Source organism: Nocardioides sp. NPDC101246 (genome assembly GCF_044767415.1).
Classification (GTDB): domain Bacteria; phylum Actinomycetota; class Actinomycetes; order Propionibacteriales; family Nocardioidaceae; genus Nocardioides.
On the sequence record NZ_JBIWNX010000002.1, the window covers coordinates 1 to 206,657 of the forward strand.

General features: G+C 69.6%; 193 protein-coding genes, 2 tRNA genes and 3 pseudogenes. 69 read left to right on the forward strand and 129 right to left on the reverse strand.

All coding sequences use genetic code 11. The annotated features are described in order from the left end of the window. Nucleotides 1-181: 181 nt before the first annotated feature. Genes ACIRON_RS03120 through ACIRON_RS03130 form a run of 3 tightly spaced genes read right to left on the reverse strand, consistent with a single transcriptional unit; the run spans nt 182 to nt 3,760 of the window. Nucleotides 182-1,363, reverse strand: coding sequence for an NAD(P)/FAD-dependent oxidoreductase (locus ACIRON_RS03120; RefSeq protein ID WP_402988823.1), 1,182 nt, complete (start codon nt 1,361-1,363; stop codon nt 182-184). Further along, nucleotides 1,360-2,520, reverse strand: a complete 1,161-nt coding sequence (locus tag ACIRON_RS03125; protein WP_402988825.1) for an acyl-CoA dehydrogenase family protein — start codon at nt 2,518-2,520, stop codon at nt 1,360-1,362. The genes ACIRON_RS03120 and ACIRON_RS03125 overlap by 4 nt, the downstream gene beginning before the upstream one ends. 43 nt (nt 2,521-2,563) lie before the next feature. Continuing rightward, nucleotides 2,564-3,760 carry a CaiB/BaiF CoA transferase family protein gene (locus ACIRON_RS03130; protein ID WP_402988828.1) on the reverse strand — a complete coding sequence of 399 codons (1,197 nt, stop codon included), beginning with the start codon at nt 3,758-3,760 and terminating at the stop codon, nt 2,564-2,566. 227 nt (nt 3,761-3,987) lie between these two features. Between ACIRON_RS03130 and ACIRON_RS03135 the strand changes: the two genes are divergently transcribed. Then, nucleotides 3,988-4,506, forward strand: coding sequence for an HtaA domain-containing protein (locus tag ACIRON_RS03135; RefSeq protein ID WP_402988831.1), 519 nt, complete (start codon nt 3,988-3,990; stop codon nt 4,504-4,506). Here the strand turns inward: ACIRON_RS03135 and ACIRON_RS03140 are convergent. From ACIRON_RS03140 to ACIRON_RS03150, 3 genes are read right to left on the reverse strand one after another with little or no spacing between them, the layout of a single operon-like run. Further along, nucleotides 4,503-5,354, reverse strand: coding sequence for an SDR family oxidoreductase (locus ACIRON_RS03140; protein ID WP_402988835.1), 852 nt, complete (start codon nt 5,352-5,354; stop codon nt 4,503-4,505). The two genes, ACIRON_RS03135 and ACIRON_RS03140, sit on opposite strands and share 4 nt — an antisense overlap. Further along, complete coding sequence (locus ACIRON_RS03145; protein WP_402988838.1) at nt 5,351-6,310, reverse strand: alpha/beta hydrolase; 960 nt, start codon at nt 6,308-6,310, stop codon at nt 5,351-5,353. The genes ACIRON_RS03140 and ACIRON_RS03145 overlap by 4 nt, the downstream gene beginning before the upstream one ends. Then, a complete protein-coding gene (locus ACIRON_RS03150) occupies nt 6,307-7,776 on the reverse strand; it encodes a flavin-containing monooxygenase (RefSeq protein ID WP_402988841.1) in 1,470 nt (489 codons plus the stop codon). Before ACIRON_RS03150 ends, ACIRON_RS03145 begins: the two co-directional genes overlap by 4 nt. Before the next feature lie 96 nt (nt 7,777-7,872). Here ACIRON_RS03150 and ACIRON_RS03155 point away from each other — a divergent pair, with 96 nt between their 5' ends. After that, nucleotides 7,873-8,706, forward strand: a complete 834-nt coding sequence (locus tag ACIRON_RS03155) for a mycofactocin-coupled SDR family oxidoreductase (protein WP_402988844.1) — start codon at nt 7,873-7,875, stop codon at nt 8,704-8,706. A gap of 99 nt (nt 8,707-8,805) precedes the next feature. Then, complete coding sequence (locus ACIRON_RS03160; protein ID WP_402988847.1) at nt 8,806-10,191, forward strand: NAD(P)/FAD-dependent oxidoreductase; 1,386 nt, start codon at nt 8,806-8,808, stop codon at nt 10,189-10,191. Nucleotides 10,192-10,272: 81 nt separating this feature from the next. Here ACIRON_RS03160 and ACIRON_RS03165 read toward each other — a convergent pair whose 3' ends face one another. The 3 genes from ACIRON_RS03165 to ACIRON_RS03175 all read right to left on the reverse strand — a co-directional run bounded on the left by ACIRON_RS03165 (nt 10,273) and on the right by ACIRON_RS03175 (nt 12,508). Next, nucleotides 10,273-10,665, reverse strand: coding sequence for a hypothetical protein (locus tag ACIRON_RS03165; RefSeq protein ID WP_402988850.1), 393 nt, complete (start codon nt 10,663-10,665; stop codon nt 10,273-10,275). A gap of 300 nt (nt 10,666-10,965) precedes the next feature. Then, nucleotides 10,966-12,084, reverse strand: coding sequence for a hypothetical protein (locus ACIRON_RS03170; RefSeq protein ID WP_402988853.1), 1,119 nt, complete (start codon nt 12,082-12,084; stop codon nt 10,966-10,968). Nucleotides 12,085-12,256: 172 nt separating this feature from the next. Further along, entirely contained in the window at nt 12,257-12,508 is a 252-nt protein-coding gene (locus ACIRON_RS03175; RefSeq protein WP_402988856.1) for a TRAP transporter large permease subunit, read from the reverse strand. Nucleotides 12,509-13,074: 566 nt separating this feature from the next. Between ACIRON_RS03175 and ACIRON_RS03180 the strand changes: the two are divergent. Together ACIRON_RS03180 and ACIRON_RS03185 are read left to right on the forward strand one after the other, a co-directional pair. Next, nucleotides 13,075-13,564: pseudogene (locus tag ACIRON_RS03180) on the forward strand (GNAT family N-acetyltransferase). A gap of 197 nt (nt 13,565-13,761) precedes the next feature. Further along, complete coding sequence (locus ACIRON_RS03185) at nt 13,762-13,965, forward strand: helix-turn-helix domain-containing protein (protein ID WP_402988859.1); 204 nt, start codon at nt 13,762-13,764, stop codon at nt 13,963-13,965. Nucleotides 13,966-14,030: 65 nt separating this feature from the next. Here the strand turns inward: ACIRON_RS03185 and ACIRON_RS03190 are convergent, their stop codons facing one another. The 3 genes from ACIRON_RS03190 to ACIRON_RS03200 form a co-directional block, all read right to left on the reverse strand. Beyond that, nucleotides 14,031-15,131: a competence protein CoiA family protein gene (locus ACIRON_RS03190; RefSeq protein WP_402989928.1), complete on the reverse strand. Its 1,101-nt coding sequence runs from the start codon at nt 15,129-15,131 to the stop codon at nt 14,031-14,033. 279 nt (nt 15,132-15,410) lie between these two features. Continuing rightward, nucleotides 15,411-15,920 (reverse strand): DinB family protein, encoded by a 510-nt coding sequence (locus tag ACIRON_RS03195; protein ID WP_402988862.1) that lies wholly within the window; start codon nt 15,918-15,920, stop codon nt 15,411-15,413. Between the two features lie 228 nt (nt 15,921-16,148). Next, nucleotides 16,149-16,220: transfer RNA gene (locus ACIRON_RS03200), tRNA-Val, on the reverse strand. A 109-nt stretch (nt 16,221-16,329) separates the two neighbouring features. Between ACIRON_RS03200 and ACIRON_RS03205 the strand changes: the two genes are divergently transcribed. Then, nucleotides 16,330-17,127: an alpha/beta fold hydrolase gene (locus ACIRON_RS03205; protein WP_402988864.1), complete on the forward strand. Its 798-nt coding sequence runs from the start codon at nt 16,330-16,332 to the stop codon at nt 17,125-17,127. On the opposite strand, the gene ACIRON_RS03210 is transcribed toward ACIRON_RS03205, so the two are convergent. After that, on the reverse strand, nt 17,124-17,477 hold the full coding sequence (locus tag ACIRON_RS03210; RefSeq protein ID WP_402988867.1) for a nuclear transport factor 2 family protein: 354 nt from the start codon (nt 17,475-17,477) through the stop codon (nt 17,124-17,126). The two genes, ACIRON_RS03205 and ACIRON_RS03210, sit on opposite strands and share 4 nt — an antisense overlap. A 100-nt stretch (nt 17,478-17,577) precedes the next feature. On the opposite strand from ACIRON_RS03210, the gene ACIRON_RS03215 reads away from it, so the two are divergent. Then, entirely contained in the window at nt 17,578-18,447 is an 870-nt protein-coding gene (locus tag ACIRON_RS03215) for a LysR family transcriptional regulator (protein ID WP_402988870.1), read from the forward strand. Here the strand turns inward: ACIRON_RS03215 and ACIRON_RS03220 are convergent. Beyond that, on the reverse strand, nt 18,429-19,094 hold the full coding sequence (locus ACIRON_RS03220; protein WP_402988873.1) for a DUF3159 domain-containing protein: 666 nt from the start codon (nt 19,092-19,094) through the stop codon (nt 18,429-18,431). The genes ACIRON_RS03215 and ACIRON_RS03220 overlap by 19 nt on opposite strands. Before the next feature lie 90 nt (nt 19,095-19,184). After that, complete coding sequence (locus tag ACIRON_RS03225) at nt 19,185-19,814, reverse strand: trimeric intracellular cation channel family protein (protein ID WP_402988876.1); 630 nt, start codon at nt 19,812-19,814, stop codon at nt 19,185-19,187. 124 nt (nt 19,815-19,938) lie between these two features. Here ACIRON_RS03225 and sepH point away from each other — a divergent pair, with 124 nt between their 5' ends. Next, nucleotides 19,939-21,051, forward strand: coding sequence for a septation protein SepH (gene sepH, locus ACIRON_RS03230; protein WP_402988879.1), 1,113 nt, complete (start codon nt 19,939-19,941; stop codon nt 21,049-21,051). A gap of 158 nt (nt 21,052-21,209) precedes the next feature. Beyond that, nucleotides 21,210-22,892, forward strand: coding sequence for an alkaline phosphatase D family protein (locus tag ACIRON_RS03235; RefSeq protein ID WP_402988882.1), 1,683 nt, complete (start codon nt 21,210-21,212; stop codon nt 22,890-22,892). Nucleotides 22,893-22,920: 28 nt separating this feature from the next. On the opposite strand, the gene ACIRON_RS03240 is transcribed toward ACIRON_RS03235, so the two are convergent. The 7 genes from ACIRON_RS03240 to ACIRON_RS03270 all read right to left on the reverse strand — a co-directional run bounded on the left by ACIRON_RS03240 (nt 22,921) and on the right by ACIRON_RS03270 (nt 29,687). Next, nucleotides 22,921-23,565, reverse strand: coding sequence for a thymidine kinase (locus ACIRON_RS03240; protein WP_402988885.1), 645 nt, complete (start codon nt 23,563-23,565; stop codon nt 22,921-22,923). Between the two features lie 10 nt (nt 23,566-23,575). Then, nucleotides 23,576-24,199 (reverse strand): CGNR zinc finger domain-containing protein, encoded by a 624-nt coding sequence (locus tag ACIRON_RS03245; RefSeq protein ID WP_402988887.1) that lies wholly within the window; start codon nt 24,197-24,199, stop codon nt 23,576-23,578. 12 nt (nt 24,200-24,211) lie between these two features. Then, nucleotides 24,212-24,838 (reverse strand): pyridoxamine 5'-phosphate oxidase family protein, encoded by a 627-nt coding sequence (locus ACIRON_RS03250; protein WP_402988890.1) that lies wholly within the window; start codon nt 24,836-24,838, stop codon nt 24,212-24,214. A 110-nt stretch (nt 24,839-24,948) separates the two neighbouring features. Further along, entirely contained in the window at nt 24,949-26,067 is a 1,119-nt protein-coding gene (locus ACIRON_RS03255) for an alkaline phosphatase family protein (RefSeq protein WP_402988892.1), read from the reverse strand. A 7-nt stretch (nt 26,068-26,074) separates the two neighbouring features. Next, the gene (locus tag ACIRON_RS03260; protein WP_402988894.1) at nt 26,075-26,674 is read right to left on the reverse strand and encodes a DUF5998 family protein; all 600 of its coding nucleotides are present in this window, start codon (nt 26,672-26,674) and stop codon (nt 26,075-26,077) included. 33 nt (nt 26,675-26,707) lie between these two features. Next, nucleotides 26,708-29,410, reverse strand: coding sequence for a GNAT family N-acetyltransferase (locus ACIRON_RS03265; RefSeq protein ID WP_402988897.1), 2,703 nt, complete (start codon nt 29,408-29,410; stop codon nt 26,708-26,710). A 49-nt stretch (nt 29,411-29,459) separates the two neighbouring features. Further along, on the reverse strand, nt 29,460-29,687 hold the full coding sequence (locus tag ACIRON_RS03270) for a type II toxin-antitoxin system VapB family antitoxin (RefSeq protein WP_176883863.1): 228 nt from the start codon (nt 29,685-29,687) through the stop codon (nt 29,460-29,462). Nucleotides 29,688-29,865: 178 nt separating this feature from the next. Here ACIRON_RS03270 and ACIRON_RS03275 point away from each other — a divergent pair, with 178 nt between their 5' ends. Beyond that, entirely contained in the window at nt 29,866-32,346 is a 2,481-nt protein-coding gene (locus tag ACIRON_RS03275; protein WP_402988900.1) for a DNA topoisomerase (ATP-hydrolyzing) subunit A, read from the forward strand. Nucleotides 32,347-32,448: 102 nt separating this feature from the next. Here the strand turns inward: ACIRON_RS03275 and ACIRON_RS03280 are convergent, their stop codons facing one another. From ACIRON_RS03280 to ACIRON_RS03305, 6 genes are read right to left on the reverse strand one after another with little or no spacing between them, the layout of a single operon-like run. Further along, nucleotides 32,449-33,435 (reverse strand): cyclase family protein, encoded by a 987-nt coding sequence (locus ACIRON_RS03280; RefSeq protein ID WP_402988903.1) that lies wholly within the window; start codon nt 33,433-33,435, stop codon nt 32,449-32,451. Continuing rightward, on the reverse strand, nt 33,432-34,604 hold the full coding sequence (locus ACIRON_RS03285; protein ID WP_402988906.1) for an alpha/beta hydrolase family protein: 1,173 nt from the start codon (nt 34,602-34,604) through the stop codon (nt 33,432-33,434). The genes ACIRON_RS03280 and ACIRON_RS03285 overlap by 4 nt, the downstream gene beginning before the upstream one ends. A gap of 27 nt (nt 34,605-34,631) precedes the next feature. Continuing rightward, on the reverse strand, nt 34,632-35,360 hold the full coding sequence (locus ACIRON_RS03290) for an SDR family oxidoreductase (protein ID WP_402988909.1): 729 nt from the start codon (nt 35,358-35,360) through the stop codon (nt 34,632-34,634). Then, nucleotides 35,344-36,333 (reverse strand): fumarylacetoacetate hydrolase family protein, encoded by a 990-nt coding sequence (locus tag ACIRON_RS03295; protein ID WP_402988912.1) that lies wholly within the window; start codon nt 36,331-36,333, stop codon nt 35,344-35,346. Before ACIRON_RS03295 ends, ACIRON_RS03290 begins: the two co-directional genes overlap by 17 nt. Before the next feature lie 10 nt (nt 36,334-36,343). Then, nucleotides 36,344-37,333 (reverse strand): VOC family protein, encoded by a 990-nt coding sequence (locus ACIRON_RS03300; RefSeq protein ID WP_402988914.1) that lies wholly within the window; start codon nt 37,331-37,333, stop codon nt 36,344-36,346. Nucleotides 37,334-37,361: 28 nt separating this feature from the next. Next, on the reverse strand, nt 37,362-38,489 hold the full coding sequence (locus tag ACIRON_RS03305) for an FAD-dependent monooxygenase (RefSeq protein WP_402988917.1): 1,128 nt from the start codon (nt 38,487-38,489) through the stop codon (nt 37,362-37,364). A gap of 115 nt (nt 38,490-38,604) precedes the next feature. Here ACIRON_RS03305 and ACIRON_RS03310 point away from each other — a divergent pair, with 115 nt between their 5' ends. Next, a complete protein-coding gene (locus tag ACIRON_RS03310; RefSeq protein ID WP_402988919.1) occupies nt 38,605-39,546 on the forward strand; it encodes a LysR family transcriptional regulator in 942 nt (313 codons plus the stop codon). Here ACIRON_RS03310 and ACIRON_RS03315 read toward each other — a convergent pair. From ACIRON_RS03315 to ACIRON_RS03335, 5 genes are all read right to left on the reverse strand, one after another. Beyond that, nucleotides 39,519-41,759, reverse strand: coding sequence for a glycoside hydrolase family 3 C-terminal domain-containing protein (locus ACIRON_RS03315; protein WP_402988922.1), 2,241 nt, complete (start codon nt 41,757-41,759; stop codon nt 39,519-39,521). The two genes, ACIRON_RS03310 and ACIRON_RS03315, sit on opposite strands and share 28 nt — an antisense overlap. After that, nucleotides 41,743-44,442 carry a family 78 glycoside hydrolase catalytic domain gene (locus ACIRON_RS03320; protein WP_402988925.1) on the reverse strand — a complete coding sequence of 900 codons (2,700 nt, stop codon included), beginning with the start codon at nt 44,440-44,442 and terminating at the stop codon, nt 41,743-41,745. The genes ACIRON_RS03315 and ACIRON_RS03320 overlap by 17 nt, the downstream gene beginning before the upstream one ends. 1 nt (nt 44,443) lies before the next feature. After that, on the reverse strand, nt 44,444-45,307 hold the full coding sequence (locus tag ACIRON_RS03325) for a carbohydrate ABC transporter permease (protein WP_402988928.1): 864 nt from the start codon (nt 45,305-45,307) through the stop codon (nt 44,444-44,446). A gap of 1 nt (nt 45,308) precedes the next feature. After that, on the reverse strand, nt 45,309-46,193 hold the full coding sequence (locus ACIRON_RS03330) for a carbohydrate ABC transporter permease (protein ID WP_402988931.1): 885 nt from the start codon (nt 46,191-46,193) through the stop codon (nt 45,309-45,311). Nucleotides 46,194-46,292: 99 nt separating this feature from the next. Next, nucleotides 46,293-47,597 carry an ABC transporter substrate-binding protein gene (locus tag ACIRON_RS03335; RefSeq protein WP_402988934.1) on the reverse strand — a complete coding sequence of 435 codons (1,305 nt, stop codon included), beginning with the start codon at nt 47,595-47,597 and terminating at the stop codon, nt 46,293-46,295. A 263-nt stretch (nt 47,598-47,860) separates the two neighbouring features. Between ACIRON_RS03335 and ACIRON_RS03340 the strand changes: the two genes are divergently transcribed. Further along, nucleotides 47,861-48,916 carry a LacI family DNA-binding transcriptional regulator gene (locus tag ACIRON_RS03340; RefSeq protein ID WP_402988937.1) on the forward strand — a complete coding sequence of 352 codons (1,056 nt, stop codon included), beginning with the start codon at nt 47,861-47,863 and terminating at the stop codon, nt 48,914-48,916. Nucleotides 48,917-48,929: 13 nt separating this feature from the next. Here the strand turns inward: ACIRON_RS03340 and ACIRON_RS03345 are convergent, their stop codons facing one another. The 3 genes from ACIRON_RS03345 to ACIRON_RS03355 all read right to left on the reverse strand — a co-directional run bounded on the left by ACIRON_RS03345 (nt 48,930) and on the right by ACIRON_RS03355 (nt 51,924). Beyond that, the gene (locus ACIRON_RS03345; protein ID WP_402988939.1) at nt 48,930-50,129 is read right to left on the reverse strand and encodes a cytochrome P450; all 1,200 of its coding nucleotides are present in this window, start codon (nt 50,127-50,129) and stop codon (nt 48,930-48,932) included. A gap of 15 nt (nt 50,130-50,144) precedes the next feature. Then, on the reverse strand, nt 50,145-51,125 hold the full coding sequence (locus ACIRON_RS03350) for a PDR/VanB family oxidoreductase (RefSeq protein ID WP_402988942.1): 981 nt from the start codon (nt 51,123-51,125) through the stop codon (nt 50,145-50,147). A 70-nt stretch (nt 51,126-51,195) separates the two neighbouring features. Further along, nucleotides 51,196-51,924 (reverse strand): IclR family transcriptional regulator, encoded by a 729-nt coding sequence (locus tag ACIRON_RS03355; RefSeq protein WP_402988945.1) that lies wholly within the window; start codon nt 51,922-51,924, stop codon nt 51,196-51,198. Between the two features lie 191 nt (nt 51,925-52,115). Between ACIRON_RS03355 and ACIRON_RS03360 the strand changes: the two genes are divergently transcribed. The 4 genes from ACIRON_RS03360 to ACIRON_RS03375 all read left to right on the forward strand — a co-directional run bounded on the left by ACIRON_RS03360 (nt 52,116) and on the right by ACIRON_RS03375 (nt 57,020). Next, nucleotides 52,116-53,309 carry an MFS transporter gene (locus ACIRON_RS03360; RefSeq protein ID WP_402988948.1) on the forward strand — a complete coding sequence of 398 codons (1,194 nt, stop codon included), beginning with the start codon at nt 52,116-52,118 and terminating at the stop codon, nt 53,307-53,309. 18 nt (nt 53,310-53,327) lie between these two features. Further along, a complete protein-coding gene (locus tag ACIRON_RS03365; protein WP_402988950.1) occupies nt 53,328-54,521 on the forward strand; it encodes an MBL fold metallo-hydrolase in 1,194 nt (397 codons plus the stop codon). A 61-nt stretch (nt 54,522-54,582) separates the two neighbouring features. Next, nucleotides 54,583-55,305, forward strand: coding sequence for an LppX_LprAFG lipoprotein (locus tag ACIRON_RS03370; RefSeq protein WP_402988953.1), 723 nt, complete (start codon nt 54,583-54,585; stop codon nt 55,303-55,305). Continuing rightward, complete coding sequence (locus tag ACIRON_RS03375) at nt 55,302-57,020, forward strand: MFS transporter (protein WP_402988956.1); 1,719 nt, start codon at nt 55,302-55,304, stop codon at nt 57,018-57,020. Before ACIRON_RS03370 ends, ACIRON_RS03375 begins: the two co-directional genes overlap by 4 nt. 3 nt (nt 57,021-57,023) lie before the next feature. On the opposite strand, the gene ACIRON_RS03380 is transcribed toward ACIRON_RS03375, so the two are convergent. Continuing rightward, nucleotides 57,024-57,572, reverse strand: a complete 549-nt coding sequence (locus ACIRON_RS03380; RefSeq protein ID WP_402988959.1) for a DUF4188 domain-containing protein — start codon at nt 57,570-57,572, stop codon at nt 57,024-57,026. Nucleotides 57,573-57,660: 88 nt separating this feature from the next. Between ACIRON_RS03380 and ACIRON_RS03385 the strand changes: the two genes are divergently transcribed. Then, complete coding sequence (locus tag ACIRON_RS03385) at nt 57,661-58,293, forward strand: MerR family transcriptional regulator (RefSeq protein WP_402988962.1); 633 nt, start codon at nt 57,661-57,663, stop codon at nt 58,291-58,293. Nucleotides 58,294-58,316: 23 nt separating this feature from the next. On the opposite strand, the gene ACIRON_RS03390 is transcribed toward ACIRON_RS03385, so the two are convergent. The 3 genes from ACIRON_RS03390 to ACIRON_RS03400 form a co-directional block, all read right to left on the reverse strand. After that, nucleotides 58,317-58,565, reverse strand: a complete 249-nt coding sequence (locus ACIRON_RS03390) for a hypothetical protein (RefSeq protein ID WP_402988965.1) — start codon at nt 58,563-58,565, stop codon at nt 58,317-58,319. 83 nt (nt 58,566-58,648) lie between these two features. Next, nucleotides 58,649-58,792, reverse strand: coding sequence for a GPGG-motif small membrane protein (locus ACIRON_RS03395; protein ID WP_402988968.1), 144 nt, complete (start codon nt 58,790-58,792; stop codon nt 58,649-58,651). Between the two features lie 103 nt (nt 58,793-58,895). Beyond that, entirely contained in the window at nt 58,896-59,858 is a 963-nt protein-coding gene (locus ACIRON_RS03400) for a glycosyltransferase (RefSeq protein ID WP_402988971.1), read from the reverse strand. Nucleotides 59,859-60,020: 162 nt separating this feature from the next. On the opposite strand from ACIRON_RS03400, the gene ACIRON_RS03405 reads away from it, so the two are divergent. Genes ACIRON_RS03405 through ACIRON_RS03415 form a run of 3 tightly spaced genes read left to right on the forward strand, consistent with a single transcriptional unit; the run spans nt 60,021 to nt 61,365 of the window. After that, entirely contained in the window at nt 60,021-60,815 is a 795-nt protein-coding gene (locus ACIRON_RS03405; protein ID WP_402988974.1) for a sigma-70 family RNA polymerase sigma factor, read from the forward strand. A gap of 59 nt (nt 60,816-60,874) precedes the next feature. Continuing rightward, nucleotides 60,875-61,099 carry a hypothetical protein gene (locus ACIRON_RS03410; RefSeq protein WP_402988977.1) on the forward strand — a complete coding sequence of 75 codons (225 nt, stop codon included), beginning with the start codon at nt 60,875-60,877 and terminating at the stop codon, nt 61,097-61,099. Then, nucleotides 61,096-61,365, forward strand: coding sequence for a hypothetical protein (locus tag ACIRON_RS03415; protein WP_402988980.1), 270 nt, complete (start codon nt 61,096-61,098; stop codon nt 61,363-61,365). Before ACIRON_RS03410 ends, ACIRON_RS03415 begins: the two co-directional genes overlap by 4 nt. A 166-nt stretch (nt 61,366-61,531) precedes the next feature. Here ACIRON_RS03415 and ACIRON_RS03420 read toward each other — a convergent pair whose 3' ends face one another. The 4 genes from ACIRON_RS03420 to ACIRON_RS03435 all read right to left on the reverse strand — a co-directional run bounded on the left by ACIRON_RS03420 (nt 61,532) and on the right by ACIRON_RS03435 (nt 63,372). Beyond that, nucleotides 61,532-61,858: a plasmid stabilization protein gene (locus ACIRON_RS03420; protein ID WP_378730072.1), complete on the reverse strand. Its 327-nt coding sequence runs from the start codon at nt 61,856-61,858 to the stop codon at nt 61,532-61,534. Nucleotide 61,859: 1 nt separating this feature from the next. Next, nucleotides 61,860-62,003, reverse strand: a complete 144-nt coding sequence (locus tag ACIRON_RS03425; protein ID WP_402988984.1) for a hypothetical protein — start codon at nt 62,001-62,003, stop codon at nt 61,860-61,862. A 28-nt stretch (nt 62,004-62,031) separates the two neighbouring features. Beyond that, a complete protein-coding gene (locus tag ACIRON_RS03430) occupies nt 62,032-62,562 on the reverse strand; it encodes a sigma-70 family RNA polymerase sigma factor (RefSeq protein WP_402988987.1) in 531 nt (176 codons plus the stop codon). Nucleotides 62,563-62,751: 189 nt separating this feature from the next. Then, on the reverse strand, nt 62,752-63,372 hold the full coding sequence (locus ACIRON_RS03435; RefSeq protein ID WP_402988990.1) for a response regulator transcription factor: 621 nt from the start codon (nt 63,370-63,372) through the stop codon (nt 62,752-62,754). A 161-nt stretch (nt 63,373-63,533) separates the two neighbouring features. Here ACIRON_RS03435 and ACIRON_RS03440 point away from each other — a divergent pair, with 161 nt between their 5' ends. Then, on the forward strand, nt 63,534-64,109 hold the full coding sequence (locus tag ACIRON_RS03440; RefSeq protein ID WP_402988993.1) for a hemerythrin domain-containing protein: 576 nt from the start codon (nt 63,534-63,536) through the stop codon (nt 64,107-64,109). A gap of 66 nt (nt 64,110-64,175) precedes the next feature. After that, the gene (locus ACIRON_RS03445; protein ID WP_402988996.1) at nt 64,176-64,373 is read left to right on the forward strand and encodes a hypothetical protein; all 198 of its coding nucleotides are present in this window, start codon (nt 64,176-64,178) and stop codon (nt 64,371-64,373) included. A 3-nt stretch (nt 64,374-64,376) separates the two neighbouring features. On the opposite strand, the gene ACIRON_RS03450 is transcribed toward ACIRON_RS03445, so the two are convergent. After that, a complete protein-coding gene (locus tag ACIRON_RS03450) occupies nt 64,377-66,398 on the reverse strand; it encodes a M3 family metallopeptidase (RefSeq protein WP_402988999.1) in 2,022 nt (673 codons plus the stop codon). Between the two features lie 141 nt (nt 66,399-66,539). On the opposite strand from ACIRON_RS03450, the gene ACIRON_RS03455 reads away from it, so the two are divergent. Continuing rightward, nucleotides 66,540-67,037 carry a beta-class carbonic anhydrase gene (locus ACIRON_RS03455; RefSeq protein ID WP_402989002.1) on the forward strand — a complete coding sequence of 166 codons (498 nt, stop codon included), beginning with the start codon at nt 66,540-66,542 and terminating at the stop codon, nt 67,035-67,037. 63 nt (nt 67,038-67,100) lie between these two features. Here ACIRON_RS03455 and ACIRON_RS03460 read toward each other — a convergent pair whose 3' ends face one another. Continuing rightward, entirely contained in the window at nt 67,101-67,901 is an 801-nt protein-coding gene (locus ACIRON_RS03460; protein ID WP_402989005.1) for an IclR family transcriptional regulator C-terminal domain-containing protein, read from the reverse strand. A gap of 128 nt (nt 67,902-68,029) precedes the next feature. Here ACIRON_RS03460 and ACIRON_RS03465 point away from each other — a divergent pair, with 128 nt between their 5' ends. The 10 genes from ACIRON_RS03465 (at nt 68,030) to tuf (ending at nt 80,513) form a co-directional block, all read left to right on the forward strand. After that, nucleotides 68,030-69,175, forward strand: coding sequence for a CaiB/BaiF CoA transferase family protein (locus ACIRON_RS03465; protein WP_402989008.1), 1,146 nt, complete (start codon nt 68,030-68,032; stop codon nt 69,173-69,175). Beyond that, nucleotides 69,172-69,993 carry a citryl-CoA lyase gene (locus tag ACIRON_RS03470; RefSeq protein WP_402989011.1) on the forward strand — a complete coding sequence of 274 codons (822 nt, stop codon included), beginning with the start codon at nt 69,172-69,174 and terminating at the stop codon, nt 69,991-69,993. The genes ACIRON_RS03465 and ACIRON_RS03470 overlap by 4 nt, the downstream gene beginning before the upstream one ends. Beyond that, a complete protein-coding gene (locus ACIRON_RS03475; RefSeq protein ID WP_402989014.1) occupies nt 69,986-70,477 on the forward strand; it encodes a DoxX family protein in 492 nt (163 codons plus the stop codon). Before ACIRON_RS03470 ends, ACIRON_RS03475 begins: the two co-directional genes overlap by 8 nt. A gap of 10 nt (nt 70,478-70,487) precedes the next feature. Next, nucleotides 70,488-71,357 (forward strand): hypothetical protein, encoded by an 870-nt coding sequence (locus ACIRON_RS03480; protein ID WP_402989017.1) that lies wholly within the window; start codon nt 70,488-70,490, stop codon nt 71,355-71,357. Between the two features lie 2 nt (nt 71,358-71,359). Continuing rightward, the gene (locus ACIRON_RS03485) at nt 71,360-71,722 is read left to right on the forward strand and encodes a hypothetical protein (RefSeq protein ID WP_402989020.1); all 363 of its coding nucleotides are present in this window, start codon (nt 71,360-71,362) and stop codon (nt 71,720-71,722) included. Nucleotides 71,723-71,732: 10 nt separating this feature from the next. After that, on the forward strand, nt 71,733-73,181 hold the full coding sequence (locus tag ACIRON_RS03490) for an amidohydrolase family protein (RefSeq protein ID WP_402989023.1): 1,449 nt from the start codon (nt 71,733-71,735) through the stop codon (nt 73,179-73,181). Between the two features lie 52 nt (nt 73,182-73,233). Next, nucleotides 73,234-74,034 carry an ABC transporter ATP-binding protein gene (locus ACIRON_RS03495; protein ID WP_402989026.1) on the forward strand — a complete coding sequence of 267 codons (801 nt, stop codon included), beginning with the start codon at nt 73,234-73,236 and terminating at the stop codon, nt 74,032-74,034. A 1-nt stretch (nt 74,035) separates the two neighbouring features. Beyond that, nucleotides 74,036-76,645, forward strand: coding sequence for an ABC transporter permease (locus ACIRON_RS03500; RefSeq protein ID WP_402989029.1), 2,610 nt, complete (start codon nt 74,036-74,038; stop codon nt 76,643-76,645). Nucleotides 76,646-76,655: 10 nt separating this feature from the next. After that, nucleotides 76,656-78,935, forward strand: coding sequence for an FdhF/YdeP family oxidoreductase (locus ACIRON_RS03505; protein WP_402989032.1), 2,280 nt, complete (start codon nt 76,656-76,658; stop codon nt 78,933-78,935). 390 nt (nt 78,936-79,325) lie between these two features. Next, nucleotides 79,326-80,513, forward strand: a complete 1,188-nt coding sequence (tuf, locus tag ACIRON_RS03510; protein WP_402989035.1) for an elongation factor Tu — start codon at nt 79,326-79,328, stop codon at nt 80,511-80,513. 41 nt (nt 80,514-80,554) lie between these two features. Here tuf and ACIRON_RS03515 read toward each other — a convergent pair whose 3' ends face one another. Both ACIRON_RS03515 and ACIRON_RS03520 read right to left on the reverse strand, forming a co-directional pair. Next, a complete protein-coding gene (locus ACIRON_RS03515; RefSeq protein ID WP_256328618.1) occupies nt 80,555-81,007 on the reverse strand; it encodes a PaaI family thioesterase in 453 nt (150 codons plus the stop codon). A 25-nt stretch (nt 81,008-81,032) separates the two neighbouring features. Next, on the reverse strand, nt 81,033-81,980 hold the full coding sequence (locus tag ACIRON_RS03520) for an NAD-dependent epimerase/dehydratase family protein (protein WP_402989038.1): 948 nt from the start codon (nt 81,978-81,980) through the stop codon (nt 81,033-81,035). A gap of 81 nt (nt 81,981-82,061) precedes the next feature. Between ACIRON_RS03520 and ACIRON_RS03525 the strand changes: the two genes are divergently transcribed. Beyond that, complete coding sequence (locus ACIRON_RS03525) at nt 82,062-82,967, forward strand: RNA polymerase sigma-70 factor (protein ID WP_402989040.1); 906 nt, start codon at nt 82,062-82,064, stop codon at nt 82,965-82,967. 7 nt (nt 82,968-82,974) lie between these two features. Here ACIRON_RS03525 and ACIRON_RS03530 read toward each other — a convergent pair whose 3' ends face one another. Together ACIRON_RS03530 and ACIRON_RS03535 are read right to left on the reverse strand one after the other, a co-directional pair. Next, entirely contained in the window at nt 82,975-83,385 is a 411-nt protein-coding gene (locus ACIRON_RS03530) for a hypothetical protein (RefSeq protein WP_402989043.1), read from the reverse strand. 8 nt (nt 83,386-83,393) lie between these two features. Continuing rightward, on the reverse strand, nt 83,394-85,388 hold the full coding sequence (locus ACIRON_RS03535) for a type IIA DNA topoisomerase subunit B (RefSeq protein WP_402989046.1): 1,995 nt from the start codon (nt 85,386-85,388) through the stop codon (nt 83,394-83,396). A gap of 453 nt (nt 85,389-85,841) precedes the next feature. Between ACIRON_RS03535 and ACIRON_RS03540 the strand changes: the two genes are divergently transcribed. Then, nucleotides 85,842-86,048, forward strand: a complete 207-nt coding sequence (locus ACIRON_RS03540; protein ID WP_091046590.1) for a hypothetical protein — start codon at nt 85,842-85,844, stop codon at nt 86,046-86,048. A gap of 87 nt (nt 86,049-86,135) precedes the next feature. After that, nucleotides 86,136-86,621, forward strand: coding sequence for a DUF456 domain-containing protein (locus tag ACIRON_RS03545; protein ID WP_402989049.1), 486 nt, complete (start codon nt 86,136-86,138; stop codon nt 86,619-86,621). A gap of 197 nt (nt 86,622-86,818) precedes the next feature. On the opposite strand, the gene ACIRON_RS03550 is transcribed toward ACIRON_RS03545, so the two are convergent. The 3 genes from ACIRON_RS03550 to ACIRON_RS03560 all read right to left on the reverse strand — a co-directional run bounded on the left by ACIRON_RS03550 (nt 86,819) and on the right by ACIRON_RS03560 (nt 91,231). Beyond that, nucleotides 86,819-88,786 (reverse strand): N-acetylmuramoyl-L-alanine amidase, encoded by a 1,968-nt coding sequence (locus ACIRON_RS03550; RefSeq protein ID WP_402989052.1) that lies wholly within the window; start codon nt 88,784-88,786, stop codon nt 86,819-86,821. A gap of 140 nt (nt 88,787-88,926) precedes the next feature. Further along, nucleotides 88,927-90,456: an RNA polymerase sigma factor gene (locus ACIRON_RS03555; RefSeq protein ID WP_402989933.1), complete on the reverse strand. Its 1,530-nt coding sequence runs from the start codon at nt 90,454-90,456 to the stop codon at nt 88,927-88,929. 196 nt (nt 90,457-90,652) lie between these two features. Next, nucleotides 90,653-91,231, reverse strand: coding sequence for an HhH-GPD-type base excision DNA repair protein (locus ACIRON_RS03560; RefSeq protein WP_402989055.1), 579 nt, complete (start codon nt 91,229-91,231; stop codon nt 90,653-90,655). Nucleotides 91,232-91,315: 84 nt separating this feature from the next. On the opposite strand from ACIRON_RS03560, the gene ACIRON_RS03565 reads away from it, so the two are divergent. Continuing rightward, nucleotides 91,316-91,801, forward strand: a complete 486-nt coding sequence (locus ACIRON_RS03565; RefSeq protein ID WP_402989058.1) for a hypothetical protein — start codon at nt 91,316-91,318, stop codon at nt 91,799-91,801. Here the strand turns inward: ACIRON_RS03565 and ACIRON_RS03570 are convergent. Then, complete coding sequence (locus ACIRON_RS03570) at nt 91,798-92,721, reverse strand: DUF4192 domain-containing protein (protein WP_402989061.1); 924 nt, start codon at nt 92,719-92,721, stop codon at nt 91,798-91,800. The genes ACIRON_RS03565 and ACIRON_RS03570 overlap by 4 nt on opposite strands. A gap of 136 nt (nt 92,722-92,857) precedes the next feature. Here ACIRON_RS03570 and ACIRON_RS03575 point away from each other — a divergent pair, with 136 nt between their 5' ends. The 3 genes from ACIRON_RS03575 (at nt 92,858) to ACIRON_RS03585 (ending at nt 97,586) form a co-directional block, all read left to right on the forward strand. Next, nucleotides 92,858-94,168: a DNA polymerase IV gene (locus ACIRON_RS03575; protein ID WP_402989064.1), complete on the forward strand. Its 1,311-nt coding sequence runs from the start codon at nt 92,858-92,860 to the stop codon at nt 94,166-94,168. 150 nt (nt 94,169-94,318) lie between these two features. After that, nucleotides 94,319-96,433, forward strand: a complete 2,115-nt coding sequence (locus ACIRON_RS03580) for a S9 family peptidase (protein ID WP_402989066.1) — start codon at nt 94,319-94,321, stop codon at nt 96,431-96,433. A gap of 205 nt (nt 96,434-96,638) precedes the next feature. Further along, nucleotides 96,639-97,586, forward strand: a complete 948-nt coding sequence (locus ACIRON_RS03585; RefSeq protein WP_402989069.1) for an RNA polymerase sigma factor RpoD/SigA — start codon at nt 96,639-96,641, stop codon at nt 97,584-97,586. A gap of 124 nt (nt 97,587-97,710) precedes the next feature. Here ACIRON_RS03585 and ACIRON_RS03590 read toward each other — a convergent pair whose 3' ends face one another. Genes ACIRON_RS03590 through ACIRON_RS03605 form a run of 4 tightly spaced genes read right to left on the reverse strand, consistent with a single transcriptional unit; the run spans nt 97,711 to nt 101,872 of the window. Further along, entirely contained in the window at nt 97,711-98,850 is a 1,140-nt protein-coding gene (locus ACIRON_RS03590; RefSeq protein WP_402989072.1) for a DNA polymerase IV, read from the reverse strand. Nucleotides 98,851-98,885: 35 nt separating this feature from the next. Beyond that, nucleotides 98,886-100,223 (reverse strand): glycoside hydrolase family 3 N-terminal domain-containing protein, encoded by a 1,338-nt coding sequence (locus tag ACIRON_RS03595; protein WP_402989075.1) that lies wholly within the window; start codon nt 100,221-100,223, stop codon nt 98,886-98,888. A gap of 42 nt (nt 100,224-100,265) precedes the next feature. Then, on the reverse strand, nt 100,266-100,856 hold the full coding sequence (gene coaE / locus ACIRON_RS03600) for a dephospho-CoA kinase (RefSeq protein ID WP_402989078.1): 591 nt from the start codon (nt 100,854-100,856) through the stop codon (nt 100,266-100,268). Nucleotides 100,857-100,897: 41 nt separating this feature from the next. Beyond that, nucleotides 100,898-101,872, reverse strand: a complete 975-nt coding sequence (locus ACIRON_RS03605; protein ID WP_402989081.1) for a helix-turn-helix domain-containing protein — start codon at nt 101,870-101,872, stop codon at nt 100,898-100,900. 89 nt (nt 101,873-101,961) lie between these two features. Between ACIRON_RS03605 and ACIRON_RS03610 the strand changes: the two genes are divergently transcribed. After that, complete coding sequence (locus tag ACIRON_RS03610; RefSeq protein ID WP_402989084.1) at nt 101,962-102,105, forward strand: hypothetical protein; 144 nt, start codon at nt 101,962-101,964, stop codon at nt 102,103-102,105. 68 nt (nt 102,106-102,173) lie between these two features. Here ACIRON_RS03610 and rpsA read toward each other — a convergent pair whose 3' ends face one another. Next, on the reverse strand, nt 102,174-103,655 hold the full coding sequence (gene rpsA, locus ACIRON_RS03615; RefSeq protein ID WP_008361841.1) for a 30S ribosomal protein S1: 1,482 nt from the start codon (nt 103,653-103,655) through the stop codon (nt 102,174-102,176). Between the two features lie 363 nt (nt 103,656-104,018). On the opposite strand from rpsA, the gene ACIRON_RS03620 reads away from it, so the two are divergent. Continuing rightward, on the forward strand, nt 104,019-104,819 hold the full coding sequence (locus tag ACIRON_RS03620; RefSeq protein WP_402989087.1) for a class I SAM-dependent methyltransferase: 801 nt from the start codon (nt 104,019-104,021) through the stop codon (nt 104,817-104,819). Between the two features lie 81 nt (nt 104,820-104,900). Here the strand turns inward: ACIRON_RS03620 and ACIRON_RS03625 are convergent, their stop codons facing one another. Then, nucleotides 104,901-105,863, reverse strand: coding sequence for a porin PorA family protein (locus ACIRON_RS03625; RefSeq protein WP_402989090.1), 963 nt, complete (start codon nt 105,861-105,863; stop codon nt 104,901-104,903). Between the two features lie 111 nt (nt 105,864-105,974). Between ACIRON_RS03625 and ACIRON_RS03630 the strand changes: the two genes are divergently transcribed. Then, nucleotides 105,975-107,885, forward strand: a complete 1,911-nt coding sequence (locus ACIRON_RS03630; RefSeq protein ID WP_402989093.1) for a hypothetical protein — start codon at nt 105,975-105,977, stop codon at nt 107,883-107,885. Further along, nucleotides 107,885-109,141, forward strand: a complete 1,257-nt coding sequence (locus ACIRON_RS03635) for an acyltransferase family protein (RefSeq protein ID WP_402989095.1) — start codon at nt 107,885-107,887, stop codon at nt 109,139-109,141. Before ACIRON_RS03630 ends, ACIRON_RS03635 begins: the two co-directional genes overlap by 1 nt. Before the next feature lie 1,997 nt (nt 109,142-111,138). Here ACIRON_RS03635 and ACIRON_RS03640 read toward each other — a convergent pair. Continuing rightward, nucleotides 111,139-113,196, reverse strand: a pseudogene (locus tag ACIRON_RS03640) (alpha-(1->3)-arabinofuranosyltransferase family protein); the annotation flags it as partial. Beyond that, nucleotides 113,163-113,948: a class I SAM-dependent methyltransferase gene (locus tag ACIRON_RS03645; protein ID WP_402989098.1), complete on the reverse strand. Its 786-nt coding sequence runs from the start codon at nt 113,946-113,948 to the stop codon at nt 113,163-113,165. The gene ACIRON_RS03645 and the pseudogene ACIRON_RS03640, both read right to left, overlap by 34 nt. A 180-nt stretch (nt 113,949-114,128) precedes the next feature. Here ACIRON_RS03645 and ACIRON_RS03650 point away from each other — a divergent pair, with 180 nt between their 5' ends. Then, nucleotides 114,129-115,241, forward strand: a complete 1,113-nt coding sequence (locus ACIRON_RS03650) for a glycosyltransferase family 4 protein (protein ID WP_402989100.1) — start codon at nt 114,129-114,131, stop codon at nt 115,239-115,241. A gap of 96 nt (nt 115,242-115,337) precedes the next feature. Here ACIRON_RS03650 and ACIRON_RS03655 read toward each other — a convergent pair whose 3' ends face one another. Both ACIRON_RS03655 and ACIRON_RS03660 read right to left on the reverse strand, forming a co-directional pair. Continuing rightward, nucleotides 115,338-115,493 (reverse strand): hypothetical protein, encoded by a 156-nt coding sequence (locus ACIRON_RS03655; RefSeq protein WP_160024268.1) that lies wholly within the window; start codon nt 115,491-115,493, stop codon nt 115,338-115,340. Between the two features lie 20 nt (nt 115,494-115,513). Next, the gene (locus ACIRON_RS03660) at nt 115,514-117,226 is read right to left on the reverse strand and encodes a hypothetical protein (protein ID WP_402989103.1); all 1,713 of its coding nucleotides are present in this window, start codon (nt 117,224-117,226) and stop codon (nt 115,514-115,516) included. An 82-nt stretch (nt 117,227-117,308) separates the two neighbouring features. On the opposite strand from ACIRON_RS03660, the gene ACIRON_RS03665 reads away from it, so the two are divergent. Then, on the forward strand, nt 117,309-117,482 hold the full coding sequence (locus tag ACIRON_RS03665; protein ID WP_402989106.1) for a hypothetical protein: 174 nt from the start codon (nt 117,309-117,311) through the stop codon (nt 117,480-117,482). A gap of 33 nt (nt 117,483-117,515) precedes the next feature. Next, entirely contained in the window at nt 117,516-118,781 is a 1,266-nt protein-coding gene (locus ACIRON_RS03670) for a lipopolysaccharide biosynthesis protein (protein WP_402989936.1), read from the forward strand. A gap of 447 nt (nt 118,782-119,228) precedes the next feature. Here ACIRON_RS03670 and polA read toward each other — a convergent pair whose 3' ends face one another. Beyond that, nucleotides 119,229-121,916 carry a DNA polymerase I gene (gene polA, locus ACIRON_RS03675; protein ID WP_402989108.1) on the reverse strand — a complete coding sequence of 896 codons (2,688 nt, stop codon included), beginning with the start codon at nt 121,914-121,916 and terminating at the stop codon, nt 119,229-119,231. Nucleotides 121,917-121,977: 61 nt separating this feature from the next. Between polA and ACIRON_RS03680 the strand changes: the two genes are divergently transcribed. Beyond that, nucleotides 121,978-122,427: a hotdog fold thioesterase gene (locus ACIRON_RS03680; RefSeq protein WP_045549081.1), complete on the forward strand. Its 450-nt coding sequence runs from the start codon at nt 121,978-121,980 to the stop codon at nt 122,425-122,427. Nucleotides 122,428-122,483: 56 nt separating this feature from the next. On the opposite strand, the gene ACIRON_RS03685 is transcribed toward ACIRON_RS03680, so the two are convergent. Next, complete coding sequence (locus ACIRON_RS03685; RefSeq protein ID WP_402989113.1) at nt 122,484-123,728, reverse strand: ABC transporter substrate-binding protein; 1,245 nt, start codon at nt 123,726-123,728, stop codon at nt 122,484-122,486. Nucleotides 123,729-124,036: 308 nt separating this feature from the next. Between ACIRON_RS03685 and ACIRON_RS03690 the strand changes: the two genes are divergently transcribed. Beyond that, nucleotides 124,037-124,624, forward strand: a complete 588-nt coding sequence (locus ACIRON_RS03690) for a GNAT family N-acetyltransferase (RefSeq protein WP_402989116.1) — start codon at nt 124,037-124,039, stop codon at nt 124,622-124,624. A gap of 61 nt (nt 124,625-124,685) precedes the next feature. On the opposite strand, the gene ACIRON_RS03695 is transcribed toward ACIRON_RS03690, so the two are convergent. The 5 genes from ACIRON_RS03695 to ACIRON_RS03715 all read right to left on the reverse strand — a co-directional run bounded on the left by ACIRON_RS03695 (nt 124,686) and on the right by ACIRON_RS03715 (nt 129,552). Beyond that, nucleotides 124,686-125,465 carry an ABC transporter ATP-binding protein gene (locus tag ACIRON_RS03695; protein WP_402989119.1) on the reverse strand — a complete coding sequence of 260 codons (780 nt, stop codon included), beginning with the start codon at nt 125,463-125,465 and terminating at the stop codon, nt 124,686-124,688. Beyond that, nucleotides 125,462-126,412: an ABC transporter ATP-binding protein gene (locus tag ACIRON_RS03700; protein WP_402989122.1), complete on the reverse strand. Its 951-nt coding sequence runs from the start codon at nt 126,410-126,412 to the stop codon at nt 125,462-125,464. Before ACIRON_RS03700 ends, ACIRON_RS03695 begins: the two co-directional genes overlap by 4 nt. Nucleotide 126,413: 1 nt before the next feature. Continuing rightward, nucleotides 126,414-127,406: a branched-chain amino acid ABC transporter permease gene (locus tag ACIRON_RS03705; RefSeq protein ID WP_402989125.1), complete on the reverse strand. Its 993-nt coding sequence runs from the start codon at nt 127,404-127,406 to the stop codon at nt 126,414-126,416. Nucleotides 127,407-127,414: 8 nt separating this feature from the next. Further along, nucleotides 127,415-128,755, reverse strand: a complete 1,341-nt coding sequence (locus ACIRON_RS03710; RefSeq protein ID WP_402989128.1) for a hypothetical protein — start codon at nt 128,753-128,755, stop codon at nt 127,415-127,417. 167 nt (nt 128,756-128,922) lie between these two features. After that, nucleotides 128,923-129,552 carry an ANTAR domain-containing response regulator gene (locus tag ACIRON_RS03715; protein WP_402989131.1) on the reverse strand — a complete coding sequence of 210 codons (630 nt, stop codon included), beginning with the start codon at nt 129,550-129,552 and terminating at the stop codon, nt 128,923-128,925. Nucleotides 129,553-129,646: 94 nt separating this feature from the next. Between ACIRON_RS03715 and ACIRON_RS03720 the strand changes: the two genes are divergently transcribed. From ACIRON_RS03720 to ACIRON_RS03730, 3 genes and pseudogenes are all read left to right on the forward strand, one after another. After that, a tRNA-Leu gene (locus ACIRON_RS03720) sits at nt 129,647-129,722 on the forward strand. 53 nt (nt 129,723-129,775) lie between these two features. Next, a pseudogene (locus tag ACIRON_RS03725) lies at nt 129,776-129,841 on the forward strand (hypothetical protein); the annotation flags it as partial. Nucleotides 129,842-129,943: 102 nt separating this feature from the next. Continuing rightward, nucleotides 129,944-130,519, forward strand: coding sequence for a transcriptional regulator (locus tag ACIRON_RS03730; RefSeq protein ID WP_402989962.1), 576 nt, complete (start codon nt 129,944-129,946; stop codon nt 130,517-130,519). Here the strand turns inward: ACIRON_RS03730 and pyk are convergent. From pyk to trpC, 9 genes are all read right to left on the reverse strand, one after another. Continuing rightward, nucleotides 130,516-131,985, reverse strand: coding sequence for a pyruvate kinase (pyk, locus tag ACIRON_RS03735; RefSeq protein ID WP_091046517.1), 1,470 nt, complete (start codon nt 131,983-131,985; stop codon nt 130,516-130,518). The two genes, ACIRON_RS03730 and pyk, sit on opposite strands and share 4 nt — an antisense overlap. A gap of 93 nt (nt 131,986-132,078) precedes the next feature. Further along, on the reverse strand, nt 132,079-132,534 hold the full coding sequence (locus ACIRON_RS03740) for a winged helix-turn-helix transcriptional regulator (RefSeq protein ID WP_402989134.1): 456 nt from the start codon (nt 132,532-132,534) through the stop codon (nt 132,079-132,081). A gap of 115 nt (nt 132,535-132,649) precedes the next feature. Then, nucleotides 132,650-134,116: a glutamate synthase subunit beta gene (locus tag ACIRON_RS03745; RefSeq protein WP_091046515.1), complete on the reverse strand. Its 1,467-nt coding sequence runs from the start codon at nt 134,114-134,116 to the stop codon at nt 132,650-132,652. Continuing rightward, nucleotides 134,109-138,665, reverse strand: coding sequence for a glutamate synthase large subunit (gltB, locus tag ACIRON_RS03750; protein ID WP_402989138.1), 4,557 nt, complete (start codon nt 138,663-138,665; stop codon nt 134,109-134,111). The genes ACIRON_RS03745 and gltB overlap by 8 nt, the downstream gene beginning before the upstream one ends. A 277-nt stretch (nt 138,666-138,942) precedes the next feature. Then, nucleotides 138,943-139,905 carry a prolipoprotein diacylglyceryl transferase gene (gene lgt / locus ACIRON_RS03755; protein WP_402989141.1) on the reverse strand — a complete coding sequence of 321 codons (963 nt, stop codon included), beginning with the start codon at nt 139,903-139,905 and terminating at the stop codon, nt 138,943-138,945. 28 nt (nt 139,906-139,933) lie between these two features. Next, nucleotides 139,934-140,542: an SCO family protein gene (locus ACIRON_RS03760; protein WP_402989144.1), complete on the reverse strand. Its 609-nt coding sequence runs from the start codon at nt 140,540-140,542 to the stop codon at nt 139,934-139,936. Beyond that, a complete protein-coding gene (trpA, locus tag ACIRON_RS03765) occupies nt 140,539-141,336 on the reverse strand; it encodes a tryptophan synthase subunit alpha (protein WP_402989147.1) in 798 nt (265 codons plus the stop codon). Before trpA ends, ACIRON_RS03760 begins: the two co-directional genes overlap by 4 nt. Then, nucleotides 141,333-142,577 carry a tryptophan synthase subunit beta gene (gene trpB, locus ACIRON_RS03770; RefSeq protein ID WP_402989149.1) on the reverse strand — a complete coding sequence of 415 codons (1,245 nt, stop codon included), beginning with the start codon at nt 142,575-142,577 and terminating at the stop codon, nt 141,333-141,335. The genes trpA and trpB overlap by 4 nt, the downstream gene beginning before the upstream one ends. Before the next feature lie 8 nt (nt 142,578-142,585). Continuing rightward, entirely contained in the window at nt 142,586-143,368 is a 783-nt protein-coding gene (trpC, locus tag ACIRON_RS03775) for an indole-3-glycerol phosphate synthase TrpC (RefSeq protein WP_402989152.1), read from the reverse strand. Between the two features lie 147 nt (nt 143,369-143,515). On the opposite strand from trpC, the gene ACIRON_RS03780 reads away from it, so the two are divergent. Next, the gene (locus ACIRON_RS03780; protein ID WP_091046500.1) at nt 143,516-143,851 is read left to right on the forward strand and encodes a DUF4190 domain-containing protein; all 336 of its coding nucleotides are present in this window, start codon (nt 143,516-143,518) and stop codon (nt 143,849-143,851) included. A gap of 63 nt (nt 143,852-143,914) precedes the next feature. Here ACIRON_RS03780 and ACIRON_RS03785 read toward each other — a convergent pair whose 3' ends face one another. The 3 genes from ACIRON_RS03785 to hisI are packed head-to-tail and all read right to left on the reverse strand — an operon-like array spanning nt 143,915 to nt 145,079. After that, entirely contained in the window at nt 143,915-144,115 is a 201-nt protein-coding gene (locus tag ACIRON_RS03785; protein ID WP_091046498.1) for an HGxxPAAW family protein, read from the reverse strand. Between the two features lie 44 nt (nt 144,116-144,159). Next, nucleotides 144,160-144,711, reverse strand: coding sequence for a Trp biosynthesis-associated membrane protein (locus tag ACIRON_RS03790; protein ID WP_402989157.1), 552 nt, complete (start codon nt 144,709-144,711; stop codon nt 144,160-144,162). Then, the gene (gene hisI / locus ACIRON_RS03795) at nt 144,708-145,079 is read right to left on the reverse strand and encodes a phosphoribosyl-AMP cyclohydrolase (RefSeq protein WP_402989159.1); all 372 of its coding nucleotides are present in this window, start codon (nt 145,077-145,079) and stop codon (nt 144,708-144,710) included. The genes ACIRON_RS03790 and hisI overlap by 4 nt, the downstream gene beginning before the upstream one ends. A 173-nt stretch (nt 145,080-145,252) precedes the next feature. Between hisI and ACIRON_RS03800 the strand changes: the two genes are divergently transcribed. Together ACIRON_RS03800 and ACIRON_RS03805 are read left to right on the forward strand one after the other, a co-directional pair. Continuing rightward, complete coding sequence (locus tag ACIRON_RS03800; protein WP_091046491.1) at nt 145,253-145,510, forward strand: CD225/dispanin family protein; 258 nt, start codon at nt 145,253-145,255, stop codon at nt 145,508-145,510. Then, nucleotides 145,507-145,923 (forward strand): DUF2752 domain-containing protein, encoded by a 417-nt coding sequence (locus ACIRON_RS03805; protein ID WP_402989163.1) that lies wholly within the window; start codon nt 145,507-145,509, stop codon nt 145,921-145,923. The genes ACIRON_RS03800 and ACIRON_RS03805 overlap by 4 nt, the downstream gene beginning before the upstream one ends. Here ACIRON_RS03805 and ACIRON_RS03810 read toward each other — a convergent pair. Continuing rightward, entirely contained in the window at nt 145,920-146,690 is a 771-nt protein-coding gene (locus tag ACIRON_RS03810; protein WP_402989166.1) for a helix-turn-helix domain-containing protein, read from the reverse strand. The genes ACIRON_RS03805 and ACIRON_RS03810 overlap by 4 nt on opposite strands. An 86-nt stretch (nt 146,691-146,776) precedes the next feature. Here ACIRON_RS03810 and ACIRON_RS03815 point away from each other — a divergent pair, with 86 nt between their 5' ends. After that, nucleotides 146,777-147,169: a nuclear transport factor 2 family protein gene (locus tag ACIRON_RS03815; RefSeq protein WP_402989169.1), complete on the forward strand. Its 393-nt coding sequence runs from the start codon at nt 146,777-146,779 to the stop codon at nt 147,167-147,169. 16 nt (nt 147,170-147,185) lie between these two features. On the opposite strand, the gene ACIRON_RS03820 is transcribed toward ACIRON_RS03815, so the two are convergent. After that, on the reverse strand, nt 147,186-149,003 hold the full coding sequence (locus ACIRON_RS03820; protein WP_402989172.1) for an ABC transporter ATP-binding protein: 1,818 nt from the start codon (nt 149,001-149,003) through the stop codon (nt 147,186-147,188). Nucleotides 149,004-149,082: 79 nt separating this feature from the next. Then, nucleotides 149,083-150,867 carry an ABC transporter ATP-binding protein gene (locus ACIRON_RS03825; RefSeq protein WP_402989175.1) on the reverse strand — a complete coding sequence of 595 codons (1,785 nt, stop codon included), beginning with the start codon at nt 150,865-150,867 and terminating at the stop codon, nt 149,083-149,085. Nucleotides 150,868-150,954: 87 nt separating this feature from the next. Between ACIRON_RS03825 and ACIRON_RS03830 the strand changes: the two genes are divergently transcribed. Together ACIRON_RS03830 and ACIRON_RS03835 are read left to right on the forward strand one after the other, a co-directional pair. Then, nucleotides 150,955-151,578: a TIGR03085 family metal-binding protein gene (locus ACIRON_RS03830; protein ID WP_402989177.1), complete on the forward strand. Its 624-nt coding sequence runs from the start codon at nt 150,955-150,957 to the stop codon at nt 151,576-151,578. 113 nt (nt 151,579-151,691) lie between these two features. Continuing rightward, nucleotides 151,692-153,119 carry a YncE family protein gene (locus ACIRON_RS03835; RefSeq protein WP_402989180.1) on the forward strand — a complete coding sequence of 476 codons (1,428 nt, stop codon included), beginning with the start codon at nt 151,692-151,694 and terminating at the stop codon, nt 153,117-153,119. 282 nt (nt 153,120-153,401) lie between these two features. On the opposite strand, the gene hisF is transcribed toward ACIRON_RS03835, so the two are convergent. From hisF to ACIRON_RS03850, 3 genes are all read right to left on the reverse strand, one after another. Further along, nucleotides 153,402-154,163 (reverse strand): imidazole glycerol phosphate synthase subunit HisF, encoded by a 762-nt coding sequence (hisF, locus tag ACIRON_RS03840; RefSeq protein WP_402989182.1) that lies wholly within the window; start codon nt 154,161-154,163, stop codon nt 153,402-153,404. Beyond that, a complete protein-coding gene (gene priA / locus ACIRON_RS03845) occupies nt 154,160-154,909 on the reverse strand; it encodes a bifunctional 1-(5-phosphoribosyl)-5-((5-phosphoribosylamino)methylideneamino)imidazole-4-carboxamide isomerase/phosphoribosylanthranilate isomerase PriA (protein WP_402989184.1) in 750 nt (249 codons plus the stop codon). Before priA ends, hisF begins: the two co-directional genes overlap by 4 nt. Nucleotides 154,910-155,090: 181 nt before the next feature. Next, on the reverse strand, nt 155,091-155,810 hold the full coding sequence (locus ACIRON_RS03850) for a VOC family protein (protein WP_402989187.1): 720 nt from the start codon (nt 155,808-155,810) through the stop codon (nt 155,091-155,093). Here ACIRON_RS03850 and ACIRON_RS03855 point away from each other — a divergent pair. Both ACIRON_RS03855 and ACIRON_RS03860 read left to right on the forward strand, forming a co-directional pair. Then, nucleotides 155,809-156,030: a hypothetical protein gene (locus ACIRON_RS03855; protein ID WP_402989190.1), complete on the forward strand. Its 222-nt coding sequence runs from the start codon at nt 155,809-155,811 to the stop codon at nt 156,028-156,030. The two genes, ACIRON_RS03850 and ACIRON_RS03855, sit on opposite strands and share 2 nt — an antisense overlap. Before the next feature lie 34 nt (nt 156,031-156,064). Continuing rightward, a complete protein-coding gene (locus ACIRON_RS03860; RefSeq protein WP_402989193.1) occupies nt 156,065-156,193 on the forward strand; it encodes a hypothetical protein in 129 nt (42 codons plus the stop codon). 29 nt (nt 156,194-156,222) lie between these two features. On the opposite strand, the gene ACIRON_RS03865 is transcribed toward ACIRON_RS03860, so the two are convergent. From ACIRON_RS03865 to hisD, 9 genes are all read right to left on the reverse strand, one after another. Continuing rightward, on the reverse strand, nt 156,223-156,693 hold the full coding sequence (locus ACIRON_RS03865) for an SRPBCC family protein (RefSeq protein ID WP_402989196.1): 471 nt from the start codon (nt 156,691-156,693) through the stop codon (nt 156,223-156,225). Between the two features lies 1 nt (nt 156,694). Beyond that, nucleotides 156,695-157,729 carry an isochorismatase family protein gene (locus tag ACIRON_RS03870; RefSeq protein WP_402989199.1) on the reverse strand — a complete coding sequence of 345 codons (1,035 nt, stop codon included), beginning with the start codon at nt 157,727-157,729 and terminating at the stop codon, nt 156,695-156,697. A 136-nt stretch (nt 157,730-157,865) separates the two neighbouring features. Next, nucleotides 157,866-158,357 carry a DinB family protein gene (locus ACIRON_RS03875; RefSeq protein ID WP_402989202.1) on the reverse strand — a complete coding sequence of 164 codons (492 nt, stop codon included), beginning with the start codon at nt 158,355-158,357 and terminating at the stop codon, nt 157,866-157,868. A gap of 5 nt (nt 158,358-158,362) precedes the next feature. Beyond that, nucleotides 158,363-158,797 carry a DUF1801 domain-containing protein gene (locus tag ACIRON_RS03880; protein ID WP_402989204.1) on the reverse strand — a complete coding sequence of 145 codons (435 nt, stop codon included), beginning with the start codon at nt 158,795-158,797 and terminating at the stop codon, nt 158,363-158,365. Between the two features lie 9 nt (nt 158,798-158,806). Continuing rightward, nucleotides 158,807-159,139, reverse strand: a complete 333-nt coding sequence (locus tag ACIRON_RS03885) for a hypothetical protein (protein ID WP_402989207.1) — start codon at nt 159,137-159,139, stop codon at nt 158,807-158,809. Next, complete coding sequence (hisH, locus tag ACIRON_RS03890) at nt 159,140-159,784, reverse strand: imidazole glycerol phosphate synthase subunit HisH (RefSeq protein ID WP_402989210.1); 645 nt, start codon at nt 159,782-159,784, stop codon at nt 159,140-159,142. Beyond that, complete coding sequence (gene hisB, locus ACIRON_RS03895) at nt 159,781-160,392, reverse strand: imidazoleglycerol-phosphate dehydratase HisB (protein ID WP_402989213.1); 612 nt, start codon at nt 160,390-160,392, stop codon at nt 159,781-159,783. Before hisB ends, hisH begins: the two co-directional genes overlap by 4 nt. After that, nucleotides 160,389-161,483 (reverse strand): histidinol-phosphate transaminase, encoded by a 1,095-nt coding sequence (locus ACIRON_RS03900; RefSeq protein ID WP_402989216.1) that lies wholly within the window; start codon nt 161,481-161,483, stop codon nt 160,389-160,391. Before ACIRON_RS03900 ends, hisB begins: the two co-directional genes overlap by 4 nt. Next, on the reverse strand, nt 161,480-162,775 hold the full coding sequence (hisD, locus tag ACIRON_RS03905; protein ID WP_402989218.1) for a histidinol dehydrogenase: 1,296 nt from the start codon (nt 162,773-162,775) through the stop codon (nt 161,480-161,482). Before hisD ends, ACIRON_RS03900 begins: the two co-directional genes overlap by 4 nt. A gap of 73 nt (nt 162,776-162,848) precedes the next feature. Here hisD and ACIRON_RS03910 point away from each other — a divergent pair, with 73 nt between their 5' ends. After that, nucleotides 162,849-163,511 (forward strand): LON peptidase substrate-binding domain-containing protein, encoded by a 663-nt coding sequence (locus ACIRON_RS03910; protein ID WP_091046453.1) that lies wholly within the window; start codon nt 162,849-162,851, stop codon nt 163,509-163,511. Next, entirely contained in the window at nt 163,511-164,035 is a 525-nt protein-coding gene (gene ybaK / locus ACIRON_RS03915) for a Cys-tRNA(Pro) deacylase (protein WP_402989222.1), read from the forward strand. Before ACIRON_RS03910 ends, ybaK begins: the two co-directional genes overlap by 1 nt. 46 nt (nt 164,036-164,081) lie before the next feature. Here ybaK and ACIRON_RS03920 read toward each other — a convergent pair whose 3' ends face one another. From ACIRON_RS03920 to dnaE, 3 genes are all read right to left on the reverse strand, one after another. Then, nucleotides 164,082-165,602 (reverse strand): hypothetical protein, encoded by a 1,521-nt coding sequence (locus tag ACIRON_RS03920; RefSeq protein WP_402989224.1) that lies wholly within the window; start codon nt 165,600-165,602, stop codon nt 164,082-164,084. Nucleotides 165,603-165,690: 88 nt separating this feature from the next. Then, complete coding sequence (locus ACIRON_RS03925; protein WP_402989227.1) at nt 165,691-166,320, reverse strand: hypothetical protein; 630 nt, start codon at nt 166,318-166,320, stop codon at nt 165,691-165,693. Continuing rightward, nucleotides 166,305-169,889 (reverse strand): DNA polymerase III subunit alpha, encoded by a 3,585-nt coding sequence (gene dnaE / locus ACIRON_RS03930; protein ID WP_402989230.1) that lies wholly within the window; start codon nt 169,887-169,889, stop codon nt 166,305-166,307. The genes ACIRON_RS03925 and dnaE overlap by 16 nt, the downstream gene beginning before the upstream one ends. Before the next feature lie 138 nt (nt 169,890-170,027). Between dnaE and mmuM the strand changes: the two genes are divergently transcribed. Beyond that, on the forward strand, nt 170,028-170,912 hold the full coding sequence (gene mmuM, locus ACIRON_RS03935) for a homocysteine S-methyltransferase (RefSeq protein WP_402989233.1): 885 nt from the start codon (nt 170,028-170,030) through the stop codon (nt 170,910-170,912). Nucleotides 170,913-170,974: 62 nt separating this feature from the next. Here the strand turns inward: mmuM and ACIRON_RS03940 are convergent, their stop codons facing one another. From ACIRON_RS03940 to mraZ, 22 genes are all read right to left on the reverse strand, one after another. After that, complete coding sequence (locus tag ACIRON_RS03940; RefSeq protein WP_091046440.1) at nt 170,975-171,442, reverse strand: GNAT family N-acetyltransferase; 468 nt, start codon at nt 171,440-171,442, stop codon at nt 170,975-170,977. Further along, a complete protein-coding gene (locus tag ACIRON_RS03945) occupies nt 171,420-172,361 on the reverse strand; it encodes an RluA family pseudouridine synthase (protein WP_402989236.1) in 942 nt (313 codons plus the stop codon). The genes ACIRON_RS03940 and ACIRON_RS03945 overlap by 23 nt, the downstream gene beginning before the upstream one ends. Further along, on the reverse strand, nt 172,358-172,969 hold the full coding sequence (gene lspA, locus ACIRON_RS03950) for a signal peptidase II (RefSeq protein ID WP_402989238.1): 612 nt from the start codon (nt 172,967-172,969) through the stop codon (nt 172,358-172,360). Before lspA ends, ACIRON_RS03945 begins: the two co-directional genes overlap by 4 nt. Further along, nucleotides 172,942-173,370, reverse strand: a complete 429-nt coding sequence (locus ACIRON_RS03955; protein WP_091047579.1) for a TraR/DksA family transcriptional regulator — start codon at nt 173,368-173,370, stop codon at nt 172,942-172,944. The genes lspA and ACIRON_RS03955 overlap by 28 nt, the downstream gene beginning before the upstream one ends. 465 nt (nt 173,371-173,835) lie before the next feature. Next, entirely contained in the window at nt 173,836-174,603 is a 768-nt protein-coding gene (locus ACIRON_RS03960; protein ID WP_256328576.1) for a DivIVA domain-containing protein, read from the reverse strand. Nucleotides 174,604-174,755: 152 nt separating this feature from the next. Next, nucleotides 174,756-175,241: a cell division protein SepF gene (locus ACIRON_RS03965; RefSeq protein ID WP_402989242.1), complete on the reverse strand. Its 486-nt coding sequence runs from the start codon at nt 175,239-175,241 to the stop codon at nt 174,756-174,758. A gap of 39 nt (nt 175,242-175,280) precedes the next feature. Then, complete coding sequence (locus tag ACIRON_RS03970; RefSeq protein WP_402989245.1) at nt 175,281-175,985, reverse strand: YggS family pyridoxal phosphate-dependent enzyme; 705 nt, start codon at nt 175,983-175,985, stop codon at nt 175,281-175,283. Beyond that, nucleotides 175,985-176,695 (reverse strand): peptidoglycan editing factor PgeF, encoded by a 711-nt coding sequence (pgeF, locus tag ACIRON_RS03975; protein ID WP_402989248.1) that lies wholly within the window; start codon nt 176,693-176,695, stop codon nt 175,985-175,987. The genes ACIRON_RS03970 and pgeF overlap by 1 nt, the downstream gene beginning before the upstream one ends. A gap of 24 nt (nt 176,696-176,719) precedes the next feature. Beyond that, nucleotides 176,720-177,958 carry a cell division protein FtsZ gene (gene ftsZ, locus ACIRON_RS03980; protein WP_402989251.1) on the reverse strand — a complete coding sequence of 413 codons (1,239 nt, stop codon included), beginning with the start codon at nt 177,956-177,958 and terminating at the stop codon, nt 176,720-176,722. Nucleotides 177,959-178,168: 210 nt separating this feature from the next. After that, nucleotides 178,169-179,107, reverse strand: a complete 939-nt coding sequence (locus tag ACIRON_RS03985) for a cell division protein FtsQ/DivIB (protein WP_402989254.1) — start codon at nt 179,105-179,107, stop codon at nt 178,169-178,171. A gap of 17 nt (nt 179,108-179,124) precedes the next feature. After that, the gene (murC, locus tag ACIRON_RS03990; RefSeq protein WP_402989257.1) at nt 179,125-180,543 is read right to left on the reverse strand and encodes a UDP-N-acetylmuramate--L-alanine ligase; all 1,419 of its coding nucleotides are present in this window, start codon (nt 180,541-180,543) and stop codon (nt 179,125-179,127) included. Then, the gene (murG, locus tag ACIRON_RS03995) at nt 180,540-181,604 is read right to left on the reverse strand and encodes an undecaprenyldiphospho-muramoylpentapeptide beta-N-acetylglucosaminyltransferase (RefSeq protein WP_402989259.1); all 1,065 of its coding nucleotides are present in this window, start codon (nt 181,602-181,604) and stop codon (nt 180,540-180,542) included. Before murG ends, murC begins: the two co-directional genes overlap by 4 nt. Before the next feature lie 13 nt (nt 181,605-181,617). Further along, the gene (gene ftsW, locus ACIRON_RS04000; RefSeq protein WP_402989262.1) at nt 181,618-182,910 is read right to left on the reverse strand and encodes a putative lipid II flippase FtsW; all 1,293 of its coding nucleotides are present in this window, start codon (nt 182,908-182,910) and stop codon (nt 181,618-181,620) included. 111 nt (nt 182,911-183,021) lie between these two features. After that, entirely contained in the window at nt 183,022-184,485 is a 1,464-nt protein-coding gene (gene murD / locus ACIRON_RS04005; protein ID WP_402989939.1) for a UDP-N-acetylmuramoyl-L-alanine--D-glutamate ligase, read from the reverse strand. After that, nucleotides 184,485-185,603, reverse strand: a complete 1,119-nt coding sequence (gene mraY / locus ACIRON_RS04010) for a phospho-N-acetylmuramoyl-pentapeptide-transferase (protein WP_378728495.1) — start codon at nt 185,601-185,603, stop codon at nt 184,485-184,487. The genes murD and mraY overlap by 1 nt, the downstream gene beginning before the upstream one ends. 138 nt (nt 185,604-185,741) lie before the next feature. Continuing rightward, on the reverse strand, nt 185,742-187,202 hold the full coding sequence (locus ACIRON_RS04015; protein WP_402989942.1) for a UDP-N-acetylmuramoyl-L-alanyl-D-glutamate--2,6-diaminopimelate ligase: 1,461 nt from the start codon (nt 187,200-187,202) through the stop codon (nt 185,742-185,744). 139 nt (nt 187,203-187,341) lie between these two features. Beyond that, on the reverse strand, nt 187,342-189,057 hold the full coding sequence (locus tag ACIRON_RS04020; protein WP_402989265.1) for an MFS transporter: 1,716 nt from the start codon (nt 189,055-189,057) through the stop codon (nt 187,342-187,344). Nucleotides 189,058-189,113: 56 nt separating this feature from the next. Next, nucleotides 189,114-189,545, reverse strand: a complete 432-nt coding sequence (locus ACIRON_RS04025) for a MarR family winged helix-turn-helix transcriptional regulator (RefSeq protein WP_402989268.1) — start codon at nt 189,543-189,545, stop codon at nt 189,114-189,116. Between the two features lie 75 nt (nt 189,546-189,620). Next, a complete protein-coding gene (locus ACIRON_RS04030) occupies nt 189,621-191,453 on the reverse strand; it encodes a peptidoglycan D,D-transpeptidase FtsI family protein (protein WP_402989270.1) in 1,833 nt (610 codons plus the stop codon). Beyond that, complete coding sequence (locus ACIRON_RS04035) at nt 191,453-192,046, reverse strand: hypothetical protein (RefSeq protein ID WP_402989273.1); 594 nt, start codon at nt 192,044-192,046, stop codon at nt 191,453-191,455. Before ACIRON_RS04035 ends, ACIRON_RS04030 begins: the two co-directional genes overlap by 1 nt. Continuing rightward, a complete protein-coding gene (gene rsmH, locus ACIRON_RS04040) occupies nt 192,043-193,053 on the reverse strand; it encodes a 16S rRNA (cytosine(1402)-N(4))-methyltransferase RsmH (RefSeq protein ID WP_402989276.1) in 1,011 nt (336 codons plus the stop codon). Before rsmH ends, ACIRON_RS04035 begins: the two co-directional genes overlap by 4 nt. 244 nt (nt 193,054-193,297) lie before the next feature. After that, nucleotides 193,298-193,720 carry a division/cell wall cluster transcriptional repressor MraZ gene (mraZ, locus tag ACIRON_RS04045; RefSeq protein ID WP_008363047.1) on the reverse strand — a complete coding sequence of 141 codons (423 nt, stop codon included), beginning with the start codon at nt 193,718-193,720 and terminating at the stop codon, nt 193,298-193,300. Nucleotides 193,721-193,974: 254 nt separating this feature from the next. Here mraZ and ACIRON_RS04050 point away from each other — a divergent pair, with 254 nt between their 5' ends. From ACIRON_RS04050 to ACIRON_RS04060, 3 genes are read left to right on the forward strand one after another with little or no spacing between them, the layout of a single operon-like run. Beyond that, the gene (locus tag ACIRON_RS04050; RefSeq protein ID WP_402989279.1) at nt 193,975-194,952 is read left to right on the forward strand and encodes an AAA family ATPase; all 978 of its coding nucleotides are present in this window, start codon (nt 193,975-193,977) and stop codon (nt 194,950-194,952) included. A gap of 21 nt (nt 194,953-194,973) precedes the next feature. Then, nucleotides 194,974-196,278 carry a DUF58 domain-containing protein gene (locus tag ACIRON_RS04055; protein ID WP_402989282.1) on the forward strand — a complete coding sequence of 435 codons (1,305 nt, stop codon included), beginning with the start codon at nt 194,974-194,976 and terminating at the stop codon, nt 196,276-196,278. Next, nucleotides 196,275-198,566 (forward strand): transglutaminaseTgpA domain-containing protein, encoded by a 2,292-nt coding sequence (locus ACIRON_RS04060; RefSeq protein ID WP_402989285.1) that lies wholly within the window; start codon nt 196,275-196,277, stop codon nt 198,564-198,566. Before ACIRON_RS04055 ends, ACIRON_RS04060 begins: the two co-directional genes overlap by 4 nt. Here the strand turns inward: ACIRON_RS04060 and ACIRON_RS04065 are convergent. The 5 genes from ACIRON_RS04065 to ACIRON_RS04085 all read right to left on the reverse strand — a co-directional run bounded on the left by ACIRON_RS04065 (nt 198,563) and on the right by ACIRON_RS04085 (nt 202,398). Then, nucleotides 198,563-198,931 carry a DUF3040 domain-containing protein gene (locus tag ACIRON_RS04065; protein WP_091047573.1) on the reverse strand — a complete coding sequence of 123 codons (369 nt, stop codon included), beginning with the start codon at nt 198,929-198,931 and terminating at the stop codon, nt 198,563-198,565. The genes ACIRON_RS04060 and ACIRON_RS04065 overlap by 4 nt on opposite strands. 145 nt (nt 198,932-199,076) lie before the next feature. After that, nucleotides 199,077-200,282, reverse strand: coding sequence for a DNA polymerase IV (gene dinB / locus ACIRON_RS04070; protein WP_402989288.1), 1,206 nt, complete (start codon nt 200,280-200,282; stop codon nt 199,077-199,079). Nucleotides 200,283-200,399: 117 nt separating this feature from the next. Next, entirely contained in the window at nt 200,400-201,125 is a 726-nt protein-coding gene (locus ACIRON_RS04075; RefSeq protein WP_402989291.1) for a methyltransferase domain-containing protein, read from the reverse strand. 49 nt (nt 201,126-201,174) lie between these two features. Further along, the gene (locus ACIRON_RS04080) at nt 201,175-201,636 is read right to left on the reverse strand and encodes an SAV_6107 family HEPN domain-containing protein (protein WP_402989293.1); all 462 of its coding nucleotides are present in this window, start codon (nt 201,634-201,636) and stop codon (nt 201,175-201,177) included. 168 nt (nt 201,637-201,804) lie between these two features. Then, entirely contained in the window at nt 201,805-202,398 is a 594-nt protein-coding gene (locus ACIRON_RS04085; protein ID WP_402989296.1) for a hypothetical protein, read from the reverse strand. Nucleotides 202,399-202,539: 141 nt separating this feature from the next. On the opposite strand from ACIRON_RS04085, the gene ACIRON_RS04090 reads away from it, so the two are divergent. After that, the gene (locus ACIRON_RS04090; RefSeq protein ID WP_402989299.1) at nt 202,540-203,178 is read left to right on the forward strand and encodes a DUF4126 domain-containing protein; all 639 of its coding nucleotides are present in this window, start codon (nt 202,540-202,542) and stop codon (nt 203,176-203,178) included. Beyond that, entirely contained in the window at nt 203,085-204,497 is a 1,413-nt protein-coding gene (locus tag ACIRON_RS04095) for a phytoene desaturase family protein (RefSeq protein WP_402989945.1), read from the forward strand. The genes ACIRON_RS04090 and ACIRON_RS04095 overlap by 94 nt, the downstream gene beginning before the upstream one ends. Here the strand turns inward: ACIRON_RS04095 and metF are convergent. Then, nucleotides 204,494-205,384, reverse strand: a complete 891-nt coding sequence (gene metF, locus ACIRON_RS04100) for a methylenetetrahydrofolate reductase [NAD(P)H] (protein ID WP_402989302.1) — start codon at nt 205,382-205,384, stop codon at nt 204,494-204,496. The genes ACIRON_RS04095 and metF overlap by 4 nt on opposite strands. 34 nt (nt 205,385-205,418) lie before the next feature. On the opposite strand from metF, the gene ACIRON_RS04105 reads away from it, so the two are divergent. Continuing rightward, nucleotides 205,419-206,504 carry a polyprenyl synthetase family protein gene (locus ACIRON_RS04105; RefSeq protein ID WP_402989305.1) on the forward strand — a complete coding sequence of 362 codons (1,086 nt, stop codon included), beginning with the start codon at nt 205,419-205,421 and terminating at the stop codon, nt 206,502-206,504. Nucleotides 206,505-206,657: the final 153 nt, after the last annotated feature.

Sequence of the window (206,657 nt, forward strand, 5' to 3'; positions counted from 1 at the left end):
GGGCGGCGCCCCGCGTCCGGTGACCCGTCGTGCGCTCCTGCCCCTCCCCCCCCCCCCCCCCCCCCGCGGCTACCACCCCCCCCCCCCCCCCCCCCCCCCCCCCCCCCCCCCGCGGGGGCCCGCCCCCCCCCCCCCCCCCCCCCCCCCCCCCCCCCCCACGTCTGTGCCGGGTAGCCGCCGATCAGACTTTGGCCGCGTCGAGCTCGGCGGTGAGCTGCTGGAGATAGGCCCCCATCCGCTTGGGCATGCCCAGCAGGACCACGCCGACAAGGCGGCCGTCTCGGCGGTAGCCGACAGCGGCCTCCTCGGCCAGGTCGCCCTCGAGGATCTCGATCTCCTCGCCGAGTCCCGGCTGGCCGATCGCCCGCAGGCTGACGCCTCCCTGATCGGACCAGAAGGTCGGGATCGTGGCGAACGAGTCCGTCCAGGTCGTACCCTCCAGGTCCGCGAGAAGCACGCGGGCAGCGAACATCGCCGTGTCCACGGCGATCTGCCAGTGCTCGATCCGACGTGGGACATCGTCATAGGCGGCGTTGGGGAAGCGGGCGACGTCGCCGACAGCGACGACACCGGGCATCCCGCCCGGACGGAGGTACGCATCGCACTCGACGCCGTTGACGAGGTTCAGCTCGTTGCCGTGCAACCACTCGGTGTTGGGCTGCGACCCGATCGCCTCGACGACGACGTCGGCGTCCAGCCGCGTCCCGTCATCGAGCACGACGCCCTCGGGATCGACCGCGCTCACGCCGGCGCGCAGATGGAACTCCACGCCCGCTGCCGCGTGCCGACGGCGAAGCTCGGCGCCCACCGTCACACCGAGTGGAATCTGCATCGGCACCTCGTCGATCGCGACCACGTCGACCGTGCACCCACGTGCCAACGCGGTGGCGGCGACCTCGCAACCGATGAACCCGGCCCCGATCACGACCACCCGCGAACCCGGGGTGAGCCGGTCGGCGAGCGCAACCGCGTCATCGACCGTGCGCAGCACCGTGGTCTGGCTGCCGACCGCGGTCGGGAGACGTCGGGCCCGGACGCCGGTGGCAACCACCAGACCGTCGTACGTCAGCGCCGTGCCATCGTCGAGGACCGCGACCTTGCGGGCCAGGTCGGCGGAGACGACCGCGCGGCCCAACAACCACTCGGGCTCCTGCTCGCCGTCGCGACGGCGCAGTTCCACAGTGGCGTGGTCGCCACCCTCGGCGAGCAGCTTCTTCGAGAGCGGAGGCCGGGTGTAGGGCAGATGCACCTCGTCACCGACGATGGTGATCGTGCCCTCCCAGCCGTGTCTCCGCAGCGCCTCCGCAGTCCGCAGGCCGGCCAGGCCGGCACCCGCCACGAGGATCCGGCCGGCGCCACTCATCGCTTGGCCCGGCTGACGAGCTGGTTGACGATGACGTTGCGTTGGATCTCGTTCGTGCCCTCGCCCACGATCATGAGCGGTGCATCGCGGAAGTAGCGCTCGACGTCGTACTCGGTGGAGTAGCCGTAGCCACCGTGCACACGAACGGCATCCAGGGCGATCTTCATCGCGGTCTCGGAGGCGAACAGCTTGGCCATCCCGGCCTCCATGTCGACGCGACGCCCGGCGTCGAACTCCCGCGCGGCGTACAGGGTCAGCTGGCGCGCGGCCTCGAGGTTCGTGGCCATGTCCGCCAGCTGGTTGCCGACCGACTGGTGCTTCCAGATCGGCTTGCCGAACGACTCCCGGGTCTGGGCGTAGGCCAGAGCGTCCTCGTACGCCGCCCGACCCACGCCGAGCGCGCGCGAGGCGACCTGCAGCCGACCGGTCTCGAGCCCCTTCATCATCTGCGCGAAGCCCTTGCCGGGGACGCCGCCGAGCACGTTCTCGATCGGAACCACAAAGTTGTCGAAGGTGATCTCGCAGCTCTCGACACCCTTGTAGCCGAGCTTGGGCAGGTCACGCGAGACCGTCATCCCCTCGCCCGGCTCGATGAGGAGGACGGAGATACCCTGAGCCGCGGGCTCGGCGGCCGGATCGGTCTTGCACAGCAACGCCGTCAGCCCGGCACGGCGGGCGTTGGTGATCCAGGTCTTCGAGCCGTTGACGACGTACTTGCCATCGACCTCGCGCGCCGAGGTCCGGATGGCCTGCAGGTCCGAGCCGCCCTGCGGCTCGGTCAGGGCCATCGTGGCGCGGGGTTCGCCGAGCGCCAGGCGCGGCAGCCAGGCCTCTTTCTGTGCCTCGGTGCCGAACTGGTTGATCAGCTTGACCACAACCGTGTGCCCGCCCATCGCGCCGGCCAGGCTCATCCAGCCACGGGCCAGCTCCTCGGTGACGAGCACGTAGCACTGCATGCTGACCGGGTTGCCGCCGTACTCCTCGGGCACCGCGAGACCGTAGATGCCGAGCTGCTTCATCTGCTCGATCAGCGCCTCGGGGTAGACGTTGCCGTGCTCCAGGTCCTGCACCACCGGCTTGACCTGCTTGTCGACGAACTCGGCGACAGTGTTGACGATGGCGCGCTCGTCGGGATCCAGCGCCTCCAGGTGACCCATGGACGTACTCCTCGTGCTTCGTGGTGGATTGGTCGGTGCGTTGTCAGACCACGCCGTCGGCGTGCAGCTGGTCGATGGCGCCGGGCTCGATTCCGAGCTCGCCGAGCAGGGCATCGGTGTGCGCACCCAACGCCGGTACGTCGCCCATGAGCGGCGTCAGACCGGCGATGTCGATCGGAGGTGCGAGCGCGGCCGCAGGGCCGCCCGGTGTCTGCACCTCGTGCCAGCGCCCGCGCTCACGCAGGACCGGATGGTCCAGGAAGTCGGCGACCCGGTTGATCCGGGCATTGGCGATGCGCAGTTCGTCGAGCAGGTCGACCACCTCGTCGCTGGTGCGTCGGGCGAAGGCCGCGGCGACGAGGACATCGAGCTCGGCGCGGTTCGCGACTCGGGCCGAGCCGGTGCTGAACCGCTCGTCGTCGGCGACGGCGGCGTCGTCGAGGAAGTCGGCGCAGAACGTCCGCCATTCGACGTCGTTCTGGATCGAGAACAGCACTTCCTCCCCGTCCTTGGCCGGATACGAGCCGTAGGGCGCGATGGTGGCGTGATGGGTTCCGAGGCGACGCGGCTCCATGCCGGTGAACGCGGTGTAGTAGGCCGGTTGGCTCATCCACTCGGCGAGCGCATCGAAGAGGGAGACCTCCACCGGCCGGGCGATCCCGGTGGTGGCGCGACTGAGCAGCGCGGCCAGGACGCCGCTGTAGGCGTACATGCCGGCCGCGATGTCCGCCACGGAGATGCCGACGCGTGCACCGGTCTCGGGCCCGCCCGTGATCGAGACCAGCCCGGTCTGGCACTGGATGAGGAGGTCATAGGCCTTGCGCTGAGACCAGGGGCCCGTGCTGCCGAACCCGTTGACGGCGCAGCTGATCAGCTGGGGATTGAGCTCCGCCAGCGCATCCACGCCGAAGCCGAGCCGGCCGACAGCACCTGGCCCGAGGTTGTGCACGAAGACGTCGGCCCGCCCCAGGAGACGGCGCAGCACGTCGCGACCGGCCTGCGACTTCACGTCGAGGGTCAGCGACTCCTTGCCCCGGTTGAGCCAGACGAAGTAGCTCGACAGCCCGTGAACGGTGTCGTCGTACGCGCGGGCGAAGTCGCCGGTTCCGGGGCGCTCGATCTTGATCACGCGGGCCCCCAGATCAGCGAGCTGACGGGTGGCGAAGGGGGCCGCGACGGCCTGTTCGAGACTGACGACGAGCAGGCCCTCCAGGGGGCGGGGTCCGGCAGTGGAAGACATGCTTGTCAAGGTATCGCTCCAGCTTGGATCTTTATAGCAGAATAACTGTGCAAAACGTCACTACATCATTACTGTCGGGCCCAATTCTCGCGGTTCCGGTCGCAGGCTCTACGTCGAAGCGAACCATGGAGAACCACTACTCGATTCTCGGCTTCTATTGTGGAATCATAGTAACCCAACATCATTGGGTCCGGGTCCGCGCGGACTCGGACGGAGAGCGAGCACCGATGGACACCTCCACGGAAACCACCCCCACCACCGAGCGTCAGCTCGCGCCCGGCCTGCGCTGGGGCATCAAGGCGTCGTTCGTCGACTACGTACGCCGGATGCCCGACGGCAAAGGATCGGTCGGCGACGGCGCCGTCCCGGTCGGCACCGGTGATCTCTTCTACTCCTACGACCCCGCGGCGAGCTCGACCGGTGGCGACGGCCACCAGGTCTGGGCGTTCCGGGGTGACGTACGGTTCAGCGGCCACTACGGGATGCTCTTCGTCCGGATCGCACACCCGCGCCTCGAGGTCGACGGCTCACGTGCCGTACTCACCATCGAGGATCCTGAGGCGCGCCAGGACGCACCCCGGGTGCCGCTGGTGACCGCTCGGCTGCAGGAACTCCCCACCGAAGACGGAACCATCGCGTGGGGTGCCGACCAGGTCGCGCTCACCGCCGAGGGCGTCGCGCTGTTCAACGATGTGTACGCCGAGGGCGAGCCCTTCGAGCCGTTGGTCGTCCAACTGCCCGCCTAACCATCGCTCGGCCCGGGCGCGGCCGGACCCGGCAGCACGTCGAAGGCACTCAGTATCCGAGCGAACCGCTGCTCGAACAACGGCTTGAGCACCTGGTCGGTGAACACCGCCTCGCGGCCGCTGAGGATCGCCTCCAGCGCGAGGTCGGCCACCTGCTCCGGCTCGAGCGCCGGGCTGAGCCCGTAGTCCGCGAACGCCGCGTCGTCCGGATCCTGCCTGGATCGCGCCAGCCGCGTGGGCCGGGTCTCCTCCGCGCGGCTGATGTTGGTCCGTACGGCGGCGGGGTTGAGCAGCGTGACGCCCACCCGAGTGGCTGCGAGCTCCATGCGAAGCGTCTCGCTGAGGCCGACGACGCCGTACTTGGCGGTGGAGTAGAGGGTGCTGTGCCGGCTGGGCACATAGCCGTTCATCGAGGCGGTGTTGAGGATGTGGCAGTCCTGTCCCGAGGCCACCATGCCGGGAAGGAACTCCTCGATGCCGTGGATCACGCCCCACAGACACACGCCGAGCACCCACTCCCAGTCCTCGTGCGTCGCGGTGGCCGCATGACGCGGCGTGAAGACGCCGGCGTTGTTGCACAGCACCTGCACTCCCCCAGGCGACCACGCGGCGACCCGCTCGCCGAGCGCGGCGACGTCGTGGCGCGAGGACACGTCACACGCGGCGGCGAGCGCATCGGCTCCCTCGGCGGTGAGCTCGTCCGCCACGACCGCGGCATCCTCCGCCCTGATGTCGACCACCACCACACGACTGCCTTCCCGCGCCAGCCGATGAGCGAGGGCTCGACCCACTCCATGGGCGGCTCCGGTCACGACCGACGTGGTGCCGGCGAATCCCTCGAGGGTCATCGCTCCACCCCCAGCGCCCGAGCCAGGACCTGGATCTCCTCGGCCAGGTAGCGACGCGAGACCTCGGCCGTCGGCTTGGCGGTGAAGGCGGCATGGAACGCCCCCGGGAACCGGTGCACCTCCACCGGCACACCCGCCTCGGCCAACATCGCGGCATAGGCGAGGCCCTCGTCGCACAGCGGGTCGAGCCCCATCACCGCGACGTACGCCGGTGGTAGGCCGCGCAGGTCGTCGACCGACGCACGCCCCGGAGCCGCATCGATCGGCACCTCGGGCGAACCGGGCGCCAGGTCGCCCAGGTAGTGCGCCCAGCTGGTCTCGCCGACCGGCCGGCTCCAGACAGGGGTGTCGACGTACCTCACCATGCTGGCGGTCGCGAGCCGGTCGTCGGTGATGGGCATCGACAGGAACTGGAAGCACGGTGCGAGGTCACCCCGCACTCGGATCGCGAGCCCGGCCGCGAGGGCGCCACCGGCGCTGACGCCGTGCAGGGCGATCCGGTGCGGGTCCACGCCGAGGTCGCCAGCTGCACCGACCAGCCAGCGCAGCGCCGTCTCACAGTCGTCGAGCGGCGCCGGGAAGGGATGCTCCGGTGATCTCCTGTAGTCGACCGAGACCACGACCGCGTCGAGCTCACGACTCAGCTCGAGATTGCGGGCATGGCTGGCGTCCGAGGATCCACTCACGAAGCCACCTCCGTGCAGGTGCACGATCGCCGGCCGGAGCCCTGGCCCGGCGGGCGGTCGATAGACCCGGGTCGCAACAGGTTCGGCTCGGTCGGCGCCGACCATGCGATCGACGACATCGATCTCGCCCCGATCGACGGCCGCGGCGCGGGCGGCTCCCGCCGCGTCCGAGGTGGACCGGAACGTCTCGTAGTCCACGAAGTCGATCACGGGCAGAGCTGTGAGCACGTCCTCGAGCTCAGGGTCGAGCAGGTCCTTCCAGGCACTCATGCGTTCTCCTTTCGGGTCAGTCCGTACGTACCGAACGGCCTGCCGAGCTTGAGCAGCAGCCATTGCAGCGTGATGCTGCCGTCGAACTGAGTGACGATCCGGCCCGATGGATGCTTGAAGTAGTTGCTCGCCTGGGCCCATACCGTGCGCCGGAGCCGGCGCTGGAGCCAGGCGTTGTACGCGGTGCACGCCAGCTCATGGGTGTCGATCGCCGTCAGGCCACGCCGCCTCATCCGGCGCAGGTCGGCGACCACCCAGGCGGCCTGCTGCTCCGCCTTCCAGTAGATGCTCACCGCGCCAGAACCGTTCGTGTTGGGTCCGAAGAGCAGGTAGAAGTTGGGATATCCGGGGACGGTCATCCCGACGTGCGCGAACGCGCCTTCCGCCCAGGTGTCCCGCAGCCTGCGGCCGCGACGGCCGATCACGTCGTAGCCGGCCAGGAACTCCGAGGCGGTGAAACCGGTCGCCGTGACGATCACGTCGACCTCGTGGTGCTCACCATCGACGTCGACCAGGCCGGTCGGCGTCGCCGAGGCGACGGGGCGAGCGACGAGGCGGACGTCGTCACGCCTGAGCGCGGGATAGAAGTCGTCGGAGAGCACCACTCGCTTGCCCTCGAAGGGGTACGTCGGCGTCACCGCTGCGCGCAGCTCGGGACGATCGGCGAAGACCGTGTCGATGTAGCCCCGGGCAAGCTGCTCCATCTGCTGGTTTCGCCTGCTGCCCGCAACATAGCTCGGCCGGCCGGTGAGGTTGCGCCACTCCTTGCGGACGATCTGAACCGTACGATCCAGCCTCCGAGCCCACCGGCGGGACCCGCGGCGCAGCTCGTTCTCGTCGAAGACACGTTCGCCCTTGGGCAGCACCCAGCCCGGGTCCCGCTGGAAGACGGTGACCGAGCGCGCGGTGGGAGCGATCGCGGGAACGATCTGCGCGGAGGACGACCCGACGCCGACGACCGCCACCCTGGCATCGGACAGCTCCACGTCGTGCCGCCACTGCTGCGTGTGCATCACCGGCCCCCGGAACCGATCGAGGCCTGGCCACGCCGCGTGGTTCGGATTGCTGAGCAGCCCGACGGCGCTCACCAGGACGTCGGCGACGTAGACCTCGCTCGTGCTGGTGGTGACCTGCCATTGGTGCCGTTCCTCGTCCCAGCGCACCTCGGTCACCCGGGTGTCGAAGACGAGGTGAGGCTCGAGCCCGGCGTCGCTCGCCACCTGGTCGAGGTATTCGAGCACCTCGTCCTGGCGAGCGTGCGTACGCCGCCAGGGATGGGTGTGGAACCCGAACTGGAAGATCAGCGAGGCGATGTCGACGGCGGCGCCGGGATAGGTATTGACCCGCCACGTCCCACCGAGACCGTTTGCCTGCTCCAGGATCCGGAAGTCATCGATCCCGGCCCGCTTGAGCCGAATCCCCATCGCGATGCCGCTGATGCCGGCTCCGATCACGAGGGCGCGCACGTGAGCTCCTTGGGTTTCTTCCTCCGTGACCTGCATCGGGAGGCTAGTATGTACGAAGATCATTTGACAACGATTTGAGAAGGGTAGCAAATACATATGGGACGTGTGGACGGGAAGGTCGCCTTCATCACCGGGGCAGCACGCGGCCAGGGCCGTAGCCATGCGGTGCGGCTGGCCGAGGAGGGCGCCGACATCATCGCGGTCGATCTGTGCGCCGACGTACCGGAGATGCCGTATCCGGGCGGCACTCGCGAAGAGCTGGAGGAGACGGTCCGGCTGGTCGAGGAGACCGGGCGGCGGATCGTCGCCCGGCAGGCCGACGTCCGCGATCTGGGTCAGTTGCAGGAGGCCGTCGACGCCGGCGTCGCCGAGCTCGGCGGTCTCGACGTGGTGATCGCGAACGCCGGCGTACTGACCGCGATCGGCCCCTTCGACCAGATGAGCGAGGCCGCCTTCACCGACCTCATCGACATCAACCTCAACGGCGTGTGGCGCACGGTGAAGGCGGCGATGCCGCACCTGCGAGCAGTCGGGGCGGGCGGATCGATCATCCTGACCAGCTCGAGCGCCGGCATCCGCGCGTCACGCAACACCGCGCACTACGTGGCCAGCAAGTTCGGCGTCGTCGGCCTGATGCGGGCGATGGCGCTCGAGCTCGGCCCGGAGATGATCCGGGTCAACAGCGTGCACCCGACGCAGGTGGACACCCCGATGATCCAGAACGACTTCATGTATCGGCGCGCCTGCCCCGATGCGGACTCCCCGGGGCGCGACGAGCTTGCCGAGGCGTCGCTCTCGCGGATGGCGATGCCGATCCCCTGGGTGGACCCGGCCGAGATCTCGCACGCGGTCGTCTTCCTCGCCTCCGAGGAGTCGCGCTACGTGACCGGGCTCGCGATGACCGTCGACGGCGGCATCAGCATCGCATGACCCGCTGGTTCTAATCGTGTTTGCTGCTATCCTTCGTCATTACTAGAACCCTTCTATCCGCCGGCTGACGCTTTCCTGTCCCGGCCTCAGGAGCACAGAATGACGACCCCTCTCCTCGGCCGCGCGATCATCATCGGCGGCAGCATCGGCGGCAGCCTGGCGGCAGCCGCGATCGCCGATCACTTCAGCGAAGTGCTGATACTCGAGCGCGACGCACTGCCCACCGAGCCCGTGTTCCGGAAAGGGGTTCCCCAGGGTGCCCACTTCCACGCGCTGCTCGCCGCCGGGCAGGCGGCGATGGACTCGCTCCTGCCCGGATTCTCCGAGCACGCGTTCGCTCTCGGCGCGGTCCGGCTGGACTCAGCACAGGACGTGATGCGCCTCGACCGGGTCGGTTGGTCCCCGCGGTTCGAATCAGGCCTGGAGTTCCTGATGGCGAGCCGACCGTTGATCGAGAAGGCTCTGCGCGACAAGGCCGCCGAGCTTCCTGGCGTCAGCTACCGCGCGGGGGTGGAGGTGACCGGGCTGACCGGTGCCGACGGGCGGGTCAACGGCGTCGTGACCTCGTCGGGCGAGGAGATCGGCGCCGACGTGGTCATCGACGCCAGCGGCCGCTTCTCGGAGTCCCCCGCCTGGCTGCAGGCACTCGGCTACCCGGCGCCACGCGAGGAGATCGTCAACGCACACTGGGGCTACTCCTCCACGTTCCTGGAGGTCCCCGAGGACTGGGACCCCGGCTTCCAGGCGCTGGCAGTCACCCCGTTCGGCGACGGCGCGCTCACCTCGGAATCGGCATCACGAGCCATGGCGATGTGGGTCGTCGAGGGCGAGCGGCGCTGGATCCTGACCGCTCAGGGATCCGCCGGCGACCATCCGCCTCGGACCGAGGAGAAGCTCCGCGACTTCATCTCGAGCATCGGCGTTCCCGAACTCGACAAGGCGCTCTCGGAAGTCTCCTTCCCCGAGAAGATCTCGATGTGGCGCGACACCCGCAGCCGGTTGCGCGACTACGCAGGCCAGCCTGAGCGGCCCGAGGGCTTCTTCGCCATCGGCGACGCCTGGATGGGCTTCAACCCGGTCTATGGCCAGGGGATGACCGCCGCCGCCCTGGAGGCGGCGGACCTACGTGCTGAGCTGACCGCTCATCTGGCGGACCACCCGGGCGATCTGACCGGCCTGGCCGGGCGCTACTACGCGAAGGCCGACGCGCTGGTCAAGTACTGCTGGACTTCCTCGAACACGCTCGACCACCGCATCCCGGGCGTCGAGTACACCGTCGACGGCGCGCCACAGCAGGTGGACCCGACCTCCTCGGACTTCTCAGACCGCCTGGCCGCCTACATGGCGCTCGATCCCGATCGCTATGTCCGCTATCGGGAGACCACCCAGCTGCTGCGTTCGCCGGAATGGCTCTCCGACGACGAGATCGTCGCGGCTGTCCAGGACCGCTGGGACGAGCTGGGCTCGCGGATCGTACCGCGCTGAATCTCTCCGCCGGCCGCGCGGAAGCCCCTCCGCCATGAGCGTGGAGGGGCTTCCGGTCCTCGGGTGCGGCAGCGACGGACTTCAGCCACGCCCGCTGCGCGCCGAGTCCCGCAGCTCCTCCAGCAGCGCACGGGCCGTCTCCAAGCGACGGGCATACTCGTCGCGTTCCCGTGCGATGCGCTTGTTCTCCGCTCGCATCTCTGCGAGCCCGACGGGGGCGTCCCCGCTTGTCAGCTCGTGCAGCAGAGCGCGCGCCAGCGCTGCGTAGTCGACGCCCGTCTGGTCTGTCGAGGGGGGCAGATCGAAGGCCCGCCCGGAACCGGCGGCCGGGGAGACCAGGCTGATGCTGTAGGTGCGCTTGCCCCGGACCTCGCGCTCGAGCTCCCCGTCACGCTCCATCGCTGCCATCAACTGGATGAAGGCCACCGACGATCCCGTGTAGTCGACGGCATCCTTGAGCGCCTTGGTCGCCATACCGTGGGGATCGGCGACCGGGCCGTGCTGCGCCAGATACCGACGTATGCGAGCTCGGGCCGTTCGATCACGCGCCATGATCCACCTTCCTGGGCTACGACCCCGTCAGGGCCGACGAAGAGATGGACATCCTGGCCCATACGTTCATGCAACTATGGTAACCGAACACGATTGGGCCAGCCAGGAGTTTGGAGCCGAATGCCGGGCAGGCGATCGCCTGCCAAGTACGACGTCGAGGCCTGCACCACGGGATGCGGTACAGGCCTCGACGCGACGTACGGTTCAGCGGCCGGACACCGATCAGAACGGCCCCGGCGGGGTGACCAACGGCGACGGGAGACCGCCGGTCACGATGGCGTTGGTCTTCTCGTACGTCTTGGTGTCATAGACCCCGATCTCCCCCGGCCCGGCGTGGTAGAGGCCGGTGACCATCAGGCCGAACGCCGTCACGGCTCCGTTGAGATTGATCGCATCCGAGGAGTGCGGCACGGTGTCCACGTAGGCCTTGCTGCCGTCCCGGTTGAACGTCACGTCCAGGGACATCATCTTGCCGGCGTCGATCTTCTTCACCAGATCACCGTTGTGCGCATCGATGACCACCACCGAGCCGTCCAGGTTGCCGACCCAGAACTGCGAGCCGTCAGGTGTCGCGGTCGCGCTGTTGGGATAGCTGTCGATACCGGTCTCCTGGGTGGCGATGACCTTGCGCGCCTGCGTGTCGATGATCGAATCGGTTCCACCAGCGAAATTCGTCGCCAGCAGGCGACTGCCGTCGGGCGTGAATGCCAGCCACTCCGGCGAGATACCGACGGCGATGGGCTTGCCGATCAGGCCGCCGGTCTCGAGGTCGATCGTGTAGATCTGATTCAGACCGGCAACCCACAAGGTCTTGCCGTCAGGGCTCGGCAACGCATAGCCGATCGGCTGGCCGGCACCGAGCTGCAGCGTCGTGTACTCGTCGACGATCTCGTCCGTACGCGTGTCAAGCCGCTGGATCGTGAAGCCCTGGATCCCGGCGAGGTATAGGTAACGCCCGTCGACGGAGAGGTTGGTCAACGGGAACAGGCCGCCGGGACGGGCGATCGACTTGACGATCTCGCCGGTGCACGGGTTGACCACCTTGGTGTCGGCGGCACCGGGCTGGCGCCAGTTGTCGACGTACAGCTTCGAACCATCGTTGGTGGGCGTGACGTTGGCCGGGACGTCGAACCCGTTGATGAACCGCACCACCTTCTCCTGGGTGATGTCGACCACCGACACCGAGTTGTCCTCGGTGTCGAGGTTGGTCGAGTACGCCAGCTTCTCGACGTTGTCCGGTTGGCAGTTGACCTGCCCGATCTCGCCTTCCTCGGCGTGAGCGGCCGATCCCGACAGGGTGACCACCGTGGTCACCGCGAGGACGGCTGCCGTGAGAGTCACGGTCGGCCTGCATGGCATGCGCATGTCTGCTCGCTTTCTCCGCACACTGGTGCGGGAACCGCCTCCCGAGTGGAGGCTCCTAGCCATGATCCTGACCAACATCAATTGTGTTGTCAATGATGTTTTACCATAATTAGATCATCTTTGCCTTGGCTTCTAGCCATTCGCCGAACTAGGGAGTGATCCGGTCGGGCAGCCACGTCACGACGTCGGGCACGAGCAGGAAGAACGCCACCAGGACGAGCATCGCCACCACGAATGGCCATGCCCCGGCGAAGACCTCCTGGGTGGGTCGGTTGGTCACCCTCGATACGACGAACACGGTCAGGCCGAGCGGTGGCGAGAGCAGCCCGATCTGCTGCATGAGCACGATCATCACCCCGAACCAGACGAGGTCCGCGCCGAGCGCGTCGACCACCGGCACCGGGTCTGTCGCGCGGATTGTGTTCTTAGGGTTCTGGCGTGGTGTCCCGGCTCGAGGTCGGGGCGGAAGGACGGTCACGCTTATGACGGAGGAAGTTTCGCCGGAGGCTGGTGGCGATACTGCTGGGGCAACCGGCCTGGATGGCTTGGACATGTCCCGGCTGGCCGAGGAGCTTGTCGAGTCGGCTCGGGGCCATGGGGTCCAGCTGACCGGGAACGAGGGGTTGTTGACCGCGTTGACGCAGAAGGTGTTGCAGCCGGCGCCGCCTGCGACCTGGCAATCGTCAGGATCCGCCGCGGCGAACTCGAAGGCGCCCAAGAAGCACTCGCCGGCGTACTCGACCTTCCCCGCGAGTAGCAGATCGGCGGCATCATCGAGAGCGTGCAGCACGTAGCCACCGCCCTGGCACCCGCTCCCTCGTCCGGGATCCGCGACCAACTCGCCGAGCAGCTCGAGGCCTTCACCCGCGCGCCCATGGTGCTCCAGCCATGACCCTCGGCACCCCGATCCAACTCCATACCGACCGGCTGCTGATTCGCGACTTCACCGCCGACGACCTGGACGGAATGCACGCCATCACCGGCGACCCCGAAGTCACCAAGTGGCTCTCGTTCGACACGCGTACGCGCGAGTCGACCGCCGACCTGCTCGACGGCATCCTGTCGCGGCAACAGGACTACCCCCGGGCCGAGTACTACTTCGCGATCACCCGAGAGACCGAGGGCCCGGACGTGATCGGCTTCGTCCGCCTCGGCCTCGGCGGCGTGAAAGCCGCCGATCTCGGCTACACCGTCGCCACCGCGCACCAGAGGCAGGGTACGCCGCGAGTCCGCGACCGCGATGATCGACTTCGCCTTCGACAAGCTCGGCCTGCACCGCCTGACGGCCAACATCGGCCCGGTCAACACCGCCAGCATCCAGCTCATCCAGTCGCTTGGCTTCTCGTACGAAGGCACCATTCGCGACCACGTCTTCACCAACGGCGCCTGGCGCGACTCCCGTTCCTACTCGCTCCTCTCACACGAGTGGGCGGCAGCACCCCGATGTGAGTACTGAAACCGCCGCATCCCGCCGCGCACCACCGGCGGACGTACGCCGAAGTTCTGCTCCACCGCCCACCGGCAGGCCGCCTACGAGCGCGCCAACGCGACGAATAGCCGCCGGGCAGTTGACGCACGTCTGTCCGTCCCGGAGGTGCGAACGTTGCTCTTCAAGGGGTACGTCGCAATGAGACTCGCACCGAAGGCGTGACCATGGCACTGACAGATCCCGCATCAACCCACCGACTCATCTCGATCAGCAAGGCGGCCGACCTCCTCGGATTCGACCCGAAGTCGATCCGCCGGTTCATCGCTGCCGGCGAGCTCCCTGCCTATCGCGTCGGGAGAAAGCACATCCGGGTCGAGGAAGCCGACGTCTTGGCACTCATCCACCGCATCCCCACGACCGACGCGTAGGCGCCTTTGGACTGGCGCCGTGTACCGGAATAGCTAGGCGATCGAACTACTCATGTGCTGTCGAACTACTCATGTGCTGTCGCGACAGCACGGCCGTACGCCACGAGCGGCGGCTTGGGGACGTCCACCGGCACTGTGGCTGGACTCTTTCCTGGCCCCGCAACGCAGGTGCGGTCTAGCACTTGAGGCCACTCGTTCGTACGCACCCAGTTGTTCCAGATACTGGAGTAGTTCGACGGTCCAGCGTGAAACGTGTGCGGCTCGCCACATGCGCTACAGCACTCGACACTCACGACTGGCCTGCCGTTGCCGTCGCTGACCCAACGGCCCTTCAGGCTCGAGACGCCGAGCATCCCCTGAGCGTTCGGACCCGCCGCGACAATCGCAGCGCTTAGGGCTGGATTCGGTTCGAGGCCCGGGAAGAGAGCGGCACGTGCCACCAGACCTTTGGCAACTGCGGCCTCCTGGGGAGAGGTTGCGACCTCTCCACCGTCGAGAAACGCGGTGGTTCTGACGATCCGATCGACCAGATCCTCGTGGCTGGCACCTGTGCCCACGATCGGCCTTGGCGGTGCGCCGTCGCGCATCCATCTCCAGATCGCGACCGTCTCGAAGATGTGTCCGATGCCCGAGATCCCCCCGTCCGATCCGATCTCCTTGAGGCGGAGCGTAAGACCTTCGCCGAGATCAAGGAGGATGTGCGCGCGACATGCCTTGATTGATCGACGGCCATACGACCACCGGAACTCGACGTAGCCGCGGGCACGGAGACAGAGACTGATCCTTCCCATGGCCCGGGCTTCGCGAGCGTCAAATAGCCAATACATCTTCGGGCCATAGTGGGCTTCTCGAGCGCGGATGTCGTCGACCGAGACGCTGCTGTGCTGCAGTTCCACCACGTATCCGTCTGGGGTCACGACGTCGGCACGGTGCGTCCCCATGACAACCTCGCACCGGTCCGCCGGCACGATCGACTGATATCCCCAGTGCCAGTCAGTCATCGCCTCCGACCACAGATCGCACTCACCGCCCGCTCGATGAGCCCAGTGCCAGACGTTGACCTGGCCGCACTTGGCGCGCACGGCGCCGGAGCAGCTTGGGCACGTACCAGAAGCTCCTGGTCGTGGCCGCGCCCGAGATCCTGCCTCACTCGTCGCGTAGTACATCGTTGCCCTTCGCTCTGAACGGACGCATTTCAGCGAACCACAGGACGAGCCATTGCCGAGGCAGTCGGCCGAGGCAGCCGGCCGAGGCACGACTGCGGCAGCATGGTCGTACGCGAATCGCGTTGCGGCCTCGCCCGCCTGCAGGTCGATCGGGGTGCTGAACCACTCGGTTGCGCTGAGAATCGTGAGGTCACAGTGTTGGAGGTCAGCCTCCGCCGATACCGTTGTAACGCCGCCTCCGACGATCCGGAACACGGACCGACGACGCGCCGCGAGCCGTCAGTCGCCGACGCTGCCGTCGATCATCTCGCGCAGGATGTCCGCGTGGCCCGCGTGCCGGGCGGTCTCCAGGATCACGTGCAGGTACATCCACGTCAGCTCCCTGCCCCGCGGTGTGGTGACGGCGTAGTCGAGGCTGTGCTGGGCGGCGATCTCGCGGGAGCGGTCGCACTCCGCCTGGTAGGCGGCGATGACGTCGTCAAGCTTCTCGTTAGGCTCCAGCCGCAGGTCGGCCTCCGGGTCTGCGTCGGTCCACGGCGGCGTGGGCAGCTCCGCGGCGGGGATCTGCCCGATCTGCTTGGCGAACCCGCCCAGTTCCACCCACCGCAGGTGTTTGATCAGGCCGCCGAGGTTGGTGCCGGTCGGCACCGGGCTGCGCCGGGCGTCCTCCTCCGACACCCCGCGGGCCTTGCGCACGACGGCGTCGCGCAGGTAATCCAGGAACGTCTCGAGCTGCTCGCGCTCGCTGGCGGCGACCACGCTTCCGAGGATCTCACCGGGCCTAGTCATGGCCCGAACGTAGCACGCGGGCCGACCCTCGCACCGGGGCTATTTTGGGCTCTTCGCAGTCGCAATTGAGGGTGTAATCCGGTCGGCGCGTCGGTGAAGAGCCAGAAGTCAGCGTGACCGACTAGTCAGGCACTTTGTCAGGCATCCCCGATAACGCCGAGAATCGGACCAAATGAAAACCGGCCGCCGATCAGATAAAAGACCTGGTCAGCGGCCGGTTCCTCTTTGTGCGTGATACTGGGTTCGAACCAGTGACCCCTTCGGTGTGAACGAAGTGCGCTACCACTGCGCCAATCACGCGTTGCGGGTGAAACATTAGCGCATGCGCTCACGGGACCCACATTCGGGACATGCCGGGACGTAGGCTCGCGGCCACCGGGCGACACCCGGACCGACCGAAGGAGCGAGGATGCTCGCGTACGAACGCACCGGCAGCGGGGAGCCGCTGCTCCTGATCCACGGCATCGCGCACCGCAGACAGGCGTGGGCACAGGTGGTGGAGCGGTTGGCCGGGGAGTTCGAGGTGATCACGGTCGATCTGCCGGGGCATGGTGAGTCGCCGGCGTTCGAGCTGGCGGGGCGTACGGTGCGGGAGGCGGTGACCCACGAGCTGAACGCGCTCCGAGAAGAGCTCGGGATCGAGCGGCCGCACGTCGTGGGCAACAGCCTCGGCGGGCTGCTCGCGCTGGAGATGGCCGACGCGGGGCACGCGCGGTCGGTGACGGCGCTCTCCCCCGCCGGCTTCTGGGTGAACGATCTCGACTACCTCTACGTCCGGGGTCTGTTCACCGGGATCCAGGCGCTCGCGCGGCCGCTGGCGCCGGTGGCAGGGACGGTGCTGCGGTCGAAGGTGGCGCGTACGGTCGCGATGGGGTGCTTCTTCGCCCACCCGGACCGGATCGACCCGGCGACGGCGGCGGCCGACACGGCCAACATGGTCGCCTCGCGGGAGGGGATCAAGACGTTCTTCACCAGTGCCTACCGCTATCCGGGGGCGACGCGGAGCGACGTACCTACGACCGTCGCCTGGGCCTCCCGCGACCTCACCCTCCTCCCCTACCAGGCCATCGTGGCCGAGCGGCGGCTTCCGCACGCGACCCACCGATGGCTGGCGGGCTGCGGCCACGTACCGATGAACGATGACCCCGACCTGGTGGCCGGGGTCATCCGCGAGACGGCACGGGCTCAGCAGGCCCAGCAGGCTTAGTCCCGCGCGGCGAGGATGCCGCGCGGGTCGAAGGCCACCCGGATCTCGGTGATCAACCCGTCCTCCACGCGCATCCAGTTGGCGGTCGGGGCGGGCTCGGCGACGGTGGTGTGCAGGTCGAACCAGGTGATCACGCTCGGTCCGTCGGCGAGCCGCTCCTTCACCTCGATCTTGTCGAGCACCTGCGCCATCCCCTCCAAGCCGGCGACGCAGCCATCGGCGCCCTCGATCGTGGCGAGCGGGCCGGCGAAGCTCACGTCATCGGCCAGCAGGGTGCGCAGGCGGGCGAAGTCGCGCTCCTGCCAGGCGGTGAAGTACGCCTCGGCGAGCTCGGCTGCGGTTGCGGTCATCGGGATCTCCTCAGGTCTGTCGGGCTTTCACCACCCAGCCTGACCCCGAACGAACGAACACTCAAACAGATAGTTCTGCTGGTTGCTAGCATCAGTAGTTATGGAGATCGGACAGCTCCGCTACTTCGTCGCCGTCGTCGACCACGGCTCGTTCACCGCCGCCGCGCAGCGGCTCCACGTCAGCCAGTCGGGCATCAGCGCCCAGCTGGCCAAGCTCGAGCGCGAGCTCGGCCACGACCTGCTCATGCGGGGCCCGCGCAACGTGCGGCTCACCCACGCCGGCGAGACGCTCCTGCCTCGCGCCCGCGACGCGATCCGGGCGATCGAGGGAGTGCGGCAGAGCGCCGACGAGCTCAGCGACCTGATCCAGGGTCACGTACGCCTCGGGATGATCGCCGGCTGCACCATCCCCGGCTTCCTCGACGCCGTCGCAGCCTTCCACCGGGAGCATCCCGGCGTCACCGTCGAACTGGTCGAGGACACCTCCGACCGCCTCCAGCAACGTACGCTGGCCGGCGAGCTCGATCTGGCGCTGATCTCTCACGCGGGTCCGGTCCTCGACGGCCTGGCCACCGAGTCCGTCAGCGACGAGCGGCTCGCGGTGATCACGCCGGCCGGTCATCGCCTCGCCGGCACCCGGCCGCGGCTCGCCGACCTCCACGAGGAGACGGTGCTGTGCATTCCCCCGGGGACCGGCGTACGGACGGCTCTGGAGCAGTCGTGCGCCCGGGCGGGAGTTGCACCGAAGGTCGACCTGTCCGGGTCCAATCCGGAGACCCTGCTCGGGCTCACCGTCCGCGGACTGGGGGTCTGCGTGCTGGCCGAGTCGATGGCGACCGGGACCGACCTGGTCGCGACGCCGATCGTTGACGCCGACGTGCGCGCTGGGCTGGCGCTGGTGATCCGGGATGGCGACCAGCAGCGTGCCACGCGCCGGCTCCACGACCTGCTTCAGACAGCGCTGACCTGAGGGCTGACCTGAGGATGTCGCAGGCCGGGGTGGTCCTCGGGCAGCGAGCGCCGCAGGACGACCCAGCTCACCAGCAGGCACAGCGCGACCAGCGGCCAGCTGAGCCCGACCCGGGCGATGGCCAGGGCGACCACGTCGCCGGACCACCACAGCGGACCGAAGATCGCCACCCGGATGACGTACTGGCAGACCCAGACCCAGCTCGCCAGCGAGTAGCCGCGCAGCAGCGCCGGGTCGCGTCGCCATGCCCCGCGCTGGCGCAGGATGAGGCCGACGACGACCCCCAGCAGCGGCCAGCGGAACGCGATGCTGACGACCCAGACCAAGGCGCTGGCCGCGTTGGCGGCGAGCTGGACCACGAAGAAGTCCTCCGCCCGGCCCGTACGCAGCGCGATCATCGCCGCGACCGCAACCCCCGCCACACCCAGCAGTACGGCGCGCGGCTTGCGGCCCTTGCGCCACTGCCAGAGCGCCACGAGCGCGGCCAGCCCGAGCGCCACCACGGTCGCGACCCACAGCTCTCCGCTGACCAGCCAGCCGGCCACGAACGCGACGGGCGGGACAGTGGCGTCGATCGCACCTCGGGCGCCTCCGAGGAGGTCGGCGAGCGTCTCGGCGTCTTCGTTGCGGCGGTCGGCGGGGATCACGCTGGTAAGGCTAGCCTTACTCGCAAGGGCGCGTGACGTCTCGGCCGACGGGGGCGACGCCTCGGTTGGTCCAGCGTTCCGACCGGGGCCTCAGACCGACGCGGAGCCTCGCGGCAACGGCGCCTCCCAGTGCTGCCACATCGCCATCAGCCGCCAGCCGGCGCAGGCGACGAAGGCGGCGGCCATGACCAGCGGCTGCGGCAGCGCGAGGAACAGGCCGAAGGCCACGATCGCCGCGCCCGCGAAGGCGGGGATGGCGTAGAAGACGCTGCGGCGCAGGATGATCGGCACCTGACCGGCCAGCACGTCGCGGATCACGCCGCCGCCCACGCCGGTGGCCAGCCCCATGATCGCGGCCGCCAGCGGGGAGAGCCCGAAGTCGAGCGCCTTGACCGCCCCGGCGATGACGAACAGGCCGAGGCCGAGGGCGTCGAAGACGTTGATCAGCGGCCCGAGCCGGCCCAGCGCGGGATGGAAGTAGAAGCTCAGCAGACCGGCCGCCATCGGCACCACGAGGTAGCGCCAGTCGGAGAGCGCGGCGACCGGCGTCGCGCCGATGGCCATGTCACGCAGGACACCGCCGCCGAGGCCGGTGACGCAGGCAAGGACGATCACGCCGAAGATGTCGAGCTCCTTGCGGACCGCCATCAGTCCGCCGGAGATCGCGAAGACGAAGCACCCGACCAGGTCGAGCACGAGGAGTGTCAGCGTCTGTTCCACCGCCAAATGGTCGCCTCGTTCGTCCCAAAAACCCCAAATGCCACGGCCACGCCGCACGGCCACCCAATACGATGCAGGTCTGTGGCGTAGGGTCGTCACAACCGTATCTAGAATTGAGAAGAGGATGTCAGCCGAAGGATTGCCCCTGACTCCGGGCCAGCTCGAAGAGCAGGCACCGGATGAGGCTGGTCCCGTCCTTCTGCGGCTCATCTCGGTCAGTGACGATGGTTTACGCATGCTTCTCGTCGACGACGAGGACCATGAATACACCGCCGACATCGACGACCGTCTCCGTGCAGCACTCGAGGCTGTGTCGACCCGCCGATCGGAGCAAACCGTGAACAAGACCCCGAGCAGCAGCCTGCGGCCCCGTGACATTCAGACCCGTATCCGTTCGGGCGAGAGTGCCGAGGAGGTCGCCGCTGTCGCCGGCACCACGGTCGAGAAGATCTTGGCCTTCGCCGGTCCCGTCCTCGCCGAGCGCGAGCACATGGCACAGCGCGCCCAGCAGGCTTCCGTGCGCCGTCGGCCCGGTGAGGCCGCGAGCACCGCCCGCACCCTGGGCGAGGCGGTCAGCGCCCATTTCCAGACGATGTACGTCGACCCCGAGTCGGTCAACTGGGACTCCTACCGGCGTCCCGACGGGCGTTGGAAGCTCACCGGTGAGTACGAGACGCCCGAGCGCTCCGGCATCGCCGAGCTGACCTACGACGCCCCCGGCAACTTCGTCGAGCTCGACAACGACGACGCCCGCTGGCTGACCGGCGAGAAGCTCGAGGCACCGGCGCCCGAGCCCGAGCCGATCACCGACGACATGCTCGCCGCCCGGCGTCGCCGCGCACAGAGCTCGACCCCGTCGACCCCGGCCGCGCAGGCTCCGGCAGCGTCGGCCCCGCCCATCGAGGCACCGGCTCCGGTCACTCCTCCCCCGGCTCCCAAGCCGGTCAAGGAGGCCAAGGCGGCCAAGGCGGCTCATGTCGACGTCGACACCCCGCTCGAGGCGTTCCTCGGCGAGGAGACCCCGACCGAGAAGCAGGCTCCGGTCCCGGCCGAGCCCGAGCAGCCCGAGCAGCCCGAGCCGGCAGTCGTCGAGCCCGCGGCCGCCGAGGCACCGGCCGAGCCCGAGCAGCCCGACGAGACTCAGCCGAAGCCGGCCAAGAAGTCGTCCGCGCGCCGCAAGCGCGCCTCGGTTCCGAGCTGGGACGAGATCATGTTCGGTGGCGGCAAGTCGGAGTGAACCGACTGGTGTGAACCCGTTCACGGACCGGCCATCGGCCGGTCCGTGTTACGTCGGCGACCCGACCCGACAGAGTCGGTAGCGGGTCAGGCGCAGTTCACGCGCCACCGATGAAGTGAGTGGAGGCAAGCACTTCCACCCTTCTCGGAGGCCCCCCGATGCTCCTGCCCGACTCGCTGAGCCGACGCTCCCTCCTCTCCAGCACAGCCACGACCGGCTTCGCCGCATCCGCAGCCATGCTGCTCGGCACCGGCTCGATCCCCGCCGACGCGGTATCCGTCAAGGGCGCCACGTCGCTCTCCGGATACCCGTTCACCATGGGCGTCGCCTCCGGCGACCCGCTCCCCAACTCCGTCGTCCTCTGGACCCGTCTCGCCCCCGAACCGCTGGCCGCCGACGGCCTGGGCGGCATGCCGCAGGAGCCGGTCAAGGTCCGCTGGCAGATCGCGGAGGACCCCCGCTTCCACAAGGTCGTGAAGTCCGGAACCGTCACCGCGACCCCGAACTTCGGCCACTCCGTCCACCCAGAGGTCTGGGGCCTGCGTCCCGGCCGCGACTACTGGTACCGCTTCCTGGCCGCCGGCGAGGTCAGCCAGACCGGCCACACCCGGACCGCCCCGGCGTACGGCTCCTCGCTCTCGCAGATGAGCTTCGCCTTCGCCTCCTGCGCGCTCTACAGCCACGGCTTCTACACCGCCTACCGGCATCTGGCCGACGAGGACGTCGACGTCGTCTTCCACCTGGGCGACTACCTCTACGAGTCCGGCGTCACTCCCGAGAACAACTGGCGCAACACCACGGTCTCCCCCTCCGTCGCCGGGGAGACTCTAGACCTGGCGCGCTATCGCCTGCAGTACGGCCTCTACAAGTCCGACCCGGACCTGATGGCCGCCCACCAGTCCCACGCGTTCGTGGTCGCACCCGACGACCACGAGGTCGAGAACAACTGGGCCGACGAGACCCCCGAGGAGCGGAGCCAGTCCCAGGGCGAGCTGTGGATGCCGCGACGTACGGCTGCCTTCCAGGCCCACTACGAGCACCTGCCGTTCCGGGCGAGCGCGCTGCCGGAGGGGCCGGACATGCAGATCTACCGGCACCTGCGCTACGGCGACCTGGTCGACTTCAACGTGCTCGACACCCGGCAGTACCGCGACGACCAGGCCTACGGCGACGGGTCCGACCCCGCCTCCCCAGAGCTGACGCCGGACATCTACGACCCGTCGCGCTCGATGATGGGCTTCGACCAGGAGAGGTGGCTCCAGCGCAACTGGCGCCGCTCGACCGCCCGCTGGCAGGTGCTCGCCAACCAGGCACCGATGGCCGAGACCGACCTCGACGAGACCGAGAAGAAGACCCTCTACATGGACCCGTGGGACGGCTACGTCGCCAACCGCAACCGGCTCCTCGAGGGCGCCCGGACCAGCGGGATCGAGAACCTCGTCGTCATCACCGGCGACCGGCACCACAACTACGCCAGCAACCTGCTGGCCGACTACGACGACCCCGATTCGGCCGTCGTCGGCAGCGAGTTCGTCGGCACCTCCGTGGCCAGCGGCGGCGACGGCGCCGACATGACCACCGGCGGCGAATCCCTGCTCCGCGCCAACGAACACCTGAAGTTCTTCAACAGCCAGCGCGGCTACGTCCGGGTCACGGTCACGCCCGAGGAGCTCTCCAGCGACTTCCGGGTCGTGCCGTACGTCCAGCGTCCGGGCGCCCCGATCTCCACCCGCGCGACCTATGTCGTCGAGAACGGCCGCCCCGGCGTCCAGCTCGACACCCAGAGCACCCCCGTCGGAACGAGGTACGCCGACGTGCCCATGCCCTCGCTCAACCGCTGACCACGGCGGCTCGACCAGCGGGGCGCCGTCAGCCGAACGGCAGCGGCTCGGGCACCAGTGAGACAGACTGGGCCCGGGCCGCGGTCAGCCGGCGGCGGTGGTGCTGGCGGCAGAGGACCTCGTAGGAGACCACGCTGGGGGCCTCGACGGTGTCGCCGACGACGACCTGGTCACCCTCGGTGACCATGACCCCGTCCTCGACCCGGGCGTTGTGGGTGGCCCGCTTGCCGCACCAGCACAGCGCCTCGACCTGCAGCACCTCGGTCCGGTCGGCGAGCTCGACCAGACGGGCGGCACCGGGAAAGAGCCGGGTGCGGAAGTCGGTGAGGATGCCGAAGCAGAAGACGTCGACCTGCAGCTCGTCGGTGATCTTGGCCAGCGCCTCGATCTGCTCGGGCGTGTAGAACTGGGCCTCGTCGCAGATGAGGTAGTCGATCCGGGCGCCATGGGTCAGCGCGTCAACGACGTGGCGCCAGAAGTCGAAGTCGTCGGTGACCTCGATCGCGTCGTGGGTCAGACCCAGCCGCGAGGTGACCACCGCCTCCCCGGAGCGGTCGTGGACGGTGAAGATCAGCCCCACCCTGCCGCGAGCGGCGTGGTTGTGGTTGGTCTGCAGCGCGAGGGTCGACTTCCCCGCGTCCATCGTCCCGGTCCAGAAGGTCAGCTCAGCCACTCGCGGAAGCCTAGTGGTCCGCGACGCGGCTCGTGGCGGGACCCTCGTGGCTGGACTTGTTCCGCCGATGGTGGCGCGCGACCCGTGCCCGGTTGCCGCAGCCCTCCGAACACCACTCGCGACGGGGATGGTCGCGGACGAAGTAGAGGACACAGCCCGGGCCACCGCACGCCTTCAGCTCCTGGGTCAGGACCTCGGCGCCCTCCCATGCGACCAGATTCAGCTCCCGCTGCAGGCCGGAGCAGTCGGTCAGCCACTCGCGTGCGTAGCCGCCGCCCCGGCGGTGGCGCAGGACCGGCGTGCAGTGGGAAACGAACTCGTTGAGCACCGCCAGCGCCATCTCGGCGCTGATCCCCTCCGGGATGCTGTGCGGCCTGCTGTCGCCGGTCACGTCCGCGGCAAGCCGGCGCAGAGCGTCCCGGAGGGCCCGAGCCCTGGCCAGGTCGTGGTCGTCGACGTCCTGGTGCCGCCCGAGACCCGCTTCCTCGGCCCAGGCCCGCAGGTGCGCCACGCTCTCCAGGGAGTCGTGGACGGACCTGCGGTCCGCCCAGATCGTGTTCATGAGGCGTACGGCCCGAGGCTGGGTCGGGTACAGCACCGGCACCTGCAGCTCCACGGGCATCTCCTCCGTCATCTAATGGTCAGTCTAGGTCTCGGTCGTTACCTGGCCTCGCGCGGCGGCCAGCTCGGCCTCGAGCTCGCTGATCCGCTCGGTCAGCTCCGCGACGGTGTGCCGGGCAACCGCCAGGGGCACCAGCTGCGGGATGTGCTGCTTGCAGTTCCAGTCGTACGCCTCGACGTCGATCAGGATCGCCCGCTCGACCCGCGCCGGATGGCCGACCGGCGCGAGCGAGTTGACAAGCTCGGGATCGTCCTCGGGCTCGACGACCCGCGCGCGACCGAAGATCTTCATCCTGGCCTGCAGCTGGTAGTCGATCAGGAAGAGCGAGACCCGCTCGTCGTGGTCGAGGTTGCCGCGGGTGATGTACTGCCGGTTGCCGCGGAAGTCAGCGAAACCCAGCGTGGTCTCGTCGATGACCTTCAGGAACCCGGGCGGCCCGCCGCGGTGCTGGACGTAGGGCCATCCGGTCTCGCTGACCGTGGCCAGGAAGAAGCTGTCCCGCGACGAGATGAACGCGGCCTCGGCCCTGCCGATCCGGTCCGGCACGCCGTCGACATCCGCCATGCGCGCGTACGTCGCCGCGCTCCCGTGGATCGACTGCTGCTCCGCCACCAGCGGCGTGAAAGCGACCTGTCCGTAGTGCCCAGTCATCGCCGGCCCTCGACCCTGTGCTCACCCATGACAACCCCTTCCCGCCAGACTCGGCGAGTCTCTAATGGTTATAGAGGTTCTAACCGTTAGAGCCGGGAATCATTCCCCGATCATGAGACGAGCAGGGGGATCAGCATCTCGTCCGGCGTCAGTGATCCGTGCAACCCGACCAGAGTCGTCTCGTACTGGAACAGGCTCGTCGAGACGACCGCGTGCTCGCCGTGGGAGGCGACGATGACGTCACCGAGCCGCGGCAGCACCGACGGGGTGACCGGCCCGAACCAGCCGCGGCGGATCGCGGTCTCCCGGGTCATCACCTCGGCCTTGTCGCCCAGGGTCTGCGACCAGGTCGCGACCACGTCCTCGACCGCGCCGCGCGAACAGTAGAGATGCCGGAAGCGGGCCTCGCCCCCGACCAGGGCGACCCCGTCGCGCAGCTCGGGGAAGTCGTCGATGTCGGTGCGGGAGGTGGCGGGCGAGTCGACCATGCCGTGGTCGGCGAGCACCAGCAGCCGTACGGACGGATCCAGGGCGTCACGCAGCTGCTCGGCCTCGGCGTCGATCATCGAGAGCTGCTGCAGCCAGGGTGAGGAGGCGACGCCGTACTTGTGGCCGGTCCAGTCCAGGTCGCCGTCGTAGAGGTAGGTCAGCGACCCCGGCACCCGCGAGAGCGCGACCGCCGAGGCGATCCGCTCCCCGACCCGGTCGGCGCCGACGAACTCCGCGCCCCGGTGGGCGGCGATGGTCAGCCCCGAGCCGCCGAAGGCCCGCTTGTTGATGACGGTGACCGGGACACCGGCCTCGCCCAGCCGCTGGAAGACGGTCTGGTTGGGCTGCCACTCGACCGGGTCGACGTCCTTGCGCCACTGCAGCGCGTTGAGCAGATGCTCGGTGCCGGGGATCCGGGAGGTGTAGCCGACCAGTCCGTGCCCACCGGGAGTCAGCCCGGTGCCGAACGAGGTGAGGCTGGTCGCCGTCGTCGACGGCACCCCGGCCGTACCTGCCTCCTGGTCCTCGCTCAGCGAAGCCAGGAAGGGCGCCGCGTGCGCATAGCGGCGCAGCAGGTTGGTCCCCATCCCGTCGACCAGGAAGACGACGTACGCCGCAGCCGAAGGCAGCTCGAGACCAGGTCGCCCGTTGCCCAGCGGGATGTCCATGGCAGCCGCGACCGCCGGCAGGACATCACCCAGTGAGCGCTCCCCGTAGGCGGGGGCGAGAAACCCGGTCACCGCTCCGTCACCGGTTGTGGGTGCGAGCCGAGAGCGATTCTGCGAAGGAGAGCAGGCGGGCGACCGAGTCGTGACCGTCGGCGGCGGCCGAGACGCGCAGCGAGAAGTCGTCGGGGGTGAGCACCCCGGTGTAGCCGTGGTCGGCGTCGCAGTTGGGGTCGGAGCAGCCCGCGGGCTCGAGGTCGACGCGGTTGACGCCGCCCCAGCCGATGGTCATGACCACCTCGGCCGGCTTGCTCGAACCCTTGGTCGGGTTGGTGATCATCCGGGTCACCACCACGGAGTTGACCGAGTCGATGCGTACGGCCTCGGTCGAGGTCGAGGTGTAGGGCTCGGGCAGCAGGTCGTCGCCGGCGTGCTCGTCGGTGTGGGCCAGGATCAGCCGCGTCGGGGTCAGCACCAGCACGGAGAGGTGGCGGCGCACCTCGTCACGGTCGAAGGTCGGCTCGTGGTGCAGGAAGAAGGAGGAGACCTTCTCCCCCGCCACTGCGGAGGCGACGCAGTCGGCCACCACCTCGGGGTAGTAGCCGGTGCGGTCGATCTCGGCGCGCAGGTCGTCGGCGCGGTCGGCCGAGTCCGAGACAGACGGATCGGTGCGGGTGCTCATGGCGCCCATCCTTCCATGGGGTTCCACGGTGGCCTAGCCGGGCAGTGTGTCGCCCACCGCAGGGTTGAGGCGGCGTACGAACCAGTCCGAGCGCGGATCGGCGACCAGGTCGACCCTGGCGCCGGCGGTGAGGACGGCCGATCCCTCGAGCCCGACGAGGACCAGCGAGAGGTCGAGGGAGGAGATCTGCGGCAGATCGTTCTGCAGCTGGGCGACCCTGAGCACGAGCCGCTCGATCTCGTCGACGTCGACCATGTCGCCGCCGCGGTAGCCGAAGAGCATCGGCGCGGCCTTGATCTCGCGCACCATCGAGGCGGCGTCGCGCTCGGACAGCGGCGGGATCCGGTAGGCCTTGTCGGCCACCAGCTCGGTGATCGGACCGGCGATGCCGAAGGAGACCACGGGGCCGAACAGCGGGTCCTCCATCGAGCGGATCGCGACCGGCACGCCCGGAGGCGCGGTGCGCTGCACGGTGAACCCGCCGGTCTCGGGCGGGATCCGGCTGGTGATCAGCTCCCAGGCCTCGGTCATCTCGTCGACGTCGTCGATGTTGCGTACGACATGGGCCTGGTCGGGGCGCTCCCGGACGCTCTCGACGGTCGCCTTGAGGACGACACCCCAGCCGAGGTCCTCGGCGGCGGCGGTCGCCTCCTCGAGGGTGCTGACGCTGTGGGTGTTCCACAGCTTGATGCCGTAGGCGGCCAGAACCATGCCCAGGTCCTCGCGGCTCAGGTCGCCCCCGGCCGGGCGCGCGGCGAGCACGTCGGTCACGATCTTGCGCGCCGTGCGCGAGTCGCACTCGTCGCTGCTGAGCCACGGGGTCTCGCCGTCGGCGGAGCGCAGCCACACGGCGTACTCCACCACCTTGGCCAGAGCGCGTACGGCCGACTCCACCGAGGAGTAGGACGGCACCGAGCCGCGGCCGGCGGTCGAGCCGGCGACGTCGGGGACGCGGAGCAGCTCGGGGACACCCTCGGCGCCCAGGAAGCTGGTGACCAGCGGCTTGTCGGACTGCTCCCCCACCGCGGCGAGCACGTTGGCGATCTCCTCGCCGGAGACGTTGAGCGGCGGGATGTAGACCGAGATCACCGCGTCGACCTCAGGGTCGTCGATGGCCGCGTCGAGCGCGTCCTCGAAGTCCTCGGCACTCGGCTCGGTCGGAAGCGGGACCTGCTTGTTGACCTGCAGACCCGCCGAGACGGCGGCGTCGGCGGCCAGCAGGCCCAGGGCGTCGGAGTTGCCGACGATGGCCACCCGACGGCCGCGCGGAAGCGGCTGGTGGGCTAGGAGTTGGGCGACGTCGAACATCTCGTCGAGGGTGTCGACCTGGATGATCCCGGCCTGGCGGAACATCGCGTCGACGGCCGCCGGCGGGGCGCTGATCTTGCGGACCGCGTGACCCATCGGCACACCCTGGGTGGTGCGGCCCGATCGGACCGCGACGATCGGCTTGCGCAGCGAGACGCGGCGGGCGATGCGGGAGAACTTCCGCGGGTTACCGATCGACTCGAGGTACATCATCACGACCTCGGTCGAGACGTCCTCCTCCCAGTACTGCAGGAGGTCGTTGCCGGAGACGTCGGCGCGGTTTCCGGCGCTGACGAAGGTCGACAGGCCCAGGCCCCGGTTGTTGACCTTCTCCAGGATCGCGGAGCCGAGCGCACCGGACTGGCAGAAGAAGCCCGCACGGCCGCGCGGCGGCATCGTCGGGGCGAGGCTGGCGTTGATCTTGACCTGCGGGTCGGTGTTGATGACGCCGAGCGCGTTGGGCCCGATCAGCCGCAGCCCGTAGGAGCGGGACAGGTTCACCAGGCGCCGCTGCCGCTGCCGACCCTCCTCACCCGTCTCGGCGAAGCCGCTGGAGATGACCACGAGCCCGTGCACACCCTTGGCGGCACAGTCGAGCACGACGTCCTGGACGGCATCGGCGGGCACCGCGACGATCGCCACGTCGACGTCGTCGGGGATGTCCTGGACGCTCTTGTAGGCCGGCATGCCGCTGACCGCGGTGGAGCTGGGGTTGACCATGTAGACCCGGCCGGTGAAGTCACCGATCACCAGGTTGCGGACCAGCGCCTGGCCGATGGTCTCCTGCCTCCGGCTGGCGCCGATGACCGCGACCGAGCGCGGGTTGAAGAAGCGGTGGATCGAGGCCGACTCGGCCTCGTGCTCACGCAGGGCGAGGCGACCGACCGCGGTGTCGGTGACGTCGATCCCGAACTGCAGCGAGATGACTCCGTCCTCGTAGACGCTGGCGACCTTGTAGCCGGCGTCTCGGAAGGTCTGGATCATCCGCGCGTTGTCGGGGAGCACGTCGGCGGTGAACTTGGTGACACCACGCTCACGCCCGGCCTGGGCGAGGTGCTCGAGCAGGATCTGCGCGATCCCCCGGCCCTGGTAGTCGTCCTCGACGAGGAACGCGACCTCGGCCTCCCCGGGCTTGACCACGTCGTAGCGCCCGACCGCGATCATCCGGCCCCGCAGGGTCAGGATGAACGCCACCCGGTCCTTGTGGTCGACCTCGGTGAAACGCGCGACGTCGCGCGCGGACAGGTGCGGCATCGGCGAGAAGAAGCGGTAGTACTTCGACTCGTCGCTGACCCGGTGGTCGTAGAAGTCGACCAGCAGGTCCTTGTCCGCCGACCGGATCGGCCGGATGTGTGCCGTCCGCCCGTCGCGCAGCAGCACGTCCGCCTCCCAGTGGGAGGGGTACGGCGGGGTCTGCTGCGCGGTCACGAGAGAAATCTAGCGGGAGACGCCAGCCTCTCGCGCGCAGCAGCCGCCGTCAGTGACGTACGACGTTGGCGCGGTCGCGCTCGTTGAGCACCCGCCAGCCGTCATAGTCCCAGTTCCGAGCCAGCTTCTGGGCGTGCTTGGGAGCGTCGCCCTCATGGTTGCGGAGGACGAGTTCGCGCACGGCGAACTCCACCGCCTCCTGGGGCGTGGTCGCGCCGGAGATCCGCTGGATCTCGGCGAGCAGCTCGTCGTCGATCTCGATCTGGGTGACAGCCATCTTCAAGCACCTCCATGTGCGTTGAACCGGTGACTCCTGGACGGTTTGTTCTCTACAGCCAATGTACGCGGATGCGCGGCGTACGGAAGACCAACCCGGCTCGGATCCGATCCCAGAATTCGGCACAGTCGGCGAGCCCGATGTCGCACTCGCACAGGGATTCGAGACAATGCCCCTTATGGCACGCGGCAAGACCACCCAGGACGTACCCGACGACTTCGAGGAGCACATCCTCGACACCGACATCGGGGACGAGATGCGGTCCTCATTCCTGGAGTACTCCTACTCCGTCATCTACTCCCGGGCACTGCCCGACGCCCGCGACGGCCTCAAGCCCGTGCAGCGCCGGATCCTCTACACGATGAACGACATGGGCGTACGTCCCGACCGCGGCCACGTGAAGTGTGCCCGCATCGTCGGTGAGGTGATGGGCAAGCTGCACCCGCACGGCGACGGCGCGATCTACGACGCCCTGGTCCGGATGGCGCAGCCGTGGGCGATGCGGCTGCCGATGATCGACGGGCACGGCAACTTCGGCTCCCCCGGCGGTGACGACCCGGCCGCGGCGATGCGTTACACCGAGGCCCGGATGGGTCCGGCGGCGCAGGCGATGACCGATGACATCAAGGAAGACACGGTCGACTTCCGGCCCAACTACGACTCGCGGGAGATGGAGCCGAGCGTGCTCCCCGCGGCGATCCCCAACCTGCTGGTCAACGGCGCCACCGGCATCGCGGTCGGCATGGCCACCAACATGGCCCCGCACAACCTGATCGAGGTCATCTCCGCCGCGCGTCACCTGATCAAGCACCCCGGCGCCGAGCTCGACACGCTGATGAAGTTCATCCCCGGCCCCGACCTCCCCACCGGCGGCACCATCGTCGGCCTGGACGGGATCCGGGATGCGTACGAGACCGGCCGCGGCTCCTTCAAGATCCGCGCCACCACGCGGATCGAGCCGTTCGGGCGCCGCAAGGGCATCGTGATCACCGAGCTGCCGTTCAACATCGGCACCGAGAAGATCATCGAGCGGGTCAAGACGCTGGTGCAGTCCAAGAAGATCCAGGGCATCGCCGACCTCAAGGACCTCACCGACCGCGAGCACGGCACCCGCCTCGTCATCGAGGTCAAGAACGGGTTCGTGCCCGAGGCCGTCCTCGAGCAGCTCTACAAGATGACGCCGCTGGAGGACTCCTTCGGGATCAACAACGTCGCGCTCGTCGACGGACAGCCGCGCACGCTCGGCCTCAAGGAGCTGCTCGAGGTCTTCCTCGGACACCGCTACGACGTCGTCCGCCGCCGCAGCCAGTTCCGCCGCGACCGGGCCGCCGACCGGCTCCACCTGGTCGACGGGCTGCTGATCGCGATCCTCGACATCGACGAGGTCATCCAGCTGATCCGATCCTCCGACAACGCCGGCGAGGCCAAGGAGCGGCTGATGTCGGTCTTCGACCTGAGCCAGCCGCAGGCGGAGTACATCCTCGACATGGCGCTGCGCCGGCTGACGAAGTTCTCCAAGATCGAGCTGGAGAAGGAGCGCGACGACCTGCGCTCGACGATCGAGTACCTCGACTCGATCCTCGGCGACGACGAGATGCTGCGGAAGGTCGTCTCCGACGAGCTGGGCGAGGTGTCCAAGACGTTCGGCACCCCGCGGCGCACCGTGCTGCTCGCCTCCGCCGGCACCCCGGCGCTGGAGGCGATGAGCCTCGAGGTCGCCGACGACCCGTGCTTCGCGCTGCTCTCCTCGACCGGTCTGCTGGCCCGCTCCTCCGACGCGGAGCCCTTCTCGACCGGCTCGGGACGGGCCAACCACGACGTGATCGCCTCGGTGGTCCCCGCGACCGCCCGCGGCCAGATCGGTGTGCTCACCTCGCGCGGCCGTCTCGTACGCCTCGGGGTGCTCGACCTGCCGGCACTGCCGCCGACCCACGGCGACCCGAACCTGTCCGGCGGCCTGCCGCTGTCCGCGCTGCTCTCGCTGGAGTCCGACGAGCGTGCGCTGGCGCTGACGACGCTGGCCACCGACGGTCCCGGTATCGCGCTCGGCACCAGGCTCGGCGTCGTCAAGCGGGTCAACCCCGAGGTGCTGCTCAACAAGGACGAGTGGGAGGTCATCAAGCTCGCCGACGGCGACGAGGTGGTCGGCGCGGCCCAGCTGCGCACCGGCACCGAGTCGCTGGTCTTCGTCACCTCCGACGCCCAGCTCCTGCACTTCCCCGCTGACACGGTGCGCCCGCAGGGCCGCAGCGCCGGCGGGATGGCCGGCGTCCGGATGGCGCACGGGTCCAAGGTCGTCTTCTTCGGCGTCGTCTCCCCCGACGCTCCCGAAGGGGCCGCGGTCGTGACCGTGGCCGGGTCCTCGAGCGCTCTGCCCGGGACCGAGACCGGCTCGGTGAAGACCACGCCGTTCAGCGAGTACCCGGCCAAGGGCCGGGCCACCGGCGGCGTACGCGCGCACCGCTATCTCAAGGGCGAGGACTCGATCGTCTTCGCCTGGGTCGGTGCCGCTCCCGCGATGGCCGCTGCCGCTTCCGGGGCACCCATCGACCTGCCCGAGATCGACCCGCGCCGCGACGGCTCCGGGGTGCCGCTGGAGCAGCCCATCGACGCCGTCGCCGGCCCGATCGCCCACACGTTCCCGGTCTCTGCCGGGTAGGTGTCTGCTCACCGAGGTAACTCGGTCGACGCGCGCTTCCCTCACGGAGTTCCACGAGGGAAGCGGATGCTCACCGAGGTACCTCGGTGAGCATCCGCCCCGTCAGCGCAGCGCGATCGGGTTCACCGGGGCACCGACGGCCCCGGTGACCCGCAGCGGTGCGGCGGTGAGCAGGAAGTCGTACCGGCCGTCCTCCGCGCAGGCGGAGGCCAGGCCGTCGACGTCCCACATCTCGCCGAGGAAGAGCCCGAGGTGCGGGATGGCGACCTGGTGGAGCGGCTGGAAGGCGTCGTCGAACTCGTTGGGGCGGACCTCGAAGCCCCAGGTGTCGGTGGCGATGGCGGCGATCTCGGTGCGGTGCAGCCAGTCGGCGGTGGTGAAGGACAGACCGGGAGCCGAGCCCCCGGCATAACCGCCCCAGCCCTCGCCGGCGGCGACGCCACGGCGGGCACGGGCGAGCTGCCCGGTGCGTACGACGACGATGTCGCCGCGGCCCACGGATGCGCTCGCGCCCTGTGCGGCGATCGTCTGCTCCAGGTGCTCCTCCGTGATCGCGAAGCCGTCGGGGAGCTCGCCGTCGGTCCCGACCGCGCGGCCGACGTCGAGCAGCACCCCGCGACCGCAGACCACGTCGGCGACCGTCTCGATCCCGGTGACACCGTCGCCCAGCGAGGTGACGACCGACTCCGCCGGGCGGCCGTTCCAGGCGCGTCCGTGGTCGAAGATGTGGCCGAGGCCGTCCCACTGGGTCGAGCACTGCAGCGGCATCGCGATGACGTCGTCGGCTCCGCCGATCCCGTGCGGGAAGCCCTGGATGCCGGTGACCGCGTCGGTGCCGGTGTCGAGCATGGTGTGCACCGGGTTCGTACGCCGCCGCCAGCCGTTCTGCGGCCCGTCCATGTCGAAGGGCAGCGAGAGGGAGTAGGACCGCCCGGTCCGCACCAGCCCCGCGGCCGCGACCCGGCTCGCGTCGGTGAGGAAGTTCATCGTCCCGTGGACGTCGTCCTCGCCCCAGCGTCCCCAGTTGGAGACCCGGGCGACCGTCTTCGCGATCTCGCCTTCGGGGTCGCTCCGGTCCAAGGAAGTCACGACGCGTCCAGCTCGGCGAAGGTGTCGGCGACCCAGTCCGCGATGAAGCCGATGACGTGCGGGAAGTGGTCCAGACCGATGTGCTCGGTGGCGCCCTCCTCGGGCGTGAAGATCCGCAGCTCGCGCTTGGGGCTGTTGACCGCCTGGTCGAAGGAACGATGCGCGTAGGAGAGCGGGATCTGGCGGTCGTTCTCCCCGTGGGCGATCAGGAACGGCACGGTGATCTCCTCGACCACACCGTCGAGGTTCACGTCCTCGGCGAACCCGATGAACGTGTCGATGTCGGGCTGCCCCCACACCCACAGCACGTGGTCCCAGTAGTGCGGCACCGGGTTCTCGCCCTCACGGTCGAGGCGCCGCTTCTGCACCGCGCCCCAGTCGTGGTTCGCACCCCAGGCCACGCACAGCGCCAGCCGCTTCTCGTACGCCGCGGCGCGAGGCGCGTAGTAGCCACCCAGCGACCAGCCCACCAGCCCGATCCGGTCGGCACGGACGTCCGAGCGCGTCTCGAGCCAGTCGACGCAGGCCGCGGCCCAGGCCTCGGTGTCGACACGAGCGGTGAGCCCGTCCAGACGCAGCGCCTCCCCGGCGCCACCGCAGTCGACCATCAGCGTCGAGATGCCACGCGCGGCCAGCTCGGTGTGGACGCCGGCACCGACCATCATCTCCTTGGTGGAGTCCAGGCCGTTCCACACGATCATGACCGGCGCCGGCGTCCCGTCCCGGTGGGCAGGGTGGAAGTAGGCGGGAAGCGTTGTCTCGCGGCCGTCCTCGACGTACGGGACGGCGACCTTGGTCGTCGGCTGGTCGAGCAGCTCGAAGGAGCGGACCAGCAGGTCGACGCTGCGCTGGTACTCGGCGTTGCGGCCCGAGTCCTTCGCGCTCTGCATCCGCTCGGCCTGGGAGACGTAGACCGAGGCCCGGAAGAGTTTCTGCCCGGCCGTACGCCGATGGCCGGCCTTCTCGGCCTCGCCGGCCTGCCCCTCGAGCTGGTCGGCGACCCGCCGCCAGGCGGCCATGAACTCGGCGGTGCCCACGTCGGACCCCTGCGCGGCCAGCTCCCGCAGCGGCCGGCAGGCGCGGTCGACTTCGTCGATCAGGCCGCCGGAGTTGAGCGTGGCGACCACACCCAGGTTCCACACGTAGTTGCCGGGAAAGTACTCGAACATCTCTTGTCCTCTTCGTAGTGATGGTTCTCAGCGCAGGGCGTCGGAGACGGCCTTGGCGCCGGCATGCGAGGCGACCCCGCCGTCGACCGGGATCTCGGCGCCGGTGACGTACGCCGCGCCCTCGCCGAGCAGGAAGACCACGACCGACGCCACCTCCTCGGGAGTGCCGGCCCGGCGGAGCGGGGCCGCGGCCACCGAGGCGTCCCGGAAGGCAGGCGGCGCGGAGGCGGTCATGGCGGTCTCGATGAATCCGGGGTGCACGGCATTGACCCTGATCCCGCGCTCCCCCAGCTCGAGCGCCGCCGTGTGGGTGAGCCCGCGGACGGCCCATTTGCTGGTGGTGTAGGCCACTGGGTAGTGCCCCTGCAGCGCGGCGAGCGACCCGATGGTCACGATCGACCCGCCGGGTGGCATCAGCGGTGCCAGCGCCTGGATCCCGAGCAGCGGCCCGAGCACATTGACGTCGTGGGTCTCCCGCATGTCCTCGGTGCTCGCTGCGCCGACCCGGGCTCGGCGGGTCACGCCGGCACAGCTCACCAGCCCGTGGACCGGCCCGCCGAGCTCGCGTGCCAGGTCGGCCCAGGCGCTCTCGTCGCGGACGTCGAGGGTCCGTACGCCGAGCGCGGCCTCGCGGTCGACACCCACCGCCGTCCCGCCCTCCGCGGTCACGGCGGCGGCGACCGCGGCCCCGATTCCTGAGGCGGCTCCGGTGACCACGACCGTACGTCCGCCAGCAGGCTCATCGGGACGCCTCACGCGCCGCCGCTCGTGCCGCACTGTCGCGGCGGCGCACCGGCGGCAGCGCGGGGGCGGGCGGGGCGACCGCAACGGTGTTGATCAGGGTGCCGATCCCCTCGACCTCGAGGGTGACCACGTCACCGGGCTGAAGGGGCTTGGGCTCCTGGGCGCCACGACGGCCCCAGAGCTCGGCCAGGCACCCGCCGTTGCCGACGGTGCCCGAGCCGAGGACGTCGCCGGCGACCACGCGGGAGTCGCGGGAGGCGTAGGCGATCATCGTCTCGAAGGTCCAGCCCATGTGGGACAGACGGTCGCGGCCGACCTCGGTGCCGTTGACCGACACCGTGCACAGCAGGTCGAGGAAGCCGTCCTCGTCCTTGTGCGGTTCGAGCTCGTCGGCGGTCACGATCCACGGCCCGAGCGTGGTCGCGAAGTCCTTGCCCTTGGCCGGCCCGAGACCGACCTGCATCTCGCGGCCCTGCAGGTCGCGGGCGGACCAGTCGTTGAGGATCGTGTAGCCGAAGACGTACGTCCCGGCCTCCTCGGGCGGGACCGACCGGCCATCGCCTCCGACGACGGCTGCGACCTCCAGCTCGAAGTCGCGGGCCTCGCAGGTAGCCGGGAACGGGACCTCCGCGTCCGGCCCGAGGATCGCGTGCGGGTTGGTGAAGTAGAATGCCGGGGCGTCGTACCAGGCGTCGGGGACGCCCTCGGCGCCGTCGACCGAGCGGCGTACGCCCTCGACGTGCTCCTCGAAGGCGACGAAGTCGCGGACCGAAGCCGGCTCGAGCGGCGCCAGCAGCTCGACCGACTCGAGGTCGAGCGGGTCTGCTGCCCGGGCGTGATCCGCAGCGCGGTCGAGCGCGTCGCGCCCGGCCGAGATCAGCGAGCGCATCGAGTGGCGGACCGCGAACGGGTGCAGACCCTCGTCGGTGATCAAGCCGACACGCGGCACGCGCAGGTCGCGGTCGAGATAGGTGGCGAGCTTCATCGAGTCCTCCTCAGACCGGCGGGGCGACGAAGACGCCCTTGTCGGGGTCGTTGAACGACTTGCCGGCGACCAGCTCGTCCATCGGGTTCGCGGTGCCCCACTGGTCGGTGACGTTCGGGTCGCTGAAGTCGTACAGATGCGGGTGCCAGTTGTCCTCCACGAGCTCCTCGAGCTCGGTGGTGTACTCGATGGTGTTGCCGTGCGGGTCGAGGAAGTAGCTGAAGGTGTTGTTGCCGGCCAGGTGTCGCCCCGGCCCCCAGATCTTCTCCACACCGGCGCGCAGCAGCCGCCCGGTGCCACGCATGTACTCGTCGATCCCGCGCATCTCGAAGGAGGCGTGGTGCAGCGCGACGTGCGGGCCGCGGGCGATCGCTAGGCTGTGGTGGAACCGGTTGGTGCGCAGGAACCACATCATCGAGCCCAGCCGCGGGTGCATCAGGGTGTCGGAGAGCGCGAAGCCGAGGTGGCGCTGGTAGAACGCCACGGTCTGCTCCGGGTTCGGCGAGTTGATGACGACGTGGGAGAGCTTGACCGGGACCGACTCGCCCTCCTCGATCTTGCGATGTTGACGCACGTCAACATCGCAGGAGACCTCGACCGTACGTCCGTCGTTGTCGAAGAAGCGAAAGCCGTAGCCACCACCCGGCGTCAGGACCGGGCCGGGCTCGCTGACGAGCTTCACCCCGGCCCGGCCGAGCCGCTCGGCCATCGCGTCGACGTCGGCCGGGCTGGCCGCGCCGAAGGCGATCAGGTCCAGACGCTTGTCGTCGGCGCGGCGCAGGCGCACCGAGTAGTGCTCCGGGGAGCCCTCCGCGGCGAGGAACGCCAGGCCGGAGTCGGTGGTCTCGGCCTTGAGCTTCCAGGTGTTCGTGTAGAACTCCAGCTGCCGCTCGTAGTCGGGCACGGCCAGGTCGACGTGGCGCAGGTGGGTGATCAGCCGCTCGGCGGGCGGGGTCTCGATGACGGTCTCGACGACGGACTCGGTCACAGGTTCGGTCACGGTGTTTCTCCTTGATGAGGTAGGTGGGTCAGGCCGGGTCGCTGACGAGGGCGGCGACGCGGGCCATCAGGCCCGGTACGTCACCGCGCTCGCGCGCCTTCAGCCAGGTGCAGAGCTGGAGCGAGGCCTCGACGACCGCCTTCGCGCGGGCCAGACGACGCTCGGTGAACGCGGGCCAGACGGCATCCAGGTCGTCGGCCGCCGTGAGCACCTCGGCGAGCACGGCAGCGTCCTCGAGCGCCTGGGCGGCGCCCTGGGCCAGCGTCGGCGGGCAGCTGTGGGCGGCGTCGCCGATGACCACGACCCGACCCCGGTTCCACGCGCCGTCGACGACGTGGCTCTCGAAGTGGGTGTGGTTCACGCGCTCGGCCTCCGTCAGGGACGCGCGGATCTCGTCCCACGGCCCGTGGTACGCCTCCGCGAGCTCGCGCATCACCGACAGCCCCTCCTCGGCCGACAGCCCGGACCGGTCCTGGGCGGGCTCGACGATGTAGGCGTAGAGGCTGTCCTCCGAGGTCGGGCAGTAGCCGGCGATGTAGGACGGTCCGCCGTAGACGAGGTCGGTGCGGGTGACCTCGGCCGGTCGGCGAGTGAAGGCACGCCAGATGCCCATGCCCACCGGCTCGGGCTCGACGTCGATGCCGATCGCCCGGCGGGTCCAGGACCGCACCCCGTCAGCGCCGACGACGAGGTCGTAGCGCCCCTGCGACCCGTCCGCAAAGGTGACCTCGACACCGGTCTCGTCCGACGAGAGCGCCGTCGGGGCGACCCCGAAACGCACCTTGGCACCGGCCGCGACCGCCCGGTCGACGAGGATCCGGGCGAGGGTCGGCCGATACATCCCGAGGGTCGCGGGCAGGTCCGGCCCGCCGGTGCGATGGTCCTCGAGCTCGACCAGCAGCGTGCCGGCCGGGTCCGGCGCGCGCAGCCCGAGGGTGTCGTAGCCATAGCCCTCCGCCCGCACCTGCTCCCACACGCCGAGGTCGCGCAGCACCCGCAGGGCGTTGCCCTGCAACGTGATCCCGGAGCCGAGGGCGGAGAGATCCGGCTTGGCGTCGACGAGGTCGACCGAGACGCCGCGCTCGGCGAGCAGGATCGCGGTCGCGGTCCCGGCGGTTCCGGCTCCGATGACGAGGACCGAGCTGATGGCGGGCATGAGGTCTCCCTGGGGGTGCGGGGGTGAAGTGACGTCCACCACTCTCGCCCGCGCGAGCATATTCAGGAAGAGCCGATCACCTATCCTGCCTATACACGACGTTTATAGTCGGAGCATGGCCGCCGATCCGCTCCGCAATCTCGACCTCAACCTCCTGCTCTCGCTGGACGCGCTGCTCGAGGAGCGCAACGTGACCCGCGCGGCGACGCGGCTCGGACTGAGCCAGCCTGCGGTCTCGGCCGCGCTCCGGCGCCTGAGGCGCCACTTCGGCGACGAGCTCCTCGTCCGCACCGGCAACCACTACGACCTCACTCCCCTGGCCACCCAGCTCCGCGGCACCACCACGACAGCCCTCGCCGGCGTACGCCGGGTCTTCCAGGCCGAGCCCGGCTTCGACCCGGCCACCTCGACCCGCGAGTTCACCGTGGTCGCCTCGGACTACTCCACTACCGTCCTCGGCGACCACCTCGCCACCGAGCTGGCCCGCGAGGCGCCCGGCGTGCGCCTCCGGTTCCAGCTCCAGACCCACGCCGACGTCGACCAGGCACCGGAGTCGCTACGACACGTGGACGGGATGGTCCTCCCCCACGGCTTCGTCCACGACGTACCCGCGGTCGAGCTGCACACCGACGGCTGGGTGCTGGTCGTCTCGGCCGACAACGAGACCGTCGGCGACGAGCTCACCATGGAGCAGCTCGCCGAGATGCCCTGGGTCGTCACCCATCACGCCCCCACAGCCTTCACCCCAGCCATACGCCAGCTCAGCATGATCGGGGTCGAACCCGACGTCCACGTGGTGACCGAGAGCTTCCTCCCGGTCCCGTTCCTGGTCGCCGGGACCCCACGCGTCGCGCTGCTGCAGCGACAGCTCGCCACCCGGATGGCAGGGGCTGCCGGCGTACGCATCCTCGACTGTCCTTGGGACGTCGTCCCGCTCAAGGAGGCGTTCTGGTGGCATCCGTCCCATCGCGCCGACCCGGCTCACGCCTGGCTGCGCCAGATGCTGACACGGGCCGCGGCTCGATTGGATCAGCCGGACCGACCCTCGGGCTCTTGAGTGGGGGCCGGCGACCTGGCAGTCACCGCGGCGGCCGCCAGCATGTCGGAGGACAACGCGTTGGTCGGGTCGCCGAAGAGCCGTCGGATCGGCATGTCGCCGATCATCGTGCGAACGACCGGGTTGGTGATGAAGTCGACGGTCGCGCCACTCGGGTCCGCGGTCGATGCCTCCTCGATCAGCGCCGGGCCAAGTACTGGATGATCCAGCCATTCGCGTAGCGTCGATCCTTCAGCCAGCGCGCTGTCGGGACTCCGATGATCGACGTGCAGACGAACCGACTGACGGAGATCACGCGAGGAAGCGCCCACCGCGATCTGCGCTTCTCCTCCGTCGACGCACCAGCCGTCGAGTCGGTCGTCCCACCGGGCGAATGCCCGCCAGGGCACGGTGACCTCGATGACGACCTGATCACCGGGCTCGAGATGTTGCTTGCCGAAGCCGCAGAGCACGCGGGTCGGGACGGGGACCGAGGAAGAGGCGGGTTCGGCATAGACCTGCCATACCTCGGCGCCGGCATGCTTCCCGGTGTTCGCGAGGGAGAAGCGCACGTGCACGTCGTCGCCGACCCGAGCGGCCGTCAGCCGCCGGTACTCGAACGTCGTGTAGCTCAGCCCGTGGCCGAACGGAAAGGCGACCTCACGTCCTGCTCGGTCATAGCCGCGGTAGCCGACAAAGACACCCTCGCCGTGGAAGGTACGCCCACCCGTCCCCGGGAAGTCCAGATGCGCCGGAGTGTCGGCAATGGAGATCGGCATCGTCTCAGGCATCCGTGCGGCGGGATTCACGCATCCGAACAGGACGTCCGCCACCGCCTCGGCATAGCCCTCTCCCGGCAACCATGCCTCGACCAGAGCGGCTGGCTGCTGCACCCAGTCCCCGCCCGCGAGCACGCCTCCGTTGTTCAGGACGACGACGGTGCGAGGATTCGCCGCGACCAGCTGGTCGATGAGCTCGATCTGCTCGTCCGCCAAGTCGATGGAGGCGCGGTCGTATCCCTCCGACTCGGCGTCCCCGGCGACGAACAGGACGACGTCGCGCGCGTTGGCCGCCGCCTCGGCCACCCGGGCGCCAAGATCCTCCTCGACACCGGTGGCCCCGGCGTACCCCGGCTCGTATCGCACCGGCCGGTCAGTGGCCGCCTCGATGGCCGCCCACGGCGCCTGCAGGTCTCCGACACCGACCCGTGAGCTGCCTTCCCCCTGGATGCGCGGCTCCAGGGCAGCCGGGCCCACGACCAGAATCGGCTCTTCCCCATCGACGTCGAGCGGGAGCGTGCCGTCGTTGCTGAGCAGCACCATCGCAGCAGCGGCGGCCTCGACGGAGAGTCGGTGATGGGCGGCCGTGCGGACACTGCGACCGTCCTCGGACGGGGTCCAGGATCGAGCAAGGTCTGAGATCCTCCGGGCGCTCGCCCGCACGCGGGCCTCGTCGAGGTCACCGACGCTGACAGCCGCGAGAATCTTGTCGCGCGACTCGGTGCCGGTGCCGGGCATCTCGAGGTCGAGGCCAGCCGCGAGGGCTCGGACGCGGTCCTCGACGGCGCCCCAGTCGGAGATGACGACTCCATCGAAGCCCCACTCCTCCCGCAGGGTCTCCGTCAGGAGCCGATGGCTCTGCGTGACGTACTCACCGTTGACGCGGTTGTAGGACGCCATCACTGCGGCTGGGCGCGCGGTGCGGACAACATACTCGAACGCGGACAGGTAGATCTCACGTAGAGCGCGCTCAGACACCTCCGCACTCACCCGCATCCGGTCGGTCTCCTGACTGTTGACCGCGTAGTGCTTGACGCACGCGCCGACCCCAGAGCTCTGTACGCCTTCGACGAAGGCGGCGCCGATGTGGCCGGCCAGGACCGGGTCCTCGGAGTAGTACTCGAAGCCTCGCCCGCCGAGAGGGGACCTCTTGATGTTCAGCCCCGGCCCCAGGAGCACCGCGGCACCGTTCGCCCTGGCCTCGGCGCCGATGGCTGCCGCGACCCGACCGACCAGCGGGGTGTCCCAGGTGGCCGCGAGGGCGGTTGCGGACGGGAAGCAGGTGGCGCGGACCTTGCCCGTCCAGTCCGGGAGGTTCATCGCGAGCCCGTGCGGGCCGTCCGACATCCTCACGGACGCGATCCCGTGCTCCGCGATCGCTTGGGTCGAGACCATGTCCGCGCCGCTCAGCAGCGTTGCGGCCTCGACGAGCGAGAGGTCATCCTGCGTGGTCATGCGATCCTCCCGGTGCTTCGTCGGCTTGTAGCGCCAGTACGGCTTCCATCTCGCGGCGTTCGTCGGGGTTGTGGATGTTCCAGGCCCGCGCCGGCTTCGGGTCGTCTTCGGGCCGGCGGAAGGAGCAGCTGAGGTCATGGCTTCCCGAGCCGACGCTGAACGGTCCCTCCCCCGACGGCAGGGTGACCTGGGCCCGGACTCCCGGTGGCACGGTGACCTGGAGGTCGAAACGGTCGCCCGTGCGGGTCCAGGACGTCGCGATCCTGCCGAACGGCGAGTCGTGGTGAGCTCGGGCGTAGCGAAGCCCACCTCCCGGCTGCGGCGCGACGCGCACCGACGCGTACCCGGGCTCGCCAGGCGCGAGACCGGCGACGGTGCGGTGCATGAAGTCGACCACCGCACCGAGTGCGTAATGGTTGAACGAGGTCATCTCGCCAGGGTTCACTGTGCCGTCCGGCAGCATGCTGTCCCAGCGTTCCCAGACCGTGGTGGCGCCCATCGTGACTGGGTACAGCCATGACGGGCACCGTTCCTGGAGGAGCAGGTGATAGGCGGTGTCGATGTTTCCGGTGCTGGCCAGGGCGTCGCACACCAGGGGCGTACCGATGAATCCTGTTCGGATGAGGTTGTCACCCCGCTCGACCAGTGCCGCAAGACGCAGCCCGGCGTCGCGGCGCTGTGACTCGCTCGCCAACAGGTCGAACACGATCGCAATGGCCAGTGCGGTGACCGTGTCGCTGACGACGCGGCCGGAAGGAGCGAGGAACTCGTGCTGAAAGGCCTGCGTGGCCCGGTCGGCGATCGCGTCGTATCGCTCCGCCAGGCGATCCTCTCCGAGGATCTGGGCCGAACGCGCGACCAGTCGTGCCGTGTGGGCGTGATACGCGGTGGCGACGAGGTAGGGATCGGTGGCCGATTCCCCAGGTCGCTCCGGCGGCGCGTGCGGGTCGAGCCAGTCACCCAGCTGGAAGCCGCTGTTCCACAGGCCTGTGCCGCCGGTGAGCCGATCGACCTGGTCGACCCAGTCGGTCATCGCCGGTAGATACCGCTGGAGGATGGCGGTGTCGCCGCTGCGTTCGTAGAGCACCCACGGGACGATGACGGCCGCATCTCCCCACCCGGCCGACGGATCGGCCGGAAAGCCGCAGTCCAACCAGGGGTGGAAGTTGCGTACGGTCCCGTGCTCGATCTGCTCCGCGCGAAGGTCGTCGAGCCAGTTGCTGAGGAAGCCGGTAGCGTCGTACAGGAAGGCCGCCGCCGGGGCGAAGACCTGGATGTCGCCGGTCCATCCGAGACGTTCGTCGCGCTGCGGACAGTCGGTGGGCAGGCCCACGAAGTTGTCGCGCATGCTCCACACGACGTTGTCGTGGAATCGGTCCAGCAGCTCGTGCGAGGACGCGAACCACCCGCGGCGGGTCATGTCGGAATGGACGACGAGCGCCTCGACCGCCGCTGCAGGGTCCTGGTCCTCGGGCCAGCCGACGATCTCGGCGTAGCGGAACCCGTGAATCGAGAACCGTGGGGTCCAGGTCTCCGAAGCAACCCCGGCGAAGACGTAGGTGTCGACGGACGTGGCCGACCGCAGCGGACGGGTGGCCAGCTCGCCGTCCTCGAGAACCTCCGCATGATGCAGCTCGATGATGTGACCCGTCGGAGCGGAGGCCGTCACCTGGAGCTTTCCGGAGATGTTCTGTCCGAAGTCCAGGCGTACGCGGCCGCCCGGAAGCCGTTCGACGGTGACGGGTCGCAGCCTCTCGATGACGCGGACGGGAGGCGCCGAGGGGGTGACGAGCCGAACCGCCGGAGGACGAGGAACGGATGTGGTGACAGACCACGCCGAGTCGTCGAAGCCTGCCGTCGCCCAGCCGGCGACCGCGCGGCGCTGGTCGTGGGTCTCCCCTTCGTACAGCCCGGTCGCCGTTATCGGCGCCAGGGTCCATCTCCAGGTCAGGGGCACGTTCACGACTGTTCCGTCCGCCGTGGTCACTTCGAGTTGAAGGAGCAGGCTGACGTCGGCGCCGTAGACGTTCCACCGGCCGCCGTTGAAGCCCAGCCTGCCCCGGAACCATCCGTCGGCGAGCCAGGCGCCGATCACGTTGCGGCCGGGTTCGACAAGACCGTCGAGGACGTAGGTGCGGTAGACCAGCCGGTGGTTGTAGGAGGTCCACCCCGGCGCCAGCACCTCCCTCTCGATCTCGCCCCCATTGACGAGCAGGTCGTAAACCCCTCTGGCCGTGGCGTACGCCCGCACCCGGGTGGCGTTCGAGGGCAGGTCGAACTCGGCGCGGAGCAGGTACGCCGGCCGCGGACCGTCCGTCGGCGCCTCGAGCGACGGGGAGGCGAACTCCGCACTCCACCCGTCCGCCGGCAGCCCCTGCTCGATCGTGACGTCCTCGGACCATCCGGTCGGCTCGTCCTTGCCCTCGAGCCAGACCCGGACACGTATGTTGACACGCTGCCTGGGCCGCAGCGGAGACGAGGTCCACTCGACCAGCTGCGAGCGCCCGGACGAGATCTTGGCCCGGTGGGGCGCCAGACCGTCCCCGGTGTGCTCGACTTCGTAGGCGACCTGGACCGCTCCTGGCTCGGCCTCGACGATGCGCCAGCTCAGCCGCGGGCAGGGGTCACTGATGCCGATCGGGTCGTCCAGGTGCTCGACCCGTAAGTCGGTGACGTATGCCATCTCAGCCCTTCACCGCCCCGGCCGTGAGGCCCTTCATGACGCGCTGGTTCAGGAAGAGATAGAGCGCGAGCGTGGCCAGGACGTTGATCGAGATGGCCGCGAACGTGGGGCCGTACTGCACCTGGCCGAACTGCCCGGTGAAGTTCAGGAGACCTACCTGGATGGTGCGCAACTCGTCACGGTTGGTGAAGGTCAGTGCGATCAGCAGGTCGTTCCAGATGAAGAAGAACTGAACGAGGGCGACGGTGAAGATGGCGTTCTTGACCAGCGGGACACCGATCGAGACGAACTGTCGCAGCATGCCGGCGCCGTCCAGGGTCGCCGCCTCGAAGATCTCACGCGGCACGGAACGGAAGAATGTGGCCATCATGAACACGGTCAACGGAAGTCCGATCGCCGTGTACGTGATGATCAGCGGCCACAACGACCCGGTGAAACCGATCTTGAAGTAGATCGTGAACAGCGGCAGCAGGATCATCTGCCCAGGGACCATGATGCCGGCCAGGAACAGCAGCAGCACCGGCCCCCGGCCCTTCCAGACCATGACCTCGAGCGCGAACCCGGCCGCGACGCCGAGGACGATGGTGAGGAACAGCGCTGGGAAGACAGCCAGCGCACTGTTGCGCATGTAGACACCGAGGTGGCCCTCGACCCAGGCGGCCCGGTAGTTCTCGAAGTTGGTCCAGCTCTCCGGTAGGGCGAAGACGGAGTTGTTGAGGAACTCGTCCTGGGTCTTCAACGAACCGAGCACCAGCCAGACGAGCGGGTAGACGACAACGACCAGCAGGCCGGCGACGAGGAGCCAGGTCGCGACCTTGCCGACGCTGAGCTTGTGCCTGGGACGCGGGGGTAGGGCGCTGGTCATCTCATGCCTCCGTACGGTCGCGGCGAGCGGATCGGAAGATCGCCAAGGTGACGATCAGGCAGAGCGCTGAGAGCAGGAGCGCGATCGCGCTGCCGAATCCGTACTGCCCGTAGGTGAACGAGGTCTGGTACATGTACAGCGTCAACGGGGTCGTCGTGTTCCCCGGTCCGCCTTGAGTCAGCGCGAGCACCGAGTCGAAGACCTTCAGGGTCCCATTGATGCTGAAGATGACGGAGGAGAGCAGGACCGGCGTGCTCAGGGGCAGGACGATGTGACGCACCAGCCGCAGGCCGTGCGCTCCGTCGATCCGCCCCGACTCGAGCAGCTCGTCGGGGATGTCGACGAGACCGGCATAGAGGAGAACAGCGTAGAAGCCCATGGATCGCCATGCCTCCATGAGGACGATGACCACGAAGGATGTGCCGCCGGACGCGAACCAGTCCACCGGCGAGAGCCCGACGAGGTCGAGGAGCTGGTTGACCGGCCCCATCCGAGGGGCCGACTCGAACAACTGCTGGAACAGCAGCGCGACAGCGACAGTCGGCAGGACCACCGGGAAGAACACCAGCGTACGCACCAGGCTGGATGCCCTGCGCAGAAGGAAGACGTAGAGCAATGCGAGCCCGTAGCCGACGGCCACCTGGACGACCGTCAGCACGACCGCGAACCGGACGGTGAACCAGAGCGCATCGCGTACGTCGGGGTCGCTGAAAAGCTCGCGCAGGTTGGCGAGCCCGACGTATTCGAAGCCGCTGATGGCGTTGCCCTCGAAGAGGGTGTAGCCGAACGACCACACGACGGGCAAGAGCATCACGGCGCTGTAGACGAGCAGCGCCGGTCCGAGCAGGAGCGCGACGATGCGTCGGTCTCCGAGTATGCGGTTCATCTGGTTCCTGGGTTCTCTAGACGCTGAAGCGGGTCTGGCAGGGCGAGTGTGTGGGTGCCGGGTCATGTGTCCAGCACCCACACGGGAGTCGTCTCGGGATCAGCCGAGGTCACCCTGGACGGAGGCCATGAACTCCTCCGGGCTCATGTCGCCGGTGACCAGGCGCTGCGCGTTGGTCTGGCTGGTGGTGGTGGCCTTCGGGTCGAAGAGGGCCTCGAACCACAGGACGGTCTCGTCGCTGCTCTCCGCCTGCTCCTGCACGAGCCGGGTCAACGGCGGGAGATCGCCGACATCGCCGTTGACCTTGAACCCGGACAGCACGCCCTGGTCCTTGAGGGACTCGGCGCCGTAGTTGTCCGCGATGCATCCGAGCCATGCTTGGGCGCCGTCATCGAGCCTCTGCTCGGACATCGCCAGCGGCGTACCGACGTTGGCGGCGAGCTGGCTCGATGATCCGGCACCGCCCGAGACCTCGGGGAAGGGCATGAACCCGATGTTGGCTTCGCCGATCTGGTTCTGCTTGGGGTCGTTGAAGTTCGCCAGCGCCCAGCTGCCCATGTAGTACATCCCGGCCTTGCCGGTGAGGAACTGGTTGAGGGCGGTGGTGTAGTCGATGGACCCGACCGACTCGCCGAAGTAGCCCTGTTTGCCGAGGTCCGCGACCGCCTGGGCGGCGGCGACGTAATCGGCGTCGGTGAGCTTCGCCTCGCCGTCGGCGACCTTCTGCATCGCGTCGGGCCCCAGCGTGCGGTAGAGGTAGTTGCCGACCAGCCGGGTTACCGGCCAGCCGTCCTTGCCTGCGGCCGCGAACGGCGTGACGCCGGCGCTCTCGAGCTTGTCCGCGGCGGCGTTCAGGTCGTCCCAGGTGGCAGGGATCTTGATGCCGTTGTCGGTGAAGAGCTTCTTGTTGTACCAGATGCCCTCGATGTTGAACTCGGTCGGCAGCACGACCTGCTCGCCGTCGTAGATGGCCTCGATGGTCGACTGCGCGCCCGGGAGGATCGCGTCGGACTTGTCGAGGTCCTCGAGCTCGTCACCGATCTTCACCAGCTGTCCGGCGTCGTTCATCTGCTGCACGACCTGGGGGCTGTTGCCACCCGAGAAGATCGTCGGGAGGGCACCCTGCCCTGCCAGCAGCTGTGCCTGCTGGTCGTAGCTGGCCTGCGGTTGCGTGGTCACCTTCAGCGGGGCCTGCGCCTCCTCGTCAGCGCAGGAGCCCTTGCCCAACGCCGTGAAGGTGTCCTTGATCGCGGTGTTCTCGGCAAGCGAGAGGTACTCGAAGCTCGAGCCCTTCTCGTCACCACCGTCCGAGCCGCTCGAACAACCGGCGAGCACGAGCGCTCCCACGGCCGCGGTCGCGAGGGCCATCGGAGCCCGACGACGTGCTGTTGCGCGTGCGTTCATCACGCATCCTTTCTGTGTTTGCGCCGCGAATTGAAGCGCTTCAATTCGCGACCGTAGAGTGTGCCCGTGGTCACACGCAAGGGCATCCGGCAAGGTTTATGAAGACGCATAGGTCCCATCCACCACGCGAATACCGCGTCTGACGTGGCCGCCGATGCGGTTGCCGCCTTGGCGGGTTGAAGCGCATCATCTGGTTGCGAGGACCCCGTGGCTGGGAGTCGTATGCTTCGTGCTGACCCGGAACGAAAGAGGAAGCCCGAACCATGAGCGCGCTCGAAGGAACCCGGCCGCCCCGCAGGGCCCAGGCCGGGATCGGTGATGTCGCCGCGCTCGCGGGCGTCGCCCAAGGCACGGTCTCCAACGTCCTGAACCATCCGGAGCGGGTCTCTGCCGCCACCCGGGGAAAGGTCGAGCGTGCCATGGCGATGCTCGGCTACGTGCCAAACCAGATCGCCCGGTCTCTCGCTGTCGGAGCCTCCAGCTCGGTCGGTCTGGTGCTCTCGGACCTGAGCAACTCGCTCTTCATCGACATCGCCCGCGGCGCGGAGACCGCAGTCGCCCAGACCGGAGCCGGCCTCCTGCTCGCGAACACCAACAGCGAGCTCGAGCGCGAACAGCGCTACCTGCAGATGTTCGCGCAGAGTCGCGTCGCCGGCATGATGATCACGCTCAACGACGCCAGTCACTACACCGCGATCGCGAAGGTCGTCCCCCCGACGACACCGATCGTGATGCTGAACTACCGCGCCGACCCGGGTCACTTCTGCTCGGTCTCGGTGGACAACGAGCACGGCGGGTACCTCGCAGCGCAGCATTTGATCGATCTGGGCCGCAGACGTCTGGCCTTCGTCGGTGGACCGGACGAGTTGACACCAGTCCACGACCGCGAACTCGGCTTCCGGCGGGCAGTTGAGGGGGTCGGCGTCACGAGCGAGGTGATCCGACCGCGAAGGGTCAACCGCGCCGACGGTTGGCAGGTCGGGGCGGACCTGGTCGACCGCACGCCAGCCGACAGACCGGACGCCGTCTTCGCCGCCAGCGACCTGCTCGCAGCGGGGCTCCTGCAAGCCCTCACGTCCCGTGGCATCCGTGTGCCTGAGGACGTGGCGATCGTCGGGTACGACAACAACCAGGCGGCCTGGGACAGTCCAGTGCCGATCACGACGATCGCTCAGCCCGGGGAGGAGATGGGCCGGCTAGGCGCCGAGATGGTCGCAGAGGAGGTCGAGACCGACCGCGGTGCCTCGGCGCACAGCCACCGCGCGAAGGTCCTGCATCCCAGCCTGGTCGTGCGGGAGAGCACCGTCCGGACTGCCTGAGCATGGCGGGCATTCAAGCCGCCACGAGGCGTACGGGTAGGGAGGCCCAGGCTCGCAGCGTGTTGTTGAGGTGTCGCGCCGGCTCGCCGGCCGGTTCGATCGCGGCAACCCGTGCAGCGAGTGCGTGGAGTACGCATTCGGCCTCGAGCCGGGCGACGTGCTGACCGACGCACTGGTGCAGGCCCATGCCGAAGCCGACGTGGCCGGATGGGTCACGCGTCAGGTCGAACCGGTCGGGCTCCGACCAACGGCGCGGGTCGCGGTTGGCCGCGCCGAGGAACATCAGGATCTTCTGCCCGGCCGGGATGACGACGTCTCCGAGAGGTACATCGGTGGTGGCAGTGCGGAAGAAGGTCTGGACCGGGCTGGTCCACCTGATCGCCTCGTCGAACGCCACTCGGGCGCGGCCGGGCTCGCGACGCAGGAGGTCCCACTGGGCAGGGTCGCTGAGAAAGCCCTCGATGACCGCGGCCAAGGCGTGGACGGTCGTGTCGACACCCGCCGAGAGCAGCGAGCGGACGATGAGCGGGGCCTGATCGTAGGTGATGTCACCTCGGTCCGCGGCCGCCCAGATGCGGGCACCGAAGCCGTCCGGGCTCAGTACGTCCCGGGCACATTGCCCGTTCACCCAGCCGGCGGCGTCCGGGAGCCCGGGCTTGCCCGCCTCGACCAGATGGTTGTCCGGCCCGAACGCGTTGAAGAGGTGGTCGCCGTACGGGAGCAGGTGCTCGCGCCCTTCCTCCGAGATCCCGACTGCATCAGGGAACACCCGCAGCGGGAACGCCTCGGCCAGATCGGTGACCGCGTCGACGGTTCCGCGCTCGACCAGGTCGTCGACGAGCTCTTCGGCAACCCGGCTCCAGCGCTCGCGCAGCGATCGCAACGCACGAGGCGCCAGGATCGGCGTCAGGACGTGCCGCGGCGCATCATGACGAGGCGGGTCCGTCTCCAGCAGCAGGCTCGGCGGGCGCCAGGGCTCTTCGACACGGAAGTTGCTCAGCCCGACCCCTGCGCCTGACTCGAACCGTTGCCAGTCGACCAGTGCGCCGTGCACCTCCTCGTAACGACCCATTGCGTAGACGTCGTAGCGATCGAGACGGACCACCGAGCCGGCGTCGCGGAGCCGCTGATGGAAGGGGTGCGGGTCGGCGAGGATCTCGTCGCCGAACGGGTCGGCCGGGCTGCCCGGCACAGCGGCAGTGGTGGTGGTCATGGTTTCCTCCTGGGTTCAGGCGTCGATGACGAGCCGGTCGCTGGCGGCACGCGAGACACAGGGGTAGAAGCAGTCACCGCGCCGGCGTTCCTCCTCGTCGAGCAGGGAGTCACGGTGGTCGGGCACGCCGGCGAGCACGTCGGTCTCGCAGGTCCCGCACACGCCTTGCCGGCACGAGGCGAGGACAGGCACCCCGGCTCCAGCCAGGGCGTCCAAGACACTGGCACCCGGCGGCACGGTGACGGTGACCCCGGACCGGGCGAGCTCGACGTCGAATGCGGTCGAGCGCACCGGCGGCGGGACGACACCGGCGACGAAGCGCTCTGTACGCAGGTGGCCGGCCGGCAGGCCGGCGGCAGTCGACCGCGCCGCGTCGAGGAGCGGCCCCGGTCCACAGCAGTAGACCTTGGTACCTGGTGGTTGTGCGGTGACCGCAGCCAGGTCGAGCAGCCCCGATTCGTCCTGTGGACACACCTCGACGCGGTCGCCCCAGGCGGCCAGCCGATCGAGGAACGCCATCGAGGACCGGCGGCGCCCGCCGTACAGCAGGCGCCATGGCGTGCCGAGCAGGTCTGCCTGCTCGAGCATCGGCAGCAGCGGCGTGATGCCGATCCCTCCGGCGACGAACAGATAGCCATCGGCGGGCGCGAGCGGAAAGTTGTTCCGGGGACCGGCGATGTCGACGAGGTCACCCTCGGTGAGCTCGTCATGGATGTACGCCGAGCCGCCCCGGCTCTCGAACTCCCGCAGGACCGCGACCTGGTAGGTGTAGGGATCCCAGCGGTCCCCGCACAGCGAGTACTGCCGCGTCAGGCCGTTGCCGAGACTCAGGTCGATGTGGGAGCCGGGCGTCCAGTCGGGCAGCCGGGCGCATTCAGGAGATGTCAGCTCGAGGCCGCACACGCCCTCTGCAAGCAGCCGTTTCCGGGTGACTTGGAGGCGGACCTTGCCGACGGCGTCGTTCGGTGGAGCTGACGCGAGGCGAGACAGTGACATGGCAGCGAGGATGCTCCGCCTGTGACTTTCGTCACGACCCCTCGCCCATTGAATGGGTGAGGGTGCGAGATCAGCTCCTGGCAGGACCGCGCAGCGTGCGTTCCAGACCCCGTGCCGCCGTGCGCAGGATGCCTACGCCGGCGATCGCCTGGTGGTCATTGGGGACCACGATGCTGAGCGCGGCAACCACCCTCCCGCGCGGGTCGCGGATAGGCACCGCCACGCCCGTTGCCGCCGGATCGATGTATCCGGCACCGAGCGCGAACTCCTGCTGCCGGACGTCAGCGAGTACCCGCCGCAACATGACCGGGTCGGTGATCGTGGCATCGGTGTACGCGCGCAGCGGGCCGTTCAGTACCGCTTCCAGCACAGCCGGCGGGCTGTGCGCCAGTAGGACCAGTCCGCCGGAGGAGGCATGCAGCGGAAGCCGCCCGGCAACCTTGGTGATGTTGGCGACCGCGCCCCGAGCCGAGATCCGCTCGACGAACAGCACCTCATGCCCCTCACGCAGCCCGAGCTGAGTGTGATGGCCCACGATGGCCTGCACGTCCTCCATGAATGGCATCGCGACCTCTCGCAGTGCCTGCGTCGGCGAGGCGCGGGCCGCGAGCTCCCACATCCGCACGCCGATGCGGACCCGACGCTGGGCGTCGCGACGCAGCAGCCCGTACGTCACCAGCTGGTCCACGAGCCGCGAGGCCGTCGAACCCGGCAGGTTCGCCCTGGCCGCGAGTTCGCCCACCGACAACGACGGGGTCTCCGGGTCGAACGCCTCGAAGACCCGCACCACGCGCTCCACGAGCGACTCTCCTGACGCGGACCTGGCCATGGCGCCATTGTGCGGCACCCCCGACGCACCGGGCACGAGTTCGGGTATCAATCGACCTGATACCCAGCAGAAGCAGTTTTGGCTTCCGCGATACCTCCGTGGTCACCCACGATTCCTGTGACCGCCATCACATGATCTCGGACTGACCTTGGGAGACCCCGTTGTCCATCGCTGCCTCCGCGCCTGTCCGGCAGGCAGGACGCCCACAAGGCATCCTGCTGATGTTCATGAGCTGTCTGCCGATCCTCGGCGCCGTCCTGCTCGCTCCTGTCCTCCCCCGCATGCAGGACCATTTCGGCGACAGCGGTGCCGCGGTCGCGCTGGTGCCCCTCTCACTGACCGTGCCGGCCCTGATGATCGCGCTGCTGGCACCGTTCGCAGGGCGCATCGTGGACCGGTTCGGCCGCAAGCGACTGCTGCTCGCGGGCCTGGTCGTCTACGCCGTGTTCGGCACCGCGCCGCTGTGGCTGGACGGACTGGGCGCGATCGTGCTCAGCCGGGCGGGGGTCGGCGTCGCCGAGGCGGCGATCATGACCTGCTGCACCACGCTGATCTCCGACTACTTCTCCGGCACCGAGCGCGACCGCTGGCTCGGCATGCAGACCGTGTTCGCCTCGCTGTCGGCCACGGTGTTCTTCGCCCTCGGCGGTGCGCTGGGCGCCCAGGACTGGCGCACCCCGTTCTGGCTCTACGCCTCCAGCCTGGTCTTCCTCGTCCTCGCGGCGGCCCTCATCTGGCAGCCCGCCGGCGAGAGCGCCACGACCGAGGAGCACACCCCGCTCCCGCCGCTGCCCACCCGCGCCCTCGCGCTGCCGTGCGCGGTCACGGTCGTCGGTGGCATCGTCTTCTACACCCCGATCGTGGAGCTCCCCTACATGCTCGACGCGGCCGGGATCACCGCCGTCCCCACCATCGGCGCGTTCACCGCGCTCGCCTCGCTGGCCACGGCCGGTGGTGCGTACGCCTTCGGCCGGGTCTCCCGCCGCGGCACCGCCACGCTGCTGCCCATCGCCTTCGGTCTGGCCGGGACCGGCCTGGTCGTGCTCGGCGCCACGTCCTGGGTGCCGGTCATCGTGCTCGGCGCGGTCATCGCCTCGGCCGGCACAGGCCTGATGCTGCCCACCCTGCTCGTCTGGGCGCAGTCCGGGCTCAGCTTCGAACAGCGCGGCCGTGGCACCGGGCTGTGGACCGCCGCACTCTTTCTCGGCGAGTTCGTCTGCCCCCTGCTCGTCGTCGCCTTCACCGGCGCGCTCGGTGGCCTCGGCGCCGCCGTCGCCCTCGTCGGCGCCATCGCCGTCGTCCTCGCCCTCCTCATCCGCCGCGTCCTCACCCGTGACGTAGCCGTCACCGCCTGATCCAAGGAGCCGATCCAGATGTGTCATGTCCTCAACGAAGCCGTCGCCTCGATCCCCTCGACCGACCGGCGCCGACTGCTGTCGATGATCGGCCTCGGAGCCGTCGGAGCGGTGACCGCGACTGCCCTGGGTGCGCCGGCGGCGACCGCGGCACCCGCGACCGAGCGCCGCTCGAAGGCCCGGACCCGCGTCGTGCTGCTCGGCACATCGGGCGGGCCGGCCGTGATCGACGGCGGCCGGCACGGGGTCTCGACCGCGATCGCGTTCGAGGACCAGGTCTACGTCGTCGACCTCGGGGTCGGCGCCTTCGGCCGGCTGCAGCAGAGCGGCCTCTCCCCGGACACCGGCCTCGGGTCGGCGCTCTCCTGGGTGCGCGGCATCTTCTTCACCCACCTGCACAGCGACCACACGGTGGACTGGCCCACGACGTACGCCATCGGGTCGATGAACATCGTCGAGCGCTCCGGCGGGCCGATCCAGGTCTTCGGTCCGGCTCGGCGCGACACGCTCAGCCGGGTCTTCCCACCCACTCGTCCGGCACCCGCCGTCGTCAACCCGGACGAGCCGATGCCCGGGATCTCCTCGATGACCGGTCATCTGCGCAACGCGTTCGCCCAGGACTTCAACGACCGGCTGCGGGACAGCAACTTCCCCGACCCGGACACGCTCTTCGAGGTCCACGACATCGACCACTCGGCGCTGTGGAGGATCGACCCCGAAGGCGTCCCGCCGCGGCTCGAGGCCCCGATCGAGGTCTGGCAGGACGGCGAGGTCACCGTGACGGCGACGCTCGTCGATCACCACCCCACCGCGCCGGCGTACGGCTATCGCTTCGACACCCCGGACGGGTCGGTCGTGGTCTCCGGAGACACCTGCGTGAGCCAGAACCTCATCGATCTGGCGCGCGGCGCCGACGTCCTGGTCCACGAGGTGATCGATCCCGAGTTCGTCGATCGGCTCACCGCGGCCCTTCCGCCCGAGACCGCCGAAGCGCTCCGCAAGCACCTGCTGGAGTCGCACACCACCATCGAGCAGGTCGGCCGCGACGTCGCCGAGCCGGCCGGTGTCGGCACCCTCGCCCTCTCCCATCTGGTCCCCGGCAACAACCCCACCTCACGCTGGCGCAAGGCCCAGCGGGGCTTCTCGGGAGAGCTCGTCGTCGGTGAGGACCTGATGGTGATCCCCGTCGGCCGCGGGCGCCGGAGCGGCTGACCCGGCGCGGCGGGGCGACCTCACCACCCACAGGGTTGCGGGACGTGGCATCCTGACCCGCATGCTCAGCTCGATTCTGGGACGGACCCTGCCGCGCCTCGTGTTCGGTCTCGTCGCCCTCCTCGCCGCCACGTTGGTGCTCACCTCCTGCGGTGACGAGGACCCGGCCAAGGGACGTACGCCGCAGCAGGTGCTCGCCGCGGCACAGAAGAACCTCGACGAGACGAGCGGGATCAACTTCTCGATCGCCTCCGACGACCTTCCCGAGGGCATCACGACGCTGAAGGCGGCGACCGGGACGCTGACCCGCGAGCCCGCGTTCGAGGGCAAGCTGACGGTGCCGGTGATGGGCGCGGAGGCGCAGGTCGAGGTGGTCTCGGTCGACGGCGTCGTCTACGCCAAGCTGCCGTTCACGACCGCGTTCCAGGAGCTCGACCCGGCCGACTACGGCGTCCCCGACCCGGCCGCGCTGATCGCGCCGAAGACCGGCATCTCCTCGCTGCTCGCCGCGACCGAGGACGTGAAGATCGGCAAGTCGGTGCGCGGCGGCGCCGACAACGACGAGATCCTCTCGACCTACACCGGCACGCTCCCGGACACCGCGGTCCAGAAGATCCTCGCCGGCGCGACCGGCGACTTCGACGTCACCTACATCATCAACGACTCCGACGAGCTCACCGAGGCGACCATCACCGGCAACTTCAGCGGTGAGGGCGAGGCGGCGTACTCCTACACGATCGACGTGACCGAGTACGGCGTCGAGAAGGAGATCACCAAGCCGTGAGGGCAGTCCTCTGGCTCGCTGCGATCGCGGTGGCGTTCGCCGCCGCGGACACCTACGTGGTGGTGCTGGCGCTGCCGGACATGATGGCGGGTGTCGGGCTCTCGATCGAGGAGCTGCAACGGGCCGCCCCGCTGATCTCGGGGTTCCTGCTGGGCTATGTGGCGGTGCTGCCGCTGATCGGACGCCTCGCCGACCTCCTCGGGCACCTGCCGGTGCTCGTCGGCGGGCTGGTCGTCTTCGCGTTCGGCTCGTTCCTGACGGCGCTGTCGTGGGACCTGGCCGCGATGGTGGTCGGCCGGTTCTTCCAAGGCCTCGGCGGTGGCGCGCTCGTGCCGGCGACCCTCGCGCTGGTCGCGGCGCTGTACCCCGCTGAGCGTCGTGGGGTTCCGCTCGGGCTGGTCTCGGCGGTCCAGGAGCTCGGCTCGGTGCTCGGGCCGCTCGTCGGTGCGGCCGTGCTCGCCGTCGCGGACTGGCGCGCGATCTTCGCGCTCAACCTCGTGGTCGGCCTCGTCCTGGCGGTGGCGATCCGGCGTCTGGGCCGCTCGGACGCCGCGCCGGACCGCCCACGACGACCTGACGTGATCGCACTGCTGTTGTTGCTCGTGGCCGGCGCGGCGTTCGTGCTGCTGGCGATCGAGCCGACGGCCCTGGTCCAGGACCTGACCTGGGGCGCGCTCTACGTGCCCGCGGCCGGGTCGACCCGCTGGCTGACCCCGCTGGGCCTGGTCACGATCATCGCCACCCTCGGGTTCCTGGTGAAGTGCGGCCTGCGGCCGGGCGTACGCCGTGTGCTCGGCCGGATCGCCGAGGAGGTCGACCTCCTCGGGGCGCTGCTGCTCTCCTTCGCCCTGGCCGGGGTGATCCTGGCCTTCGCGACCGCCGACCCCGAGGTGGCGGTCTTCTCCGAGCAGGGCACCTGGTACCTGGTCGCCGGCGGGCTGGCGCTGCTCGGCTTCGTCTTCCACCTGCGCCGGGCGCAGGACCCGATCGTGCCCCGCGGCGCGTTCGCCCGGACGCCGGCGTGGGGCTCGGTGCTGATCTCGTTCTTCGTCGGTGCCGCGCTGGTGGCGGCGCTGATCGACGTGCCGCTCTTCGCCCGCACCACGATCTACGGCGACAGCCAGCTGAAGGCCGCGCTGGTGCTGCTGGAGTTCCTGGTCGCGCTACCGGTGGGCGCCGTCGCGGGCGGCTTCCTCACCCGGCGGCTGCCGGCGGGGGTGATCGCGGGCGGCGGGATGCTGCTGGCCGCGGTGGCCTTCGTGCTCATGGCCCGCTGGGACGCCGACGCGCTGCGCTCGCTGTCGGCGACCGTCGTGCTCGTCGCAGGCGGCCTCGGCTTCGGACTCGCCCTGGCGCCGGTCAACGCGGCGATCCTGGCCACGACCGAGCAGTCGATGCACGGCCTGACCACCTCCTTCACCGTCGTGGCCCGCATGGTCGGCATGCTGGTCGGCATCTCGGCGCTGACCACGATCGGCCTGCGCAGCTACTACGCCGCCCAGGCCGACCTGCCCTCGCTGTCGTCGGTGTGCACCGGAGGCGGCATTTGCGAGGAGTATCAGGACCTGCTCATCGGCGCCGCCATCGCCCAGGAGCACACCGTCTTCGCCGGCGCCGCGGTCTGCGCCGGGATCGCCGCGCTGCTCTCGGTGGTGCTGCTGCGGGGCGCTCCGACCCGCGCACTGTCGCCGAGCGCGACCGTCACCGCGCTGTAGGGGTCACGTCTCCACGTACTCCGGGCGGGTGGATCCCATCCGCTCGTGGGTCTTGTTGCGCCGGCCGGCGGACCGCTCGACGACGCCGAGCGCCGCCCCGAGGCCGAAGGCGGGCATGTTGCCGTAGAGCGTCTCGACCTGGTCGGCGGGGACCCGGTAGGTCTCGTGCCAGATCCCGATGTCGCCGGTGGACGCCGCTCGCCGGTTGAAGGCGGCCCACGCCGGGGCGTGCGAGAGCGCCGGGTCCTTGGCGAACCGGCCGAGGTCCTCGACGCTGCGCCAGTACTGCACCGTCAGCAGCGACCGTCCCGACCAGTAGCTCCGCGCCGAGAGCAGGCCCAGGTCGGAGTTCTTGGCGAGCTCGGCGAGCATCCGCGGCATCGCGACGAACGTCGGGAACCAGCTGCGCACCTTGTGCCAGCGGTGGATGTGCATACCGATCAGGAACACGACGACCTCGTCCGTTCCGACATCGGCGACGCTGTGCCCGGGCGTGACGCCGTCCGGCACGTTCTTCGGGGCCTCCCGATAGGCCCGGGCGATCTTCGACATTCCCGTCCCCCTGACTGGATAGCGATAGTATCTAGTCTAGGATAGTGCTCCTATCCAGCACTGCTGTCAACCAGTCCACGGAGGAACGATGCGGATCTCCGAGCTCGCCGACTCGACCGGCGTGAGCGTCGCGACCATCAAGTACTACCTCCGCGAGGGTCTCCTCTCCCCCGGCAGAAAGCTCTCCGAGCGCTTGGCCGACTACGACGACAAGCACGTACGCCGCCTACGCCTGCTCCGCGTCCTGCGCGATGTCGGCGCCGTCCCCGTCGGAGCGCTCAAGGCCCTCGTCGACGCGACCCAGGACCGGAGCGCGTCGGTGCACGACATGTTCGGTGAGGCCTGCGACGCGCTCCGCACCGAGACGACCATCCCCGGGGTTCGCGACGACCACACGCGACACCTCGCCGACCAGATCGTCGACCAGGCGGGATGGACGAAGGTGCGGCCCGACGCCCCCGAGCGCGACCACCTGGCCGGCATCATCAAGGTCATCCTGGACAGCGGACTACCCACCGACCCCGAGGGCGCGGCGACCTACCTCCCCCTCGTGGACGCGATCGCTGCCTACGAGCTCGCTCAGATCGACGACACCCAGGACCGCGAGGCGATGATGGAGCAGATGGTCCTGGGGCAGGTCGTTCTCGGGGAGTTCCTGCTCTGCCTGCGCCGGCTGGCCCACGAACACCACAGCGCTCTGCGGTTCGCCGGGCGCCGCTGAGCGATCCGGCGGGGCGTACGCGCTCAGGAGCCGCTGGTGACCCGGTCGCGCACGCCCGTCACGCCGAACGAGTGAGCGCAGTGGGCACAGCAGAACATGTGCTCCTCGTTCTGCACCCCGTGCCCGAGGATGCGGCTGCCGCAGTTGACGCACACGGGCGCGATCACCGACACGGCGCACTCGATCGAGTCGAAGACATGATGCTCGCCCGAGGCCGTCGTCACCTCGAAGCTCTCCTCGTAGTCGTTGCCGCACGTGACGCACTTACCCATGGTTCGATCCTTCCTTCGCTTCGTACCGGACTTCACCCGGACGCCATGCGGCCCGGGCCTCGAAGGCCCGGGCCGCATGGTGTCTAGGTGAAGATGCTCACCCCACCGGGGCCGACCAGCAGGCCGACCACGATGAGGACCGCTCCCCACAGGATTTGACCTCGAATCAGCGCCAGGATGCCGCCGATGACCAGGACTGCCGCGATCAGCCAGAGAATTAATGCCATATGGATCTCACCTCGGTGTGTGTAGTTGTTCCTGCTCTCGGTACCCATCAGGCGCGAGTTCAAACCTCCGAGATGCGCTGAGCTCGTCCGGGATCCTCCGGGATCACGGTGCGGTCCCCGCGACGACCGTGCGGAGCACGTCGTCCCACTCATCGAGGAACCGGTCCAGGCCGTAGCGTCTCCTCGCGTGCCGGCGCCCGATCAGCCCGGCCTCCTCGGCGACGTCGGGATCCTTCATCAGATGGCGTACGGCCGGGACGATCTCGTCGCGTCGGGTCGTGACGTAACCGGCCTCGTGCGGCACGGCGAGCGGCGTCTCGGCCGTGGCCAGGGCGACGACCGGCATGCCGAGGTGCATCGCCTCGATCAGGGAGATGCCCAGCGACGTCCAGCGGTTGAGGTGGACGTAGACGCGACGCCGCGGAAGGTGGTCGTGCAGGTCGGGCTGGGTCGGGCTCTCGTACGTCCGCAGGCCACGGTGGGCGGGCAGCTGCTCGACACGCACGCCGAACACGTCGGCACCGACGCCCGCGGCGAGCGCCGGGAGGAGGTCGGCGCCGACCGAGCGGCCGCGGCGTACCGGATCGTTGACGACCATCCCGGCGCGCTCGATGTCGCCGGTGTAGCGCCGGCCCGGGTCGACGATGCCGTGCTCGATCACGATGGTCGGGGTGCCGGCGCAGTCCCAGACGAGGTCGTTGAATCCGGTCACGTGCACGATCGGGACACCACCACCCGCCATCGGGTGAGGGGTGTCGGGGATCCCGCCGGCCGGGGTGTCGTGCTCCAGGTAGACCGCGGGTACGTCACGCCCCGGACGGCGTCCGCCGAGCCACTTCTCGGCCAGCTCGACCTCGTGCGGCCGCTGCAGGACGACGACGTCGACCTCCTCGTCGGCAAGCTCCTCGATGGCCACCTGGCGGGCCGCCGCCGGCCACTCGCAGATGCCGGAGCGCCCCTGCCCGTCGGGGCCGCGGTCGGGGCCGGCGGGGAGGAGGTAGTCATGGCGACCGTGCACGAACGCCGTCGTCCAGGCCCCGCGCACGTGCCAGATCAGGATTCTCATTCCTCCCGGTGCCCCGGAGGGCCTCCGGTGATGCTGTGCGACAGGACAAGTCTTCTCCCGCTCACCCCAAGGGGTGGGTCGCGATGCCGAAGTCGCCCACCCACGAGGGTGAAAATCACGCCTGAGCCGTTGGGAGAGGGTCGATTCCGGCACTACCTACACATGACGACGACAACTTTCGAGACAGACCTACCCCGAGCCGAGCGACAGCGTCTGACCTCGGAGCTGTTGGCGAAGGCACACAGCGCCGAAGGAGAGGAGCAGGACCGGATCCTCGAGGAGGTGATCCTGCTCAACGCCGCGGTCGCCCGCTCGATCGCCCATCGCTACACCGGCCGAGGCATCCCCCGTGCCGACCTCGAGCAGGTGGCGTACACCGCCCTGGTCCGGGCCGCGAAGAGCTTCCATCCCGATCGCGCCGACGATTTCCTCACCTATGCCGTGCCGACGATCCGCGGTGAGGTGAAGCGCTGGTTCCGCGACCACGGCTGGACGGTGCGGCCGCCGCGCCCCATCCAGGAGCTGCAGAGCACACTGCTGCGGATCGGTTCGGAGCGAGGCACCCTGCCCACCTCCGAGCTGGCCGAGATCGCCCACGTACCGGAACAGAAGGTGCGCGAGGCGCTCGACGCCCGAGGCTGCTTCACCCCGTCCTCGCTGGACGCCCCGCTGCGCCCCGGAGAGGCCACGTCCTCGGCCGGAGCGACCATCGGCGACATGCTGCCCGGCATCGACGGCGGGATGGCCGACTGTGAGACCCGACTGGCACTGGAGCAGGCGATCCACACGCTGTGCCCGCGAGACCAGCTCGTGGTGAGGCTGCGCTTCGTCGAGGACCGCAGCCAGGCTGAGATCGGCGAGGCCATCGGAGTCACCCAGACCCAGGTCTCCCGGATCCTGACCCGGGTCATCGACGAGCTGCGTGGGCAGCTCGAAGGCGTAGAAATCGCCGCATGACCTGCACCCTCGACGGGTACGGGACGAGAAGAGCCGACCCCGACACAAGGAGATCTGGCATGACGTACTCAACGATCACCGGCGAACGCACCGACACCGCCCAGCGCTCGCTGTGGAACGGCACGACACCCAAGACCAAGTGGCAGGAGTCGTCCTGGGGCAAGCGGATCGCGGCCGTCGCCGCGTTCGCGGTCCCGATCGTGATGGCCGTCGCCACCACCGTCATCCGCAAGAAGGGCACCGACGCCGTGCTGCGACGGATCAAGGGAGGCAAGAAGAAGTGAGGACCAAACGGAACCTCTTGACCTTCGCGCTGGGTGGCGTGGCCGGCTACCTCGTCGGCCGCTACCCCCGCGAGACCCTGGAGAAGGTACGCGGCGGAGCGGGCGTGACCGTTGGCCTGGCCCGTGAGCGGATCGGCATGATGACCGAGGCGATCCCGTTCGCACGGGCCGGCGACCACCGCGCCGTCACCACGCAGCCCCCGGAGACCGGCGACGACGTCATCGACCGCACCTCGACCGCGTACGTCTCTCGTCCGCATCCCTGATTCCGCAGACAGAGAATGGGGCGGGGGGGGCCCCCCCGGGGGGGGGGGGGGGGGGCCCCCCCCCCCCGCCCCCCCCCCCCCCCCCCCCCCCCCCCCCCGCGCGCCCCCCCCCCCCCGGCGGGGGGGGGGCCCCCCGCCCCATTCGCACGGGGAACCAGCGCAGAAACTAGCGCCCCACGGCCTTCTCGAGCTCAGCCTTGTTCATCTTCGAACGCCCCTTGACGTTCTTGTCCTTGGCCTCCTCGTACAGCTGGGCCTTGGTTCGCCCGCCCGAGCCGCGGTGACTGCGTAAGCCACCGCGGCGGCCTGAGGAGATGTCCTTGGTCGAGGTGCGGCTGCGTTCGCGGGACTCTCCCCCGCGGGCGCGCTCCTTGTTCACCGTACGAGCCGCGATCTCCTCGGCGGTGTCCTCGTTCTCACCGCGCTCGAGCAGACCTTCCTTGATGTGCTCGTACTGTCGTTCTCGCTTCTTGCTCCAGGCACGCTGCGGCATCTCAGCTCCTCCCTCTCGGCTGGTCGAAGCGCTCCTCGTCATCGGCGACGCGCTTGTTGCGGCGGGCGTCGTAGAGCCAGGCGGCGACGCCGACCAGCACGACGATCACCCCGATCACGGTGAAGATGGCGGCTTGGGTAGTCATACCTTCCGGTACCCACCGCATGCACCGGTTACGCGGCGACGGCGACCCGCATGCTGCGGATGATCCGGGCCAGAGCGCGGGAGACCTGCGCCTGGGTGGCACCGATCTTCTCGCCGACCTCGGCCTGGGTCAGGCCGTCGACGAAGCGCAGCTGCAGGATCGTCAGGTCTCTCTCACAGAGATCGCCGATCGCCTCCCCCACCAGGACCCGCGCCTCGGCGCGGGCGAAGCCGGGGTCGGCCTCGCCGGACTGCTCGACGAGCGACTCCCACCCGTCGTCCACCCGCTGCGGGGGTGCGCAGCGAGCGAGGTCGCGGAAGCAGCGACGCATCTCGCCCTTGGCCATCGGTACGGCATAGCTCAAGAACGCGCCCTGGGCGGGGTCGTAGCGGCGGGCGGCCTTCACCATCCCCATGCGGGCGGCCTGGCGAAGGTCGTCGGCCTCGACACCGCGGCCCGAGTAGCGGGCGGCCAGCGAGCGTGCCACCGGGAGGTGGCGTACGACAAGATCCTCCTGCTGAGAGGGAGCGAGCGGCGATGCTTCCGGTGTCCTGTCCATGGTTCGAGTCTGTAGCGCGGACCAGCCAGATCTCCACGCTCAGGGGAGAAATGGCCCCCAGGGGTGAGCTCAGCCCCCACAGCACACTCACCCCTGAGGGTTAGAACCGCGGCCCCGGGTCAGTGCCGAGACCGCGGCACCGACAGTGCGATCGTGGTGTTCACCGCCCGAAACGGTGACGGGCGGAAATCACCCAGACTGCGCTGTCGATACGCTATCGGTAACCATCCGGGCCCCCACCGATGCACCCGATTCCGCGGAATTCTCGTCGGGCGGCGCGAATCCGTGGGTGATCGCCCAGCTCACCGCCTGGCTGCGGGTGGTGACGCCGATCTTGCGGTAGGCCTGACGGATGTGACTCTTGAGCGTGTTCACGCTCACGACGAGCTTGTCGGCGATCGCCTTGTTCGACAGTCCCTGGGTGATCAGGGCAAGCACCTCGACCTCACGGACGCTGAGCCCGGCGACCGTGCCGAGCCGGTCCTCGCGCTCCCCGATCGGCTCGCCGGCGGCGGTCATCTCGATGGTGCGTACGAGCTCTCCGGCGTGCACGCTCATCGACACCCAGGCCTGAGCACCGAGCGAGTAGGCCTTGACGCGCAGATCGGGCCGCATGTCACGGCTGAAGATCAGCACCTTGGCGTCCGTCTCCCGCAGCAGATGCACGAGATCGGAACCGTCGGCCAGGTGCAGGCAGAGGGTGTCGTAGAGGATCACGTCGACACCCGGCGCCTTGCTGCGCACCGACGGCAGAGCGGTCACGACCAGCCTGTCGGGATAGTCCGCGAGCATCGTCGTGAGACCACGCATCACCACTTCCTGCGGGCTGACCACAGCCACCCGCAACACCCCCGGCCTCATCACATCTGAACCTTCTCAGATCGGTGGTCAGTTGGACAGGTGTATGGGCAGAACACGCCGCGGGTACCAGGGAAGACGTCCATCCAGACGCCCTGAGACAGGAGCAACTCATGTCCCACGTGACCGAAGAGCTCAAGAAGGCCTCCGAGCTGCCCGAGGGCGACGTGATCAGGATCCTGCTGCACCAGCACGCCGGCATCCGTCAGCTCTGCTCGACGGTGGGCAGCTCCGAGGGCCCGGCCAAGCGTCAGGCGTTCGACGACCTCCGGGTCCTGCTCGCCGTGCACGAGACCGCCGAGCAGCTCGTCGTCCACCCGGTCGCCTCCGCCCACGGCGGCGAGACGCTGGCCATGGCGCTCAACGCCGACGAGAAGGAGACCAGCGAGATGCTGGCCCGGCTCGAGGAGGTCGGCGTCGAGAGCCCCGAGTTCGACGAGAGCTTCCCGATCTTCCAGATCGTGGTCGAGCAGCACACCGAGGAGGAGGAGCGCGTCGAGTTCCCGCTGATCCTTGCGGCGCTTGACGAGCCCGCCCGCTACGCGATGGGCAAGCGGCTGAGCGCGGCCGAGATGGTCGCACCCACCCGCCCGCATCCCGGCGTCGCGGGCTCGGTGCCCAAGCAACTGGCCGCAATGCCGTTCCACTCCATCGTGGACCGCGTCAAGGACGCGCTGAGCCGATCGTGACGTGGCACAGTGGATGCTGAACGGCATCGACGACAACATCGAAGTCTTCAGATTGGAGCAGGAAACATGGTCGAGAAGGAAACCCGGGATCCCGTGACCGGCGCGGACGAGAGCACCGAAGCCCCGATCCCCTTCCCCACCCCGGAGCGGGTAGAGGAAGAAGGCGAAGAGCACGATCGTCAGGACGAGACCGAGGAAGAGACCTTCCCCGCCAGCGACCCGCAGTCCAGCTGGGCCGGTCCTGCGGATCCTCGGGATCGCTGAGGCTCAGGCCAGGCCCCGACGCTCCAGCAGCGGAGCGATCGGGGCCGGCCGGCCGCGCCACTCCGCATAGGACTCCAGCGGGTCCCGGGTGCCGCCGATGCCGATCACATAGCGGACGTACGTCTCGCCGTTCTCCCTGGTCAGGCCGCCGTTCTCCTTGAACCAGGCGACCGTGTCGGCGTCGAGCACCTCGGACCAGATGTAGGAGTAGTAGGCCGAGGCGTAGCCCCCGAAGATGTGCTTGAAGTACGCCGTGTAGTAGCGCGCCCGCACAGCCGGGTTGTCCAGGCCGGCCGCCGCGAGCGTGGCCGCCTCGAACTCCTCGACCGCCTCGGGCGAGGTCGGCACATCGGCCGGACCGAGCTCGTGCCACGCCAGGTCGATCAGGGTGGCGGCGAGATACTCGGAGGTCGCGAACCCCTCGTTGAACGTGGCCGAGGCCTCGAGCTTGCCGAGCACGTCGGCCGGGATCGGCTCGCCGGTCTCGTGGTGTACGGCGTAGTTGGCGAGCACCTCGGGCCAGAGCATCCACATCTCGTTGACCTGGGAGGGGTATTCGACGAAGTCGCGGTAGACCGAGGTGGCCGCGAACCGCGGGTAGGTCGCCCGGGCGAGCAGCCCGTGCAGCGCGTGCCCGAACTCGTGGAAGAGCGTGTTGACCTGGTCGAAGGTGAGCAGCGTCGGCTCCCCCGGCGCCGGCTTGGGCACGTTGAGGTTGTTGGTCACGATCGCTGACGGCTCGCCCAGCAGCGTGTTGGCGGTGACGTAGGAGTTCATCCAGGCACCACCCTTCTTCGAGTCCCGGGTGTAGAGGTCGAGCAGGAAGAGCCCGATCGGCTCGCCGTCGCGGGAGACCTCGAAGACGCGTACCTCGGGGTGGTAGCCCTGCAGGTCGGGCCGCTCCTCGAAGGTCAGCCCGTAGAGCCGGCCGGCGGCGAAGAAGACGCCGTCCCGCAGCACCCGGTCGGCCTCGAACCACGGCCGCAGGACAGCCAGGTCGACGTCGTACTCCGCGACCCTGACCTTCTCCGCGTAGTAGGGCCAGTCCCAGGCCTCGACGGTGCTACCGGCCGAGGCCTCGAGCGCGGTCTGCTCGGCGCGGGCGTTGCGAGCCGCAGGCGCGGCCAGCCGCTCCAGCATGTCGCGAACGGCCTTCGGCGTGCCGGCGGTGTTGTCGGCGGTCACCAGACCGGCGTAGCTGTCGAACCCGAGCAGCTGTGCCTTCTCGGCCCGCAGCCGCAGCGCGTCGAGCGCGATGCCGCGGGTGTCGTTGGCGTTGCCGCGCGAGCCGCGGGCGAGCTGCGCCTCGAACAGCCGCTGGCGGAGCTCTCGGTTCTCCAGCACCGACAGGTAGGGGTGGGCGGTGAACAGGGTCAGCGTGATCAGGAACTTGCCCGCCAGCCCCCGGCCCTCGGCGGCCGCCGCGGCCGCGGAGATCTCCCCCGGCGTCAGCCCGGCGAGCTCCTCGACGGTGTCGACGACCACGGCGAGGTCGTTGGAGTCGGCCTGCGCCGCCTGCCCGAAGGCCGCCTCCAGCCCGGAGATCTCCTGGTTGAGCTCGCGCAGACGCGCCTTCTGCTCCGGCCCCAGCGCGGCGCCGGCGAGGACGAAGTCGCGGTGGTAGCGCTCGACCAGATAGCGGTCCTCCCCCTCGAGGTCCTCCCTCTTCTCGTGGACCGCGTTCACCCGGGCGAAGAGCACGTCGTCGAGGAGCAGCGCGTCGTGGTGGGCCGCCAGCCGCGGAGCGTACGCAGCGTCGAGCTCGTCCAGATCGTCGTCGGAGTCCGCGGAGAGCAGCGAGAAGAAGACCCGCAGGACCCGGTCCAGCCGCTCGCCGGACCGCTCCAGGGCGACCAGGGTGTTCTCGAAGGTGGGCTCCTCGGTGGAGGAGGTGATCGCGGCCAGCGCCGCCAGCTGCTCGGCCATCCCCTGCTCGATCGCCGGGCCGTAGTCCTCGATCGAGATGTCCGCGAAACGCGGCAGACGGTGGGGCAGGTCGCTGGGCTCGAGTAGGGCGTCGATCATGCCGCCAGCTCCGTTGAGGAGAGCGAAGGATACGAAACTGGCGGCATTCGGCTGATTGTCGTTCGCTGGCGCTCACTCATGCCGCGCACGCTATCTGACACAGGTCGAGGTCGTCGTCGCGATATCGGATACCTTGGCGTCATGGCCGACTTCGATGACCTGCTTGCTGCGAACCGCGACTATGCCGAGAAGTTCGACGACGGAGGCTTCGACGGCGTCGCCCACGCCGGGGTCGCCATCGTGACCTGCATGGACTCGCGCATCGAGCCGCTCGCCCTGCTGGGCCTGAGCCTCGGCGACGCCAAGATCTTCCGCAACCCCGGCGGCCGGGTGACCCCGCAGGCGATGGAGGCGCTGGTGCTCGGCGTGCACCTCCTCAACGTCAAGCGCATCCTGGTCGTGCCCCACACCCGCTGTGCGGTCGCCTCCAACTCCGAGGCCGAGCTGCGCGCCAAGCTCGCCGAGTCGGCCGGCCAGGACGCCTCCTGGCTCGACCTGACCGTCGTCGTCGACGACCAGGTCCGCGCGCTCGCCGAGGACGTCGCCAAGGTCCGCTCGCACCCGTTCGTCCCCGAGGACGTCAAGGTCGGCGGGTTCATCTACGACGTCGACACGGGTCTGCTCAACCAGAAGGTCTGAGCCTACGAACCCGCTCTGCGGGTCGAGATCTACCCGCAGAGCGGCTCGGCGGAGTCACTACATCTAGGCCGTACGCACCACCGGGATCGCGTCACGGAGGGCAAAGTCCGAGCTGATGGCGGCAGCGGTCTCGAGCAGGTGCGGGAGATGCTCGCCGAGGAGCGTCTCCACGGTGGTCTCGGCGGCGTGGACGGTGACATTGAGGGCGGCCACGACCCGGCCGGAACCGTCGCGGAGCGGCGCCGCGACCGACCGGATCCCGGCGGCGAGGGCCTCGTCGGTGAGGCACCAGCCGCGGGAGCGGACCTCGGACAGCTCCGCCTCCAGCTCGGTAGGAGTGGGCGTACGCCGCGCCACCACACCCGACCGTGACGGCTGTGCCAGCACGGCCGCGACCTCCTCGGGCGGCATGTCCGAGAGCAGCGTCTTGCCCAGTGACGTGGATGCCGCCGGGAACCGGGTCCCGATCACGACCCCGAGCGTGATGATCTTCGGCACCGCGACCCGGGCGACGTAGACGATGTCGGAGCCGTCCAACTGCGCGACCGACGAGGACTCCCCCGTCAGCGCGACCAGCGCCTCCATATGCGGACGAGCCACGTCCCACAGCCCCATCGAGTGCACGTAGGAGAGGCCCAGCTCGACCACCCGCGGCGTGAGCGAGAACCCGCGAGGCCCGGAGCGTACGTAGCCGAGCTCGTCGAGGGTCAGCAGGATGCGACGCACGGTCGGCCTGGCCAGGCCCGTGCGCGTCGCCAGCTCCGCCACGCTGAGCTCGCGTGCGGTCGCGTCGAAGGCCCGGATCACGTCCAGCCCGCGCGCGAGCGCCTCGATGAAGTCGGGCCCACTGCCCCGCTCAGCCATTTCCCACCTCCGGGGCCAACTGTAAGGCCTGCCACCCTTGACGGCTTCAGGTGACCCAGATCACACTACCGCTATACGGACGCTTGCCCGCTAGTCGGACAGCGTGAGCCTGTCGAAGGGACGAGGTCGTGGCAGACACCCCACCAGGACCGCTCAGCGGACTGCTGGTCGCCGACTTCACCCGCGTCCTGGCCGGGCCGTACGCCACGATGATGATGGCCGACCTGGGCGCCCAGGTCGTCAAGGTCGAGAGTCCGGGCGGCGACGACACCCGCACCTGGATGCCGCCGACGACCGACGAAGGCGTCTCGACCTACTACCTCTCCATCAACCGCAACAAGCGCTCGGTCGTGCTCGACCTGCGCGAGCCGCGCGACCAGCGGGCTGCCCAGGAGCTTGCCCGCCGCGCGGACGTGCTGATCCAGAACTTCAAGCCCGGCGGCCTGGCCCGCTTCGGCCTCGACCACGAGACCGTGGCGGCGACCAACCCCGGGATCGTGTACGCCTCGATCAGCGGCTTCGGCGCCGGTGCGGGCGCCCACCTGCCCGGCTATGACCTGCTGGTCCAGGCGATGTCCGGCCTGATGAGCCTGACCGGCTCCCCCGACGGCCCCGCCTACCGCGCTGGGATCTCGGTCTTCGACGTGATGACCGGGATGCATGCCCTGATCGGCGTCCTGGCGGCTCTTCGCGAGCGGGACGCGTCCGGGCAGGGGCAGCACGTCGAGGTCAACCTGCTCTCCTCGGCGCTCTCCGGCCTGGTCAACCAGACCGGGGCGTACGCCGCCGCCGGCGTCACACCGCATCGGATGGGCAACGCCCACCCCAGCCTGTTCCCCTACGAGCCGATGCCCACCGCCGACGGCGACCTGATCATCATCGCCGGGAACGACCGGCAGTACACCGCGCTCTGCTCAGCTCTCGGGGCCTCCGAGCTCGCGGCAGATGAGCGGTTCCGGACCGTCGCGGACCGCACCCGCAACCGCGACCTGCTGCGGCCGCTCCTGGAGAAGCAGCTGGCGAAGCGTACGCGGTCCGAATGGTTCGGCATCCTCAACGACGCCGGGATCCCGGCAGGACCGATCAACACCATCGCCGAAGGGTTCGCGCTGGCCGACGGCCTCGGGCTGGAGCCGCGGGTGGAGATCGACGGCCTGGGGTCGGTGCGCAACCCGCTGCGGTTCTCTCGCTCCGGGCTGCGCTACGACCTCCCACCGCCCGAGGTCGGGCAGGACAGCGCGGAGATCCGCGCCTGGCTGGAGGGCGACTCATGAGCGAGGACCAGGGCTTTCCCACGTCGCTCGGCATGTCGACGACCTCGACCATCACCCTGCTCGGCGAGGACATCGCCGACCTGATGGCCACCCACAGCCTCACCGAGCTGGTCTACCGGATGGTGACCCTGCGCCCGCCGACCAAGGGTCAGGCGCGTCTCCTGGACGCCTGCCTGATCGCGCTGGCCGACCATGGCTTCACCCCCACCGCGATCGCCGCTCGGCTCACCTATCTCTCCGCCCCCGACTCCGTCCAGGGCGCACTCGCCGCCGGACTGCTCGGCGGCGGATCCCGTTTCCTCGGCGTCACCGAGGACTGCGGAGAGTTCCTCCACGAGGTCGTCGAGACCTTCGACGGACTCGACGACCCGCCCCCGACGTCACAGGCCTGGGACGAGATCGCCCGCGAGGTGGTGGCCGAGGCCAAGGCGGAGCACCGGATCATTCCCGGCCTCGGCCACCCGGTCCACAAGGAGCAGGACCCGCGAACGCCGGCGCTGGTGGAGATCGCCGCCGAGGAGGGCTGCTACGGCCCCCACCTGGCCCTCTTCGAGGCGATCGGGCGCGTCCACCCGGAGATCCTCGGTCGCAGGCTGGTCCTCAACGGCGCAGGTGTCGTCGGCGCCGCCCTGGCTGACATCGGCCTCCCGATCCGGCTGCTACGCGGCTTCGCGCTGCTCGCCCGCGCTGCCGGCCTTCTCGGCCAACTCGCCGAGGAGGAGCGGATGCCCGTCGCCCGCGACATCTACGACCTGGTCGAGGAGAACGCCGTCTTCGTCGACCCCACCGCCGCCCGAGAGGAGGATGGCGATGGTTGACCTCGGACTTCTCATCCTCCGTCTCGTTCTTGCCGCGCTTCTGGTCGGCCACTCGATGCAGAAGCTCGCCGGCTGGTTCCAGGGCATGGGCCCTGCCAGGACCGGGGAGGTCTTCGAGACCTGGGGCTTCCGCCCCGGCCGCCCGATGGCCGTGCTGGCCGGGGTCTGCGAGCTCGTCGGTGCTCTGCTGATCGCCACCGGCCTGCTCACCCCCCTGGGCTGCGCGATCGTGATCGGCACCATGATCGTGGCCGCCTCCCCCAACGCCGCCAACGGGCTGTGGGCCCACCTGGGAGGGTGCGAGGTGCCGGTCGTCTACGCGCTCATCGCCGCCGTCCTCGCGATCACCGGCCCCGGCGCGTACGCGCTCGACGAGGCGCTCGGACTGCCCGCCGAGCCATGGACCGCGGCGGCCGCGATCGCTCTCGGTGTGCTCGCCTCCATCCCGCCGCTGCTCCGCCGACGACCGGCGCCGAACGCCTGAAAGAGACCCCATGGCTCAGCTCGTCGCGATCCTCGCCACCACTCACCACCCCTTCTACTACAAGACCAGCCTGATGCCCGCGGAGGACGCACCGCCTTTCGCCGCGGAGTGGAAGGCCAAGGTCGCCACCTATCGCGAGACCCTGACACGGGCCCGGCCGGACGTGCTGGTCATGGTCGGCAGCGACCACTTCCATCAGCTCTGGCTCGACAACATGCCGCAGTTCATGGTCGGGAAGGCGCCGTTCTACGACGCCAACTGGGACAACGAGGTCCGCGAGTTCGGGCTGCCCAAGATGCTGCTGCGCGGGGACGAGGAGCTCTCGGCCTACATGCTCCGCGAGGGGCTCGACCGGGGCTTCGACCTGGGCTTCTCCAACGAGCTGAGGGTCGACCACTCGATCACCTGCCCGATCATCACGGTCCGCCCCGACGCGGACCTCCCGATCGTGCCGGTCTACACCAACATCTTCGCCCCGCCGCTGCCACAGCCAGAGCGTTTCGTACGCCTCGGGCAGACCATCCGCGAGATCATCGACGCCTGGCCGAGTGATCTCAGGGTTGCCGTGATCGGCACCGGACACCTCTCCTTGGAACTGGGCGGGCCGCGGCAGTTCGGGCCGACCGGACCGGACCCGGAGTTCGACGCGCAGGCCGTGGAATGGATCAGCTCGGGCGACATCGACGGCTGCCTGGCAGGCGTGACCCTGGAGTCCCTGCACCAGCCGGGCAACGCGACCCACGGGTTCATGGACTTCATGCTGATGATGGGCGTGGCCGGCTACGAGCGCGCCGACCACGCGGACCACCTCTCGCTGTTCCACACCATGGAGGCGTACTTCACCTGGTATCCGAACCCGCACCTGGTCGAAGGGGCCTGAGCATGAGCAAGTACCTGCTGAACAAGTTCCTGTTCACCATCGACCGCGAGCACACGCTGACCGAGCGCTACCGCGAGGACCCGCGCGGCACCGTGGAGTGGTGGGAGGCCGAGATGGCCAACCGGATCCTCAACGCCTGCACGTCCGAGGCCTCCACCTGGCTCCGCTTCACCGACGAGGAGCGCGAGGCCCTGGCGACGCATGACCAGGTACGCCTCTTCGCGCTCGGCGCGCACCCCTTCCTGACCCTCACGCTCTGGATCGCGATGTTCGAGCGTGACTTCGACGAGCCTCTCGGGATGCAGCTCGACTATGCCCGGAAGCTGGCCGCTTTCGGTCTTCCGTATCCCGACATCACCACCTGAGAGGTTCGACATGAGCGACCCCACCATCGATTCGGCTCCCGCTGTCTGCTTCCGCCACGGCCTCGTCCTGACCATGGACGACGCCCGCACCGTCCTTCCCGACGCCGACGTCCTCGTCGTCGGCACCGACATCGCCGCCGTCGGACCCGCGCTCCAGGTGCCCGAGGGCACCGTCGAGGTCGACGCCTCCGGCGGCATCGTGATGCCGGGGATGATCGACACCCACCGGCACATGTGGCAGACCGCGATGCGCGGCTACGGTGCCGACTGGACCCTGACCCAGTACTTCGTCTGGAACTACCTGGAGCACGGCAGGAAGTTCCGCCCTCAGGACATCTACGCCGGCAACCTGCTCAGCGCCGTCGAGGCGCTCGACGCCGGGGTCACCACCAGCGTCGACTGGTCCCACAACCTGCACACCGTCGACCACGCCGAGGCCGCGACCGACGCGCTGGAGGAGGTCCCGGGGCGGTTCGTGCTGGCGTACGGCAACATCCAGGCCGGCCCCTGGGAGTGGTCGTCGACCCCGGAGTTCAGAAGCTTCGTGGAACGGCGGATGCCGCGTTCGGAGATGCTCGGCTTCCAGATGGCCTTCGACGTCACCGGCGACCCGAAGTTCCCGGAGCAGGCGGCTTTCGAGGTCGCCCGTGACCTCGGCGCGACCGTGACCACGCACGCCGGGGTGTGGGGCGCGACCAACGACGACGGCATCCGGCTGATGTATGAGCACGGCTTCATGACGCCGGGGACCGTCTACGTCCACGCCGCCACGCTCAGCGACGACTCCTACCAGCGCATCGCCGCCACCGGTGGATACGCGTCGGTCGCAGCCGAGTCCGAGGCCAGCTGCGGTCAGGGCTACCCGTCCTCGTGGGCGCTGCGCCGCCACGGCATCCCGCTGTCGCTCTCGGTCGACACCAGCGTGTGGTGGAGCTCCGACCCGTTCTCCGCGATGCGTTCCACCCTCAACGCCGACCGCACCCGTGAGCACCACGAGGCCCACGCGACCGGCGAGACCGTGACCCATATCGGCGTACGCGCGCAGGACGTCGTCGGCTGGGCCACGCGCGGCGGGGCCGCTGCCCTCGGCCTCAGCAGCCTCGTCGGCAGCCTCGAGCCCGGCAAGCGCGCCGACGTGGTGCTGCTCAAGAACGACGCCTCGCCTGCGATGTTCCCGATCCTCAACCCGTACGGCCATGTCGTCTTCCAGGCCGGCCGGGGTGACGTCCACACCGTCGTCGTCAACGGTCGCGTGGTCAAGCACGAGGGGGTACTGCTTCTCGACCGCCACCTGGCTCGAGCCCGCGACTCGGTCGCCGAGACCGTGACCTACCTGCAGGAGACCCTCGGCGCCGAGGAGTGGCTGGCCGGGATGAGCCCCGACATCCCCGAATCCAAGGTGCTCGACAACCCCTACACCTACACCGAGTACGCCTCGGACACGACCCACACCGGCTGACGCGGCCGGCAATTCCGGTGCGCCGTCACCACTGGGGCGGCAGAGTTGAGGCGTGAACCTCACCGACCCCGCGGCCGACGCACCGGCACAGCGTGAGATCGCCGCCCAGGCGATCGACCTGCACAAGACCTACGGCAAGGGCGCCGCGGAGGTCCGCGCGCTCGACGGCGTGAGCGTGGATCTCTACGCGGGGCAGTTCACCGCCATCATGGGCCCCTCGGGCTCGGGCAAGTCGACGCTGATGCACTGCCTGGCCGCGCTCGACAAACCCACGACGGGCGAGGTGATCGTCGGCGGCCGCAAGCTCGGCAAGCTGCGCGACCGCCGCCTGACGTCGCTGCGGCGCGACAAGATCGGGTTCGTCTTCCAGGCGTTCAACCTGGTGCCGACGCTGACCGCGCAGGAGAACATCCTGCTGCCGCTCTCCTTGGCCCGGAAGAAGCCGGACCCGGGGTGGTTCGACCAGGTCATCGACACGGTCGACCTGCGACCGCGGCTCTCGCACAAGCCGAGCGAGCTCTCCGGTGGACAGCAGCAGCGGGTCGCCTGTGCCCGGGCGTTGGTCTCCAAGCCCGACATCGTCTTCGCCGACGAGCCGACCGGCAACCTCGACTCCACCTCGGCCGCCCAGGTGCTCGACTTCCTGCGCCACAGCGTCGACGACCTGGGCCAGACCATCGTCATGGTCTCCCACGACCCGGTGGCCGCCTCCTACTGCGACCGGGTGATCTTCCTGGCCGACGGCCGGATCGTCGACGAGCTGGCCAAGCCGAGCCGCGAGGAGATCCTGGCCCACATGGCCGACCTGCAGGCGCGTGCGATGGGCCTGGACCCGATCCGCGAAGGCGCCTGAGGTGCTTCGGCTCACACTGCGCAACCTCGCCGCGCACAAGGTGCGCCTGCTCATGTCGACGCTCGCGATCGTCCTGGGGGTGGCGTTCCTGGCCGGCGTACTCACCTTCTCGCACGGGCTCGACCGCACCTTCTCCGGGATCATCAACGGCTCCACGCCCGACGGCCAGGTACGCCCGACCAACAGCGCCAGCTCGGCCGAGGCCAGCCGCCCCGGCGCCGGCGGCGCGGCCACGCTGGGACCGGAGGCCATCGAGAGGCTGCGTACGCTGCCGGAGGTCGCTCGCGCCGACGGGGTGGTCCAGGGTGCGGGGCTCTATGTGCTCGACACCGACGACAAGCTGGTCAGCAGCTCCGGTGCCCCGACGCTGGCCTTCAACCACACCGGAACCCCCAACCTGCTCGGCGAGCCGTCGCTCGAGCTCATCGAGGGAAGCTGGCCGACCGGAACGAAGGAGCTCGTCCTCGACGAGGCGACCGCGGAGAAGGCCGGCTACCAGGTGGGCGACTCCGTCACCCTGATCGCACCCCAGGGCGAGACCCGCCGCAAGGTCACCCTCACCGGCACCGCCTCCTTCAACGGCGGTGGCACGGCCGGCGCGCAGCTGCTGATCTTCAGCACGGCCGGCGCCCAGAGCCTGTTCACCGAAGGCAAGGACGTCTACTCCGGGATCTCGTTGACCGCCGCCCCCGGGGTCAGCCAGAAGGAGCTCGTCGCGGCCGCGAACACGGTGGTCCCGAAGGGGTTCGAGGCCGTCACCGGCGACAAGATGGTCGAGGAGTCCGAGGACGCGATCGGTGAGTTCCTCGACGTGATCTCGGTCTTCCTGATCGTCTTCGCGGTGATCGCGGTCATCGTCGGCGCCTTCATCATCGTCAACACCTTCTCGATCCTGATCGCGCAGCGCTCCCGCCAGCTGGCGCTGCTGCGCGCCCTGGGGGCCTCCCGTCGCCAGGTCACGACCTCGGTGCTCTTCGAGGCGCTGGTGATGTCGCTGGTCGCGGCCACCATCGGCGTCCTCGCCGGCTGGGGGCTCGCCCACGGCCTGGCCGCCGCCTTCCGTCAGGCCGGCCTGGAGATCGCCTCCGACGTCCTCGTCCTCACCCCGCGCACCATCTGGATCTCCTACGCCGTGGGCGTCCTCGTCACCCTCGCCGCGGCCCTGCTCCCCTCCCGCCGGGCCGGGAAGGTCCCGCCGGTGGCGGCGATGCGCGAGGACACCCAGCCTCCGGCCAGATCCACCATCCTGCGTACGTCGGTGGGGCTCGTCCTGCTGGCCGCCGGGCTCGTGATCGCGGCGGTGCCACGGATCGGGGTCCCGGAGATCAGTCTTCCCGGCGGGTTCGACGTACCGACGAGCCCGGCGCTGTGGGTGGGTGTCGGGGCCGGGATCTCGATCCTCTCGGTCGCCTGGATCAGCGCGTTCCTGGGCCGTCCGGTCCTGGCGGCGCTGCGTACGGTCTCGGGGGCGCTCTTCGGGATGACCGGCAAGCTGGCCGGCCAGAACGCGATGCGCGACCCACGGCGCACCGGCGCCACCGCGTCGGCGCTGATGATCGGGTTGGCGCTGGTCTCGCTGATCGGCGTGCTCGCCGCCTCGATGAACGCCTCGATATCGGACGTGGTCGAGGAACAGTTCAAGCCCGACCTGGTCGTGCAGAGCCCGACCTTCACCCCGTTCCCGACCTCGATCGGCGACGAGATGGAGAAGGTCGAGGGCGTGGCCACCGTCTCGCGTTCGCAGATCGCCCAGGCCGTCGTCGGCGAGGTGGACCTGCAGAACCCGAAGAAGAACGAGGTCGCGTTCCTCTTCGGCGTCGACGAGCACCTGTCGCAGGTCTATGACCTGGACGTGCTCGAGGGCAGCGAGGACCTCAAGCCCGGGCAGGTGCTGGTCACCGACGAGGCCGCGAAGGAGCACGACTGGCGCCTCGGCGACCGCATCGACCTCACCTTCGTCAGCGGCCGCCAGCAGCACCCGCAGATCAGCGGGATCATCGCCCGCACCCAGGTCACCGGCGACATCACGATGCGCATCGAGGACCTCGTCACGGCCAAGGTGCCGCGCGAGGACGCCTCCCTGAGCATCATGCTCGCCCGCGGAGCCGACCCCGCCGTCGTCCACGAGCGTCTCGACAAGCTCGTCGAGGATCGCCCGGTGGTCGCGGTGCAGGACAAGGACGAGTTCGCCGAGTCGATCAAGGGGCAGGTCAACCAGCTGCTCTACATGATCTACGGCCTGCTCGCGCTGGCGATCGTGATCGCCGTGATCGGCATCGTCAACACCCTCGGCCTCAGCGTCATCGAGCGCACTCGCGAGATCGGGCTGCTGCGCGCGATCGGCCTCTCCCGGGGCCAGCTGCGCCGGATGATCACCCTGGAGTCGGTGACGATCGCGGTCCTCGGCGCGGTCCTCGGGCTCGCCCTCGGGGTGCTCTTCGGGGTGCTGCTGCGCGACGCGCTGCGCGAAGACCTCACCAGCCTGTGGGTGCCGCTCGACCAGCTGGCCGTCTTCTTGGCGATCGCCGTCGTCGTCGGCGTCCTGGCCGCGCTCCTGCCCGCCATTCGCGCAGGAAGGGAAGACGTCCTCAAGGCCATCGCCTCGGAGTAGTGTGCTTCGGGTGAGCACCGAGCACACCACAGACCTGCCCGAACCCACCCTCCGCGTCCACGAGCCGGAGACGGCCGCGGTGGGGATTCCCGGGGTGGCCCACTCGATGGAGTACGCGCTGCGCGAGATGGGCCCCAGGCGCAGCCTGCAGACGCTGCTCCAGGTCAACCAGGTCGGCGGCTTCGACTGTCCCTCCTGCGCCTGGCCGGACCCCGACCATCGCAAGGCGGCCGAGTTCTGCGAGAACGGCGCCAAGGCGGTGGCGTGGGAGGCGACCCGCAAGCGGGTCGACCGCGACTTCTTCGCGGCCAACTCGGTCTCCTCGCTCAACGAGCGCGACGACCACTGGCTGGAGTCGCAGGGCCGGCTGACCGAGCCGATGTACATCGCCCCCGGCGAGACCCACTACTCCCCCATCACCTGGTCCGAGGCGATCTCGCTGATCGCCGATCGCATGCGCGCGGCCGACCCCGACCGTTCGGTCTTCTACACCTCCGGCCGCGCGTCCAACGAGGCCGCGTTCGTCTACCAGCTGCTCGCCCGCCAGCTCGGAACCAACAACCTGCCCGACTGCTCCAACATGTGCCACGAGTCCAGCGGCACCGCGCTCGGCGAGGTCATCGGCATCGGCAAGGGCACGGTCACCTACGACGACCTCGCCGAACACTCCGACCTGATCTTCGTGGTCGGCCAGAACCCCGGCACCAACCACCCGCGGATGCTGACCGCCCTCGAGTCCGCCAAGGAGAACGGCGCCAAGATCGTCTCGGTCAACCCGCTGCGCGAGGCCGGGATGGGGCGGTTCCGCAACCCCCAGACCGTACGCGGCGTCAGCGGCGTCGGCACCCAGCTCGCCGACGTCCACGTGCCCGTGCAGGTCAACGGCGACCTCGCGCTGTTCGCCGGGATCAACAAGCTGCTCGTCGAGCGCGACGCCATCGCGCACCCGTTCCTCGAGGAGCACACCGACGGGTTCGAGGTCGCGGCGCAGGCCTGGGCGGCGATGGAGTGGGACGAGATCACCCGGCTCAGCGGCATCTCACGGGAGGAGATCGAGTCCCTCACCGACCTGGTCGAGTCCCGCGAGCGCGTCATCGTGTGCTGGGCGATGGGCCTGACCCAGCACAAGAACTCGGTCGCCACGATCCGCGAGATCGCCTCGTTCCTGCTGCTGCGGGGCAACATCGGCAAGCCCGGCGCCGGCGCCTGCCCGGTCCGCGGCCACTCCAACGTGCAGGGCGACCGCACCATGGGCATCTGGGAGAAGCCGCCGGCGCGGTTCCTGGACGCGATCGGTGACGAGTTCGGCATCACGCCACCGCGCGAGGACGGTTTCGACGTCGTCGCCGCCATCGAGGCGATGCGCGACGGCGCCGTCGACGTCTTCCTCGCCCTGGGCGGCAACTTCGCCGCCGCGACCCCCGACACCGCCGTCACCACGGCGGCCCTGGCCAACGTCGGCCTCACCGTCCAGATCTCGACCAAGCTCAACCGCAGCCACCTCCACCACGGCCGCGAGGGCCTGATCCTCCCCTGCTTGGGCCGCACCGAGCGCGACGAGACCGGCGGCCGCGAGCAGTACGTCACCGTCGAGGACTCGATGGGCATGGTCCACGCCTCCCACGGCCGCCTGCTTCCGGGCTCCAAGGAGCTGCGCAGCGAGGTCGGCATCGTCTGCGCCATCGGCGAGGCGCTGTTCGGCTCGGACCAGGGCATCGACTGGGCCACGATGGGCGTGGACTACTCCCGGATCCGCTGGCACATCTCCGCGGTGGTCCCCGGGTTCGAGGACTTCGAGACCCGGCTGAAGGTGCCCGGAGGCTTCGCGCTGCCGAACGGCCCGCGCGACTCGCGCACCTTCGACACCGCGACCGGACGCGCCCGGGTCACCGCCAACCCGCTGACCGCGGTCACGGCTCCGCCGGGCCACCTGCTGCTGCAGACGCTGCGCTCCCACGACCAGTTCAACACCACGGTCTACGGCTACAACGACCGCTACCGGGGCATCAAGGGCGGGCGCCACGTCGTCTTCGTCAACCCCGAGGACCTCCGCGAGCTCGGCATCGCCGACGGCGACACCGTCGACATCGTCTCGGTCTGGACCGACGGCGAGCGCCGCGCCGAGGGCTTCCGTGTCGTCGCCTACGCCACCCCTCGCGGCTCCACCGCGGCGTACTTCCCCGAGACGAACGTCCTCATCCCGCTCGACTCCTACGCCGACGGCAGCCGCACCCCGACCTCGAAGTCGGTCGTGGTTCGCCTAGCCCCGCGCCGAGTCGGCTCATCCTGACCTGAAATCCAGCCGAGTCGGCTCATCCTGACCACAACCCCCGTCGAGTCGGCGCGTCATGACGCGCCGACTCGGCGATGAATCACGTCAGTTCGCGCCGACTCGGCCGGCAGGAATTACTTTGCCGCGGCCGATGTTGATGCCTATCGTGATCCGCATGTTCCGCGTGGTTTCCGAGTTCGACCTGTCAGGCAAGAGCCTGACGGGCGCTCCCACGTGGGCTCCGTCAGTCGATTGCACCGGCGCCCGAAGCTGACCCTCCTCCTGCCTCGCAGGACCCGCGGAGGAGGGTGGCCCGCACCGGCCCCCTCACCGCGGTGACAGCACTGTGAGGGCTTGCCGGAGGGTCCTGGCTCACCCCGAAACCAACTGATCGACAAAGGAACACTCATGGCCAAGGGCCAGTTCGTGCGGACCAAGCCGCACCTCAACATCGGGACGATGGGTCACGTCGACCACGGCAAGACCACCCTGACCGCCGCGATCACCAAGGTGCTCGCGGAGCGCGACCCGAGCGTGAACCGCTTCATCGCCTTCGACGGCATCGACCGTGCTCCGGAGGAGCTGCAGCGCGGGATCACGATCAACATCTCGCACGTAGAGTACGAGACCGCGACCCGGCACTACGCGCACGTCGACATGCCCGGGCACGCCGACTACGTGAAGAACATGATCACCGGCGCCGCCCAGGTGGACGCCGCCATCCTGGTCGTCTCCGCGCAGGACGGCGCCATGCCGCAGACGCGTGAGCACGTGCTGCTCGCGCGCCGGGTGGGCGTGCCGTACCTCGTGGTCGCGCTCAACAAGGCCGACACCGTCGACGACCCCGAGCTGCTCGACCTGGTCGAGCTGGAGGTCCGTGACCTCCTCTCCGAGTACGGGTTCCCCGGCGACGACGTACCTGTCGTCCGGGTCTCCGGACTGAAGGCGCTGGAGGGCGACCCGGAGTGGACGGCCGCGATCGGTGACCTGCTGGACGCGATCGACGACTACGTGCCGGTGCCGGAGCGCGAGCTCGGTGAGCCGTTCCTGATGCCGATCGAGAACGTCGTCACCATCACCGGTCGTGGGACGGTGGTCACCGGTGCTGTCGAGCGCGGGTCGCTGAAGGTCGGCGACCAGGTCGAGGTCGTGGGCCTCGGCGCGACGCTCACCAGCACGGCGATCGGACTCGAGACGTTCGGCAAGTCGCTGGAGTCCGCGGACGCGGGCGACAACGCGGCGGTGCTGCTGCGTGGCGTCAAGCGCGACGAGGTCCGTCGCGGCCAGGTGGTGGCGCTGCCGGGCAGCGTACGTCCGCACCGGAAGTTCCGGGCGAACCTGCACGCGCTGTCCACCGCCGAGGGTGGCCGGCACACCCCGTTCGCCGCGGACTACCGGCCGCAGTTCTACTTCCGGACCACGGACGTGCCCGGCGGGATCGACCTGGGTGAGATCGCCCTGGTCATGCCCGGCGACACGATCGAGCTCGGAGTGGAGCTGGAGAAGCCGATCGCGATGAACGTCGGACTCGGCTTCGCGGTCCGCGAAGGCGGTCAGACCGTCGCCGCCGGCACCGTGACCGAGCTGCTCGACTAGAAGATGGGACGGCCCTCACCTGGTGGGGGCCGTCTCCCATTTCAGCTGCGGGGGCGCCAGCGCTTCCACAGCGCCTCGCCCTCGGCGCGGACCTTCCCGTCCCACTCCAGCCGCACCAGCGAGGTGATCTGGTCCTCGCTGGCGTCCTTCGTGGAAGCGACGAGCGTGACCGGCTCCCGCAGCGGTGCCGGCCGTCGGTAGCGTACGTCGATCCCGGCCGTGACGTAGGCCAGGGACTCCCCCTCGGCAGGCATCCAGCCGTTGAGGAACGCCTCCTGGTGCACCGCGGCGGCGCTGTGGCAGTCGAGCACGGTCGCGATGATCCCGCCGTTGAGGAACCCGCCGCCGTTGTCGTGCTGCGGCCACGGCTGGAAGGTCGCGGTCACGCTCCCGTCCAGCTGCGGATAGCTCTTCAGCTGGAGCCCCTGGGCGTTGGCCGGCCCGCACCCGAAGCAGGTCATCGTCGGCCACCACTCGTCCTGCAACGCGATCATCTTCACCGCGCCACCATAACCAGGATCAGCCGATCCCGGTCCGGAAGCCCTCGCGCCAGGTGACGTAGGACGGCGTCCAGCCGAGCTCCCGCTTCGCCTTGGCGTTCGAGGAGCCGCGCACCGAGGTCATCAGCGCGACCCCGAACTCGCCGATCAGCGGCCGGGCGATCCAGGCCGGCAGTCGCATCGGGTTCTTGCCGCCGACCTCCTCGGCGAGGAGCGGGATCCACTGGTTCACCGGAGCGGGCTCGTCGTCGACGATGTGGTAGATCCCCGGCGCACCCCGGTCCAGGGCCGCGACCGTCGCGGAAGCCACGTCGTCGATGTGGACGAACGACCACACCCCGGTGCCACCGCCGACCACCGGCATCTTGCCCTGGCGCAGCATCTCACCGAGCGCGCCCTCGCGCGAGGCGGCGTTGCCGGGGCCGTAGAAGTTGCCGTAGCGGAGCACGACGCCCTCGAGGTCGGTCGCGGAGGTCACGGCCTCCTCCAGGTGGCGGATGCCGGCCAGCGTGCCGCGTGCCTCCTTGCCGGGGTCGACGATGAGCGGGCTGGTCTCGTCCTTGACCCAGCCGCCGGTGCGCTCGTGGGCCCAGCCACCACCGAAGCTCTGCGCGACGAACCTGCGCACCCCGGCCGCACGGGCGGCCGCCAGCAGGTGGTCGGTGCCCTCGGTCCGCAGCCGGTTGGTCATCGCGAACTCCTGGTCGAACTTCCTCAGGTTGCCGCTGAGGCTGCCCAGCGCGGTGAGCTGGTGCACGACGACCTCGGGCGCCGCCTTGGCCACCGCGTCCTGGACGCTCTGCGCGTTCAGCGGGTCCATCACGATCCCGGTCGCGCCCATCTCGGCCAGGGCCTCGCGCCCCGCGTCGTGCCGAGTCGAGCCGTACACCTCGTGTCCGGCGGCCACCAGCAGCGGCACCATCCGGATGCCGACCGCGCCGGTTCCGCCTGCGATGAAGATACGCATTTCCTTGTCCTCTCGTCGTTGTTGACCCCACCGACGAAACAACCTGCGCTCCTGTGACAGCTGGCGTAAGGTCCTGCGAACGTGGACCTCGCAACCGCCCATGACGGGCTCCGCCCGCTGATGTTCTCGATCGCGTACCGGATGCTCGGCAGCGTCGCCGAGGCTGAGGACGTCGTGCAGGAGGCGTTCCTGCGGATGCACCGCAGCACGCAGGAGACCGGGGACGTCGAGAACCTCGATGCGTACGCCACCACCGTCACCACCCGGATCGCGATCGACACCCTGCGCTCGGCCCGCCACCGCCGCGAGCAGTACGTCGGGCCGTGGCTGCCCGAGCCGATCCTGGTCTCCGACGAGGACCCCGCGCACCGCTTCGAGCTCGACGAGACCGTCAGCACCGCGTTCCTGGTCCTGCTGGAGTCGCTGACACCGGTCGAGCGCGCGGTGTTCGTGCTGCGCGAGGTGCTGGGCTACGACTACGAGGACATCGCCCCGATCGTCGACAAGAGCGCCACCAACTGCCGCCAGATCTTCACCCGGGCCCGCAAACGGATCGCCGACGGCACGCCTCGCTTCGACCCGTCCCGCGAGCGCCGCGACCAGCTGGCCTCCCAGTTCGTCGCCGCGCTGTCCGCGAACGACATCACCGGCCTGGAGCGGCTGCTCGCCGACGACGTCGTGTTCGTCGCCGACGGCGGTGGCCGGGCTCCTGCCATCCAGAAGCCGATGCTGGGCGCCGTCGCCGTCGCCCGCTTCCTGCTCGGGCTCATGCGCCAGGGCGAGCGCTTCGGCGTACGTCTGGAGCTCTCCTACGCCAACGGTCAGCCGGCGATGCTCACCCGCGGTGCCGACGGCGCGCTGCTGGGCGTCATCGCGCTCGACGTCGACGGTGGCCGGATCGTGCGCATGCACAACGTCCTCAACCCCGACAAGCTCGGCCACCTCGGCGAGGTCGGCGACCTCTTCGCCCTGCTGGCCGAGCGCTGACCCGGCGTCAGCCGTCCAGCAACGTACGCAGCGACTGGTCGACCAGCGGCCGCCCCAGCGTTCCCTCCGCGAGCGCGTCGCGCAACGCGGAGACCGAGTCGAGATCGCCGACGAGCGTCACCAGCTCACCGACCTCCTCGCCGATCTCGGCGGGCGTGGTGGCCGCGACCGGCCGATCGAGCAGCAAGGGACAGTCGACCGGACCGCCCTCGGGCTCCGGGTGGCCGAGGGCGGCGACCCAGCAGCCGATCTCGAACTTCAGCGGGGCGCTCGGTCCGGCACCCTGGGTGCGTAGGTCGACGTACCAGACGATGTCGTCCTTCTTCGGGTCACCGAGTCGGTGGTGGCCCTTTCGCAGCGGCATGCCGCCGGCCTTGAACGCCTTGGTCGCGGCTGTCCGTGCTGCCTTCTGATCCACCGTGGCGCCTAGAAGTCGAGGTCGGTCTCGGAGAGCTGACCGCCTCCGGCGACGATGAACTCCTTGCGCGGAGCGACGTCGGAGCCCATCAGCAGGTCGAAGACCGCCGCGGCCTCGTCGGCGTCGTCCAGCGTCAGCCGGCGCAGCGTCCGGTGGCGCGGGTCCATGGTGGTCTCGGCCAGCTGGTCGGCGTCCATCTCACCCAGACCCTTGTAGCGCTGCACCGGGTCCTTCCAGCTGACGTTCTTCTTCTTCAGCTCGGCGAGCTTCCGCTGCAGCTCCGGGTCGGAGTAGGTGTAGATGTACTTGTCCATCCCCTTCTTGGGGTTGGAGATCTCGATCCGGTGCAGCGGCGGGACCGCGGTGTAGACCTTGCCGGCGGCGATCAGCTCGGGCATGTACTTGAAGAACAGGGTCGCCAGCAGCGTACGGATGTGGGCGCCGTCGGAGTCGGCGTCGGCCATGAAGATGATCTTGCCGTAGCGCGCCGCGTCCAGGTCGAAGCCCCGACCGGTGCCCGTCCCCACCACCTGGATGATCGAGGAGCACTCGGTGTTCTTCAGCATGTCGCCGACCGAGGCCTTCTGGACGTTGAGGATCTTGCCGCGGATCGGCAACAGCGCCTGGAACTCCGAGTTGCGGGCCACCTTGGCGGTGCCGAGCGCGGAGTCACCCTCGACGATGAACAGCTCGGCGCGGTCGTCGGTGGTGCGGCAGTCGGCCAGCTTGGAGGGCAGCGCGGAGGACTCCAGGGCGTTCTTGCGGCGCTGGTTCTCCTTCTGCTGGCGCAGCGAGAGCCGGGTCTTGGAGGCGGCGTACACCTTCTCCATCACCAGCTTGGCCTGCTGCTTCTGGGCTCCGCGCGACTCGGTGAGGAACGCCTTCATCTCGGCGGCTACGACCTTGCGCACCACGCTGCGAGCCGCCGGGGTGCCGAGGATCTCCTTGGTCTGGCCCTCGAACTGCGGCTCGGCCAGGCGCACCGTCACCACCGAGGTCAGCCCCTCGAGGATGTCCTCCTTGACGATGTCCTTGTCGTTGACCTTGAGCACCTTGGCAGCGCGCATGGCGTCGTTGAACGTCTTGGTCAGCGCGTTCTCGAAACCGCTGACGTGGGTGCCGCCCTTCGGGGTGGCGATCACGTTGACGAAGGAGCGGATCTCGGTGTCGTAGCCGCTGCCCCACCGCACCGCGATGTCGACGCCGAGCTCACGCTCGACGTCCTGCGGGGTCATGTGGCCGGCGTCGTCGAGCATCGGCACGGTCTCGGTGAAGGTGTCCGAACCCTGCAGACGGAGTACGCCGCTGACCGGCTCGTCCTTGGCCAGGAAGTCGACGAACTCGGCGATGCCGCCGTCGTGGCGGAACTTCTCCTCGACCGGGCCCTCGGCGCCGGTGCCGGACTGGTCGCGGATGACCAGCTCGAGCCCCGGGACGATGAAGCTCGTCTGCCGGGCCCGGCCGAGCAGCCCCTCGAGCTCGAAGCGGGCGTCCTTGGTGAAGATCTGCCGGTCCGGCCAGAACCTGACCCGGGTGCCGGTCTTGCCCTTGGCGACCCGCTTGCCCTTGCGGGTCAGACCGCTCTGCGGCGTGAAACCGGCCGTTGGGCCCTCACCGTCGAACACACCGGGCACACCACGGCGGAACGACATCCCCTGCTGGGCCGGCGAGCGGTCCACGTCGATGTCCATCCGGCTCGAGAGCGCGTTGACCACCGAGAGGCCGACACCGTGCAGACCGCCGGTCGCGTTGTAGGAGCCACCGCCGAACTTGCCGCCCGCGTGCAGCTTGGTCGCGACCACCTCGACGCCGGGCAGCCCGGTGCGGGGCTCCTTGTCGGTCGGGATACCGCGGCCGTCGTCGTAGACCTCCACCGAGCCGTCGGGGTGCATCGTCACCTCGACGTGGCCGGCGACTCCGGCCAGCGCCTCGTCGACGCCGTTGTCGATGATCTCCCACAGGCAGTGCATGAGGCCGCGGGTGTCGGTCGAGCCGATGTACATACCGGGACGCTTGCGCACCGCCTCCAAGCCCTCGAGGACGAGGAGGTGCGCGGCGTTGTAGGTGTTGTCAGAGATGATCGGCTCCTGCGTTACTGCGTTGTTCGCGGGGGTGTTGCGTGGGGGTGTTGCTCGGATGAAATCTACCGTGCGACACGCCCGGGTCTCACGCAGGCACGCGGCAACCGGCCACGCGCCATCGGGCGGCACATGTACGTCGTGATCGGTCCGTTACGTGGAACTTGTGGGTTTCGATGCACGAAATGGTCGGTCGACAGGTAAGAATGTCTGTCACGGACAGCGATGTCCCGCGGGGTAGGTCCGACCCGGATCCCCAACCCGGAGCGACAACTGCAAGGATTAGAGGTGCGACCGCGGTAAGAGTCCAGGCTAGGGAATCTTCTTGGACTCACGTACGTTATCCCGGCGCAATCATGATTCAGAAATGAGGCCGATGTGACCACTGCCGTTGCCACCAGCTCGCCGCTCACGTCCGAGGACCGTTGCGACCGGTGCGGAGCGCAGGCCTACGTACGTGCGGAGCTCCACTCCGGCGGCGAACTGCTGTTCTGCGCCCACCACGCCCGCGAGCACGGTGAGAAGCTCAAGGAGATCGCGAGCTCGATCACCGACGAGACCCACAAGCTCACCGAGAAGAGCTGACCCCACCCATCTACTCCCCGAAGGCCCGGACCCCGACGGTCCGGGCCTTCGGCACGTCTAGGGGGTCACGGGGCTAGGGTTCGCTCCGTGAGTCTCGTCGAAGTCCTCGTCGCGCTGGTCATCGCCTTCGGCATCGCCGGCATCATCGTCCCTGTCCTTCCCGGTGGCGCGCTGCTCGTCGCCGCCGCGATCCTCGGCTGGGCCATCTGGCTGGGAGAGTCCACCGGATGGGTGATCTTCGGCATCTCAGCCGTCTTCATCGCCATCGGGCTGATCACCAAGTACGCCATCCCCGGCAAGCGCCTCAAGGACTCCGGGATGCCGCTGTCCACCCAGATCGTCGGCGCGATCCTGGCCATCATCGGCTTCTTCGTGATCCCCGTCGTCGGCGTCTTCGTCGGCTTCCCCGTCGGCGTCTTCCTCGCCGAGCTGCGCCGTCACAGCGGTGACGCGGGTGCTGCCTGGACCTCCACCTGGACCGCCCTGAAGGCGATGGGCCTGTTCATCCTGATCGACGCCATCGCCGCCACCCTCGCCACCATCACCTGGGTCGTCGGGCTCATCCTCACCTGACCCTGACCCCGACCCCGCCCGCCGAATCGGTAGTTGTGGCGAGCCGAGAATGTAGTTGTGGGGGGGGGGGGGGGGGGGGGGGGGGGGGGGGGGGGGGGGGCGGCCCCCCCCGCCCCCCCCCCCCCCCCCCCCCCCCCCCCCCCCCCCCCCACCACACCCCCCCCCCCCCCCGCCGCTTCCGCGGTCTCGGCTGGGGGTCAGCCGTCGGTCACCGTGACGTCGTCGGCCATGACGTACGCGATCCGGTGGTTGAACCAGATCTGGTAGTAGATCGTGTCGCCGGTGATCACGATGCAGTCCGGGACGTCGTCGACCGTGGCGCAGTTGAAGTTGTTCGCCTTGTAGTAGTCGGTCGGGATCCTGGCATCGGCCAGGACGTACTTCTGACCGGCGGGGATCGTGTACTGCAGCGGCGCGATCGTCCGCGGCGTCACGCCGGCGGGGTAGTCGCTCGCCTGCGTGGGATAGGCCGTCCCGTAGATCTTGGCGGTGGCGCCGGCCTTCGGGGTGACGACCTTGCCGTCGGAGGGCAGGAGTACGTCACGGGGGTTCTGGATCCAGCCCTGCTTGCCGCCGAACCAGACACCCCACCACGTCGGGCGGGTCCGGTCGTTGACCACGACCTTCTGCCCGGCCGCCAGGCGCGGGCCCCAGTTGGAGACCTTGGCGGAGCCGCCGACGACGGTGTCCGGCAGCAGCGGAGCGTCGGTGGAGGGCTCGGCATAGACGTTGACGAAGTTGGTGCCCCTGTCGCTCGGGCACGCGACGCCCGCCTCCGTGCAGCCGGTCATCACGTTGCCGGTGTTGGTGTCGAAGTCGGGGTTGACCGTCCAGATCTCGCTGCGTGAGTGCCGGTCGGGCTTGATCGGCGACCGCAGCAGGTCGAAGTAGTGACTCCAGTTCCAGTAGGGGCCCGGGTCCCAGTGCATCCCGGCGACATTGGCCGGCGCGACGCCCTGGACCTGGTCGTGGCCGATGATGTGCGCCCGGTCCAGCGGGACCCCGTAGCTCGTGGCCAGGTAGCGGACCAGGGTGGCCGAGGTCTGGTACATGGCTTCCGTGTACCACGCGCCGTCGGCGGCGTAGCCCTCGTGCTCCAGCCCGATCGAGTGGCTGTTGACGTACCAGTTGCCGGCGTGCCAGCCGACGTCCTTGCCGGGGATGTGGTGAGCGACGTGGCCGTCGACCGAGCGCAGCGTGTAGTGCCAGCCGAGGTAGGTCGGGTCCTGGACCAGCCTCACGGTGCCGTCGTAGGAGGTCTCGGTGTCGTGGATGACGATGTAGTCGACCGAACCCTCCTCGGGCCGGCTGCCGAGGTCGTGGTTGCCGTAGTCGCCCACCGTGTCGCCGGTCTGCTCGTAGGGCGCCGGCAGCGACTCACATCCGAGCACCGCCGGGCACTCGACCGCACCGGTCTCCGCCGTCGCGGTCTCGGCGAGGTCGAGCCGTCCGATCGCCTCCTCGCTGGCGGTGACCGGCGTCGCGTCCAAGGTGACCCGGTGGCCGTCGTTGGTCGTACGCGACTCCCCCGCGCTCAGCGTCGCGAACACCTGCCGCGCGAACTTGAGCGCGGTCGCCTCGTCGGCGGCTCCGCTGTAGCGACCGACTGCCGCGCTCCACTCCGCCAGGCTCTCGGCCCCGCCCGCAGCCTCCTGGTAGTCGGCCAGCACGGCGGCGCCGCCACAGATGTTGGCGACCGCGTCCTCGCGCAGGTCGGTGACCGGGATCCCGGTGATGTCGTTGGCCGTACGCAGCGTCCCGACCTCTCCCAGCCTGACCGACTCCTCGCGCTGGCGAGTGGTGCGGGCCTGGTTGGAGCCGTCGCCCTTGCCGAGCGGGTCGGGGTGGGCCTCGGTGTCCTTCGCCAGGGCCGGCAGGTCGGTCAGGTGCATCGGCCCGTAGCCACCGGACGTGCTCGGCGCATCCCCGTGCGCATCCCAGCGCGACTCCATGTAGGAGACCGCGAGCAGCACCTCGGCCGGCACCCCGCTGGTATCGGCTGCCCGATCGAAGACGGCCTGTCGGTCGGTCGTGCCCTCCAGGCAGGCGCTCCAGTCGGGCTCCGACGCGGAGGCAACCGCCGTGATCGGCACCGCGACGAGCAGACCGCCGAGCAGTGCTCCGGCCGCGGCCAGAGCCGGCCGGTGTGGACGTGAGAGACGCATAGGCACGAGAAACCTCCCGGGACGCGGAAAACCGACCCGTGCAACCTAGCCGACTCTGCAGTTGTGGCGGGCGAGTCTGCAGAAATGGCGAACGCCCTCCCAGAGATCCGGGAAGGCGTTCGGGGTGATCTTAGCCAGGTTCAGTCGAGATAGTCGCGCAGAACCTGCGATCGGGACGGGTGTCGCAGCTTCGACATCGTCTTGGACTCGATCTGGCGGATGCGCTCGCGGGTGACCCCGTAGACCTTGCCGATCTCGTCTAAAGTCTTCGGCTGACCGTCGGTCAGGCCGAAACGCATGCTCACGACGCCGGCCTCACGCTCGGAGAGCGTGTCGAGCACCGCGTGCAGCTGCTCCTGGAGGAGCGTGAAGGAGACCGCGTCGGCCGGGACGATCGCCTCGGAGTCCTCGATCAGGTCGCCGAACTCGGAGTCGCCGTCCTCACCCAGCGGGGTGTGGAGCGAGATCGGCTCGCGGCCGTACTTCTGGACCTCGATGACCTTCTCCGGGGTCATGTCGAGCTCCTTGGCCAGCTCCTCCGGGGTGGGCTCGCGGCCCAGGTCCTGGAGCATCTGGCGCTGGACGCGCGCAAGCTTGTTGATGACCTCGACCATGTGCACCGGGATGCGGATGGTGCGGGCCTGGTCGGCCATGGCGCGGGTGATCGCCTGACGGATCCACCAGGTGGCGTACGTCGAGAACTTGTAGCCCTTGGTGTAGTCGAACTTCTCGACCGCACGGATCAGACCCAGGTTGCCCTCCTGGATCAGGTCCAGGAAGAGCATGCCGCGGCCGGTGTAGCGCTTGGCCAGCGAGACCACGAGTCGGAGGTTGGCCTCGAGCAGGTGGTTCTTGGCGCGCTTGCCGTCCTCGGCGATCCACTCGAGCTCGTCGAGGATCTTCGGGGTGATCTTGCCGCCCTTGCCGAGCTTCTCCTCCGCGAAGAGACCGGCCTCGATCCGCTTGGCGAGCTCGACCTCCATCTCGGCGTTGAGCAGCGGGACCTTGCCGATCTGCTTGAGGTAGTCCTTGACCGGGTCGGCGGTCGCGCCGGCGACCATGACGGTCTGCTCGGGCTCGTCGGTGTCGTCGGAGGTGGAGACGACGAAGCTCTGCTTCGAGGCCTCTTTCTCGTCCTCCTTGATCGTGGGATCGGCGGCGACATCCTTCTCGAACTGCTCGTCGGGGATGTCGGGCAGGACCTTCTTGCCGTCGGGACCGAGCTGGATGACCGGGGTCTCCTCGTCGGTGTCGTTGTCCGAGTCGTTGTCCGAGTCGTCGTCCTCGATGTCGTCGACATCGACCTCGACGTCCTCGAGGACGATCTCCTCGCCGTCCTCGTCGATCTCGGTCGTCTTCTTCGCCTGGGGCTCGTCGGCCTTCTTCGCCGCGACCTCGGTGGCCGGCTTCGCGGGCTCAGCCGCCGCCTTCTTGGCGGCGGCCTTCTTCGCCGGCGCCTTGGCCGTGGTCGTCTTGCGGGTCGAGGTCGTCGCCGCCGCGGCACGGCCGGTGACGGCGGTGCCGAGGTCCACCGAGATGCCGAGCGTGCTCAGGTGACCGAGCAGTGCCTTGAGGTGTCTGGGCTCGACCGCAGCATCCTCGCTGGCCTGGCGGACCTGGTCGGGACTGACCCGTCCGGTTGGCTTGGCCTGGTCGATCAGTGCCTTCACGGCAGGGTGGGCGAGTACCTCAGCGGGTATCTTGCGCGCGTTCGAGGACACGAACACCTCTCCGTCGAACTTGGTCGAGACTTAACAAAAACTGAGTTTGGGCGCGGCAGGGCCCGGGGTCGTCAAGAGCCGCAGATTCATTCTGCCACGATGGTGGTGAACATTCCCCATCCGGGGCATCATGTCCCCCAGCAACTCATCCGGCTGCTTTGGCTGCGGCTTTCTTCTGCTGTTTGTAGTCGCGCACCTTCTGCAACGACGCAACGTCGACGACGTCAGCCACAGAACGGTAACCATCGAGTGCGTAGTCACCGACGGCCTCCTGCCAGCCGTCGGGCCGCACTCCCAGTTGCTTGGCCAGCAGCGAGACGAAGATCTGCGCCTTCTGCTTTCCGAAGCCCGGGAGCGCCTGGATCCGCTTGAGCAGGTCCTTGCCACTGGTGGCCTCGGTCCACAGCCGGGTGACGTCGCCGCCGTACTCGTTGGTGACGATCATCGCGATGCCCTGCACCTTGGCCGACATCGAGCCGGGGAACCGGTGGATCGCCGGCGGCGTCGAGGCGATCGTCTTGAACTCCTCGGGGTCCATCTCGGCGATCTTGGCGGGATCCAGGTGGCCGAGGCGGGTCACCAGCTTGTGACCTCCCTTGAACGCATCCTCCATCCGATACTGCTGATCCAGGGCCATACCCAGCAGCAGCGCGAACGGATCCTCGGAGAGCAGCTTGTCGGCGGCCTCGTCGCCGGTGATGTGGAGAGAAGGCATAAGGGACATCCTGCCTCATCTCGCGGCGCAGTACGTGGTCATGCCTGTGGAAAGCGGGTCGCGGGATTCCGGCAACCGTTGCACGCTAGGCCCATGGCCTCCATGCCCACCCTTTTCGAGACGTCCGTCGAAGGACTGCACGAGCCACTCTCGCCAGTGCTCGAGAAACGGCTGAGACGTGCTGTGCTCGACCACACCGCCACCGAGCACCGGCGATCCTTCCTCGCGCTCGTCCATCTCGGCATCCCCGGCGGCAAGGAGGTCGCCCACGCGCATCGCGAGGACGAGCCCACCGACCAGTGGCTGCGCACCGACATCATCCACAGCATGCGCCGCCGGGTCGGCCTGCCCGACCCGATCGTGTGGCTGACTCGCTCGAGTGCGGCGACGCCCGAGGAGATCGGCGCCGGCCACCTGGAGATCGAGGACGTCGACCTCCGCTGGCTCTCCGCCGCCCGGCAGGCGTTCCGGGAGATCGGGGCACCCCTGACGTACGTCGTGGTGACCCGCAACGCGTGGCTCGACCCCCGCTCGGGGCTGAGTCGCCGGTGGAAGCGGCTGCGCTACCGCAACGACTAGGCGGGACGGTCCGATCGGAGCGCCTCCTCCCAGGCCGTCGGAGGAACGGCACCCTCGAGCATCTGCGCGACCAGCACCCCGAGGCCGTGGTGACGCTCGCTCGCGAAGCACCTGTCGAGGGCACACCAGGCGAGCGCGCCGTCACCGCCCAACCAGGCGGCGAAGGCGAGCACCGCGGCCGGGTGGGCGACGTGGTCCTCGGGGCTGCGGCGTACGACATCGGTCCACAGGCGCACATGGGCCCTGGCCTCCTCCCGGGTCATCCCACCCCAGGCGGCGTCGCGCCGGTGCGGGTCGCGCAGCGCGAGCAGCAGCGAGGCGATCTGGCCGGCCGACAGCATCGTCCCGGCGGCCGCGTCGTCGACCAGCCGGCCGACCTCGTAGATCTTCATCGACGCCGCCTGCCCCAGCGCGGCCTCGGTCTCGGCGACGGCCGTGGGGACTGACGCGATCGAGGCGGCCAGGTCGGTGCGCGAGCTGCGCACCAGATGGCCGTCGTAGACCGCCTGGGCGCGGAACGGATGCGCACCGACGTCGAAGGGCACGCCGTCGTCGGGAACGCCGTGGAACCCGAGCGGGTCGAACCATCGGCCGTCCTGCACCCGCAGGCACCCGATCAGGTCTATCTCGCACTCGGCGAGCCTTTCGGCGAGACGGCGGGCGAGCTTCACCCCGAAGCGCGGGCCACTGTCGTAGAGGACGAGCAGGACACCGCGCACCTGGTGGCGGACGGCGGGCAGCAGCAGGCTGTCCAGGCAGCCCTCGACCTCGTCCGGCGGAGGTAGGTCGATCCTGCCGTGGACCTGATGCTCACCGCCGAAGGTCAGCATGACGAGCGACTTCTCGGGCTGGAAGCCGAGCAGGACGGGGACTGCTGCCAAGACGTCCTCGGGGCGGGCGATGGAGAGTTTCGTGGTCATGCGGACCACGATCGCCGCGACCACCGACCGTTTCGGTGCCAATAACCGTGCCTGTGAACAACTGCCTCCTCAACCATGCATGTGGATGGTCAACGGCCCGAAACAGACTGTCCCCGCCGCCAGATAGGTTGCCACCATGAGAGCGCACGCGTCGGTGATGCATCTCGACCTGGACGCGTTCTTCGCCTCGGTCGAGCAGCGCGACAAGCCGTCCCTGCGCGGCAAGCCGGTGGTCGTGGGCGGCATCGGCGGACGCGGCGTGGTCAGCACCGCCTCCTACGAGGCCCGGACGTTCGGCGTCCGATCGGCGATGTCGACCCGCGAGGCCCGTGCGCTGTGCGGCCATGCCGCGTTCCTCTACCCGCGCTTCCATGCCTATAAGAAGGTCAGTGAGCAGGTCTTCGGGATCCTGCGCGAGCTGTCCCCGCTGGTCGAGCCGCTCTCGCTCGACGAGGCCTTCGTCGACCTCGCCGCTGCCGACCTCCCCGACCTCGAGGTCGAGACCGTGACCGAGACCGCCTCGAGGATCCGCGAGGCGGTCGCCGAGGTCACCGGCGGCCTGAGCGCCAGCGTCGGTCTGGCCAGCTCGAAGTTCATCGCGAAGATCGCCAGCGACCTCGACAAGCCCGACGGCCTGGTCGTGGTGGCGCCCGGCACCGAGCTCGACCTGCTCCGCCCGATGAACGTCAAGGTGATCCCCGGCGTCGGTCCCGCCACCGCCGAGCGCCTGCGCCGCGCAGGCATCCACACGGTGGCCGATCTGGAGCAGGTCAGCGTCGAGGAGCTCGTACGCCTGGTGGGCAGGTCCCACGGCACCAACCTCTATCAGCTGGCCAGGGCCCAGGACGACCGCCGCATCGAGCCCGAGCGCGAGACCAAGTCGGTCAGCGTGGAGGGCACCTACGACACCGACCTGACCGACCGGCCGCTGATGGAGCAGATCCTCACCCGGCAGTCCGGCGAGGTCGCCGCCCGGCTGAAGAAGAACGGTCTCTCGGGTCGCACGATCACGATCAAGGTGCGGCTCTACGACTTCACCACGATCAACCGCTCCTCGACCCTGCCGGCCCCGACCGACCAGGCCGGCACCATCGCCCGCCTGGCCAGGACCCTGCTCGGCGAGCTCTTCACCGCGGGCGAGACGGCCGGGGGCGTACGCCTGCTCGGGGTCGGCGTCTCCGGACTCGCCGACTGGATCCAGGAGGACCTCTTCGGCGACGACAGCGACGAGGACTCCGAGCCCGACCTCCCCCTGCCCGAGCCGGTGCGGCGGCCGACCTGGGCGGCCGGGATGGACGTCGTCCACGCCGAGATGGGCCGCGGCTGGGTCTGGGGCTCGGGGCGTGGCGTCGTGACCGTGCGCTTCGAGACCGCCGAGACGCCCGCCGGGCCGGTGCGGTCCTATGCGGCCGACGACCCCGACCTGCAGCCGTTCACCGAGTCCTGAGGCCCGCTCCCCCGGCTCGATGGTGCCGTCGCGGCGTGCGGGTGCGGTATCGCGCCAAGCGGCGAAGGTGTGCGATAGCGCCGGGCGATGCACCCGGCGCGTCCCTCCTGTGCTCGGGGCTTCGAGGGTGGCGGGGATAGGGTCTCGTTCATGTCTGCCGCCCTTCCGTCGACGCCCTGGCCGATCGCCCCCAAGAAGCCCTCGTCCAAGCAGTTCCACGGCCTGAATCGGACCGATGACTACGAGTGGCTCCGGGAGAAGGAGAACCCCGAGGTCATCGCCTACATCGAGGCCGAGAACGACTACACCAAGGAGCAGACCGACCACCTCGCCGACCTGCGCACGCAGATCTTCGAGGAGATCAAGGCGCGCACGCTCGAGACCGATCTGAGCGTCCCGACGCGGTCGCGTGGCTACTGGTACTACGGCCGAAGCTTCGAGGGGAAGCAGTACGGCGCCAGCTGCCGGGTGAAGGCCACCGATCCCGACGACTGGACCCCGCCGAACCCCGACGAGGTGACCGGCGAGGAGGTGCTCCTCGACCTCGACGCGCTCGCCGAGGGCCACGACTTCTTCAGCCTCGGCGGCTCCTCCGTCAGCCCGTCGACCACCCTCCTCGCCTACGCGACCGACGTGGCCGGCGACGAGCGCTACACCGTACGCGTCAAGGACCTCACCACCGGCGAGCTGCTCGACGACGAGCTCACCAACGTCCACGGTGGCGCCACCTGGGACCGCGAGTCCTCGGCGCTCTACTACACGACCGCCGACGAGTCCTGGCGCGCCGACAAGATCTGGTGCCACCGCCTCGGCACCGGCCAGGACGAGGACGAGCTCGTCTTCCACGAGACCGACGACCGGTTCTGGGTCGGTGTGGGACGGACCAAGTCCGACCGGTTCATGTTCATCGGCACCGCCGCGAAGATCACCGCCGAGTACCGCTTCCTCGACCTCGACGACCCCGACGCCGGCTGGCAGGTCTTCGCCGCCCGCGAGGAGGGCGTCGAATACTCCGTGGAGCACGCCGCCATCGCCGGCGAGGACGTCTTCCTGGTCACCCACAACGCCTCGGGCCCCGACTTCGAGATCGCCACCGCGCCGATCGCGCCGACCCCGCGGGCCGAGTGGCAGCCGCTCCTCCCCCACACCCAGGGCGTACGCCTGGAGGACGTCGACGCCTTCGCCGGCCACCTGGTCGTGCACCAGCGCAGCGACGGCCTGACCCAGCTCCGCATCCTCGAGCTCGGCGAGAACGGTGTGGCCGACGACTACCTGGTGAAGTTCGACGACGAGCTCTACACCATCGGATCCGGCTCCAACCCCACCTTCGAGAGCCCGGTCGTGCGGCTCGGCTACACCACGATGCGCACCCCGGCCTCGGTCTACGACTATGACGTACGCAGCCGCGAGCTGACCCTGCTCAAGCAGGCCCCGGTCCTCGGTGGCTACGACCGCGACGACTACGAGGAGCACCGGCTGTGGGCGACGGCCGAGGACGGCGTACGGGTGCCGATCTCGATCGTGGCGAAGAAGGGGCTCCACGAGTCGGGGCCGATCCCGGTGCTGCTCTACGCCTACGGCTCCTACGAGGCCAGCATGGACCCCTACTTCTCCATCGCCCGGCTGAGCCTGCTGGACCGCGGGATCGGGTTCGCGATCGCCCACATCCGCGGCGGCGGCGAGATGGGCCGGGCCTGGTACGACGACGGGAAGATGCTGAAGAAGCAGAACACCTTCTCCGACTACATCGCCTGCGCCCGCCATCTGGCCGAGTCGGGCTGGTCGACGCCGTCCACGATCATCGCGGAGGGCGGCAGCGCCGGCGGCCTGCTGATGGGCGCGGTCGCCAACCAGGCGCCCGACGCCGTGGGCGCGGTCGTCGCCGCGGTGCCGTTCGTGGACGCGCTGACCACGATGCTCGACGCGACGCTGCCGCTGACCGTCACGGAGTACGACGAGTGGGGCAACCCGGAGGCCGACAAGGAGACCTACGACTACATGTCCTCCTACGACCCCTACACGAACGTCACCGCCCAGCACTATCCGCCGATCCTGGCCGAGACCAGCATCAACGACACCCGGGTGCTCTACGTGGAGCCCGCGAAATGGGTCGCCAAGCTGCGCGCGACGGCAGAGAATCCTGGTGACGTACTCCTGAAGACGGAGATGGCTGCCGGACACGGAGGAGTCTCGGGGCGCTACAAGGCGTGGGAGGACCGGGCGTTCAGCCTTGCCTGGATGATCGACCAGGTGACCTCGCGGTAGGGCATATCTGCGGGAATCTCGGGGTACTCCATGAGAAACCCCTGAGATTCGCCTCATGATGCAACTTATCGCCCGCGGCGTACGTCGAACCGGACAAGAGATCGAAGACGGATTCGATGACAAGGCGCTCTACCAGGGAACACCTGGGAGGGGCGAAGCGTTGAAACCACCGTGAGGCCACAAACCTCACCGTGAGGAGGTTCCCATGGCGACACGCACCGCCACTGCCACCCGAGAGATCGAGGGCCGTGACAGCGTCGGGCTGTATCTCGACGAGATCGCCCGCAACGAGCTCCTGGATGCTGCCAAAGAGGTTGAGCTGTCCAAGGCGATCGAGGCCGGCCTGATGGCCGAGCACCTCCTGGCCGAGGGCCGCGTCGGCCGCAAGAAGGCACCCGGTGGAGCCACCCGAGCCGAGTTGGAGTGGCTGGCCGAAGAAGGCCACCGCGCGACCCGTCAGTTCATCAACGCCAACCTGCGACTGGTGGTGTCCATCGCGCGGAAGTACGGCCGCGCGCAGATGCCGATGCTCGACCTGATCCAGGAAGGAAACACCGGCCTGATCCGGGCCGTTGAGAAGTTCGACTACACCAAGGGCTACAAGTTCTCGACGTACGCGACGTGGTGGGTGCGCCAGGCGATCACCCGTGGCATCGCCCAGCAGGCGCGTGTGGTCCGGCTCCCGGTCCACGTCGTCGAGGAGCTCAACCAGGTCGGCGGCGCCCGCCGCACCCTGGAGCGTCAGCTCGGCCGCGACCCGGAGCCGGAGGAGATCGCCACCGAGCTCGGAATGGACATCGAGCGCGTCCTCGACCTGCTCTCCTGGGGCCGCGACCACGTCTCGCTCGACACGCCGATCGACGAGGACGGCGACACCTCGCTGGGTGATCTGATGGCTCAGGAGTCCTCACCGTCGCCCGACATGGACGTCATCGACGTCGAGTCGCGTGAGCGGCTCAACTCGCTGGTCGGTCAGCTCGACGAGCGTTCGGCCGACATCGTCCGCTCCCGCTACGGCCTCACCGACGGTCGTCAGCACAAGCTCGCCGACATCGGCGTCAAGCACGGCATCTCCGCCGAGCGCGTACGCCAGCTCGAGCGCGAGGCCCTGCAGAAGCTGCGCCGCTTCGCCGACCCGGATCTCGCGGCCTGATCCCAACCAACCAGATTCGGCGTCCTCCTCATGGAGGGCGCCGAATCTTTAGTTTTGGCGGACGAGACCGCAGTTGTGGGTGACGAAAGTAGAGTTTCGTCGCCCACAACTGCAGTCTCGGCGGTCAGTAGCCTTCTGGGGGCGGGGCCATCTCCAGACGTACGCCGATGAGGCGGACCGGGCGGTCCTTCTCGACTCGCTCCAGGAGCGCCTCGGCCTCGTCGGCGAGGCGGTCGGGGTCGAGGGTCGGCTCGGGGAGCTTGTGGCCACGGGTGACGGTGAAGAACGGCTTGAGCCGCACCTTGATCTCGACCCTGGTCACCGGGCGGCCCTCCTTGACCACGTCCACGAGGCACTCGCCGCACAGGCGGCGGGTAGCGGCGACGATGTCGGACCACTCGACGAGGTCCTGCTGGAAGGTCTCCTCGTGGCCGTGGCCGCGAGCGACCCACGGCGAGGGGTCGACGGGGCTGGTGTCGGCACCACGGCCCAGGCGGCGCAGCCAGGGGCCGGTCGTCGGGCCGATCTCGGCGGCCAGACGCTCCGCCGAGGCCGCTCCCAGGTCGGCGACCGTCTCGATCCCGAGCCCGGCGAGCCGCTTCGCGGTCTTCGCCCCGATCCCCCACAGCGCGTCGGTCGGGCGATGGCCCATCTCGGCGTACCAGCTCTCGTGGGTGATCCGGTAGACACCGGTCCCCCGCTGCTGACCGTCCGGACCGGGCTCGTGCCCGCCCGCCCCGGCCTCACGCGCGAGGGCACCGTCGACCCGCTGCTTGGCGAACCCCGTGGCGAGCTTCGCCTGCAGCTTGTTGTCACCGACACCGACGCCGCTGCGCAGCCGGGTGCGTTCGAGCACGAGGTCGCGTACGTCCTGGGCGAAGGCCGCCGGATCGCCGAGGTCGCCGTGGTCGGCGCCGGGCCCGAGGAACGCCTCGTCCCAGCCGAGGACCTCGACCAGGACCGGTGGGCCGCCCCACTCCAGCGATCGCAGCGTGTCCATGACGCCCGCGGAGGCCTCGTCGTAGGCCACGTGGTCGACCGGCAGCAGCACCGCGTCGGGACACTTCCGTACCGCCAGCCGCAGCGGCATCCCCGAACCCACCCCGTGCGCCCGCGCCTCGTAGGAGGCCGTCGAGACCACCGCCCGCTCGGTCGGGTCTCCGCGCCCACCGACGATCACCGGCTTCCCGGCCAGCTCCGGCCGGCGTAGCACCTCCACCGCCGCGATGAACTGGTCCAGGTCGACGTGCAGCACCACGCTCATGCCCCGATGGTGCCACGAACAGGCGCGGCGAGGGATCAGCCCTCGGAGGCGGCCTCGGAGAGAGCCGCGGAGGCCTGCTCGGCCTGCTCGCGTACGTCACCGGGAACCGGCACCTCACCGGCGGTGCGCTGCTGCCACATCTGCATGGCCACGACCTTCGCGGCGGCGTCCTCGACAACAGCGCGGTCCAGGCGACCGGAGCGCATGGCCTTGACGACGCTGCGGTGCGCGGCCCTGGAGTTGGCCGGCATCAGCAGCAGGTCGGCGCCGGCCTCGAGCGCGGCCACCGAGGGCTTCTTGGTGGTGGTCGTGACCGCGCCCATGCCGAGCGAGTCGGTGACGGCCACGCCCTCGAAGCCGAGGTCGTCGCGGAGCAGGTCGTAGATCGGGGCGGCCATGCTGGCGGGCTTCCCGGGAGCCACCGCCTTGACGTCGACGTGGCTGATCATGACCGCCGGCGCCCCGGCATCGACCGCGGCGTCGAACGGAACCAGGTCACGCCGCTTCAGCTTCTTCATCCTGAAGTCGAGCTCCTGGAGCCCGAGGTGGGTGTCACCGGTGACCGCGCCGTGGCCCGGGAAGTGCTTGGTGGTGGAGACCAGACCGGCGGCGTTGTAGCCCTGCACGGCTGCGGAGACCGCCGTCGCGGCGATCCTCGGGTCCTGACTCGGGGAACGTGATCCGATCGTCGGATCGGCCGCGCCGACGGTCACGTCGGCGACCGGCGCGAACGCCCAGGTGAAGCCCAGGTCGCGCAGCTCGAGCGCCGTCGTCCGCGCCGCCTCGGTCGTCGCCGCGACGCCCTTGCCCGGCTTCGCCTCGATGGCGTCCCCCGTGCGCGCGAACTCGGGGAACTCGGTGGCCACGCCGCGCAGGTGGGAGACGACGCCACCCTCCTGGTCGACGCCGATCACCGCGGGGAACGAGCGGCCGTCAGCCGCCACGGCACGGGAGACCGCGGCGGTCGTCTCGCGCACCTGGGCCTCGTCGACGACGTTCTCGCCGGTCACACTGACCCCGGCGAGGTGGAGCTTGCGCACCATCTTGGCCGCCTTGGCCGGGTCGGTGCCGTGGTAGCGGCCGACGATCACCTGTCCGGCGAGCTGCTTCTCGTTCCAGCCCGCCACCAGCTCGCGGGCGGTCGCCAGCTCTCCGCGCGTCGGCCCCCAGGCGAGCGGCGTGGTGTCCTTCGTCGGGTCGTTCCTCGTGGTGGCAGCGGCCGGCTGGTTCGGCTCTTCCTCGGCCCTCGTCGGCATACCGACGGTCACCGCCGCCGCGCCCGCGCCGGCCGCCAGGGCCAGCACGGCCCCGGCGATCACCGGCCGCATCCAACGCCTCGGACGACGCCGCTGGTCCTCTGAATCGGTGTGCATGCCCCCAGTCACGCGGCCGAGTATGTCAGCAACCCCCGCCCATCACCGCGTTCCGGCGAGTGCGTCGTAGATCTCCCGGACCCGCTTGCGCAGGTCCTCGAGGGTGCCGGTGTTGTCGATGACGTACGTCGCCGCGGCGAGCCGATCCTCGCGACTGGCCTGCGCGGCGATCCGGGCGCGGGCGTCGATCTCGGTCATCCCGCGCGTGATCGCCCGCTCGACCTGGGTCTCGACCGGTACGTCGACGACGATCACCTCGTCGAAGAAAGGCGCGTAGCCCACCTCGACCAGGAGCGGGATGTCGTTGACGACCAGCTTGCCGGCCGCCCGGCCGGCCTCCTCGAGCTCGGTGGAGCGCGCCCCGACCAACGGGTGCACGATCGCGTTGAGCCGTCCGCGGGCGCCCTCGTCGGCGAAGACGATCTCCCCCACCTTCGCCCGGTCGAGCGCACCGGACTCGGTGAGCACCGTCGGCCCGAACTCCGCCACGACGTGGGCGAGCCCCGGCGTACCCGGCTCGACGACCTCGCGGGCGATCTTGTCCGAGTCCACGATCACCGCCCCGAACCCGGCCAGCAGCTCCGACACCGTGCTCTTCCCCGAGGCGATCCCGCCGGTGAGTCCTACGCGCATGGCCCCAACCTAGTGGGGCCGTCGTCGGCTCCTGACGCCGCCTAGGCCGGCATGGCGGAGTCGAGGCTGTCGCTGCAGGCGAACCGGCGCCGGTAGGCCTGCGGGGAGAGCCCCCGCACCCGGGTGAAGTGGTGGCGCAGGGCCGCTGCGTTGCCGAAGCCGACCTCGCCCGCGATCCACTCCACCGACCGGTCGGTGCGCTCCAACAGCTCCTCGGCCCGGCGTACCCGCTGGGCGGTGATCCAGGCATAGGGCGTCGCCCCGGTCTCGGCGCGGAACCTGCGAGCGAACGTACGCGAGGACATCAGCACTCGATGGGCCAGCGAGTCCACGTCGAGGTCTTCGTGGAGGTTCTCCACGATCCAGGCCAGCAGCGGACCGAGCGTCTCGGCGTCGACCTCCGGCACGGGGCGGGAGATGAACTGCGCCTGACCACCGTCGCGCTGGGGCGGCACGACCATGCGGCGGGCCACGGCGGATGCGACCGCCGCGCCGTACTCCTGGCGCCAGATGTGCAGGCAGGCGTCCAGTCCGGCGGCGGTGCCGGCGCTGGTGATGATCTGCCCGGTGTCGACGTAGAGCACCTCGGGCACGACCTTCGCCTCGGGGAACCTCGCCGCGAGCTCGTCGGTGTACTTCCAGTGGGTGGTGCACTCACGCCCGTCGAGCAGACCCGCCGCTCCGAGTGCGAACGCCCCGCCGCAGACGGTCAGGATCCGGGCGCCACGGTGATAGGCGCGCAGCAGCGTCTCAGCCACCTGCGGCGGCACCGGGTCGCCCCGCCGCATGGCCGGCACACACACCAGGTCGGCCTCGTCGGCACGCTCGAGACCGTACGTGGCCTCGATCCCGAAGCCCAGGTTCGAGCGCACCAGGCCGGGCTCGAGCGAGCAGACACCGAAGTCCAGCAACGGCACCCCGTCGTCGCGCCGGTCGAGCCCGAAAGCCTCGCACACGACCCCGAACTCGAAGGGGGCGACACCGTCCCAGATCACCGCAGCGACGTTCCTAAGCACCTCAGAAGGGTGCCAGTTGGCAGGAAATCACGCAACTTAGGCATTTCTGCCAATGTGGCAGGAATACCTGGTAGCGAAGAATTACTGCCATGACCACAGCACTGATCCTCATCGCACTGTTCGCCCTCGCCACCTACGCCACGCTCGCCACCGTTCACGGCGATCGTCCCAAGGCCGCTCCCCGGTCCCACGCCGTCGACCCCGACTTCTTGCCAGCGGTCAGGCTGCCCTAGATGCCGAATGCCCGGCCCCTCGAAAGGGGCCGGGCATTCGTGCGTTTTCAGAGCGTCAGCTCATGCGTTCACTGACCGCCGGTCAGCTTCTCGCGGAGAGCCTGCAGCGCCTCGTCGGAGGCGAGCGAGCCGCCCTCGTCCTCGGAGACGGTCTCGTCGACCGAACCACCCGAGGAGTAGGAGGTGGCCTCGCCGGCCTCGGCAGCCTTCTCGGCGGCCTCCTGCTGCTGCTTGATGTGGGCCTCCCAGCGGGCGTGGGCCTGAGCGTACTGCTCCTCCCACTTCGCGCGCTGCTCGTCATAGCCCTCGAGCCACTCGCCCGTCTCCGGGTCGAAGCCCTCGGGGTAGATGTAGTTGCCCTGGTCGTCGTAGGTCGCCGGCATGCCGTAGAGCGTCGGGTCGAACTCCTCGACGTCGGTCGAGGTGACCGTCTCGTTGGCCTGCTTGAGCGAGAGCGAGATGCGACGACGCTCGAGGTCGATGTCGATGATCTTGACCATGACGTCGTCGTTGACCTGGACGACCTGCTCGGGGATCTCCACGTGGCGCTCGGCCAGCTCGGAGATGTGCACCAGGCCCTCGATGCCCTCCTCGACACGGACGAACGAACCGAACGGCACCAGCTTGGTGACCTTACCCGGGACGATCTGGCCGATCTGGTGGGTGCGGGCGAAGTGCTGCCACGGGTCCTCCTGGGTCGCCTTCAGCGACAGGGAGACACGCTCGCGGTCCATGTCCACGTCGAGAACCTCGACGGTGACCTCGTCACCGACGGTGACGACCTCGGACGGGTGGTCGATGTGCTTCCAGGACAGCTCCGAGACGTGGACGAGACCGTCGACGCCGCCGAGGTCCACGAACGCACCGAAGTTGACGATCGAGGAGACGACACCCTTGCGGATCTGACCCTTCTGGAGCTGGGTCAGGAAGCCGTGGCGAACCTCGGACTGGGTCTGCTCGAGCCAGGCACGGCGCGAGAGGACCACGTTGTTGCGGTTCTTGTCGAGCTCGATGATCTTGGCCTCGAGGGTCTGACCCACGTACGGCTGCAGGTCGCGGACGCGACGCATCTCGACGAGGGAGGCCGGGAGGAAGCCACGCAGGCCGATGTCCAGGATGAGACCACCCTTGACGACCTCGATGACCGCGCCCTCGACGACGCCGTCCTCCTCCTTGACCTGCTCGATCGTGCCCCAGGCGCGCTCGTACTGCGCGCGCTTCTTGGACAGGATCAGGCGGCCTTCCTTGTCCTCCTTCTGGAGCACCAGGGCCTCGACCTTGTCACCGACCTCGACAACCTCGGACGGGTCGACGTCGTGCTTGATCGAGAGCTCGCGCGACGGGATGACACCTTCGGTCTTGTAACCGATGTCGAGCAGGACCTCGTCCCGGTCGACCTTGACGATGACACCGTCCACGATGTCGCCGTCGTTGAAGTACTTGATGGTCTCGTCGATCGCGGCGAGGAAGTCCTCTTCCGACCCGATGTCGTTGATCGCGACCTGAGGCGCGTCGTAGTCGGGAAGAGGAATGTTGAGCGTGCTCGTCATAAGGGAGGTGGTTTCCTTGGGTGGACAGATATCGTCGGGTCACACACGGCTCAAGTCTCGGGTCGGCAGCCCCTCACCGGCACCAGCACAAACAGGCTTCGTCGCCCGGCGTGAACCGGCGGTCGAGGTAGCAAGCCAAGGTCCACTAGGTCTGGGACCCGGGCAGACTTCAGACGCAGTTTCTTAGCCTACGCTCCCGTCACAGGCTCCGTCCAACTGTCGACGTCACCGCGCTGGGCCTACGCTGTAGGGGTGGACCAAGCCATCAGCCCGGTCGTTCGACCGGAGGCGCCCATCGATCCCCCTTCGACAGGCTCAGGACATCGCTTCGGCGCGATCGAGACCTTCGAAACGTCCGGCCCCGTGGTCAGAGCCGAGCGGCGTACGGTCGGTGAAGCCGAGTCGCGCCACGCGAACGGCCCCGACTGGGACCGCTATGCCGACGAGTACCAGGCGACCCACGGACCGTTCCTCGGCGAGGCCGGGTTCGTCTGGGGCCCGGAGGGCCTGACCGAGGCCGATCTCGGCATCCTCGGCGACGTCGACGGCTCGGACGTGCTCGAGCTCGGCTCCGGGGCATGTCAGTGCTCCCGCTGGGTGAACACCCAGGGCGGGCGCGCGATCGGCCTGGACCTCTCGGGCCGCCAGCTCCAGCACTCCCGGCGCCTCGACGAGCAGACCGGCGTGGTCGTCCCCGCGGTGCAGGCCACCGCCACCGACCTGCCGTTCGCGGACGGCTCCTTCGACGTGGTCTTCTGCTCCTTCGGAGCGCTGCAGTTCGTCAGCGACATCGCCCACGCGATCGCCGAGACCGCCCGCGTCCTGCGGCCCGGCGGCCGCTTCGCGTTCTCGATCACCCACCCGACGCGGTGGATGTTCCCCGACGACCCCGGCCCCGAGGGCCTGATCGCCGCGCAGTCCTACTGGGACCGCACCCCCTACGTCGAGGTCGACGACGAGACCGGCAAGGTCTCCTACGTCGAGCACCACCGCACCCTCGGGGACTGGGTCTCGCTCCTGGCCGGTGCCGGGTTCACGATCACCGACCTGGTCGAGCCCGAGTGGCCCGAGGACCACGAGCGGGTCTGGGGCGGCTGGTCGCGCACCCGGGGGCTGTTGACCCCCGGGACCGCGATCTTCGGTGCAGACCTGGCGAGGAGCTGAACCCGCTCAGGAAGCCGATCGCGGGCCCGGGAGCTGTCAGCTCCCGGGCCCGCGATCGTCGACTCTGGTGTGCGGTGAGCCTCAGGCGTCGACCAGCGTCTTGTCGTCCGCGGAGGCGTGGGCGCCACCGTTGGGCTTGCGGCCGCGCAGCGCCAGCCACAGGCCGACCAGCAGGAGGATCAGGCCGGCGACGACGCCGCCGACGGGGATCCAGGTGCCGATCAGGTTGAGCTGGGCGATGTTGTCCTTGGCGTCCTGGGCGTTGTTGGACACGGTCTCGTCGGAGTAGCTCATGTCGGCGTCGATCAGCACCATGCCGGTGCTGGTGACCATCTTCTGGGTCGCGCTCTGGTCGATGTAGGAACCGGTGGTCGGCTCGACGTAGATCGTCTGGGTGGCCTCGTAGGTGCCCCGGATGTCGTCCTCGGTGTCCTTGACCCCGTCGTCTCCCGCCGAGAGCGACGCGTCGTCCTCGGAGGCCGAGACCTCGAACTGGTAGGTCTTGACGCCCTTGACGTCGACGTCGTCGACGTAGGTGGCGATGACGGTCGTGCCGAGCGTGTCGTCCCAGTACTCGTAGTCGTGACGCTCGGTCTCGAACGGGAACTTGCCGGCCAGGCCGGTCATCCCGTCGACGGCGCGGTCCTCACCGACGTACTTGGCCTGGTCCTCGACGACCTCGGAGGTCTTGCGGTCCATGGCGTAGGCACGCTCGGTCGTGGTCACCACGCGGTCGTCGTCCTCGGCGCGGGCGCACGGCGGCGTGTCGCCCTCCTGGATCATGATGCAGCCGGCCTCGACGAAGACGACGACGTCGTCGGTCGACTCCTTCGGAGCTGCCTCGGTGGTCCGGGTGTATTTCACCGGAACTGGGGTATCCGACTTGGCCAGCGCACCGCTGGCGGTGCCGTCCAGAACGGTCGTGGTGTTGACGTTGAGCGGCACGGTCGCCGCGGCGTCCCGGCCCCAGAAGCCCGCTACCGCGGCAGCGACCAGCGCAAACGCGCCGACCAGCACAAAGACGTAACCAATCACTCTTCGCATGTTTTTGCCCCTCCCAAGGCCTCGGGTCCCCCCCTCGATCCGCGAACCGTAGCAGCAATACCGGGAGAGGTGTGCAACGGGTCACAAACCACTGTGCGACACTTCCTCTTCGTGTCACACCCCCACACCACCTCCACCGCTGCCGAGCCCGCCGACGGGCCGGCCGGCGACGGCATCCTGGCCACGCCGGGCAAGGTCGTCGCGGTAGCGCTGGCGATGATCGCCGCCCAGCTCGGCTTCCGCGCCTGGGCGCTGAGCGGGTCGTGGTACCGCTTCGACGACGCCAACTTCATGTCGAAGCTGATGTCCGACGGGCTCTCGGCCGACCTGCTCTTCCACGGCTTCGCCGGACACCTGATGCCGGGTGCGTTCGCGCTGACGTCCTACAACTTCAGCCTCGACCCGTACGCCTGGGTCTACCCGGCCGCCGAGCTCCTCGTGCTGCAGGCGATCGCGAACCTGGGCGCACTGGTCTTCCTGTGCTCCGCGTTCGGGAAGCGGGCCGGGATCCTGCCGCCGCTGGCGCTGTTCCTGTTCAGCTCGATCAGCCTGCCGGCGTTCCTGTCCTGGGGCCCCGGGATCACCCAGCTCCCGTTCCTCGCCGCGATCTTCTGGGGGTCGTGGGCGCACCTCAACTACCTGCGTACGCGGCGGTTCGGCTGGGCGCTGCTGACGATGCTCATCACGCTGGCCGCGATCGCATTCGGCGAGAAGGCGATGCTGCTGTTCTGGCCCTACGCCGTGCTGGCGCTGGGCTGGTTCGCCAGCGGTGACATCCTGACCCGGCTGCGGACGGTCGTGGGCCGCTACCTGCCCGGCGTGCTCCTCTACGGGGTCGTCTCGATCGGCTCCGTGGTCGCCTACCTCACGCTGGGCGCGGGATCGTCGAAGGCGTCGGGCAGCTCCGACGCCAACGGGTTCGCGCTGGTCGCGCAGCGGTTCCTCCTGGAGTCGTGGGCGCCGGGCGTGGTCGGCGGGCCGCTGCGCTGGAAGTGGATCGAGGGCAACTCGGCCGGCTGGGCCGAGCCCGGCGCGGTGGTCTCGGTGCTCGCCGTCGGCGTGCTGACGCTGCTGACCTACGAGCTCGCGCGCACCCGCTCGATCGCGCTGCGGGCCTGGTGGCTGGTCGGCGGGATCCTCGTCATCGACATCGCCCTGATCACCGCCATCCGGGCCGGCGGGGTCGGTGCCGACATCGCACTCGCCTACCGCTACCTCACCGATACGATCGCGGTCACCGCGATGGCGCTCGCGCTGGCCACGCTGCCGCTGCGAGGGGCGGTCGAGACGCTCACCCCGACGCGTACCTCGCCCTTCCTCGACGTCCCCCAGCGGGTCGCGGTGGCGACCGCGGTCGTCACCGCGCTGGGCCTCTTCTCGTCCTACTCCTACGCCCAGGGCTGGCACGAGGACGACAACACCCGGCGCTACGTCGACACCGTCCGCGCCGACCTGGCCGAGGTCTCAGAGCCGCTGCCGATGGCCGACGGGCCGGTGCCCGAGTGGATGGTCTGGGGCGCGTCCTACCCCTACAACCAGGTGAGTCGGGTGCTCCGGCCGCTGTCGGACAAGATGTCGTTCCCCAAGGCCAGCACCGACAATCTCTACCTGGTCGACAAGGACGGTCACATCCGGCCTGCGCTGGTCGACCCCGAGCGGCGCTCGGTCGGCGCCGTCGACCCGACGCCGAGCCTGGACAAGTGCCCGCTGCGGGTGCGGCAGACGCCGCTCGAGGTGAGCCTCGACGGTGGCGTCGACGGCGCCGGGTGGTGGATCCGGGTCGCCTACGTGGCTGCGGCCAAGGACGCGGGCCGGATGCGGGTGACCGCCGGCGACCATTCCTACGAGGTCGAGGTCGAGCCCGGGTTCCGCAGTCTCTACCTGCGTACGGGCGAGGGACGCTTCGACACCATCGGCTTCCAGAGCCTGACTCCGGGGTCGAAGCCGTGTCTGGGTGGCATCGAGGTCGGCACCGTGGTGCCGTTCGGCGACCCGATCTCAGGGCCTGAGGAGGACGGCTGATGGCTGACCGAAGCCGGAGCGACCTGGATCGCCGGTTCCTCACGCTCGACGCGCTGCGCGCCGTCGGGGCGCTGATGGTGGTGCTGACCCACGTCGCGTTCCACACCGGCCGCTACCCGCAGGGCTGGACCGGGGCGATGCTCGCCCACTTCGACCTCGGCGTGGCGCTCTTCTTCGTGGTCTCCGGGTTCCTGCTGGCCAGGCCGTGGTTCGCCGCCAGCGCCGCCGGAGCTCGGCCGCCGAGCACCGGTCGCTACCTGTGGAAGCGGGCCCTGCGGATCCTGCCGCTCTACTGGGTGGTCGTGGCCGTGTGTCTGATCGCCGCGCCCGCGAACTCCGATGTGGGCGTCGGGGGCTGGATCGCCAACCTGACCCTGACCCAGATCTACACCCAGGACACCCACGCCTACGGCCTGGCGCACATGTGGAGCCTGTGCACCGAGGTCGCCTTCTACCTCGCACTGCCGCTGATCGTGCGGCTGCTGACGCCGCGGGACCGCCTGGACCTACGCCGCGTGCTGGTCCTGTGCCTGCTGCTCTCGATCGGCGGCGTGGTCTTCGCCGCCGGCGCCCGGATCTGGTTCGACCAACCGTTCGTGGCCGAGTGGCTGCCGGCGTACCTGCCGTGGTTCCTGGCCGGCACCGCGCTGGCGGCCTGCTCGGTCGACCCGGGCATGCGCGCGCGGCTGGACGCCGCCGCGCGCGACCTGGCCGGCTGGTGGCTGCTGGCGCTGGGTCTCTTCGTGGCGGCCTGCACGCCGATCACCGGCCCGACCGGGCTGGTGGACGCCCCGACGCCGGCCGAGTCCGCGCTCAAGTGCGTGCTCTACGGTGCGGTCGCGGTGTGCGTCATCTTCCCGCTGGTCTTCGGGCCCGAGCTCGAAGGACCCGTACGCCGCTGGCTGGCCGGTCCGGTGCCCAGCGCGCTGGGCGAGATCTCCTACGGGGTCTTCTCGATCCACATGTTCGTGCTGCTCATGGGCATGGAGCTGCTCGGGTTCGGCACCTTCAACGACCGTTTCTGGACGGTGCTGGGGATGACGCTCGCGGTCACCATTCCGATCGCGGCGCTGTCCTACATCCTCTTCGAGCGCCGGGTGATGCGGCTGCGCGGCTGGCGTCCTTCCGCGCGCCGGCCGAAACCGGGGCCCGAGGCCGCGGCTGCTTCTGAGTCCGCTCCTGAGTCCGCCTCCGAGCCCGGTGTCACCGAGGCGGCCGCAGCGACCAGCACGATCGCGACCAGCGAGAGCGCCTGAGCCGTCCAGGCGGGCGGGTCCCAGGGCAGGTCCCAGGCGGTCGGGAGGATCTCGACGGCCAGGGCGCCGGCGAGCAGCGCTGCCCCCGACCCGGCGGCCAGGAGGCGTACGAGACCCGGCCGGCGGCCGGTCAGGCGCGGCAGCAGCCAGGCGACCACGGCCGCCAGCGCACCCCACCAGCCGGCGAGCAGGCCGGCCACGAGGACCAGCAGCCCGGCGTCGTACCACCGCCACGGCGCGGCCACCGGGAACAGCTCCAGGCTGTGCGGGGTGCCGCGGCGGCGCCATGAGGTCACCAGCGCGAGCGCCAGGACGAGTGCCGCGCCGCCCGCACCGGCGATCAGCCCGGCACGGTAGGTGCCTTCGGGCGCGAAGCCGAAACGTACCTCTCCCCCGGTGCCGGCGGGCACGATCCAGCCCTGCTGCCAGCCGTCGACCCGCTGGGCGCGCAGGACCTTGCCGTCCAGGGTCGCGGTGGCGCCGGTGTTGATGTTCTGCGGGAGCACGAGGACCCGGTCGTAGGCCTCGGCGGAGACGGTCGCCGAGACCGCGGCGTCGCGCTCGTCGCGCTCCACCTCGACCGCCTCCGGGGACTCCGCGTCCGCGATCACCTCCGCACTGAGCTCGAGGCTGTCGACACGGAGGGCGTTCACGGGATCGGCCAGCAGCGTGTTCTCACCGGCGCTCAGGTTGATCGGGGCCGTACCGCAGACCTTCAGGGGCACCTCGCCGCCGCGCAGCAGGTCGGAGAGCGACCCGCTGACCGACGTACGCAGCACCCGCTCGCCCACGCGGATGTGGGGCCCCGCGGCGCAGCCGGCGCGGAGCGTCCCGTCGCCGAGCGGACGGCCGTTGACCTCCAGCTCAGAGATGCCGGCGGGCAGCTCGGTGGCGTCGGCTCTGCTGGAGGGCTGGTCGTAGGCGGCGTCGGTCTCGGTGATCCGGATCCGGAGCCGGTCCGTGCGCCAGCCGCTGGGCACCGCGACGTCACCGTCGGCGTCGACCTCGCGGGTCACCGTGCGCTTGGGGCGGCGCAGGTCGGTGATCTCCACCTCGGTGGGGATGCTGACCGGGGCGGCCTCGTTGACCGCGAGCCGCAGCGACCTGATCCGCTGCCGCTCCGGCAGCCGGAGGCTCACCGTGGCAGGCCCGGTCGACGGCGCCCGCCAGGAGGTGCCCTCGTCGCCGTCGGCCATCGCGAGCGCCGACTGGGCGATGTCTCCGCTGCTCGGTGCGGTGATGTCCACCCCGACGAGCTCGGCGGCGGCCGCGGCATAGGCATGGTCGCGGCGCAGCGACACGGTCCCGGTGACGTCGAACGTCTGCCCGCGGGTGAGGGTGATGAGCCGGTCCAGGTCGTCTCCGTCGTCGCCGGTGCCGGCCAGGAACGGCTCGCAGTAGAGCACCCCGTCCTGGCTGATGCACCCGCTGCGATCGGCGTCGCGGCCGAGCCGGATCTTGCGGATCGTGGCGTCCTCCGGCGGCACGGGGAGCGCGACCAGGCGCTGGGCGTCGACGCCCTCGATGTCGAGCTCGCTGATCCCCCAGGGGCCGTAGGCGGTGGCTCCGCGGGCGGTGATGGTCAGGTTGCGCGCGCTGAACCCGGTCAGGTCGTACGTCGCCTCCTCCCCCGGCTGCGGGGCGTAGACCTTGCGCATCTGGGCGCCGGCGACGAGCTCGAGCCGCTCGACCCCGACGACGTTGCTCGGGATCGTGATGGTGACCTTGCCGAGGTCGGTCTCGTCCTCGAACCTCACCCGGAACCAGGCGCCCTCGGGGTTCTGGTCCCATCCGGTCTCGGTGCGCCACGCGGTGTCGGGGTCGCCGTCCAGGGCCGCCGAGGGCGCCCGGCCGCGGTCGACCGGGACCTCCTCCGGGGTCGCCGCCGAGCTGGAGGCCTCCACGGCCTCGACCCCGCGCCAGACCATGGTGCTCTGCCACCGCTCCTGGTCGGCCAGGTAGCGGTGGAAGTTCTCGGGCTGGTCGGAGTCGACGCCCTCCTCGGCGGTGCGGGTCGCGGAGGAGTTGGCGCGGACGCCGGAGAAGAGGGTCGTCCGCCGCCGCTGGCCGTCGGTCAGGATGACGTCGGTCGACTCCTCGGAGGCTCGGGTGTCGTCGGCGGTCAGCACAGCCGGCGCCCCGCTGGCGGGCTCGCCCGGGTCGCCCATCACGGTCGTCTTCGCCGGGATGAGGGTCGCGTCGGAGGTGGCGTCGTCGACCTCGTAGATCTCGATCGGCGGGTACTCCCCCGCCAGTCCCCCGTCGACGAGGACACGGGTGCCCTTCTCGCGGTGGTAGGTGGTGTTGCCGAACTCGGTGCCGAAGCTCGCCTCCCGGGTCAGGCCCGGTGACTGGGCGAGGGTGGCGTGCACCAGGGAAGGCGGCGGGGCGCCGGTGGTGCCCCAGTGCAGGTCGTTGCGTACCAGCAGCCGGGTCACGCCGGCCTTGGCCAGCATCGGCGCGAGGTCCGCGCTGGGCGTGCCACGCTCGATCTCCTCGGTGACCCGGTCGAGCCAGACGACGTTGCCGGGCTCGGCCAGCGGCACCACGCCGCGTACGGCCCAGCGGGAGTCGGCGTAGGGCTGCAGGACCTCGTCGTGGGTGCTGCCCCACAGGTAGTCGCCGAAGCGGGCGGCCGGGACCACGAGCGTGACACCGCCGTCGTCGTTCTCGGAGAGGTAGTCGGCGGCGTCGGTCCAGAAGCCCGGCACGTTCTCGATCGACCCGGGCGGCGGCACCTGGCCGCGCACCCAGGGCACCGCGAGTCCGGCCAGCGCGGCCACCACGGCGATGACGAACACCCTCCTGAGCCACTGGGCGGCCTTCGTGGCCGTCCCGGAGGCACGCGCCAGCTCGGCGCGGAAGAGGATGGTCTCGACAGTGAGCACGACGCCGGCGGCGAGCCCGAGGCGGAGCACGGCGTCGTACTTGTGGCTGTTGCGCACCGCGGCCAAAGCGCCGTCGACGAGATCCTGACGGGACTCGGCTCCCCAGCCGGCCAGCGCACCGGTGTAGCCGATCCCGACGAGGACGGCACCGGCGAGGACGCAGCCGATGAGGAACCTGCTCTCGGGGTGGCGACGCGCGCGGCCCACCCCGGCCAGACCGGCGAGCCCGATCGCGACGACGGCGGCTGCGTCGAGGACGAGGTAGGGCGTGGCGTGCAGGCTCTGCCCGGCCGGGTAGTAGAGCGGGTCGGCGTAGGCGACCCAGTCGGAGGTGCCGAGCAGCGTCGGCAGCAGACCGGTGGTCGAGGCGGTCACCGCGGCGGTCTCGATGTAGTCGAGGAAGGGCGGGATGTAGCGGCCCTGGAGCACCAGCGGGATCGTCCACCACAGGGTGGCGAGGACGGTGAACACGCCCCACAGCGCCAGCGCGGCGAATCGCCGGGCGCCGGTCCTGGTCAGCAGGAAGACCACGCCCGGGACCAGCACCGCCGAGACCGCCGTCGCGTTGACGCCGCCCGCGCAGGCGACCGCGAGCGCGGCCACCGCGCACCAGCGCACCAGGTCCTTCGTCGTGGTGGTGCCGCTGGCCCGGATGACGGCGAGCAGCACCCACGGCGCGATCGCGGTCGGCCACAGCTCGGCCGAGTTGGCGCCGAGGATGGTCATCACGCGTGGCGTCAGGACGTACGCGGCGGCGCCAGCGACCTGCGCCCACGGCCGCCCCAGCTGCAGCTCGCGGGCCACGAGCAGGACACCGAGGAAGGCCAGGTTGAGCAGCAGCGCCCACCACAGCCGCTGGATCACCCACTCCGGCAGCTGCGCCAGCTGGCCGAGACCGTAGAAGGGGCCCATCGGCCACAGGTAGCCGATCGCCTGGTTCTGCACCTGGCCGAAGGCGCCCTGGGCGTCCCACATGTTCAGCGCCCGGGCCAGGAAGGCCCACGGGTCGGCGCTCAGGTCGAACTTGGTGTCCGCGACGATCCGGCCCGGGGCCTGGGTGAACGTGATCGCGGTCAGGATCGCGACGTACGCGACGAGCCTGAGCTTCGAGGTGGCCGAGGGTGGGTTCGGGGTCACGTCTTGCGCAGCACGAGCAGGAGGTTCCATGAGAGCACCTCCCTCACCACCGGGACCCGCATCAGCCACGCCGCCCACGCAGGGTGGTAGCGCGGAACCGCAGCCAGGATCTCGGCGTTGCCGGCCTTGCGCTGGGCGCGCGCCCAGCGCAGCCCCGCGGATGCGGTCGCTGCGTACATCGACTCGCCGAACTTGTTCTTGGGCTCGTGGCCGTGCTTGCGAAGATAGCGGCGGCGCGCGAACCGGCCGCCGAGCAGGTGCCACGGGCTGGTCTCGTGGCCACCCCAGGGGCCCCACCACAGGGTGTAGGAGCAGAAGACGACGCCGCCGGGCCGGGTGACCCGGAGCATCTCGTCGAGCATGGCCGTCGGCGTCGGGACGTGCTCGAGCACGTTGGAGGAGTAGCAGGCGTCGACGCTTCCGGTGCGGACGGGAAGCCGCATCCCGTCGCCGAGCATGCTGCCCTCGGCGACGATCCCGGCGCCCTGCATCTCGCCTGCATCGGCGTCGAGCGCGAGGTAGGTCGCGCCGGCCCGCATGAAGGCGTCGCGGAAGTAGCCCGGGCCGCCGCCCACGTCGAGCAGGACCGTGCCCTCGAGCGTCTCGCCATCGGTGTAGTGGCCCAGCTGGCCGACCGAGTCCGCCGCCAGCGCGGTGTAGAAGCGCGCGGGATCGGTCTGCTCCACCCGGAAGTCGCTGAAGAGGCGTACGGAGCGCCGCAGCGTCGCGCTCCAGCCTCCGCCGGCGGGGGCGGAACGCTGGGAGTCGAGGAGGTTCGGCACGGCGGGAACCCTAACCGATTACCCCAACGGGTGTGCATTCCATCACGAAATGTCCTACTCTCCAGTAACTGCGTGACCCTGGGGAGGGAGCGCTCAGCAGCGGGGAACTGCGAGATTGCAGGGGAGCACTCTATTTTGCGCGCGACGGAGGCAGCGCAGCTGAACGGCAGCCATGTGGCCGTGTTCAGCTGGCGTGATTCTGAGAACCCTGAAGCCGGTGGTGCCGAGCACTACCTCCACCAGATCACCGCCGGTCTGGTGGGCGCGGGAGCGCGGGTCACCGTGTTCACGGCCGCCTATCCCGGTGCGCATGCGCGTGAGGATCGCGACGGCATCCGCTACGTACGCCGCGGCGGCAAGCTCAGCATCTACCTGTGGGGCGTGCTGCTGCTGGCGCTGGGGCGGCTGGGTCCGATCGGCCGCGTCGACGCGGTCATCGACGTGCAGAACGGGCTCCCGTTCTTCTGCCCGCTCGGCACCAGGGCACCGGTGACGGTGCTCGTCCACCACGTCCACCGCGAGCAGTGGCCGGTGGTCTACCCCGGGCTGTCCGGGCGGGTCGGCTGGTGGGTCGAGTCGTGGCTCGCGCCGCGGCTCTACCGCCACAAGCAGTACGTCGCGGTCTCCCGCGCCACCCGGGCCGAGCTGGCCACCCTCGGCGTCGACCCGGCGCGGGTCGCGGTCGTGCACAACGGCGCCGCGCCGGCGCTGAGCGACCGGCCGGCGAAGACCGAGCACCCTTCCATCTGTGTCGTCGGGCGACTGGTGCCGCACAAGCGGGTCGAGCTCGCCGTCGACGCGGCGGTGGCGCTGCGGTCCTCCTACCCGGACCTGAGGCTGAGCATCGTGGGCGGCGGCTGGTGGGCCGACGAGCTGGCTGCGTACGTCTCCCGGGTGGGGGCCGAGGACTTCGTCGAGATGCTGGGGCATGTCTCGGAAGAGACCAAGGAAGCCGTCTACGAGCGGTCCTGGCTGATGGCGCTGCCGTCGCTGAAGGAGGGCTGGGGGCTGGTCGTCACCGAGGCCGCCCAGCACGGCACCCCGACCGTCGCCTTCCGCGACGCGGGCGGGACGACCGAGTCGATCGACGACGGCGAGTCCGGGGTGCTGGTCGACGATCAGCCCGGCTTCGTGGCCGCGCTCGACCACCTGCTCGGCGACGAGATCCGCCGCAAGGAGCTGGCCGAGGGGGCCCGGTGGCACGCCCGCAAGCACACCTGGGAGCAGAGCCAGCTGAACTTCAACGCCGTGCTCGCCTCGGCGCTTCAGGGGCACGTGGTCAGCGCGGACTGACTGCACTGCACTGTCTTAGAACTGGCGCAGAACTGTCGTAGAGACGGAGAAGAGGCCCGGCGGATCACCGCCGGGCCTCTTTCAGCTTTGTCTGGCTCAGTCGTTGGTGCCGTACTGAACCGTCGACTCAGAGACGCTCGGAGGATTCTCGACGGTGTTGTCCGTGCTGCTGGTGACGACTCCGACGATGGTCGCTGCGGCGACTCCGCCGCCGACAAGAATGCTGGCGACGATGGCAATGATGTTGCCCATGGATATGTGACCTCCCTCTCCTAGCCGCGAACCTTAGCAGCCGGCCGGCGAACAATACTGATCAGTAGCAGAACTGTTGATGTTGTGGCTCCCAGCCAGGCCAGGCCGTACGCCACCCACGCGAGGACCACCGCCGTCAGCCTCACCGGACCGATGGTGTAGGCCGTCGGCCGGGTCGCCTCCCCCGGCAACCGCTGCAGGAGCAGGTCGCCGCTGTCGTGAACCGTCTCCCCCGCCACCGGCGGCGCCTCGCCCGCGGTGCGGTCGGTGATGACGTACCCGATCCCGAGGCGGCTCAGCTCGGCCGCCCGTGTGCTGGGGTCCGGTGCGGCGAGGGCCTCGGCGGCCGCTGCCGCGCGCGGGTCCTCGCCCGCGATCTCGGTGTCGCCGATGACGAGGTCGCCGTTGGTGACGCTCGCCCTGGGCAGCATCCTCGGCAGCGGGTCGAGGACGGGACGACGTCCGTTCCACGCCGGGGCTCGGTAGGCGGACCAGGGCAGGACGAGTACGTCGCCCGGTGCCGCCTCCGCCTCGAGCGCCGCGCCGGCCTGGTGCCATGACGTCGGGTAGTCGGCCGTGCCGATGCCGCCGGCGAGACCCCAGGCGGCGTCGGGAAGGACGGCGATCGGGGCGAGGGCCAGGACGACCGCCGCGGCCCATCGGGGCGCGGTGCCGCGAAGCCGCTCGCGCAGGGCATCGACCCCGGCCGCGACGGTCAGGACGAGCAGCGGCAGACACAGCGGAAGCAGGCGGCTGCTGTCCCGCATCAGCGCGAGACCGGGGATGTTCTGGGCGAGTCCGTCGAGGGTCTGTGGTGCGGCCCAGCCGAGGATCGCGATCGCCATCCCGGCGACCCACAACCCCAGGATCGCGATCCGTTGGCTGTCGCCGACCCACCATCGCCGGAGTCCGGCCCCGACCAGCGCCACCAGGAGCGCCAGAGCCGCCCATGCCTGCCAGCCCTCGCGGCTGGCGGGGATGACCGAGGTGTTCCAGATCCCGCCGAGGGTGAGGGCTGCCAGCGGGACGGGCAGGGCGTCGCCGCGCAGCGCGAAGACCTCGAACCCGGTGGCCGACGCCGCCTCCCCCGCGTGGGTCAGGCCGGCGACCACCCAGGGCGCGTTGACCACGGCGACCACCGTGAGCAGCAGGACGGGTCGCCTGTCCCGGCGCAGACCGGACGCGAGCAGTACGGCGGCCGACACGATCCCGGCACTGGCGCTGAGGCTCCCGACGAGCAGGATCGGGAGCATCCACACCGGGGCGCGCGCGCCGCGCGCCGCCGGACCGGGTTCAGTGGCGGCCCACCGGCGGCCGGCCAGCACCAGCCAGGGCACCGCGGCATAGGCCAGCAGCATCGGCCAGTGGCCCATCCACAGCCGCTCGGCGACGTACGGGCTCCAGACGGTCAGGCTCACCACCACCAGCCGCGCGGCGAGCGAGCGCTCACGCACCAGCTCCGCGGCACCCGCACCGGCGAGCACGAGCGCTCCCACCAGCACGAGCTTCTGCAGCGCGATACCCGGCACGACCTCGTCCAGCACCGCGGTCACCGCGTCCGAGGGCACCGCCCGTGGCAGCCCCGATCCCAGGCCGAGCACATCCCGGGTCAGCGCGAGATCCGGCACCCACACCATGTCGTAGCTGAGCACGAACCCAGCCCCCAGCGCCGGCCCCAGCATCAGCACCGCGAGCACGCCCGCCCACACGCTGGGCACCACCCGATCCCTCACGCGGCCACCCTAGAACCCCGCCCCCGCCGAGACGGCACTTACGTCGGCCGAGAAGTCACCTACGTCGACCGAGACGGCAGTTGTGTCGACCGAGACGGCAGTTGTGTCGACCGAGACGGCAGTTGTGTCGACCGAGACGGCAGTTGTGGCGGCCGAGACGGCAGTTGTGGCGGCCGAGACGGCAGTTGTGGCGGCCGAGACGGCAGTTGTGGCGAACGAGTTTCGATCCTGGGCGGATGCCGGTGCCGGCATGTGACCTGCCGCACCATAGGCTTTCCAAGTGCCCACGATGACCGCCAGCCCGATCAGCGCCCGCCGGCGCAGGCTGTCCGCGCTCATCCGCAGCAGCGGCTTCCTGGCCCTCTGCATCATGGTCACCAACGTCGCGACCTACGGCTTCCAGATCATCGCCGCGCGGATCCTCGGGCCCGGTCAGTACGGCGGCGTCGCCGCGATGATGTCGCTGCTCCTCGTGGTCGGCGTCGTCCAGCTCGGGATGCAGGCGACGGCGTCGCGCCGGGTGACCGGGAGCCCCGGGCAGGAGCGGCCCATCGAGCGGACCGTGCTGCGAGTGACCTACCGGGCGGCCATCGTCGTCGGTGTGGTGATGCTCGCCGCCTCGCCGCTCGTGTGGCGGGTGCTGCGACTGGACTCGATCTATCCCGCGCTGCTGGTCGCCGTGTGTGCCGTGCCGCTGACGATCATGGGCGGTCAGGCCGGAGTGCTGCAGGGCGAGCGCCGTTGGCTCGCTCTGGCGATGGTCTACCTGGCTCTCGGCATCCCGCGCGTCATCGTCACCACGGCCGCGATGTGGATCCGCCCCACCGAGGGCGCCGCCATGGCCGGGGTCGCCCTGGCCCAGTTCGCGCCGGCTGTCGTCGGGTGGTGGGTGCTGCGACGGCGTACGTCTGCGGTCGATGCGGCGCCCCGGAGCCCCGGCACAGGCGTCGACCGAATGCGTCCGGTCGTCGTCGAGATGCTGCACGGCTCGTTCGCGCTGCTCGGCTTCTTCGCACTCTCCAACGTCGACATCCTGATCGCACGCAACGTGCTCTCCGACCACGTCTCCGGCCTGTACGCAGGTGGCCTGATCCTCACCAAGGCGGTGCTGTTCCTCCCGCAGTTCGTGGTGATCATCGCCTTCCCGTCGATGTCGGCCGAGGCGAGCCGTCGCTCCGCGCTGATCAAGTCCCTGGCCCTGGTCGGCGGGCTCGGCGTCTGCGCGATCCTCGGCTCCTGGCTGCTGTCGGAGCTCGCGGTGGTATTCATCGGCGGTGACAAGTACACCGAGATCCAGGACCTCCTCTGGGTCTTCGCGATCCTCGGCATGGTGCTGTCCGTGCTCCAGCTGCTCGTCTACTCGGTCCTGGCCCGGCGCAGCCGGCTCTCGGCGTACCTTCTCTGGATCGCCGTCGCCGCTGCCCTCGCCCTCGGCGCGATGCAGACCACCGTCGAAGGCCTCGTCTGGGCCGTCCTCAGCGTCGACGCCGCCCTCGCAGCCGTCCTCCTGGCGGTCACCTTCTGGCGACTCAACCAGACCCCTCACCGCCCCTGACCCCAGCCGAGGCGTCAGCCCCGTCGGCCGAGAATGCACTTCTGGCGTGCCGAGACGTCACTTGCGTCGACCGAAAGGGCAGGTATGGCGGCCGAAACGGCAGGTATGGACGACGAAGGTGGAGTTTCGTCGCCCACAACAACCGATTCGGCCCGCCAGAACTGCCATCTCGTACGCCACAACTGCCGCCTCGGCCGACGCGGGTGACCTCTCGACCGACGCAGGTGACCTCTCGACCGACGTACGTGACGCCTCGGCGGGCTTCAGCCGTCACGGACGAGAATGCAGTTGTGGGCGACGAAAGTAGAGTCTCGTCGCCCACAACTACCGACTCGGCCCGCCACAACTACCGACTCGGCCCGCCACAACTACCGACTCGGCCCGCCACAACTACCGACTCGGCCGACGGAGCTGACGTCTCGGACGACGTAGGTGACGGCTCGGCGATCAGTGGGCGGCTTCGTGCCAGGACAGGCCGGTGCCGACGGAGACGTCGAGGGGGACGTTGAGGTCGGCGGCGGAGCCCATCTGCTCGCGTACGAGCGCCTCCAGGGCCTCCCGCTCCCCCGCGGCGACCTCGAAGACGAGCTCGTCGTGGACCTGGAGGAGCATCCGGGAGGAGAGGCCGGCCTCGTCGATGGCGGCCTGAACCCGAAGCATGGCGACCTTGATCAGGTCGGCGGCCGAGCCCTGGATGGGGGCGTTGAGCGCCATCCGCTCGGCGGTCTCACGCCGCTGACGGTTGTCGGAGAGCAGGTCGGGCAGGTAGCGGCGGCGGCCCATGATGGTCTCGGTGTAACCGGTGCGCCGCGCCTCCTCGACCAGGCTGCGCAGGTAGTCGCGGATGCCACCGAAGGTCTCGAAGTATTCCTCCATCAGCCCGCGCGCCTCGCTCGGCTCGATCCCGAGCTGCTGGGAGAGGCCGAAGGCGGACAGGCCGTAGGCCAGGCCGTAGTTCATCGCCTTGATCTTGGCCCGCTGCTCCACCGAGACCGCGTCGGGGTCGACACCGAAGACCCGCGCGGCGGTGATCGAGTGGAAGTCGCGTCCGGAGCGGAACGCCTCGATGAGCAGCTCGTCCTCGGACAGGTGGGCCATGATCCGCATCTCGATCTGCGAATAGTCAGCCGTCATCAGCGACTCGAAGCCGTCGCCGACGATGAAGCCCTTGCGGATCCCGCGACCCTCCTCGGTGCGCACCGGGATGTTCTGCAGGTTGGGCTCGGTCGAGGAGAGCCGACCGGTGGCCGCGATGGTCTGGTTGAAGGTGGTGTGGATCCGGCCGTCGTCCTGCACGGTCTTCAGCAGTCCCTCGATGGTGACCCGCAGCCGGGTCACGTCGCGGTGGCGCAGCAGGGCGAGCAGGAACGGGTGCTCGGTCTTCACGTAGAGCTGCTGCAGCGCGTCGGCATCGGTGGTCCAGCCGGTCTTGGTGCGCTTCGTCTTCGGCATGTCGAGCTCGTCGAAGAGCACCACCTGCAGCTGCTTGGGCGAGCCGAGGTTGATCTCCTTCCCGATCACGCCGTACGCCTCGTCGGCCGCCTGTTTCATCTGGCCGGCGAAGTGTCGCTCCAGGGCGTCGAGGTGCTCGGTGTCGACCGCGATGCCGGTCTTCTCCATCCGCGCCAGCAGATGCAGCAGCGGGAGCTCGACCTCGGAGAGCAGCCGGTGTCCGCCGGCGGCCTCGACCGCCGAGTCGAGCTCGACGGCGAGGTCGATCACGGCCCGGGCGTAGAGCATCGAGGTCCTGGCCACGCCGTCGCCACCGACCTCGTCGTCGCCGAAGAGCGACTCCTGGCCGCCGTCGTCCTCCTGCTTGAGCTCACGCTTGAGGTAGCGCAGGGTCAGGTCGGCGAGGTCGTAGGAGCGCTGGTCGGGCGCCACGATGTAGGCCGACAGCGCCGTGTCGGTCACCAGCCCGCCCAAGGACCAGCCGTGGGCGTCGATCGCCAGCTCGGGCCCCTTGGCGTCGTGCATGATCTTCGGCCGCGAGGGGTCCGCGAGCCAGCCCGCGAGCGCCGCCTCGTCCTCGGGGGTGAGCTCCTCCACCCCCACGTACGCAGCCCGCTCCTGCGTCGCGAAGCCGAACCCGTCCACGCGGCCGGTGCCGGAACCCCAGGTCCCGCGCACATGCACGCCGACGGGCGTGGTGCCGAGCTCCTCGAGGAATGCCGCGACGGCACCTGGAGCCAGCGTCTCGCCCTCCAGAGCGAACCCGCTCTCGTCGACCGGGACGTCGTCCTCGGGGGCGAGCACGTCGGTGATCCGGGTGCGGATCTCGCCGCGGAACTCGAGCTCGTCAAGAAGCTCCAGCGCGGCTGCCCGGTCCCACTCGACCCGCCCGAAGTCCGCCGGGCCGACCTCCAGGCTCAGGTCCCGGACCAGCGCGTTGAGCCGCCGGTTGCGCATCACGTCGCCGAGGTGGGCGCGCAGGTTGTCGCCGGCCTTGCCCTTGACCTGGTCGGCGTGGGTGATCAGGTTGTCGAGGCCGTCGTAGGTGTTGATCCACTTCGCCGCGGTCTTCGGGCCGACGCCCGGGATGCCGGGCAGGTTGTCGGAGTCCTCCCCCACCAGCGCGGCGAGCTCGGGATAGCGGTGCGGCGGGACCCCGTACTTCGTCTCCACGGCCTCCGGCGTCATCCGCGCCAGGTCGGAGACACCACGCATCGGATAGAGCACGGTCGAGGACTCGGTGACCAGCTGCAGCGAGTCGCGGTCACCGGTCAGGATCAGCACCTCCATCCCGGCCTCGAGCCCCTGGGTCACCAGCGTCGCGATGATGTCGTCGGCCTCGTAGCCCGCCAGGGACAGGTGGCGGATGTGCAGCACGTCGAGCAGTCGCTGGATCAGCGGCAGCTGCGACTTGAACTCGTCGGGGGTCTTGTTGCGCTTGGCCTTGTACTCGGAGTACTCCTCCAGCCGGAACGTCTGCCGCGACAGGTCGAAGGCGACCGCGACATGGGTCGGGGTCTCGTCGCGCAGCACGTTGACCAGCATCGAGGTGAAGCCGTAGACGGCATTGGTGTTCTGCCCCGTGACGGTCGAGAAGTTCTCCACCGGCAGGGCGAAGAAGGCCCGGTAGGCCAGCGAGTGCCCATCGAGAAGGAGCAGTCGGTCACGCGTCACGTCAGCCACGGTCCGACTCTATCCACGACCACCGACAACAGGTTCAACCGGCGCGTGCGACCATGCGTTTATGACCGATGCATCTACCGCCGACCAGACAGCAGGCGAGGTCTTCTTCGCCTCACTCCCCCACGGCATGGGAGGCCTCAACGACAAGATGGGCGTCAAGATCCTGGAGATCTCCGCCGAGAAGGTCGTCGGCACCATGCCGGTGGAGGGCAACACGCAGCCCTACGGCCTGCTCCACGGCGGCGCCTCCGTCGCGCTCGCCGAGACGCTCGGCTCGACCGGGTCCGGGATGCACGCCGCGACCATGGGCAAGCTCGCGGTCGGCGTCGACATCAACGCCACCCACCACCGTTCGGCGACCTCCGGCATCGTCACCGGCACCGCGACGGCGATCCACCTGGGCCGCACCTCGGCGGCCTACGAGGTCGTGATCACCGACGAGCGCGGCAAGCGGGTCTGCACCTCACGGATCACCTGCTCGCTCATCGACCCGGAGCGGGTCTCGAAGTAGGGACGTACGGCGAAGGGCCCCGGAGCTGGTCGCTCCGGGGCCCCTCATGCTGTGGATCAGACTTCCCCAGCGATGTACTTGACCGGCGCGTAGGTCGCCTTGTCGTTGTACTGGTAGATACCGATGGACGCGGCCGTCGGGCTACCGGTCTCGCCGAGCTCGATCGGACCGGACTTGCCGTCGTAGTCGATGTCCTTGCCGTCCTCGATGAGCTTGACGCAGTCCGCGTACGTCTCGCACTTCTCACCACCGGTGGTGATGTCGACGATCTCCTTGGCGATGGCCTCGCCGGCGTCGCTGTCGGCCTGCCCCGCGGCCAGCGCGGAGACGATGGTGGCGTCGTAGGACTCGGCGGCGTAGGAGTAGTCGGCCAGCTTCGGGTTGACCTTCAGCAGCTGCTCCTTGAAGTCACCGGTGGTCTCGGCGCCCGGGAGGGTGCCCTTGACACCCTTGAGCTCACCCTTGGTGAAGTCCTTGGAGTAGTCCGACAGGTTGCCGTCGACGAAGTACGTCGGCAGCTTGGCCGGACCGGCACCCGCGGCGATGAGCTGCGGGATGAGCTTCTTGGTCTCCTCGAAGGCCACCACGACGACGGCGTCGGCACCCGAGCCGGCGACCTCGTTGATCTGGGCGTCGAACGAGGTGGCGTCCTCGGAGTAGAACGCCGTGGTGGCGACCTTGGAGCCGGCACCCTCGAGGTTGGCCTTGATCTCCTCGGCAAGCGTCTCGCCGTAGGCGTCCTGGCGGGCCAGGATCGCCACGTTGGTGCGCTTGTCCTCGAGCAGCAGGTTGGCCATGACGGCGCCCTGCAGGATGTCGGACGGAGCCGTGCGGAAGTAGAGGTCGGCCTTCGAGAAGTCACCTTCGTCGAACTCGGTCGAGGTGTTGGCCGGGGAGAACATCACGGTGCCCGACGACATGATCTTGTCGATCACGGTCATCGACACGCCCGAGGACGCGGTGCCGACGATGACGTCGGACTTGGCGTCGATGAGCTTGTCGGCCTCGGTGGGGGCGATCGCGGAGGTGGTGTCACCGGAGTCCGCTACGACAGGCACGACGTCCTTGCCGAGCACGCCGCCAGCGGCGTTGATGTCCTGGATGGCCAGGTCGGATCCGGCGAACTCGGGCGGGCCGAGGAACGCGAGGCTGCCGGTCTGCGGGAGAAGCTGCCCGATGGTGAGAGTGCCGTCGCCCTTGGCGGCAGCCTTCTTCTCCGGCTCCTCGGAAGCGGTCTCGCCACCACAGGCGGCGAGGGTGAAGCTGAGCGCCAAGGCGCCGGCGCCTGCGGTCAGCTTCATCCAGGTAGAGGATGATGAGTTCACTGCTTTAGTCCCTCTTTCGTATGGGCTGGCCCGGCTCACGTCGGACCTTGCGGAGACACATTAGAGACGCTCGGAGGGCGAATCACCCGAGGGACCTGTCTTTTCACCAATCCGTTACATCTCCCCCATGGCATCATTGCCTGGGTTGCCGCCATCATCGGCTCCGTAATGTCGGGGCCGTGGTGACATGATCACTCGGGAAACCCGATTCCGCCCGGGAACAGCCACGATCGTGGAGGAATTGTGATGATCTGTACGCACGGCACCCTTGGAGGACGGACTCGATGAGGGTGCCGGTGACGATGCGAGAGGCACGAGCCGACGACGCGCTCTTCCTCCTCGGCATCTGGCAGGACGCGCTGCGGATGGCGGACGCCCAGGAACAGCTGGGCGACCTGGAGACGATCATCGGCGCCGCCGACGCCTCCCCCGACCAGCGCCTCCTGGTCGCCGAGTGCGGCAGCGAGCCCGTCGGAGCGGTCTACCTGCGTGCGACAACCTTCGGACCGCTCAACCTGGAGCCGACGGTGCAGATCTTCGCGCCCCACGTCGTTCCCAGCTTCCGCCGCCGGGGTGTGGGCCGGATGCTGATCGAGGCTGCCGTCGCCTTCGCCGAAGAGCGCGGGGTCAGGACGATCGCGGCCGCGGCCTCCGCCGGTGGCCGTGACGGCAACCGGTTCCTCGCCCGGATCGGCCTCGGCGCCCAGGCCGTCATGCGCGTGGCCCCGACCGCGGTCGTACGCTCCCGGCTCAACGTCTTGGGCCGGGCCCTGCCCCACGCCCGCCTGCAGCGCGGCCCGAAGCAGTCCAGCGCCGTCGGTGAGCTGCTCGCCGCCCGGCGCTCCCAGCGACGCTCGCACACCGTCGCCTGAGCACCGACGGCCAGGGCCCCGGAGCATGCTGCTCCGGGGCCCTGGCCGTTTCAGGACGTACTCAGTCCTCCTTGGCACCCAGGGTGCCGAGGTAGAGCTCGATCACCTTCGGGTCGTCGGCGAGCTCGCGCCCGGCCCCGGTGTAGGCGTTGCGGCCCTGGTCGAGCACGTAGCCGCGGTCGCAGATCTGCAGGCAGCGACGGGCGTTCTGCTCGACCATCACGACCGAGACACCCGCCTGGTTGATCTTGCGGGTCTGCACGAAGACCTCGTCCTGCATGACCGGCGAGAGCCCCGCGGAGGGCTCGTCGAGCAGCAGGACCGACGGCTCCATCATCAGCGCCCGGCCCATCGCGACCATCTGACGCTCACCGCCGGAGAGGCCACCGGCGCGCTGCTTGCGACGCTCCCCGAGGGCCGGGAAGATCCCGGTGACGAACTCGAACCGCTCCGCGAACTTCTTCGGGGCCTGGTAGCAACCCATCTCGAGGTTCTCCTCGATGGTCAGGCTCGGGAAGACGTTGTTGTTCTGCGGGACGAACCCGATCCCTCGCGAGACCAGCTCGTCGGCACGCTTGCCGGTGATCTCCTCACCCTTCAGCGTGACCGTGCCCTCGTGGATCTTCACCAGGCCGAACAGCGCCTTGAGCAGGGTCGACTTGCCGGCGCCGTTGGGGCCGATGATGCCGACCAGCTCGCCGGGCTGGCAGTAGAGGTCGGTGTCGTTGAGGATGTTGACCCCGGGAAGGTAGCCGGCGATGAGCCCGTCGGCGCGGAGCACCGCGCCCTCGGCCTCGCTCAGGTGCTTCTCGCGGAACTTCTCCGCATCGGTGGAAGTCACTTCGAGTCCTCCTCTGGGACGGTCTCGGCCTCGAGCTCTGCCTCGACCTCGGCCTCGAGGACCTCTTCGTCGAGCTCGCTCAGGTCGGTGTCGTGGTGGGCCCCGAGATAGGCGTCGATGACACGCTGGTCGGCCATGACCGACTCAGGGGTGCCCTCGGCGACGATCTGCCCCTGCGCCATCACGATGACCCAGTCGGAGATGTCGCGGACCATGTCCATGTCGTGCTCGACGAAGAGAACCGTGCGGCCCTCGTCGCGCAGCGACTTCACGTGACCGAGCAGCGACTGCTTCAGGGCGGGGTTCACACCCGCCATCGGCTCGTCGAGCATGACGACCTCCGGGTCGACCATGAGCGCGCGGGCCATCTCGAGCAGCTTGCGCTGGCCGCCGGAGAGCGACCCGGCGAAGTCCTCGCGCTTCTTGTCCAGCAGGAACCGGGCCAGCAGGTCGTCGGCCTTCTTGGTGACCTCGTCCTCCTGATTGCCCCACAGGAACTTGAACGGTGCGGCCCAGAACCGCTCCCCCTTCTGTCCGGTGGCGCCCAGGCGCATGTTCTCGATCACGGTGAGCTTGGCCAGCACCTTGGTGAGCTGGAAGGTGCGCACCATCCCGAGCCGGGCGACCTTGTAGGGGGCGACGCCCTTGAGCGACCTGCCCTCCAGGCTCCACGAGCCGGTGTTGGGCTGGTCGAAGCCGGTCAGCAGGTTGAAGAACGTCGTCTTCCCGGCTCCGTTGGGGCCGATCAGCGCGGTGATCGCACCACGCTGGATCTCGACGTGGTCGACGTCGACGGCGGTGAGTCCTCCGAACGTACGCGTGATGTTGTCGGCGACGATGATCGGGTCGGACTTCTTGCTGCCCGGCTCCGTGCTCGCCCCGACCAGGCCCGCGGGCCCGGTCTTGGTCTCCACGGCGTTCGCCTCGGTGCTCGTCTGGTCAGTCATGTCAGCGTCCATCGATCGCGATCTCCCTACGGTCGCCGATGATCCCCTGGGGACGGAAGATCATCAGCAGCATGATGGCCAGCCCCAGCATGATGTAGCGGATCACACTGGCCTGGGTGTCGGTCATGATCACCGTCGGGATCCATCCGCCCTTACCTGCGGACTGGCTGAAGAACGAGCCTAGCCCCGCGATCAGGAACCAGAACAGGACCGAGCCGATGACCGGGCCCATCACTCGGCCCGCGCCGCCGAGGAGCAGCGCGGCGAAGGCGTAGAACGTCATCAGCGTGGAGTAGTCGCTCGGCACGACCGAGGCCTGCTTGAGCGCCAGGAACATGCCGCCCAGACCACCGATGACACCACCGAGGGCAAGCGCCTGCATCTTGTACGCGAACACGTTCTTGCCCAGCGAGCGGACCGCGTCCTCGTCCTCACGGATGGAGCGGAGCACACGGCCCCACGGGCTGCGCATGAGCGCCCACACCAGCAGGCAGCACAGCGCGACCAGGACCCAGCCGACGGTCAGCGACCACAGGTCGTTGCGCCCGAAGGAGATGAACCCCAGATCGATGCCGCTGCTGTAGGGGTTGGCGTCCTGGAACGGCCCGGCGTAGCCGTTGAGGCCGTTGGAGCCACCGAAGGTGTCCTTCATCTCCACCGAGCCGAAGACGAACCGCAGCACCTCGGCGGCGGCGATGGTGACGATCGCCAGATAGTCGGCGCGCAGACGCAGCGTCGGCACACCCAAGATCACGGCGAGCACCAGCGGGGCCACGATCGCCATGGCGATACCGAGCCAGAACGGCGCCCCGAAGGTGACCACGGAGACGGCCAGACCATAGGCGCCCACCGCGACGAACCCGGCCTGGCCGAAGTTCAGCAGCCCGGTGTAGCCGAAGTGGATGTTGAGGCCGATGGCGGCCAGGGCGAAGACGATTGCCTGCGGGCCGAATGCCTGCTGCAACGCCGCCCGGAGAATGTCGAGAATGTCCATTGTCTCTCCTACCCGAGCCGCTCTTTGCGACCCAGGATGCCCTGGGGCCGTACCAGCAGGATCACGATCATGATCAGCAGCGGGCCGATCTCCTTGATCGAGGTGGGTACGCCGAACAGCGGCCCGAGCTCGTAGACGAGCCCGATCACCAGCGAGCCGACGAGAGAACCCCAGATCGTGCCGAGACCACCGAGGGTGACCGCGGCGAGGATGACCAGCAGGATCCGCATGCCCATGAAGGCGTTGACCTGCAGCTGCATCGCGTAGAGCACACCGGACAGCGCGGTCAGCGCTCCACCGATGACCCACGCGTTGGTGATGACGCCGTCGACCCGCAGGCCGGAGGAGGCGGCCAGTGCCGGGTTGTCCGAGACCGCACGCATCGCCTTGCCCATCCGGCTCTTGGCCAGCCACAGGCAGACCGCGGTGATCGTGACGATCGAGATGAGCACGATGACCGCCTCGCGGTCGGCGAGCGAGAGCCACAGGTAGTACCAGTGCTGCTCACGCTGCTGGCCGTTGTACTGCGACAGCGACCGGGTCGAGGAGCCGTAGAAGTACTGGAACAGGTAGCGCAGGAAGATCGCCAGGCCGATCGAGACGATCATCATCGCGATCAGGCCGGTGCCGCGCCGGCGCAGCGGGCCCCACAGGATCTTCTCCTGCGCGAAGCCACCCAGGCCACCGAGAAGGACCGCGATGATGCCGGCGAGGAGCACCGAGACCGAGGCCAGGGCGCCGGTCTTGAAGACCTGGTCGAAGGTCCAGGCCATCAGCGCACCGAAGGTGAGCATCTCACCGTGGGCGAAGTTGGACAGGCCGGTCGTGCCGAAGATCAGCGAGAACCCGAGGGCGGCCAGGCACAGGACCAGGGAGAACACGATGCCCGCACGCAGGTTCTGGGCGAGGTCCTTACCGAAGTTCGACTCCTCACCGGCGGTGACCCCGATCGGGAAGATCGCCCGGTTGTTGGGCCCCTGGAAACGTACCTGGACGGTCGCCTCGCCCTTGGTGTTCTCGTCGAGGACCGTGCCTTCGGGGAGCGTCTTCTCGTCGAGGGTCACGGTGTACTTCCCGAGCTCCTCGACGACGATGATCGCCACACCCTTGTCGTCGGTGACGCCCTCGCCGGCCTTCTCGCCGTCCTTGCTGACCTCGAGGGTCACTCCCGGGATCGGTTTCGGATTGCCTTCGGCATCCTTGTTGGCCTCGTCCTGAAGCGTCACCTGGATCGCGGTGGCGTCCGGCGGTGGGGTCTCGGTTGCCTGTGCGGCACCCGGGCTCCCAACCAACAGCACCATCAGCGCACCGATGAGCGCGACGAGGACTCTGTAGAGCCGCTTGCGCACGTGGGTACTCCTGCCTGTGTGTCCTAAAGACGGATCCTGACACCAGCTGAATACGCTGGTCGGCCGGATCCGCGCGGGCAGTCTAGGCCGACTTCACCCACGAACAAGCCACAGGTTGACCCTCATCTGAGACCGCAACCGATCTGTGACGTGCCGTTTACACGGATTCAGGTACGTGGCCCGCTGACGCCGTGCTCGATGACGCCTTCGGCGACCTGGCGCATCGAGAGTCGCAGGTCCATCGCGGTCTTCTGGATCCACCGGAAAGCGTCGGGCTCACTCAGCGTGAGGCCCTCCTGCAGGATGCCCTTGGCACGGTCGACCGCCTTTCGGGTCTCCAGCCGGTCGGTCAGACCGGCGACCTCCCGCTCGAGCTGGGCGAGCTCTTGGAAGCGGCTCACCGCCAGCTCGATCGCGGGCACCAGGTCGGTGATGTTGAACGGCTTGACGAGGTAGGCCATCGCACCCGCGTCTCGCGCCCGCTCGACCAGGTCGCGCTGGGAGAAAGCGGTCAGCATGACCACCGGGGCGATCCGGTCGCGCGCGATCGCCTCCGCAGCGGCGATCCCGTCGAGCACCGGCATCTTCACGTCGAGGATCACCAGGTCGGGTCTGTGCTCGGTGGTGAGCTCGATCGCGGCCTTGCCGTCGCCCGCCTCACCGACGACGTGGTAACCCTCCTCGGTGAGCATCTCCTTGAGGTCCATCCTGATCAGGACCTCGTCCTCCGCGATGACGACCGTACGCCGCGCCTGGCTCTCCGGGGTGCTGCTGGGGTTGCTCTCCGTCACGAGCACAGACTAGGCCATCAGCAGCACGTGCCGGTGCAGTGATTCCGCCCACGGTCCGGTAAGTTCCTTTCTCGCGGTGAGCACTTCGCGCGCCGCAAGAGCCCCGGTAGCCCAACGGCAGAGGCCATGTGCTCAAACCACATCCAGTGTCGGTTCGAATCCGACCCGGGGCACCAACTTCGCTCACCTGTTCCGCCGATCTGTCGGTGGTCGAGCGCAGACTACGAGCATGTACGCAGCCAGGGTCCGAACCGAGGCGCTCACGCTCCTTCAACGGGGCGCGTCGCTGTCTGAGGCAGCGCGCGCAACGGGCGTTGCCCGCTCCACGATCCGTGAGTGGCGAGACGGCGAGCCGAGCGACAGACCGGGCGCGTGCCCGCGGTGCGACGAGCTGCCGATGGACGAGGAGGCGTACTCCGCACTTCTCGGCTTCTATCTCGGCGACGGCTACATCGCGACAGCCGATCGCTACTACTTCCTGCGTATCAGCTGCGACCTGCTCTACCCCGGGATCATCAGCGACGTGGCCGACCTGTTCCGTCGAGTCAGACCCGGTGGCCGGGTCTTTCAGGTACCGCGGACCGGTTGCGTGGACATCCAGCTGAACTGGCGGCACTGGCCATGCCTGTTCCCCCAGCACGGCCCCGGCCGCAAGCACACCCGGCGGATCGCCCTCGAGCCTTGGCAGCGCCGGATCGTCGAACGCTGTCCGAGCGCCTTCCTGCGTGGCCTGTTCCACAGCGACGGCTCCCGAAGCACGAACACCATCGTGCGTCATTTCGCGAGCGGCCCGCGGACCTACATCTATCCGCGCTGGCAGTTCACCAACGTCTCCGACGACATCCGCGGGCTGTGCACCTGGGCACTCGACCTGGTCGGAATCCCTTGGCGTCAGTCCAGCTGGAAGACGATCAGCGTCTCGCGCCGCGAGGCGGTCGCGGCGCTCGACGCGCTGATCGGACCGAAGACTTAAGCCTTGCGTTCGTAGGCGGGCGCGACCTCGTTGATCGCGTCGCCGATGCGGTGGATGCGCAGGGCGTTGGTGGAGCCGGGGATGCCTGGAGGCGAGCCGGCGATGATGACGACGAGCTCGCCCTCCTCGACGCGGCCGAGCTTGAGCAGGTTCTCGTCGACCTGGCGGACCATCTCGTCGGTGTGCTCGACCTCGTCGGTGCGGAAGGTCTCGGTGCCCCAGCTGAGCGCGAGCTGGCTGCGTACGGCATCGGAGGGGGTGAAGGCGAGCAACGGGATCGCGCCGCGCAGCCGGGAGAGGCGGCGGGCGGAGTCGCCGGAGGTGGTGAAGGCGACCAGGTACTTCGCGCCGACCCGGTCGGCGACCTCGGCGGCGGCCTTGGCGATGACGCCCGAGCGGGTGTGCGGGTCCCAGTCGATGCGGGTGAGCTCGGCGGCGGCGGAGCTGTCCCGGGAGAGGGCGTGGCGCTCGGTGGCGGCGATGATGCGGGCCATCGTCTCGACGGTGTGGATCGGATACTCCCCCACGCTCGTCTCGGCCGAGAGCATCACGGCGTCGGCGCCGTCGAGGACGGCGTTGGCGACGTCGTTGGCCTCGGCGCGGGTGGGCGCCGGGTTGGAGATCATCGAGTCGAGCATCTGGGTGGCGACGATGACCGGCTTGGCGTTGAGGCGGGCCAGCTCGATGATCCGCTTCTGCAGGAACGGCACCTCCTCGAGCGGGCACTCCACGCCGAGGTCACCACGGGCCACCATGAACATGTCGAAGGCGGCGATGACCTCGTCGAGGTTGTCGATCGCCTGCGGCTTCTCGATCTTGGCGATGACCGGGACGACACGCCCCTCCTCGTCCATGATCTTGCGGACGTCCTCGTAGTCCTTCGCGTTGCGCACGAAGCTGAGCGCGATCATGTCGACGCCGAGCCTGAGCGCGAACCGGAGGTCCTCCTCGTCCTTCTCGGACAGGGCCGGCACGGAGACGGCGACGCCGGGCAGGTTGATGCCCTTGTTGTTCGAGACCGGCCCGCCGACCAGCACCTCGGTGTGGACGTCGGTGTCGTCGACCGCGGTGACCCGCAGGCGGAGCTTGCCGTCGTCGATCAGGATCGGGTCGCCGACCTTCACGTCACCGGGAAGCCCCTTGTAGGTCGTCCCGCAGATCTCGTCGTCACCCTGCACATCGCGCGTGGTGATCGTCCAGGCCTGGCCGCGACGCAGGGTCGCGGAGCCTTCCTTGAACCGCTCCAGGCGGATCTTGGGCCCCTGCAGGTCAGCGAAGATGCCGACGCTGTGACCGCTCGCAGCGGCCGCCTCGCGCACCAGCGCGTAGTTGCCGGAGTGGTCGTCGTGGGAACCATGGCTCATGTTCATCCGGGCCACGTCCATGCCTGCGTAGACGAGCTCGCGGATGCGACGCTCCGTCCCGACGGCGGGTCCCAGGGTGCAGACGATCTTCGCTCTTCTCACGGGAGCCCAGACTACCCCTCTGGAACGTTCAAACCAGCACCCCGGGGGTGCCGCGAGATGGCCATTCATCGAGCATTCACCCAGGTCCGCGCCTCAGACGGAGCCTGCCCGCGGGGTGCCGAGCGTGAGGTCGCCGGCGGCTAGCCTCTGCCCACAGGCCCGGCAATGCACGTGAGCGACAAACTCCTCGCCACAAGTGTGTAGCAGCGGCGCCGGATCGGGTCCTGGGTGAGCATGGTCGCTGCCCCACTTCTTGAGTGTGAGCAGCACCGGGGAGAGCGCGCGACCGGCGGCGGTGAGCCGGTACTCGTAGCGGACCGGACGGTCGCTGTACTGCTCCCGCGCGATCACACCGTGCTCGACCAGCTTGCGCAGCCGCACGGTGAGCACGTCACGAGGCGCGCCCGTGTTGCGCGCGATCTGGGAGAACCGGAGCTGGTCGTAGAAGAGCTCGCGTACGACCAGCAGGCTCCAGCGGTCGCCGACGATCTCGAGCGCGTCGGCGATCGTGCACTCGCGGGGACTCGCGACGGCAGGTACGTCCGGCATGGGGCCAGTCTCGCGCCCCGTCGGTCGTCGTCTCAAAACCCGACTGGCCCGGCACCTCCGATGTGGAGGTGCCGGGCCAGTGGTCGGCACGCCGTTGTGCCTCGGCCTGTGGGCCTCAGACCATCAGCTGCCGGTCCGTCGGGCGGATCGGCGCGGGCAGGTTGGTCGAGCCGGTGAGGAAGGTGTCGACGGCGGCCGCGGCGGCGCGGCCCTCGGCGATCGCCCACACGATCAGCGACTGTCCGCGACCCGCGTCACCGGCGACGTACACGCCGGGGACGGAGGTGGCGAAGGAGTCGTCGCGGGCGACGTTGCCGCGAGCGTCGTACTCCACACCCAGCTGGGTGAGGAGGCCGTCCTTCTCCGGGCCGGTGAAGCCCATCGCCAGCAGCACCAGGTCGGCGGGGATCTCCTTCTCGGTCCCCTCCTTCTCGGTCAGCTTGCCGTCGATGAACTCGACCTCGACGAGCTTCAGAGCGCGTACGCGGCCGTCCTCGGTGCCGAGGAACTCCTTGGTGGAGACGGCGTAGACGCGCTCGCCACCCTCCTCGTGCGCGGAGGCGACCCGGTAGGTCATCGGGTAGGTCGGCCACGGCTGAGCGTCGGGGCGCTCCTCCGGCGGACGCGGCATGATCTCCAGCTGGGTGATCGACTCGGCGCCCTGGCGGATCGCGGTGCCGAGGCAGTCGGCGCCGGTGTCACCGCCACCGATGATGACCACGTGCTTGCCCTCGGCCAGGATCTGGTCCTCCACGGCCTCGCCGATCGAGGACCGGTTGGACTGGGGCAGGTACTCCATCGCCTGGTGGATCCCGGCGAGCTCGCGCCCGGGGACCGGCAGGTCGCGGCCGACGGTCGAGCCGTTGGCCAGCACGATGGCGTCGTAGCGGTCCCGGAGCTGCGCGCCGGTGATGTCGGTGCCGACGTCGACGCCCGGGCGGAAGACCGTGCCCTCGCGGCGCATCTGCGCCAGGCGCTGGTCGACCTGCGACTTCTCCATCTTGAACTCGGGGATGCCGTAGCGAAGCAGCCCGCCGATCTTGTCGGCACGCTCGTAGACGGCCACGGTGTGGCCCGAGCGGGTGAGCTGCTGGGCGGCGGCCAGGCCCGCGGGGCCGGAGCCGATGACGGCGACCGCCTTGCCGGAGAGCCACTCGGGCGGCTGCGGCTTGACGTGGCCCGCGTCCCAGGCCTTGTCGATGATCGCGACCTCGATGTTCTTGATGGTCACCGCGGGCTGGTTGATGCCCAGCACGCAGGCGGCCTCGCACGGAGCGGGGCAGAGGCGACCGGTGAACTCGGGGAAGTTGTTGGTCGCGTGCAGGCGCTCGGAGGCACCCTCCCAGTCGTTGCGCCAGACCAGGTCGTTCCACTCGGGGATGATGTTGCCGAGCGGACAACCCTGGTGGCAGAACGGGATGCCGCAGTCCATGCAGCGCGAGGCCTGGGTGTTGATGATCGGCAGCAGAGCCTTGCCGATCTTGCCCGGGTAGACCTCGTGCCAGTCCTTGACGCGCTCGTCGACAGGACGACGGGTCGCAACCTCGCGACCGTTCTTCAGGAAACCCTTCGGGTCAGCCATGGAGGACCTCCATAATCCGCTGCGCTGCCTCGTCCTCGTCGAGACCCTCCTCGAGGGCCTCCTCCTGGGCTTCGAGCACGCGCTTGTAGTCACTGGGCATGACCTGCGTGAAGCGGGTCAGTGAGTTCGGCCAGTCGGCCAGGAGCGCCTCGGCGACGGCCGAGCCGGTCTCCTCGAGATGGTCGCGGACCAGCTGCTCGAGCTCGGCGGCGTACTTCTCGTCCACCGGGGTGGCGTCGTCCAGCTCGCTGTTGAGGCGCTGCTCCTCGAAGTCGAGGACCCAGGCGACCCCGCCGGACATGCCGGCTGCGAAGTTGCGCCCGGTCGGGCCGAGCACGACGACACGACCGCCGGTCATGTATTCGCAGCCGTGGTCGCCGACACCTTCGGTGACGATGCTGGCGCCGGAGTTGCGGACCGCGGCCCGCTCCCCCACGCCGCCGCGGATGTGGATCCGTCCGCTGGTGGCGCCGTAGGCCAGCGTGTTGCCGGCGATGATGTGCTCCTCGGCCTTGAACCCGGCCGTACGCTCCGGGCGGATGACCACCCGGCCGCCGGAGAGGCCCTTGCCGACGTAGTCGTTGGCGTCGCCCTCCAGGCGCAGCGTCAGGCCGCGCGGGATGAACGCGCCGAAGGACTGGCCCGCCGACCCGGTGAAGGTGATGTCGATCGTGCCCTCGGGCAGGCCCTCACCGCGGTAGCGCTTGGTGATCTCGTGACCGAGGATCGTGCCGACGGTGCGGTTGACGTTGCGGATCGGCAGCTGGGCGCGTACGGGCTCGCCGCGCTCGAGCGCCGGGGCCGCGAGCGGCACCAGCTCGTTGATGTCGAGCGACTTCTCCAGACCGTGGTCCTGGCCCTTGGTGTTGAAGAGGGTCTGGTCGGCGAACTGCTGCGGCGACTCCACGCGGGTGAAGATCGGCGAGAGGTCGAGCCCGGAGGCCTTCCAGTGGTCGATCGCGTCGCGGGCGTCGAGCGCCTCGGCGTGGCCGACAGCCTCGTCGATGCTCCGGAAGCCGAGCTCGGCGAGGAGCTCGCGGACCTCCTCGGCGATGTAGCGCATGAAGTTGACGACGTACTCCGCCTTGCCGGTGAAGCGCTCGCGCAGGACCGGGTTCTGGGTGGCGACGCCGACCGGGCAGGTGTCGAGGTGGCACACGCGCATCATCACGCAGCCGGAGACGACCAGCGGCGCGGTGGCGAAGCCGAACTCCTCCGCACCGAGCAGCGCGGCGATGACCACGTCGCGGCCGGTCTTGAGCTGACCGTCGGTCTGCACCACGATCCGGTCGCGCAGGCCGTTGAGGAGCAGCGTCTGCTGCGCCTCGGCGAGGCCGAGCTCCCAGGGACCGCCGGCGTGCTTGAGCGAGGTCAGCGGGGAGGCACCGGTGCCACCGTCGTGACCGGAGATCAAGACGACGTCGGCGTGGGCCTTGGAGACACCCGCGGCGACGGTGCCGACACCGACCTCGGCCACGAGCTTCACGTGGACACGAGCGCTCGGGTTGGCGTTCTTGAGGTCGTGGATCAGCTGAGCCAGGTCCTCGATGGAGTAGATGTCGTGGTGCGGCGGCGGGGAGATGAGGCCCACGCCCGGCGTCGAGTGACGCGTCTTGGCCACCCACGGGTAGACCTTGTGGCCGGGCAGCTGGCCGCCCTCACCGGGCTTGGCGCCCTGAGCCATCTTGATCTGGATGTCGTCGGCGTTGGTCAGGTACTCGCTGGTGACACCGAAGCGTCCCGAGGCCACCTGCTTGATCGACGAACGACGCTCCGGGTCGTAGAGACGATCCGGGTCCTCACCGCCCTCACCGGTGTTGGACTTGCCGCCGAGGATGTTCATCGCGACGGCGAGCGTCTCGTGAGCCTCCTTGGAGATCGAGCCGTACGACATCGCGCCGGTCGAGAAGCGCTTGACGATCGCCTCGACGGGCTCGACCTCGTCGATCGAGATCTTCTGGCGGCCCAGCTCCTCGGCGCCCTTGAGCTTGAAGAGTCCGCGCAGGGTCATCAGTCGCTCGGACTGCTCGTTGACCCGGTCGGTGTACTGCTTGAAGACGTCGTAGCGGCCGCTGCGGGTGGCGTGCTGGAGCCGGAAGACGGTCTCCGGGTCGAACAGGTGCGGCTCGCCCTCGCGGCGCCACTGGTACTCGCCACCGATGGGCAGCGCGCGGTGGGCGTTGGCGACGCCGTCGCGCGGGTAGGCGGTGGCGTGTCGCTTCGCGACCTCCTCGGCGATCACGTCGAGGCCGATGCCGCCGAGCTTGGAGGTGGTGCCGGTGAAGTAGCGCTCCACGACCTCCTTCGAGAGGCCGACGGCCTCGAAGATCTGCGCGCCGGTGTAGGAGGCGACCGTGGAGACGCCAATCTTCGACATCACCTTGAGGACACCCTTGCCGAGCGCCTTGATCGTGTTGGCCATCGCCTTCTCGGCATCGGCCTTCACGTAGTAGCCCTCGTAGGCGAGGTCCTCGACGGACTCGACCGCCAGGTAGGGGTTGACCGCGGCGGCGCCGTAGCCGATCAGCAGGGCGACGTGGTGGACCTCGCGTACGTCCCCGGCCTCGATCAGCAGGCCGACCTGCGAGCGGGTGCGCTCGCGAACCAGGTGGTGGTGGACGGCGCCGGTGAGCAGCAGCGACGGGATCGGCGCCATCTCCTGGGTGGAATGGCGGTCGGAGAGGACGATGATGCGAGCGCCGTCCTCGATCGCCTGGGAGACCTCGGCGGAGATCTCGTCCAGGCGCGCCTGCAGAGCCTCGGCTCCTCCGTCGACCTCGTAGAGGCCACGGACGATGTGGACCTCGAAGCCCGGCATGTCGCCGTCACGGTTGATGTGACGGATCTTGGCCAGGTCGTCGTTGGAGATGACCGGGAACGGCAGCACGATCTGGCGACACGAGGCCGGACCCGGGTTGAGCAGGTTGGACTCGGCGCCGATAGTGCCGTTGAGGCTGGTGACCAGCTCCTCGCGGATCGCGTCCAGCGGCGGGTTGGTGACCTGGGCGAAGAGCTGGGCGAAGTAGTCGAACAGCATCCGCGGCTTGTCGCTCAGCGCCGCGATCGGGCTGTCGGTGCCCATCGAGCCGATCGGCTCGGCGCCGGTGTTGGCCATCGGCGCGAGCAGGATCCGAAGCTCCTCCTCGGTGTAGCCGAAGACCTGCTGGCGGCGGGTCACGCTCGCGTGGGTGTGGACGATGTGCTCGCGCTCGGGGATGTCCTCGAGGCGTACGAGACCGGCGTGGAGCCACTCGTCGTAGGGGTGCTCGGCGGCGAGCTCGGACTTGATCTCGTCGTCCTCGATGATGCGGTGCTCCGCGGTGTCGACGAGGAACATCTTGCCCGGCTGGACGCGGCCCTTGCGGACCACGGTGGCGGGGTCGATGTCGTCGAGAACGCCGGCCTCGGAGCCGAGCACGACCAGGCCGTCCTCGGTGACCCAGTAGCGGGAGGGGCGCAGACCGTTGCGGTCGAGGACCGCGCCGATCTGGGTGCCGTCGGTGAACACGACGCTCGCCGGACCGTCCCAGGGCTCCATCAGCGAGGAGTGGAACTCGTAGAACGCCTTGCGGGCGGAGTCCATCTCCTCGTGCTTCTCCCACGCCTCCGGGATCATCATCAGCATGGCGTGCGGCAGGCTGCGGCCGGCCAGGTGGAGCAGCTCGAGCACCTCGTCGAAGGAGGCCGAGTCGGAGGCACCCTCGGTGCAGATCGGGTAGAGCCGCTCGAGGTCTCCGGGGATCAGCTCGGACTCGAGCAGCGCCTCGCGCGCCTTCATCCAGTTGCGGTTGCCCATCACGGTGTTGATCTCGCCGTTGTGGGCGATGAACCGGAACGGGTGGCTCAGCGGCCAGCTCGGGAACGTGTTGGTCGAGAACCGGCTGTGCACGACGGCGATCGCGGAGGCGACCCGCTCGTCGACCAGGTCGGGGAACACGTCGGCCAGCTGGGGCGTGGTGAGCATGCCCTTGTAGACGATGGTGCGGCTGGAGAGCGAGGGGAAGTAGACGTCGGTCTCCTTCTCCGCTCGCTTGCGCAGGCAGAAGGCGAGCCGCTCCAGGGCCAGGCCCGTGACGCGCTGCTTGCCGCCGGCGACGAAGAGCTGACGGAAGGTCGGCATGACCGCCTTGGCGGTGGCGCCGAGGGAGTCGGGGTTGACCGGTACGTCGCGCCAGCCGAGGACGTCGAGGCCCTCCTCGGTCGCGATGTCCTCGACCAGCTTGATGGTGCGCTCGACCTGGTCGAGATCGCCCGGGATGAAGGCGGTGCCGACGGCGTAGGCACGCTCGGCCGGGAGGTCGAAGTCGACGACCTCACGCAGGAAGGCGTCGGGGACCTGCAGCAGGATCCCGGCGCCGTCGCCAGAGTTGGTCTCGGCGCCGGCGGCGCCGCGGTGGTCGAGATTCACCAGGGCACGGATGCCCTGCTTCACGATGTCGTGGCTGGCGACGCCGGTCAGTGTTGCGACCATGGCGACGCCGCAGGCGTCCTTCTCGAACCGAGGGTCGTAGAGGCCCTGGGGGGATGGATACGAGTGCTCGTACGGCACCGGGATCTCCCGTCTGTCCGGGCTCAGGCACGCACCGACCGACGCAGCCCAATAGCCCCGGATTTCCGACTCTGCTTCGAGTCGAGTCCGGAGTGAGGGATGTCTGCGACGAGTGCGCGCGCCCTTGCGGGGATGAAACTGGCAATCTGCAGGGGACAGCGTTGGCCCGCGCGAGTGCGGCAAGGTTACCACTGTGTCACGCGAAGGTTGCGAACGAGGGTCGATCGGCGGACACCGTCCCGCCAGGCGCTACGTTGCGCCTAATATCTGCGTCTGATCAGGCCTTTGTCGAGGATTCCTCGTCGCCGGTCCCGTTCTCTGCCGCGTCGCCGTCGGTGTCGCTCGCGGGCTCGTTCTCGATGTCGTTCTCGGTGTCGTCGTCGACGTCGTTCGCCGGGGCCTTGGCAGGATCGCTGTAGACCTCCTCCTCGACACTACCCCGGCCGGTGACGGTGGCGTACGTCCACCACGCTGCCGCCAGGACGAACAGGATGATCGACATCCACTCGCTCCAGCGCAGGCCGAGCACGTTGACCAGCTGCACGTTGTCGATGCGCAGGGTCTCGATCATGCCGCGGCCCAGGCAGTAGGCCATCACGTAGAGAGCCACCACGCGGCCGCCACCCAGACGCAGCTTCTTCTGCAGGTAGACGATCACGAAGAAGGCGAGGATGTCCCAGCAGAACTCGTAGAGGAACGTCGGGTGGAACGTGGTGCCGACCGGGAACTGGCTGGGACCGTCGGGGAAGCGCGACGGGTCGATCTCCAGGCCCCAGGGCAGGTCGGTGGGCCTGCCGAAGAGCTCCTGGTTGAACCAGTTGCCCCAGCGGCCGATGCCCATCGCGAGCAGGCAGGTCGGGGCGATGGTGTCCAGGAGCGGGATGATCTTGATGCCCTTGGTCTTCGCGCCGATGATCGCGCCCACGGCGCCGAGCGCGATCGCGCCCCACACACCGAGCCCGCCGCGCCAGATGTAGAGCGCCTCGATCGGGCTGCCGCCGTCGCCGAAGTAGAGCTGCCAGTCAGTCATGACGTGGTAGATCCGGCCGCCGACCAGACCGAACGGCACCGCCCACAGCGCGATGTCCTGGATGTCCCCGGCCCGCCCGCCGCGGGCTTGCCAGCGCCGCTCGGAGACCCAGACGGCGACGATGATGCCGAGGATGATCGCGAAGGCGTAGCCGCGCAACGGGACCGGTCCGAGCCAGAGCACGCCTTCGGCCGGGCTGGGGATGGACATCGGGAGGATCATGCGGGGCCCTTCTTGGCTACTTCGAAGTGAGAAGGCGGTGGATGTCGTCGGCGAACTGCTTGGGAGAGGTGTTCATCGACCACACCACGCTGGCCCGTCCCTGGGAGACGGCCGAGACATGGGTGTCGTGGACCCCGAGATCGTAGCCCCCACTGGGTAGCCGGTCGGCCTCCCCCATGTAGAGCCGCATCGACTCGGCCAGGGTGACGACGTCCTTCATGTCACCGGTCAGGCCGATGAAGTCCTCGTCGTAGCGGTCCAGGTACTTGCGCAGAACCTTCTGCGAGTCGCGCGCGGGGTCGGTGGTGACGAACACGACCTCGACCTTGTCCCGGTCCGCGTCGTCGAGGCGGGTCAGTGCCGCGGTCAGGCTCGACATCACCAGCGGGCACTCGTCAGGGCAGCTGGTGTAGCCGTAGAAGACCAGCGTCAGCGGCTTGTCGACATCGGTGGCCAGCGAGAACGGCTCGCCCTCGGTGTCGGTCAGCGCGGTGTCGGAGAGCTGGTAGGGAGTGTGCTCCTGACCGGTCATCGCCGAGGCCGGCGCCTGGCCGGTGCCGGCGGCACCGCAGCCGGTGAGCACTGCGATGAGGACGAGCAGGACAGGAAGAGCCAGGAACCTCAACGCGAGCGGACTCCCGCGGCCAGGTCCTCGGTCAGGCTCGCCAGCGCCTTGAGCGCCGCCTGCTCGTCGGAGCGGTTGTCCAGCAGCGTACGCACGAAGGCGGAGCCGACGATGACCCCGTCGGCGTAGGCAGCCATCTCGGCGGCCTGGGCACCGTTGCTGACCCCGAGGCCGACGCCGACGGGCAGGTCCGTGGTCTGTTTGGTCCGGGCGACCAGCGGTGCGGCCAGGTCGGAGGTCTTGGCACGGGCGCCGGTGACGCCCATGACCGCGGTGGCGTAGACGAAGCCGCGGCTGGCGGCCGTGGTCATCGCGATCCGCTCGTCGGTGCTGCTCGGCGCGACCAGGAAGACCTTGTCGAGGTCACGGGCGTCGGCGGCCTCGATCCACTCCGGCGCGAAGTCGGGGGTGATGTCGGGCGTGATGAGGCCCGCGCCGCCCGCGTCCTGCAGCTGCTGGGCGAAGCGGTCCACGCCGCGGCGCTCGATCGGGTTCCAGCTGGTCATCACCAGGGTCGGCACCCCGGTCGCGGCCACGGCCTCGACGACGCGGAACACGTCGTCGACACGTACGCCGCCGTCGAGCGCCTGCTGCACCGCGTCCTGGATGGTGGGGCCGTCCATGACCGGGTCGGAGTAGGGCAGCCCGATCTCGATGATGTCGCAGCCGGCCTCGACCATCGTGGTCAGCGCCTCGATCGAGCCCTCGACCGTGGGAAAGCCCGCCGGGAGGTAGCCGACCAGGGCGGCGCGGCCCTCGGCCTTCGCCTTCTCGAACGCTGTCGACGTGCTCACTTTGATTCTCCCAACCCGAAGTACTCGATGGCCGTGCCCATGTCCTTGTCGCCGCGACCGGACAGGTTGATCAGGATCGTGGCGCCCTCGCCGTGACGCTCCTTGATCTGCGGAGCGATCTTGATGGCGCCGGCGATCGCGTGGGCCGACTCGATCGCCGGGATGATGCCCTCGCTGCGCGAGAGCAGCGCGAAGGCGTCCATGGCCTCCTTGTCGGTGACCGAGGTGTAGGAGGCGCGGCCGGACTTGGCCAGCCAGGCGTGCTGCGGGCCGACCCCGGGGTAGTCGAGACCGGCGGAGATCGAGTGGGACTCGATGGTCTGGCCGTCCTCGTCCTGGAGCACGTAGGTGCGGGCGCCGTGGAGCACGCCCGGGTCGTTGGCCTGGATGGTCGCGGCGTGGCGACCGGTCTCGAAGCCGTCTCCCCCGGCCTCGAAGCCGTGGATCTCGACGTCCTCGTCGTCCAGGAACGCGGTGAAGAGACCGATGGCGTTCGAGCCACCTCCGACCGCGGCGAGGACGGCGTTCGGGAGGCCGCCGAACTGCTCGAGGGACTGTGCCCGGGCCTCGTCGCCGATGCCGCGCACGATGTCGCGGACCAGGGTCGGGAACGGGTGGGGCCCGGCGGCGGTGCCGAACAGGTAGGCGGTGTGGTCGACGCTGGCGACCCAGTCGCGCAGCGCCTCGTTGATCGCGTCCTTGAGGGTGCCGCTGCCGGAGGGCACCGGGACGACCTCGGCGCCGAGCAGCCGCATCCGGGCCACGTTGAGCGCCTGGCGGTCGGTGTCGACCTTGCCCATGTAGACGGTGCAGTCGAGACCGAAGTAGGCGGCCGCGGTCGCGGAGGCCACCCCGTGCTGGCCCGCGCCGGTCTCGGCGATGACCCGGGTCTTGCCCATCCGCTTGGTCAGCAGCGCCTGGCCGAGGACGTTGCGGATCTTGTGGGCGCCGGTGTGGTTGAGGTCCTCGCGCTTGAGGAGGACGCGTACGCCGAGCTGCTCGGAGAGCCTCGTGGCGTGGTAGAGCGGGCTCGGCAGATTGGCGTAGTCGCGCAGGATCGCGTCGAACTCAGCCACGAACTCCGGGTCGGCCTTCGCCTTCTGCCAGGCGTCGTCGAGCTCGATGAGCGCCTTCATCAGCGCCTCGGGCATGAAGCGGCCGCCGAATCCCTCGGCCTCGCCGCCGAACCAGCCGAACTCGTCGGCGTCGTAGCTCGTCGTCTCGTGGATGTGAGTTGTCATGGCTGGTCCTAGCCTTGGATTCCGGTGAACTCGGCGACCGTGCCTTGCGGGTCGCCATGCTTGACCAGCGCCTCGCCGACCAGGACCGCGCGGGCCCCTTCGACGACGTGGCGCTTGACGTCGGTGGCGGTGAAGATGCCCGACTCGGCGACCTTCACCCGGTCCTCGGGGATGAGCGGCGCGAGCCGTCCGAAGACGTCCTGGTCGATCTCCAGGGTCTTCAGGTTGCGGGCGTTGACGCCGATCAGCTCGGCACCGAGGTCGACCGCGCGGGCGACCTCGGCCTCGTCGTGGGTCTCGACCAGCACGGTCAGCCCGAGCTCACGGGCCTGGTCGTAGAGGCTGCGCAGGGTGTCGTCGTCCAGCGCGGCCACGATCAGCAGCGCCAGGTCGGCGCCGGCGGCCCGGGCCTCCAGCAGCTGGTAGGGCTCGACGATGAAGTCCTTGCGCAGGAGCGGGGTGTCGACGGCCGCGCGGACGGCGCGCAGGTCGGCGAGGGAACCGCCGAAGCGGCGTTCCTCGGTGAGCACCGAGATAGCGGCAGCACCGCCGGCGGCGTACTTCTGGGCCAGCTCGGCCGGGTCCGGGATGTCGGCCAGGGCACCCTTGGAGGGGCTCTTCCGCTTCACCTCGGCGATCACGCTGCTGCCCGGCGCACGGAAGTGCGGCATCGGGTCGCGAGGCGCGTCGACGTCGGCGAGCCGGGCCCGCAGATCCGCCTCGGACACCGTCGCCTGGCGCTGCGCCAGGTCCAGACGTACGCCGTCGATGATCTTTTCGAGCACCGACATGTTTAAACCTCTCGTTTCCGGGTAAGACCCACGTGCAAAGCCTCTCACCCGAACCGTGACACGCCCGATTTGGCGCCACAGTGCGGGCGGGAAACGTTAAGTTTCTCCCATCTCAACCCAACTCGCCTGACTTTGGAGGTCAGACACATGAGCTACGGAACTCCGCCGCCGCCGCCCCCGTACGGTTCGCCGGCACCCGGGCAGCCCGGCCAGCCTGCGGGCAACAACAAGAAGGCGATCTGGGCACTTGTCCTCGGCATTCTCGGTTGTGTCTGCTGTGGTTTCTTCACCGGTATCCCGGCGATCATCCTCGGCAAGATGGCCCAGAACGAGATCGACGCCTCCGGCGGCGCGCAGAGCGGGCGTGGCATGGCCACCGCCGGTTTCATCCTCGGCATCGTCGCGGTCGTCTTCGGCATCATCGGGATCATCCTGAACCTGTCCGGTGCGCTCGACTTCAGCGGCAGCGCCACCACCTACTGAGCCCGGCTCAGAAATCAGCGAGGCCCCCGGCGGATCCGCCGGGGGCCTCGCTGTCTCACAGGCTCAGTGTGACTCGACGTTGAAGCCGAGCTTGGAGAGCACGATGAAGAGCAGGCCGCCCACGACGGTGACGGCGACGCCGATCCAGAAGACGAACCAGCTGATCGGGTCGAGCATCATGGCGACGCTGCCGATGAGGAAGCCGAGGAGACCGACCGCGACTGCGATCCAGGCTGCCGGGGTGTTGCCGTGGCTGGCGGACATGCGATGACTCCTCTACGAGTTCTTTGTGCTTGGCTGCAGTGTATTCATTGCTCGCCCGTTGTCGGGTCCCGACCCTCGTCCAACGACTTCCAGACATCGATCGTGGACTGCTCCTCCAGCGGCTTCTGCTCCGGTTTCGCTGCCGCCGAGGCGTCGTACCTGCGGCCCATCTCGGGCCACGAGGGAGCGAGGCGTACGGCCGCGACGGCCGCCGCGACGGTCAGGACCGCGCCGAGCAGCGCGAGGTAGGGCCAGGGAGTGGTGGCGTGTTCGGTCTCACCCCACACGACCTCGGAGTCGATCGCCCGGCCGAGCGCGTCGATCCCGGCATGGCCGAAGAAGGTGACGACCACGCCGATCCCGGCCAGGCCCGCGAGGGCGGCCACCAGGCGACGTACGAGGCCACGGGTCACCAGGACCACGCCCCAGGCGGCGAGGGCGACCAGGGCCAGGCCGGTGGTGGCCGGGGAGTCGTTGAGGTCGGCCGGCATCTGGGCCGGCGCGGTCACCTTGACCCACTCGTTGGACCCTGCCCAGGCGGCCATGGCCGCGCCGATCAGTCCGGTGGTGACGGTCGGGCCGAACGACGACTTCACGCGATCGGACCGGACGAGAGCAGGCCGGCGTCGAAGCAGGTGTGGTCGCCGGTGTGGCAGGCCGGGCCCTCCTGGTCGACCTTGAGCAGGATCGTGTCGCCGTCGCAGTCCAGGCGGACCTCCTTGACGTACTGCCGGTGGCCGGAGGTCTCCCCCTTGACCCAGTACTCCTGCCTGCTGCGGGACCAGTACGTCGCCCGGCCCGTCGAGAGCGTGCGCGCCAGGGCCTCGTCGTCCATGTAGCCGAGCATCAGCACCTCGCCGGTGTCATGCTGCTGCGCCACCGCGGGCACCAGCCCGTCGGGGTTGCGCTTGAGCCGATCTGCGATGGCGGGGTCCAGTCCCTCGCTCGTGGGTCCAGTAGTCACGGCTCCAGTATCCCGCTGGGCAACAGTACGGACACAACCGGCATGTCGCGGCGATATTCCGGGGCTGCCGAAGCGCCGGGCTGGCACACTCACCCGGTCATCTGGGCCGGTCTCGGTACGGCCCTGTCAGCCGACCCCACGGGTCGACTATTCAAACTGGAGAACACCGCACCATGGCTAACCCCACCCCGCAGCCGGCACCGGCGAAGCAGACCGACACCGGCGCCCTCGTGATCGGCATCCTGGTCACGATCTTCTGCTGCCTGCCCTTCGGCATCGTCTCGATCGTCAAGGCCGTCCAGGGTGACGCCGCGGGCGCCAAGAAGTGGGGCATCATCGGTGCCGTCACCGGCGTCGTCGTGATCGTCATCTACATCATCGCCTCGGTCGTCCTCGGCCTCGGCATGGCCGCCCAGTCGGGGACCATGTGACCACACCCTCACGGGTGCGCGCGGGGCTCGTCCCACTGGCCGTCGTGGCCGGCGGGGCGGGCCTCGCGGCCGTCTTCGCCGCTTCTCCCGGGCTCGTCGCCTACGTTCCGCCCTGCCCGATCCACGCCCTCACCGGCATCGACTGCCCCGGCTGCGGGATGACCCGCGGCACGATGTCGCTCCTCTCGGGCGACGTCGCCGGCGCGATCGGCCACAACGCGCTGATGTTCCTGCTCGGGCTGCCGCTGCTCGGGCTGCTCTGGTACTTCTGGCTCCGCGACCGCGTCGGCGGCCGCCCCGCCCCCGGCTGGGCCCGTTCCCGCGCCGCGCTCTACACCTGGTTGACCCTGACTCTGGCCTTCACGGTCCTGCGCAACCTGCCCTGGGCACCGTTCACCGCACTCGCTGCCTAGGACCTGTCGGCGAAGTAGGCGGCACTCGCCTCGTCGGCCGGGTAGTAGGACTCGATCGCGACCTCGTCGAGGGTGATGTCCATCGGGGTGCCGAAGGTCGTGATGGTGGAGAAGAGGTTCAGCTCGCCGCCCTCGACCCGGATCGTCATGGGGATCACGACATCCGCCTCCAGCGCGAGCGATGACGCCTCGTCCGGGCCACCGGGCGCGAGCACCTCCTCGTAGAGCCGGGCCAGCTCGAGGTCCGAGACGATGGCGAGCTGACGCCGGATCCGGGCGCGGAACACCGCACGTACGTCGGCCAGGTTCACGACTCGGGGCGCCAGGCCCCGCGGATGGAGGCCGAGGCGGACGAGGTTGACGGGCGGTTCGAGCAGCTCCGGGTCGACGCCGGCGAAGAACTGGTCGACGGCGCGGTTCGTCATCACGATGTTCCAGCGGCGGTCGACCACCAGGGCCGGATACGGCTCGTGGGCGCGGAGCACCCGGCCGATCGCCTCGCGAGCCGCGGTGAGAGCGGCGTCCTCGATGGGCCGCTGGGTGTAGCGCGGCGCGAAGCCCGCGGCGAGCAGGAGCTGGTTGCGGTCCCGCAGAGGGACGTCGAGCTGGTCGGCGAGCCTGAGGACCATCTCGGCGCTCGGCCTGGACCTGCCGGTCTCGACCAGGCTCACGTGACGCGCCGAGACATCGGCGGCGATCGCCAGGTCGAGCTGGCTGAGGCGACGTCGGTGCCGCCAGTCCCGCAACATCTCTCCGACCGTGTGCATGGGCCTCAGGATGGCTCATCGCCCGGTCGTACGCCATGAACTCCCATGTCATCGACGCTCGTCCCGAACCCGAACACACTGGCGCCATGACTACACAGAGCACACCCACGGACGCCGTGGACAGCCTCACCGCCGCCTTCGCGGGACTCGTCGCGACGGGTGACGTCGAACCGGTCGAGCGACTGCTGAGACCGGACTTCGTCCACCATCGGCCAGACGCGACCACGTCGACCAAGGAGCAGTGGCTCGCCGCGGTCCGCAGCTCGCTCGAGCGGATCGGGGGCATGGAGGTCGAGGTCGAGCACGTGCTGGCCACCGACGAGCACGTCGTGATGCACACCCGTCGCCGGCTGCCGGACGGACCCGAGATCACCGTCGTGGACATCTGCCGGTTCGAGGACGGGATGATCGCCGAGATCTGGGAGATCATCGAGCCGGCCGCCGAGGCCGCCGCGCACCTGTCCTGGTGGGACGCCTGAGCCCGACGCCGCCGGCTCAGCTGCCCTGTTGGGCGACCCAGGAGGCATGCAGGCGGGCGTAGGTGGATCCTGCCTGGGCCACCAGCTCGCTGTGCGGTCCGCGCTGGGCGAGATGACCGGCATCGACGACGATCACCTCGTCGGCGGCCTCGGCGGTGGAGAGGCGGTGGGCGATGGTGACCGAGGTGCGTCCGCTCATCAGGCGCTCCAGCGCCCGGTTGATCCTCATCTCCAGGCGCGGGTCGACCGCGGAGGTGGCCTCGTCGAGGACCAGCAGGTCCGGGTCGGCGAGCTGGGCGCGCAACAGGGCCACGAGCTGGCGCTCCCCCGCCGAGAGCGACTCGCCGCGCTGCCCCACGCTCGTGCGTACGCCGTCGGGGAGGCCGGCGAGCCAGTCCCCCAGGCCGAGCACCCGGGCAGCCTCCTCGATCTCCTCGTCGGTCGCGTCCAGTCGCCCGTAGCGGACGTTGTCTGCCAATGTGGAGTCGAAGAGGAAGCCCTCCTGGGGGACGAGCACGACGCTGGTGCGCAGCGAGGCGTTGCCGATCTCGCGTACGTCGACGCCGTCGAGGCGCACCCTGCCCTCGGTCACGTCCATCACCCGGGTGAGCAGCTTCGCGATCGTCGACTTCCCCGACCCGGTCTCGCCGACCACCGCGACCCGGCGGCCGGGGGCGATCTCGAAGGAGATGTCGTGGAGGACCGGACGGCCGCCGGGGTAGGCGAAGGTGACCGCGTCGAACTCGATCGAGAGCGGGCCGCGGGGCAGAGCCGTGCCGTCGGCGCCCGGGTCGACGAGGTCCGCGGGCGTGTCCAGGATCCCGATCGTGCGCCGCCAGGAGGCGATCGCGTTCTGCGCGTCGGTGAGGATCTGCGTACCCATCTGCACGGGACCCACGAAGAGGGTCACCAGGAACGCGAAGGCCAGGATCTCGCCGACGGTCAGTGCGCCGCCGGTGCCCCGGTAGGCGAGCGCCAGCAGGACGCCGCCGACGATCACGCCGGCGTTGGCGAGGCCGCCCGAGAGGCCACCGAGGCTGAAGAAGACCGAGGTGTAGGCCTGCGCCTTGATCTGGGCGGCGCTGGTGGCATCGATCTCGCGGTCGATGCGCTCCTGGGTGCGGTCCTCGACCGCGTACGCCTTCACCACGGCGGCGCCGACGACCGGCTCGGAGACCGCGGAGAGCATCTTGGCGACCTGGCGGCGGGAGAGCGTGTAGGCCGCGGACAGCTTGCGCTGGAAGAACCGCAGGCTCAAGAAGAGCGGGCCGAAGCAGAGCCAGACCAGGATCGCGAGCTGCCAGGAGTAGATCACCATCACGACGGTGGCGATCAGCATCTGCCCGATGCTGACGATGAAGAGCAGACCGCCGAAGACGATGAACTGGCTGACCTGGTCGACGTCGCTGGTCACCCGCGAGACCAGCGCCCCGCGGTGTTCGGTCGACTGGGTGAGCATCGGCAGGTCGTGGACGTGCCGGAAGGCTTTCGTACGCAGCGTCGCCAGGCCCCGCTCTGCGGCGGTGAAGAGCCGGCTCGTCATCAGGAACGACGCCACGCCCGTGACGGCGATGGCGACCACCGCGATGAGACCGGCGCGCAGGACGTAGCCGAGGTCGGGGCCGTCCGGACCGCTCAGGCCGTTGTCGAGGGTCTGCTGGACGACGACAGGTACGACGACCTGCCCGACGCTCGCGATCACGGCCAGCGCGAAGGTGCCGCGGATGCCCTCGACCAGCTCCGGGGAGTGCTTGATGCCCCGGCGGATGGTCTCGATCGCGCCGAGCTCCTCGCCGCTGTCGACCCGTGTCTGGGGTTCGAGGGTCGCCGTCATGCCGCCACCTCCGTAGCGCAAGCGCAATCATACGGAGGCAACGGCATCATGCATTGGATGTTCGCTCGCTGACGCTCGCTCACTGAATGGCCTCCGGGGTCTCGTAGGCGTTCACCAGGCGGGCGTAGGACTCGTCGCGGGCGAGCAGCTCGGTGTGGGTGCCGCGGTCGCGGATGCGGCCGTCCTCGAGGTGCACGACCTCGTCGGCGAGCGCGATCGTGGCCTTGCGGTAGGCGACGACGACGAGGCTGGTGTCGCCGGCACCGCCTCGCAGCGCGGCGAGGATGCGCTGCTCGACCTCGGGGTCGACCGCGGAAGTGGCGTCGTCGAGGATCAGGAGTCGCGGGCGGCGGACGAGCGCTCGGGCCAGGGCCAGGCGTTGACGTTGCCCGCCGGAGAGGCTCGCGCCGCGCTCGCCGAGGGTGGTGTCGAGGCCGTTGGGCAGTGCGGTGACGAAGCCGTCGGCCTGGGCCGCCTTGAGCGCTGACCAGACCTCGTCGTCGGTGAGGTCTGCGCCGAGGGTGACGTTGCCGCGTACGGAGTCGTCGAAGACGAAGGCCGTCTGCGGCACCAGCGCCGCGACCCGGGCCCACTCCCCCACGTCCAGGTCGCGCAGGTCGGTGCCGTCCAGGGTGATCCGGCCGGACTCCGGGTCGACGAGCCGCGCGAGCAGCATGGTCAGGGTGCTCTTGCCGGCGGCCGTCTCGCCGACGATCGCGACCGTACGCCCCGGCTCGACCTCGAAGTCGACGCCGTCGAGGAGCGTCGGGCCCTCGGCGTAGGCGTAGGCGACGCCGTCGACCCGGACGCGAGCGCCGGTCGGTTCGCGGCTGGTCTTCGCCGTGCCGTAGGCCAGGCGTCCGGTCGCGTCCAGGACCCGCTGGACCCGCCGATAGCCGACCACGCTGCGCGGGAACTCCCCCAGAAGCCAGCCGAAGGACCGGATCGGGAAGGCGACGATGGTGAGCAGGAAGGCGATCTGGACGACATCACCGGGCGCGGCGGATCCGCTGGAGACGCGGCCGACGCCGACGGCCAGGACGGCGAGAACCCCGACGTTGGGCAGCGCGGCCAGGATCGGGTCGAAGGCTGCGCGGAGGCGGCCGGCGCGGATGTTGACGTCGCGCAGCTCCTGGGCCTTGTCCTGGAAGCGGGTGGTCTCCTCCGCCTCGCGGCCCAGCGTCTTGACGACCAGGGCGCCGTCGAAGGACTCGTGGGCGATCCCGGAGAGCTCCGCGCGCAGCTGCTGGGCGCGGGTCATCAGCGGCGAGGAGAAGCGCTGGAAGACCAGGTTGGCGACGACGACCGCCGGGAAGACGAGGATCGCGACCGAGGCCAGGACGACGTCGGTCCAGAACATCTGCCCGATCGCGATCACCATCATCGCGAGGGTGCCTACGGCCATCGGCAGCGGCGCGATCGGCGCCCAGGACGCCTCGACGTCGGAGTTGGCGTTGGAGAGCAACTGGCCGGTCGGGTGCCGGTGATGCCAGGCGAGGGGAAGCGCCAGGTACTGCCGGGTGACCGCGCGGCGCGAATGGGCCTGCATGCGGTACTGCATCACCCCGGCGCCCAGCCGCCGTGCCACCACCCCGACGGCCCGCAGGATCGCGACGCCGACGAAGAGCCCCACCACGGCCCACAGCCAGCCGGCGCCGATCTCACCGTCGCGCAGCGCCGGCACCAGCACGTGGTCGGTGGACCAGCCCAGCACCCAGGCGTCGGCGACGGTCAGCGCACCGAAGAGCGCGGAACCGAGGGTCGAGAGCGTGAAGACCGCCCACTCGCGCCGGATCGCGACTCCGAGAACCTTGAACCCGTCGGTCGTCGTGGCCCGCTGGGGTATCAGATCCTCGTCACTCATCTCGAGGTAAAGCCTAGGTCAGCACCGTTCCTGCGACGAATTTTTTTGGAACCACCCAGCGCCCGACGGCTCGATAGAGTGCAGGCCGTGGCTTCCTTCGCGCGCTCCGAGCGCATCGCCCTGTGCGACACCGCCGTCTCTCTCGGGCCGACGGCCCCCACGCTCTGCGAAGGCTGGGAGGTCAAGGACCTGCTGGTGCACCTGCTCGTCCGCGAACGCCGCCCCTGGGCAGCCGCGGGCAACTTCCTCACACCGCTCGCGCCCGTGCTGAGGAAGGCGGAGGCCGCCTACGCCGCCCAGCCGCTCGAGGCTCTCGCCGACCGCCTCCGCGACCCGAAGGGCACCCCGTTCGCGCTCGGGCCGATCGACAAGGCGGTCAACACCGTGGAGTTCTTCGTCCACCACGAGGACCTCCGCCGCGCCCAGCCGGGCTGGGCGCCACGTACGCTCCCCGCGGCTGCCGAGCGCGAGCTCTGGCGCACCCTGAAGCTGTTCGGCAAGGGTCTGGTCCGGTCCGCCGACACCCCGCTCGTGGTCAGCAACGGCACCGACACCGCCACCCTCCGGGCCGGCGAGGAGCCGGTCACCATCACCGGCCCCGTCAGCGAGCTTCTGCTCTTCTGCTTCGGGCGTCACCAGGTGCGGGGGCTCTCCTTCGACGGGCCGGCCGAGCGGATCACGCTGTTGGAGAACGCCAGCCTCGGGTTCTGAGCCCGGCGTCGCCGGCGACCACAGGGTTCCACTCAGCGGAACGTCTCCCCGTAACCTCCCCGGGTCTCGAGACGTTGTGTCTCAGATAACCGAATCCCCCAGGAGGTCCCGCGATGCGTCGTGCGGCAGCAGTCACCGTCGCCATGCTCTTCGTCTTCTCGCTCACCGCAGCCGCGCCGGCGATCAGCGCGAGCGCGACCCCGGAGCTGCGGGACGTGATGGTCGTGGGCAACAACTGGGACGGGACGGCCTCGATCGTCGACGCCCGCAGCCTCGAGGTGCTGCGCAAGGACATCGACCTGGTGCCGGACAAGAAGCAGGAGATCGCCGAGATCCATCAGGATCCCGAGCGGCTGGCGATGTACTACCTGGTCCGCTACGGCCCCGGTGAGGGCAACGACCAGCTCGTGGACGACATGTTCACCAGCCGGGACGGCAAGCTGCTGGCGGTCTCGCGGCCCAGCCTCGCCGACGTGGTCTGGATCGACATCGAGAAGGCGCTCGCGGGCTCGCCGGACTCCGTCGTGGTCGAGCAGCAGATGGACGGTCATCGCACCGACCACATGGGCCTCTCCCCCGACGGCACCAAGCTGCTGGTCTCGGACTCGACCTCGCGCTCGGTGCACGAGTACTGGATGGGCGGTGCGGGCGACCCGCGGACGGGTGAGCGGCTGCGTACGTTCGAGTCGGGTGAGACGCCGCACGAGAACAACTACTCCGAGGACGGCTCGCGCATCTTCCACGCCTCCATCGGCCGCGTCTACCTGCCCGGTGACCAGAAGGAGATCTCCCTCGACTCGCTGCCGCTGATCAACCTCGACCAGCTCGGCCTCGGCACCATCCCCGGCACCGACCTGCTCCCGCCGATCAAGATCGGCCCGATCCACGACGCGATCAAGGGCGACCGCTGGTTCGAGATCGTCGACGAGGCCTCGTTCGGGATCGAGAAGCGCTGGGAGATGGGCAAGGAGCTGGAGGAGGCCGGCTACGCCTCGATCTCCTCGGCCGTACGCCCCATGGCGGTCGCGCCCGGCGAACGGTTCATCTACTTCCAGATGTCGTTCCTGCACGGCATCGTCGAGTTCGACACCCAGGCCGCCGACATCGACGGGAAGGTCGGCTACTCCACCGGCTCCGTCGAAGAGCCCCGCACCGGCGCCGTCACCCGCGTCATCCAGCTCCCCAAGCACACCCAGCTGCCCCGCGAGCTCTACGTCAACGACTCCGCCCACCACGGTCTCTCGATCGACTCCAAGGGCGAGACCCTGTGCGCGGCGGGGACGATGGACGACTACGTCGCGATGGTCGACCGCTCCAGCGGCGAGCACACCATCCTCGACGAGGAGACCACCGGCCACTACTACGGCAAGCCCTACTGGACCACCGAAGGCCTCGGCAACACCTGCTGGGCATCGCTCTCGGACGCCGACGCGGTCGCCGTGATCGACTTCCGCACCGGCGAGGAGCTCGCCTACCTCGACGTCGGCAACCACCCCCAGCGCGTACGCCACGGGCAGATCCCGGGCTCGCTGCTGAGCTAGCCGGGGCGGGCGCGGGCATTTTCCCGCCATGGCGGGAAAGTGCACGGGGCGGGTCGCGCGGGGCCGCGGCATTTCCCCGCCATGGCGGGAATCTGGGACCGGCCAGCCTCGTCCCCGCGATGGGCTGTGCGGTGGCGGCGCGGGCGACGAGGGTGTGCGATAGCGCCCCGGGCTATCCGGTTTCACGGAAACAGAATCCCGCCATGGCGGGGTTCTGCGGGCCAGACCGCACGATCGACGCCGCACTGTCCCGCCACGGCGGGAAAGTGCGCCGGGCCGGCGTCAACGAACAGCCGCACCCGCGCCGGAGAGCGCCTGCTTGACCTCGCCGATCCGCACCTTGCCGAAGTGGAAGATGGTGGCCGCCAAGACGGCATCCGCGCCGGCGTCGACCGCAGGCGGGAAGTGTTCGGCCTTGCCGGCGCCCCCGGAGGCGATGACCGGGACGGTGACCTCGCTGCGTACGGCCTTGATCAGGTCGATGTCGAAGCCGTCCTCGGTGCCGTCGGCGTCCATGGCGTTGAGCAGGATCTCCCCGGCACCGAGCTCGACGGCCCTGGCCGCCCACTCGATCGCATCCAACCCGGCGGACTTGCGGCCGCCGTGGGTCGTGACTTCGAAACCGGAGTCGGTCCCCGGCGCCCGGCGGGCGTCGACGGAGAGCACGAGCACCTGATTACCGAACCGGTCGGCGATCTCGGCGATCAGCTCGGGGCGGTCGATGGCCGCGGTGTTGACCGCGATCTTGTCCGCACCGGCACGAAGCATCCGGTCCACGTCGTCGACGCTGCGGATGCCGCCGCCGACCGTGAGCGGGATGAAGACCTGCTCAGCGGTGCGGGTGACGATCTCGAGCGTCGTCGCCCGCCCCTCGTGCGAGGCGGAGATGTCGAGGAAGGTGAGCTCGTCGGCACCTTCCTTGTCGTACGTCGCGGCCAGCTCCACCGGGTCGCCGGCGTCGCGCAGCTCCTTGAAGTTGATCCCCTTGACGACACGACCGGCGTCGACGTCGAGGCAGGGGATGACGCGTACGGCCAACGTCATGACTGGTCCCCGCGCGGTCGTCCCAGGGTGAGGTCGAGCGCCTCGGCGAGGTCGAGGGAGCCGGTGTAGAGCGCTGTTCCGGCGATCGCGCCCTCCACGCCGACCTCGACCAGGCCCATCAGCGCCTCGATGTCGTCGATGGTGGTCACTCCCCCGCTCGCCACGACCGGTCGGTCGGTGGCCTCGCAGACCGCGCGGAGCAGATCGAGGTTGGGGCCCTGGAGCATGCCGTCCTTGTTGACGTCGGTGACGACATAGCGCGCGCAGCCCTCGGAGTCCAGACGAGCGAGGGTCTCGTAGAGGTCGCCGCCCTCCTGGGTCCAGCCGCGCGCGGCGAGGGTTCGGCCGCGTACGTCGAGGCCCACCGCGACCCGGTCGCCGTAGGTCGCGATCGCGGCACGGGTCCACTCCGGGTTCTCGAGCGCGGCGGTGCCGATGTTGACGCGGCGGCAGCCGGTCGCCATCGCGGCCGCGAGGGACTCGTCGTCGCGGATCCCGCCGCTCATCTCGACCTTGATGTCGAGCTTGCCGACGATCCCGGCGAGGATCTCGCGGTTGTTGCCGTGGCCGAACGCCGCGTCGAGGTCGACCAGATGGATCCACTCGGCGCCGGTCTCCTGCCACCTCAGCGCGGCCTCGAACGGATCTCCGAACCGCTTCTCCGACCCGTCCACGCCCTGGACCAGCTGCACCGCCTGCCCGCCCTTCACGTCGACGGCCGGCAGGAGCTCGAGGTAGTCACCCATGGGGACGATCCTATGTTCTGTACGCCGCCACCCCTGCCCCGCCGTCCGGCTGCGAGACGGTTCCTCCGTCAAGGTATGCAGGCGAAGGATCACATCCCCCGCCGAACTCCGCGCGGGAAGCAGCCCTTCGCCTGCATACCCTTCGACAGGCTCAGGACACCGCCTTGACCAAGGAACACGCTCAGCGAGGTGCCAGCAACGTGAACTCGTACGCGTCCGGGTCGATCATCCTCGCCCACCGCCCGTCCCCGTACGTCTCCTCGACAACGGTCGCACCGAGACCGACGAGGCGGCTGATCTCGGCTGCGGGACCGGTGTCCTCGGGCGCGATCAGGTCGAAGCGGAACCGGTCCCGCGGCCCGCGCGGCACCGGCGGCGGCCCGCCCCAGGCGACCTTGGCGCTGCCCGACGGGGTCGCGACCGCGGTCTCGCCGTCCTGGTCCCAGACCAGCGGCCAGCCGAGCGCCGCGCTCCAGAACACGCCGGTCTCCCGCGACCCGTCCGCGGCAACCTCACCCAGGAAGCCGGTCCCGGCGAGCCAGCTGTTGCCGGCCGGGATCACGCACAGCTCGTTGCCCTCCGGGTCACCGAGCACGATGTGGTCCTCCTCAGGCAGCTGGCCCACATCGAGATGGGTGGCACCGAGGCCGAGCAGGCGTTCGACGGTCCGCTGCTGATCGTCCGGAAGCGTGCTGGTCAGGTGGAGATGGTGCGGGTTCTCCAGCGTCTTCGGCGCCTCCGTGGCCAGGAACCGGATCCGGATGTCGTCCTCCGCACGCGGCAGCAGCCGCATCTCCGCGCCGACGGTCTCGACCTCCCGGTCGAGCACCCCCGCCCAGAATCTCGCGACCCGATCCGGGTCGTTGGCGTCGATGCAGATCCCGAACCGCCGAGGTGTCATGCCCGGCAACCTAGGACGGGCCGGCCGCGTACACAACCGGATTCGACGCCGCGCCGGATCGGTCCAGGGGCCGGCGGAGCGGAACATCGTCCGCATCCAGATCCGGGCGGCCTCCCCCGACGGCGCTCCGGCGACGTCGGCCGAAGCGGTCGACGCGTGGCTCGGGGATACGCCCTACCTGAAGGTCATCAGGGCCCGACGGCGACCGGCTGACCGGTGAGGTCGACGATCCGTACCGGTCGGACTACAGCTGGATGAAGAACGGCCGCATCATCGAGGTCGACCGCTCGGCCGTCACCGAGATCCCGCTCGATTGGGACGGCAACGAGGAACTGGCCGAGCAGCCCGACGAAGACACCTCGGGTGAGGTCATCGACCGATAGCGCGGCTCGCGGGACCGAACGGCGCCGGCTCAGTCCGCGTCCGAGGGACGCCTGGCCAGGCCCGCCAGGTTGGCGAGCCCCTTCTCCATGTCGGGCGCGATCGCCTTCTCCATCGAGTAGAACCTGGCCATCACGCCCATCACGCCGCTCACGGATCCGGCATGGGTCCAGGTCAGCCGTGTGCCGTCGACGACGGTGGCCAGGTCGAAGCTCACCGTGCTGCGGCTCTTGAACGGCTTGAGGAACTCCAGCGCGACCTCGATGCGCTCGGGCGTCGACTCGGTGATCTCCATCGCACCGGCACCAGCGCGCTTGTTGCCGGACCAGGCATAGCGTGCGCCGACACCGGACTCGGCACCCGAGTAGGTGCGCGACATGTCCGGGTCGAGCCCCTCCCAGGGTGACCAGGCTGGCCACTCGTGGAAGTCGTCGAGCAGTGCGTGGATGCGCCCGATGTCGCCCGGCAGGACTGCGGACCTGGAGACCTCGTAGTCGGTCATGTCACGACAGTACGCCTGCGGCGACGAGTTCGAGGACGTCTTCGGTGCTGCGTACGTCCCCGAAGGTGCGATAGATGGTCGTCAGCGTTGCGTTGTGGGACTCGTCGTCGCGGCCCGCGGTCGCGTCAGCGACCAGGATCGTGCGATATCCCAGCGTGGCGGCGTCGCGCGCCGTGCCGGCGACGCAGACCTCGGTGAGCGTGCCGGTGACGACGACGGTCTCGACACCGAGGGCCTGGAGCTGTTCGTGCAGCGTCGAGCTGCCCGGGAAGAGCGCACTGGTCGCGGTCTTCTCGACGAGAAGGTCACCATCGCGCGCCTCGAGACCCGGCCCGAGCCGACCCGCGACCGGCCCGGTTCCGCCACTGCCCCGGAACATCTCCGCCACCTCCTCCCCGCGGAACTCCCGCGCCCATCTCGTCGGCCCCGGGTCGCCCGGAATGACCCACGCGACCACGCCGCCCGCCTCACGAAGCGCAGCCGCCAGCAGACCTACGTTCGGGGTGATCGCGAAGCAGGTCGCATTCGCCTCGTAGAAGAACGGGACCAGGTCGATGACCAGCAGCGCCGTCCTGGCCGGGTCGAGGGACTCGTACGCATATCGCCTACCGCGCCGAGCCTCCTGCCGCGCGTACTCCCGCTCAGGGATCGCCCATCTGTGCACCTCGGATGCCGGCAGTCGCATCTGGGTGGATCTGCTGCGTTCCTCGTCGACCTCGAAACCGAGCCCTTCATAGAGGCTCTGTGCGCGGGGATTGATGTGGAGGACCCGGAGCACGACGTCCTGACCGACCCTGGCAGCACGCGCGGCGACCAATGCGACGGCCGCGCTGCCGAGACCACGACCCTGCTGGTCCGGTTCGATGGCGAGGTCTCGGAGGGTCAATGCCGTGCCGTCGTCGGTGACGCGGATGAAGCCGACCCGTTGGCCGTGATCATCGATCAGGGCGGAGAACGACCCGGACTCGAGCCCGGCGACCTGTGCCGCGTACAGCTCGCTCTCGAGACGCCCGGTGACCTCGACCTGATCTGGCATGAGAGTCGTCCGGTAAAGGTCCCAGACCCACTCGATATCATCCGTCGTCAGCGAGGAAGTGCACAGGGCCACGGTTGCGAAACTACACGTGGGACGCGGCGGCAGCCCGCATCGATTGCACAGGGCTACGAGGCGCTCAGGGGTTGACGCCGACGGAGCCGTCGATGGTCTCGCGGAGGATGTCGGCGTGGCCGGCGTGACGGGTGGCGTCGCACAGGCGGGCGGCCATGACGTTGAAGAGCATGACCTCCTCGTCCCACCACGGTACGTAGCCGGGGGCGTCGATCGGGAGTGCCTCGATGGTGGCGTCGACGTGGGACCAGACCCGGTCGGCGAGGTCGAGAACATCGCTGCGGCTCTCGTGCTCGCCGGCCCGGTGGGTGGCGTCCCACCAGCCGGGCGTGTCCCAGGCCGGGAGGTCGAGCGGCGGCGTACGGTCGAAGACCTCGCCGAAGTAGCGGGCATCGGAGAGGGCGTTGTGCTTGACCAGGCCGAGCAGGTTGGTGCCGGTCGGGGTCATCGGACGACGGACGTCATCGTCCGAGAGCCCCTCGAGCTTCCACACCAGCGCCTCGCGGACCCCGCGGAGCTTGTCGTGCAGGTGAGCCTTCGCGAAGTCGTCGATCACGACGCTCATCCTTCCGCGGCGCGGTTGCCGTAGATGCCGCTGGTCAGGGTGGCGTAGGAGCGTCGGACGATCTCTTCGAGGATCTCCGGGTCGACCGCGCCCAGATCCTTGAGATAGAGGCAGCTGACGCCGTTGGTGTGCGGGCCGAGGCGGGCGAGGAGGTCTTCGTGGGCCGAGATGCCGTCGTTGAGGTAGACGACCGAGGCGGCCTTGCGCGGCGAGAAGCCGGCGGCCGGGGCATCGCCCTCGGTGCCGCTGGCGTACTTGTAGTGGTACTCGCCGAAACCCACGATCGCGGTGCCGAACATCCGCGGCTCCGCGCCGGTGACGCGTCGCATCAGCTCCAGCAGCGCAACCGCGTCCAGGCGACGCTTCCGTGGCGAGACAGCCTCGATGAAACCCACCGGATCGGCGTCGGTCCAGGTCGTCTTGGCTGCCATCGGGCCACCCTAGCGGCGGAACAGCAGCGTGTAGACCACAGGCGCGACCAGCACCGACGCGATGGCCGCGAAGACGACCGTGCCGACGTCCTCGGTGACGAGGTAGACGAGCGCGTTGAGGAGGAGAAGGACGACGATCAGGATCCGTACGTTGCGCCGCCGGCGCTCCGCGAGCGCACTGACCGGCCGGGACCGGCCGGCCGGAAACCACCTGGCCAACCGCTCACGCCGCGCTCGGCGCTCGGCGGACCTGGCCGCCCGGGCGGCCCGCTCCTCGGCGGCCGCAGCCGCCAGCCGCTCGCGCTCGGCACGGGCCTTCGCCCGGGCTCCGGTCTGGGCCACCTACGCCGCCTTCAACGAGAGCACCCAGTTGCGCAGGACCGCGGCGCCGGCGTCGCCGGACTTCTCCGGGTGGAACTGGGTGGCGCTCAGCGGGCCGTTCTCGACGGCGGCCACGAACCGGTCGCCACCATGCTCGGCCCAGGTGACCAGCGGCGCGACGGTGCGGTCGTTGGTGACCAGGGTCCAGTCGCGCACGCCGTAGGAGTGCACGAAGTAGAACCGCTCCTTCTCCACACCCGCGAACAGCGAGGAACCCGACGGGACGTCGAGCGTGTTCCAGCCCATGTGGGGCACGATCGGCGCCTGCAGCCGCTCGACGACACCGGGCCACTCGCCACAGCCCTCGGTCTCGACACCGTGCTCGATGCCGGTCTCGAAGAGGATCTGCATGCCGACGCAGATCCCCATGACCGGACGCCCGCCGGCGAGCCGCCGGGCGATGATCCGCTCGCCGCGGATCGCCCGTAGGCCCTTCATGCAGGCCTCGAACGCACCCACGCCGGGCACCAGCAGCCCGTCGGCGGCCATCGCGGCGTCGAGGTCACCGGTCAGCTCGACCGAGGCACCGGCACGCTCGACGGCGCGGACAGCGGAGCGTACGTTCCCGGAGCCGTAGTCGAGCACCACCACCGACGGCCCAGTCACAGGGCACCCTTCGTCGACGGGATCCCGGTCTCGCGCGGGTCGTAGGCGATCGCGTCGCGGAAGGCCCGCGCGAACGCCTTGAACTGGGTCTCCACGATGTGGTGCGGCTCGCGCCCGGCGAGCACGTTGACGTGCATCGTCAGGTGGGCGTGGTGGGCGATGGAGTCGAAGATGTGCTGGGTCAGGGATCCGAGGTAGGGCACCCCGGAGCCGCCGAGCAGCACGTACTGCTGACCCTCCGGCTCACCGGTGTGGACCGAGTAGGGGCGTCCGGAGACGTCCACGACGCACCGCACCAGGGCTTCGTCGAGCGGGACGGTGGCGTCGCCGTAGCGGCGGATGCCCTTCTTGTCCCCCAGCGCCTCGCGCAGCGCCTGGCCGAGCACGATCGCGGTGTCCTCGACGGTGTGGTGGGCGTCGATGTGCACATCGCCCTCGGAGTGCACGGTCAGGTCGACCAGCGAGTGCCGACCGAAGGCGGTCAGCATGTGGTCGTAGAACCCGACGCCGGTCGCGACATCCACCCGTCCGGTGCCGTCGAGGTCCACCTCGACGACGACCTTCGACTCCGAGGTCTCCCTCTCGATCCGCGCGGTGCGTGCGGTCATGCTCGTTCTCCATTCACATCGGTCAACGCTTGCTTGAAGGCGGCCGTCTCCTCGGGGGTCCCGACCGAGACCCGCAGCCAGCCGTCGGGGCCGGTCTCGCGGATCAGCACGCCACGGTCGAGCAGTCCCTGCCACACGGCGTGCCGGTCGGCGTAGCGGCCGAAGAGCACGAAGTTGGCGTCCGAGTCGGCCACCTCGAGACCTTCTCCACGCAGCCAGGTGACCAGGGAGTCCCGCTCCCGGCGCAGCGAGGCCACGTAGCCGAGCAGTTCCGGCGCGTGCCGCAGGGCCGCGCTCGCCGCCGCCTGGGTCACCGCGGAGAGGTGGTAGGGCAGGCGTACGACGCGGATCGCGTCACAGATCGCCGGGTCGGCCGCCAGGTAGCCGAGCCGCAGCCCGGCCCCGGCGAACGCCTTCGACATCGTGCGGGTGACCACCAGGTTGCGGTGCTCGGAGAGCAGCTCCAGCGCCGAGGGCACCCCGGTCCGCCGGAACTCGCCGTAGGCCTCGTCGACCACGACGATCCCGCCGTCGCCGACCGCCTCGCACAGCACCGTGACCGCCTCCAGCGGGAGCGCGGTGCCGGTCGGGTTGTTGGGGCTCGGCAGGAGCACGACCTGCGGGCGGGTCTCCTCGACCAGCGCCCGTGCCTTGTCGAGGTCGATCGCGAAGTCCTGCTCGCGGTGGCCCACCAGCCACTCGGTGTTGGTGTCGCGGGCGTACTCCGGATACATCGAGTACGTCGGCGCGAAGCTGATCGCGGTGCGCCCCGGGCCGCCGAAGGCCTGCAGCAGCTGCAGCATCACCTCGTTGGACCCGTTGGCCGCCCACACCTGCTCCGGCGTGATCTGCGCCTCCACATCAGAGGAGAGGTAGGCAGCCAGCCCCTCCCGCAGCGCGACGAACTCGCGGTCGGGATAGCGGTTGAGCGTGCGCGCCGCCTGGCCGACGCTGGCCGCGATGTCGGCGATCGTCTCGGCGGAGGGCTGGTAGGGGTTCTCGTTGACGTTGAGCTGGACCGGGACGTCCAGCTGCGGAGCACCGTAGGGCTCGATCCCGGCGAGCTCGGCACGGATCGGCGGCCAGCTCATCGGAACCTCACCGACACCGCCGCGCCGTGGCCCGGCAGGTCCTCGGCCTCGGCGAGGGTGACCACGTGGTCCTTGACCGCGGCCAGCCCCTCGCGGGAGTAGTCGACGACGTGGATCGACTTGGTGAAGGCCCGCACCGAGAGACCCGAGGAGTGGCAGGCACAGCCGCCGGTGGGCAGCACGTGGTTGGAGCCGGCGCAGTAGTCACCCAGCGACACCGGAGCGTAGGAGCCGACGAAGATCGCGCCGGCGTTGCGGATCCGGCCGGCCACCCGTGCGGCATCGGCGGTGTGGATCTCGAGGTGCTCGGCCGCGTACGCGTTCACGACTTCGACGCCCTGGTCGACGTCGTCGACGAGCACGATGCCCGACTGCGCACCGGTCAGTGAGGTGCGGATCCGTTCGACGTGCTTGGTCACGGCGACCTGCTTGTCGAGCTCGGCCTCGACGTCGGCGGCGAGGGTCTCGGAGTCGGTGACCAGCACCGAGGCGGCGAGGGGGTCGTGCTCGGCCTGGGAGATCAGGTCGGCGGCGACGTAGGCGGCCTCGGCCGTCTCGTCGGCGAGGATCGCGATCTCGGTCGGGCCGGCCTCCGAGTCGATCCCGACCTGGCCCTTGAGCAGGCGCTTGGCGGTGACGACGTAGATGTTGCCGGGCCCGGTGACCATGTCGACGCGCTCGCACGGCTCGACCCCGTAGGCGAACATCGCGATCGCCTGGGCACCACCGACGGCATAGACCTCCTCCACGCCCAGCAGCGCGCACGCGGCCAGGATGGTCGGCTGCGGAAGCCCGCCGAACTCCTTCTGCGGCGGCGAGGCCAGCGCGATCGAGGGCACCCCGGCGACCTGGGCGGGGACGACGTTCATCAGGACCGAGGAGACCAGCGGAGCCAGACCACCGGGCACGTAGAGCCCCACGCGCCCCACCGGCACCTTGCGGTGCGTCACCCGGGCGCCGGGCGCCAGGTCGGTGACGGCGTCTTCCTCGAGCTCGGCGGCACAGGTGGTACGCAGCCGCGCGATCGACTCCTCGAGCCCGGCCCGGATCGCCGGGTCCAGCTCGTCGAGGGCCTTGGTCAGCGCCGCGGCCGGAACCCGGATGTCGTCGACACGCACGCCGTCGAACTTCTCGGAGAACTCCGCGATCGCCTCCTGGCCGCGCTCGCGCACGGCCTCGATGATCGGCTGCACCGCATGCGTGGCCGCCTCGATGTCGAACTCGGCGCGCGGCACGGCAGCGCGGTAGTCAACAGTGGGGTCGGCGCCCCTGAGGTCGATGCGGCGAATCATGATCGCAATTCTAGGCGCGTCGATGACCAGACCCCGACTCGCGACGAGTGCCGGACCGGTATGGTCTGGCCTGATGACAGACCGGCTGCCGATGTTCCCGCTCAACGCGGTCCTGTTTCCCGGCGTGACGCTTCCGCTGCGCGTCTTCGAGGACCGCTACCGCGCGATGGTGCACCACCTGCTCCGCCAGGAAGAGGAGGACCGCCACTTCGGCTCCGTCGCGATCCGCGAGGGCTACGAGGTCGGCGAGACCGGCGCCCAGTCGCTCTACCGCGTCGGGGTGAAGCTGCTGATCACCGAGGTGGAGCGGCACGACGACGATTCCTTCGACCTCGAGGTGCTCGCGGTCGACCGGATCCGGATGGACAGCCTGGTCAGCTCGGGCGACTTCCCCGTCGCCGATGTCGAGGACCTTCCCGAGGACCACGTCTCGGTCCCGAACGCCATCGTCGACACCGCACGCGCGACCTTCACCGCCTACCGGGCCGCGCTGCTGGAGTTCCGCGACGACCCGTTCACCGGCGCGCTCCCCAAGGACCCGGAGTTCCTCTCCTGGACCATCTCGGCCACCACTCCCCTGCCCATGCCCGACCGGCAGGCGCTCCTGGAGGCACCCGACGCCGGCGTACGCCTCGGCATGGTCACCGACCTGCTCCGCTCCGAGCTCAAGGCGATGAACGTCATCCCCTCGCTGCCCGCGACCGAGGTCGCCCGCACCAAGTGGTCCCCCAACTGATGGCGAAGAGGCAGCCCGGTAAGCACGCCGGAAAGCAGCCCGGGAAGCGGGCCGGCGGTGGCACGCCGGCGACCGTCGCGCTCACCCAGGCCGGCATCGACTACACGCTGCACCCCTACGAGCACGACCCGCGTGCGGAGTCCTACGGCCTCGAGGCCGCCGAGGCCCTCGGCGTCGAGCCGGAACGGGTCTTCAAGACGCTGATGGCCTCCCTCGACGGCAAGCTCGTCGTCGGCATCGTCCCGGTCACCGGCCAGCTCGACCTCAAGGCACTCGCCCGTGCGCTGGGTGGCTCGAAGGCGCAGATGGCCGAGGTGACCGCGGCCGAGCGTGCGACCGGCTACGTCGCCGGCGGGATCTCCCCCGTCGGTCAGAAGCGTCCCCACCCGACCGTGGTCGACGAGTCCGCGACGGCGTACGACTCGGTCTACGTCTCCGGCGGGCGACGCGGCCTGGACATCGAGCTCTCCCCCACCGACCTGATCACGATCACGTACGCCACCGCGGCCCCGATCGCCCGCTGACCCCGCCGAGTCGGCGCGTCCTGACGCGCCGACTCGGCTCGGCAGGTCAGTCGACGGTGATGCGAGCCAGGGCTCGCGAGGTGTCGCCGTCCAGGTAGGCGCTGAAGCCGAGCTGGCCAAGCGCCTCGATGTCGTCGGCGACCTCGGGAGCCTCGGCCGTCACCAGCTCGTCGAGACCGTCGAAGTCGACGTAGACCACCCCGGAGGCGTCCTCGGCGTTGGGGACCGCGTTCTTGAACTTGTCGGTCTCTGCCAGGCCACCGTCGGCGAGCAGCTCCTTGCCGTAGTCGCCGATCCCGACGGAGGTCACCTCACCCTCGCTGTCGACGCTGACCACGCCCTGGGCACCGAAGCCCGCGGTGAGGCCCTCGACGAACTTCTCGACATCGGCCGAGTCGGCACCGTCGAGCTTGATGCCGATGTCCAGGGAGTCCGGAGCGCTCAGGTCGATCTCGCCGGCCGCGATCGCGAAGCTGTCACCGAGGAGCTTCTCGAGGTCACCGGGAGCCATTCCGAGCATCTGGTCGAGCTGGTCGTCCGCGCCACTTCCGGCCAAGCCGGTCGTGAGCCAGCCCTCGGCCGGGTTGGCGGCGATCACCGCGGTGGTGTCCTTCGGCAGCGTGCCGGCCAAGGTGCCGGCCTCCATGGACTCGGCCTGCTCGCCCATCGAGGAGGCGGCCTCGAGCTCGAAGGCGTTCTCCTCGGCGCGCACGGTGAAGGCGGCGCCACCGAAGTCCTTCGTCGCCGACCGGATCGTCTCGGCCAGCGCGGCCGGGTCGGGCAGCGGCGCGATCCCACCCATCGGGTTCTCGGCAAGATCACCCTCGGCCTTGTCGAACGCGCCGTTCTCAGCGGCCTCGGCGATGGCGTCCGGCAGCTCCTTGGCGGCGTACGCCGTGATGAACCCGGTCCCGCCGACGTCACCGGTCCACTTCTCGAAGCCGGCGTCTTCGGCCAGGGTGCCGGCGGCCACCGCCTTCTCGATCACGGCGAGGTCGTCCTCGGTCTCCGCGATGAGTGCCCATCCGTCGCCGACCGACCAGGCAGACTCCGACCCGCCACACTCGGCGAGCTTGGGAAGGCCAGCCTCGGCGTCGGACTCGTCGGTGACCTGCAGGGCGAACGCGAGCACCGGCTCCGCATCCGCGGGGACAGCGCCGACGGCGGCCTTGTAGCCGATCCAGGGCTCGACGTCCTTGGCGAAGTCGAGGTCTTCACAGGCGTCGGCGAACAGCGCCTCGCGCGGGTCCTCGCCCTCCTCGAGGCCGAGCTCCTTCTTGATCGAAGGCAGCTTGCGCAGCGTCGGCAGGGCGTCCTTGGCCTCGGTCAGGTCGATCTCGGCGTACGCGAGGGTCGAGGCGGGGAATGCCTCTGCCGGGGACCCACCGGCGTTGCTCAGCGCGACCGCGGTGAGGGTGCCGGCGGTGGCCAGCGCAGCGACGCCCACGACGGCTGCCGCGCCGATGATCAGCGGCTTCCTGCTCTTTGTGGCAGAGTCCCCGCCGAGTTCGAGGATCTCTGTCGCCTCCGGTCCGGACGGGTTCTGACCGGGAGTGATTTCTGACATCAGTGACTTTCAGGTTCTGTCGGTCAGCACCGCGCCGACCGTCCAACCTGTTGAATCTACGCCGACCAGGGACGACTGTCCGCCGAATTTACCTTTCGGTCGCAACCTGCTGACCGTCGAGCTCGTGCTCCTCGCGAGGGTGCGGGGCCCACATCAAGAAGATCACCATCAGCGCCAGCATCGCCGAGCCCGGGACGAGCAGGACAAGCCATGGCGAGGCCAGCTGGAAGCTGTCTTGCAGGACGGTGCCGTCGGCGGCGCCCTTGGCGAGCGGGTTGGGGTCCTCGGGCGAGAGCAGCGAGGTGACCAGCAGCATCAGGCCGCCACCGATCGCACCCCCGATGATCAGGGCGCCGAGGGTGACCAGCTCGGAGCGGTTGAGCCAGACCGCGGCGGCGATGCCGACCAGCAGGCCGAGCACGATCGCGCAGACCGAGAACCAGGCGGTCGCGGCGAAGACGCCCTGGTCGATGTTCTGCCCGATGGCGGGCGGGTCGATCGAGATGAGCCCCCGGTACCACTTGTCCTCGAGGACCATCCCGGTCGGCGGGGTCCACAGCGTCGCCGCGGCGAGACCCGCCGCGAGGCCGCCGACGATGAAGGCGGCCACGATGATGGCCACCTGGACCAGCACCGGGCGGGACAGGTCGGGGCGGGCGGAGCGGTGGCCGGTCGCGTAGAGGCTGGGCGGCGGCGGCACGATCAGATTGTCAGGCATCCTGGTCCGAGGAGTTGTTTGAGGTCGGCGAACAGCTCGGGAGTCGGTGCCACCCGTAGCCGGTCATCGAGCTTCATGACCCGGGTCGCGTCCCGTGTCATCAACCGTAGCCTGACCTCGGCTACTCCGGGATAGGTGGTCAGTACGTCACGCAGCGACGCGATCACCTGCGGCGTGCACCGCGTCGACGGCAGCGAGATCACCACCGGCCCCCCGGCGGCACCCGGACCACCGGTCAGGTCGGGGACGGTGACCTCCTGGCCGCGCAGCTCGGGCTGGTCCTTGTCGCGGGAGAGCTGGCCCTTGACCCGGATGATCGAGTCCTCGACCAGATGCGGTGCGGCCAGCTGGTAGGACGACGGGAAGAGCAGCACCTCGACCGAGCCCTCGAGGTCCTCCAGGGTCACCGTCGCCCAGGCGTCGCCCTTCTTGGTGATGCGCCGGTTGACGTTGGTGACCAGCCCGGAGACCGTGACGGTGGTGTTGTGGGGCCGCGTCTCATCGGTCATCAGCTGTCCGATGGTGCAGTCGGTGCCGTTGGCCAAGACGTGCTCCAGGCCCATGAGCGGGTGGTCGGAGACGTAGAGGCCGAGCATCTCGCGCTCATGGCCGAGCAGGGTCATCTTGTCCCACTCGTCCATGTCGGGGATGGCCACCGAGACGCCGAAGCCGTCTCCGCCGTCCTCGTCGAGGCCGCCGAAGAGCGAGTCCTGGCCGATCGCCTCGTTGCGCTTGATGTCGATGTACTGGTCCACCGCGGTCTCGTGGATCGCCACCAGCGCGCGGCGGCGGTGCTTCATGTCATCGAAGGCACCGGCCTTGATCAGCGACTCGATCACGCGCTTGTTGCAGGCCCGCTCGGGCACCTTGGAGAGGTAGTCGTTGAAGTCCTCGAACCGGCTCTTGGTCGTGCGGGCCTCGACGATGCCGTCGACCACCTGGGCGCCGACGTTGCGCACGGCGGTCAGGCCGAAGCGGATGTCGGTGCCGACGGCGGTGAAGTCGTGGGCGGACTCGTTGACGTCGGGCGGCAGCACCGCGATCTTCATCCGGCGACACTCGTTGAGGTAGATCGCCATCTTGTCCTTGTCGTTCTTGACCGAGGTCAAGAGCGCGGCCATGTACTCCGTCGGGTAGTTGGCCTTGAGGTAGGCGGTCCAGTAGGTGACCACGCCGTAGGCCGCCGAGTGCGATTTGTTGAAGGCGTAGTCGGAGAACGGCAGCAGGATCTCCCAGATCGTGTCGATCGCCTTCTGGGAGTAGCCGCGCTCGAGCATGCCGGCCTGGAACCCGGCGTACTGCTTGTCGAGCTCGGCCTTCTTCTTCTTGCCCATCGCGCGCCGCAGGTTGTCGGCCTGTCCGAGCGAGAACCCCGCCAGGACCTGGGCGATCGACATCACCTGCTCCTGGTAGACGATCAGGCCGTAGGTCTCCCCCAGCACATCCTCGAGCGGCTTCTCGAGCTCGGGGTGGATCGGCACGATCGGCTCGCGGCCGTTCTTGCGGTGGGCGTACTTGTTGTGGGAGTCGGCACCCATCGGGCCCGGCCGGTAGAGCGCGGAGACCGCGGTGATGTCGGCGAACCGGTCGGGGAGCATCGAGCGCAGCAGCGCCCGCATGCCACCACCATCGAGCTGGAAGACGCCGAGCGTGTCGCCGCGCTGCATCAGCTCGTAGGTCGGCTTGTCGTCGAAGGGGACGTCCTCGAGCACCAGGTCGATGTCGCGGTTGGCGCGGATGTTGCCCAGCGCGTCCTCGAGGGTGTGCAGGTTGGAGAGGCCCAGGAAGTCCATCTTGACCAGGCCGAGCGACTCACAGGTCGGGTACTCGAACTGGGTGACGACCTGGCCGTCCTGCTTGGGCTCCATCAGCGGGACGACGTCGATGATCGGCTCGGAGGCCATGATCACGCCCGCGGCGTGGATGCCGGTCTGCCGGATCTGGCCCTCGAGACCGAGCGCGGTCTCATAGATCTTGCGGACGTCGGGGTCGGTGTCGTGCAGGGCGCGGAAGTCGCCGCCCTCGCCGTAGCGCTTGTGGTCGGGGTTGAACAGCTCCTTGAGCGGAACCCCCTTGCCCATCACGTCGGGCGGCAGCGCCTTGGTGATCCGGTCGCCGATCGCGAAGCCGTGGTCGAGGATGCGGGCCGCGTCCTTGATCGCCTGCTTGGCCTTGATCCGCCCGAAGGTGGCGATCTGGGCGACCTTCTCCGCGCCGTACTTCTCCGTGACGTACTTGATCGTCTCGCCGCGGCGGTGGTCGTCGAAGTCGATGTCGAAGTCGGGCATCGAGGGACGCTCGGGGTTGAGGAACCGCTCGAAGAAGAGTCCGTGCTCGAGCGGGTCGAGGTCGGTGATCTTCAACGCGTACGCCACGATCGACCCCGCACCCGAACCACGACCCGGGCCGATCCGGATGCCGTTGTTCTTCGACCACTGGATGAAGTCGGCGACCACGAGGAAGTAGCCCGGGTAGCCCTTCTGCAAGATGACGTCGATCTCGAACTCGACGCGGTCGCGGACCTCCTGGGTCGTCTTCTCCCCGGGGTAGCGGATCTCGATGCCGCGCCAGGTCTCCTTGCGCAGCCAGGACTCCTCGGTCTCCCCCTCGGGGATGTCGGCGAGCGCCATGTAGCCACCGGTCGACTCGGTGAACTGCACGTCGCAGCGCTCGGCGATCAGGAGGGTGTTGTCGCAGGCCTCGATCAGATCCTGGCGACCCCACAGCTCGCGCATCTCGGCAGCGGTCTTGATGTAGTAGCCGCTGCCCTCGAACGCGAACCGCTTGCCGCCCTTGGAGTAGGGCGGCTCGTTCATCCGGCTGCCCGACTGCACGCACAGCAGCGCCTCGTGGGCGCTGGCGTCCTCAGGGTTGTTGTAGTGGGAGTCGTTGGTCGCCACCGGCGGGATGTTCATCGCCTTGCCGAGCTTGAGCAGGTCGTCACGGACCCGCTTCTCGATCGAGATGCCGTGGTCCATCAGCTCCAGGAAGACGTTCTCCTTGCCGAAGATGTCCTGCAGCTCGCCGGCCTCCTTGAGCGCCTCGTCCCACTGGCCCAGCCGCAGTCGCGTCTGGATCGCGCCGCTGGGGCAGCCGGTGGAGACGATGATCCCGTTGGAGTGCTCGGCGAGGATCTCCTTGTCCATCCGCGGCTTGAAATAGTAGCCCTCCAGGCTGGAGCGGCTGGAGAGCCGGAAGAGGTTATGCATCCCCTCGGTGTTCTGCGCCCACATCGTCATGTGGGTGTAGGCGCCACCACCGGAGACGTCGTCGCCGCCCTCCTGCGCCGCATCGCCCTTGCCCCACCGCACCCGCTTGCGCTCGCCGCGTGGGGTGTTCGGCGTGATGTAGGCCTCGATGCCGATGATCGGCTTGACGTCGTGGGCCCGCGCCTTCTTCCAGAAGTCGTAGGCCCCGTGCATGTTGCCGTGGTCGGTCATCGCGATCGCCGGCATCTCGAGCTCGCTGGTCCGTTTGAACAGACCGTCGAGGAGCGAGGCACCGTCCAGCATCGAGTATTCGGTGTGGACGTGCAGGTGGACGAAAGAGTCCTTGGAGCCGGCCGCCATTGGCGTGGAGCCCTCCTCGAGGTCGAACGGATGGAGCGGGCGCAGGGGCCCGTGCAAACGGACGACCTGGGGGAAGGACTACAGACTATCTGGCGCCACCGACAGTTTTTCGGGCGGCTGGCCGTACAGTCTTGAGTTGTGGTGACGATCATCGACGGCGGCCTGTCCAACGCGCTGGAAGCCCGCGGCCACGACGTCTCCGGCACCCTGTGGACGGCCCGGCTGCTGGATGAGTCCCCCGCGGAGATCGCCGCCGTCCACCGCGCCTACTACGCCGCCGGCGCCGACGTCGCCACGACCGCGAGCTACCAGGCCAGCGTGCCCGGTTTCGTGGCGGCCGGGATGAGCGAGACGTACGCCACCGAGCTCCTGCGCCGCAGCGTGCGCGTCGCGCGCGAGGTCGCCGAGGAGGCTCCCGGGCGCCTGGTCGCCGCCTCGGTCGGACCCTACGGCGCCTATCTGGCCGACGGGTCCGAGTACCGCGGCCGCTACGGGGTCTCCGCGGCCGTGCTGCGTGACTTCCACGCGCCCCGGCTGGCACTGCTCGAGACCGAGGATCCCGACCTCATCGCGGTCGAGACCATCCCAGACATCGAGGAGGCCGAGGTGCTCGTCGACCTCCTCGACGACATCGGCCTCCCGGTGTGGTTCTCCTACTCCTGCGCCGGCACCCGCACCCGCGCCGACCAGCCCTTGGCCGACGCGCTGGCACTGGCCGCGGGCATCCGCTCCGTGGTCGCCGTCGGGGTCAACTGCTGCGACCCGGCCGACGTACCCGCCGCCATACAGCTCGCCACCGCCACTGGCGAGCCCGCCGTCGTCTACCCCAACACCGGGGAGGTCTACTCCGACGGCGCCTGGACCGGCACCCCTCACTTCCGCCCCGGCGAGGCCCTCTCCTGGATCCGGTCCGGAGCCGCGTACGTCGGTGGCTGCTGCCGCGTCGGCCCCGCCGAGATCGCCCTCATCGCCGCCGAGGCGTCACGTACGTCGGCCGAAGCGTCACCTACGTCGGCCGAGTAGGCATCGAGGCGCCATCTCGGCCGACGCGAGTGACGCCTCGGCCGACCTGGGCGACGTCTCGGCTAGGGCCAGGCCATCCGTACGTCGGGAGTCTTCTCCTGGTTGGCGGAGCCGTCGGTGCGCTCGACCTCGCGCAACCCGTGGCGGGCGTAGAAGGCCCGCGCGGGGGTGTTCATCTCGAAGACCCAGAGACCGAAGCCGTCGGGGGCCAGCGACTTCACCAGATCGAGCAGCATGGTGCCGAGGCCGGTGCCCTGGGCGCGGGGGTGGACGAAGAGGTCGTCGAGCCAGGTCGGGGTGAAGGCGACGAAGGCCGAGACGGCGCCGGCGACCTCCGTGACCCAGACCTGCGACCCCTGCTGAGGCGCCAGGACCTTGACCGCGAGCCACTCCCGGATGTCCGACTCCGGGTAGATCGGCGCCGGCATCGGCGCGGCGGCACGGGCCTCGACGTAGGTGCGGACGATCTCAGCGATGTCCTCGGGCTCCGCGGGACGGAGCACCGCCTCAGTGGGAGTCGCGGATGACATCGAGCGCGTGCTGGAGGTCGTCGGGGTAGGTCGACTCGAAGGTGACGTACTCACCGGTCTCCGGGTGCTCGAAGCCGAGCTGCACCGCGTGCAGCCACTGCCGCTCGACCCCGACGCGCCGCGCCAGGGCGGGGTCGGCGCCGTAGGTGAGGTCGCCGACGCAGGGATGCTTCAGCGCAGACATGTGGACGCGGATCTGGTGGGTGCGCCCGGTCTCGAGGTGGATCTTCAGCAGCGAGGCGAACCGATGCGCCTCCAGCGTCTCGTAGTGGGTGATCGAGTGACGCCCGTCCGCGCGGACCGCGAACTTGTAGTCGTACTTCGGGTTGCGCCCGATCGGTGCGTCGATCGTCCCCTCGAGCGGGTCGGGGTGGCCCTGGACCAGCGCGTGGTAGGTCTTGTCGACCGTACGCTGCCGGAACGCGTTCTTGAGGACGGAGTAGGCGTGCTCGGACTTGGCGATCACCATCACGCCGGAGGTGCCGACGTCGAGGCGCTGGACGATGCCCTCGCGCTCCTTGGCCCCTGAGGTCGAGATCCGGAAGCCGGCCGCGGCAAGGTGGCCGACGACCGTCTGTCCCTGCCAGCCCGGCGAGGGGTGGACGGCCACGCCGACGGGCTTGTCGATCACCACGAAGGCGTCGTCGTCGTAGATGATCTTGATGCCCTCGACGATCTCGGGCTTGATCTCCAACGGGTCCGCCTGCGACGGGATCGTCGCGTCGAGCATGGACCCGGCGCTGACCCGGTCGCTCTTGGCCACGACCGAGCCGTCCACGGTCACCAGGCCCTCGGCGATCAGCTCCGCCGCGCGGGTGCGGGAGAGGCCGAACAGCCGCGCCATGGCGGCATCGACCCGCTCCCCCTCCAAGCCGTCCGGGACGTGCAGCGTGCGCTGATCGGCGTGACCGAAGTTCACTTCTTCTCGCCCTCGGACTCGCCCTCGGACTCGCCCGCGGACTCGCCCGCGGACTCGTCCGCGGCGCCGCCGTCGATCGACCCGTCCAGCCCGATCCCCTTGAACGAGAAGATCACGATCAGCACCGCGGCCACGTTGATGCACATGTCGGCGACGTTGAAGATCGGCCAGTTGGGCAGCTGGAAGAAGTCGACCACGTGCCCGACGTAGAAGCCCGGCTCACGCAGCAGTCGGTCGACCAGGTTGCCGCTGATGCCGGCGATCAGGATGCCGAGCGCGATGGCCCAGCCCCGGTGGCGCACCCGGCGAGCGAACCAGAGCACACCGATCGTGGCCACGATCGAGAGCGTCGTGAAGACCCAGGTGTGGCCGGTCCCCGTCGAGAAGGCCGCTCCCGGGTTGCGGATGATGTTGAGCTGGAGCACCGAGCCGATCAGCTCCTGCGGCTGCCCAGGAACGAGCTTCGCGACCGCCCAGAGCTTCGTGATCTGGTCGATGACCAGCAGAAACACTGCGACGGTCGCGAACTCTGCCCAGCGAACAGGGCGCACGTCGGACTCAGGACCGGTATGTGCGTCGCTCAGCGACGCTCCTCGCGCTGCTTGCATGTCATGCACAGTGTGGCACGCGGGAACGCCATGAGCCGCATCTTGCCGATCGGCTCCCCACACGACTCACAGATGCCGTACGAGCCGTCCTCGAGGTATCCCAGGACGCGCTCGATCTGGGCCAGCTTGTCCTTCTCGCTGTTGACCACGGTCAGCTCGTGGTCACGCTCAAAGCTGGTCGCGCCCATGTCCGCCTGGTCCTGGCCGGCGCCGTCGCCGGAATCCTTCATCAGGCCGGAGAGCTCGGTCTCGAGAGCGGTGAGCACCTCGAGGCTGTGAGCCCTCATCTCGTGAAGCTCGTCGATGACCTCGTTGAGCTCATCCTTGGTCCACGGGTCCTCGCCGTCCTTCACCTTCAGCTGGTCAGGAGAGACGACGGTCTTGGTTGCTTTCTTAGGCACGGCACTCGCTTTCTGGTGTGTGACACGGCCCCCCGGGCCGCAGGGTGGTCAGGTTTGGCTAGGCGCTCGCCATGGCGCTTCGAACAGCCATGACGTAGGAGCTGGTATTCCCAGAAAGCTCGGGCGTCGTCACCTGGACGCGCCCGACTGCCGCGCTGGCGCGACACCTCATCGGTACAGACATGGAGTCCCCTTTCTCCTGCCGTCACTTCGCGCCGCCGAGTCGGTGCGGAGTGCGTGCCCGGAATGTAGCCCGGGAATCGGCTCCGCTCAACTAACACACCGAAACTGAACGCATATTGGTCCGCAGCGCGGAAAAACTCCGAAATCCTCTTACAGGACCCGTCTCACCTGCTACAACGCGTTTCTGCCTCAGCCGGCCGACCGGGACAGGAGGCAGCGGACGTACGCATCGGCCGGCCCCGCGATGCGGGACCGGCCGACGGAAGCCTGACTACGAGAGCCTCAGCCCTCGTCCTCCCCCAGGATGGAGCGCAGACGCTTGGGCGCCGGGCCCGACTCGTTGACGGCGGCCGCCATCACGGGCGCCTGTGACTCAGCCGAGTTGTTGAGCGCGTCGAGCTGCTGCGTGAAGTAGCTCTTCAGGCGGGAGCGGTACTCACGCTCGAAGTTGCGCAGGGTGTCGACCTCGGTGGTCAGGTTGTCCTTCTCACGCTCGAGCTCGCCGAAGAGCTGCTGACGACGCTCGGCGGTCTCGCTGTCGAGCATCTGCGCACGGGTGCGCGCATCGGCCTCCATGCGGTCGGCCTTCGACTTCGACTCGCCCTCGAGGCGCTCGGCCTTGGTGCGGGCCTCGCCGACGATCTTGTCGGCGTCGTTCTTGGCCGTGTCGATGAGCGCGTCGTGGTTGCGCGTGGCCAGCTCGAGCAGGCGCGCGGCGGCGTTGGACGCCTCCGGCACGGTCTCGACCCGGATCGTCTCGATACCGCCGGTCTGCGGTGGCTCCTGATACATCGGCATCTGGTGCGAGACCGGCTCAGGAGCCGGCATCGGCTCAGGAGCAGGCGGCTCGGGAGCCATCGGGAAGGACGGACCCCCACCCGACTGCGCAGATGCCAACTTCCCGCGAAGGTCGTCGTTCTCCCGGGTGAGACGTGCCAGTTCGGCCTCGACCTCGTCGAGGAACTGGTCCACCTCGCCCATGTCGTAGCCCTCGCGGAGCCGGACGGGAGTAAAGCGCTTGTTGCTCACGTCCTCTGGCGTCAGCGGCATGACCTCACCCATTCATTACTCGGTTGACTCAGACGTACGGACTGCACCGCCGGGGGGCGGCATCAGGTAATGCTGTCGAAACTCTAGCGCCTGTCCGTAGACATGCCAGATGCGGACCGCATCCAGGCACCCACGAGCAGGTGTCGAAGGCCTCAGCTCTGGTTGAAGAAGCCGCCCTCAACGATCCTCTGCTTGGCCTCAGCCGTGACCGAAACGTTCGCAGGTGAGATAAGAAACACCTTGTTGGTGACCCTCTCGATGTTCCCATAGGTAGCAAAGATCAGGCCCGCGGCAAAGTCGACAAGCCGTTTCGCGTCGGCATCGTTCATCTCGGTGAGGTTCATGATCACCGGCGTGCCGTCGCGGTAGTTCTCGCCGACTTGACGCGCTTCGTTGTAGGACGTCGGGGTCAGCGTGATGATCTTGGAAAGCTCGGCCACCGCAGGCACCACCGTTGCTCGTCGCCGCTCGGAAAGGTCGGCCACCGGGGCCGGACGTGACTGCTTCGACCGCACCGGCGCCTTGACGGCCTCGTGGGAGCGGGTCTCGTCGTCGTCGCCGTCGTAGACATCGTCGTCGTACCCGGTGTCCTCGAGCAGGCCGAGGTATTCACCGAACCTGCGCATCGCGCCGCTCATGTGTGTCCCACCTTCCCCAAAGTATTGCTGTCCGAGACATTACTTGACAGTTGGCCTCTCTCCGAGGACCGCAGACCCGACACGTACGTGTGTCGCGCCATGGGCAATCGCCTGCTCCAGGTCGCCGCTCATCCCCGCCGACAGCACCGTCGCCTCGGGATACTCGACCAGGAAGTCCTCGCGGATCCGCGCCAGCCGGACGAACGCCTGCTCCGGCTCCTCGCCCAGCGGCGCGACCGCCATCAGGCCCCGCAGCCGGAGCCCGTCGGTCGCCTCGACCTCAGCAGCCAGGTCGCGTACGTCACCGGGATCCGCCCCGGCACGACCCTCGCGACCGGGCGGGTCGAGGGAGACCTGGAGGAGCACGTCGAGGATCTGGCCGCGCTCCCCCGCGCCACGGCTGAGCCGGGGCAGCAGGGAGGAGCGGTCGACGGACTCGACCACGTCGGCGTATCCGGCCACGGCCGCCGCCTTGTTGGACTGCAGCCCGCCGACGTAGTGCCAGCGCAGCCCGAGGTCGGCGCACTCGGCCGCCTTGGCCGCCGCCTCCTGGTGGCGGTTCTCGCCGACGTCGGTGACGCCGAGACCGGCCAGGATGCGTACGTCGGAGGCGGGGAAGAACTTGGTGACCACGACCAGGTGGACGTCGTCGGCCGGGCGACCGGCGGCCTTGGCGGCCACCGCGATCCGCTCGCGGGTCTCGGCGAGCCCCGCTGCGATCTCATCGGCGCGATCGGTGGCCATCAGGCACCACGCAGCCGGATCAGGGCACCCAGCGACATGCCGGCGCCGTCACGGCGGTAGGAGTAGAGGTCCTCGGACTCGCGGGTGCAGCGGCTGGCGTCGACCGTCTCGACGCCCTCGCGGGCCAGCTGGGCGAGCACTCCGGCGCCGACGTCGAGGCTCGGGGTGCCCCAGCTCGTGGTGGCGCGCGTGGCCGGCTCGACCGCGGCGATCTCCTCCTGCATCTCGGCAGGCACCTCGTAGCACTTGCCGCACACGTGCGGTCCGACCCAGGCGGTGATCCGCGTCGCACCGAGCGCGCGCATCCGGGCGATGGTCTCGGGCACGACCCCGACCGCCATCCCCTTGCGGCCGGCGTGCGCCGCGCCGATGACCCCGGCGGCCTCGTCGGCGAACAGCACGGGTACGCAGTCGGCGGTGCGGACCAGGAGCACCAGGTCACGCTCGGTGGTGACGATCCCGTCCGCCTCGGGACGGGTGCCGCACGCCGCGTCGACGACCGCCTTGCCGTGGACCTGGTAGAGGTCGGCGTAGGGCGCGCCGTCGGCGAAGTCGGCCAACAGCAGCCGATGGTTCTCGGCCTTCGCGTCGGCCGAGTCCGAGCCGTTGACCGCCAGGTTGAGCTCGGCGTACGGAGCGAGGCTGACCCCGCCGTACCTGTCGGTGAACGCCAGGTCGACGAGGCCTGCTGAGGCTCGGAACGAATACAAGAAGGGACCTACTTCAAACTGTGCTTACTTGAGGAAATCGGGAACGTCGAGCTCATCATCGCTGAACTGGACGCTGGGAGCGGGCTTCTTGGCGACCGGGGCGGGCTCGGCCGGCGGGGCCGCGGGCGGAGGCGTGGCCGGAGCCGGCTGGGCGGGTTTGGCCGGCGCGGCGGCCGGGGCCTCCTCGGACTCCTCGGCGCGACGGGTCGCGACCGCGGTGGCCACGGCGGCGGTCTCGCCGTTGGCGGCGGACTGGGAGCCGCTGGAGCGGCCCTGCACGCTGCCGAGCGCCGAGGCGCCCTCGCGACGCTTGGGCATGCCGCCGTCGAAACCGGCGGCGATCACCGTGACCCGGACCTCGTCACCGAGCGCGTCGTCGATGGTCGCGCCGAAGATGATGTTGGCCTCCTGGTGGACCGCGTCGGCGACCAGCGCGGCGGCCTCGTTGATCTCGAAGAGGCCGAGGTCGGAGCCACCCGCGATGGAGAGCAGGACGCCGTGGGCGCCATCGATCGACGCCTCCAGCAGCGGCGAGGAGACGGCCATCTCGGCGGCCTCGACGCTGCGGTTGTCACCGCGGGCCGAGCCGATGCCCATCAGCGCCGAGCCGGCGTTGGACATGACCGACTTCACGTCGGCGAAGTCGAGATTGATCAGGCCGGGCGTGGTGATCAGGTCGGTGATGCCGGAGACACCCTGCAGCAGCACCTGGTCGGCCTGGCGGAACGCGTCCATCACCGACACGTTGCGGTCCGAGATCGACAGCAGCCGGTCGTTGGGGATGACGATGAGGGTGTCGACCTCCTCGCGGAGCTTGCTGATCCCCTCCTCGGCGGAGTTGGCGCGACGACGGCCCTCGAAAGCGAACGGGCGGGTCACCACACCGATGGTCAGGGCGCCGAGGGAGCGGGCGATGCGGGCCACGACCGGGGCACCACCGGTGCCGGTGCCGCCACCCTCGCCGGCGGTCACGAAGACCATGTCGGCGCCCTTGATGACCTCTTCGATCTCGTCGGCGTGGTCCTCGGCGGCGCTCTCCCCCACACTCGGGTTGGCGCCGGCACCGAGGCCGCGGGTCAGCTCGCGACCGATGTCGAGCTTGACGTCGGCGTCGCTCATCAGCAGCGCCTGGGCGTCGGTGTTGATGGCGATGAACTCGACCCCCTTGAGGCCGACCTCGATCATCCGGTTGACAGCGTTGACGCCGCCGCCACCGATGCCGACGACCTTGATGATCGCCAGATAGTTCTGTGCAGCTCCCACGGTGGTCGCCCCTTCGATCGCTGGTTGGTCCTACGGCGGTTCTTAACCCTTACCCTCAACCTGAGGGTTATAGTTATGTCAACCTCGCCGTTCTCAGAACAGTAGGCAGACGTACGTCCTCAAACTGGCGCGACACGCGGACGCGGATCAGTTGTGCCGATCTCGTGCCTTCCGGTAGGGGCAATGTGGCAGAGCCGCCCGGAAGAGGGATCAGTCCAGGCTCTTGTTGGTGACCGGCTGGCCGGGCACGGAGACGTCGTAGCGGGCCACGTCGGGCTCCGCCTTCATCAACGCGACCAGCACCTCGGCCTTGGTGTCGGACTGGGCGCTGCTCCCCCACACCACGCGCTTGTCGTTGCGCAGCTCCAGGGAGATCGAGTCGACGGTGGTCACCTCGACGTGGTCGACCCTCTTGGCCAGGTCGGCCGGAAGCGCCGAGGCCACCGCGGCGGCCTCGCGGAGCGCGTCGGAGTTGGTGCCGGTCACGGTATTCACCATCGGCAGGCCCGAGGGCGCCTTCTTGTAGTCCCAGAAGACGGTTCCGGTCTCGTCGAGCGCGCGGAGCCGGCCGCCGATGGAGACGACGGCCACCGGCGTACGTTCGGTGACGTCGACCCGGATCTTGTCGGGCCACTCGCGCGAGACGTTGACCGAGCGCACCATCGGCAGCCCGTTGAGCACCCGCACCTGCACCGCCTCGAGGTCGGCGGTGGCCAGCGGCTCGCCGACCGGGACGGCCGCGAACTCGACGACCTGCTTGGCGCTGGTCATCTTCATCGAGCCGTGCACCGAGGTGCCCTTGACCTGCAGCCAGGTGGAGAAGTAGACCGCCCAGATCCCACCGAGCAGGAGGGCGATGACCAGGGTGCCGACGATGAGGTAGCGCCAGGCGAGCCAGCGCCGACGCCACTGGCGCCGGGCGAAGGCCTTGCGGCTCTTCAGGGTCGCTGGGTCGACGGCCGCACGCTCAGCCTCGGACTCCTCGGACTCGTCCGACTCCGTCTCGGGGCGCGACGCGGTCGACTCGGCGCTCGACTCAGCCTCGGCCTCCGCCGCATCGAGGTCGATCTCGCGCTCCCCGGACGCCGACTGCGCGATCTCCAGGGCCTCGGCGATCTCGGTCTCCACGCCCGACCCCTTCTCCGCCATGCTCGCCTCCCCCAGCGTTACTGCTCTGCCCTACGTAGCCTGGCGAGCACCATCGGGCCCACCTCGGTCACGGTACCCGCCCCGAGGGTGAGAACCAGGTCACCCGGTCGGGCGCGGCGGGCCAGCTCGGCGGCGGCCTCCTCGAGCCCGGCGACACTGACGACCCGGTCGGGCGGCAGCGGCACCGCGTCGGCGACCAGCTTGCCGGTGACCTCGGGGTCGTAGTCCTCGCGGGCGAGGTAGACGTCGAGGACGACGACCTCGTCGGCGGCGCCGAGCACGCGGCCCATCTCCTCACCGAAGATCCGGGTGCGGGAGACCATGTGCGGCTGGAAGGCGACGATGAGCCGCCCCTGCCCTGCCACGGACCGGCCGGAGACGAGGTCGCCGGCGATCTCGGAGGGGTGGTGGGCGTAGGAGTCGTAGACGCGTACGCCTGCGGCCTCGCCCTTGCGCTCCATCCGCCGCCGGGTGCCGGTGAACGACTCCAGCCCCGCCTTGAGCAGGTCGAAGGAGTGACCCAGGCGCAGGCCGACCGTCAACGCGGCCAACGCGTCGGCGACGTAGTGGCGCCCGGGGATCTGCAGGGTGATCCGGCCCAGCTCGTCGAGTCCGTCGACGACGGTGAAGGAGGAGGTGGTGCCCTCCAGGACGACGTCGACGGCGCGTACGTCGGCCAGCTCCGACTCACCGACGCCGATGAAGCGGCGGCCGAGCGAGTGGGCGACGTGGCGCAGGTCGGCGGCGCCGGGGTCGTCGATGACCGCGACCAGGAACCCGTCGGGAGCCAGCCGCCCCACGAACTGGGCGAACCCCTCCCGGTAGGCCTCCTCGGTCCCCCACTGGTCGAGGTGGTCGGCCTCGACGTTGGTGACGACCGCGGCGTAGGGCTTGTAGACCAGGAAGGCGCCGTCGGACTCGTCGGCCTCGGCCACGAACAGGTCGCCCGAACCCTCGGCGGCGTTGGTGCCCGAGGCGGCCAGCTCGCCGCCGACGGTGTAGGTCGGCGCGGCGCCTGCGGCCTGCAGGGAGACGGTCAGCAGCGAGGTGGTGGTGGTCTTGCCGTGGGTGCCGGCGACGGCGAGGACGCGGCGGCCCTCCATCACCGAGGCCAGGCCGGCCGAGCGCGGGTAGATCCGCAGGCCCTTCTCGACGGCCGCGACGTACTCGGGGTTGTCCTCGCGGATCGCCGTGGAGACGATCAGCGTGTCGACACCCTCGACCTGCTCGGCCGCGTGGCCGACGTGGACGGTCGCACCCTCCTCGCGCAGCGCGGCGACCATCGAGGAGTCGGCGCCGTCGCTGCCGGAGACCTGGATCCCGCGGGCCAGCATGACCCGGGCGATCGCCGAGAGGCCCGCCCCACCGATGCCGATGAAGTGGACCCTGCCCAACTGCTCGGCGGGAAGGATGTGCTCAGGAACCGGAACCCTCACGATGCAACCTCCAAGATGATCCGTGCCAGCCGCTCGTCCGCGTCCCGCGGCACCAGGTCGCTGGCGGCCTTGGACATCGCCTCGAGTCGGGCGCGGTCGGTGACGATCGGGGGTACGTGGCTGCTGACCCACGCGGCACTCATGTCGGCGTCGGAGACCAGCACGGCGCCGCCGGCGTCGACGACGGCACGCGCGTTGAGCGACTGCTCGCCGTTGCCGATCGGGAGAGGTACGTAGACGGCCGGGACCCCGACGGCGCTGGCCTCGATCACCGAGTTGGCGCCGGAGCGGCAGATCATCAGGTCGGCCGCGGCCAGCGCGAGGTCCATCCGGTCGACGTAGTTGAGCACGTGGTAGCCGGGGCCGGGCGAGGCCAGCTCGTTCTTCGGGCCGATCACGTGGAGCACCTGGATCCCGTTGCGGGCCAGGGTCGGGTAGGCACCGGAGACCGATTCGTTGATCGTCCGGGCGCCCTGCGAGCCGCCGGTGACCACGATCGTGGGGCGGTGCTGGTCGAGCCCGAAGAAGCTGCGCGCCTCAGCGCGCAGCGCCCAGCGGTCCAGCGTCGAGATCATCCGGCGGATCGGCAACCCGATGTACTCGGCCTTGGGCAGCTTGGTGTCGGGGAAGCTCACCGCGACCCGGTCGGCGACCCGGGCTCCCGCCTTGTTGGCGAGACCCGGCATGGCGTTGCCCTCGTGCACGACGATCGGGATGTGGCGCCGCTTCGCGGCGAGGTAGGCCGGCATCGAGACGTACCCGCCGTAGCCGACGACCACGTCGGGCTTGACCCGGTCGAGCACCTCGTAGGTCGCGTCGACCGCGCCCTTGAGGTTGGCCGGCACCTTCAGCAGGTCGCTGCTGAGCTGGCGCGGCATCGGGACCGGCGGGATCAGCTCGAGCGGGTAGCCGGCGGCGGGAACCACCTGGTTCTCCAGGCCGCGAGGCGTGCCGAGGCAGGTCACCTCCACGCTGGGATCCAGACGGCGCAGGGCATCAGCCGTGGCGAGCAGGGGGGATGTGTGTCCGGCGGTGCCACCACCGGCGAGGAGGGCCTTCATGATGCGTCCGAACTTATCGGTTGCGTTGAGCGGACCGGTAAGCGGCTGCCTGGCGGGCCCGATCCTTTGCCAAGGCTTTACGCTGCTTCAGCGCCGCGGCTGCCGCCGGTTCACGACGGGCGAAGCCGATCACGACGCCGAGCGCCACCATCGACGGGATCAGCGCGGAGCCGCCGTAGGAGACCAGCGGCAGCGGGATGCCGATGACCGGCAGCAGCGCGAGCACCATGCCCACGTTGATGATCATCTGGCCCAGCAGCCAGACCAGCACGCCGAAGCTGAAGTAGCGTACGAACGGCCGGTCGGTCTGGCGCGCGACCTTGACCAGGGCGAAGGCGAGGGTCAGGAAGAGGCCGACGACGAGCAGGGTGCCGACCAGGCCGAGCTCCTCGCCCAGCACCGCGAAGATGTAGTCGGTGTGGGCCTCGGGCAGGTCGCCCCACTTCTGCTGCGATGCCCCGATCCCCTGCCCCAGGACACCACCCGAGCTGAGCGCGTAGAGACCGTGGGAGGGCTGCCAGCCCTGTCCGTGGTAGTCCTTGAACGGGTCCACGAAGCTGGTCAGCCGAGCCAGTCGCTCGGTGTCGGTGCTGATCAGGAACAGCACCGACACACCGATGATCGAGATCGCGATCCCGAAGAGCCGCCCGGGCGCCCCGACCACCCACAGCATCCCGAGCACGATCGCGAAGAAGACCAGGGCGGTGCCGAGATCGCGGCCGGCGAGGACGAGCCCGGTGGCCAGCGCGATGCCGGGCAGGACCGGCATCAGCACCTCGTGGAGGCTGTCGAGCCGGCGCTCCTTGAGCGCGTAGACGTGAGCCGCCCACAGGACCATCCCCAGCTTGGCGATCTCGCTCGGCTGGATCTTGACCGGGCCGGCCCCGATCCAGTTCTGCTGGCCGTTGACGTCGTGGCCCAAGAAGATGGTCAAGAAGAGCAGCACGCAGGCGATGACGTACCCCGGCCAGGCCAGCCGACGCAGGTGCTTGGGCCGGATCCTGGAGGCGATGAACGCGCACGGGATGCCGATGATCACCCAGAGCACCTGCCGCCCGACGATCGCGTAGGAGTTGCCCATGTACTGGTAGGCCCACACGCTCGAGGCGCTCAGCACCATGATCAGCCCGATGGTCAGCAGCAGCGCGGTGCTGGTGAGCAGCAGGTAGTAGGCGGCCAGCGGCCGGTTCAGCGCAACCCTGAGCGCGTGGAACCAGGCCTTGAGGTAGCCGAGGACCGACTTCGGGTACGCCTTGGCCTGCTCGGCCGAGCCGGTACCGGTCTGGTCGGGGCTGGTGGTCGTCACTGCCTACCTCCCAGTTGCGGTGCGACGTACGTCCATTACATTCTCGCCGCCGTCTCGGCGTTCGCCGCGCATCTCCCCCGCGCGTGTCGCCCCCGCCTCGGCAGGCTGAGGTCAGAGCTGGCGGCGTACGGCGTCGGCGAAGGCGTCGCCGCGGGCCTTGTAGTCGCGGAACTGGTCCTGGCTGGCACAGCCGGGGGCCAGCAGCACGGTGTCGCCGGGCTTGGCCAGCGCGGCGGCGATCTCGACCGCCTCGGCGAGCGCGGCCACGCCGTCGGGGTCGTCGAGCTCGACGACCTCGAGGTCACCGGCGTGGGCGGCGAGGGCGGAGGCGATGACGTCGCGGTCCTGGCCGATCAGGACGACGGCCCGCAGCCGGTCGTGGATGGAGGCGACCAGGTCATCGAACCGGGCGCCCTTGGCCAGCCCACCGGCGATCCAGATCACCGGGTCATAGGCCTGCAGCGAGGCCTGGGCGGCGTGCGGGTTGGTCGCCTTGGAGTCGTCGATCCAGGTGACGCCGTCGGCCTCGGCGACGACCTCGATGCGGTGGCCATCGGGGCGGAACGACTTCAGCCCGTCGCGTACGGCGGCCTGGGAGACCCCGTGGGCCCGGGCGAGCGCGGCCGCGGCCAGCGCGTTCTGGACGTAGTGGGGCGCGGCGGAGGCGAGGTCGGAGATCTGGCACAGCTCCGCGGCCGAGGTCTGGCGCTCCTCGATGAAGGCCCGGTCGACCAGGATGTCCTCGACCACCCCGAGCTGACCCACCGCCGGGGTGCCGAGGGTGAAGCCGATGGCGCGGGCGCCCTCGACGACGTCGGCCTCCTCGACCAGGTGCATCGTGGCCTCGTCGGCGACGTTGTAGACGCAGGCCCGCTCGACGCCCTCGTAGACGCGGCCCTTGTCGGCGGCGTACTCGGTCATCGAGGGGTACCAGTCGAGGTGGTCCTCGGCGATGTTGAGGACGACGGCGGCCTCGGCGCCCATCGAGGAGGTGTAGTGGAGCTGGAAGGAGGAGAGCTCCACGGCCAAGACGTCATAGGGCTCGGGGTCCATCACGGCCTCGACGATCGGCAGGCCGACGTTGCCGACGGCGACGGACCGCAGCCCGGCCGTACGCAGGATGTTGTCGAGCATCTGCACGGTCGTGGTCTTGCCGTTGGTGCCGGTGACCGCCAGCCAGGGGGCGGCGTTGTCGGGGTCGCGCAGCCGCCAGGCGAGCTCGACCTCGCCCCAGATCGGGATCCCCCGCTCGCGCGCCTGGGCGAGCAGCGGCGCGGTCGGGCGCCAGCCGGGAGAGGTGACCACGACATCGACGTCGTCGGGCAGCACGTGGGTGGCGCCCTCGCCGAGGCGTACGTCGGCACCCAGGATGCCGAGGAGCTTGGCCTTCTCCTGGCGCTCCTCGTCGCCCGGGGACTCATCGAGCGCGATCACGCTCGCACCGAGGTGGGTCAGGTTGTCGGCGGCGGCGAAACCGGAGACGCCGAAGCCGGCCACGACCGCCTTCACACCCTCCCAGGAGTCGTTGCGGCCGAGCTTGTCGAGCTTGTCGCCGGTGTTCTCGGGCTCGGTCATCAGATCGTCGCCACCCATTCGGCGTAGAAGATTCCGAGGCCGGCCGCGACGCAGAGGCCGGTGATGATCCAGAACCGGATCACCACGGTGACCTGCTCCCAGCCGAGAAGCTCGAAGTGGTGATGGATCGGTGTCATCCGGAAGATGCGTTTCGGGGTGCCGGTCAGGCGGCGAGAGAGCTTGAACCAGCTGACCTGCAGCATCACCGCGGAGGTCTCCATCACGAACAGACCGCCGAGGATGATCAGCAGGAACTCGGTGTGCGACAGGATCGCGAACCCGGCCAGCACGGAGCCGAGCGCGAGCGAGCCGGTGTCGCCCATGAAGATCCGCGCCGGGCTCGCGTTCCACCACAGGAAGCCGATGCACGCGCCGCTGATCGCGGCGCCGAGGATCGCCATGTCGAGCGGGTCGCGCACCTCGTAGCAGGTGCCGATCTCCACGCTCGGGCGGCCGCAGCGCTGGTTGTTCTGCCAGATCGAGATGATCGTGTAGGCGGCGAAGACGATCGCGGCGGAGGCCGCCAGCAGTCCGTCGAGGCCATCGGTGAGGTTGGTGGCGTTGGAGGTGCCGGTGACCATGATCCAGAAGACCAGCAGCAGCAGCGCGCCACCGAGCCAGTAGAGGATCCCGTCGCCGCCGAGGAAGTGCGGCCCGAAGTCGCGGATGAAGGAGAGCTGGTCCGCCGCCGGCGTGATGCCGTCGGCGTTGGCCAGGCCCGGATGGATCGCCACCACGCCGAAGCCGACCGCGACCAGCGTCTGCCCGACCATCTTGGACCAGGCACGCAGACCGAGGTTTCGCTGCATGAAGACCTTGATGTAGTCGTCCACGAAACCGACGGCCGCCATGCCGACGAAGAGGAAGAGCAGCAGGTACGCCGTCGCGCTGGGTGCGTCGCCGGTGAGCAGCTTGGCCACGACGTAGCCGACGATGACCGAGATCACGATCGCGACACCACCCATCGTGGGCGTGCCGCGCTTGGTGCGGTGGGTCGTCGGCCCGTCCTCGCGGATCTCCTGGCCGAAGCCCAGCTTCGTGAACTGGAGGATCGCAAATCGAGTGCCGAGCAGCGAGAACAGAAGCGCAATCGCTCCGCTCAGCAAGATCGCTCTCATGTCAGCCGGGTGCCTTCCTTGCCATGCCGTTCCATGTCCTTGCCCCCGGGCCGGTGTGCATAGCGAAGACACCGGCCCCCGGCATTCTTCCCTACGGGTTCGCCGGCTCTGCGGCACCCCGCCGTATCAGCACATCGATCACTGTGACGCCAACGCCGCACGCACGACCTCGCGGTCGTCGAACGGGTGGGTGACGCCGTTGATCTCCTGGCCCGTCTCATGGCCCTTACCTGCGACAACGACGATATCCCCGGGCTCGGCGAGGCTGATCGCCCGGGTGATCGCGGCACGCCTGTCGCCGATCTCCTCGACGCTCGCGCTCGCGCCCTCGGTGCCTTCGAGGACCTGTCGCCGGATGCTCGCCGGGTCCTCGGTGCGGGGGTTGTCGTCGGTGACGATCACGTGGTCGGCCAGGCGTGCGCTGATCTCCCCCATGATCGGCCGCTTCCCGGTGTCGCGGTCTCCCCCGGCCCCGATCACGACGATCAGCCGGGACTCGGTCAGCGGGCGGAGCGTGCCGAGCGCGGCCTCGACCGCGTCCGGCTTGTGCGCGTAGTCGACCACGACGGTGAACGGCTGGCCCTCGTCGATCCGCTCGAGGCGTCCGGGGACGCCGGAGCCCTTGGCCAGGGCCGTCGCCACTTCACGTACGACGGACTCGTCCTCGTACGCCTGGTGGATGCTCGCCAGCGCGGCCAGGGTGTTGCTGACGTTGTAGTCGCCGGCCAGCGGGCTGGCGCCGGGGAACTCCAGGCCGTCGGGGCCACGGACGGTGAAGCTGGAGCCGTCGGGGCGCAGCTCGACGTCGGTGGCACGCCAGTCGGCGGTGTCGTCGTGCAGCGCGTAGGTGAGGATCGGGATCCTCGTCTCCGCGGCGAGGCGGCGGCCGTGCTCGTCGTCGATGTTGACGATGCCCAGCTTGGCCCGCTCCGGGGTGAACAGGTCGGCCTTCGCCGCGTAGTAGTCCTCGACCGTCTCGTGGAAGTCGAGGTGGTCGCGACCCAGGTTGAGGAAGACGGCGACGTCGAAGACGACCCCGTCGACACGGCCCATCACCAGTGCGTGGGAGGAGACCTCCATGGCGCACGCCTCGGTCCCCTCCTCGACCATCCGGGCGAAGAGGCCGTGCAGGTCGGGAGCCTCGGGTGTGGTCAGTGGCGTCTTCACGTCGCGCCCGCCGATGCGGGTGCCGACGGTGCCGATGACGCCCGCGCGGTGGCCGGCGTCGAGCAGCGCGCTCTCGGCCAGCCGGGTGGTCGTCGTCTTGCCCTGGGTGCCGGTCACGCCGATCAGCCGCAGCCTGCCGGAGGGGTTGCCGTAGACGCGGGCCGAGAGCGAGCCGAGCACCTTGCGTGGTTTCTCGACGAGCAGCACGGGCACGTCGGCGAGGCCCTGGGCCTCCAGCTCGGCGGCGCCGGCGGCATCGGTGAGCACCGCGACCGCTCCGGCCTCGACGGCGCCGGCGGCGTAGCCGGCACCGTGCGCCCGGCTGCCGGGCAGGGCGGCGTAGAGGTCACCGGGCAGCACCCGTTGGGAGCTCAGCGTGACCCCGGTGACGCGGGCCTCGCCGCGCACCTCCAGACCGAACTCGCCGGCCAGCTCGGCCAGCGTCACCGGCTCGGTCACTCGCGGGCGGGTCGGGCTCTTCGGCTCCGCCGTCTCGTACGCACTGCTCACCAGGCGAAGGTTATCCGCCCGGCGGGACCAGGTCCCGCCGGGCCGACATCAGGCGTGGCGTTCAGGCGTGGCGCAGCTGGGTCAGCGCCGCGGCGCTGAGCTCGTGCGGCTCCTGGCCGGGAACGACGAGCACGACAGGTACGCCGGCGTTCCGCACGACCGCCGAGGTGATCGAGCCGTCGGCGAGCTGCACGGCACGGCCCCGGGGCGAGGAGCCGATCGCGATCGTGCGGACCCGGGCCTCGTTGGCGTACCTGGCCAGCACCATCCCGGCGCTGGCGTGATCGCCGACGCTGTGCAGCACCAGACCGGTGGCGCTCACCCCGCGGGCGGCGAGGCGGTCCAGGTGGGCGCGTACGGTCGCGGCGGCCATCTCCGGCTCCTCCGCGTCGATGGCCAGCTCCTCGACGACCTCGGTCTCGCGGACGTGGACCACCTCCAGCGGCGCACCCTCGGCTGCGGCCATCTCCGCGGCCCGGTCGACGACGGCGTCGGCGTCGAGAGTGGCGCCGACGGCGACCAGCACCGGCCGGCCCTCACCGCGAACCGGCCCGACGGGCTCGAGCGTCGCCGCGACGGGCTCGGCGGTCTGCGCCGACTCGGCGGCCGTGATCAGCTTGTGGCCGCTGGCGAGGACGGGGATCGCGATCAGGAACGCCGCTGCGCCGACGTAGAAGGCCACCGACTGGTCGGTCGCCTCGGCGATCTTGCCCGCGGCGAACGGGGCGAGGCCGCCGCCGATGAAGCGTACGAACCCGTAGGCCGAGGATGCGATCGGCCGCTCCACCGGGGAGACCAGCATGACCGCCTGGGTGGTCAGCGTGTTGTTGAGCCCGACGAAGATCCCGGACAGGATCACGGCCACGATGACCACGGTCGGCGAGGAGACGCCCAGGCCGATGATGGCGAGCAGGGCGCCGAGACCGAGCAGGTTGACGTAGAGGGTCGGCGCGGTGCCGAAGCGGCGCTGCGCCCATGGCGCGCCCCACACGGCGAAGATCGCGACCAGGATGCCCCAGGCGAAGAAGACCCAGCCGAGCTGGAGCGGGTCGTGCAGCCCCATCGGGTAGGGCGCGTAGCCGAGGAGGGTGAAGAAGCCCCAGTTGTAGAGCAGCGCCATGATGCCCATGGTCAGCAGCCCGCGGTGGCGCAGCGCGGCGAGCGGTGCGAGCAGGGTGACCTTCTTCTCCGGCTTGGGCGTCGGTGGCAGGAAGACCAGGGTGGCGACCAGCGCGATCGCCATCAGCGCGGAGACGCCGAAGAACGGACCGCGCCAGGAGATGCCACCGAGGACGCCGCCGAGGAGCGGTCCGACCGCGATGCCGAGACCGAGCGCGGTCTCGTAGAGGATGATCGCGCCCGCGAACCCTCCGGTCGCCGAGCCGACGATGACGGCGAGGCTGGTGGAGATGAACAGCGCGTTGCCCAGGCCCCAACCCGCACGGAAGCCGACGATGCCGTCGACACCGTCGACGGTCCCGGCCATCCCGGCGAACACGACGATCAGGACCAGGCCGAGGATCAGCGTCCACTTCGCGCCGATCCGGCTGGAGACCCAGCCGACTCCGATCATCGCCACGGCGGTCACCACGAGGTAGCTGGTGAACAGCAGCGACACCTGCGCCGGTGTCGCCTCCAGCTCCTCGGCGAGCACCGGCAGGATCGGGTCGACGAGCCCGATCCCCATGAACGACACCACGCATGCGAACGCGACCGCCCACACGGCACGTGGCTGCTTGAACGGACTCGCGGTAGCTGCCCTGAGTTGGGAGCTCATTCTTCTTGCCTCTTCTCAGACGTTTGTTTCGTACGCGTCGCCGGCAGGCCGGCGCGTCAGGAATCGAGCACGGCGTCGACGAGCCGGTCGAGGGCGGGCAGGGCCGCCGCGATGGCGGTCCGGTCGGCTCCATCGAGGCGCTCCAGCGCCGCCTCGAGCACCTCGGCCCGCTGCGTACGCCTCGCGCTGGTGACCTCGCGACCGCGGTCGGTGGTCTCGACGAGGACTCCGCGGCGGTCGGCCGAGTCAGCCGTACGCAGCACCAACCCGTCCTGCTCGAGCCGGTTGACCAGCTGGGTCATCGCCGGCTGGGACACCCCCTCGGCCCGGGCGAGGTCGGTGATCCGCTGACCACCGAGCCGACCCAGCCGCGCGAGCACCGCTGCTCCGGTCGTGGAGACCTCACCGGCCGTCGACACCTCTCGCACGAGTCGCACCAGTCGCTCCATGGTCGGTGCCAGATCTCGGCCGGTGACTTCTGCGCTCACCTGAACAACATAACACGCTTATGTATTGGTTGCCAATTGAAATCTCGGTCCGCAGCGCGCGACGGCGCCGCGTACTCACCAACCAGTCGGCATCTTCGAAGGCTCGGTGCCGGTCGGCGGGACGCCGTAGCGGCGCAGGGCGAAGGACATGATCTGGGAGAACACCGGACCGGTCACGGTGCCACCGCCACCGCCGTTGCCGGGGTTGTGGATGGCCACGTAGACGGTGAACCGCGGGTCGTCGGTCGGGGCGAAACCGCCGAAGGAGACCGTGGTGGTGCCGTCGTAGCACTTGCACTCCGAGTTGACCCGCTGGGCCGTTCCGGTCTTGCCGGAGACGCGGTAGCCATCCACGGCGGCCTGCGGGGCCACACCGTTGTCCGGGTCGTTGATGACCCGCTCCATCATCTCCGCGGTCTCGGAGGCGGCCTCCTCGGAGACGACGCGAGTGCGCTGCGCGGTGTCGGTGCCGACCTCGGCACCGGAGTTGTTGGTGGCGCTCCCGGCGATGAGGCTGGGGTCGATGCGTACGCCGCCGTTGGCGATCGTGTTGAGCGCCGCGGTCATCTGCACGGCGTTGACCGAGATCGACTGACCGAAGTCGATGCGGTCCTCGTCGGCCGGGTTCCAGCTCTCCGGCGAGGCGAGCAGGCCGGCCGACTCGGTGTCCAGGCCGAGGCCGGTGCGCCGGCCCTGACCGAAGGCGGAGAGGTAGTCGCGCAGCTGGCCGTCCTCGTACTTGTCCGCGGCCATCACGGTTCCGATGTTGGAGGACTTCGCGATCACCCCGGCCAGGGTGAGCTTCTCCATGCCGTGCTCGTACCAGTCGTGGATGTCAGCGTCGCCCGAGCTGTAGGACCCCGGCACCTTGAGCCGGGTCGAGGGTGAGACGAGCCCCTGGTCGAGCAGGCCGGCGACCGTCAGCACCTTCTGCACCGAGCCCGGCTCGTAGACGTTGGACAGCGCGGCACTGCCTCGCAGGGTCTTCGGCGAGGCCGCCGGGTCGCGGGCGTCGAAGGTCGGGTAGTCGGCCAGGCTCAGGATCTCGCCGGTCTGGGTGTCCATGACCACGGCCATCCCCGACTCCGCGCGCGACTTCTGCACGGCGTCCATCAGGGTCTGCTGCACGTAGTACTGCAGGTCGCGGTCGATCGTGAGGGTCAGGTCGTTGCCGTCGACCGGGTCGACGCGGTTGTTGGTGCCCAGCGGCATCCGGGTGCCGCTGACCTGGCTGGTCGCGTCGTACTCGGCATGGCCGTCCTTGCCGGCCAGGTGCTTGTCGAAGGCGGCCTCGAGGCCCGCCAGCGGACCGTCGTTGCCGACCCAGCCGACCAGGTTGGCCGCGACGTCGCCGTTGGGGTAGTTGCGCAGCGGGTCGCGGCTGGTCCACAGGCCCTGGTAGCCCTTGGCCTTCGCGCGCTCCACCACATCGGTCGCCTTGGTCGCGACGACCTGACGGTCGATGTACTGGAACCGGCTGCCGTCCTTGCGCAGCTTGGCGAGCGCGGAGGCGTAGTCGACCCCGAGCTCCTTGGCCAGGAACGCGGCGATCGCCGGGGCGTCCTTCTTGGTCTGCTTCGGGTCGGCCAGCACCATCAGCCCGTCGGAGGAGTCGGCCAGCGCCTCGCCGTCACGGTCGAGGATCTCGCCGCGCTCGGCCGGCAACACGACATCGACGACGTTCTCGGCGGCCGCCATCGCGGCGTACGAGTGCGGGTCGATGCCCTGCAGCTGCACCAGCCGGCCACCGAAGACCGAGAGCACCATCGCCACCAGGATGAACCCGACGCGGAGCCGGATGTGCACCGGCCCGCGGCCACGCCCGTTCTTGGGCACGTTCTTGAGCCCGTTCTTGGGCCCCTTCTCCGGGGCGGGCCGCCGGGTCCGGCGCACCGTCCGCTGAGCCATCAGCGAGCCTCACCCGAGGGCGTACGCTGCTGCTCCTCGGCCTCCTGCTTCTCCGCCGCCTCCCGGGCCTTCTTCTTCTCAGCCAGCTCGGCGGCCTTCTTCTTCGCGGCGGCCGCCTCGGCAGCCTTCTGCTCGGCGACCAGCACGCTGTAGGGCTTGGCGACCTTCGGGTGCAGCGGCGGGGTCGCGGAGCGGTCGGCCGGGGCCGCCTCGCCCTCGATCTTCGCCGCGGGGACCCGGAGCATGGCCGCGTTCTGCGGGACGACCATGCCGAGCTCCTTCGCCTTGGCGGCGATCTTGTGCGGGTCCTCCATCTTCTTCAGCTCGCCGTCGAGCGCCTGCTCGCGGGCGGCCAGGGTGGTCGCCTGCTCCTGGAGCTTCTGCTCCTGGAAGGCCGACTGCTGCATGGAGGTGTTGAAGACGAGCAGACCCACGACGCCACCGACGAGCAGCATCGAGACGAGCACGACGAACGGCAGCCGCGGAGCCATCGGGCCCGGCAGCGGCGCCGGGACGGCGGTGAGGCGCGTCTGGGTCTCGGGGGCCCGGTCCGGGCTGCGCCCGGGCGCCTGTGGCGCGGCGGCGATGCTCATCTGGTTGCTCCAGGGTTCGGCTTGGCTGTGTGGTCTCTGGGGTTGGTTCGGCGCTTGACGCGCTCCACTGCGCGCAGTCGCACCGAGGCGGCGCGCGGGTTCTCCTCGATCTCTGCTTCGTTGGCCTGCTCGGCACCACGGGTGATCAGGCGGAACGCCGGCTCGGCCTCGGGCGGCACGAACGGCATGTCCGGAGGTACGTCCAGCTTGGTCACCTCGGCGAAGGCCCGCTTGGTGAGCCGGTCCTCGAGCGAGTGGTAGGACTCGACCACCACCCGGCCACCGACGCCGACGGCCTCGAGCGAGTCCGGCAGTGCCTGCCGCAGCGCCCCCAGCTCGTCGTTGACCTCCATCCGCAGCGCCTGGAAGGTGCGCTTGGCCGGATGTCCGCCGGTGCGACGGGCAGGTGCCGGGATCTCCGCGTAGAGGAGCTCCACCAGGGGCCCGCTCGTCGTGAACGGGACCTTCTCGCGGCGCTTGACGACGGCGTAGGCGATCTTCTTGGCGAACTTCTCCTCGCCGTAGTCCCGCAGGATCCGGGTCAGGTCCGCCGCGGAGTAGTTGTTGAGGACGTCCGCCGCGGTCTGACCCCGGGTGGCGTCCATCCGCATGTCGAGCGGCGCGTCCTCCGCGTAGGCGAAGCCCCGCTCGCGCTGGTCGAGCTGCATCGAGGAGACGCCGAGGTCGAAGAGCACCGCCTGGACCTCGTCCAGACCCTGCCCGGCCACCACGTCGAGGATCTCGTCGTAGACCGCGTGGACGCCTGTCCACCGGTCGCCGAAACGGGCCAGCCGCTCCCCCGCGATGCCGAGGGCGTAGGTGTCTCGGTCGATGCCGATCACGCGTGATCCCGGGATCCGCTCGAGGACGGCCTCGGTGTGACCACCGTGACCTGTCGTGCAGTCGACCAGGACCCCGCCATCGGCGAGCGCCGGCGCGAGCAGGTCGACGATGCGGTCGAGCATCACCGGCACGTGCTTCTGGTTCGTCACCGCCTCGACCCCCATCGCACGGCTTCGTCTGGTGTGTGTTCTCCCGTGTCTCTGTGGCAGAGCCACGGGCTGACAACGCCACGGATCCGCAGAGCCAGGTCTCATGCCCGCTCCCTCACCACCGAGCGCCGTCCGGAACCGGGGAAGGTGCCCCGGATGGCTGGATGGGTGGAGCGGGACTGAGACCTCGTCCTGCGGATCCGCTGTTGACTTGTCTTGTTTCTGATCAGCTCTGTCGGTTTGTCGATCTGTCCCTTTATCAGTCCGTCGACTCGTCGAGGTCTGCGAACTTGGCCTGTGCACCCGCGGAGTACTCCGCCCACTTGGCCGGGTCCCAGATCTCGATCCGGTCCATCACACCGATCACGACCACGTCCTTGACGATCCCGGCGTAGTCGCGCAGGAGCGGCGGGATGCCGATCCGGCCCTGCTTGTCGGGTGTCGTCTGCTCGGCCCCCGCAAAGAGGACACGGGCGTAGTCGCGTGCGTCCCGAGAGGTGAGCGGCGTCTGCTGGGCCCGCTGTGCCTCCTGCATGAAGACGTCCTCGGGCCACACCACGAGGCAGTTCTCCTGACCTTGCGTCACGACAACCCCCTCAGCCAGTCGATCTCGGAACTTTGCGGGGAGGAAGATCCGGCCCTTCTCGTCGAGCTTCGGCGTGTACGTGCCCATGAAGAACATGTGCTCGCCCCCGCGGTCAGCTCAACGTGGATCGTTCCTCCACTTTGCCCCACCGTACCCCACAATCCCCCACATTCAAACCACCTTCCTCCCCCACCCGACGATTTCCCACCACTGCCCGCTCCCCCGTCCTGCGTGCGGCGGAAGCCGGCGACATACCGTTTGCAGGTCACAGTCGGGTCAATGCCACAGACGCCCGTAGGCGCTACCCCGTACGGTGTTCCCATAAGCAGGGTGAGTCGGAAGGACGCGACGTGACGACGCCGTTGGAGGCCTCATCGAATGGGGCAGAGATCGAGACATTGGTGCGGGTCGCGGGCCGCATTCGCGACAGCATCGAGAAGGTGATCGAGGGAAAGACCGACGTCGTCGACTCCACGCTGACCGTGCTGCTCGCCGAGGGACACCTCCTGATCGAGGATGTGCCCGGGGTCGGCAAGACCCAGCTCGCGAAGGCGCTGGCGCGCTCGATCGACTGCTCGGTCCGCCGCATCCAGTTCACGCCCGACCTGCTCCCGAGCGATGTCACCGGGGTGTCGATCTTCAACCAGAACACCCGGGAGTTCGAGTTCCGCCCGGGCGGCATCTTCGCCAACATCGTGGTCGGCGACGAGATCAACCGCGCCTCCCCCAAGACCCAGTCCGCGCTGCTGGAGTGCATGGAGGAGCACCAGGTCACCGTCGACAACGTGACCTACCAGCTGGAGTCGCCGTTCATGGTGATCGCGACCCAGAACCCGATCGAGATGGAGGGGACCTACGCCCTCCCCGAGGCGCAGCGCGACCGGTTCATGGCGCGGGTCTCGGTCGGCTATCCGCCGGTCGGCTCCGAGATCGCGATGCTGGCCAACCACAGCGCGTCCAACCCGCTCGACGACCTCGACCCGGTGACCGACGCCGTGGAGATCCGCAAGCTCGTCGGCGTCGTCAACCAGGTCTACGTCTCGGAGGCGGTGCGCCGCTACACCGTGGCCCTGACCGCGGCGACCCGCACCAACAACGAGCTCGCCCTGGGCGCCTCGCCGCGAGCGAGCCTCCACCTGCTGCGGGCCGCCAAGGCCCATGCCGCCCTGCACGGACGCGAGTTCGTCCTCCCCGATGACGTACGCAGGCTGACCGGTCCGGTCCTTGCCCACCGTCTCCTCCCCAGCGCCTCCGCGGCGATGCACGGCCGGTCGGTCACCGACATCCTCGAGGCCGTCGTCTCCGCCGTGCCGGTGCCACAGACCTGATCCACGAGGGAACCGTCCGATATGCGTGAGGCACTGTCCGGACTGACCGTGCGGGGCCGGGCCTTCCTGGCCGCCGGGATCACCGCGATCGTCTGCGGGGTCCTGCTGGACCAGTCCACGCTGTCCCGGATCGGGATGCTGCTGGTCGCGCTGCCGCTGGTGACCGCGGTGGTCGCCGCCTGGGGTCGCTACCGGCTCGCGCTCGTCCGCCACATCGAACCGCACCTGACCGAGGCCGGTCAGCCCGCCAAGGTCGAGCTCACCATCGCCAACGAGGGCCGGATCCCCACCGGGACCCTGCTGCTGGAGGAGACGGTCCCCTACGCCCTGGGTGGGCGCCCGCGCTTCGTGGTCGACCGGATCGGGTTCGGGTGGCGCCACAAGCTCGGCTACCAGATCCGATCCGAGATCCGGGGCCGCTTCGACATCGGCCCGATGCGCGTGACCGTGGCCGACCCGTTCGGCCTGGTCGAGCTCAATCGCGCCTTCCAGTCCACGGTCCCGTTCACGGTCACGCCGAGAGTGATCGCGTTGCCCCCGACTCCCCTGACCGGCAACGCGACCTCGTCGGGAGACTCCCGGCCGCGGGCATTCCTCGGTGGCAGCGCGGAGGACGTCACCGTGCGTGAGTACCGCCGCGGCGACGAGCTGCGGCGGGTGCACTGGCGCAGCTCGGCCCGCCTCGGCGAGCTGATGGTGCGCCGCGAGGAGCAGCCCTGGCAGGCCCGGGCCACCGTCTTCCTCGACAACCGGCGCTCGGTCCACCGTGGCCAGGGAGCGAGCTCCTCGTTCGAGCACGCCGTCGTGGTCGCCGCCTCGGTGGCGGTGCACCTGGTCGAGGCCGGCTACTCCGTGCGCCTGGTGACCTCCGGGGGCAGCACCCCCGGCGCCGCTTCGGCAGGTGGCGGTGAGCTCAACGCCGGCTGGCACGACCGCGAGGGCCAGGCGGACGCGGCCGCCCTGCTGGAGGCGCTCGCCGTGGTCGAGACCGTCCAGCACCACCGCATCGACGCCTCCTGGATCGGCGAGGCCGGACAGGGCGGAGTCACCGTGGCGGTGCTCGGCTCCCTCGACGAGGAGGACGCCGGAGTGCTTCGCCGGGTGCGTCATCGCACCGGGGCCGCGCTCGCCTTCTCGCTCGCCGTCGACGGCTGGAGCGCGGTGCACCTGGCGCCCGAGCAGCGGCGGCCCAGCGGCGTACCACTGCTCGTCCAGCACGGCTGGAAGGCGGTCGAGCTCGGCGTCGGCGACTCGGTGGCCGCGCGCTGGCGCGAGCTCGGCACCCGGGGCACGGCATCGGGCGCGGCGGCAGGAGCGGCGCGATGATGACCTCCCGAGACGCGCGCGGCGTCGTGCCCGCCATGGCGGTGCCGCTGACCTGCTTCGCGACCGTCCTGTTCGCGCTGTCGTCGTGGGGTTCGTTCACGAGCACCCGGTTCCCCTACCTCGGCCCGATCCTGGTCGCCGGCCTGCTCGTGGTCGCCACCGGCATCTCGGCGCGGCTGCTGCGCGTGCACGCCTCGGTCGTGGTCCTGCTGCAGGTGCTTCTCGGCACCATCGCGACCAGCCTCCTGGTCGTGCAGCACCCCTTCCCCGTCACCGCCGTCGGCCGGGCACTGGTCACGGCCGAGATGTCCGAGGCGTACATCGCGTTCAACCCGTTCGACCTGCCGATGTCCGGGGCGGGGGTGGCGCCCTACCTCATCCCGGGCGGTGTCGCGGCGGTGCTGCTGGCCGACATCCTGGCCGTCTCGCTGCGCCGGCCGCCGATGATGGGGCTCGTGGTGCTGGGGGTCTTCACGGTGCCGTTCAGCATCATCGGCGCCGGTGGCTGGGGCGGCGTCTCCTGGGTCGTCTTCGCGCTCACCGCGACCTCGTTCCTGGTGATGCTGCGCCTCGACCGTGCCCAACAGCTCGGCCGCTGGGGCCGTCGCCTCGATGACGACCTGCCGGTGGTGCCCGCCGCCGGACCGGCGGTCATCGGCGTCTCCGCGGTCGTGATCGCCCTGCTCACCCCGGCGTGGCTGCCCAGCCCGAGCGTCTCTCTTCCCGGCCTGGGCCCGGGCGACGGCGACGGCCCCTTGCGAGTGATCAACCCGACCGTCGGGCTCTACGACGACCTGCGCCGGCAGAGCGACCAGGTGATGGTGTCGGTCACCCCCGTCTACGGCGACACCGAGACTCCCCCGTCCTATCTGCGGGTCGGGGCTCTGACCAAGTTCACCGGCACGGAGTGGACCTCGGGCAACCGCGACGTACCCTCCGATCACAGCGGGGTGGCCACCTTCGAGCCGCCGATGTCCGACCCGAGCCTGCTGGGCGAACCCACGACCTACCAGCTGCGGGCGAGCGCCAAGTTCCAGTCGACCTGGCTACCGATCTTCACGCACCCTCTCGATGTCACCGCCAGGGGGCCGTGGCGCTACGACGAGGACACCCTCGACTTCATGTCCACCGAGGGTAGGGACCAGACCGTGGCCGGGCAGAGCTGGCGGATGACCGCCGCCCCCGTCGAGCCGTCCCAGCAACGGCTCCTCGCCGCCGGCGACCCCGGCGTCGGCGCCCCACCGGGCATGACCGACCTGCCGCTGCTCCCCGACGAGATCGAGGAGATCGCCCTGGAGCGGACCGCCGGCCAGGACCGGCCGTTCGCCAAGGCGGTCGCCCTGCAGAACTGGTTCCGCCACAGCGGCGAGTTCACCTACAGCCTGGAGCGTGACGTCGGCTCCGACAGCGCGGCCCTGCTGGACTTCCTGACCGACAACAAGGTCGGCTACTGCCAGCAGTACGCCACGGCCATGGCCGTGCTCGCCCGCGAGCTCGGCATCCCGGCCCGGGTCGCCTTCGGCTTCCTCGGCGGCGACCAGGACGAGGACGGGGTGTGGCAGTTCCGCGGCCGCGACCTGCACGCCTGGCCCGAGCTGTGGTTCGAGGACATCGGCTGGATCCGCTTCGAGCCGACCCCGTCGGCCGCCGACACCAGCGAACCCGGCTACACCACGGGTGCGCTGAGCAATGCCAGCAACGAGCCGGAGGCGCCTGTTCCCAGCGCCGGCACGAGCGTCGCGCCGGTGCCCAACCGGCCGCAGCGCGAGGAGCCGGACACGCCGGAGGTCGCCGACACCGGCACCGAGGAGTCCAACGCCGGCGCCGTCTGGACCGGTCTGGGGATCGTGGCCCTGGTCGGCCTGATCGCGCTCGCGGCACCGGCCGTCATCCGGCGCCGGCGGCGTACGACTCGGCTCGCGGGCGACGCAGAGGCCGGCTGGACCGAGCTGGGCGACACCGCTATCGACCTCGGTCTGCCCTGGTCCGGGACCCGTTCACCGCGGGAGGAGGCCACCAGCCTGGCCCCGCATCTGCAGGGTCGCGAACCGATGCTCGCGCTGCAGCGGATCGTGACGGCCGTCGAGCGCAACCGCTACGCCGAGCATCGCGACGCCGCGGCGGTCGGGGACGACGTACGCCTGGTCTCGGCCACGCTCAGGGAGCACGCCGACCGGCGTGCCCGGCGCCGGGCACGCCTGTGGCCGGCGTCGGTCTTCCGCCGCCGGCCGGTGCCAGCCACCGACGGACCGGTCGCCCGGTCCGAGCGGGAGCTGATCTCCTCTTAGAGGTCGTTGTCGCGGCGGCGCTGCTTCCAGCGCTCGCTGGCCCGGTCGAGGAACGAGCTGCGGGGCGTGTGGTCCCCGTCGTCCTCCTCGACCGCGGCAGCACCACGAAGAGCGGTGAGCAGCACGGAGGTCGAGGCCAGCATCACCAGGAAGCCGACCACCCCGACGATCCACATCCGTGAGATCACACCGGTCATCAGCAACGCGACGCCACCGGCGAGCACGATGCCCGCGATGACCGCGTGTCGACGTTGGGCACGGCGCAGAGCCGTGCCTCGGAGGGCGGAGGCGAACTTCGGGTCCTCCGCCGAGAGCGCGCGCTCCATCTGCTCGAGCAGGCGAAGCTCCTCTTCCGAGAGTGGCACCGTACCTCCCATGTCCTGTTGGGGTGTCTCCAAGTCTAGGCTGGCCACCCTGAAGGCGGTAGTAAGCCCAGAAAATTCTTGCCCCTTGACGTTCTGCCCCATGGCACAACCAAGTCCGATTGTGTCAACCGAACAGGCAGGTGCGTCAACCCCGCCCCTGATCGAGCAGGCTCGCGCGGCGTACGAGGCTGGATCCGAAGCGTTCGGCGACCTGGTCGATGGCGCGGTCGGCCTCGGACCAGCCGCGCTCCCGTTCGCCGAGCACCAGCTGCCGGTCGGTGCCTTCGCGGGCGACCAGATGCTCGACCCGGACCCCGACCAGGCGTAGGGCCCGACCCCTGAGGTCGAGCTCGTCGTAGAGGCGGACGGCGGTGGCGTGCACCTCCTGGGTGACGTCGGTCGGATCGGGCAGCGTGCGGGAGCGCGAGATGGTCTTGAAGTCGGTGAACCGCACCGTCAGCGCGACGGTGCGGCCGACCGTGCCGGCGCGCCGCATCCGCCGGGTGACGCGGGCCGAGAGGCGCAGCAGCTCGCGGACGATGTCCTCGCGGTCGCACAGGTCGTGGCCGAAAGTCTCCTGGGCGCCGGTGGACCGGTCCGGCAGGTCGGGGCCCAGCCGCCCGGTCAGCTCGCGCCGGTCGGTGCCGGTGGCGAGCCGGTGCAGGTGGCCACCGAGGCGCGGGCCGAGGATCTGGTGGAGGGTCGGCACCGGGGTGCGGGCGATGTCGCCCACCGTCTCGAAGCCGAGCCGCCGCAGCCGGGTCCTCGTGCTCGGGCCGACACCATAGAGCTCACCGACGTCGAGCGGGTGGAGGAAGCCGGGGACGTCCTGCGGCCGGACGACCACGATGCCGTCGGGCTTCGCCTTGCGGCTGCCGACCTTGGCCACGCTCGGGGTGGGCGCGACGCCGACCGAGCAGGTGATGCTCAGCTCCTCGGCGATCTGGCGGCGGATCCGCTGGGCGATCGCCTCGGGGCTCCCGAAGAGCCTGGTCGCTCCCCGCACGTCGAGGAACGCCTCGTCGACACTGACCACCTCCACCAGCGGGGTGGCGCGCCGGAAGATCTCGCGGACCTGGTGGGAGACCTCGGCGACCTCACCGAAGTCGAGACGGACCGAGACGAGCTGAGGACACAGCCGTCTCGCCATCGAGCCCGGCATCGCGGCCCGCACGCCGTAGGCCCGCGCCGGATAGTTGGCACAGGTCACCACGCCTCGTGCATGACCCCCGACGACGACCGGCTGGTCCCACAGCTCGGGCTGGTGCCGGATAGCCACAGAAACGAAGAAGGCGTCCATGTCGACATGGAGGATCGGGGTGACTTCCGGAGCGCCAGCGGAGGAAGTCACCCCGATCCTCCAAGGACGCGGACCAGCGCTGACTCGGCGCAAATGTCCCGCCGGAGCGCTAGCGGAGGTGGGACCTTTGCGCCGCGTCGGCGCCGCCCGGCGAAGCGAAGCGAGCCGTCAGCGAAGCGAAGCGAGCAAATGCAGCTGCGAAGCCAACGGCAGATAGTCGGCCCGAGTAGAAGCCCGCTGCTCAAGCTCGACCAGCGCCGAGGTAGCCGCCGGGTCGACATCGAGCAGCGACCCAGGAACGTGATCCACGAAGACACGTACGCCACGAACGTCGGTGACCTCGAAACCGGCCACGCCCAGCAGCCCGGTGACCTCGTCGAGGGCGAAGCGGCGGCCGGAGCGTCCCTGCGGAGCGGTGTCGTCGAGGAGCTCTGCGGCCTGCGCGAAGTGGCCTGCCAGGGCACGGGAGAGGACCGCGGCGGTGCGCTGGGCGACCAGCAGGCTGAGCGTGCCGCCGGGACGGAGGACCTCGCGGATCCCCGCCAGTGCCGCAGCGGGGTCGGGAACGACCTCGAGGACGCCGTGACAGAGCACCACGTCGGCGCCGCTGGGGTCGGCGACGTCGGAGAGTGCGGACAGGTCACCCTGGCGCGCGTCGACGGAGACACCGGCCTCGCGGGCCCGGCGGTCGAGCGCGGCCAGCGCGTCGGGGCTGGGGTCGACGACGGTGACCCGGTGGCCGAGCGCGGCGATGCGTACGGCTGAGGTGCCGGTGCCGCCGCCGATGTCGAGGACGTCGCGCGGGCCGGAGGCCAGGACCGGGTCGAGCGCGTCCCAGACGGCGACGGTCCGGGCGCCTGCCCGGCGACTGGTGGAAGCGGAGCCAGCTGACATGAGGCCAAGCGTAGGCCCTGCTTCCCACCCTGCGTACGCCACACCTGAATCAGCCCACGAGGCGGTCGTGCCGCAGCCGGGTGGCCTGAGTGGTGTGGGCCATCAGCCCGAGCGACTGCTCGACGACGGCGAGGAACCGGTCGGCGTCCCGCACCTGCTCATCGGCCTCCTCCGCGGTGACCGCCCGAATGGAGCCGGCCTCCGCGGCGGCACGCTTGGCGGCGCCGGCGGCGAAGTAGTCGGCCCATTCGGAGAGCTCCGGCGCGACCTTCTTGAGCCGGACCCAGGCGTTCCACGGACGACGGCGCCCGGCGCGGCTCGCGGCCTCGACGGGGTCGGTGCGGGCGGCGATCAGCGCCGCGGCGGCCTGGAGGGCGGCGACATGAGCGATGGCGTACCTGCTCGGCACGTCGTCGGCCACGATCGCCTCCGCGAGGGTCTCGGTGGCTCGGAAGAGGTAGCTGTGCGTCGTGGCCGGCAGCAGATGCATCGGGTCGTCCTTCTCGCTCACGGTCGACCCCGCAGTGGACGGCTCCGACGGGCGTCGGGGGTCGAGGACGACGCCCGCCAGAGCCTGGTTGTTCGAACATCTGTTCGAACACGTGATCAAACTACACCCCGCCACCGACAGTCACAAGACGTTTCGGTGACGGGGCGTGTCGAGCCCTGCCGGGGTCGCTCAGTCGTCGGCGACGGCGCCGCGGATGAGGTGCGGCGGGTGGATGTAGCGGCTGTTGGCCGGCAGCCACATGACCACCAGCAGCCCCGCGGCGATGACGATCGCGATCGCGGTCAGAACGCTGATGATCACCGGCGGGCCGGTCAGGATGCCACCGACGCTGGCGACCGCGGAGATGAAGACCAGGAACGTGATCACGATGCGGGCCCACTCGAAGCCGTTGCGGAGGAAGACCGTGAGCACGCCGAGCATGATGGCCATCACGCCGAACAGGGTGATCGCGGGGGCGATGAACGCCGGCGCGCTGACCCGGTTGTCGTTGGGTGGGTTGATGAGGGCCTCGAGCCCCTCGGTCTCCAAGATGCGCTTGGCCGAGGCGTTGCCCTCCGCCCACGCGCGCACCAGGTCATCGGAACGCAGCACCATCACCACGACCACGACGGCGCTGAACGCGATCAGACCGACGATCAGCCGAACCGCCCACGTCATCTCCCGCGGCACGGGCTCAGCAGCGAGGGCTGCCACCTCGACGGTGGTCTCCAGGTCCTCGTTCACGACCACACCTTCGTTCTCGTCGGGTGTCGTCATGGTCATCCGGTCTCCTTGCGACGTGGGGGAACTCTGCGTTGATCAGCCCATTCTGCCGCACGGGGCACAAGGGAGGTAAATACCGATCGCGTGCGCTCGGTCTCGGGCCGGGCCCAAACTGTCGGTGTCGTACGCCAAGATGTCCCCATGGAATCTCTAGCGCTGACCTTCTCCAGCGGGTGGGCCAGTGGCATCAACGCCTATCTGGTCGTGCTGGTGCTCGGCATCGTGCAGCGCACGACCGGGGCCGAGGAGATCCCCGATGTGCTCGGCACCTGGCCGGTGCTGGCGGCAGCGGGGGCGATGTTCGTGATCGAGTTCGTCGCCGACAAGGTGCCCTACGTCGACTCCACCTGGGACTCGATCTCCACGGTGATCCGGCCCACGATCGGCGCGGTGATCGGCGTTCTGCTCGCCGGTGAGGCCGACTCGCTCAGCGCCGCCGTCGGCGGTGTCGTGGGCGGCACCTCGGCGCTGATGTCCCACCTGGTCAAGGCGAGCGAGCGGCTGGCGGTCAACTCCTCCCCCGAGCCGGTCTCCAACTCGGTGGTCAGCCTGGCCGAGGACGGCCTCGTCCTCGGCGTGGTCTGGTTCGCGACCGAGCATCCGTTGGCTGCCGCCGGCATCGCCGCGGTCCTGCTGGCGGCCGGTCTGGTGCTGATGTATCTCCTCCTCCGCGCCGTTCGTGGGGGCTGGCGCAAGCTGACCCGGCGCGGAAGACGGGGCGCTCCGCCGCCGCCGCCGGGACCCTCCGACGGCACCACCAAGCCCTACCCCGTCCAGTGACGAGCGTCGTCGTCCTCGGGGGCGGGTACGCCGGGATGGCCAGCGCCGCCAGGCTGGCCAAGCTCGGCCACTCGGTGACCCTGCTCGAGGCCTCCGGTGAGCTCGGCGGCGCCCTGGTGCCGGTGCGTGAGGAGGGGTTCACCTGGGACGCCTCGGCGACCTCGACGCTGCTGCCCGCGGTGATGCGCGACCTGTTCCGCAAGTCCGGGCGTCCCGCGGAGCGTGAGCTCGAGCTGGTGCCGATGGACGTCGTGCGCGAGCACCGGTTCGCCGACAAGACCTCGGTCGCGGTGCCCGGTGGCACCCGTGGCGCCCAGCTGGCGGCCTTCGACGAGTTGGGCCCGGGGATGGGCCAGCGGTGGACCGACTACGTCGCCAGGTTCAGCGAGGACTGGGAGGTGCTGCGCCAGCACTACTTCGAGGTCCCGTGGGAGCCCTCGGCGCTGCCCTCGGCCGTCGCGGAGCGGTTCCGGTCGCGCGAGACCCTCCACAAGCGGCTGCGCAAGACCTTCAAGGACGAGCGGCTCCGGCTGGTCGCGGCGCACCCGTTCGTCGCGGCGGGGCAGGAGCTGCGTGACGTACCTGCCTGGGCGGGGCTCACCGCCTATCTCGAGCAGCGCTTCGGTGCCTGGCGGGTCGAGGGCGGGATGGGGGTGGTCGCGGAGGTGCTCGCCGCCCGGATGACCACCCGCCGGGTCTCGGTGCAGACCGCGACCCGGGTGGAGGACATCGTCGTACGCGACGGGCGGGCGGTCGCGGTCGGCACCACCTCCGGCGAGATCGATCTCGGCCCCGACGGAGCGGTCGTGGTCGCCTTCGACCCGCGCTCGCTGCCGGCCCTGCGGCCGCTGGTGGACCGCACGCTGCCGGCGATCCCGCCGATGACGTTCCACCTCGGGCTCTCCTCGCTGCCCGAGCATCTGGTCGATCTTCCCGACGAACTGGTGCTCCACGGCGAGCCCACCCTGGTCGTACGCACCCGCGGGCTCGCCCCCGAAGGACAGCACGCCTGGACGATCCACTCCTACGGCAAGCTGATGGAGGATGTCCTGCTGGCGCTGGCGCGCCACAAGATCGACCTGCGCGAGCACGTCGTGCACCGCGTCGACCTGGGCGCCGCCGAGCTCGTACGCCGCTGGCGCGGGTCACCGCTGGGCGTGAAGTGGGCGGGCCGCGGGACGGTGTTCCAGCGCCTCGGGCCGCGCACCCCCATCCCCAACGTCTACGCCGCCGGCGCCCACGCCACCCCCGGCTCCGGGCTGCCGTACGCCGGTCTTTCCTCAGCGCTGGTCGCGCAGTCGATCGGGCCCGCTCGTTAGACCGTCACGTTGAGCTTGGCGAAGATCTCCAGCGTCGCCTTGGAGCGGTTGAGCGTGTAGAAGTGCAACCCGGGAGCGCCGCCGTCGAGGAGCTCTTGGCACAGCTCGGCGGCCACGGCGATGCCTTCGGCACGGATGTCGGCCGCCTCGGGGCCGGCAGCACCGAGGCGCTCGACGATCTCCTCGGGGACCTCGGCGCCGATCAGCTCGCTCTGGCGCCGGATGGCGGCGAGGTTCAGGATCGGCATGATCCCCGGCAGGATCGGGATGTCGACGCCACGGGCGCGGACGCGGTCGACGAGTCCGAAGTAGTCGGCCGCCCGGAAGAACATCTGGGTGACCGCGAACTCGGCACCGGCCCTCGCCTTGGCGACCAGCACGTCGGCGTCGGCCTCGAGCGACTCCGCGCTCGGGTGGCCCTCCGGGAAGGCGGCGACGCCGATGCGGAAGTCGCCGCGCTCGCGGGCCAGCTTCACCACGTCGATCGCGTAGTCGAGGCCGCCCACGGTCGGGGTCCACTCGGCGCGCGGCCCCTCGGCGGGGTCGCCGCGCAGCGCCATCACGTGCGCGACTCCCTTCGCCGCGTAGGAGTCCAGGATCCCGGCGACCTCGTCGCGGGTGTGACCGACGCAGGTCAGGTGGGCGACCGGCAGCAGCTCGGTCTCCGCGGCGATCCGGCCGGTGATGGCGACCGTCTTGTCACGGGTCGAGCCGCCGGCACCGTAGGTGACGCTCACGAAGGTGGGGCGGTAGGGCTCGAGTGCCCGCACCGCGTTCCACAGCTGCTCCTCGCCGGCCTCGTCCTTCGGCGGGAAGAACTCGAAGGAGAAGGAGCGCTCGCCTTCGTTGATCAGCTCCGCGAGGGAGCGTCCACGTCCAGTCACCATCGGGCCATCGTAGTGAGTGCCCTAGGCTCGGAGAGTGAATGAAACGTGGGACGCCGATGAATTCCGCCGTCGCGTCCAGGGGGCGCTGGACACCTTTCTCGAGACCCAGTCCGAGCGGCTGGTTCCGCTCGGCGACGAGGTCGAGCCGCTGCTGCGCCGGGCTCGGGAGTCGATGTCCGGCGGCAAGCGGCTGCGCGCGGCGTTCTGCTACTGGGGTTTCCACGCGGTCCGCCCCGCACCCTCGCCGGGAGAAAAGGAGTCGCTCGTGCGGGCGGCCGCCGCGCTCGAGCTGCTCCAGGCCTCGGCGCTCGTCCACGACGACGTGATCGACGACTCCGACACCCGCCGCGGAGCGCCGGCCGCCCATCGCGCGTTCGAGGCCGACCACGCCGCCGCGGGCTGGCCGGGCCGGTCCCGTGCCTACGGCGATGCCGCTGCGGTGCTCCTCGGGGACCTGCTGCTGACGTGGGCCGATGAGCTGCTGCGTACCGCTGGGTTCGGGGCACCCGAGACCGCCGCCGCGCTGTCGGTCTTCGACCACACCCGCAGCGAGGTCATCGCCGGGCAGTTCCTCGACATCACCGTCCAGGCGCGCGGCGCCGCGGACGTCGAGGCCGCGATGAAGGTGGTGCGCTACAAGGCGGCCAAGTACTCCGTCGAGCGCCCGCTCCACGTCGGCGCCGCCCTGGCCGGAGCCTCCCCGGAGCAGATCGAGGCGCTCTCGGGCTACGGCCTCCCCGTCGGCGAGGCGTTCCAGCTCCGCGACGACCTGCTCGGCGTCTTCGGCGACCCGTCGGTGACCGGCAAACCCGCGGGCGACGACCTGGTCGAGGGCAAGCGCACCGTCCTGGTGGCCCTCGCCCTGGCCGGGTCGACCCCCGAGGACGCCGATCTGTTGGACCAGGCCCTCGGCCAACCGCTCAACGCGGACCAGGTCGCGGCGCTCCGCGCGCTCATCACCTTCTCCGGCGCCGAGCAGCAGGTCGAGAAGACCATCACCGAGCTCGCCGGCCAGGGTCTCACCGCCCTCGACGACGCCAAGGCGTCGGGCGTCCTCGACGCGAATGCCGCCGAAGTCCTCCGCGCCCTCGCCACCGCCGCCACCCAGCGCGCCGTCTGAAGCCGAGGCGTCACCCCCGTCGGCCGAAGCGTCACCTACGTCGGCCGAAGCGTCACCTACGTGGGGGGGGGGGGGCCCCCCCCCGCGGCGCGCCCCCCCCCCGGGGCGCCCCCCCCCCCCCCCCGGGAGCCGCCGGCGCCCGGCGCGGGCGCT

Excerpts from the sequence above, each read along its gene's own strand:
- ACIRON_RS03120 (WP_402988823.1), bottom strand. The coding sequence starts at position 1,363 with ATGAGTGGCGCCGGCCGGATCCTCGTGGCGGGTGCCGGCCTGGCCGGC.
- ACIRON_RS03125 (WP_402988825.1), bottom strand. The coding sequence starts at position 2,520 with ATGGGTCACCTGGAGGCGCTGGATCCCGACGAGCGCGCCATCGTCAAC.
- ACIRON_RS03130 (WP_402988828.1), bottom strand. The coding sequence starts at position 3,760 with ATGTCTTCCACTGCCGGACCCCGCCCCCTGGAGGGCCTGCTCGTCGTC.
- ACIRON_RS03135 (WP_402988831.1), top strand. The coding sequence starts at position 3,988 with ATGGACACCTCCACGGAAACCACCCCCACCACCGAGCGTCAGCTCGCG.
- ACIRON_RS03140 (WP_402988835.1), bottom strand. The coding sequence starts at position 5,354 with ATGACCCTCGAGGGATTCGCCGGCACCACGTCGGTCGTGACCGGAGCC.
- ACIRON_RS03145 (WP_402988838.1), bottom strand. The coding sequence starts at position 6,310 with ATGAGTGCCTGGAAGGACCTGCTCGACCCTGAGCTCGAGGACGTGCTC.
- ACIRON_RS03155 (WP_402988844.1), top strand. The coding sequence starts at position 7,873 with ATGGGACGTGTGGACGGGAAGGTCGCCTTCATCACCGGGGCAGCACGC.
- ACIRON_RS03160 (WP_402988847.1), top strand. The coding sequence starts at position 8,806 with ATGACGACCCCTCTCCTCGGCCGCGCGATCATCATCGGCGGCAGCATC.
- ACIRON_RS03165 (WP_402988850.1), bottom strand. The coding sequence starts at position 10,665 with ATGGCGACCAAGGCGCTCAAGGATGCCGTCGACTACACGGGATCGTCG.
- ACIRON_RS03185 (WP_402988859.1), top strand. The coding sequence starts at position 13,762 with ATGGCACTGACAGATCCCGCATCAACCCACCGACTCATCTCGATCAGC.
- ACIRON_RS03190 (WP_402989928.1), bottom strand. The coding sequence starts at position 15,131 with ATGTACTACGCGACGAGTGAGGCAGGATCTCGGGCGCGGCCACGACCA.
- ACIRON_RS03195 (WP_402988862.1), bottom strand. The coding sequence starts at position 15,920 with ATGACTAGGCCCGGTGAGATCCTCGGAAGCGTGGTCGCCGCCAGCGAG.
- ACIRON_RS03205 (WP_402988864.1), top strand. The coding sequence starts at position 16,330 with ATGCTCGCGTACGAACGCACCGGCAGCGGGGAGCCGCTGCTCCTGATC.
- ACIRON_RS03210 (WP_402988867.1), bottom strand. The coding sequence starts at position 17,477 with ATGACCGCAACCGCAGCCGAGCTCGCCGAGGCGTACTTCACCGCCTGG.
- ACIRON_RS03215 (WP_402988870.1), top strand. The coding sequence starts at position 17,578 with ATGGAGATCGGACAGCTCCGCTACTTCGTCGCCGTCGTCGACCACGGC.
- sepH (WP_402988879.1), top strand. The coding sequence starts at position 19,939 with ATGTCAGCCGAAGGATTGCCCCTGACTCCGGGCCAGCTCGAAGAGCAG.
- ACIRON_RS03235 (WP_402988882.1), top strand. The coding sequence starts at position 21,210 with ATGCTCCTGCCCGACTCGCTGAGCCGACGCTCCCTCCTCTCCAGCACA.
- ACIRON_RS03245 (WP_402988887.1), bottom strand. The coding sequence starts at position 24,199 with ATGACGGAGGAGATGCCCGTGGAGCTGCAGGTGCCGGTGCTGTACCCG.
- ACIRON_RS03250 (WP_402988890.1), bottom strand. The coding sequence starts at position 24,838 with ATGACTGGGCACTACGGACAGGTCGCTTTCACGCCGCTGGTGGCGGAG.
- ACIRON_RS03260 (WP_402988894.1), bottom strand. The coding sequence starts at position 26,674 with ATGAGCACCCGCACCGATCCGTCTGTCTCGGACTCGGCCGACCGCGCC.
- ACIRON_RS03270 (WP_176883863.1), bottom strand. The coding sequence starts at position 29,687 with ATGGCTGTCACCCAGATCGAGATCGACGACGAGCTGCTCGCCGAGATC.
- ACIRON_RS03275 (WP_402988900.1), top strand. The coding sequence starts at position 29,866 with ATGGCACGCGGCAAGACCACCCAGGACGTACCCGACGACTTCGAGGAG.
- ACIRON_RS03285 (WP_402988906.1), bottom strand. The coding sequence starts at position 34,604 with ATGTTCGAGTACTTTCCCGGCAACTACGTGTGGAACCTGGGTGTGGTC.
- ACIRON_RS03295 (WP_402988912.1), bottom strand. The coding sequence starts at position 36,333 with ATGAAGCTCGCCACCTATCTCGACCGCGACCTGCGCGTGCCGCGTGTC.
- ACIRON_RS03305 (WP_402988917.1), bottom strand. The coding sequence starts at position 38,489 with ATGCCCGCCATCAGCTCGGTCCTCGTCATCGGAGCCGGAACCGCCGGG.
- ACIRON_RS03310 (WP_402988919.1), top strand. The coding sequence starts at position 38,605 with ATGGCCGCCGATCCGCTCCGCAATCTCGACCTCAACCTCCTGCTCTCG.
- ACIRON_RS03315 (WP_402988922.1), bottom strand. The coding sequence starts at position 41,759 with ATGACCACGCAGGATGACCTCTCGCTCGTCGAGGCCGCAACGCTGCTG.
- ACIRON_RS03320 (WP_402988925.1), bottom strand. The coding sequence starts at position 44,442 with ATGGCATACGTCACCGACTTACGGGTCGAGCACCTGGACGACCCGATC.
- ACIRON_RS03325 (WP_402988928.1), bottom strand. The coding sequence starts at position 45,307 with ATGACCAGCGCCCTACCCCCGCGTCCCAGGCACAAGCTCAGCGTCGGC.
- ACIRON_RS03330 (WP_402988931.1), bottom strand. The coding sequence starts at position 46,193 with ATGAACCGCATACTCGGAGACCGACGCATCGTCGCGCTCCTGCTCGGA.
- ACIRON_RS03335 (WP_402988934.1), bottom strand. The coding sequence starts at position 47,597 with ATGAACGCACGCGCAACAGCACGTCGTCGGGCTCCGATGGCCCTCGCG.
- ACIRON_RS03340 (WP_402988937.1), top strand. The coding sequence starts at position 47,861 with ATGAGCGCGCTCGAAGGAACCCGGCCGCCCCGCAGGGCCCAGGCCGGG.
- ACIRON_RS03345 (WP_402988939.1), bottom strand. The coding sequence starts at position 50,129 with ATGACCACCACCACTGCCGCTGTGCCGGGCAGCCCGGCCGACCCGTTC.
- ACIRON_RS03350 (WP_402988942.1), bottom strand. The coding sequence starts at position 51,125 with ATGTCACTGTCTCGCCTCGCGTCAGCTCCACCGAACGACGCCGTCGGC.
- ACIRON_RS03365 (WP_402988950.1), top strand. The coding sequence starts at position 53,328 with ATGTGTCATGTCCTCAACGAAGCCGTCGCCTCGATCCCCTCGACCGAC.
- ACIRON_RS03370 (WP_402988953.1), top strand. The coding sequence starts at position 54,583 with ATGCTCAGCTCGATTCTGGGACGGACCCTGCCGCGCCTCGTGTTCGGT.
- ACIRON_RS03380 (WP_402988959.1), bottom strand. The coding sequence starts at position 57,572 with ATGTCGAAGATCGCCCGGGCCTATCGGGAGGCCCCGAAGAACGTGCCG.
- ACIRON_RS03385 (WP_402988962.1), top strand. The coding sequence starts at position 57,661 with ATGCGGATCTCCGAGCTCGCCGACTCGACCGGCGTGAGCGTCGCGACC.
- ACIRON_RS03390 (WP_402988965.1), bottom strand. The coding sequence starts at position 58,565 with ATGGGTAAGTGCGTCACGTGCGGCAACGACTACGAGGAGAGCTTCGAG.
- ACIRON_RS03395 (WP_402988968.1), bottom strand. The coding sequence starts at position 58,792 with ATGGCATTAATTCTCTGGCTGATCGCGGCAGTCCTGGTCATCGGCGGC.
- ACIRON_RS03400 (WP_402988971.1), bottom strand. The coding sequence starts at position 59,858 with ATGAGAATCCTGATCTGGCACGTGCGCGGGGCCTGGACGACGGCGTTC.
- ACIRON_RS03405 (WP_402988974.1), top strand. The coding sequence starts at position 60,021 with ATGACGACGACAACTTTCGAGACAGACCTACCCCGAGCCGAGCGACAG.
- ACIRON_RS03410 (WP_402988977.1), top strand. The coding sequence starts at position 60,875 with ATGACGTACTCAACGATCACCGGCGAACGCACCGACACCGCCCAGCGC.
- ACIRON_RS03420 (WP_378730072.1), bottom strand. The coding sequence starts at position 61,858 with ATGCCGCAGCGTGCCTGGAGCAAGAAGCGAGAACGACAGTACGAGCAC.
- ACIRON_RS03425 (WP_402988984.1), bottom strand. The coding sequence starts at position 62,003 with ATGACTACCCAAGCCGCCATCTTCACCGTGATCGGGGTGATCGTCGTG.
- ACIRON_RS03430 (WP_402988987.1), bottom strand. The coding sequence starts at position 62,562 with ATGGACAGGACACCGGAAGCATCGCCGCTCGCTCCCTCTCAGCAGGAG.
- ACIRON_RS03435 (WP_402988990.1), bottom strand. The coding sequence starts at position 63,372 with ATGCGTGGTCTCACGACGATGCTCGCGGACTATCCCGACAGGCTGGTC.
- ACIRON_RS03440 (WP_402988993.1), top strand. The coding sequence starts at position 63,534 with ATGTCCCACGTGACCGAAGAGCTCAAGAAGGCCTCCGAGCTGCCCGAG.
- ACIRON_RS03445 (WP_402988996.1), top strand. The coding sequence starts at position 64,176 with ATGGTCGAGAAGGAAACCCGGGATCCCGTGACCGGCGCGGACGAGAGC.
- ACIRON_RS03450 (WP_402988999.1), bottom strand. The coding sequence starts at position 66,398 with ATGATCGACGCCCTACTCGAGCCCAGCGACCTGCCCCACCGTCTGCCG.
- ACIRON_RS03455 (WP_402989002.1), top strand. The coding sequence starts at position 66,540 with ATGGCCGACTTCGATGACCTGCTTGCTGCGAACCGCGACTATGCCGAG.
- ACIRON_RS03460 (WP_402989005.1), bottom strand. The coding sequence starts at position 67,901 with ATGGCTGAGCGGGGCAGTGGGCCCGACTTCATCGAGGCGCTCGCGCGC.
- ACIRON_RS03470 (WP_402989011.1), top strand. The coding sequence starts at position 69,172 with ATGAGCGAGGACCAGGGCTTTCCCACGTCGCTCGGCATGTCGACGACC.
- ACIRON_RS03475 (WP_402989014.1), top strand. The coding sequence starts at position 69,986 with ATGGTTGACCTCGGACTTCTCATCCTCCGTCTCGTTCTTGCCGCGCTT.
- ACIRON_RS03480 (WP_402989017.1), top strand. The coding sequence starts at position 70,488 with ATGGCTCAGCTCGTCGCGATCCTCGCCACCACTCACCACCCCTTCTAC.
- ACIRON_RS03485 (WP_402989020.1), top strand. The coding sequence starts at position 71,360 with ATGAGCAAGTACCTGCTGAACAAGTTCCTGTTCACCATCGACCGCGAG.
- ACIRON_RS03490 (WP_402989023.1), top strand. The coding sequence starts at position 71,733 with ATGAGCGACCCCACCATCGATTCGGCTCCCGCTGTCTGCTTCCGCCAC.
- tuf (WP_402989035.1), top strand. The coding sequence starts at position 79,326 with ATGGCCAAGGGCCAGTTCGTGCGGACCAAGCCGCACCTCAACATCGGG.
- ACIRON_RS03515 (WP_256328618.1), bottom strand. The coding sequence starts at position 81,007 with ATGATCGCGTTGCAGGACGAGTGGTGGCCGACGATGACCTGCTTCGGG.
- ACIRON_RS03520 (WP_402989038.1), bottom strand. The coding sequence starts at position 81,980 with ATGCGTATCTTCATCGCAGGCGGAACCGGCGCGGTCGGCATCCGGATG.
- ACIRON_RS03535 (WP_402989046.1), bottom strand. The coding sequence starts at position 85,388 with ATGTACATCGGCTCGACCGACACCCGCGGCCTCATGCACTGCCTGTGG.
- ACIRON_RS03550 (WP_402989052.1), bottom strand. The coding sequence starts at position 88,786 with ATGCGTCTCTCACGTCCACACCGGCCGGCTCTGGCCGCGGCCGGAGCA.
- ACIRON_RS03560 (WP_402989055.1), bottom strand. The coding sequence starts at position 91,231 with ATGTCCCTTATGCCTTCTCTCCACATCACCGGCGACGAGGCCGCCGAC.
- ACIRON_RS03565 (WP_402989058.1), top strand. The coding sequence starts at position 91,316 with ATGGCCTCCATGCCCACCCTTTTCGAGACGTCCGTCGAAGGACTGCAC.
- ACIRON_RS03570 (WP_402989061.1), bottom strand. The coding sequence starts at position 92,721 with ATGACCACGAAACTCTCCATCGCCCGCCCCGAGGACGTCTTGGCAGCA.
- ACIRON_RS03575 (WP_402989064.1), top strand. The coding sequence starts at position 92,858 with ATGAGAGCGCACGCGTCGGTGATGCATCTCGACCTGGACGCGTTCTTC.
- ACIRON_RS03580 (WP_402989066.1), top strand. The coding sequence starts at position 94,319 with ATGTCTGCCGCCCTTCCGTCGACGCCCTGGCCGATCGCCCCCAAGAAG.
- ACIRON_RS03585 (WP_402989069.1), top strand. The coding sequence starts at position 96,639 with ATGGCGACACGCACCGCCACTGCCACCCGAGAGATCGAGGGCCGTGAC.
- ACIRON_RS03590 (WP_402989072.1), bottom strand. The coding sequence starts at position 98,850 with ATGAGCGTGGTGCTGCACGTCGACCTGGACCAGTTCATCGCGGCGGTG.
- ACIRON_RS03595 (WP_402989075.1), bottom strand. The coding sequence starts at position 100,223 with ATGCACACCGATTCAGAGGACCAGCGGCGTCGTCCGAGGCGTTGGATG.
- coaE (WP_402989078.1), bottom strand. The coding sequence starts at position 100,856 with ATGCGCGTAGGACTCACCGGCGGGATCGCCTCGGGGAAGAGCACGGTG.
- ACIRON_RS03610 (WP_402989084.1), top strand. The coding sequence starts at position 101,962 with ATGACCACAGCACTGATCCTCATCGCACTGTTCGCCCTCGCCACCTAC.
- rpsA (WP_008361841.1), bottom strand. The coding sequence starts at position 103,655 with ATGACGAGCACGCTCAACATTCCTCTTCCCGACTACGACGCGCCTCAG.
- ACIRON_RS03625 (WP_402989090.1), bottom strand. The coding sequence starts at position 105,863 with ATGCGAAGAGTGATTGGTTACGTCTTTGTGCTGGTCGGCGCGTTTGCG.
- ACIRON_RS03635 (WP_402989095.1), top strand. The coding sequence starts at position 107,885 with ATGGCTGACCGAAGCCGGAGCGACCTGGATCGCCGGTTCCTCACGCTC.
- ACIRON_RS03655 (WP_160024268.1), bottom strand. The coding sequence starts at position 115,493 with ATGGGCAACATCATTGCCATCGTCGCCAGCATTCTTGTCGGCGGCGGA.
- ACIRON_RS03670 (WP_402989936.1), top strand. The coding sequence starts at position 117,516 with ATGACCGCCAGCCCGATCAGCGCCCGCCGGCGCAGGCTGTCCGCGCTC.
- ACIRON_RS03680 (WP_045549081.1), top strand. The coding sequence starts at position 121,978 with ATGACCGATGCATCTACCGCCGACCAGACAGCAGGCGAGGTCTTCTTC.
- ACIRON_RS03685 (WP_402989113.1), bottom strand. The coding sequence starts at position 123,728 with ATGAAGCTGACCGCAGGCGCCGGCGCCTTGGCGCTCAGCTTCACCCTC.
- ACIRON_RS03690 (WP_402989116.1), top strand. The coding sequence starts at position 124,037 with ATGAGGGTGCCGGTGACGATGCGAGAGGCACGAGCCGACGACGCGCTC.
- ACIRON_RS03700 (WP_402989122.1), bottom strand. The coding sequence starts at position 126,412 with ATGACTGACCAGACGAGCACCGAGGCGAACGCCGTGGAGACCAAGACC.
- ACIRON_RS03705 (WP_402989125.1), bottom strand. The coding sequence starts at position 127,406 with ATGGACATTCTCGACATTCTCCGGGCGGCGTTGCAGCAGGCATTCGGC.
- ACIRON_RS03730 (WP_402989962.1), top strand. The coding sequence starts at position 129,944 with ATGGACGAGGAGGCGTACTCCGCACTTCTCGGCTTCTATCTCGGCGAC.
- ACIRON_RS03740 (WP_402989134.1), bottom strand. The coding sequence starts at position 132,534 with ATGCCGGACGTACCTGCCGTCGCGAGTCCCCGCGAGTGCACGATCGCC.
- ACIRON_RS03745 (WP_091046515.1), bottom strand. The coding sequence starts at position 134,116 with ATGGCTGACCCGAAGGGTTTCCTGAAGAACGGTCGCGAGGTTGCGACC.
- lgt (WP_402989141.1), bottom strand. The coding sequence starts at position 139,905 with ATGTCCATCCCCAGCCCGGCCGAAGGCGTGCTCTGGCTCGGACCGGTC.
- trpB (WP_402989149.1), bottom strand. The coding sequence starts at position 142,577 with ATGACAACTCACATCCACGAGACGACGAGCTACGACGCCGACGAGTTC.
- trpC (WP_402989152.1), bottom strand. The coding sequence starts at position 143,368 with ATGTCGGTGCTCGAAAAGATCATCGACGGCGTACGTCTGGACCTGGCG.
- ACIRON_RS03780 (WP_091046500.1), top strand. The coding sequence starts at position 143,516 with ATGAGCTACGGAACTCCGCCGCCGCCGCCCCCGTACGGTTCGCCGGCA.
- ACIRON_RS03785 (WP_091046498.1), bottom strand. The coding sequence starts at position 144,115 with ATGTCCGCCAGCCACGGCAACACCCCGGCAGCCTGGATCGCAGTCGCG.
- ACIRON_RS03800 (WP_091046491.1), top strand. The coding sequence starts at position 145,253 with ATGGCTAACCCCACCCCGCAGCCGGCACCGGCGAAGCAGACCGACACC.
- ACIRON_RS03810 (WP_402989166.1), bottom strand. The coding sequence starts at position 146,690 with ATGCACACGGTCGGAGAGATGTTGCGGGACTGGCGGCACCGACGTCGC.
- ACIRON_RS03815 (WP_402989169.1), top strand. The coding sequence starts at position 146,777 with ATGACTACACAGAGCACACCCACGGACGCCGTGGACAGCCTCACCGCC.
- ACIRON_RS03820 (WP_402989172.1), bottom strand. The coding sequence starts at position 149,003 with ATGACGGCGACCCTCGAACCCCAGACACGGGTCGACAGCGGCGAGGAG.
- ACIRON_RS03825 (WP_402989175.1), bottom strand. The coding sequence starts at position 150,867 with ATGAGTGACGAGGATCTGATACCCCAGCGGGCCACGACGACCGACGGG.
- ACIRON_RS03835 (WP_402989180.1), top strand. The coding sequence starts at position 151,692 with ATGCGTCGTGCGGCAGCAGTCACCGTCGCCATGCTCTTCGTCTTCTCG.
- hisF (WP_402989182.1), bottom strand. The coding sequence starts at position 154,163 with ATGACGTTGGCCGTACGCGTCATCCCCTGCCTCGACGTCGACGCCGGT.
- priA (WP_402989184.1), bottom strand. The coding sequence starts at position 154,909 with ATGGGTGACTACCTCGAGCTCCTGCCGGCCGTCGACGTGAAGGGCGGG.
- ACIRON_RS03855 (WP_402989190.1), top strand. The coding sequence starts at position 155,809 with ATGCCCGGCAACCTAGGACGGGCCGGCCGCGTACACAACCGGATTCGA.
- ACIRON_RS03850 (WP_402989187.1), bottom strand. The coding sequence starts at position 155,810 with ATGACACCTCGGCGGTTCGGGATCTGCATCGACGCCAACGACCCGGAT.
- ACIRON_RS03860 (WP_402989193.1), top strand. The coding sequence starts at position 156,065 with ATGAAGAACGGCCGCATCATCGAGGTCGACCGCTCGGCCGTCACCGAG.
- ACIRON_RS03865 (WP_402989196.1), bottom strand. The coding sequence starts at position 156,693 with ATGACCGACTACGAGGTCTCCAGGTCCGCAGTCCTGCCGGGCGACATC.
- ACIRON_RS03870 (WP_402989199.1), bottom strand. The coding sequence starts at position 157,729 with ATGCCAGATCAGGTCGAGGTCACCGGGCGTCTCGAGAGCGAGCTGTAC.
- ACIRON_RS03880 (WP_402989204.1), bottom strand. The coding sequence starts at position 158,797 with ATGGCAGCCAAGACGACCTGGACCGACGCCGATCCGGTGGGTTTCATC.
- hisB (WP_402989213.1), bottom strand. The coding sequence starts at position 160,392 with ATGACCGCACGCACCGCGCGGATCGAGAGGGAGACCTCGGAGTCGAAG.
- ACIRON_RS03900 (WP_402989216.1), bottom strand. The coding sequence starts at position 161,483 with ATGAGCTGGCCGCCGATCCGTGCCGAGCTCGCCGGGATCGAGCCCTAC.
- hisD (WP_402989218.1), bottom strand. The coding sequence starts at position 162,775 with ATGATTCGCCGCATCGACCTCAGGGGCGCCGACCCCACTGTTGACTAC.
- ACIRON_RS03910 (WP_091046453.1), top strand. The coding sequence starts at position 162,849 with ATGACAGACCGGCTGCCGATGTTCCCGCTCAACGCGGTCCTGTTTCCC.
- ybaK (WP_402989222.1), top strand. The coding sequence starts at position 163,511 with ATGGCGAAGAGGCAGCCCGGTAAGCACGCCGGAAAGCAGCCCGGGAAG.
- ACIRON_RS03920 (WP_402989224.1), bottom strand. The coding sequence starts at position 165,602 with ATGTCAGAAATCACTCCCGGTCAGAACCCGTCCGGACCGGAGGCGACA.
- ACIRON_RS03925 (WP_402989227.1), bottom strand. The coding sequence starts at position 166,320 with ATGCCTGACAATCTGATCGTGCCGCCGCCGCCCAGCCTCTACGCGACC.
- dnaE (WP_402989230.1), bottom strand. The coding sequence starts at position 169,889 with ATGGCGGCCGGCTCCAAGGACTCTTTCGTCCACCTGCACGTCCACACC.
- ACIRON_RS03940 (WP_091046440.1), bottom strand. The coding sequence starts at position 171,442 with ATGTCATCCGCGACTCCCACTGAGGCGGTGCTCCGTCCCGCGGAGCCC.
- lspA (WP_402989238.1), bottom strand. The coding sequence starts at position 172,969 with ATGCAAGCAGCGCGAGGAGCGTCGCTGAGCGACGCACATACCGGTCCT.
- ACIRON_RS03960 (WP_256328576.1), bottom strand. The coding sequence starts at position 174,603 with ATGCCGCTGACGCCAGAGGACGTGAGCAACAAGCGCTTTACTCCCGTC.
- ACIRON_RS03965 (WP_402989242.1), bottom strand. The coding sequence starts at position 175,241 with ATGAGCGGCGCGATGCGCAGGTTCGGTGAATACCTCGGCCTGCTCGAG.
- ACIRON_RS03970 (WP_402989245.1), bottom strand. The coding sequence starts at position 175,985 with ATGGCCACCGATCGCGCCGATGAGATCGCAGCGGGGCTCGCCGAGACC.
- ACIRON_RS03985 (WP_402989254.1), bottom strand. The coding sequence starts at position 179,107 with ATGGCGGAGAAGGGGTCGGGCGTGGAGACCGAGATCGCCGAGGCCCTG.
- murG (WP_402989259.1), bottom strand. The coding sequence starts at position 181,604 with ATGAAGGCCCTCCTCGCCGGTGGTGGCACCGCCGGACACACATCCCCC.
- murD (WP_402989939.1), bottom strand. The coding sequence starts at position 184,485 with ATGACCGAGCCCGAGAACACCGGCGACAAGCTCGACAAGCTCGGCCGC.
- mraY (WP_378728495.1), bottom strand. The coding sequence starts at position 185,603 with ATGAGAGCGATCTTGCTGAGCGGAGCGATTGCGCTTCTGTTCTCGCTG.
- ACIRON_RS04020 (WP_402989265.1), bottom strand. The coding sequence starts at position 189,057 with ATGAGCTCCCAACTCAGGGCAGCTACCGCGAGTCCGTTCAAGCAGCCA.
- ACIRON_RS04030 (WP_402989270.1), bottom strand. The coding sequence starts at position 191,453 with ATGGCTCAGCGGACGGTGCGCCGGACCCGGCGGCCCGCCCCGGAGAAG.
- ACIRON_RS04035 (WP_402989273.1), bottom strand. The coding sequence starts at position 192,046 with ATGAGCATCGCCGCCGCGCCACAGGCGCCCGGGCGCAGCCCGGACCGG.
- rsmH (WP_402989276.1), bottom strand. The coding sequence starts at position 193,053 with ATGGGGGTCGAGGCGGTGACGAACCAGAAGCACGTGCCGGTGATGCTC.
- mraZ (WP_008363047.1), bottom strand. The coding sequence starts at position 193,720 with ATGTTCTTCATGGGCACGTACACGCCGAAGCTCGACGAGAAGGGCCGG.
- ACIRON_RS04055 (WP_402989282.1), top strand. The coding sequence starts at position 194,974 with ATGCGTGAGGCACTGTCCGGACTGACCGTGCGGGGCCGGGCCTTCCTG.
- ACIRON_RS04060 (WP_402989285.1), top strand. The coding sequence starts at position 196,275 with ATGATGACCTCCCGAGACGCGCGCGGCGTCGTGCCCGCCATGGCGGTG.
- ACIRON_RS04075 (WP_402989291.1), bottom strand. The coding sequence starts at position 201,125 with ATGTCAGCTGGCTCCGCTTCCACCAGTCGCCGGGCAGGCGCCCGGACC.
- ACIRON_RS04085 (WP_402989296.1), bottom strand. The coding sequence starts at position 202,398 with ATGACCATGACGACACCCGACGAGAACGAAGGTGTGGTCGTGAACGAG.
- ACIRON_RS04090 (WP_402989299.1), top strand. The coding sequence starts at position 202,540 with ATGGAATCTCTAGCGCTGACCTTCTCCAGCGGGTGGGCCAGTGGCATC.
- metF (WP_402989302.1), bottom strand. The coding sequence starts at position 205,384 with ATGGTGACTGGACGTGGACGCTCCCTCGCGGAGCTGATCAACGAAGGC.